Annotated in this window: 217 protein-coding genes, 2 tRNA genes, 1 other RNA gene, 1 pseudogene, 1 riboswitch and 1 other annotated feature (2 of these 223 cut by a window edge); of the genes and pseudogenes, 87 read left to right on the forward strand and 134 right to left on the reverse strand. The window is 48.4% G+C overall.

Features of this window, described 5'->3' with window-relative positions; all coding sequences use genetic code 11:
- The 5 genes from CRN96_RS02895 to nth all read left to right on the forward strand — a co-directional run.
- Nucleotides 1-1709, forward strand: partial view of a helicase C-terminal domain-containing protein gene (locus CRN96_RS02895; protein WP_097038968.1) — the 3' portion only. 808 nt of this gene lie to the left of the window's left edge; the window shows 1709 of its 2517 coding nt (coding positions 809-2517); its start codon lies off the left edge, out of view; the stop codon is at nt 1707-1709.
- 43 nt (nt 1710-1752) lie between these two features.
- Entirely contained in the window at nt 1753-2940 is a 1188-nt protein-coding gene (locus CRN96_RS02900) for a pyridoxal phosphate-dependent aminotransferase (RefSeq protein WP_097038970.1), read from the forward strand.
- A 2-nt stretch (nt 2941-2942) separates the two neighbouring features.
- Entirely contained in the window at nt 2943-4232 is a 1290-nt protein-coding gene (asnS, locus tag CRN96_RS02905; protein ID WP_097038972.1) for an asparagine--tRNA ligase, read from the forward strand.
- Between the two features lie 77 nt (nt 4233-4309).
- Nucleotides 4310-4927, forward strand: a complete 618-nt coding sequence (locus CRN96_RS02910) for a DnaD domain-containing protein (protein ID WP_097038974.1) — start codon at nt 4310-4312, stop codon at nt 4925-4927.
- Nucleotides 4920-5600, forward strand: a complete 681-nt coding sequence (gene nth / locus CRN96_RS02915; RefSeq protein ID WP_097038976.1) for an endonuclease III — start codon at nt 4920-4922, stop codon at nt 5598-5600. The genes CRN96_RS02910 and nth overlap by 8 nt, the downstream gene beginning before the upstream one ends.
- A gap of 46 nt (nt 5601-5646) precedes the next feature.
- Here nth and CRN96_RS02920 read toward each other — a convergent pair whose 3' ends face one another.
- Entirely contained in the window at nt 5647-8181 is a 2535-nt protein-coding gene (locus CRN96_RS02920) for a transglycosylase domain-containing protein (protein WP_097038978.1), read from the reverse strand.
- The gene (gene recU, locus CRN96_RS02925; RefSeq protein WP_097038980.1) at nt 8181-8789 is read right to left on the reverse strand and encodes a Holliday junction resolvase RecU; all 609 of its coding nucleotides are present in this window, start codon (nt 8787-8789) and stop codon (nt 8181-8183) included. Before recU ends, CRN96_RS02920 begins: the two co-directional genes overlap by 1 nt.
- Before the next feature lie 92 nt (nt 8790-8881).
- Between recU and CRN96_RS02930 the strand changes: the two genes are divergently transcribed.
- From CRN96_RS02930 to CRN96_RS03090, 34 genes are all read left to right on the forward strand, one after another.
- The gene (locus CRN96_RS02930) at nt 8882-9208 is read left to right on the forward strand and encodes a DUF1798 family protein (protein WP_245844523.1); all 327 of its coding nucleotides are present in this window, start codon (nt 8882-8884) and stop codon (nt 9206-9208) included.
- Complete coding sequence (locus CRN96_RS02935; RefSeq protein ID WP_097038982.1) at nt 9205-9747, forward strand: SLOG family protein; 543 nt, start codon at nt 9205-9207, stop codon at nt 9745-9747. Before CRN96_RS02930 ends, CRN96_RS02935 begins: the two co-directional genes overlap by 4 nt.
- 11 nt (nt 9748-9758) lie before the next feature.
- Nucleotides 9759-10085, forward strand: coding sequence for a cell division regulator GpsB (gpsB, locus tag CRN96_RS02940; protein WP_097038985.1), 327 nt, complete (start codon nt 9759-9761; stop codon nt 10083-10085).
- Nucleotides 10086-10096: 11 nt separating this feature from the next.
- Nucleotides 10097-10485, forward strand: an RNA gene (gene rnpB, locus CRN96_RS02945) — RNase P RNA component class B.
- A gap of 99 nt (nt 10486-10584) precedes the next feature.
- On the forward strand, nt 10585-11706 hold the full coding sequence (locus CRN96_RS02950; protein WP_097038987.1) for a THUMP domain-containing class I SAM-dependent RNA methyltransferase: 1122 nt from the start codon (nt 10585-10587) through the stop codon (nt 11704-11706).
- Nucleotides 11707-15081 carry a dynamin family protein gene (locus CRN96_RS02955; protein ID WP_097038990.1) on the forward strand — a complete coding sequence of 1125 codons (3375 nt, stop codon included), beginning with the start codon at nt 11707-11709 and terminating at the stop codon, nt 15079-15081.
- Nucleotides 15082-15909 (forward strand): sulfurtransferase, encoded by an 828-nt coding sequence (locus CRN96_RS02960; protein ID WP_097038992.1) that lies wholly within the window; start codon nt 15082-15084, stop codon nt 15907-15909.
- Nucleotides 15910-15921: 12 nt separating this feature from the next.
- The gene (locus CRN96_RS02965; RefSeq protein ID WP_097038994.1) at nt 15922-16812 is read left to right on the forward strand and encodes a 5'-3' exonuclease; all 891 of its coding nucleotides are present in this window, start codon (nt 15922-15924) and stop codon (nt 16810-16812) included.
- A 9-nt stretch (nt 16813-16821) separates the two neighbouring features.
- Complete coding sequence (locus CRN96_RS02970) at nt 16822-17217, forward strand: ribonuclease HI family protein (RefSeq protein ID WP_097038996.1); 396 nt, start codon at nt 16822-16824, stop codon at nt 17215-17217.
- A gap of 60 nt (nt 17218-17277) precedes the next feature.
- Nucleotides 17278-17451: a zinc-finger domain-containing protein gene (locus tag CRN96_RS02975; RefSeq protein ID WP_097038998.1), complete on the forward strand. Its 174-nt coding sequence runs from the start codon at nt 17278-17280 to the stop codon at nt 17449-17451.
- An 11-nt stretch (nt 17452-17462) separates the two neighbouring features.
- A complete protein-coding gene (locus tag CRN96_RS13360; protein WP_245844524.1) occupies nt 17463-17750 on the forward strand; it encodes a NifU N-terminal domain-containing protein in 288 nt (95 codons plus the stop codon).
- A 17-nt stretch (nt 17751-17767) separates the two neighbouring features.
- Nucleotides 17768-18574, forward strand: a complete 807-nt coding sequence (locus tag CRN96_RS02980; RefSeq protein ID WP_245844525.1) for a virulence factor — start codon at nt 17768-17770, stop codon at nt 18572-18574.
- Between the two features lies 1 nt (nt 18575).
- The gene (locus CRN96_RS02985) at nt 18576-19013 is read left to right on the forward strand and encodes a BrxA/BrxB family bacilliredoxin (RefSeq protein ID WP_097039000.1); all 438 of its coding nucleotides are present in this window, start codon (nt 18576-18578) and stop codon (nt 19011-19013) included.
- A 186-nt stretch (nt 19014-19199) separates the two neighbouring features.
- Entirely contained in the window at nt 19200-20153 is a 954-nt protein-coding gene (locus tag CRN96_RS02990) for a thymidylate synthase (protein WP_097039002.1), read from the forward strand.
- Nucleotides 20154-20164: 11 nt separating this feature from the next.
- Entirely contained in the window at nt 20165-20644 is a 480-nt protein-coding gene (locus CRN96_RS02995) for a dihydrofolate reductase (RefSeq protein ID WP_097039004.1), read from the forward strand.
- 11 nt (nt 20645-20655) lie between these two features.
- On the forward strand, nt 20656-21204 hold the full coding sequence (locus CRN96_RS03000) for a DUF2140 family protein (protein WP_097039005.1): 549 nt from the start codon (nt 20656-20658) through the stop codon (nt 21202-21204).
- Between the two features lie 17 nt (nt 21205-21221).
- Nucleotides 21222-21743, forward strand: coding sequence for a peptide-methionine (S)-S-oxide reductase MsrA (msrA, locus tag CRN96_RS03005; RefSeq protein ID WP_097039008.1), 522 nt, complete (start codon nt 21222-21224; stop codon nt 21741-21743).
- Complete coding sequence (msrB, locus tag CRN96_RS03010; protein WP_097039010.1) at nt 21743-22171, forward strand: peptide-methionine (R)-S-oxide reductase MsrB; 429 nt, start codon at nt 21743-21745, stop codon at nt 22169-22171. The genes msrA and msrB overlap by 1 nt, the downstream gene beginning before the upstream one ends.
- A 14-nt stretch (nt 22172-22185) precedes the next feature.
- The gene (locus CRN96_RS03015; protein WP_097039012.1) at nt 22186-22689 is read left to right on the forward strand and encodes a PTS sugar transporter subunit IIA; all 504 of its coding nucleotides are present in this window, start codon (nt 22186-22188) and stop codon (nt 22687-22689) included.
- Nucleotides 22689-22910 carry a YozE family protein gene (locus CRN96_RS03020; RefSeq protein WP_097039014.1) on the forward strand — a complete coding sequence of 74 codons (222 nt, stop codon included), beginning with the start codon at nt 22689-22691 and terminating at the stop codon, nt 22908-22910. The genes CRN96_RS03015 and CRN96_RS03020 overlap by 1 nt, the downstream gene beginning before the upstream one ends.
- Before the next feature lie 18 nt (nt 22911-22928).
- A complete protein-coding gene (gene deoD / locus CRN96_RS03025; RefSeq protein WP_097039016.1) occupies nt 22929-23642 on the forward strand; it encodes a purine-nucleoside phosphorylase in 714 nt (237 codons plus the stop codon).
- Nucleotides 23643-23766: 124 nt separating this feature from the next.
- On the forward strand, nt 23767-25332 hold the full coding sequence (locus tag CRN96_RS03030; protein WP_097039018.1) for a S41 family peptidase: 1566 nt from the start codon (nt 23767-23769) through the stop codon (nt 25330-25332).
- Nucleotides 25333-25426: 94 nt separating this feature from the next.
- Nucleotides 25427-26509: an undecaprenyldiphospho-muramoylpentapeptide beta-N-acetylglucosaminyltransferase gene (locus CRN96_RS03035; protein ID WP_097039020.1), complete on the forward strand. Its 1083-nt coding sequence runs from the start codon at nt 25427-25429 to the stop codon at nt 26507-26509.
- Complete coding sequence (locus CRN96_RS03040) at nt 26506-27129, forward strand: phosphatase PAP2 family protein (RefSeq protein ID WP_097039022.1); 624 nt, start codon at nt 26506-26508, stop codon at nt 27127-27129. The genes CRN96_RS03035 and CRN96_RS03040 overlap by 4 nt, the downstream gene beginning before the upstream one ends.
- A gap of 101 nt (nt 27130-27230) precedes the next feature.
- A complete protein-coding gene (locus CRN96_RS03045) occupies nt 27231-27851 on the forward strand; it encodes a GNAT family N-acetyltransferase (protein ID WP_097039023.1) in 621 nt (206 codons plus the stop codon).
- A 75-nt stretch (nt 27852-27926) separates the two neighbouring features.
- A complete protein-coding gene (locus CRN96_RS03050; protein ID WP_097039025.1) occupies nt 27927-28601 on the forward strand; it encodes a response regulator transcription factor in 675 nt (224 codons plus the stop codon).
- On the forward strand, nt 28598-29968 hold the full coding sequence (locus CRN96_RS03055) for a HAMP domain-containing sensor histidine kinase (RefSeq protein WP_097039027.1): 1371 nt from the start codon (nt 28598-28600) through the stop codon (nt 29966-29968). Before CRN96_RS03050 ends, CRN96_RS03055 begins: the two co-directional genes overlap by 4 nt.
- A gap of 92 nt (nt 29969-30060) precedes the next feature.
- Nucleotides 30061-32847 (forward strand): 2-oxoglutarate dehydrogenase E1 component, encoded by a 2787-nt coding sequence (locus CRN96_RS03060; protein WP_097039029.1) that lies wholly within the window; start codon nt 30061-30063, stop codon nt 32845-32847.
- Nucleotides 32847-34154 carry a 2-oxoglutarate dehydrogenase complex dihydrolipoyllysine-residue succinyltransferase gene (gene odhB, locus CRN96_RS03065; protein WP_097039031.1) on the forward strand — a complete coding sequence of 436 codons (1308 nt, stop codon included), beginning with the start codon at nt 32847-32849 and terminating at the stop codon, nt 34152-34154. Before CRN96_RS03060 ends, odhB begins: the two co-directional genes overlap by 1 nt.
- An 88-nt stretch (nt 34155-34242) precedes the next feature.
- Nucleotides 34243-34449, forward strand: coding sequence for a DUF6501 family protein (locus CRN96_RS03070; protein WP_097039034.1), 207 nt, complete (start codon nt 34243-34245; stop codon nt 34447-34449).
- A 1-nt stretch (nt 34450) separates the two neighbouring features.
- Nucleotides 34451-35242, forward strand: coding sequence for an ATP-binding protein (locus CRN96_RS03075; protein ID WP_097039036.1), 792 nt, complete (start codon nt 34451-34453; stop codon nt 35240-35242).
- A gap of 10 nt (nt 35243-35252) precedes the next feature.
- A complete protein-coding gene (locus CRN96_RS03080) occupies nt 35253-37004 on the forward strand; it encodes a vWA domain-containing protein (protein ID WP_097039038.1) in 1752 nt (583 codons plus the stop codon).
- Between the two features lie 124 nt (nt 37005-37128).
- On the forward strand, nt 37129-38442 hold the full coding sequence (brnQ, locus tag CRN96_RS03085) for a branched-chain amino acid transport system II carrier protein (RefSeq protein WP_097039683.1): 1314 nt from the start codon (nt 37129-37131) through the stop codon (nt 38440-38442).
- Nucleotides 38443-38609: 167 nt separating this feature from the next.
- Nucleotides 38610-39509 carry an AEC family transporter gene (locus CRN96_RS03090; RefSeq protein ID WP_143544285.1) on the forward strand — a complete coding sequence of 300 codons (900 nt, stop codon included), beginning with the start codon at nt 38610-38612 and terminating at the stop codon, nt 39507-39509.
- A 48-nt stretch (nt 39510-39557) separates the two neighbouring features.
- Here CRN96_RS03090 and CRN96_RS03095 read toward each other — a convergent pair whose 3' ends face one another.
- From CRN96_RS03095 to CRN96_RS03105, 3 genes are read right to left on the reverse strand one after another with little or no spacing between them, the layout of a single operon-like run.
- Nucleotides 39558-40751: a toxic anion resistance protein gene (locus CRN96_RS03095; RefSeq protein ID WP_097039041.1), complete on the reverse strand. Its 1194-nt coding sequence runs from the start codon at nt 40749-40751 to the stop codon at nt 39558-39560.
- Entirely contained in the window at nt 40735-41493 is a 759-nt protein-coding gene (locus CRN96_RS03100; RefSeq protein WP_097039043.1) for a 5-bromo-4-chloroindolyl phosphate hydrolysis family protein, read from the reverse strand. The genes CRN96_RS03095 and CRN96_RS03100 overlap by 17 nt, the downstream gene beginning before the upstream one ends.
- Nucleotides 41494-41512: 19 nt before the next feature.
- Entirely contained in the window at nt 41513-41782 is a 270-nt protein-coding gene (locus CRN96_RS03105; protein WP_097039045.1) for an acylphosphatase, read from the reverse strand.
- Between the two features lie 106 nt (nt 41783-41888).
- Between CRN96_RS03105 and CRN96_RS03110 the strand changes: the two genes are divergently transcribed.
- Together CRN96_RS03110 and cspA are read left to right on the forward strand one after the other, a co-directional pair.
- Nucleotides 41889-42200, forward strand: a complete 312-nt coding sequence (locus CRN96_RS03110) for a DUF1033 family protein (RefSeq protein WP_097039047.1) — start codon at nt 41889-41891, stop codon at nt 42198-42200.
- A gap of 150 nt (nt 42201-42350) precedes the next feature.
- The gene (gene cspA, locus CRN96_RS03115; protein ID WP_017548994.1) at nt 42351-42551 is read left to right on the forward strand and encodes a cold shock protein CspA; all 201 of its coding nucleotides are present in this window, start codon (nt 42351-42353) and stop codon (nt 42549-42551) included.
- Nucleotides 42552-42686: 135 nt separating this feature from the next.
- Here the strand turns inward: cspA and lysA are convergent, their stop codons facing one another.
- The 8 genes from lysA to CRN96_RS03155 form a co-directional block, all read right to left on the reverse strand.
- Entirely contained in the window at nt 42687-43964 is a 1278-nt protein-coding gene (gene lysA / locus CRN96_RS03120) for a diaminopimelate decarboxylase (protein WP_097039049.1), read from the reverse strand.
- The gene (locus CRN96_RS03125) at nt 43954-45027 is read right to left on the reverse strand and encodes an alanine racemase (protein ID WP_097039051.1); all 1074 of its coding nucleotides are present in this window, start codon (nt 45025-45027) and stop codon (nt 43954-43956) included. The genes lysA and CRN96_RS03125 overlap by 11 nt, the downstream gene beginning before the upstream one ends.
- A 10-nt stretch (nt 45028-45037) precedes the next feature.
- Nucleotides 45038-46180, reverse strand: a complete 1143-nt coding sequence (locus tag CRN96_RS03130) for a M20 metallopeptidase family protein (RefSeq protein WP_097039053.1) — start codon at nt 46178-46180, stop codon at nt 45038-45040.
- The gene (dapD, locus tag CRN96_RS03135; RefSeq protein ID WP_097039055.1) at nt 46173-46889 is read right to left on the reverse strand and encodes a 2,3,4,5-tetrahydropyridine-2,6-dicarboxylate N-acetyltransferase; all 717 of its coding nucleotides are present in this window, start codon (nt 46887-46889) and stop codon (nt 46173-46175) included. The genes CRN96_RS03130 and dapD overlap by 8 nt, the downstream gene beginning before the upstream one ends.
- Before the next feature lie 3 nt (nt 46890-46892).
- Nucleotides 46893-47618 (reverse strand): 4-hydroxy-tetrahydrodipicolinate reductase, encoded by a 726-nt coding sequence (dapB, locus tag CRN96_RS03140; RefSeq protein ID WP_097039058.1) that lies wholly within the window; start codon nt 47616-47618, stop codon nt 46893-46895.
- Nucleotides 47615-48505, reverse strand: coding sequence for a 4-hydroxy-tetrahydrodipicolinate synthase (gene dapA / locus CRN96_RS03145; protein WP_097039060.1), 891 nt, complete (start codon nt 48503-48505; stop codon nt 47615-47617). The genes dapB and dapA overlap by 4 nt, the downstream gene beginning before the upstream one ends.
- 18 nt (nt 48506-48523) lie before the next feature.
- Nucleotides 48524-49504, reverse strand: coding sequence for an aspartate-semialdehyde dehydrogenase (locus tag CRN96_RS03150; protein ID WP_097039062.1), 981 nt, complete (start codon nt 49502-49504; stop codon nt 48524-48526).
- A 92-nt stretch (nt 49505-49596) separates the two neighbouring features.
- Nucleotides 49597-49777, reverse strand: a riboswitch (Lysine riboswitch).
- Between the two features lie 47 nt (nt 49778-49824).
- A complete protein-coding gene (locus CRN96_RS03155; RefSeq protein WP_097039064.1) occupies nt 49825-51429 on the reverse strand; it encodes an ABC-F family ATP-binding cassette domain-containing protein in 1605 nt (534 codons plus the stop codon).
- An 82-nt stretch (nt 51430-51511) separates the two neighbouring features.
- Here CRN96_RS03155 and CRN96_RS03160 point away from each other — a divergent pair, with 82 nt between their 5' ends.
- The gene (locus CRN96_RS03160; RefSeq protein WP_179647080.1) at nt 51512-52237 is read left to right on the forward strand and encodes an NAD-dependent protein deacylase; all 726 of its coding nucleotides are present in this window, start codon (nt 51512-51514) and stop codon (nt 52235-52237) included.
- Nucleotides 52238-52260: 23 nt separating this feature from the next.
- The gene (locus CRN96_RS03165) at nt 52261-53124 is read left to right on the forward strand and encodes a CvfB family protein (protein WP_097039067.1); all 864 of its coding nucleotides are present in this window, start codon (nt 52261-52263) and stop codon (nt 53122-53124) included.
- Between the two features lie 103 nt (nt 53125-53227).
- On the opposite strand, the gene CRN96_RS03170 is transcribed toward CRN96_RS03165, so the two are convergent.
- Nucleotides 53228-54691: an MDR family MFS transporter gene (locus CRN96_RS03170; protein ID WP_097039069.1), complete on the reverse strand. Its 1464-nt coding sequence runs from the start codon at nt 54689-54691 to the stop codon at nt 53228-53230.
- A 136-nt stretch (nt 54692-54827) separates the two neighbouring features.
- Nucleotides 54828-56633 (reverse strand): oligoendopeptidase F, encoded by a 1806-nt coding sequence (gene pepF, locus CRN96_RS03175; RefSeq protein WP_097039071.1) that lies wholly within the window; start codon nt 56631-56633, stop codon nt 54828-54830.
- A gap of 217 nt (nt 56634-56850) precedes the next feature.
- Between pepF and CRN96_RS03180 the strand changes: the two genes are divergently transcribed.
- From CRN96_RS03180 to CRN96_RS03190, 3 genes are all read left to right on the forward strand, one after another.
- Nucleotides 56851-57075 (forward strand): hypothetical protein, encoded by a 225-nt coding sequence (locus tag CRN96_RS03180; RefSeq protein ID WP_143544274.1) that lies wholly within the window; start codon nt 56851-56853, stop codon nt 57073-57075.
- A gap of 153 nt (nt 57076-57228) precedes the next feature.
- A complete protein-coding gene (locus CRN96_RS03185) occupies nt 57229-57423 on the forward strand; it encodes a stress-induced protein, KGG, repeat-containing protein (protein ID WP_097039075.1) in 195 nt (64 codons plus the stop codon).
- A gap of 178 nt (nt 57424-57601) precedes the next feature.
- Nucleotides 57602-58633 carry a threonine aldolase family protein gene (locus CRN96_RS03190; protein WP_097039077.1) on the forward strand — a complete coding sequence of 344 codons (1032 nt, stop codon included), beginning with the start codon at nt 57602-57604 and terminating at the stop codon, nt 58631-58633.
- 91 nt (nt 58634-58724) lie between these two features.
- Here CRN96_RS03190 and CRN96_RS03195 read toward each other — a convergent pair whose 3' ends face one another.
- Nucleotides 58725-60101 carry a sodium:solute symporter family protein gene (locus tag CRN96_RS03195; RefSeq protein ID WP_179647081.1) on the reverse strand — a complete coding sequence of 459 codons (1377 nt, stop codon included), beginning with the start codon at nt 60099-60101 and terminating at the stop codon, nt 58725-58727.
- A 240-nt stretch (nt 60102-60341) separates the two neighbouring features.
- Between CRN96_RS03195 and CRN96_RS03200 the strand changes: the two genes are divergently transcribed.
- Nucleotides 60342-60740, forward strand: coding sequence for a cytidine deaminase family protein (locus CRN96_RS03200; RefSeq protein WP_097039081.1), 399 nt, complete (start codon nt 60342-60344; stop codon nt 60738-60740).
- A 41-nt stretch (nt 60741-60781) separates the two neighbouring features.
- Here CRN96_RS03200 and CRN96_RS03205 read toward each other — a convergent pair.
- Nucleotides 60782-60853: transfer RNA gene (locus tag CRN96_RS03205), tRNA-Val, on the reverse strand.
- Between the two features lie 570 nt (nt 60854-61423).
- Between CRN96_RS03205 and CRN96_RS03210 the strand changes: the two genes are divergently transcribed.
- The gene (locus tag CRN96_RS03210) at nt 61424-61615 is read left to right on the forward strand and encodes a hypothetical protein (RefSeq protein ID WP_097039083.1); all 192 of its coding nucleotides are present in this window, start codon (nt 61424-61426) and stop codon (nt 61613-61615) included.
- A gap of 330 nt (nt 61616-61945) precedes the next feature.
- Here CRN96_RS03210 and CRN96_RS03215 read toward each other — a convergent pair whose 3' ends face one another.
- The 3 genes from CRN96_RS03215 to CRN96_RS03225 are packed head-to-tail and all read right to left on the reverse strand — an operon-like array spanning nt 61946 to nt 65750.
- Nucleotides 61946-63190 carry a peptidoglycan bridge formation glycyltransferase FemA/FemB family protein gene (locus tag CRN96_RS03215; protein WP_097039085.1) on the reverse strand — a complete coding sequence of 415 codons (1245 nt, stop codon included), beginning with the start codon at nt 63188-63190 and terminating at the stop codon, nt 61946-61948.
- A gap of 21 nt (nt 63191-63211) precedes the next feature.
- Complete coding sequence (locus tag CRN96_RS03220) at nt 63212-64483, reverse strand: aminoacyltransferase (protein WP_097039686.1); 1272 nt, start codon at nt 64481-64483, stop codon at nt 63212-63214.
- Nucleotides 64484-64490: 7 nt separating this feature from the next.
- Nucleotides 64491-65750, reverse strand: a complete 1260-nt coding sequence (locus tag CRN96_RS03225) for an aminoacyltransferase (protein WP_097039087.1) — start codon at nt 65748-65750, stop codon at nt 64491-64493.
- A gap of 138 nt (nt 65751-65888) precedes the next feature.
- On the opposite strand from CRN96_RS03225, the gene CRN96_RS03230 reads away from it, so the two are divergent.
- Together CRN96_RS03230 and CRN96_RS03235 are read left to right on the forward strand one after the other, a co-directional pair.
- A complete protein-coding gene (locus tag CRN96_RS03230) occupies nt 65889-66551 on the forward strand; it encodes a helix-turn-helix transcriptional regulator (RefSeq protein WP_097039089.1) in 663 nt (220 codons plus the stop codon).
- A 110-nt stretch (nt 66552-66661) separates the two neighbouring features.
- Nucleotides 66662-66898: a hypothetical protein gene (locus CRN96_RS03235; RefSeq protein ID WP_245844526.1), complete on the forward strand. Its 237-nt coding sequence runs from the start codon at nt 66662-66664 to the stop codon at nt 66896-66898.
- Nucleotides 66899-66981: 83 nt separating this feature from the next.
- Here CRN96_RS03235 and CRN96_RS03240 read toward each other — a convergent pair whose 3' ends face one another.
- Entirely contained in the window at nt 66982-68244 is a 1263-nt protein-coding gene (locus CRN96_RS03240) for a Y-family DNA polymerase (RefSeq protein WP_097039093.1), read from the reverse strand.
- A gap of 97 nt (nt 68245-68341) precedes the next feature.
- Nucleotides 68342-69367 (reverse strand): LCP family protein, encoded by a 1026-nt coding sequence (locus tag CRN96_RS03245; protein ID WP_097039095.1) that lies wholly within the window; start codon nt 69365-69367, stop codon nt 68342-68344.
- A gap of 145 nt (nt 69368-69512) precedes the next feature.
- Here CRN96_RS03245 and CRN96_RS03250 point away from each other — a divergent pair, with 145 nt between their 5' ends.
- Nucleotides 69513-70475: a DUF1002 domain-containing protein gene (locus CRN96_RS03250; protein WP_179647082.1), complete on the forward strand. Its 963-nt coding sequence runs from the start codon at nt 69513-69515 to the stop codon at nt 70473-70475.
- A 74-nt stretch (nt 70476-70549) separates the two neighbouring features.
- Here CRN96_RS03250 and CRN96_RS03255 read toward each other — a convergent pair whose 3' ends face one another.
- The 3 genes from CRN96_RS03255 to parE all read right to left on the reverse strand — a co-directional run bounded on the left by CRN96_RS03255 (nt 70550) and on the right by parE (nt 76459).
- Nucleotides 70550-72004 carry an alanine/glycine:cation symporter family protein gene (locus tag CRN96_RS03255; protein ID WP_097039099.1) on the reverse strand — a complete coding sequence of 485 codons (1455 nt, stop codon included), beginning with the start codon at nt 72002-72004 and terminating at the stop codon, nt 70550-70552.
- Nucleotides 72005-72066: 62 nt separating this feature from the next.
- Nucleotides 72067-74481 carry a DNA topoisomerase IV subunit A gene (gene parC, locus CRN96_RS03260; protein WP_097039101.1) on the reverse strand — a complete coding sequence of 805 codons (2415 nt, stop codon included), beginning with the start codon at nt 74479-74481 and terminating at the stop codon, nt 72067-72069.
- Nucleotides 74474-76459 (reverse strand): DNA topoisomerase IV subunit B, encoded by a 1986-nt coding sequence (parE, locus tag CRN96_RS03265; RefSeq protein ID WP_097039103.1) that lies wholly within the window; start codon nt 76457-76459, stop codon nt 74474-74476. The genes parC and parE overlap by 8 nt, the downstream gene beginning before the upstream one ends.
- Nucleotides 76460-76661: 202 nt before the next feature.
- On the opposite strand from parE, the gene plsY reads away from it, so the two are divergent.
- On the forward strand, nt 76662-77246 hold the full coding sequence (gene plsY, locus CRN96_RS03270) for a glycerol-3-phosphate 1-O-acyltransferase PlsY (RefSeq protein ID WP_097039105.1): 585 nt from the start codon (nt 76662-76664) through the stop codon (nt 77244-77246).
- Between the two features lie 72 nt (nt 77247-77318).
- Here plsY and acnA read toward each other — a convergent pair whose 3' ends face one another.
- The gene (acnA, locus tag CRN96_RS03275; protein ID WP_097039107.1) at nt 77319-80024 is read right to left on the reverse strand and encodes an aconitate hydratase AcnA; all 2706 of its coding nucleotides are present in this window, start codon (nt 80022-80024) and stop codon (nt 77319-77321) included.
- Nucleotides 80025-80281: 257 nt separating this feature from the next.
- Between acnA and mscL the strand changes: the two genes are divergently transcribed.
- Nucleotides 80282-80653, forward strand: coding sequence for a large conductance mechanosensitive channel protein MscL (gene mscL, locus CRN96_RS03280; protein WP_097039109.1), 372 nt, complete (start codon nt 80282-80284; stop codon nt 80651-80653).
- Between the two features lie 33 nt (nt 80654-80686).
- Here mscL and CRN96_RS03285 read toward each other — a convergent pair whose 3' ends face one another.
- Nucleotides 80687-82099 (reverse strand): YfcC family protein, encoded by a 1413-nt coding sequence (locus tag CRN96_RS03285; protein ID WP_097039111.1) that lies wholly within the window; start codon nt 82097-82099, stop codon nt 80687-80689.
- A 157-nt stretch (nt 82100-82256) separates the two neighbouring features.
- Between CRN96_RS03285 and CRN96_RS03290 the strand changes: the two genes are divergently transcribed.
- The gene (locus tag CRN96_RS03290; RefSeq protein ID WP_097039112.1) at nt 82257-83627 is read left to right on the forward strand and encodes a YfcC family protein; all 1371 of its coding nucleotides are present in this window, start codon (nt 82257-82259) and stop codon (nt 83625-83627) included.
- A gap of 67 nt (nt 83628-83694) precedes the next feature.
- On the opposite strand, the gene CRN96_RS03295 is transcribed toward CRN96_RS03290, so the two are convergent.
- From CRN96_RS03295 to CRN96_RS03365, 15 genes are all read right to left on the reverse strand, one after another.
- Nucleotides 83695-84969 (reverse strand): bifunctional folylpolyglutamate synthase/dihydrofolate synthase, encoded by a 1275-nt coding sequence (locus CRN96_RS03295; protein ID WP_097039114.1) that lies wholly within the window; start codon nt 84967-84969, stop codon nt 83695-83697.
- 16 nt (nt 84970-84985) lie between these two features.
- Nucleotides 84986-87607, reverse strand: a complete 2622-nt coding sequence (locus CRN96_RS03300) for a valine--tRNA ligase (RefSeq protein ID WP_097039116.1) — start codon at nt 87605-87607, stop codon at nt 84986-84988.
- 41 nt (nt 87608-87648) lie between these two features.
- Nucleotides 87649-87855: a binding site (T-box leader), on the reverse strand.
- Between the two features lie 36 nt (nt 87856-87891).
- The gene (locus CRN96_RS03305) at nt 87892-88959 is read right to left on the reverse strand and encodes an AbrB family transcriptional regulator (protein WP_097039118.1); all 1068 of its coding nucleotides are present in this window, start codon (nt 88957-88959) and stop codon (nt 87892-87894) included.
- 79 nt (nt 88960-89038) lie between these two features.
- On the reverse strand, nt 89039-89632 hold the full coding sequence (locus CRN96_RS03310) for a c-type cytochrome (RefSeq protein WP_097039119.1): 594 nt from the start codon (nt 89630-89632) through the stop codon (nt 89039-89041).
- 73 nt (nt 89633-89705) lie between these two features.
- Nucleotides 89706-90995 carry a glutamate-1-semialdehyde 2,1-aminomutase gene (gene hemL / locus CRN96_RS03315; protein ID WP_179647104.1) on the reverse strand — a complete coding sequence of 430 codons (1290 nt, stop codon included), beginning with the start codon at nt 90993-90995 and terminating at the stop codon, nt 89706-89708.
- Nucleotides 90995-91975, reverse strand: coding sequence for a porphobilinogen synthase (gene hemB / locus CRN96_RS03320; protein ID WP_097039123.1), 981 nt, complete (start codon nt 91973-91975; stop codon nt 90995-90997). Before hemB ends, hemL begins: the two co-directional genes overlap by 1 nt.
- 2 nt (nt 91976-91977) lie before the next feature.
- Nucleotides 91978-92682 (reverse strand): uroporphyrinogen-III synthase, encoded by a 705-nt coding sequence (locus CRN96_RS03325; RefSeq protein WP_179647083.1) that lies wholly within the window; start codon nt 92680-92682, stop codon nt 91978-91980.
- The gene (gene hemC, locus CRN96_RS03330) at nt 92669-93592 is read right to left on the reverse strand and encodes a hydroxymethylbilane synthase (RefSeq protein ID WP_097039126.1); all 924 of its coding nucleotides are present in this window, start codon (nt 93590-93592) and stop codon (nt 92669-92671) included. The genes CRN96_RS03325 and hemC overlap by 14 nt, the downstream gene beginning before the upstream one ends.
- Nucleotides 93593-93607: 15 nt before the next feature.
- A complete protein-coding gene (ccsA, locus tag CRN96_RS03335; RefSeq protein WP_245844527.1) occupies nt 93608-94282 on the reverse strand; it encodes a cytochrome c biogenesis protein CcsA in 675 nt (224 codons plus the stop codon).
- A 164-nt stretch (nt 94283-94446) separates the two neighbouring features.
- A complete protein-coding gene (hemA, locus tag CRN96_RS03340; RefSeq protein ID WP_097039130.1) occupies nt 94447-95793 on the reverse strand; it encodes a glutamyl-tRNA reductase in 1347 nt (448 codons plus the stop codon).
- Nucleotides 95794-95910: 117 nt separating this feature from the next.
- Nucleotides 95911-96498, reverse strand: coding sequence for a ribosome biogenesis GTP-binding protein YihA/YsxC (gene yihA, locus CRN96_RS03345; RefSeq protein ID WP_097039132.1), 588 nt, complete (start codon nt 96496-96498; stop codon nt 95911-95913).
- A 57-nt stretch (nt 96499-96555) separates the two neighbouring features.
- Nucleotides 96556-97815 (reverse strand): ATP-dependent Clp protease ATP-binding subunit ClpX, encoded by a 1260-nt coding sequence (gene clpX, locus CRN96_RS03350; protein ID WP_097039134.1) that lies wholly within the window; start codon nt 97813-97815, stop codon nt 96556-96558.
- Nucleotides 97816-97947: 132 nt separating this feature from the next.
- On the reverse strand, nt 97948-99294 hold the full coding sequence (gene tig / locus CRN96_RS03355) for a trigger factor (RefSeq protein ID WP_097039136.1): 1347 nt from the start codon (nt 99292-99294) through the stop codon (nt 97948-97950).
- A gap of 85 nt (nt 99295-99379) precedes the next feature.
- Nucleotides 99380-100345 (reverse strand): hypothetical protein, encoded by a 966-nt coding sequence (locus CRN96_RS03360; protein ID WP_097039138.1) that lies wholly within the window; start codon nt 100343-100345, stop codon nt 99380-99382.
- Nucleotides 100335-100955: an NUDIX domain-containing protein gene (locus tag CRN96_RS03365; RefSeq protein WP_097039140.1), complete on the reverse strand. Its 621-nt coding sequence runs from the start codon at nt 100953-100955 to the stop codon at nt 100335-100337. The genes CRN96_RS03360 and CRN96_RS03365 overlap by 11 nt, the downstream gene beginning before the upstream one ends.
- Nucleotides 100956-101152: 197 nt before the next feature.
- Between CRN96_RS03365 and CRN96_RS03370 the strand changes: the two genes are divergently transcribed.
- Nucleotides 101153-101226 (forward strand) — tRNA-Arg (locus CRN96_RS03370).
- Between the two features lie 138 nt (nt 101227-101364).
- Complete coding sequence (locus CRN96_RS03375) at nt 101365-101598, forward strand: hypothetical protein (RefSeq protein ID WP_097039141.1); 234 nt, start codon at nt 101365-101367, stop codon at nt 101596-101598.
- 116 nt (nt 101599-101714) lie between these two features.
- Here CRN96_RS03375 and CRN96_RS03380 read toward each other — a convergent pair whose 3' ends face one another.
- From CRN96_RS03380 to CRN96_RS03395, 4 genes are all read right to left on the reverse strand, one after another.
- Nucleotides 101715-101903, reverse strand: coding sequence for a hypothetical protein (locus tag CRN96_RS03380; protein ID WP_097039143.1), 189 nt, complete (start codon nt 101901-101903; stop codon nt 101715-101717).
- A gap of 250 nt (nt 101904-102153) precedes the next feature.
- Nucleotides 102154-102351 carry a CsbD family protein gene (locus CRN96_RS03385; protein WP_097039145.1) on the reverse strand — a complete coding sequence of 66 codons (198 nt, stop codon included), beginning with the start codon at nt 102349-102351 and terminating at the stop codon, nt 102154-102156.
- A gap of 60 nt (nt 102352-102411) precedes the next feature.
- Nucleotides 102412-102954, reverse strand: coding sequence for a GNAT family N-acetyltransferase (locus CRN96_RS03390; protein WP_097039147.1), 543 nt, complete (start codon nt 102952-102954; stop codon nt 102412-102414).
- A 16-nt stretch (nt 102955-102970) separates the two neighbouring features.
- The gene (locus tag CRN96_RS03395; RefSeq protein ID WP_245844528.1) at nt 102971-103345 is read right to left on the reverse strand and encodes a thiol-disulfide oxidoreductase DCC family protein; all 375 of its coding nucleotides are present in this window, start codon (nt 103343-103345) and stop codon (nt 102971-102973) included.
- Nucleotides 103346-103368: 23 nt separating this feature from the next.
- Here CRN96_RS03395 and CRN96_RS03400 point away from each other — a divergent pair, with 23 nt between their 5' ends.
- Nucleotides 103369-103602, forward strand: a complete 234-nt coding sequence (locus CRN96_RS03400; RefSeq protein ID WP_097039149.1) for a hypothetical protein — start codon at nt 103369-103371, stop codon at nt 103600-103602.
- 42 nt (nt 103603-103644) lie between these two features.
- Here CRN96_RS03400 and CRN96_RS03405 read toward each other — a convergent pair whose 3' ends face one another.
- From CRN96_RS03405 to zapA, 13 genes are all read right to left on the reverse strand, one after another.
- On the reverse strand, nt 103645-104133 hold the full coding sequence (locus CRN96_RS03405; protein ID WP_097039151.1) for a YfcE family phosphodiesterase: 489 nt from the start codon (nt 104131-104133) through the stop codon (nt 103645-103647).
- A 12-nt stretch (nt 104134-104145) separates the two neighbouring features.
- Nucleotides 104146-104742 (reverse strand): XTP/dITP diphosphatase, encoded by a 597-nt coding sequence (locus CRN96_RS03410; protein WP_097039153.1) that lies wholly within the window; start codon nt 104740-104742, stop codon nt 104146-104148.
- Between the two features lie 2 nt (nt 104743-104744).
- On the reverse strand, nt 104745-105548 hold the full coding sequence (racE, locus tag CRN96_RS03415; protein ID WP_097039155.1) for a glutamate racemase: 804 nt from the start codon (nt 105546-105548) through the stop codon (nt 104745-104747).
- Complete coding sequence (locus CRN96_RS03420) at nt 105541-105984, reverse strand: MarR family winged helix-turn-helix transcriptional regulator (protein ID WP_097039157.1); 444 nt, start codon at nt 105982-105984, stop codon at nt 105541-105543. Before CRN96_RS03420 ends, racE begins: the two co-directional genes overlap by 8 nt.
- 91 nt (nt 105985-106075) lie before the next feature.
- Nucleotides 106076-106843, reverse strand: coding sequence for a succinate dehydrogenase iron-sulfur subunit (gene sdhB, locus CRN96_RS03425; RefSeq protein ID WP_097039159.1), 768 nt, complete (start codon nt 106841-106843; stop codon nt 106076-106078).
- Complete coding sequence (sdhA, locus tag CRN96_RS03430; protein ID WP_097039162.1) at nt 106843-108612, reverse strand: succinate dehydrogenase flavoprotein subunit; 1770 nt, start codon at nt 108610-108612, stop codon at nt 106843-106845. The genes sdhB and sdhA overlap by 1 nt, the downstream gene beginning before the upstream one ends.
- Nucleotides 108613-108629: 17 nt before the next feature.
- The gene (locus CRN96_RS03435; protein WP_097039164.1) at nt 108630-109241 is read right to left on the reverse strand and encodes a succinate dehydrogenase cytochrome b558 subunit; all 612 of its coding nucleotides are present in this window, start codon (nt 109239-109241) and stop codon (nt 108630-108632) included.
- A 136-nt stretch (nt 109242-109377) separates the two neighbouring features.
- Nucleotides 109378-111144: an excinuclease ABC subunit UvrC gene (uvrC, locus tag CRN96_RS03440; protein WP_179647084.1), complete on the reverse strand. Its 1767-nt coding sequence runs from the start codon at nt 111142-111144 to the stop codon at nt 109378-109380.
- 60 nt (nt 111145-111204) lie between these two features.
- Nucleotides 111205-111519 carry a thioredoxin gene (gene trxA, locus CRN96_RS03445; RefSeq protein ID WP_097039168.1) on the reverse strand — a complete coding sequence of 105 codons (315 nt, stop codon included), beginning with the start codon at nt 111517-111519 and terminating at the stop codon, nt 111205-111207.
- 181 nt (nt 111520-111700) lie between these two features.
- Nucleotides 111701-114031 (reverse strand): endonuclease MutS2, encoded by a 2331-nt coding sequence (locus CRN96_RS03450; protein WP_097039170.1) that lies wholly within the window; start codon nt 114029-114031, stop codon nt 111701-111703.
- Nucleotides 114032-114041: 10 nt separating this feature from the next.
- Nucleotides 114042-115736 carry a DNA polymerase/3'-5' exonuclease PolX gene (polX, locus tag CRN96_RS03455; protein WP_097039173.1) on the reverse strand — a complete coding sequence of 565 codons (1695 nt, stop codon included), beginning with the start codon at nt 115734-115736 and terminating at the stop codon, nt 114042-114044.
- A gap of 28 nt (nt 115737-115764) precedes the next feature.
- Nucleotides 115765-116298: a CvpA family protein gene (locus CRN96_RS03460; RefSeq protein ID WP_097039175.1), complete on the reverse strand. Its 534-nt coding sequence runs from the start codon at nt 116296-116298 to the stop codon at nt 115765-115767.
- Entirely contained in the window at nt 116295-116570 is a 276-nt protein-coding gene (gene zapA, locus CRN96_RS03465; protein WP_097039178.1) for a cell division protein ZapA, read from the reverse strand. The genes CRN96_RS03460 and zapA overlap by 4 nt, the downstream gene beginning before the upstream one ends.
- Nucleotides 116571-116689: 119 nt before the next feature.
- On the opposite strand from zapA, the gene rnhC reads away from it, so the two are divergent.
- Nucleotides 116690-117361, forward strand: coding sequence for a ribonuclease HIII (gene rnhC / locus CRN96_RS03470; RefSeq protein ID WP_097039180.1), 672 nt, complete (start codon nt 116690-116692; stop codon nt 117359-117361).
- A 229-nt stretch (nt 117362-117590) separates the two neighbouring features.
- Here rnhC and pheT read toward each other — a convergent pair whose 3' ends face one another.
- From pheT to CRN96_RS03500, 6 genes and pseudogenes are all read right to left on the reverse strand, one after another.
- Nucleotides 117591-119993 carry a phenylalanine--tRNA ligase subunit beta gene (gene pheT / locus CRN96_RS03475; protein ID WP_097039182.1) on the reverse strand — a complete coding sequence of 801 codons (2403 nt, stop codon included), beginning with the start codon at nt 119991-119993 and terminating at the stop codon, nt 117591-117593.
- A pseudogene (pheS, locus tag CRN96_RS03480) lies at nt 119980-120984 on the reverse strand (phenylalanine--tRNA ligase subunit alpha); the annotation flags it as partial. The gene pheT and the pseudogene pheS, both read right to left, overlap by 14 nt.
- Nucleotides 120985-121359: 375 nt before the next feature.
- Nucleotides 121360-121605 carry a hypothetical protein gene (locus CRN96_RS03485; protein ID WP_097039186.1) on the reverse strand — a complete coding sequence of 82 codons (246 nt, stop codon included), beginning with the start codon at nt 121603-121605 and terminating at the stop codon, nt 121360-121362.
- 38 nt (nt 121606-121643) lie between these two features.
- Nucleotides 121644-121877 carry a hypothetical protein gene (locus CRN96_RS03490; RefSeq protein ID WP_179647085.1) on the reverse strand — a complete coding sequence of 78 codons (234 nt, stop codon included), beginning with the start codon at nt 121875-121877 and terminating at the stop codon, nt 121644-121646.
- A gap of 133 nt (nt 121878-122010) precedes the next feature.
- Nucleotides 122011-122754, reverse strand: a complete 744-nt coding sequence (locus CRN96_RS03495) for a TrmH family RNA methyltransferase (RefSeq protein ID WP_245844530.1) — start codon at nt 122752-122754, stop codon at nt 122011-122013.
- On the reverse strand, nt 122748-123818 hold the full coding sequence (locus CRN96_RS03500; protein WP_097039189.1) for a M42 family metallopeptidase: 1071 nt from the start codon (nt 123816-123818) through the stop codon (nt 122748-122750). Before CRN96_RS03500 ends, CRN96_RS03495 begins: the two co-directional genes overlap by 7 nt.
- Before the next feature lie 148 nt (nt 123819-123966).
- Between CRN96_RS03500 and CRN96_RS03505 the strand changes: the two genes are divergently transcribed.
- The 4 genes from CRN96_RS03505 to CRN96_RS03520 all read left to right on the forward strand — a co-directional run bounded on the left by CRN96_RS03505 (nt 123967) and on the right by CRN96_RS03520 (nt 128085).
- Complete coding sequence (locus tag CRN96_RS03505) at nt 123967-125034, forward strand: NAD(P)H-dependent flavin oxidoreductase (RefSeq protein WP_097039191.1); 1068 nt, start codon at nt 123967-123969, stop codon at nt 125032-125034.
- A 295-nt stretch (nt 125035-125329) separates the two neighbouring features.
- On the forward strand, nt 125330-126166 hold the full coding sequence (locus CRN96_RS03510) for a hypothetical protein (protein WP_097039193.1): 837 nt from the start codon (nt 125330-125332) through the stop codon (nt 126164-126166).
- 35 nt (nt 126167-126201) lie between these two features.
- Complete coding sequence (locus CRN96_RS03515; protein WP_097039195.1) at nt 126202-127029, forward strand: SDR family NAD(P)-dependent oxidoreductase; 828 nt, start codon at nt 126202-126204, stop codon at nt 127027-127029.
- A gap of 162 nt (nt 127030-127191) precedes the next feature.
- The gene (locus tag CRN96_RS03520; RefSeq protein WP_097039197.1) at nt 127192-128085 is read left to right on the forward strand and encodes an RluA family pseudouridine synthase; all 894 of its coding nucleotides are present in this window, start codon (nt 127192-127194) and stop codon (nt 128083-128085) included.
- Between the two features lie 2 nt (nt 128086-128087).
- Here CRN96_RS03520 and CRN96_RS03525 read toward each other — a convergent pair whose 3' ends face one another.
- Genes CRN96_RS03525 through CRN96_RS03535 form a run of 3 tightly spaced genes read right to left on the reverse strand, consistent with a single transcriptional unit; the run spans nt 128088 to nt 130083 of the window.
- On the reverse strand, nt 128088-128948 hold the full coding sequence (locus tag CRN96_RS03525; RefSeq protein ID WP_097039199.1) for a fructosamine kinase family protein: 861 nt from the start codon (nt 128946-128948) through the stop codon (nt 128088-128090).
- A 45-nt stretch (nt 128949-128993) separates the two neighbouring features.
- On the reverse strand, nt 128994-129464 hold the full coding sequence (locus CRN96_RS03530; protein ID WP_097039691.1) for a thioesterase family protein: 471 nt from the start codon (nt 129462-129464) through the stop codon (nt 128994-128996).
- 58 nt (nt 129465-129522) lie between these two features.
- Nucleotides 129523-130083 (reverse strand): TetR/AcrR family transcriptional regulator C-terminal domain-containing protein, encoded by a 561-nt coding sequence (locus tag CRN96_RS03535; protein ID WP_179647086.1) that lies wholly within the window; start codon nt 130081-130083, stop codon nt 129523-129525.
- 249 nt (nt 130084-130332) lie between these two features.
- Between CRN96_RS03535 and CRN96_RS03540 the strand changes: the two genes are divergently transcribed.
- Nucleotides 130333-130569: a C4-dicarboxylate ABC transporter gene (locus CRN96_RS03540; protein WP_097039203.1), complete on the forward strand. Its 237-nt coding sequence runs from the start codon at nt 130333-130335 to the stop codon at nt 130567-130569.
- A gap of 131 nt (nt 130570-130700) precedes the next feature.
- Here the strand turns inward: CRN96_RS03540 and CRN96_RS03545 are convergent, their stop codons facing one another.
- A complete protein-coding gene (locus tag CRN96_RS03545) occupies nt 130701-130901 on the reverse strand; it encodes a hypothetical protein (RefSeq protein WP_097039205.1) in 201 nt (66 codons plus the stop codon).
- 374 nt (nt 130902-131275) lie between these two features.
- Here CRN96_RS03545 and CRN96_RS03555 point away from each other — a divergent pair, with 374 nt between their 5' ends.
- Nucleotides 131276-131494 carry a hypothetical protein gene (locus tag CRN96_RS03555; protein WP_097039208.1) on the forward strand — a complete coding sequence of 73 codons (219 nt, stop codon included), beginning with the start codon at nt 131276-131278 and terminating at the stop codon, nt 131492-131494.
- A gap of 508 nt (nt 131495-132002) precedes the next feature.
- Complete coding sequence (locus CRN96_RS03565) at nt 132003-132974, forward strand: sensor domain-containing diguanylate cyclase (RefSeq protein ID WP_097039212.1); 972 nt, start codon at nt 132003-132005, stop codon at nt 132972-132974.
- A gap of 25 nt (nt 132975-132999) precedes the next feature.
- On the opposite strand, the gene CRN96_RS03570 is transcribed toward CRN96_RS03565, so the two are convergent.
- The gene (locus CRN96_RS03570; protein ID WP_097039214.1) at nt 133000-133197 is read right to left on the reverse strand and encodes a hypothetical protein; all 198 of its coding nucleotides are present in this window, start codon (nt 133195-133197) and stop codon (nt 133000-133002) included.
- A 197-nt stretch (nt 133198-133394) separates the two neighbouring features.
- Between CRN96_RS03570 and CRN96_RS03575 the strand changes: the two genes are divergently transcribed.
- Nucleotides 133395-133817, forward strand: coding sequence for a universal stress protein (locus tag CRN96_RS03575; protein ID WP_097039216.1), 423 nt, complete (start codon nt 133395-133397; stop codon nt 133815-133817).
- Between the two features lie 61 nt (nt 133818-133878).
- Here CRN96_RS03575 and CRN96_RS03580 read toward each other — a convergent pair whose 3' ends face one another.
- The 3 genes from CRN96_RS03580 to CRN96_RS03590 form a co-directional block, all read right to left on the reverse strand.
- Entirely contained in the window at nt 133879-135519 is a 1641-nt protein-coding gene (locus CRN96_RS03580; protein ID WP_097039218.1) for an alpha-keto acid decarboxylase family protein, read from the reverse strand.
- 72 nt (nt 135520-135591) lie between these two features.
- Nucleotides 135592-136635 (reverse strand): C45 family autoproteolytic acyltransferase/hydrolase, encoded by a 1044-nt coding sequence (locus tag CRN96_RS03585; RefSeq protein WP_097039693.1) that lies wholly within the window; start codon nt 136633-136635, stop codon nt 135592-135594.
- A gap of 136 nt (nt 136636-136771) precedes the next feature.
- The gene (locus CRN96_RS03590) at nt 136772-138331 is read right to left on the reverse strand and encodes a flotillin family protein (protein ID WP_097039221.1); all 1560 of its coding nucleotides are present in this window, start codon (nt 138329-138331) and stop codon (nt 136772-136774) included.
- A 390-nt stretch (nt 138332-138721) separates the two neighbouring features.
- Between CRN96_RS03590 and CRN96_RS03595 the strand changes: the two genes are divergently transcribed.
- Nucleotides 138722-140011, forward strand: a complete 1290-nt coding sequence (locus tag CRN96_RS03595) for a glycosyltransferase family 2 protein (protein WP_097039223.1) — start codon at nt 138722-138724, stop codon at nt 140009-140011.
- A 135-nt stretch (nt 140012-140146) separates the two neighbouring features.
- Entirely contained in the window at nt 140147-140662 is a 516-nt protein-coding gene (locus CRN96_RS13485; RefSeq protein WP_097039225.1) for a DUF378 domain-containing protein, read from the forward strand.
- Between the two features lie 122 nt (nt 140663-140784).
- Here CRN96_RS13485 and CRN96_RS03605 read toward each other — a convergent pair whose 3' ends face one another.
- Entirely contained in the window at nt 140785-141969 is a 1185-nt protein-coding gene (locus CRN96_RS03605; protein ID WP_097039227.1) for an NAD(P)/FAD-dependent oxidoreductase, read from the reverse strand.
- A gap of 106 nt (nt 141970-142075) precedes the next feature.
- Nucleotides 142076-142954 (reverse strand): DMT family transporter, encoded by an 879-nt coding sequence (locus tag CRN96_RS03610; RefSeq protein WP_097039229.1) that lies wholly within the window; start codon nt 142952-142954, stop codon nt 142076-142078.
- A gap of 214 nt (nt 142955-143168) precedes the next feature.
- On the opposite strand from CRN96_RS03610, the gene CRN96_RS03615 reads away from it, so the two are divergent.
- The 4 genes from CRN96_RS03615 to CRN96_RS13215 all read left to right on the forward strand — a co-directional run bounded on the left by CRN96_RS03615 (nt 143169) and on the right by CRN96_RS13215 (nt 146769).
- The gene (locus CRN96_RS03615; protein WP_097039231.1) at nt 143169-143492 is read left to right on the forward strand and encodes a four-helix bundle copper-binding protein; all 324 of its coding nucleotides are present in this window, start codon (nt 143169-143171) and stop codon (nt 143490-143492) included.
- 82 nt (nt 143493-143574) lie between these two features.
- Nucleotides 143575-144582, forward strand: a complete 1008-nt coding sequence (locus CRN96_RS03620) for an NADP-dependent oxidoreductase (protein WP_097039233.1) — start codon at nt 143575-143577, stop codon at nt 144580-144582.
- A gap of 361 nt (nt 144583-144943) precedes the next feature.
- The gene (locus tag CRN96_RS03625) at nt 144944-145255 is read left to right on the forward strand and encodes a hypothetical protein (RefSeq protein WP_143544276.1); all 312 of its coding nucleotides are present in this window, start codon (nt 144944-144946) and stop codon (nt 145253-145255) included.
- A 1352-nt stretch (nt 145256-146607) separates the two neighbouring features.
- Nucleotides 146608-146769 carry a hypothetical protein gene (locus tag CRN96_RS13215; RefSeq protein WP_179647087.1) on the forward strand — a complete coding sequence of 54 codons (162 nt, stop codon included), beginning with the start codon at nt 146608-146610 and terminating at the stop codon, nt 146767-146769.
- Nucleotides 146770-147141: 372 nt separating this feature from the next.
- Here the strand turns inward: CRN96_RS13215 and CRN96_RS03630 are convergent, their stop codons facing one another.
- From CRN96_RS03630 to CRN96_RS03770, 29 genes are all read right to left on the reverse strand, one after another.
- Nucleotides 147142-148017, reverse strand: a complete 876-nt coding sequence (locus CRN96_RS03630; RefSeq protein ID WP_097039237.1) for an ABC transporter ATP-binding protein — start codon at nt 148015-148017, stop codon at nt 147142-147144.
- Nucleotides 148018-150426, reverse strand: a complete 2409-nt coding sequence (locus CRN96_RS03635) for a hypothetical protein (protein ID WP_143544277.1) — start codon at nt 150424-150426, stop codon at nt 148018-148020.
- Between the two features lie 1062 nt (nt 150427-151488).
- Complete coding sequence (locus CRN96_RS03640; RefSeq protein ID WP_097039242.1) at nt 151489-153159, reverse strand: glutathione ABC transporter substrate-binding protein; 1671 nt, start codon at nt 153157-153159, stop codon at nt 151489-151491.
- A 128-nt stretch (nt 153160-153287) separates the two neighbouring features.
- Nucleotides 153288-154751: a polysaccharide deacetylase family protein gene (locus CRN96_RS03645; RefSeq protein ID WP_097039243.1), complete on the reverse strand. Its 1464-nt coding sequence runs from the start codon at nt 154749-154751 to the stop codon at nt 153288-153290.
- Nucleotides 154752-155125: 374 nt separating this feature from the next.
- On the reverse strand, nt 155126-156469 hold the full coding sequence (locus tag CRN96_RS03650; RefSeq protein ID WP_097039245.1) for an MFS transporter: 1344 nt from the start codon (nt 156467-156469) through the stop codon (nt 155126-155128).
- A gap of 35 nt (nt 156470-156504) precedes the next feature.
- A complete protein-coding gene (locus tag CRN96_RS03655; RefSeq protein WP_097039247.1) occupies nt 156505-157608 on the reverse strand; it encodes a 5-methyltetrahydropteroyltriglutamate--homocysteine S-methyltransferase in 1104 nt (367 codons plus the stop codon).
- A 505-nt stretch (nt 157609-158113) separates the two neighbouring features.
- On the reverse strand, nt 158114-158473 hold the full coding sequence (gene rplT, locus CRN96_RS03660; RefSeq protein WP_097039250.1) for a 50S ribosomal protein L20: 360 nt from the start codon (nt 158471-158473) through the stop codon (nt 158114-158116).
- 26 nt (nt 158474-158499) lie between these two features.
- Nucleotides 158500-158700 (reverse strand): 50S ribosomal protein L35, encoded by a 201-nt coding sequence (gene rpmI / locus CRN96_RS03665; RefSeq protein WP_097039252.1) that lies wholly within the window; start codon nt 158698-158700, stop codon nt 158500-158502.
- Between the two features lie 24 nt (nt 158701-158724).
- Complete coding sequence (gene infC / locus CRN96_RS03670; protein ID WP_097039695.1) at nt 158725-159255, reverse strand: translation initiation factor IF-3; 531 nt, start codon at nt 159253-159255, stop codon at nt 158725-158727.
- A gap of 208 nt (nt 159256-159463) precedes the next feature.
- Nucleotides 159464-161407 (reverse strand): threonine--tRNA ligase, encoded by a 1944-nt coding sequence (gene thrS / locus CRN96_RS03675; protein WP_097039254.1) that lies wholly within the window; start codon nt 161405-161407, stop codon nt 159464-159466.
- 302 nt (nt 161408-161709) lie between these two features.
- On the reverse strand, nt 161710-162636 hold the full coding sequence (dnaI, locus tag CRN96_RS03680; RefSeq protein WP_097039256.1) for a primosomal protein DnaI: 927 nt from the start codon (nt 162634-162636) through the stop codon (nt 161710-161712).
- Between the two features lie 4 nt (nt 162637-162640).
- On the reverse strand, nt 162641-163984 hold the full coding sequence (locus tag CRN96_RS03685; protein ID WP_097039258.1) for a replication initiation and membrane attachment family protein: 1344 nt from the start codon (nt 163982-163984) through the stop codon (nt 162641-162643).
- Entirely contained in the window at nt 163971-164444 is a 474-nt protein-coding gene (gene nrdR / locus CRN96_RS03690) for a transcriptional regulator NrdR (protein WP_097039260.1), read from the reverse strand. Before nrdR ends, CRN96_RS03685 begins: the two co-directional genes overlap by 14 nt.
- 112 nt (nt 164445-164556) lie before the next feature.
- Nucleotides 164557-165564 (reverse strand): glyceraldehyde-3-phosphate dehydrogenase, encoded by a 1008-nt coding sequence (locus tag CRN96_RS03695; protein WP_097039262.1) that lies wholly within the window; start codon nt 165562-165564, stop codon nt 164557-164559.
- Between the two features lie 70 nt (nt 165565-165634).
- Nucleotides 165635-166234 carry a dephospho-CoA kinase gene (gene coaE / locus CRN96_RS03700; protein ID WP_097039265.1) on the reverse strand — a complete coding sequence of 200 codons (600 nt, stop codon included), beginning with the start codon at nt 166232-166234 and terminating at the stop codon, nt 165635-165637.
- A gap of 21 nt (nt 166235-166255) precedes the next feature.
- Nucleotides 166256-167119: an Fpg/Nei family DNA glycosylase gene (locus CRN96_RS03705; protein WP_097039267.1), complete on the reverse strand. Its 864-nt coding sequence runs from the start codon at nt 167117-167119 to the stop codon at nt 166256-166258.
- Between the two features lie 8 nt (nt 167120-167127).
- Complete coding sequence (gene polA / locus CRN96_RS03710) at nt 167128-169728, reverse strand: DNA polymerase I (protein ID WP_097039269.1); 2601 nt, start codon at nt 169726-169728, stop codon at nt 167128-167130.
- A gap of 106 nt (nt 169729-169834) precedes the next feature.
- Entirely contained in the window at nt 169835-171400 is a 1566-nt protein-coding gene (locus tag CRN96_RS03715; protein WP_097039271.1) for an AbgT family transporter, read from the reverse strand.
- A 163-nt stretch (nt 171401-171563) separates the two neighbouring features.
- Nucleotides 171564-172835, reverse strand: coding sequence for an NADP-dependent isocitrate dehydrogenase (gene icd / locus CRN96_RS03720; RefSeq protein WP_179647105.1), 1272 nt, complete (start codon nt 172833-172835; stop codon nt 171564-171566).
- Nucleotides 172836-172869: 34 nt separating this feature from the next.
- Nucleotides 172870-173985: a citrate synthase gene (locus CRN96_RS03725; RefSeq protein WP_097039275.1), complete on the reverse strand. Its 1116-nt coding sequence runs from the start codon at nt 173983-173985 to the stop codon at nt 172870-172872.
- A gap of 255 nt (nt 173986-174240) precedes the next feature.
- The gene (locus tag CRN96_RS03730; RefSeq protein WP_097039277.1) at nt 174241-175017 is read right to left on the reverse strand and encodes a hypothetical protein; all 777 of its coding nucleotides are present in this window, start codon (nt 175015-175017) and stop codon (nt 174241-174243) included.
- Between the two features lie 109 nt (nt 175018-175126).
- Complete coding sequence (pyk, locus tag CRN96_RS03735) at nt 175127-176887, reverse strand: pyruvate kinase (RefSeq protein ID WP_097039279.1); 1761 nt, start codon at nt 176885-176887, stop codon at nt 175127-175129.
- 12 nt (nt 176888-176899) lie between these two features.
- A complete protein-coding gene (gene pfkA, locus CRN96_RS03740; protein ID WP_097039281.1) occupies nt 176900-177859 on the reverse strand; it encodes a 6-phosphofructokinase in 960 nt (319 codons plus the stop codon).
- Nucleotides 177860-177969: 110 nt separating this feature from the next.
- A complete protein-coding gene (locus CRN96_RS13435; RefSeq protein WP_097039283.1) occupies nt 177970-178923 on the reverse strand; it encodes an acetyl-CoA carboxylase carboxyltransferase subunit alpha in 954 nt (317 codons plus the stop codon).
- A complete protein-coding gene (gene accD, locus CRN96_RS13440) occupies nt 178923-179777 on the reverse strand; it encodes an acetyl-CoA carboxylase, carboxyltransferase subunit beta (protein ID WP_097039285.1) in 855 nt (284 codons plus the stop codon). The genes CRN96_RS13435 and accD overlap by 1 nt, the downstream gene beginning before the upstream one ends.
- A 27-nt stretch (nt 179778-179804) precedes the next feature.
- Entirely contained in the window at nt 179805-180218 is a 414-nt protein-coding gene (locus tag CRN96_RS03755; protein ID WP_097039287.1) for a FadR/GntR family transcriptional regulator, read from the reverse strand.
- 3 nt (nt 180219-180221) lie between these two features.
- Nucleotides 180222-181451, reverse strand: coding sequence for an NADP-dependent malic enzyme (gene ystJ, locus CRN96_RS03760; protein WP_097039289.1), 1230 nt, complete (start codon nt 181449-181451; stop codon nt 180222-180224).
- Nucleotides 181452-181522: 71 nt separating this feature from the next.
- Entirely contained in the window at nt 181523-184663 is a 3141-nt protein-coding gene (locus CRN96_RS03765; RefSeq protein ID WP_097039291.1) for a DNA polymerase III subunit alpha, read from the reverse strand.
- A 15-nt stretch (nt 184664-184678) separates the two neighbouring features.
- A complete protein-coding gene (locus CRN96_RS03770; RefSeq protein ID WP_097039697.1) occupies nt 184679-185587 on the reverse strand; it encodes a DHH family phosphoesterase in 909 nt (302 codons plus the stop codon).
- 141 nt (nt 185588-185728) lie between these two features.
- Here CRN96_RS03770 and CRN96_RS03775 point away from each other — a divergent pair, with 141 nt between their 5' ends.
- Complete coding sequence (locus CRN96_RS03775; protein ID WP_097039293.1) at nt 185729-186085, forward strand: YtpI family protein; 357 nt, start codon at nt 185729-185731, stop codon at nt 186083-186085.
- Between the two features lie 395 nt (nt 186086-186480).
- Here the strand turns inward: CRN96_RS03775 and CRN96_RS03780 are convergent, their stop codons facing one another.
- The 4 genes from CRN96_RS03780 to cysK form a co-directional block, all read right to left on the reverse strand.
- A complete protein-coding gene (locus CRN96_RS03780) occupies nt 186481-187746 on the reverse strand; it encodes a DRTGG domain-containing protein (RefSeq protein WP_097039295.1) in 1266 nt (421 codons plus the stop codon).
- Between the two features lie 82 nt (nt 187747-187828).
- Complete coding sequence (locus CRN96_RS03785) at nt 187829-188512, reverse strand: metal-dependent hydrolase (protein ID WP_097039297.1); 684 nt, start codon at nt 188510-188512, stop codon at nt 187829-187831.
- Nucleotides 188513-188568: 56 nt separating this feature from the next.
- On the reverse strand, nt 188569-189081 hold the full coding sequence (locus CRN96_RS03790) for a GNAT family N-acetyltransferase (protein WP_245844531.1): 513 nt from the start codon (nt 189079-189081) through the stop codon (nt 188569-188571).
- A gap of 216 nt (nt 189082-189297) precedes the next feature.
- Complete coding sequence (gene cysK / locus CRN96_RS03795; RefSeq protein WP_097039299.1) at nt 189298-190215, reverse strand: cysteine synthase A; 918 nt, start codon at nt 190213-190215, stop codon at nt 189298-189300.
- Between the two features lie 125 nt (nt 190216-190340).
- On the opposite strand from cysK, the gene CRN96_RS03800 reads away from it, so the two are divergent.
- On the forward strand, nt 190341-190919 hold the full coding sequence (locus tag CRN96_RS03800) for a hypothetical protein (protein ID WP_097039301.1): 579 nt from the start codon (nt 190341-190343) through the stop codon (nt 190917-190919).
- A 36-nt stretch (nt 190920-190955) separates the two neighbouring features.
- Here the strand turns inward: CRN96_RS03800 and ald are convergent, their stop codons facing one another.
- Entirely contained in the window at nt 190956-192068 is a 1113-nt protein-coding gene (gene ald, locus CRN96_RS03805) for an alanine dehydrogenase (protein WP_097039303.1), read from the reverse strand.
- A 159-nt stretch (nt 192069-192227) separates the two neighbouring features.
- Here ald and CRN96_RS03810 point away from each other — a divergent pair, with 159 nt between their 5' ends.
- Nucleotides 192228-192749: a universal stress protein gene (locus tag CRN96_RS03810; protein ID WP_097039304.1), complete on the forward strand. Its 522-nt coding sequence runs from the start codon at nt 192228-192230 to the stop codon at nt 192747-192749.
- Between the two features lie 51 nt (nt 192750-192800).
- Here the strand turns inward: CRN96_RS03810 and CRN96_RS03815 are convergent, their stop codons facing one another.
- From CRN96_RS03815 to sppA, 6 genes are all read right to left on the reverse strand, one after another.
- A complete protein-coding gene (locus CRN96_RS03815) occupies nt 192801-193256 on the reverse strand; it encodes a hypothetical protein (RefSeq protein ID WP_097039306.1) in 456 nt (151 codons plus the stop codon).
- A 135-nt stretch (nt 193257-193391) separates the two neighbouring features.
- Entirely contained in the window at nt 193392-194582 is a 1191-nt protein-coding gene (locus CRN96_RS03820; RefSeq protein ID WP_097039308.1) for an acetate kinase, read from the reverse strand.
- Between the two features lie 8 nt (nt 194583-194590).
- Nucleotides 194591-195505, reverse strand: a complete 915-nt coding sequence (locus tag CRN96_RS03825) for a class I SAM-dependent methyltransferase (RefSeq protein ID WP_097039310.1) — start codon at nt 195503-195505, stop codon at nt 194591-194593.
- Between the two features lie 70 nt (nt 195506-195575).
- Nucleotides 195576-196073, reverse strand: coding sequence for a thiol peroxidase (tpx, locus tag CRN96_RS03830; RefSeq protein WP_097039312.1), 498 nt, complete (start codon nt 196071-196073; stop codon nt 195576-195578).
- Complete coding sequence (locus CRN96_RS03835) at nt 196054-196641, reverse strand: RDD family protein (protein ID WP_097039314.1); 588 nt, start codon at nt 196639-196641, stop codon at nt 196054-196056. The genes tpx and CRN96_RS03835 overlap by 20 nt, the downstream gene beginning before the upstream one ends.
- Nucleotides 196642-196652: 11 nt before the next feature.
- Nucleotides 196653-197657, reverse strand: coding sequence for a signal peptide peptidase SppA (gene sppA, locus CRN96_RS03840; protein ID WP_097039316.1), 1005 nt, complete (start codon nt 197655-197657; stop codon nt 196653-196655).
- An 87-nt stretch (nt 197658-197744) separates the two neighbouring features.
- Here sppA and CRN96_RS03845 point away from each other — a divergent pair, with 87 nt between their 5' ends.
- Entirely contained in the window at nt 197745-198545 is an 801-nt protein-coding gene (locus CRN96_RS03845; protein WP_097039318.1) for an NAD kinase, read from the forward strand.
- An 18-nt stretch (nt 198546-198563) separates the two neighbouring features.
- Here the strand turns inward: CRN96_RS03845 and thiI are convergent, their stop codons facing one another.
- From thiI to CRN96_RS03860, 3 genes are all read right to left on the reverse strand, one after another.
- Nucleotides 198564-199763: a tRNA uracil 4-sulfurtransferase ThiI gene (gene thiI, locus CRN96_RS03850; RefSeq protein ID WP_097039320.1), complete on the reverse strand. Its 1200-nt coding sequence runs from the start codon at nt 199761-199763 to the stop codon at nt 198564-198566.
- On the reverse strand, nt 199760-200887 hold the full coding sequence (locus tag CRN96_RS03855) for a cysteine desulfurase family protein (protein WP_097039322.1): 1128 nt from the start codon (nt 200885-200887) through the stop codon (nt 199760-199762). The genes thiI and CRN96_RS03855 overlap by 4 nt, the downstream gene beginning before the upstream one ends.
- A 71-nt stretch (nt 200888-200958) precedes the next feature.
- The gene (locus CRN96_RS03860) at nt 200959-202653 is read right to left on the reverse strand and encodes a septation ring formation regulator EzrA (RefSeq protein ID WP_097039324.1); all 1695 of its coding nucleotides are present in this window, start codon (nt 202651-202653) and stop codon (nt 200959-200961) included.
- A gap of 123 nt (nt 202654-202776) precedes the next feature.
- Here CRN96_RS03860 and CRN96_RS03865 point away from each other — a divergent pair, with 123 nt between their 5' ends.
- The 3 genes from CRN96_RS03865 to CRN96_RS03875 all read left to right on the forward strand — a co-directional run bounded on the left by CRN96_RS03865 (nt 202777) and on the right by CRN96_RS03875 (nt 204599).
- Nucleotides 202777-203229 carry a GAF domain-containing protein gene (locus CRN96_RS03865; RefSeq protein WP_097039700.1) on the forward strand — a complete coding sequence of 151 codons (453 nt, stop codon included), beginning with the start codon at nt 202777-202779 and terminating at the stop codon, nt 203227-203229.
- 222 nt (nt 203230-203451) lie between these two features.
- On the forward strand, nt 203452-204054 hold the full coding sequence (rpsD, locus tag CRN96_RS03870) for a 30S ribosomal protein S4 (protein ID WP_097039326.1): 603 nt from the start codon (nt 203452-203454) through the stop codon (nt 204052-204054).
- A gap of 176 nt (nt 204055-204230) precedes the next feature.
- Nucleotides 204231-204599 (forward strand): c-type cytochrome, encoded by a 369-nt coding sequence (locus CRN96_RS03875; protein WP_245844532.1) that lies wholly within the window; start codon nt 204231-204233, stop codon nt 204597-204599.
- Nucleotides 204600-204631: 32 nt separating this feature from the next.
- On the opposite strand, the gene CRN96_RS03880 is transcribed toward CRN96_RS03875, so the two are convergent.
- From CRN96_RS03880 to CRN96_RS03900, 4 genes are all read right to left on the reverse strand, one after another.
- Complete coding sequence (locus CRN96_RS03880; protein ID WP_097039331.1) at nt 204632-204814, reverse strand: hypothetical protein; 183 nt, start codon at nt 204812-204814, stop codon at nt 204632-204634.
- Between the two features lie 68 nt (nt 204815-204882).
- Nucleotides 204883-206058, reverse strand: a complete 1176-nt coding sequence (locus CRN96_RS03885; RefSeq protein WP_097039333.1) for a M20 metallopeptidase family protein — start codon at nt 206056-206058, stop codon at nt 204883-204885.
- Nucleotides 206059-206077: 19 nt separating this feature from the next.
- A complete protein-coding gene (locus CRN96_RS03890; protein WP_245844533.1) occupies nt 206078-206671 on the reverse strand; it encodes a GNAT family N-acetyltransferase in 594 nt (197 codons plus the stop codon).
- A 394-nt stretch (nt 206672-207065) separates the two neighbouring features.
- A complete protein-coding gene (locus tag CRN96_RS03900; RefSeq protein WP_097039338.1) occupies nt 207066-207974 on the reverse strand; it encodes an alpha/beta hydrolase in 909 nt (302 codons plus the stop codon).
- 94 nt (nt 207975-208068) lie between these two features.
- Here CRN96_RS03900 and CRN96_RS03905 point away from each other — a divergent pair, with 94 nt between their 5' ends.
- The gene (locus CRN96_RS03905; protein ID WP_097039340.1) at nt 208069-208632 is read left to right on the forward strand and encodes a histidine phosphatase family protein; all 564 of its coding nucleotides are present in this window, start codon (nt 208069-208071) and stop codon (nt 208630-208632) included.
- Between the two features lie 65 nt (nt 208633-208697).
- Here the strand turns inward: CRN96_RS03905 and CRN96_RS03910 are convergent, their stop codons facing one another.
- From CRN96_RS03910 to CRN96_RS03920, 3 genes are all read right to left on the reverse strand, one after another.
- Nucleotides 208698-209885 carry a DUF418 domain-containing protein gene (locus CRN96_RS03910; protein ID WP_245844534.1) on the reverse strand — a complete coding sequence of 396 codons (1188 nt, stop codon included), beginning with the start codon at nt 209883-209885 and terminating at the stop codon, nt 208698-208700.
- Nucleotides 209886-209977: 92 nt separating this feature from the next.
- Nucleotides 209978-210247 (reverse strand): hypothetical protein, encoded by a 270-nt coding sequence (locus tag CRN96_RS03915; protein ID WP_097039342.1) that lies wholly within the window; start codon nt 210245-210247, stop codon nt 209978-209980.
- Between the two features lie 34 nt (nt 210248-210281).
- A complete protein-coding gene (locus CRN96_RS03920; protein ID WP_097039344.1) occupies nt 210282-211427 on the reverse strand; it encodes an MFS transporter in 1146 nt (381 codons plus the stop codon).
- A 125-nt stretch (nt 211428-211552) separates the two neighbouring features.
- Here CRN96_RS03920 and CRN96_RS03925 point away from each other — a divergent pair, with 125 nt between their 5' ends.
- Nucleotides 211553-212044: a hypothetical protein gene (locus tag CRN96_RS03925; RefSeq protein WP_143544278.1), complete on the forward strand. Its 492-nt coding sequence runs from the start codon at nt 211553-211555 to the stop codon at nt 212042-212044.
- Between the two features lie 21 nt (nt 212045-212065).
- Here CRN96_RS03925 and CRN96_RS03930 read toward each other — a convergent pair whose 3' ends face one another.
- Nucleotides 212066-213016 (reverse strand): dipeptidase, encoded by a 951-nt coding sequence (locus tag CRN96_RS03930; protein ID WP_097039347.1) that lies wholly within the window; start codon nt 213014-213016, stop codon nt 212066-212068.
- Between the two features lie 204 nt (nt 213017-213220).
- Between CRN96_RS03930 and CRN96_RS03935 the strand changes: the two genes are divergently transcribed.
- Together CRN96_RS03935 and CRN96_RS03940 are read left to right on the forward strand one after the other, a co-directional pair.
- Nucleotides 213221-214552, forward strand: coding sequence for a YjiH family protein (locus CRN96_RS03935; RefSeq protein ID WP_097039349.1), 1332 nt, complete (start codon nt 213221-213223; stop codon nt 214550-214552).
- A gap of 123 nt (nt 214553-214675) precedes the next feature.
- Entirely contained in the window at nt 214676-216166 is a 1491-nt protein-coding gene (locus CRN96_RS03940; RefSeq protein ID WP_097039352.1) for an SLC13 family permease, read from the forward strand.
- Nucleotides 216167-216268: 102 nt separating this feature from the next.
- Here CRN96_RS03940 and tyrS read toward each other — a convergent pair whose 3' ends face one another.
- On the reverse strand, nt 216269-217531 hold the full coding sequence (gene tyrS, locus CRN96_RS03945; RefSeq protein ID WP_143544279.1) for a tyrosine--tRNA ligase: 1263 nt from the start codon (nt 217529-217531) through the stop codon (nt 216269-216271).
- Between the two features lie 387 nt (nt 217532-217918).
- Here tyrS and CRN96_RS03950 point away from each other — a divergent pair, with 387 nt between their 5' ends.
- A complete protein-coding gene (locus CRN96_RS03950; protein WP_097039354.1) occupies nt 217919-220438 on the forward strand; it encodes a transglycosylase domain-containing protein in 2520 nt (839 codons plus the stop codon).
- Nucleotides 220439-220498: 60 nt separating this feature from the next.
- Here CRN96_RS03950 and CRN96_RS03955 read toward each other — a convergent pair whose 3' ends face one another.
- Nucleotides 220499-222166 (reverse strand): formate--tetrahydrofolate ligase, encoded by a 1668-nt coding sequence (locus tag CRN96_RS03955; RefSeq protein ID WP_097039355.1) that lies wholly within the window; start codon nt 222164-222166, stop codon nt 220499-220501.
- Nucleotides 222167-222364: 198 nt separating this feature from the next.
- Nucleotides 222365-224077, reverse strand: a complete 1713-nt coding sequence (gene acsA / locus CRN96_RS03960; RefSeq protein WP_097039357.1) for an acetate--CoA ligase — start codon at nt 224075-224077, stop codon at nt 222365-222367.
- A gap of 101 nt (nt 224078-224178) precedes the next feature.
- On the opposite strand from acsA, the gene CRN96_RS03965 reads away from it, so the two are divergent.
- From CRN96_RS03965 to CRN96_RS03975, 3 genes are read left to right on the forward strand one after another with little or no spacing between them, the layout of a single operon-like run.
- On the forward strand, nt 224179-224811 hold the full coding sequence (locus tag CRN96_RS03965) for a GNAT family N-acetyltransferase (RefSeq protein ID WP_097039359.1): 633 nt from the start codon (nt 224179-224181) through the stop codon (nt 224809-224811).
- A 20-nt stretch (nt 224812-224831) separates the two neighbouring features.
- The gene (locus CRN96_RS03970) at nt 224832-225476 is read left to right on the forward strand and encodes a CBS and ACT domain-containing protein (protein WP_097039361.1); all 645 of its coding nucleotides are present in this window, start codon (nt 224832-224834) and stop codon (nt 225474-225476) included.
- Nucleotides 225473-226621, forward strand: coding sequence for an acetoin utilization protein AcuC (locus CRN96_RS03975; RefSeq protein WP_097039362.1), 1149 nt, complete (start codon nt 225473-225475; stop codon nt 226619-226621). The genes CRN96_RS03970 and CRN96_RS03975 overlap by 4 nt, the downstream gene beginning before the upstream one ends.
- Before the next feature lie 48 nt (nt 226622-226669).
- Here the strand turns inward: CRN96_RS03975 and ccpA are convergent, their stop codons facing one another.
- The 5 genes from ccpA to CRN96_RS04000 form a co-directional block, all read right to left on the reverse strand.
- Complete coding sequence (ccpA, locus tag CRN96_RS03980; RefSeq protein ID WP_097039364.1) at nt 226670-227665, reverse strand: catabolite control protein A; 996 nt, start codon at nt 227663-227665, stop codon at nt 226670-226672.
- Between the two features lie 153 nt (nt 227666-227818).
- Entirely contained in the window at nt 227819-228301 is a 483-nt protein-coding gene (locus tag CRN96_RS03985) for a YtxH domain-containing protein (RefSeq protein WP_097039366.1), read from the reverse strand.
- Between the two features lie 40 nt (nt 228302-228341).
- A complete protein-coding gene (locus CRN96_RS03990; protein WP_097039368.1) occupies nt 228342-228863 on the reverse strand; it encodes a DUF948 domain-containing protein in 522 nt (173 codons plus the stop codon).
- A gap of 89 nt (nt 228864-228952) precedes the next feature.
- Nucleotides 228953-230251, reverse strand: coding sequence for a UDP-N-acetylmuramate--L-alanine ligase (gene murC / locus CRN96_RS03995; RefSeq protein ID WP_097039370.1), 1299 nt, complete (start codon nt 230249-230251; stop codon nt 228953-228955).
- Between the two features lie 25 nt (nt 230252-230276).
- Nucleotides 230277-230686, reverse strand: partial view of a DNA translocase FtsK gene (locus CRN96_RS04000; protein WP_097039372.1) — the 3' portion only. Its footprint extends 1288 nt past the window's final position; the window shows 410 of its 1698 coding nt (coding positions 1289-1698); the start codon falls outside the window, past its right edge — the gene reads right to left on this strand; its stop codon occupies nt 230277-230279.

Here is a 230686-nt window from a genome sequence, read left to right on the forward strand (position 1 = left end):
TTGCGATCGAGGCATATACCGGGATAGGGAAGACCGGCGCCCTGCTGATTGCGGCCGTGAGTTTTCATTCCATGTATCAGGATCAGGTCCTCGTTTCCACTTCAAGGAAAATCCTGCAGAATCAGATGGTCAACATCGAACTCGAAAAGCTGACCCGGGCACTTGATTTGAATTTGGAGTTCATCAATCTGAAGGGGCGGGAAAACTATCTTGATCTGAACGCGGTGAGTGCGCTTCTTGAGACGGAGGACAATAATCCTGAAATCGTCCTACTCAAGATGAGGATACTGACCTGGCTGCTTGAAACCGTGACGGGTGATCTGTCGGAGATAGGGCTCAGGGGCCCTGAGCAGGCCTATTACAAAACGATGCTCATCCAGACCGGGAAGAACGACAGCCATTATTACTTCGACCTGGCGCTCAAAAAGGCATCGCGCGCCCCGATCGTGTTCACAAACCATTATTTCATACAGGACTGCCTGGAGCACCTGGACGGTGTTAAGCATATCATCGTGGATGAGGCACACCAGCTGAAAAATGCACTCGACCAGCGGACTGAGACGGAATATGCATATCATGATATGAAATTTTTCGTCGGTCAGGTCGGCACGCCGAGGCAGAACCGTCTGCTCAGTTCATATATTGAAAACAATGACTTCAGGCAGGCCTACCTGCTTGAGGAGCTGATGGAGAAGCTCAATGAGCATGTCGACATGCTCTTCAATGCCATCCAGGCGGGCAACCTGGAAAGTGCCGGCAGCATCATCCGGCGCGCCCTGGAATTCTGTTCGATATTCCTGGGTACTATACGGGGGACGAATCAGTACCAGGCGCTTTACAATCATATGCATTACTTTTCGATGAGCCTGACAGAGCTTTCCAATGCAATTGAAAACGGCAATTACACCATACAGCATGACAGGAACATCCAAAGGCTGAAATTCATCGTCACAAAGCCGCCCTTTTCACTGCTCGGGGAGGCGCACGGTACAGAGTCCCTGATCATGATGTCCGGAACCCTTGAGGTCAAGGGGACCTTCGACCATCTGAAGGATTTGTTCAACGGGGAGGAATATGATACGGCCATCATCAGCAATGCGTCTTTATTCAGCAACACGAAGCTTTTCATACCTGATGACATACCCGATTACGACCACAACGATGATGAGTATGTGTATGCGCTCCTCGATTATATCGCGATGTATTTGAGCGAGACCGAAGGGAAGCTGCTCGTCATATTCTCGAGCTATGAACTGCTGCACAAAGTATATGAGATGACGAAGGAAATAGATATGTTCAATGATTTCATCGTCCTCAGGCAAAACCGCTCCGGCTCCCCGGATAAATTGCTGATGCAGTACAACCAGCTTGATAAGGCGCTGCTGCTTGCGACCTCCAGCTTCAGCGAAGGGATCAATATAGAGGGTACGGATGATAAATGCATCATGATCTCAAAACTGCCTTTCCCGGTGCCGAAGGGTAATGACTTCAAATCATTCTATACGGACGACCTCCCCCGGGCGGTGTTCCAGTTCAGGCAGCTGGCGGGGCGGGTCAAAAGGAATGAAAATGATAAGGGGCTTGTGCTGCTGCTTGATAAGAGAATCATGTATAAGCCTTACAGAAACGCATTTTTGAAATATTTCCCCGAAGAAAATATCATCAACGGCCCGAGGAAGGCTTTTAAACACTACCTGAGTGATTTATAATTGGTATGATCTAATATAATATGTTTTTAAAAGGAGCAGAACTATGGAACTATCCCAGCGTGTTCAAAATTTAACACCAAGCCAGACTCTGGCCATCACTGCCAAGGCGGCTGAACTGAAATCCCAGGGTGTCGACATCATCGGACTCGGTGCAGGCGAACCCGACTTCAACACACCTGATGAGATCATTGAAAAGTCTTTCGAGGCCGTGAAGAACGGTGCGACGAAATATACACCCGCAGCCGGCATACCGGAACTGAAATCAGCCATTTCGGATAAGATGATGAGAGATCATCAGCTTGAGTATGAACCGTCCGAAATATTCGTCGCATCTGGTGCAAAGCATGTATTGTATAACGTCTTCCAGGCACTGGTCGATGAAGGAGACGAAGTCATCATCCCGTCACCGTACTGGGTGAGTTACACCGAACAGGTGAAACTTGCAGAAGGCACGCCGGTGCTCGTCCATACAGACGAGTCCACTTCTTTTAAATTGACACCCGAACTTCTGAAAGAAAACATCACCGAAAACACTAAAATACTGATGCTGAATTCACCGAACAACCCGACGGGGATGGTCTATTCAAAAGAGGAGCTTGAAGCACTCGCCGAGGTCGTCGTAGAAAATGACCTCATCGTCGTGGCGGATGAAATCTATGAAGTGCTCGTCTATGATGTCGGCCATCATTCGATCGCCTCGGTGAGCGAGGAGATGAAAGCCCGCACCGTGGTCATCAACGGCGTCAGCAAGTCCCACGCCATGACCGGCTGGAGGATCGGCTATGCATGCGGCGACAAAGCGCTGATCAAGGGCCTGACGGGCCTTGCGAGCCAGTCGACATCCAACCCGGCCTCGCCGTCACAATGGGCTGCAGTCGCCGCCTATGAGATGGATGAAGGATTCCTCAAGGAATTCAACCAGACGTTCCGGGAGCGCAGGGACCATGCCCATGCACTGCTTGAGGAAATACCGCACACGACCTGCATCAAACCCGAAGGTGCCTTCTACCTGTTCCCGAACTTCAGGGAATGCACCGACAAGATGGGATACGCGACTGTCGATGATTTCGTCAAGGATCTGCTGGAGAAGGCGCATGTCGCCGTCGTCCCGGGATCTGCTTTCGGACTTGATGATAATATCCGCATCAGCTATTCGACAAGCAGGGAAGCGATGACGGAGGCCATGGAACGCATTAAAAACTTTGTTACTGAAAGATTAGAAGGAGTTTAAGAATGAAGATCACGATAAAAGAATCACCGAAGTATGAAGGACAGGAAGTCACTATAGGATGCTGGCTGCTGCAGAAACGGGGCAGCGGAAAGCTGCAGTTCCTGCAGCTCCGGGACGGCTCGGGCTTTATGCAGGGCGTCGTCGTCAAGGTGAATGATGAAGCATTGTTCGAAACCGCCAAGGGCCTGAACCAGGAGACGTCGATGTACGTCACCGGAACAATCAAAAAGGACGAACGCTCATCTTTCGGCTATGAGATGGAAGTTTCCAAAATAGACATCATTCATGAGTCTGAAGGGTATCCGATCACGCCGAAGGAGCACGGGCCGGAATTCCTGCTCGATCACCGCCATCTGTGGCTGCGCTCAAGAAAACAGCATGCCGTCATGAACATCAGGAACCAGATCATCAAGAGCACGCATGACTTTTTCTTCGACAACGGCTTCAAGAAGATCGACTCGCCGATTTTGACGAACAGTGCCCCGGAAGGGACGACTGAACTGTTCCATACGAAATACTTCGATGAGGATGCTTTCCTCTCCCAAAGCGGGCAGCTGTATGCCGAGGCTGCAGCGATGGCGCACGGTAAAGTATTCACGATGGGGCCGACGTTCAGGGCGGAAAAGTCCAAAACCCGCCGTCATCTGATCGAGTTCTGGATGATCGAACCGGAAATGGCCTTCTACGAGCACGATGACAGCCTGGAAGTCCAGGAACAGTATGTGGAGTATGTCGTTCAGAATGTGCTGGAGCACTGCAGGCTCGACCTCGAAGCCCTCGGAAGGGAGACTTCCGTGCTTGAGCAGATCAAAGCGCCTTTCCCGCGCATCACCTACACAGATGCCGTCGAACTGCTGCATGAAAAAGGTTACGATGACATCGAGTGGGGTGACGACTTCGGCGCCCCGCATGAGACGGAAATCGCCAAACATTATGATAAGCCCGTCTTCATCGTCAATTATCCAAAAGAAATCAAATCATTCTATATGGAAGAGAATCCTGACGATCCAAGGACGGTGCTGTGTGCAGATCTGATTGCACCTGAAGGATACGGTGAAATCATCGGCGGCAGTGAGAGGATCCACGATTATGAGACATTGAAGCAGCGCATCGTCGATTCCGGCCTCGATGTGGGTGCATATGAATGGTACCTCGACCTCAGAAAATACGGCAGCGTGCCGCACTCGGGCTTCGGCCTCGGACTGGAGCGGACGGTCGCATGGCTGTCAGGCGTCCAGCACGTGAGGGAGACATCACCGTTCCCGAGACTTTTGAACCGCCTGTACCCATAATTTAAAATGTCAGTCTGACAGCAGTGTGTTGCAATCCAATTGTGCACACTGCTGTTTATTGGAAGGAAGGTAGTACAGTGTTGGAGAAATATATACGCAACATCACTTTCCCGGTCAATAAAATCCTCTTTGACCATTACAGTGAGCTCGGCCTTGATGAAAGTGAAGTGATCATACTGATAAAACTGATGGAGCACCATTCAGATTCAAGGCCGCTGCCCGACATCACACAGCTCACCGAAGGGACGACACTGTCCGGCAGGGCCATCAACATGATCATGGAGCAGTTGATCGGCAAATCATTCATCGAAATTTCCCATGATACCGCTGAACGCGGCAAGGCAGAAATCCTGAGCGTGGAACCGGCATACCGGAAGCTTGCCGAATTCATATCTTCGGACAAAAAGGGCGTGAAAGATGAACACCAGATACAGGAGCTGTTCTCCTTCGTCGAAAACCTGTACGGCAGGGCGCTCTCACCGAGTGAATTTGAACGGATGAACAGCTGGCTTGCGGATTCCGGCTATTCTGTGGATATGATCAAGGAATCCGTGAACCTCGCCTATAAAAATCAAATCACATCCCTGCAGTATGTGGAACGCATATTGAACAACCTGAACCGCACACCGCTCGAGCCGCAAAGGGAGCGGCCGCCGGTCAGGGACTGGCTGAAAGGAGAAGATCTGGATGATTAGTGGTAAAAAGACCGTTGAAATGCTGGACGTGATCGACGGGATGTTCCCGGACGCGGAGGCGGAACTCGTCTACAGCAACAACTTTGAGCTGACGATTGCGGTGCTGTTGTCTGCACAGGCAACCGACAACCACGTTAACAAAGTCACAAAAGAACTGTTTAAAAAATATAAGACCCCTGAAGATTATGTGGCCGTCCCCCTTGAAGAGCTGCAAAATGATATACGGACGATCGGGCTGTTCAGGAACAAGGCAAAAAATATCCAAAAACTCTGTCAGGACTTGATAGACAAGTTCGACGGCATCGTTCCCGGTAATTATAATGATCTCGTCAGCCTTGCAGGCGTGGGGCGGAAGACGGCGAACGTGGTGCTGTCTGTTGCATTCGATGTGCCCCGCATCGCGGTCGACACGCATGTCGAGCGGGTGAGCAAACGGCTCGGCATCGCGAGGTACAAGGATAATGTGACGCAGGTCGAGGAAACGCTGATGAAGAAGATCCCCGAACACAGGTGGAGCAAGGCGCACCATCAGCTGATATTCTTCGGCAGGTACCACTGCACTGCAAGGAGTCCGAAATGCGGCACGTGCCCGCTTCTCGATGATTGCAGGGAAGGGCAGAAGCGCATGAAGCGGAAGCTGAAAACGGAAGCTGCTGAAAAAATTGAAGAATGATATGAAAAAAGACAGGACCGCTTGTGCGGATCCTGTCCTTTTTTGTTTAAGCAGCATCATCATCTGCATCTTCTGCCGGTTCACTCTCCGGAGCTTCATCCGTCGAGTCATCGCCGCTCTCTTCAGGCGGGGACTCGTCGGGCACGGTTTCTGCCTCTTCATTGGTGTTCTCTTCCTGTTCCGTGCCGACATTTCCTGGCCCGTCGTCAACAGATTCCTGCTCAACCGGATCCTCATTCACTTCTTCACCGGTTGAAGGCTCCCCGGTGACCGGAGTCTCCTCGATTTCCTCATCCTCCTGGCTGTCATTTTGACCGGATGATTCCTCGTCATCACCGTTGCTTTCCTCATCACCGCCGTTACCCCAGCTCCAGTTCCAGGAGTTGTTGCTGCCATTGTCATCATCACCGTTGTCTCCATTGCCTCCATCACTGCCTCCATCACTGCCGCCGCTGCCTGTGCCGCCTGATGAACCGGATTCTTCATACTCTGCGAAGTCCTCACTGCCCTGGACGGCAAGCTCACCGTTGTTCATCCGGATGACGCTGTCAGGCTGTTCAAAATCCTGGCCGTTGTAAGTGCTGATGCTCTGCATGATATCCCTGAAGAACCACTGTGGGGTGATGTGCTCATCGGTGCCGACGAACGAAGTTTCACCGCCTTCTTCCGTTGCAGTGAACCCGGTCCAGACGCTCATCGTATATTCAGGTGTGTAGCCGACGATCCAGGCATCTTTTGCTGCATTGTCCGGGAGGTCCTGCTCTTCCCTGAGCTCCCTTGAATAGGAGGTGGTGCCCGTCTTCGCAGCGATGTTCAAGCCGTCCATGTATATATAGTCGGCACTGCCGTACGGTTCAAACGTATCTTTCAGTATGTCCGTCAGCATATAGGCCGTATAGTCTTCCATCACCTGTTCCGACTCATGTTCGAATTCGACGGTGTCGCCGTTGTTTGTTACGACATGCCTCACTGCATGGGCTGAATTATATTCACCATTGTTGCCGAGGGCCGAATAGGCTTCCGCCATCTGCAGCGGGGTGAATGCGGAATCCCTGCCGCCGAGCACATCATTGAATGACACTTCATAATCGCCTTCACCGATTGCCGTGTAATCGAAGCCGACCTCTTCTGCAAATTCACGCGGCGCATCTCCGCCCGCTTCATCCTTTACGATTTCGTAGGCTTTGACCGCCGGTATGTTGTAGCTGCGGCTGAGTGCCTCCCGTATCGTCACCTGGCCATGGTCCTGCATATCATAGTTGTAGATGCTGATGTGATCGATGCCTTCCGGGGAATACTCGTACTCATCTTCAACCGTCTGATCCGTCCGCCATTCCAGTTCTTCGATCGCCGGGCCGTATGAGAGGAACGGTTTCATCGTCGAACCGACGTTCCTCGGCACAAGCGCCTGGTTGTGGTCCACGACTTCCTGATAATCGCGTCCGCCCGAAATCGCTATGAGTTCGCCGCTCTGTGTATCCAGAATCGTCGATGCGATGTCGAAATCATCACTCTGGAATTTCGGGTTATAGTAATAGTCCCTGTTATCCGTCAAATTCTGCAGATTCCTCTGGATGCCTGCATCCATGTTCGTATAAATCTCTATGCCGCTCGCCATCAATTCACTGATGTCCACATTCCTGAAACTGTCATGTGCTGAGATTTCATTTTTGATGAAATTGATGTAGGAGGCGAACTCCGGGTTTTCAGGTTCAGTGGACGCCCGGTCTTCATCGCTCCTCTCCACAAGACCCGCGTAGAGGTCATGATTCTGCGCCTCTTCGTATTCCTCCGATGAAATGCGCTCATGCTCATGCATCAGCCTGAGGACGATCTGTGCACGGTCGACGCCGCGGTTGTCCTCGACATACAGGTTGTACCTGTTCGGCAGCTGGGGCAGGCCGGCAAGGTAGGCCGCTTCCGCAAGATTGAGGTCATCGAGCTCCTTGTCGAAATAATACTGGCTTGCCGTCCTGATGCCGTATATGCCGTCGGAGTAATAAATCTTATTCAAATACATCTCGAGGATCTCATCCTTCGAGTACTCCTGTTCCAGCCTGTAGGCGAGGTAGGCCTCCTGGGCCTTCCTCTCGATCGATTTATCGTCGGTCAGGAAGGTACGCTTGACCACCTGTTGAGTGATCGTACTCGCACCTTCACTTCCAAATCCGTCGAATATGTTGCTCAGGACAGCTGAACCGAGCCTCCAGAAGTCGATGGCGCCGTGCTCGTAGAAGCGGTTGTCCTCAACGGCAAGGACGGCATCCACCACGTGGTCCGGCACATCCTCGATATCCACCGATTCACGCCTCTGTCCCTGATACACCGTAGTCACGAGTTCATCGTTACGGTCATAAATCTGGGCAGGCACGGGGTCGCGCAATTTCTCTTCGCTGAATGCCGGCGCCTGAGAGACATAATAGGCAAACAGCATAGAGCCCAGCACGAGGAAGATCAGACCGATGAGGACGGTGAGTATGAGGACGCGTTTGACGATCGATTTCCTGCTCAATTTCTGGTTCTGTCCCCGTTTCCTCTTGCTGTTCTTCGTACCTGCACTTCTTTTATAGTTATCTTTCATTAAAATTCTCCATTCCGAAAATAAATTTCATCCACCGCACTCAAATAATCGATGCGGGGATTCAGGCCTTCTTTGAGCTGATGGCTGTCAGCCATGATATCCGTCCGTGAGACGGATTTCTTTTCATCGCTCAAAAACCGCTCCCAGTGCACCATGAATTTCTCAATCGGCATCAGATAAGTTTCTTCAAGGGTTGAAAAGCGTATGATCAGGAAGACGATGCCGCCGTGATCATGGCACTGCTTCATATGTTCCACCTGGTGTGCGTGTATATTGATCAAAGGAAAGCGTGTCTTGTTTTTGGTCTCCTTCGCTTCGAAATCAATGTACCTGCCTTTGTAGACGCCGTTGTAGTCGCTTGTGGAAGGCGTCTTGAAATAGGCTTCATCAATCTTCGCACGGTTCCTTGAAGGGTAATCCACATTGACGATCTGAACCGGCGTCGGCTTCTTATGAATGACTGCACGTGAAATGCTCAAATAGTAACTGTTCGTCACATCGAGATCCTTCTCCAGGGTCATGCCGCGCTGACCATACTTCACTTTTTTGCCGGTTGCCTTACGGGTGTTCCGATATTGTCTCGGCTTGACGCCTTTGGGATATTTCATGTACATCGCCTTTCATTATAATATATGTCATAATATTATACATTAATTAGCATACGGGAAACCAATCAATTATTATAAGGAGTGTGACATTTTTGTCAAGAAATCATAACAATGCCCCGTATTTTCATCTGATGGATGAGATATACGGCCGTTACCAGAAAGCTGTATCCGGATATGAATTCGACTTCAAGACCGAGGTCGAGCCGTTTTTGGATGAGAACAAGGCACTCGCCATGCAGATACTGGAATTCGACACGGATGCAAGGTTTCATTACAGCACGCGTGAAAAAATGTCCGCAGAGCTGATGGAGCTGCTCATGGCGTGCCATTCGCCGAAGTTCAGGGAGCGGCATTTCTACGAGAAATATAAATTCATCAATATGTGGCTCAAGCATGCCGAGAAAGAGGGATTGATGTGAGAATCCTCATCGGCGGCTACCGGCCGTATGAAATCGGCATCTTCAAATCCGATCAGCAGGAAGTGACGGTGCTGAAGGCCTTCATCAGAAACAAGCTGCTCGAATATATCGACGAGGGGGCGGAATGGTTCATCATCCAGGGCTACACCGGGATTGAATTGTATGCAGCGGAAGAAATCATCAGGCTCAAAGAGGCGCACTACGACATCAGGCTCGGCGTGCTCATGCCTTTCCACCAGTTTGACGACCGCTACAATGAGATGGATCAGGCCCTGCTGCAGAAAGTGCTTGCAGAGTGCGACTTTAAAGATTATATTTATAAACAGCCCTACTCAAACCCCGGCATGTTCAAACATATCAACCGCTTCCTCATCTCCAACACCGACGGGGCACTGATCTTCTTCGACGAGGAGGCGGATGCGAAAGTGCGCTTCCTTTATAACGCAATACTTGAATTCTCCGGGGAAAATCCGTATAATATTGAAAGAATACAATTTGATGAGATTAACAGCTTTATCGATTCCGGGTTTGATAATTAAGAGGTGAGGCAATGAGTGAGACAACTTTGAAATTGTCCGCAAAAGACATATTTGAAAAAGAATTTGAAAAGTCCATCAGAGGTTTCAAACCGATCGAAGTGGACAGCTTCCTGGATGATGTCATCAGTGATTATCAAAAGATGGCGGATATGAACAATAATCTGAAGCGGCTGGAAGAAGAAAATGCCCGCTTGAAGAAAGAAGTAGAGGATTTAAGGATAAGACTGGCAACCAATTCCCGGTCACAGGATAACCAGAGTCAAAATCATCAGATCGATATTTTAAAAAGGTTGTCCAACCTGGAAAAGAAAGTATTCGGCCAGTCGAAAGTGAATTAATCGAAATACGGTATGTCGGATAATCGCTATGCCTGAAAAAAGGTATAGAGGAAAGTCCATGCTCACACGCACCTGAGACGGGCGTAGTGTTCGTGCCTGACGAAACAATAAGTCAGGGCAGTTCGTGAATAACGGCTGACGGCTGTGAAATAACCTAAGTGCATATAAGGTTAGATTAGCTGTAAAAGTGCCACAGAGACGAGCTTACCATGAAAGTGGTAAGGTGGAACGCGGTAAACCCCTCGAGTGAGCAATCCAAACAAGGTAGGAGCACTCCCTGACGGAAATTCAACCGGACGGGAGATATTACAAATGTAATATAGACAGATGATTATCACCAATGTGCGAGTGTGACTAGTACACGTCTGAAGCACAGCGGTACAGAACATGGCTTACAGACATACCGGACTAGAAACAAGCTCTCCATTTTGATGGAGAGCTTTTATTTTATATAATCAAATTGACAGAAATATATCATGAGTCATGCGGAGGACAAATTATGAATTTTAAAATGCTAGCCAACACACCGATGGGCCTTGAAAGGGTCGTCGCGGATGAAATCGGATCACTGGGTTATGAAACCACGCTTGAGAACGGCCGGGTCTACTTCGAAGGGGACGAGACGGCGATCGTCAGATCGAACCTGATGCTCCGGACGGCGGACCGGATACGGATCATCATCGGGGATTTCAATGTGACGACGTTCGATGACCTGTTTGAAAAGACGAAGGCGCTGCCGTGGTCCGACATACTCGGCCCGGATGCGGAATTCCCGGTGACGGGACGCTCCCATAAATCCACATTGTACAGCGTGCCGGATGTCCAGAGGATCGTAAAAAAGGCGGTCGTCGAACATCTTAAGAGTGCCTTCAGCCTGGACGGTAAGCTGAGCGAGACGGGTGCGCGCTATAAGATCGATGTCAACATACTGAAGGACCGTGCAGTGCTGACCATCGACACGAGCGGGGACGCACTGCATAAGAGAGGCTACAGGCGCGAACAGGGGGAGGCACCGATCAAAGAGACGCTTGCTGCGAGCATGCTGAAACTTGCCAATTATGACGGGACGAAGCCGCTGTATGACCCGTTTGCCGGTTCCGGCACCATTGCGATTGAAGCGGCACTGATGGCGCTGAACATCGCACCGGGCGCAAACCGCACCTTCGACAGCGAACGGTGGGACATCATCCCGGAAGAACTGTGGGAGGAGGTGCGGATGAAGCTCGAAGATGAGGCACTGTACGACAGGGAAGTCGTGATACACGCCTCCGACATCGATCCGCATATGATAGAAGTCGCAAAGACGAACATACTGGAAATCGGCCTGCAGGATAATATAGACCTCGCCATAATGGATGTCCATGATCTCACAATCGGCCATGACAACGTCCAGCTCGTCACCAACCCGCCGTACGGGGAGCGCATCGGGGAGGCGAAGGAAGTCGAGGAGATGTACCGCACAGTCGGCAGGCTGATGGCCCGGAACCCGGACTTGAGCGTGTATCTGATGACTTCAAACAAGGAGTTTGAGCATATCGTCGGCAAAAAGGCGACGAAGCGCAGGAAACTGTTCAACGGCTACATCGAAACGACTTTTTACCAGTACTGGGGGAAACGGTAAGTGAGTGAAGACTTCAAGACATTGGATGTATTGTACAAACTCAAAAAAGAAATACTCAAATCGGACAATGAGAACCTCGTCTCGCAGATCGACCATGCGATTTCAAAGACTTATAAGGATCAGCTCGTCTTCTCATTCATCGGCCACTACTCGGCCGGCAAATCCTCGCTGATCAACCACCTGCTTGAAACGGAGATACTGCCGTCCTCGCCGGTCCCGACGACAAGCAACACCGTCGCCGTCCAGATCGGGGACGGGGAGGAGATCAGGGCATTCCTGAACCAGTATCAGTATGTACCGGTCGAAGACTATGCGGGCCTGCGTGAGCTGAACACACGCGACATCGACATCAGTGCAATCAATATCGATGTGGCGCATGAAGACTTCAAAAAGAATACGGTGCTCCAGGATACGCCCGGTGTGGATTCGAATACGGACAGCCACCGGGAGTCGACGAACCGGTTCCTCCTGAACAGCGACCATATATTCTTCACTGTGGAGTACAACCATGTGGAGAGCGAACACAACATGTCGCTCCTGAAGGAATTGTCCATGATGAACATCCCGCTGACACTCATCATCAATCAGGTGGATAAACATGATGATGCGGAAATATCCATGGAGACATTCCTCTCCAGGATAAAGAACACTTTAAAAGACTGGAACATCACACCCGATGACATTTTCACGACCAGTATATATCCATGCGAACATAATGAGGTGGATAAGCTGAAAGCATTCATCCACAGCCGGGAAGCGGACAGGACACAGGTGCTGGATGCATACTTTGAACGGATCACCGGAACGATAGAAAATGAGCAGCTCGAGTATCTCGGCGCAGCACTCGATGCGCTGAAAGCCCACGGGGAAGATGTCGATATTGAAGACGTGGAAGCGGTGAAGTCGCATATCCGGTTTTTAAACGGTGAGGTCGAGAAGGCGAAGGTGGAGGCCCTCCACAGTGATGATGAAACACTGAACAGCCACGTCAAGGAAGCGGTCAGGAAGATCGTCAGGGACAGTTATATATTCCCGCACGAGGTCAAGGAGGCGATCACACATTACTTGAACATCCTTGCCGGGGAAGTGAAGGTGCCGGGACTGTTCGGCAAAAAGAAAAAAGAGGAAGCGATGATCCGGGAAGCGGTGGATGATATCCGGGAAAAATTTGATGCCGTCTTCAAGACCGAAGTGAATGCACCCGTCGACAGCTTCTTCTCGGGACTCGGCCTGACAGGTGAGCCTTTCAGGTACAGCTTCAAAGAGGGGCTCCTCATCAAAGAGGAGATCAGCCACCTGAATAACCAGTTCATCCTGAATTACATGGATAAATTGAAAGCCTCGATCGTCAATGATGTAAGCGCAGAAGCGCAGAGCCATATGCCAAACCTCGAAAAATCCGGCACCGGCTCCGCCCGGGAGGAAGAAGCACTTAAAGATGCCCTCGGGAGATTCGAGGAGATACTTAGGCTCCTCAGCCTGATCGATTCCATCGAAACGAAAAGCTACCGCCATTTCTTCATACACCTGGATGATGAAATCGAAAAATTGAACCTGACAGAGGCAGTGGAACTTGAAGGCGGAAGCATCAGTGCACCTGAAGCAGCCGGGGACGCGGGACGGTACAAATTCAAAGGGGCAGACGATGAGGACCTGGGGTTTTATCATAAGCTTGCGGCACTGATTGAAGGCAATGAACGATACAGTGATTTCCACGCCACCATCAAAGATAAGCTTGCCCGCATAGAGGAAGGGAAAGCCAACATCAGTGTATTCGGGGGATTCAGTGCCGGTAAGACGACTTTCATCAACGCCCTGATGAACGAGGCGCACCTTGCGATGAGCCCGAACCCGACCACGGCGACGATCACAGAAATCAATGACGCACCTTCCAGTGCCATCACTTATAAAAACAAGTCAGAGCTGACGGACACTCTGGGCATGCTGTCGAATCTCCATCATGATAATGTCGAAGACTATTTCAAATGGATAAAGAAAGAGCGCAGCAATGTCCCGGAAACTTATAAACCGTTCCTTGACGGCATATTGAACAAATACGGGGAATATAAAGCGGATCTCGGTACGACGAAGGACATCGGCACCGATGCACTGATCAGCAGGGTGAGTTCAGACGAGGATGCGACCTTCATCCATAAGGCATATGTCTCACTGGAAAATGACATCACTGAAAAATACACCCTCGTCGATTCACCTGGCATCAATTCGATCAACCAGAGGCATACGAAGGAGACGAGGAACATCATCTCAGGCAGTGATCTGATCATTTATGTCTCGTATTACAACCATGTCTTCTCAAGAAGCGATGAAACGTTTTTAAAATATATCCAGTCGATCAAGGGTGAGGATTTCCCGATCATCTTCATAATCAATGCCGTGGACCTCATGAAGAATGAAGCGGATAAGGAGAAGGTCATCGATTACATGTCGGACTCGCTGATTTCCCTCGGCATCACGAATATGATCTTCCCGGTCTCAAGCAAACAGGCACTGCAGTCCCATGATGAAGATTTCGAAGAGGCGAAGAAGAATATATTCGACATCACGGACCAGCTCTCCATGTCGGTGCAGGTACAGTCCTTGAGGGAAGCCGGACGCCAGCTCGCTTCGAACATCAACAGCAATATACGCCAGTACGAGAATGCGGATCTTGAGCGGACGAGGATTGAATCCGCAAGAGGGGCGCTCCTCCGGGACCTCGCGGACTTCAGCGCATTCCGCCTGGAAAGCCCTCTGCACCAGGAAATCGGTGTGCTCCTCGCATTCATCAGCAGACGGTTCGAGCTGCAGCTTTATGATCATCTGAAAGGCATGATCACGGTATCTGATGCACAGGACAAACGGTTCCTCGTGAAAAAGGAATCGCTGATCAAAAGCAATATCGAACAGTTCCTGACCATTGAAGTCAGTACAGTATTCAACGCCGTCTACCGGCAGGCTGAAGCGGAAATGCTGCAGGACATCACCCAGTTCAATGAAAGGCTGTCGGATGCCAGCATCAGCCGGACATTCGCATTCAACAGTCCGGCGGAAGATGAGCCTGCAATCAGTATAACGACTTCCGGATTCAGCGAATATTCCAGATTGCTGCATCAATCGAGGAATGATCATAAGGCCTTCAGGGACACGCTTCTGGAATTCGCAAAAGATATCAGTGCCCGTCTCGACATCGACCGTCTGGAAGAACAGATGAAGCGGCTTGTGAACGATTACTTGACGCTCCTACAGGATGATATCACCGCCCAGAAGCCCGAAATAGAAAGTGCCCTCGAAACACCGCCTGAAGTCATTGAAGAGAGTGACTATGAAGCAGATAAGATGCTGCTCGAATCATTAAGCAGATTAAAGGATGATTAGATGACTATAATGAATCTTGAAACCATTGGACAACTGAACAGGCAGGAAACCATCCTCCTGGACTGCCGCAATATCATGGATCAGTTTGATGAATCGGAAAGACTTGTTCAAAGGGATGCGGTGGCACACGCCGTCCACATCCCCCAGATGCCGTATATGTTCAAGTTCGACGGCATCAATGAAGGCCGGCACCCGATCCCTGAGATGAGTGTGGTGGATGCACTGTATGACACACTCACCGAAGGCGGCCGGTATGATGTTTTATTGTTTGCAGATGAAAACAGCTTCTTCCATACCCGCCTGTATTACTTATTTTTACTCTATGGTCATAAAGCCTATTTATACAATGATGACCTGGCTGCGCTTAAAGGCATGGCTGAGGAATTCAGGGAGGTCGATGTCGAGCTTCCGATCCAGTTCGAATCGACGGAGTCTTCATTCAAAGAAGACATCTACCGGTCGATGGAAGAGGTAGAGGAGCGCCTGGATGAGAATGTCCTTCTTGTTGACGTCAGAAGTGAGGAGAGGTATCTCGGCATATCTGAACCGGTGGATTACAAAAAAGGACACATTCCGGGTGCGGTCAACATACCGAACGGGAAGATCCATGCAGATGGTGTCATCGACTTCGGGGCACTTGATGATGTCATGGAAAAGATCAGGGCGTATGAAGAAGTCATCGTCTACTGCGGGTCCGGCATGAGTGCGACGCCGATGTTCACACTGCTCCATCACAAAGGCATCAATGTGAAATTATATGCCGGAAGCTTTTCGGAATGGATCACGGATGATTCCAACATGATAGAAACCGCACCAAATACACTTTAAGGACTTGGTTAAATGATTGAGAAAACACTAACGACTGATAAAACACTTGTGATAGATGGAATGGCCCTCTTGTTCCGCCATTTCTATGCCACCAGTTTCCGCAACCAGTTCATGCATAATGACAGGGACATCCCGACCAACGGCATCCAGGGCATGATCAGGCATACGTTCAAACTCATCGAGCTGACGCGCCCTGAAAATCTTGTCGTGACATGGGATATGGGTAAGGAGACGATCCGCAATGAATGGTTCGCGGAGTATAAGGCGAACCGGGAGGCGCCGCCTGAAGAAATGATCCCCCAGTTCGACTACGTGAAGGAAGTCATCCATGACATGGGTATATATCAGCTTGGCATCCATGGGTATGAAGCGGACGACATCATCGGCACACTGGCAGCGAATTATGATGACCTCCTCATCGTCAGCGGGGACCGGGACCTTCTCCAGCTGCTCGGCGGCAGCAATGAAATATGGCTGACAAAAAAGGGCTTCTCGGAATATAATCATTATACGGAGTCCGTCTTCAAGGAAGAGTATGCCATCACACCCGCACAGTTCATCGATGTGAAAGCTTTGATGGGGGACCCGGGCGATGGATATTTCGGGGTGAAGGGCATCGGTGAAAAGACCGCCCTGAAACTCATCTGTGAATATGGCAGCATTGACAATATGATCCAAAACATCGATGCGCTGAGCAAGGGTATACGGACCAAGGTCCTGAATGACATGTCCTCACTCCAGATGTCATACAGACTTGCCAAAATCATTACGGACGTCGAATTCTCACATGAGGAATATTTGAATCACCGCAGGCTTATACTGGATAAGGAGAAGATTGAAGACACCCTCATCCGGCACGACCTCAGCATCACCCGCAGGTACCTGCAGACACTGAATATATAGGAGGGCGTCATGGCACAGATATACATTGATGCGGCAGCCCGGCAGAATCCGGTGCACGCTGCCGGTGCCGCCGTCATAAAAGATGAAAACGGCAGGCTTGAGTTCACTTTCGACCTCGGGGCGATGGATAACCATGAAGCGGAATGGGCGACACTGGACCATGCGCTGGATAAGGCGGTTGAGCACGGCATCAGATCTGCCATCATCCATACTGATTCCAAAATCATCGCAGACAGCTTCGACAAACAGTTCGTGAAAAACAAAAAATATCAGATACACTACAATAATATCCAATCGAAACTTGGAAACTTTGATTTGTTTTTGGTCAGCCACACCCCGAGGGGGAGGAACAAATCAGCCGACCACCTGGCCAAAGAAGCGCTTTATAAGTATACGAAGGGATGATGAAAGTCATTCCTTTTTTTATACCGGCGTTTTCTGTATAATTGATTAAGGAGGTTGAACATGAAAGAGAAAACCTTATTTAAAATCAACCAACTTGAAGAAAAATACTGCCATGGCTGCCTGCTCAAAAAGCTGAACAGGAAACAGGGCACCCGGGCGAGTGCACATAAATTCTGCATTACGGAATGCTCGGTGGGACTCAAGATCCGCAGCCATGGAAATCAACTACAATAGGAGGATTATCAATGGAAATCGTAAGAATCGAACCGACACCAAGTCCTAATACAATGAAAATCACTGTGAGTGAGGAAAAAGGGGATATGAAATCAGCAACATACAGAAAAGTTTCTGATGAGAATCCTGAATTCATCAATAAAGTGCTTGAACTTGAAGATGTGACAAGCGTATTTCATGCAATGGATTTCATCTCGGTGGATAAATCACCGAAATCAGACTGGGAAACCCTCATCCCGAAGATAGAAAACACATTCAATTCCGGCAGTGACGATTCGGAAGTAAAAAAAAACCAGTAAATAATACCTACGGTGAAGTGAATGTCCAGGTCCTGACTTTCAAAGGCATTCCTTACCAGATCAAGCTGAATGACGGGGAAGAGCACCGGCGCCAGCTGGATGACAGATTCGTCAATGCAGTCGCCGAAGCAACACTGCCTGAAGATAACATCATCATGGGACGCAAATGGGAACAGAGCTCGACGCGTTACGGCACCCCCGAAGAAGTGTTCACGGAAGTGACCGAGGAGATCAACGCCTTATACGATGATGAAACTCTGAAGGAGATGGTCGCTGAAGCGAGGCAGAAGCAGCCGCCGAAACCGAAGGAATACCGTAAGGTGAGTGTCGGGGAATTCAAGGCGGCCGCCGACTGGAAAGAGCGCCTGAACCTCCTCGATCATATGGAGAATCCGGGCAAGGATGACTATGAAGTGCTCTCCCTCGCACTGCAGGATGAAAAGATGCAGGTGCGCAGGACCGCCGTCTATCTGCTTGCCATGATCGAAGACAGGGAGACGCTTCAGTATTTGAACATCGGGCTCCAGGATAAGGCCGTGCCGGTCAGAAGGACCGCCGGGGACGGATACAGTGATCTCGGCTTCAAGGAAGGGCTCCGGGACATGTATCCCCTGCTGGATGACAGAAGCCCGATCGTGCGCTGGCGTGCTGCGATGTTCATCTATGAAGTCGGTGATGAAGAGAGCCTGCCTCACCTGTATGAATATAAGGAAGACCAGCAATATGACGTCAGGCTTCAAAAGGAAATGGCGATCGCCCGTATAGAGAAAGGCGAAGCGGCAATGGGCAGTGTATGGAAACAGATTCAGGAAAGGGAGCGATGATTTGAACCCGTACGAAGAGTATATGAAAGAAGTCGCAAAACCGATGCGCGAAGAGTTGACGAACCGTGAGTTCAAAGATTTGACGACGCCGGACAGTGTGGATGAATTCATGAATTCACTGGATGAGGATGAAACTGCATTTGTGGTGATCAACAGCGTCTGCGGCTGTGCGGCCGGCCTTGCACGTCCGGCGGCAGTGACGGTCGCAGAGCAGAATCCGAAGAAACCGACGCACAAAGCGACGGTGTTTGCAGGTCAGGACCGTGAAGCGACGGCAAGGCTCAGGGAGTTTATCGGCGAACCGCCTTCAAGTCCTTCATACGCACTTTTCAAAGGCCGTGAGCTCGTGCATTTCATGCCGCGCGAACATATAGAAGGCCGTGACATCAACGACCTGATGATGGATATAAAAGAATCATTCGATGAGAATATTTCATAAAAAAACCAGGAATGCACATTCCTGGTTATCATTTAATCTATTCTGTTATGCACAGTGATGTAAACCATGCTGCCATCAGAACGAGGCCGATTGAAAAGATGAGTTCCATAATCAACACTCCAAATAATCATTTTATTATTATAATCAATTATATAGAAGTCCTTTGAAAAAGAAAAGAGGGGTAGTATGAATAATTTTGATAATGTCTATCATGACCTGCTCGGACGCATCAGATCGGAAGGCACTTTCAAGGATGACCGGACCGGTACAGGAACGTATTCAGTGTTCGGCCATCAAATGCGGTTCGATTTATCTGAAGGATTCCCTTTGCTCACTACGAAGAAGGTTTTGTTCAAAATGATTGCAACCGAGTTGATCTGGTTCATACGCGGCGATACGAACATCAGGTTCCTGCTTGAATACGACAATAATATATGGAACGAATGGGCGTTCAAAAAATGGGTTGAATCAGAGGAGTATGACGGACCGGACATGACCGATTTCGGCCGCCGTGCACTTAAGGATGAAGAATTCAACACCATTTATAAGGATGAAATGAAAAAATTCAAGGACCGGATCCTCACCGACGATGATTTCAGCCGCAAGTACGGTGATCTCGGGAATGTATACGGGAAACAGTGGCGGGATTGGATCGGTCCGGACGGCGAGTCCATCGACCAGCTGAAAAATGTAATTGAGGCAATCAAGACGAACCCCGACTCAAGACGCCATATCGTCACAGCATGGAACCCGGCGGAGATCGATACGATGGCTCTGCCGCCGTGCCACTCCTTCTTCCAGTTTTATGTCAAGGATGGCAGGCTCAGCCTGCAGCTCTATCAGAGGAGTGCTGATGTGTTCCTCGGCGTACCTTTCAATATTGCGAGTTATTCGCTGCTCCTTTTGATGGTGGCAAAAGAATGCAACCTTGAAGCCGGTGACTTCGTTCATACGATGGGGGATGCCCATATATATGCAAATCACCTCGAAGCAGTTGATAAACAGCTCGCAAGGGACAGCTTTGCGCCCCCATCCTTGAAGATCAACAGTGATGCATCAATTTTTGAGATTGATTATGAAGATTTCGAAGTGGTGGGCTACGAGTCTCATCCTTATATCAAAGCACCGATTGCAGTATAGACAGGAGGAACATTATGGTATCTTTAATTGTGGCACATGCCAATCAGAATGTGATCGGGTTCAAGGGCGATATGCCATGGAACCTTCCCGCTGATTTGAAGAGATTGAAAAACCTGACGGAAGGCAATACGATCGTGATGGGCAGGAATACGCTCGATACATTGGGGAAACCTCTGCCAAACCGCAGGAACGTCGTTTTGACACGCAACGAAGAGTTTGTCACCGAAGGTGTGGAAGTGATCCATGACATCGAAGAGATTAAAGACCTTGAAGACAAAGTTTTCATCTTTGGCGGCGCGGCCGTATATGAGCAGACGATGCACATGGTCGATGAAATGTATATTACAAGGATCCATGAAACTTTTGCCGGTGACACGTTCTTCCCCGACTATGATATATCGGAATGGGAAATCGTTGATATCGCACCGGGCGTAGTGGATGAAAAGAACAAATATGCACATGAATTCCTGCATCTCAGAAGAAACCTCTGAAGGACGCTGCCATGAATATCTGGAAATGGTTATTCATAGGGCTGCTTGTCATCAATGCAGCAGTACTGGCAGGCCTTTTCATATTCCTTTCAGGCGACTACGGGGAATTGGATCCAGTTGATGCGCCGGATGGTGACCAGGCTGAGCATGTGATCACCCTTGAAAACCATACCGTTGAATTTCTTTTGAATTCATTCCTGCAGGATGGTGCAGATGATATCGCCGTCACCATAGATGAGGAAAATATACAACTGATGGCGGAGAACGAGTATTTAAACATGAACTTTGATACAATATTCAACCTGGAGCCGTATATCGCCGAGACGGAACTGATTTTTGAAATCAGCAATATTTCAATCGGGCGGCTGCCATTATCCGAGGATATGGCATATACATTGATCAGGACCGGGGCGGACCTTCCCGAAGGTATGGCGTTCAGCACAGAATCCAGGGCTCTGGTGATAGATAAAGCTCTTTTTGATGAGTTTACAGACTTGTCTGTCGATGTCGAAGAGATTGATTATCAAAACAATGCATGGTATTTTTCTTTTGAAGACTAACTTATGAGGTGAGAATTTTGGCAAAAGCGACATTAGGCGGCGGCTGTTTCTGGTGTCTGGTTAAACCATTCGACCAGTGGGACGGCGTCAACAGCGTCATTTCCGGGTATTCCAACGGAGAAGTGGAAAATCCGACTTACGCACAGGTAAGCACCGGTACAACCGGTCATATTGAGACCGTCCAGATTGATTACGATGAAGATGTGATTTCCTACGAAGAGATTCTGCAGATTTTCTTCAAGACTTTCGACCCGACAGATGTAGAAGGCCAGTTCGGTGACAGGGGCAGCCAGTATATGCCTGCGGTACTGTACCACGATGAAGCACAGAAAGAGACTGCCGAAAGAGTGATAAAAGAGCTTGATGACAGCAATGTTTTCGACAAACCGATCAACACACCGGTACTGCCTTTCAAAAGCTTCTACGAGGCAGAAGAGGAACACCAGGATTTCTATAAGAAGAACAAGGGACACTATAATGCATATTATAAAGGTTCCGGACGTAAATCATTTTTAGAAAATCATTGGAGTGAATCATAATGAGCGTTAAAAAAAATATTGAAGACCTGACCCGTACAGAGTATAAAGTGATGAAGGAGCAGGGCACTGAAACGCCTTTCCAGAACGAATACTGGGATAATTTTGAAGAAGGCATCTATGTCGACAAACTCAGCGGCAAGCCTCTTTTCACATCAAAGGACAAGTTCCATTCATCCTGCGGCTGGCCGAGTTTCGCAAAAGGCATCTCGGAAGATATTTCCGAGCACTTCGACGATTCTTTCGGCATGAGGCGCACCGAAGTCCGCAGCGAGGCATCAGACAGTCATCTGGGGCACGTATTCGAAGACGGACCTGAAGAACTCGGGGGACTGCGCTACTGCATCAATTCAGCAGCCGTGATTTTTATTCCGAAGAGTGAGCTCAAAGAAAAAGGGTATGAGGAATACGTAGACTACTTTAATGACTAATGGGAGTTGGTTCAATGTTTAAGAATCTATTTCGGAAGAAAGAAGAACCTGCCGACAAACTGCTCGAGATAAAAAGTCCGATGAATGGCAGATATGTCAAAATCGAAGATATTCCCGACCCTGTTTTTTCAGAAAAGATGATGGGGGAAGGATTCGGCATAGAACCGTCAGACGGTGAAGTCGTCTCACCCATCGACGGGGAAATCATGCAGGTCTTTCCCACCAATCATGCTGTCGGCATCAAAGCTGCGAACGGCATAGAACTACTGATCCACATTGGCCTTGAAACCGTCGCCATGGACGGCAGGGGCTTCACAGGACATGTCAGTGAAGGCGATAACGTGAGGGCCGGTGACAGGCTGGTAAGCTTCGATATGGACCTTGTGACCAAAGAAGCAGACAGCACGATTTCACCTGTCATCATCACCAACAGCGATGCCCTTCAGTCGTTTGATGTCCTCGAGACAGGTGAAGTGGCCGGCGGACAGACCGTCGTCGCCTCCGCGGAGATCAGCTGATGAAAGATTATTCCTATTACCAGTATATGAAGACACGGACGGACGAGCAGTCCGAAGCAGGAACGCTCAGTGACTTCATAAAGAACGACTCCATGTTCCCAAAACAGGAAACCGATTACCAGAAAATCAGTGAGTATCTGGAAAGAAACCCTTATCCGGATATCACCCTCACCACGTTTGATGAAACTTACCGGGATTATCAAGACTGGCTAAACCACTAAGAAAAAGGAGTTCCAATAATGAGTATTCATATCAACGCACAAAAAGGCGATATCGCCGATACAATCCTTTTACCTGGGGATCCCCTCAGAGCGAAGTACATCGCTGAAAACTTTTTAGAAGATGTAACCTGCTTCAATGAAGTCCGTAACATGCTGGGCTTCACCGGGACTTATAAAGGAAAACGCATTTCCGTGATGGGCACGGGCATGGGTGTACCTTCCATTTCAATTTATGTCCATGAACTGATGGAAGAATACGGCGTCAAAAACCTGATCCGTGTCGGTACATGCGGTGCGATCCAAAAAGATGTGAAAGTGCGTGATGTCATCATCGCCCAGAGTGCATCCACGGATTCCTTCCAGAACAGGAAGCTGTTCGGCAATTTTGAATATGCGCCGACGTCGGATTTCGAACTGCTTCTCTCAAGCTATAATGAAGCGAAGAAAAAAAACCTCGAAGTCAAAGTGGGGAATGTATTTACGGCTGATTCCTTCTATGATGAAAAAGGTGATGTTGAAATGATGGCGAAGTACGGCATACTGGCGCTGGAAATGGAATCAGCGGCATTATTCACCATCAGTAAAAAATTCGATGCACGTGCACTGGCCATACTGACGGTATCCGATCATGTACTGACGGGCGAAGCGACATCCAGTGAAGAGCGTCAGACGACTTTCAACGAGATGATTGAAGTCGCACTTGATGCAGCTCTGCCGTTCGCCGGTGAATAATATTCGACAACTTTAAGATCTGCAGCAGAACAGTGGGGGTGCCCCACTGTTCTTTTTCTTTAATTATTGGTAAGTTACTGATAGAATATAAATATTATGCCAATAGGAATAAGGTGTGGGTAATTTGAATGAAAACCATGATCCAAAAGAAACGAATTTCAAATCGAAAAAAATAAGCATCAACCCTTTCTGGTTGATCATCACCATACTGGCTGCAGTGATATTATCAAGTGTGATCACAGCACTCAGCCTGGAGGCCGGAACTGAAAAGGCGGTCAATGTAGGTACGGATACAAGAAGCGAATTTTCAAAGCTGTACAGCGTGTATGACACCATTTCCACCGACTTTTATGATGAGGTCGACAATGAAGAACTGATTGAATCCGCGATTGACGGTATGGTGCAGGGGCTGGATGATCCATACAGTGAATACATGAACATGGAGGCAACAGATGCCTTCCAGGAGACGGTCACCGGGGATTTTGAAGGCATCGGTGCAGAGGTCATCCAGGAAGGCAACCGCATCATCATCACATCACCGATGAGAGGCTCACCGGCGGAAGCCGCTGGCATTGAACCCGGCGATCAGATCATAGCCGTGGACGGGGAAAGCCTGGAAGGGATGAACACGACCGAAGCAGTCCAGCTCATACGCGGCGAGAAGGGGACGGATGTCGTCCTCACGATTGTGCGCGGGGAAAGCGAGCCGATGGACATCACCGTCACGCGGGACACCATCCATATCGACAGCGTGACATATGAAGAATTCGACGGTGTCGGACATATCAGCATCAACAGGTTCCAGCAGGGTACGACGGAAGAATTCGAGGAGAGCATCAATCAGGCTGCCGAGGATGGAATCGAAGACATCATCGTGGATTTCCGCTACAACCCGGGCGGACTGCTTTCCGAAGCAGTGACGCTGATCAACCAGTTCATTCCGGAGGATGAAATCGCACTGCTTCTGGAAGACAGTGACGGACAACAGATGCCGCTGATGACGGAAGGCCCCCACAACGAAAATACGGAAGATATGAATCTCCACATCCTCATCAATGAGGGGTCTGCAAGTGCATCTGAAGTATTCGCCGGTGCACTGGATGATCATTTCGAAGATGTCATCATTGCCGGTACACAGTCGTTCGGTAAAGGTGTCGTGCAGCAGACGCAGGAATTCAGTGATGATTCCATGCTCAAATACACCAATACGAAATGGCTGACACCTGAAGGCCGTTGGATCCATAACGAAGGCATCACACCTGAGCTGGAACTCGTGAACCCTGATTACTACAGGGTGGAGATATTGAATGAAGATGATGTCTACACCGAAGACCAAGAGAGCGAAACAGTCATTTCCATAAAAGTCGCCCTTGAAACTTTGGGTTATGAAGCCGGGACGATCAATGAAGTTTTCGATGAAACCCTGACTTCAGCAGTCGAGAGCTTCCAGGAGGATAATGACCTTGAAGCCGATGGCAACGTTACAGGTGAAACATCCCGGCTGCTCATGTCGGAACTGAGGAATTACATCAATGAAAATGACGCTCAGCTCGAGTATCTCATCAGCTATATCACCGGAGAACATGGTGCCGGGGAAATTGAAGAAATTGCAGAAGATAATGCGCGTCATATCGAGATCCCCACTTTGGAAGAACTGCAGGAAGACGCATCAGAAAATTCAACTGAATGATAAACCCAGGTCGCACAAAATTTTGTGCGACTTTTATTGTCTCAAATCTTCAAATGGTTTAAAGTTATAGCATAAACATATTACGGAGGTTGCCATGAAATCTTCACGACGCAAAGCAATATTAACCGGAGGCGGGACTGTCGGCCATGTCATGCTGAATAAACTGCTGATACCGGAGTTCATCAACCGGGATGTAGAGCCGGTGTACGTAGGTTCAAAAGATGGCATCGAAAAGGAAATGATCAGCCCGACATCCATCAAATACCATTCAATCTCCAGCGGAAAATTAAGGCGGTATATATCTCTTGAAAACCTGAAGGATATCTTCAAAGTGACGAAAGGCATCCTCGATGCAAGAAGAGTATTGAAAAAAGAGAAGCCGGAATTTGTATTTTCAAAAGGCGGCTTTGTCAGCGTGCCGGTGGTGCTCGCAGCCAAATCATTGAATATTCCGGTCTATATCCATGAGTCCGACCTGACACCGGGTCTTGCGAATAAAATCTCGACAAAGTTTGCGACGAAATGTTTCGTGACTTTCGAGAAGACGATGGATTACCTGCCGGCGGACAAGACCGAACTCCTCGGCCCGGTGATCAGGGAGGAGCTCTCGGGAGGAGACCGGGCTGCCGGTTTTTCCATCACCGGGTTCACAGCTGATAAGCCGGTCCTTTTATTCATGGGCGGTTCCCTCGGAGCAAGGTCCATCAATCAATTCATCCGGGAGAATATAGAAGACCTCACGGAACATCATCAGATCATCCATTTATGCGGAAAAGGCAACGCCGATGAAAATCTGAACGGACATGAAAACTATATCCAGTTCGAATTCGCCGGAGAAGAGCTTGCACACCTGATGGAAATCGCGGATATAGTGATCGGCCGCAGCGGTTCCAACGCCATCTATGAGCTGCTCCTCAATCATAAGCCGATGATCCTGGTTCCCCTGCCGCTCAGCCAGTCGAGGGGGGACCAGATTGAAAATGCCGAATATTTCTCTCATCAGGGGTATGCCGAGGTGATCCCAGAAGAAGATTTGACGCTTCATAATTTCCAGGAGAAAATGGAGATGATCAACAGGAACCGTGATGAAATCATCAGGAAAATGAAGGAGTATGATGGAGGATTCAAGCCGGCGATGCTGGTTGAAATGCTGCTGGATGAGGAGGAAGTGGAGTGAGCCGAGTAAAGAAATTATCCTTGTTTTTAGTTTTCACATTGATATTCGGCGTCATCGCCGTATTCCATGAATCGAGGGCCGGGCAGTGGATCGACCGGGAAGTGTATGAGTTCATCTATGCTTCGGAAAGTTTCATCACCACCGCCCTGATGCTTGGATTCACCCAGATCGGTGAAGTGATTTCCATGATCATCCTGTCTCTGATCATGATTGCCATACTGATGCTCTATAAATTGAAGATCCATACACTTTTCCTTGTCATCTCCATGCTTACAAGCAGCATCATGATTCCTGTGATGAAGAATGCTTTCGACAGGGAGAGACCGTCACTGCTCCGCCTGATCGACATTTCAGGCTTCAGTTTTCCAAGCGGCCATGCTACGGGCTCCTCGATATTTTTCGGGTCGCTGATGGCGATCATTCAAAAGACTTCGTTGAACAATAAAGGCGTACTGTATGCGTTGTGTGGATTCTTCATATTGATGATCTCCTCATCGCGGGTGTACCTCGGTGTGCATTATCCGACGGATGTGATTGCAGGCATCACAATCGGCACTGCAGTCGTCATGGGCACAAGCTATCTGCTCCATAACAAGTTCAAAAGAAGCAGTTATATATAAAAAATATTAAATGGCAATGCATAAAAAATTTGCATTGCCATTTTTGATTGCCGCAATTATAATTAATCTGCACAATATAAAGACAAGGCGGGTGACCCCGAATGGCTGTAAATTTATATGAATCCATCACACTCGAAAATGAGAGGATCAAGCTCATTCCACTGCAGTTAAGCCATGCAGATGAACTGCAGGCGATCAACCATGAAAACATCTGGTCATATATGCTGTTCCAGGCGACCACCCTTCCATTAATGAATGAATGGATCCAAAGTGCCATCGAACTGAGGAACCAGTTGAAAAGTATACCGTTTGCGGTGATATTGAAGACCACCGGCGAAGTCGTCGGCAGTACAAGGATTCAGCATATCGATTACGAGAGGCAGAGCTGTGAGATCGGCGCCACATGGTTCGGCACGAAAGCTCAAAGGTCTTTTGTAAATTCAGACAGCAAGTACCTGCTGCTGGAGTTCTGTTTTGAAACACTGAATATGATGCGCGTCCAGGTCCGGGTGGATGAGAGGAACGAACGCAGCGCCAAAGCAGTCGAACGCCTCGGCTTCACGAAGGAAGGCGTGCTCAGAAAAGAAAGGGCACTGCATGGTGTTCCGAGAAACCTCATCATCTTCTCGATCATTGATGATGAATGGCCTGAAGTGAAGAAGAATTTATTGATTAAGCAGAAAAGTTATATGATGGATACACCTGAAATATCAGCAAGCTGACACATAATTCACATTATGTGTTTTTTTGTTTTCATATATATGATAATGGTATGATGAATTAAAGGATGTGATTACATGAAGCATGTGCTCGTCATAGAAGATGAATTGAATCTGGCACGTTTCATAGAACTGGAATTGAAACATGAAGGTTATGCCGTGACACTCAGTGCAGACGGTGAGGACGGCCTCGATAAGGCATTGAACCAGGATTTCGACTGCATCCTCCTCGATCTTATGCTGCCTGCGCTCAACGGCCTCGAAGTGTGCAGAAGAATACGAAAATCGAAAAACACCCCGATCATCATGATCACCGCCAAAGGGGAGACGTACGACAAGGTCGTCGGCCTGGATTACGGTGCCGATGATTACATAGTGAAGCCTTTCGAAATAGAAGAGCTGCTCGCACGGATCAGGGTGATGCTGAGAAGGGGGGATGCATCTGAAAATCACAGCAAAATCCTTTCCCTCCACGGCATTTCCATAGATATCTCCGCCTACAGGGTGACGATCGATGATATGGAACTGGAACTCACAAAAACGGAATATGAGCTTTTATATCTGCTGTGCAAAAATGCAGGGATCGTCTTAAGGCGGGAGCAGATACTTGAGCATGTGTGGGGTTATGACAGTGAGGTGGAGACGAATGTCGTCGATGTGTACATAAGGTACCTGCGGAACAAGCTCAAACCTTTCAATAAACATAAGATCATCGAGACCGTACGGGGAGTGGGGTATGTGGTGAGATCATGAACAGGAACTCATTGAAATACAAATGGCTGAGGCTGTCGACGCTGATCATCTCCTTCACTTACCTGATCTTCAGTACGCTGCTGATATATTTCACCAGCCTGTACCTGCGGGATCTTGAAGAAAGGGCGCTTGACCGGAGCATGGATGAACTGCAGCATATATATGAATCCCAGCCGATCAATACGATCTCAAGGAATGACATCCTCACCAGCCTTTATGATGAACAGACGATGATCCTCTACACCCGCAGCGGGAATATCGTCAGCACCGAACCCACCAATGATCTTACCGATCTGCCGGTCGACTTCATTCCGGTGGGGGATGATGTCATCACATCCCTTGAAACCGAGGACGGCAACTATCTGGTCGGCCGTTCAAACATTGATTCGATGTACTGGAACGGCTACCTGACCGTCATCCATCCGCTTGACAATTATTACCTGATCATTCGTACGATGGTCATGATCGCTTTATTGATCGGATTCCTGTCGATATTATTCACATCGATCGTCAGCTATTTCTTCTCGACCCAGATGGTCAAGCCGATCAGGAGCATTGCCAATCAGCTTAAAAGGATAGAAGGGGAGGGTGTATCGGAACGGTTGTCTTTGAAGACCGATACTGAGGAGACGGACTATATGGTGACTTCATTCAACAACATGATGGATTCACTGGAGGAGTCATTCAACCAGCAGAAGCAGTTCGTCGAGGATGCATCCCATGAACTGAGGACACCGCTCCAGATCATCCAGGGGCATCTGAAGCTGATCAACCGCTGGGGGAAGGATGACCCTAAAGTCTTAAATGAATCCCTGCAGATCTCGATTGATGAGCTGCACCGCATCAACAAGCTCGTGGAGGAGCTGCTGCTTTTGACGAAGAACAACCCGAGGCAGCTTGAGGAGATTGAATCGATCAACATCGTCGATGAAATCAATTCGCGCGTCAGCAGCATGAAAAAAATCCATCCGGATTACCACTTTGCCGTTGAACATACGCATGATGATATACGCTTCCAGATCAACAACCATCACTTTGAGCAGCTTTTATTGATATTCCTTGATAATGCTGTTAAATATGATACAGAGCATAAATATATCATCACAAGTACGGAGAAGCACGATGACCATTTTGACATCATGATCAAAGATCACGGCATAGGCATTCCTGAAGAGGATCTTGAAAATGTTTTCAACAGATTTTACAGGGTGGACAAATCAAGGAGCAGACAACAGGGTGGCAATGGGCTCGGATTATCCATCGCAAAAAAACTGATTGAAAATTATGATGGCCAGGTTTGGTTCGAAAGCGAGGAAGGTAATTTTACAAAAGTTATTATCAGATTCCCGCTGAATAAGGACAAATGATAAATTAAGCGTCTTTAAAATACTAATGTATAGTGCTAAAATGGTAAATGTATAATAATTAAAACACATAATACTAAAGAGGTGCTGCAAAGATGGAAGGGAAAGCCTATGAAGAGGCGCCACTCAGATTCGGAACGAATTTAGGTTTGCTTCTTGACATTCACGATTCTTATTTGGAAAATCCGGACAGTGTCAGCGAAGAAATGCGTACACTGTTCGAAAGTCTCGGCACATCACAGGATGGCGGCCTGGACGACAATGCGAAGCAGAATGTTAAGGGGATGCTTCGCCTGCTTGATGAAATCAGATTATTCGGACACTTGAAAGCGGATATCTATCCTGTTTACAAGCCTGATATAAAGAATGCACCCGCTCTTGATTTCAAATCGCACGGTATTTCTGAAGAACTTTTGAAGGATGTACCTGCATCACTCGTGAGCCCGCACCTTGGTTCACTCTATGAGAATGCAAATGAGGCATTCAATCATCTGTATGAGGTCTATACAGGCCCGATTGCCTATGAGTTCATGCACATCAATGATTCGAAAGAAAGGACCTGGTTGAAAAAGACGATTGAGAACCAGGATGAAGTCAATTTAACTTCCGAAGAGAAAATCGAACTTTTTAAACTGCTGTCCAAAGTCGAAGGTTTTGAAAAATATCTGCACAAAAATTTTGTTGGTGCAAAAAGGTTCTCTATCGAAGGTCTGGATACTTTAGTGCCGATGTTCGATCATCTTCTCGCACTTATGGCCGAGAAAGAGATTCCAAATCTTCAGATCGGCATGGCTCACAGAGGCCGACTGAACGTTTTGACGCATGTCCTTCAAAAGCCATATGAAATGATGCTCAGCGAATTCATGCATACAGACCCGATGAAGTTCCTGCCTGAAGATGATTCACTGACGCTCACTTCGGGTTGGGCAGGGGATGTCAAATATCACCTCGGCGGTTCCAAGACGAGGACGGATAAAGGCATAGAGCAGCAGATCACTTTGGCAAACAACCCGAGCCACCTCGAAGTCGTCAGTCCTGTAATCCAGGGTAAGACGAGGGCTGAACAGGAAAGTACGGACCGGAATGGATTTCCTGAACTGGACTTCAACCGTTCACTTGCCGTCATGGTCCACGGCGATGCCGCTTTCGCAGCGCAGGGTGTCGTTTTCGAAACTCTGAACCTTGGGAATCTCGACGGATACAGAACAGGCGGTTCAATACACATCATCGCGAATAACCGTATCGGCTTCACCACCGAAGAGTTCGACGCCCGCTCGACGGATCACGCATCTGCAGCGGCACTGAGTTTTGACCTGCCGGTCTTCCATGTCAATGCGGATAAACCTGAGCATGTGATGAGAGCGATGGAACTTGCTTTCAGATACCGTCAGGAGTTCAACAAGGATGCCGTCATAAACTTAATCGGTTACCGCCGTTTCGGACATAATGAAATGGATGAACCGAGTACGACGAATCCAATGCTGTACCGGGAAGTCAAAGCACATGATACGATAGAACATATTTACGGCAACCAGCTCATTGAAGAAAAGATCATTTCCAAAGAGGAAAAAGAGGATATCATCGACAACGCCTTCAAAAGAATGCGTGAAGCACACGATAAGATAGATAAAAATGATACCGTTATCAAATCCTCAATCGCAGTGCCTGAAACAATTCAGGAAGGGCTTTCAAATGATGAAGAGCCGGAGATCACCCGTGAAAGGCTTGAAGAAATCAATGATGCCCTGTTCGGTTATCCCGAAGACTTCACGGTATTCAAGAAGCTGAGGCAGGTGCTTGACCGCCGCAAGCTGCCTTTCGAAGACGATTCGGCCCTGGTCGACTGGGCGCATGCTGAAGCGCTGGCATTTGCAACGATCACTCAGGATGGCACTCCAATCAGATTGACCGGCCAGGATTCCCAGAGGGGGACGTTTGCCCACAGGCACGCGGTGCTCCATGACTCCGAGACCGGTGAGGAATTCATTCCGCTGCACCATGTCCCTGATGCCAAAGCCACGTTCGACATCCATAACTCACCTTTGTCCGAAGCAGCAGTCGTCGGCTTCGACTATGGATACAACGTGGAGAACAAGGAAGCCATGGTCATATGGGAAGCCCAATACGGTGACTTTGCCAACATGGCGCAGGTTTACTTTGATAACTTCATGTCATCCGGAAATGAGAAATGGGGAGAGACGAGCGGATTCACTCTGTTCCTGCCTCACGGACAGGAAGGGCAGGGCCCTGAGCACTCGAGTGCAAGGCTTGAGAGATTCCTTCATTTGTGTGCAAACTACAATATGACCGTCGCCAATCTTACGAGCACCGCAAACTATTTCTACCTGTTAAGAAGACAGGCGAAATATTTGAATACGGAAAAGATGCGTCCGCTTGTCATCATGACACCGAAAAGTCTGCTCAGAAACCAAATGGTCAGCGATCCTCTGGATGCCTTTATCGGCAATCATTTCAGGGAGATCATCGTTGAAGAACATGATAAGTCCAAGGTCAAGAAGGTCGTCCTGGCACATGGCAAGATGGCAGTTGATCTGCTGGCGCATCACAGGGACAATCCATCCGATGAAGTGGTGATCGTAAGGATCGAACAGCTCTACCCTTTCCCGGATGAAGATATCAAAGCTCTGCTCGAGAGCATTGAAAATCTCGATGAAGTCCGTTTCGTCCAGGAAGAACCGAAGAACATGGGTGCATACAGCTCCGTTTTACCGAAGATACTCGACATTTTACCGGAGAACGTCAAGCGCTCCTATGTCGGCCGTCCGGTATCATCTTCACCAGCTGAAGGGGACGCTGAAACTTACAAGAGGATTCAACAAAATATTATAGAAAATGCAATGAAAGTGCAGGAGGATGAATAATGGCAGAAGTTAAAATTCCAGAACTGGCTGAATCGATTACGGAAGGGACGATTGCGTCCTGGTTAAAAGGTGTGGGTGACTCCGTAGAAAAAGGAGAAAACATACTTGAGCTTGAAACAGACAAAGTCAACGTCGAAGTGATCAGTGAAGAATCCGGTGTGATTACAGAGCTGAAAGCAGAAGAAGGAGACACTGTTGAAGTAGGGCAGGTCGTCGCTGTCGTAGATGAAAGCGGCGAAGGTTCATCACCAGAAGGCAAGGAAGAAGAAGGAAAGGAATCTTCAGCATCCAAGGATGAAGAAAAAGACTCGGCTTCAAAAGAGGAATCCAAGGATGAAGAAACTTCCAAAGAAGACTCTAAAGATGAAAGTGAAGATGAAAGCAAAGACGAAGGTACCGACCGCATCGTCGCGTCGCCTGCTGCAAGGAAACTGGCACGTGAGAAAGGCCTCTCACTTAAGGAAATCAATGCAGGAGATCCAAGAGGCCATGTCCGTTCCCAGGATGTCGAGAATCACGAAGCTTCCAAAAAGAATCAGGAAGCAGAAAGCAAAAAATCTGAAAGCAAGCCTGAGAAGCAGCAGTCCAATGCACAGCCTGAAAAGCCTGTCATCAGGGAGAAGATGTCAAGACGCCGTCAGACAATTGCCAAGCGTCTGCACGAAGTGAAGCAGAATACTGCAATGCTGACGACTTTCAACGAAGTGGACATGACGAATGTCATGGAACTCAGAAAGCGGAAAAAGGAAGCATTCCAGGAGAAGCATGACGGCACAAGACTCGGATTCATGTCATTCTTCACTAAAGCTTCAGTGGCTGCTCTGAGACAGTTCCCTGCGGTGAATGCTGAAATCGACGGCGATGAAATGATCTATAAACAGTTCTACGATATCGGTGTTGCTGTTTCCACTGAGGAAGGGCTCGTAGTACCGGTTGTCAGAGACTGCGACCGTAAAACTTTTGCTGAAATAGAAGCAGATATTGCAAGTCTCGCAACGAAGGCTATCGAGAAAAAATTATCACTGGATGAGATGACCGGCGGATCATTTACGATCACAAACGGCGGTGTCTTCGGTTCACTGTTATCAACACCGATCATGAATGGCACACAAGCCGGCATCCTCGGTATGCACACCATCCAGAAACGTCCTGTGGCAATGCCGGATGGATCTGTTGAAGTGCGTCCGATGATGTACATCGCGCTGAGCTACGACCACAGAGTGATCGACGGCAAAGATTCAGTGAATTTCCTCAAGACCATCAAAGAATTGATTGAAAATCCTGAAGATCTTTTGCTCGAAGGTTAAAATTCATAAAAACAAGATACTATTTTCAGTATCTTGTTTTTATTATGTTAAAATATAGAGACTTTAATAAAGGAATGGAGAATGAATGATGTTACATGAGACATGGCAGGATAATGATTTGAGGAAAGTGAAGGTCAGACATACGGATGCCGAGAAATATAAAGTCAATGATATGCTTACTGAAGGCAAAACTTATACCGTGGTCAATGAAACCGAAGAGTATATATTCGTAAAAGATAATTCAGGCAAAGTCGGCGGTTACTATAAGACCTACTTCGAAGATGCGGATGAGTGAAATGGCCGGTTTTAAATTCAGGCATGAAGATGAGGCGATTCATCATGATTCATTCAACATCTTGAAACTGGGTAAGAACCTGCTTTTAAAAGGGCCGACCGGGGCGGGGAAAACCCGCCTTGCTGATGACCTCGCCGCCGAATTCGGTCGCGAGATGGTGAGCATCAACTGCTCTGTCGACATCGATATGGAGTCCCTGCTCGGTTTCAAGACGATTGAGTATGAAGAAGGGCAGCAGGAAATCATCTTTGTCGACGGACCGGTTATCAGGGCAATGAAAAATGGTCATATACTCTATATCGATGAAATCAACATGGCCAAGCCGGAAGTGCTGCCGATACTCAACGCCGCCCTTGATTACCGCAGGACTTTGATGAACCCGTTGACCGGGGAGGAAATCACCGCTGATGAAGATTTCATCGTCATTGCAGCGATAAACATCGGTTACGCCGGCACCATGCCGATGAATGAAGCGCTGCTCAACCGTTTCAATGTCGTGGAAATCGACTATGTGTCCGATGATGCACTTCTGGAGATTTTAGAAAATCAAAGTCTTCAGGATAATCCTGACGTTTTAAGGAAACTGACTGATTTTCATAAAGATCTCGTGACGATGACCAGACAGGGCCAGATATCAAAGGAGTCATCCAGTGTGAGGAGTTTGCTGGACCTTTCAGATTTAAGCACCCTGATTCCTCCGGATAGAGCCCTGCAGCGGACGGTCACCGACAAATTGGACAATGACCAGGAGAAAACGGCGATATACAATGCTTTTAAATTACATTTTGAGTAGTGATTAAAATATGACGTATTCTTTTATCAAATTCAATGATGAACTGGTCGATTCCAGAAATATGATGGAGCTGACCGATCTCGCACGCCTTCTTTTCAGGAACCGGGAGCTGACCGTCAATGTCCAGAAATATTCCTACTTCAATCCGTATAAAAATGTTTTGAATTTCAGTATGTTCTGGAAGCACAGGAATGATATCAATGAACTTGACGGCTTCAAACATGATATCTATACACATTACAACGCAGAGGAAACTCTGGATTATACCAGGTACACTGAAATGATGGATCGGGACGGGTACCTGAGGCAGATATTTTTATCGATCGAATACTTCAGGTTGCGGAAAAATGCAGTGAAGGAAAGGCCGGTCATCAAAAAGCTTTTAGAGGAAGGGGACGGGATTTTAAGACAGCATTATTCCAGGCAGACGGAAAATGCGGCTGATGATTTCCTGCGCCGTATGAACTTGAAGATCCTGCAGTACGAGGATGTCTTTGAATATGAGGGCATCCCTTTTGACATGGAGTCGGACTCCACTGAAGAAAGCATAATCAAAGCGGAAACATTCTTCGATGAAGTGGCCAAAATACCGGGTTTCGACACTTCCGGTTTCATTCCAATACATGATATTTCCTTCAGCGACCTCGATGCCTTCATTAAAAGCAATGACTTCAGAAAAGATCCCGAGGCACTGCCTTCGGAAGATGATGAGGTTGATGAGGATGAGAAAAGTACGGTCGATACAAAGACGAGCGGGGCGGCGAAGGATGCCAGTGTTCTCGGCGAGGTCCAGGAGGCAGCCAATGCCCGGAGGTCCAAAAGCAGGAAGGTGAACATGTATGACGATGATGTAGATGACTACAATGAAGGTTTCGGAAGCAACCGCGGAGAGAACACCTTCAGGGATAAAGCATCGACAAACCGCCATGCCATACTGGAGAGAACCAGCCCCAAGGTCAATCTGAATGACTATCAAAAGTACAGGGAACTTTACAATCAATACAGAAGTGTGAGCAGACAGGCGGTGGGCGACCTGCAACAGCTTTTGAATCATAAGCAAAATGAAATCCGGATGAACCAGTCGAGCGGAAAATTGATGAAAAACCCGACGATGCCCATTGTCGAAGGGAGTCATAAGCTGTTCGTCAAGGAGCGTTCGGAGTCGAGGGAAATTGATGCCGTCTTCACTTTAATCATCGACCGGTCCTTTTCAATGGAACCCCATCTCGAAAATGCGATTGCGGGTGTCATCGTCTTCAATAACATTTTAAAGTCACTGAATATAAAGCACAGGATCATATCCCATCACGAAGACACTTTCGAGGTCGGTCCGGAAAGCTTTCCAAACAAGGTATACGAACATATGGATTTTGATAAGTCCAATTATTATTATCCCGTCTCCATACTGGATATTGAAGCATCCGGTGACAACAGGGACGGTTTCATATTGAAGCATGAAATTTCCTTATTGAAGTCACGAAGTGAAAATGACCGTTTCATCATCATGTTCTCCGACGGACTGCCAAGCGCAGAAGATTATAACCAGAGTGGCATTGTAGACACGCATGAGGCGGTCAATATCGCAAAAAGGGAGAATATCCATATCATCAATGTCTTCATCAGTGAAGAAAGTGATGAACAGACCATTGAATCCATCAGGAACATATATGGTAACAACACCATCCTGGTCGCGCATGCCCATGAAATGGCACATGCAGTCGCCAATACGCTTAAAAAGATATTATTGTCACTTATAAACTAATTTACATCAATTGAAATATAGTCTGAAATCTGAAAGTTTAAAATCTTATGGACTTTATTGATTGAATGAGATAGAATAGTTCTATAATTTCAGATTATACGGGGGCTCACACATGGATACAAAAATGAGTACGAAAAACGTTTTTATAGTAGGTTTCATGTTATTTGCAATGTTCTTTGGTGCAGGTAACTTAATATTCCCACCCGGCCTTGGCTTTGTAAGCGGGGATTTTTTCTGGCTTGCAATATTGGGCTTCGTCATCACAGGCGTCGGGCTGCCATTGCTCGGTGTCATCGTGGGATCGATCTCTAAAGAAGGTTATAAAGAATCACTGAAAGCGATTCATCCGGCTTTTGCCATCGGGCTGCTCGTGGTCATTTACTTGACGATCGGGCCATTCTTCGCCATACCGAGGACTGCAACGACGGCATATGAAATGAGCGTGATTCCTTTCCTGGATTCGCCGAGCGGGATTTCACTCCTGATATTTTCCCTGCTGTTCTTCATAGTCGTGTTTGCACTGAGCTGGAATCCCGGTTCCATTGCGGACAGCATTGGTAAAATACTTACACCATTACTGCTGATCTCAATTGCACTGCTGGTGATTACAGCGATTACAATGTACATAACCAACCCTGTCAATCCTGCCGGGGAAGGGTTCAATACCGAAGCACCATTCTCAGCAGGCTTTACAGAAGGGTACCTGACGATGGATGCAATCGCCGCAATCGCTTTCTCCGTCATCGTCCTGAATGCAATACGCGCCACCGGCGTCAAAAGCAGGAAAGCTCTGTTGTTCGGCACGATCAAGTCAGCTTCATTGGCAGCATTGCTGCTCGGTCTTGTGTACGTTTCCCTGGGCTGGCTCGGCAACAGGGTCGACCTTTCAGGTACAGCACCCGATGAACAAAACCTTGGAACCTTCCTACTGACATATATATCAGCCGATGCATATGGCGGTTTCGGAGCGATTTTACTGGGTCTTATCGTATTGCTCGCATGTATCACTACGGGTGCCGGACTGATTGTAGCCGTTAGTGAATATTTCAACAGCATAGTCTCTAAAGTGCCTTACAGAGTTTTTGTAGTCCTTTTCACATTAATTTCATTCGGACTGGCAAACCAGGGGCTCGATCAGGTTATAACGACAAGTGTACCTGTATTGTCCATCATTTATCCGATTGCCATGACATCCGTGTTATTACTGATCACCAGTTATTTTGTACCGACACCGCGCCTTGCGCTTCAGATACCGGTTGTGTTGGTCATCATAACCAGCATACTGGCGGTGGTCCACAGAAATGGCTGGGCTGAAATGTCATTTCTTGAAGCGCTGCCGCTGTTCAATGCATCGTTCGAATGGATTCCTCTTGTGATCATCGGTTATATCATTGGGTATTTGATCGGCATGAAGAAACCAAGAGTGAAGTATACTTGATGAAAATATTTAAAGCGACGCACAATGTGCGCCGCTTTTTTATTGCCTGTTATAAGTTTTTCATATCATCATAACACTATTACTTATGATTTATCCATGTTATAATAAGATTATCTTATGATATAGAAAAGAGATGATTCGGGTTGAATTATATCATTCCCGTCTTCATGGACGTCATCGTCCCTATTTTAATACTTCTTGGGATTGGTCTTCTGCTTCAAAGGAAATTCCAGTTCAGGCTGAGACCGATCGCCAATCTCGTAACATATTGCTTCATGCCCGCTGCAGTCTTCATCAACATCTATCATGCAGAAATCAATTTCTCTTTAGTTGTGCAGCTCTTCCTTTATTTATCACTGTTCATCAGTATACTGATCATATTGAGCAATATATTGAGCCGTCTGTTGAACCTGGAAAACGGGGAAGCGACCGCCCTTAAAAACAGCATCTCCCTGATGAACTCCGGAAACTACGGACTGCCGGTCAGCCAGCTGGTTTTCAGTTCGAACCCGCTCGGCGTTTCGGTGCAGATCATCGTACTTGTGGTCCAGAACCTCCTCACATTCACTTACGGGCTGTATAATTTGATTTCCGCTTCAAAGTCGATCATCGAGCTGCTGCGTGATCTGCTCAAACTGCCGATCATACATGCACTCGCAATTGCGATTTTGTTTAAGATATTCGATGCACCGATACCAACTTTCCTGCTCGTACCGATTGAACAGCTCGCAGGCGGATTCGCCGCCCTTGCTCTGATCCTGCTCGGTGCACAGCTTGAAAGCATAAAAATCCGCACATTCCATAAAGTCATCCCCTGGAGCCTATTTGGACGTCTGGTCGTCGGACCTGTCGTAGCGCTGATTTTAATATTCACGATCGGTCTGGAAGGCGTCATCGCGCAATCACTGTTCATCGCCAGTGCTTTCCCAACATCGAGGAATACAGCGACCCTTGCACTTGAGTACGATGTCGAACCGGAACTTCATGCCCAGATCGTCCTGTACAGCACATTGCTGAGCAGCATCACGGTGACGTTCGTCATTTTCCTTTCAATGCAGCTGTTCTAAGACAATAAAAAACGGTGCGCCCGATTAGTGGGGTGCACCGTTTTTTGGTTAGTACCTATGTTCTTCCTTCAGCTGCAGCAATCTCTTCTTCAGATCCTCTTCCATTTGAACGAGTTCCGTTTCCGCTTCTTTACGTTTCTGCGAACCCTCTGCCTGGATCTGGAGTGTCTCTTCGATGGTGGTGACAAGGTTCTCCTGGGTCACTTTCAAGGTCTCTATATCCACGATGCCCCGCTCATTTTCACGCGCTGTACGCAGTGAATTCTGCTTCAGCATCTCGGAGTTTTTAGTCAGCAGATCATTGGTGGTGTTGGTCACTGCCTGCTGTGCTTTCGATGCAGACTCCTGGCGGAGCAGGGTGAGTGCGATCGCCATCTGGTTTTTCCATAAAGGAATGCTTGTCAGTATGGAGCTCTGGATCTTTTCGGCGAGTGTCTGGTTGATGTTTTGTATCATCCTGATCTGAGGTGCCGACTGGAGGGTGATCTGTCTGGAAAGTTTCAAGTCATGGACCCTTTTTTCAAGACGGTTCAAATACTGCATCATATCATTGACGTCCTGGACATCCATCTGATTTCCGGATTCATCCGCCTTGGTCCTCAATGCAGGCAGCACTTCCGTTTCTATTTCTTCCTTCTTAAGCTCAGCCGCTGCGATATAGATGTTTATCGCGTCGAAATAATCTTTGTTCTGATCATATAAGTTATCAAGCAGGTGTACATCCTTGATCAGGACTTCTTTAGCGTGTTCCAGCTGTATGCTGATGCGGTCGACCTGCGAAGCGACGCTCTGATGCTTCGAAATCAGTTCGTTGACTGATTTTTTCATTCTGCCGAACAGACGGCTGACTATATTCTTTTTATCATTCGTCAGCTCATCAGGATCGATTTCCTTCAGCTTCTTCATAAGGTTCTCAAGTGTATCGCCGATGGGCCCGACATCTTTCGACTGGACTTCATTCAACATCTGATGGGAGAACTTGGACAACGCCTGCTGGGCGTTGGAACCATAGGTGATCAGTGCGTCATTGTCGAGAGGCTCGATCTTTGATTTTATGTCTTTGATGCGCTTCATATCTTCTTCGCTGAACTGTTCTTTGAAAGTCGTCAATACACTGCTTTCCCTCTCCCCGTCGGTTTCCGCCTTTTCCGGCTGCAGGGCAGGGTAGTCTGAAGTCGACGCCGTGCTGAACGGATCACTCAGAAGCTGATCCTTCAAATCATTATCATTTTTCTGATTCATCATTGTCACTCCTAAACACTTTTACTTTTTCCCGTTCCTGTTTGGGGATGCTGACCTTTTCCCGTTCCTGGTCCGGGATATTCACTTTTTGTTCATCCATTTTGTTCTCGAGCTGCATTTTTCTGCCGGAACGTTTCCTGTTCAAGCTGATGATATCCTTTTCGACTTCCAGTGACTGGTAAGCCGGCCGGTTCATATGTGAGAGATTGGACTGCAGCGTCCGCTTCAGCTCAAGCATGGACAATCTCGTCTCATGCAGCTTGATTTTTTCCTCCTTGGATTTCCCGGGCATCCTGTATAAGAACAAATACTGTTCGATGGTGTTCACCGCCGAGTCCAGATTGGAATGGAAAAATTGCTGTACATTGTAAAATACCTTTGGATTATCTTCGACGGTGGTGACGATGGATTTGACTATCCGGTTGATATCGAAGATGAGCTTGGCATCTTTCAATGTACGTATATTGTAGTAGCTCTGCCTGAGACGGTTCATCTTTTCCTTTGCTTCTTTCAGTTGGGACTGTATATACTTATACTCACTTTTAGTCAGACCGTACTCCTTCAGCTGCCTGTTGAAACTGACAGACTGGGTGGGGAGGTAGGCTGCAAAAAATCCACCTGCACCGACCAGCATGTCAAAGAACAGGTGAAAATCCAGAGCAAGCATTGATGTCAGGCCGGTCACGATTGAAGCCGGTATGGCGACTAAAGTTGCAGTCCAACGTGAAATGTTGAATTTCATATGTTAACACCTGCAATCATCATAAAGTTTTGAAGTCAGTGTATTTCTCTTCCGGTTCTACAGAATCCACTGTATACTCATCTATACGGGATGCAGGCGCGGGACCGTTGATCACCTCATCGGTGAACCGTTCAAGAGAGGACACTTCTCCCTGGGCGAACACTTCGACATCCGCCGTCAAATTTTTGGCATATCCCTTTATCCCGTATTGATCGGCAATGGTTTTGGTGTGATATCTGAATCCCACACCCTGTACTCTTCCACTTAAAGTAATCAATCTAGCTTCCATGTTCCCACCTCTTATTAACAATTATAAAAGTTTCTGCTTGATATTGCTAATTATTCGCGTATATAATATGACTATTATCTCAATGACCCGGTTAGGAGTTTTAAAAATGTATCAAGTGGCCGTTTTAAAAGCTGATTATGAAGGTTGGTGGCTATTTGAAGGATGGCAGGAGGATCTGATCGACATCAGGGATTTCGATTCCGAAGATGCCATGATCCGGTATTACAGACAGCTCGTGCAAGAAATGACCGCGGAATTTCATTCCTGTCAGAAAGGCAAGTATGGCCTCTGCGCTTTTTTCAATGCATGTGAACTGGAATACTGTGAAGAGTGTGAAGAGGATCTGCAGATTTACTATACTCCGCTTTGCCTTAAAGACAGAGAATTCCTGGAAGTCCGGACAAATATGAATATTTAATGAATTTGTGTTTGCAAAAGTGTACTATCTTTAGTATACTTTACATATCAATAAGCAATAGAAACATGTTTGAGAAAGACTAGATTTTCTATTTTTTCAGGACTATGATTTTATTTGCTATTGTAATATAGTCTTTTGGAGGAACAATCAATGAAACAAGGTACAGTAAAATGGTTCAATGCAGAAAAAGGTTTTGGCTTTATCGAGATTGAAGGAGAAAACGACGTATTCGTTCACTTCTCAGCAATCAATCAAGAAGGCTACAAGTCTCTTGAAGAAGGTCAATCAGTAGAATTCGAAGTAGTTGAAGGCGACCGCGGCCCACAAGCTGCAAACGTTGTTAAACTATAATTAAAAAATTAGTCAACGATTGTCATAAATTGCCAATTGAACTCCGTCACTGATCGTGGCGGAGTTATTTATTGGAATAAAACCCCCGTTCATCTGCTCTTTGAGCCGATGAACGGGGGTTTCTATATTTCATCTTCAATCTTCCATAAGCACATCATTCTGTATGAGCTGATCGAGCGTCTGTCTTTTGATGACTTCCCTGACACCGTCGGATGTGATGAATACTACGGCAGGCTTCAGCATCTGATTATAGTTTGAAGCCATCGAATAATGATATGCACCTGTGGTTTTGACAGCCACAAGATCACCACGCCTGATATTCGCCGGCAGGGGTTTATTTTTGCCTATGATGTCACCGGACTCGCAGAGTTTGCCGACGACATTGACAGGAGTGCTATCCGCACCGTCAGGACGCTGCGTGACGGGTATGATATCATATTCGGCCCCATAGAGCGGGGTGCGTATATGGTCGCTCATGCCGCCGTTTACGGAGACGTAGCGGCTGACGCCCGGTATATCCTTCACCGTGCCGACTTCATATACCGTGATCGCCGCTTCAGCTGTTATCGAGCGGCCGGGTTCGATGATGACATGCGGTATGCTGAAGCCGTATTGTGATGTCATTTCTTTCAGCCGGGTGAAGATTTCATCGAAGCCTTCTTCCACAGGGAACCTGATGTCTTCATCCGTATAGCGCACACCGAAGCCGCCGCCCATATTGAGGATTTCAATCTCTATCTCATGGTCATTCAGCCAGTCGTATACGGCCGTCAGTGCATTGACGAACGGGGCCGGATCGGACAGCTGCGAACCGAGATGGTAATGGATACCTTTGAAATCGAGGTTTTCCGCCTTTTCAATCTCCTTCACAGCCTTCAGCGCCGTGCCGTCTGCAATGGACAGGCCGAATTTACTGTCGGTCTGTCCCGTCGATATGAACTCATGAGTATCCACATCGACACCCGGATTAACCCTGAGCAGGACATTCACAGGTGAATCTGCGATTTCATCCAGGAGGGTGATCTCGTCGAGTGAATCAATGATGAATAAAGTGACCCCCTGGGCGAGGGCGAATTCGAGCTCTTCAGGTGTTTTATTATTACCGTGGAACTTGATCCTGGACGGATCGATGCCTCCCCTGATGGCAGTATACAATTCCCCTGAGGAGACCACATCGATTTCCATATCCTCCTCTTTCAGCAGCTGTATCATCTGAAGGGAGGTGAAGGCCTTCGAAGCATAGGAGACCGAGTAATGCTCCACATGTGATGAAAGGACCGTGTGGTACCTTCTCATCATCCCCCTCATATGGGCTTCATCATAGATGATGAGTGGTGTACCGAAACGTTCGGCAATACTAGTGACATCCTGGCCGCCAAACTGCAGTTTATCATTATGGTATTCAAGACTCATTTGTGATCTCCTTCGTTAAAGTATTATAGTTCAAGGTTGCGAGCTGTTCCGAATTTGCACCGACACCTTTGAATGTATATTCGTCCAGGCGCATTTCAGGGTGGTAAATATATACTCTGTCGCCGGTTGCAACTGCCTCATCCACCTCGACGAGCATATGGCTCATCATCAGACTGACGATGGGGTAGCGCCGCCCGTTGATCAGGCAGTCGTATTCCGCCCGTTTCCTGAGCACACCGTCGCCGTACCCGATGTCGACGATCGCAACTTTGGTCCTGCGTCCTGCGACAAAAGACCCGCCGTAGCCCATTGGCATATTCTCGTCCATATCCCTGATCTGTACCACCGAGGAATAAAGTTCAAAAGGCTGGACGAACATCTCATCATTCAAACCGGAGTAGGGCTTGGAGCCGTATAAGCCGATTCCGAGCCTTGTATGCGTATGTCCCGGCAGCAAGCCGTCACGGACGAAGCTTGCGGTATTCTGGGAATGTATATATTCCGGAGTGATGTCGAGCCTGTCAAATTCCGCCAGGAACCCGAGCCAGCTTTTCCGTTCTATTTCATAATTGCCGTCGAATTCATCCGCATAGCCGAAATGGCACCATAACCCCTCGAGGCAGAAACGTTCTGATTCATCCATTTGGGCCTGATGATGCAGCACCTGTTCAACTTCCCCGAAATTGTCAAAACCCGACCGGTTGAACAGGCCGGCGTATTCGATATGGATGCTGATGCCGGCAAGTTCCTCCCGGTACTTTTCATAATATGCAAGTGAGGGGAGGGTGATGCTCAGATCGAGCCTTCTCACACTGTCGAATTCAGTGGTGGGATTGAGTAAAAACACCATCGAATCATCAGTCATTTTCCTGATCGCTTCCGCCTCTTTCAGGGATGTTGTCGCAAAAGCGCTGATGCCTGCTTCCAGGAACGCTTCCACCACAAGCTTGAGGCCGAAGTTGTAGGCATTGTTCTTAACGACAGCAATGGTCGGGATGCCATCCCGGACCCGGACTGCCTGTGAAACCAGTTGTTTTCTGTCTATAGTCAGTATTCCACTCATATCTTTAACCTCAAAACTTGTAGTTCTTCAATATATTTTCATAGTAATCCGCCACACGGAGAAGCACTGCTTCATCAAAGTTGAACGTCGGGGTATGGAGGCTGCTCGTAAACCCTTTTTCTTCGTTTCCGGCACCGATGAAGACGAAGTACGCAGGTGCGACTTCACTGTAGAAGCTGAAATCCTCACCAAAGAGATAAGGTTTCTCCTTGATCACGGCCTCGAAACCGGAGGCTTCCAGGCTCTGATGGACAAGGGGTCTCAATACAGAGTCATTTTTGACAGGCGGATACCCTTCATTGTATGTCACCTCGACTTTACAGCCATAAAGGTTTTCGACACCTGCCCTGATTTTTTCCATCCGGCTTTTGATCAACGCAAGATCATTTTCTTCGTAGGTCCGGATCGTCCCTTCGAGATAACCGTTTGACGGCACTGTATTAATCGCTTCCCCCGCATTCATCTGCCCAAGATGGATGATATTCCGGTTCAGGCCGTCGAGATGGAACTGCTGTATCTGCGATATTTCGCGGGTGGTGAACATCAGCGCTTCTATTGCCGATTTACCGTTGTGCTTACTGGCAACATGGGCGGATTCACCTTTAATGTAAAAACGGTACTCCGTGGCACTTGCCGTCATTTCATGGTCCCTGAACAGGGCGAGACCAGTCTCTTCGTCAGGCATCATATGTATGCCGAATATGGCATCAATCTCATTCCTGGCGGGCCAGCTGTCGATCAGCTGCTTTGCGCCGGCCATCGTCTCTTCACTCGGCTGGAAAATGAAATAACAGTTGTGGGGGAGCTTGCCTTCATCATATAAAGACTTGCACCGCCTCACAAACAGGAGCAGGGCGGCTGTATGGCCATCGTGCCCGCATGCATGCATCACACCGTCATTTCTGCTTCTGTAGGGGACATCGTTCTCTTCATGTATCGGCAAAGCATCAATATCTGCACGGAACCCAAGCGTGATGTCACTTTCACCTTTTAAATACGCAACCACCCCGGTAGGGAGTGGTTGCGTATAGGTGACACCCAGAGATTCAAGAACCTCTATTATATAAGATGTTGTTTCGAACTCATTCATGCTGAGTTCCGGATTTTCATGCAGATGTCTGCGATGTCCGGTTACAAAATCAAGTTCAGTCATTGAGCTTCCTTAGTGCTGAAACGATCTCTTTTTTGGAATCGGAAACTTCGCTTGCCTGTTTGATGACTTTGGCCGGCGTACCTGCGACAACCGCACCTTCAGGCACATCTTCCGTCACGATTGCGCCTGCTGCAACAATCGCGCCTTTACCTACACGGACACCTTCTAGTATCACTGCATTCGCACCGATCAGCACATCATCTTCAATGACGACCGGTGATGCGCTTGGCGGCTCGATGACGCCTGCGAGCACTGCACCTGCACCGACGTGGACATTTTTACCTGTCGTTGCACGTCCGCCGAGTGAAGCGTTCATATCGACCATCGTACCTTCACCGACGATTGCGCCGATGTTGATCGTTGCACCCATCATGATCACTGCACCATCTTCAATGACGGCATGTTCACGGATGAAGGCACCCGGTTCGATTCGTGCTTTTGTATTTGTAAGATCTTTTAATGGAATAGCCGAATTTCTGCGATCCTGCTCAATTTCAATCTCCGTAAAAATATCTTCATTCTGCTGATGGAATTCCTTGAATTCCTCATAATCGGCAAATATCGTCTTTGAGCTCTTGCAGCCAAAAACTTTGAAGCTTTCAGGGAATGTGACATCCCCGAAATTGCCGTTCGCGTATACTTTTACAGGTGTTTCCTTCCTCGCATCCGAGATGTACTGAATGATTTCCTCTGCTGTAAACTTTTCCATTAATTATTCTCCTTTGAACAAATTATTATAATCATAAAAGCCGTCGGCCTTGTGCTGAAGCACCTCTGCTGCCTTGATCGCACCGTTTGCGAAAATCTCCTTCGACTGGGCACGGTGCCTGATTTCTATCACTTCATCCAGGCCGGCAAACAGGGCGGTGTGGTCACCGACGATGGTGCCGCCCCTGATGGCGGAAACGCCGATTTCTTTGGCGTCCCTCTTCTGGTAGACATCTGAACGGTCATACACTGCATGACTGTCGCTGCGGTGTTCAAGCGCCGTATCCAAAAGCTTCACCAGGGTGCCGCTCGGGGCATCGACTTTTTTATTATGATGCGCTTCGATCAATTCCAAATCGAAATCTTCCAGCTGTGCCAGTGCACTGGCCAGAAGATTATTAAGCACATGTACACCATAACTCATATTCGCACTAAAAAAAACCGGTGCGCTCGCACTTCTTGTCTTTAATGTCTCGACGATTGTATCTTTTTCACCTGTCGTTGCAACGACCAGGGGCGTTTTGAAATCTTCCCCGATGAGAGGGAGGAGGAGTTCGGGATTTGAAAAGTCGATTGCGACATCCGCCTCCGCTTCATCGATGGATTCAAATGCGGGATAATCTGAGTTGTTGTTACGGGCAATCACACCGGCAATTTCATGACCTGCTTCGAGCAGCAGGCGTTCGGTGATCTGGTTCATTGCGCCGTAGCCGATGAGTAATACCTTCATACTTTTGAACCCTCTTTGAATGCTTCATAAGCTTTCACTATTTCTGCGCGCATTTCTTCCTCCGCCGGAAGCAATGGCAGCCTCAGCTCATAGTTGCCGAATCCGAGTTCGCTTGTCAACGCTTTGATTGGAATCGGGTTTACATCAACCTGTACGGCTTCAATCAAAGGCATAAGGCCCGTGAAAGTGTGTTTAGCGTTATAATCGCCCTCCGTCAGCCTGCTGTAGATGCTCTGCAGCTCACCCGGGATGACGTTGCCGACCACACTGATCAGCCCTTTGCCGCCAAGCTGGATGAAGTCTGCAAAATTGTCGTCATTGCCGCTATACAGTACGAACTCCTCCTGATCGATCATGTTCATCAGTTTGATCGTATAGTTCAAGTCGCCGACTGCATCTTTCAAAGCGACGATATTGGAATGTCTGCTCAGCTCGACCACGGTTTCCGGTTCGATCGTCATGCCCGTGCGTCCCGGTACATTGTAAAGGATGACCGGAATGTCGATTGCATCCGCAATTGCGGTAAAGTGGGCGATGAGTCCTTTCTGGTTCGCCTTGTTGTAATAAGGTGTGATGAGCATCACACCATCGGCACCGGCTTCTTCGGCATATCTGGAAAGCTCGATGGAGCTCATCGTGGAATTGGTGCCTGTGCCTGCGATGACCGGTACTCGGCCGGCAACGGTATCAATGCCCACTTTGATCAGCGTTTCGATCTCCTCAGCTGAAAGCGTCGGGGATTCCCCGGTGGTGCCGTTTACGATCAATGCCTGCGCATCATTTTCTATGAGGTATTCTATATGTCTTCTGAATGCGTCGTAATCCACTTCGTTATCATTGAACGGGGTCGTCATTGCAACGCCGATACCTTCAAAAATTGGATTCATATATAACACTCCTATTAATTATTTATCATCCATGATTGATTTAAGGATCTGAACCGTATTCTGTGCGGCACCCTTCAGCAGGTTGTCGCCGACACACCATACATGGAATGTATTCGGAAGAGTAGGGTCCCTGCGGATTCTGCCGACGAAGATCTCAGGACGGTCTGCAGCATCAAGCGGTGTCGGATATTCGTTTTCGGAAGGGTTGTCCATCAGTACGATATGCGGATGGTCTTCAAATGACTGCTTCACTTCTTCGACGCTCGCTTCCCGTCCAAGCGTGACGTTCATCTGGACTGCATGGCTGCTGATGATCGGGACCCGGACACATGTCGCAGTGACTTCAATCGAATCATCCTCAAGGATTTTCTTGGTCTCATCGATCATCTTCTTCTCTTCTTTTGTGTAACCATCATCTAAAAAGTCATCTATATGCGGCAGGACGTTATTATGGATCGGACGCGGGTAAGTGGTCGGTTCAGCACCTTTGGCACCTTCTTCAAGGTCCCGTATGCCGCCTTCACCCGATCCGGAAACGCTCTGGTAAGTCGCATAGTGCACGCGTTCCACACCGAATTTTTTCTGCAGCGGCTGCAATGCCACAACCGACTGGATGGTGGAGCAGTTGGGGTTGGCGATGATGTTCCGCTTGAACTTCGGTTTATTGATTTCCGGAACGATCAGGTCGATATCTTCCTTCATTCTCCAGAAACTCGAGTTGTCGATGACGATTGCACCGCTTTCTTCGAACAGGGGTGCAAATTTCTCACTCGTTGAACCGCCGGCACTCATGACGACATAGTCATACTTTTCCTTTGCCGCTTCTTCGGTCAGTTCCCGGATCGTATAAGTTTCACCGCCGACCTCGATTTCTTTGCCTGCAGAACGTTTGGAGGCAAATAAAACCAGTTCATCATATTTAATTTCATAACGCTCCAGCATTTCTATCAATTTACTGCCTACAACACCGGTAGCTCCAACAACTGCAACACTTACCATCAAAATTCCTCCTAATATAGTATTAAAGAACGAGATCATCCAAGATAATAAAAAAACAAGCCCGGTGTGCCGGACTTGTTTAAAGTGTTATATACAAGTGATGCACTCCATTATCTTTAAAATAATGACAAGCCAGTAGCTCTTAACCTTCTGGCCCAACAGTCCATTCCCCGAAGAACGGACCATTTCGGCATCTTACCCTTTCACTTATATGATTCACGGGAATCAACTGACTAATAAGTTACTGATGATGGATGCGCCTCATCTCGCTATTTAATTATTAAATGTCATTATACATGTTGATTGTGATAAAGTAAACCTTAAACTTTCAAAACGCCTTTATCCTTCAAATACTCCTCGTAGGTCGATTCTTTGACGATTGCACCTTCAGGCTTGATCTCAAGCACTTTATTGGCGATCGTATTGATGAATTCGAAGTCATGGGAGGTGAAGATGATTGAACCTTTGAACTTCTTCAGCCCTTCGTTCACGGACGTGATGCTCTCCAAGTCAAGGTGGTTCGTCGGCTCATCCAGTAAAATGACGTTCGCTTTCGACAGCATCATCTTGCTCAACATCGCACGCATCTTTTCTCCACCGGACAGGACGCTTGCCTTTTTCTTCGCTTCTTCACCGCTGAACAGCATCCTGCCGAGGAATCCGCGGATGAACGTTTCCGTCTGCTCATCTTCCGGTGCATACTGGCGCAGCCATTCAACGAGGCTCGTATTGACACCTTCAAAGTATTCAGAGTTGTCTTTTGGCATGTAACTCTGCGAGGTCGTCACACCCCATCTGACTTCACCTTCGTCGGGCTCGACTTCTCCTGCAAGGATGCGGAGCAGGGTGGTGCGGGCGATTTCCGTATGGCCGATCAGTATGACTTTATCATACGGATCCAGCGTGAAGCTCACGTTATCAAGCACTTTTTCCCCGCCGATGGAATGCGTCAGGCCGCTCACATACAACAGCTCATTGCCGATTTCCCGTTCCGGTGTGAAATTGACGAACGGATATTTTCTTGAAGAAGGCTTTATATCCTCAAGCTCGATTTTTTCAAGCGTCTTCTTACGGCTTGTCGCCTGTTTGGACTTGGATGCGTTTGCGCTGAAACGTGCGACGAAATCCTGGAGCTCCTTAATCTTCTCTTCTTTTTTCTTATTCTGGTCCTGTGCCATCTGCAGTGCAAGCTGGCTTGACTGGTACCAGAAATCGTAGTTTCCTACATACAGTTCAATCTTTCCAAAATCGAGGTCCGCAATATGTGTACATACATTATTCAGAAAGTGACGGTCGTGGGAAACGACGATTACCGTGTTTTCGAAATTGATCAGGAAGTCTTCGAGCCATTGTATCGCTTCGATATCCAGGCCGTTCGTCGGCTCATCGAGCAGCAGTACATCAGGGGTGCCGAACAGGCTTTGTGCAAGCAGCACTTTCACCTTCTGATTGTTCTCAAGCTCGGACATCTTCTTATCCACAAGTGAAGCATCTATACCCAGGCCGTGGAGCAGGCTCTCTGCATCACTTTCCGCAGTCCATCCGCCCATTTCGCCGAATTCGCCTTCAAGCTCGGCGGCGCGGATCCCGTCTTCATCGGAAAAGTCCGGCTTCATATAGATTTCATCTTTTTCCTTCATTATGCTGTACAGCTGCTCATGTCCCATCAGGACGACATCGATGACCTTCTCGTCTTCATAACCGAAATGATCCTGTTTGAGTATGGCAAGGCGTTCATCTTTACCCATAGACACATGGCCGCTCTGAGCATCCATCTCCCCGGACAGGATCTTAAGAAACGTCGATTTTCCTGCACCATTCGCCCCGATCAGACCATAACAGTTCCCCGGTGTGAATTTGATATTCACATCTTCAAAAAGCTTACGGTCACCAAAACGTAAACTTACGTCACTTACTTGTAACATACACATTCTCCTTAAATATATTCCTTAAGCGATAATACCACAAATATGGTACCATTGAAATAACTTAGTAAGAGGAGAAAAGATGATGAAACAGGAATATCAGCAACTGGCCGATATCATTGAAAAATCTGATAATATCGTTTTTTTCACGGGTGCGGGGGTTTCTGTAGCGAGCGGCATCCCGGACTTCAGAAGCATGGGCGGTCTGTTCGATGAAATTTCAAAAGAAGGCCGCTCTCCGGAATATCTTCTCAGCATCAACCATCTGGAGGATGACCCGGACAGCTTCATCCGTTTCTATAAGAAGCGCCTGCTGCTTGCCGATAAATCCCCTAATGCCGTGCATGAATTCATAGCGGACCTTGAAGCCCGCGGCAGATCGGAGGGGGTCATCACCCAGAACATCGACGGCCTGCATGAGGATGCCGGCAGCACAAAAGTGGACGCGCTGCACGGCTCACTGAACCGGTTTTACTGCATGGAATGCAGGGAAGCATATCATAAGACGGAAATCATAGAACAGGATATTTCATACTGCCGATGCGGCGGGGTGGTGCGGCCGGACATCGTATTGTACGGTGAGGTATTGGATGAATTGACGGTGATGAGTGCAATGGCTAAACTGCAGAAGGCGGATACGCTGATCGTCCTCGGGACATCGCTCGTGGTCAATCCGGCAGCTTACCTGACCACTTATTTCAGAGGTGATGACTTCGTGATCATCAATAAAGACAGCACGCCATTCGATGATGAAGCGACACTCGTGATCAATGACGACATGACGGAAGTAATAAACGCAATCAGATGACTTGAATTATAGGGGACAGAGCTATGGAAAACATATCAGGAACAGTACAATTTTTAGAAGTGATCAAAAAAGAAGGTTCGACATATCATTTAGTATATGAAAAAAATACCTTCATCCGGATGAACGCCTCGGCGACGGAGCAGGAATTCGGCATCGGTGACGAAATCAGTGCGTTCATCTATCCGAACAGGAGTGGCGAACTCTTCGCCGTTCCGATGGTACCTGACGTCGCAGTCGGGAAATTCGGTTTTGCTGAAGTGACGGAAGTGAACAGGGACGGGGCATACATCAACATCGGCTCTCCGAGGGACATCCTCATCCCGTGGGTGGACCTGCCAAAGGTGAAGGAAGTATGGCCGAAACCCGGCGATAAGGTCTACACACAGCTGCGGGCGGAATCCGACAACCAGCTGTACGGCAAACTGGTTTCAGAAGAGGAAATGGCAGAACGGTTCACCCCGGTGGCACAAGATGGTTTTGAAGCCATCAAGAACAAATGGTTCGAAGCAAGGCCTTACAGGCTTTTGAGGATCGGAACATTTCTTCTGACGGATGAAGGGCATAAAGTTTTCGTCCATGAATCCGAAAGGGAAAAAGAACCGAGGCTCGGTGAGCTTGTGAAGTTCAGGGCAATCGGCATCAATGAAAAAGGTGAGATCAACGGTTCATTCTTACAGCAGGCGTATAAGAGGATGGACGATGACGCTGAAAAAATCCTCGATTACATCACCAAAAACGACGGCATGATGCCTATGTCCGACAAATCGGATCCCGAAGACATCAAAGAGGCATTCAACATGTCGAAGGGCGCATTCAAGCGTGCACTCGGCCGCCTGATGAAGGCTGGCCGCGTGGAGCAGAAAGACGGCGGCACTTATTTGAAGTGAGGCCGGATATAGATTCTATAAGCTGAATGAATGAAATAAAATCCCGTGCATCTGACTCCGGTGGAGAAGATGCACGGGATTTTTATTTATTTCTTAAATGATTTTATTCCAATCCGCTTCCATGCAGCCTACGGATGATTTCTTTTTCCTCTTTCGGCCTCTTCATGAACAGTGCCAGTATAAAGGCGGTCAACGCAAGCAGTGTACTGCCCATGAACGCCCATTCAAAACCGACGACCTGGGCCATATCTACTGCCACCGATTCGGATATGGAGCTGTCGGGGGTGAAACTGCCAGACCCCATGGCAACAAGTGTGATCAGTATTGCCGTCCCGATGGCTGCAGAAATCTGCTGGAGGGTATTCGTCATCGCGGAAGCGTGGGAATACCATTTCGGCGGCAGCTGATTGAGTGCGGACGTCACCACAGGCATCAGGGCCATGGATAAGCCGAACATGCGGACCGCATAAATGACAGTCAAATAAGTGAATGTCGTCTCCAGGGACAGGTTGGTGAACATGAATGTCGTCACCGTCACGATGCCGAGTCCTGTAAGGGCCAGATATTTGGCACCATAACGGTCATACAGCCGTCCTGTCACAGGGGACATGAGGCCGATGACGATTGCTCCCGGCAGGAGCATCATGCCCGATTCAAGTGGTGAAAAGTCCAGCACATTCTGCATGAACAGCGGCAGCAGCGTCTCCGCCCCGATGAGCGATACCATCACCGTCATGGAAATCAGGATGGCAAGCGTGAATATTTTAAATTTGAACACCCTGAACTCAAGCATCGGTGTTTTCAAAACAAGCTGTCTCCACACGAACATGCCGATGATGAGTACGCCGAGGAGGAGGGTGGTGATGACCACCGGGCTTGTCCATCCCTGGTTGGAAGCGATGCTGAAACCGTATAGGAATGAACCGAACCCTGTCGAGGACAGGATGATCGAGAGGATGTCTATCTTCGGTTTCCTGAGATCTGTCACGTTGCGGAGGAACAGATGGGCAACCACCATCGTGACACCGACGATCGGAAGTACAGTGACGAACAATGACCGCCATGAAAAGAACTCCAGCAGCACGCCTGAAAGTGTCGGGCCGATCGCCGGACCGAAAGCGATCACTATACCGATCAGGCCCATGGCGGTGCCGCGTTTATGTACCGGGATGATCGCAAGCAGCACAGTCATCAGTAAAGGCAGCATGATGCCGGAACCGGAGGCCTGAACGATCCGTGCAAACAGGAGCACCGGATAAATCTGGGCCGTGACAGCGATTGCCGTCCCAAGTCCGAAAAGGCCGATTGCTGTGAGGAACAGCCCCCGGGTGGAAAAACGGTCGATCAGGAATGCCGATATGGGGATCATGATGCCGTTCGTCATCAGGAATGCAGTTGTCATCCACTGGACTTCAGCCTGGGTGATGTTGAAAGCCGCCTGTATGGAAGGGAGGGCCGTGGCAAGTAAAGTTTCATTTATGATGCCCATGAATGCACCCGTCAGCAGGGCTGCAATCATCAGTGCCTTATCTTTTTTGGGTAAGTCCCATGAATTCTCATTATTCATATTTTTTTCTCCTTTTGTTGTAAAGCCTGTGAAGCACAAGAAGGAGCATACCACAGAAAAAATATTTAAAGCAATCAATTGAACCGTATAATTTTAAATACAAAAAATGCATGGCGGGTGCCATGCATTTCATCTGTTATCCTTCTATTTCCTCAGTCAGCTTCTCAAGCTCATCCACCAGCTCACCAATATAGGCGATTGTGTCCTTCAGCGGCTGATCGGTCGTCACATCGATGCCGGCCATCTGCGCGAGTTCAACAGGCGGTTTCTTTCCGCCCGTTTTCAGCACCTTCAGCCAGTCGTCCACGGCCGGCTGACCTTCATTTAATACACGTTTGCCCATTTGTGTCGCAATAGTAAGGCCGGCGGAGTAGGTGTATGGGTACAGTCCCATATAATAGTGGGGCTGCCTCATCCATGTCAGTTCCGCATTCTCCGAGATGACGACATCATCTCCCCAGAATTCCTCGATGACCTGGCGCTTCAATGCATTCAGGTCGGCTGCACTGATGCTTTCATGGTTGTCGACCTTTTTATAGACTTCACGCTGGTAAGCCGCTTCCAGCAGATGGGTGACGAAGTTATGGTAGTAAGTCCTGGAAATGATCGAACTGATGACCCAGCGCTTGAATTTCGGGTCATCCGAATTTTCAAGCAGGTGGTTTGCCATCAGCATTTCATTCATCGTGCTCGGTGCTTCAATGAAGTACATGCTGCTTCTCGCGTCGAATACATTCTGCTCACGGTTGGCATTGTAGAAATGTCCCGCATGACCCAGCTCATGGGCCAGTACGAAAACTTCCGTCATCAGCGACGTCCATGAAATCAGGATGAAGGGATGATAGCCGTAAGGGCTTGAGCAGAAGGCACCGGTCGATTTCCCTTTATTCTTGACGAAGTCGATCCATCTCTCATCATATGCGCGGTTCAGCATCTCCGTGTAATCATCACCCATTATGCTGAGGGCATCCAGTATATACTTGCGTGAATCTTCGACGCTGATTTCGGGTTCGCTTGCCGGATCCAATGAAATCTTCAAATCCTCGTAGCGCATTTCATCCAGACCGTTCACCTTCTGCAGAAGTTTCGCATATTTCCGCATATGGGGCGCAAGATCCTTCATGATCAGGTCGATCTGGCGGTGATAGAGCTCACTGTCCACTTCCTGGGTGTGGAGGAGATAATCGATCACCGAATCGAAGCCCCTCAGATCGGCGGTCGTTTTTTCCTGCTTCAGATGTATTTCATAAGTGCCGGCAGTGGTGTGCTCGTATTCTTTAAGTTTCGAATAGAACTTCTTATAGGCGTTGCGGCGCACTTCAGGATCCTCATGGCTTTCAAGCTCCCCTTCATAGGCGAGGTATGACAGCGGGATTTCCTCACCGTTCGCTTCGAATGTACCGAAGTCGATGTCCAGGAGCTTCGTTTTCTGATATAAGCTGTAAGGGCCGTTGAACACATTCGAGTAGGCTGCAAGTGCCTTTTCGACTTCCGCATCCAGCTGGTAAGGCTTATCCCGCAGCAATGTGTCTATGAAGCCCTCGAATTCGGTATTTTGTGCCTTGACCGATTCCAGGAAGGACTCATCCTGTGCGAGCAGTTCACTTTTCAGAAAGCTCGTCGCCGTGCTGAATCTGGCTGAAGCATTGTTGACTTTGCCGTTCAATTTCTGCGCCCCGGCATCCCCCTGATCGGAAGACATCCGGAGGCCTGCATATGTACCGATCGGCACAAGCCTTTCCACAAGCTGCCTGTAGTCGTCGATGGCGCTGACCGCTGTATCCACATCACCGAGGCGGCCTTCATACTTTTCGACGAAACCGGATATTTCCCCATTGATATGCTCTATGGCGTCTTCACAGGCTGCATCCGACTCGAACAGGGGAGTCAGGTCCCATGTATAATTCTGGTCCACTTCATGTCTTTGCTTTAATTCTCCCATTGAAATCCACTCCTTTTATAATTTCGGAAACCGAAGTATAAAGCCATTATACATGAATATTCTGATAAAACACACAAATTTAAATAAATTGTTTCAGCCATTTGATTAAGGATATATAAACAGTAAATGAGGTGATGATATGATTGAAAATGTCTGGTTTTATGTGTTGAGTATTCTTATAATCATTATTTTATCGTTTTTAGTCCCGTTAATAAGAATGAAGCTATGGTGGCTCATCCCGCTTGCGACATTGGTCGTGATGACTCTTACAGGATTCATCCTCCCGAACTTTTATAACGAGCTGAGCTGGCAGCCGCAGGTCGGCTATGCCGTGTTTCTCACGGTGATGTCAATCGTCGTGACGATTTTGACTTTCATGCTTGTCCGGAAACGGCGGGCCGAGAAGGAAAAAAATGAATATGGAACAGCGGAAAATGAATGAAACCAGGACAAACAGCAGCTGAAGGAAAAAGAAGTTACTTTTTGCACTTCTAAGTTTAGAAGTGATCGAAAGTGGTAACAAGTGTTATGGACAAAGACATAAGCCTTTATGTTTTGTCTACATTAATAAAATTTTTTAAGGAGGATTTTACTAATGGCAGAACAAGACAAGATGTCACGCGAAGAAGCAGGACAAAAAGGTGGAAACAAAACGGCAAGAGAGCACGGCAAGGAGCACTTCGAGGATATCGGTGAAAAAGGCGGAAACAAGACTTCCCGCGAACACGGCAAGGAATTCTATGAAGATATCGGCGAAAAAGGCGGCAATGCTTCAAACAACAATAACTAAAACAGCTGATTGAATATACTGCAAAGAAATAAGTATTGGAAACCCGGTCATTAAATGGCCGGGTTTTTTCATTGGGATTCCACCATGGTATTTTTCACTTCAATCTTATCCCGGAAAAGGAGTACAATATGGATGAATACAGCTGCAGGCAGCAATTTGAATGAGGAAGGGGATACGAATGATCAGATTCGATAATGATTATACTGAAGGCGCACACCCAAAGGTCCTTCAGCGCCTTATGGAAACGAACGAAGAACAGCTGCCGGGATATGGCAAGGATCACCATACTGCAAGTGCAAAAGCTCTTATACGCAGTCTCTGCGGTGAGGATGTGGATGTCCATTTCGTCATGGGCGGCACACAGGCAAATCTCACCATCATTTCTTCAATACTGCGGCCGCACCAGGGCGTCATCGCACCGGATACCGGACATATCGCTGCCGATGAAACTGGAGCGATCGAGGCGACAGGCCATAAAGTGCTGGAAATCAAGGCGGTGGACGGCAAGATCGATGCCGGGCAGATTTCCAGATATGTGGAGGATCATTGGAACAGCATTGAGCGCGAGCATAAGCCCCAGCCGAAACTGGTCTATATATCACAGCCGACGGAGTCGGGGACGCTGTACTCAAGGGAGGAATTTGAGGCGATCAGACACGTATGTGATGAGAAGGGGCTTTATTTGATGGTGGATGGGGCAAGGCTTGCATATGCCCTCGCGTCAGGGGACAGCGACCTCACCCTGGCTGACTATGCGGATATGTGCGATGTCTTCTACATCGGCGGCACCAAGGCCGGCATCCTGTTCGGGGAAGCCATCGTCATTTCCCATGAAAACATCAAGGAAGATTTCCGGTACATCATCAAGCAGAAGGGCGGAATGCTTGCGAAGGGGCGGCTGCTCGGCATCCAGTTCGAAGTGTTGTTCGAAGATGATTTATATATGGAGATTGCGGGACATGCGGTGAAGATGGCCCGGATCCTGAACGATGCTTTCACGGGCAGCGGGATAGAAATGCATTTTCCATCCCCGACGAATCAGATATTCCCTGTACTGACGACCGGACAGATAGAAAAACTCAGCAAAAAATATGCATTCCATGTATGGGAGGATATCGATGAGACGAGAAAGGCGGTCCGCTTCTGCACGAGCTGGTCGACCAGACTGGAAGATGTCGAAGCTTTGATCGAGGATATCAATAATCTGTAGAAGGAAGCCGTATCGAATATCCGTTATCAATAAAATGAGAGGCCGCCCGTATGGCAGCCTCTCATTTTAAATATCCATATACCTTAAAACCTTACTTATTGAACACTTTCAGCTGTTCTTCATCCGGCTTTTTGGTGAACATGCTGACACCGAAAACCACGATGAGCGAGACGACGATGGCCGGAATCATTGAAGGCAGGCCGAACGGCTCCTGCAGCAGATACCATATCAGGGCTGTACCGCCGCCTGCAATGACACCCGACGTGCCTGCGGCTGCAGTCGCGCCTTTCCAAAGATAACCTGCATAGAGCGGCACGAGCAGGCTTGCACTGTACATCGTGTAGGCAAAGACGATCGCAGTGACGATATCCGGCATGACGACGGCGAGTATGAACGCGAGGATTGAAAAAGTGATGACCGAAAGCTGTCCGACACGCATCAACTCAACATTGCCCACATCACGCTTCACCAGCTGCTGGTAAAAGTCCCTCGTCAGGTTCACACTTGAACTGAGCAGGATGGAGTTCGTGGATGTGACGATCGCAGCCATCACGACCGCAAGCAGAAGGCCGCCGACGAACGGTGTCATCAGATTAGTGACCACCACCGCAAAAACATCCGCTTCCGGGACATCCGGCCCGAGGATCGCCTGGCCGCTGTAACCGAGCAGCGCAACAAGTCCGTACCCGATCAATGCAGTGGGTATGAGCCACATCAACCCGCGCTTGGCCACTTTGGAGTTCTTCGCTGAAAACACCCTTGTGAATATCATGGACTGTGATACGGCGGTGGTACCGAACGAGGCGATCGCAAGACCCAGTGCCCCGAGGTAAGTGACCTCTGTGAACGGTGTGAAATAATTTTCCGGCAGGGCGGAGAATACCGCACCCGGGCCGTCACCGATATTGAACACCACGATGACACCGAACAATAGACCTCCAAAAATCAGAATCGCCTGGATGGCATCGGTGATGGCCACACCCTTCATCCCCCCGAACAGGGAAATCAGTGTGAAGGAGACGATGCTGATGATCATCGCAGGCATCCGGTCAAGGTCCGTAAATGTGACCAGTATCCCGGTCAGGGCGAGTATCTGTACAGTCACTATCGCAACATCCCCGATAATGATCATGACGGCACTCACATATCTCGTGCTGTTGTTGTATCTGAGCGCAAGCATATCAGGCACGGTGAACTGTTCCAGGTTGCGGAAGCGTTCGGCAAGCAGGAAAGTTGCTGCGACAATGCCGAGAATCGCCCCGAGCCCGCTGAACCACCAGTCGAACCCCATCGTATAGAAGCTCCCTGTCCAGCCGACGACGGTCGCACCGCCGATGTAGGTCGCGAACAATGTACCCAGCAGCACCGGCGTATTCAGGCCTCTTCCTGCCAAGGCAAAGTCCTCGATGTTTTTCGTGTGCTTCGCAAAATATACCCCGATTCCCACTACAATGATTAAGTAAACCAAAACCAATATGGTATACATATGAATGCTTCTCCCCCTTACATTGTTTTTTGAATATAAGTATGATCACAATAATCTTACTATCAATAGTAGGAATATTCAAAATAAATCAAAGTCAAAGAAGGAAATTTAATTCATGATTGAAGCACCATAGTTCATTTAATAAGCCTTTTAAGAGTATAATTGAAAGTAAGAGGGGATTATGGAAAAGTACTGAAACACCGTTGGAAAGGAACTGAAGCTATGTCATTCGAAGAACTTTATACACGGGCAAATGGAATCAGGAATCGCCGTGAACTTACAGATTATGCGAAAGCCGGCAGCGTCGGCGCAGCGCTCCTCGCAGAAAACGGGGAAGTCTACACCGGCGTATCCATCGCCACCGACTGCGGGATGGGTTTTTGTGCGGAACACGCCGCTGCCGCTGCGATGATTGCAGATGGGGAAAACAGGATCTTAAAGATGGTGGCAGTGGGGAAGAACGCTGCTGTTTTACCGCCATGCGGGCGCTGCCGCGAGTTTGTCAGCCAGATTCACCTCGGGAACATGGATGCTGAAGTGATGGTGGGGAGGGACAGGATCCTTACAATCGGGGATCTGCTCCCATATGACTGGAAGCTCGTTGAATCCGATACAATATAAAAAAAGTGCCGGGGAATTTCTTCCCCGGCACTTTCATATGATGACTCCGAGTGGTTTCGAACCACCGACCTCTTGCATGTCAAGCAAGCGCTCTCCCGCTGAGCTACGGAGTCATAATTTTTAACGTCTGGTTAATAATATATACTGAATAAGAAAATATGTCAAACCGATATGGCAGGGGAAATAAAGATAAAAGTATAATTTTACTTCAATAGGGTGAAGTGACAAAAATTAAGATGCCGGCCCGGTGAATAGGCCGTCTTGCAACACTTATCGATCTATAAGAGGGTGACGCGTCACCCTCTCCGGCATGACTATAAGAGGGCGGGTTGATACAGCCATCCTTTTCAATGATCAAATGGAGAAGTATGTTACGGCAGAGGTTCTGCCGTGTTGAAAGACGCAGGAGGGATATCCACAGCCGGGGGCGCCCGCGGCTGCAGGGTGAAAATTCATGAAGGAGGCAGCATCTGGCAGGCTGGATGACCAGCCTGAAAATCAAGATCTCCAAAATGTATAATAATGGACAAAGACCGCATGCAAGGGCATACCGTCTCCCGGGTTTTCCCGATAATATATAACTTCCTATAATATATGTTATGTAAACTTTAGGGTATATTTCGAAAGGGCGGTTATTTTATGGTATTATAACCGTATTAATCTGATATTTGGAGCGATTATTTGTGGGCTTGATCCTTTTAGTTTTTATTATTGCCGTCTCGGCGTTCGTCATCTTTCAAAATGCCAAGGAAGCTGAATCGGATTCCGACAATCCGAAAGAAAAATATAAATTGAGCAAACGTTTCATGATTACAGTCATCGGTTCATTTGTATTCTTACTTATAGTATTTGTTGTCGCGTTCATTTACCTTTAATTCCTTAGTTTCATCCATTACTATATTATTCCTATGAAATCATCCTTCTGTAAACTGTACTTCGGCTGGTTTATTGATGTGGAATGCTTTTTCGGCTGTATTCCTTACATTAACCGGATATCCAACCCGGCTGCCATGTCCGATACAGTTTATATCGTTAAGGGTGATTTTTTTGATCCATTATTTCATGATCCGCTTATTTTGTATCAATCGGACATAAGTTTTCTTCTTTAAAACCCCTGCTATTTTCCGCTTAAAATTATCAGAATATTCAGTTAAATTAACAATGCATAAAGGGCGGAATTACACTTATTCCCGCCCTATCGTTCATTAAATTTTTTTGAGTTTGCGTGCGATGTTGAAAATCAATTTGTTGAATACTTTATCAAATGTTCCCGGCAATTCTTCAATCTCGATATTATAGCCTTTCTTGAACCGGTAGACGCCGTAGTCCTTGGCATCTTCCGTGAAGTCCCCGGTCAGGCCGAAGAAGTTGAACCGTTTCAGGCCGAGTTCTTTTGCTTTCTTGATCATTTCCCATGTTGCATAGTTTGTGCCTTTGAAGAATGAAAGTTCAGGATAGCTGCCGCTGAACAAATAGACCATTTCATGGTTGTTGTAATAATACATCGCTGCGGACAGCTCCAGGTCCGTGCCGAATTCCGCTTTGTAGCCTTCGACTTTTTCGATTCTCGAGTACTTGCTGTCGAGCTGCTGTTCAATCTGTTCGAGCTTCTTTTTCTGCCCCTTCGTCGCCCTGCCCTGTTTTTCCTTCTCGAGTATATCTTCTTTCTCCTTAAGCAGCACGTCGCGTTCATCTGCCAACTGATCGAGGTATTCATCGACATTGACGTATGTCATGACAAGGAACATCTTATCCTTCAACGTCTTCATGAGGTTTTTGATCTTTTGGGACGGGACCGGGTCAAAGCCGATCCTTTCCTCAGTCTCTTTATAGATCTCTATGAAGGCATCATACTCGTCCTCATCCAGATACCTCAGCCTGACCGGCATGATCTCCGCCTGTTTGGTGTTGTATCTGGTGGTCGAATCCATATTCTTCATCAGTTCTTTTTCACTCGGTGTGATGTCCAGTATACCCTGGTATCTCAGCAGTTCTTCAGTGACCAGCTGTTTTGTGAACCCGTGATGGTTGTATCCGAGATTTTCATAAATTTTTATGATATCCGGATTGTTCTTTTCATCCTCTATTTTCTTGCCGTCCTTGTCATGCATCTGATAAATATGGTATGGGGAGTGGATCAGCTGAAGCGCACCTTTTTTCTGTACATATTCATCGATTTCATGGAGGAAGAACTCAAGACGCTCATTATTGAAATCTTTGATCAAGGGTCCCGTATGGGAAGTGAAGAGCCGGTACTTCTTCAGGACGGATGTCGCGCTGAGCATCGAGACCCCGATCAGTACCTCATCTTCATACAGACCGAGGAGGTGCGTCTCATACATGCCGGATATATAGTCATAGTAGAGGTCATCATGCAGATAGTGCATATAACTGTCATATCCGCTGATGAACTGCTTGAAAGTTTGTTCGTTTATAGTCGCTGTATGCATTCAGTTTCAGCCTTTCTGTAATTACTTTGAAATGATCTGGCCCAGTTTCGCTTTCACTTTATAAACGTTGTAAGGCAGCGGTTTGATGACTTTCACGAAGTCTCCGACAAGCTCTTCTATCTCGGCATTGAATCCGCGTTTGAACCTGTAGACGCCGTAATCTTCGCCCTCTTCGCTGAAGTCCCCGCTGACGCCATAGAAATTATAGCGGTCGATGCCGTTGTCGATGCAGTATTTCATCATTTCAAGGTGCATCATATAAGGGCCGACGAACTGCGGATATTTGCTTGTGCTGGCACCGGAGTTGTAGACCAGTTCATACGGCGTCTCGAAGTAGATGCCTGCAGCAAGGTCCAGGGTGTTGCCTTCGACCTTCTGGATTTCACGCGCCTCTTCCAGGTCCTCTTCGATCTTGCTGATCTGCTTTTCCATTTCCCTGATCTTGTTGATCGTCTTATCATTCTTATTCTCTTTGGCATTCTGCTGATCATGGCGCTTCTTAAGATCGGCGTGCTCCTTAGACAGGTTTTCAATATACTCATCAAGCTCGATATACGCGAGCGGGATCAGCAGCTTGTCCTTGTAAGTCATCTTGAAGTGCGTGAAATATTTGAGCGGGTCGGGATGGGTGAAGAAACCCTGCCTTTCCGAAGTCGCAAGATACAGCTTCATGAACTTATCCAGTTCATCCACTTCGAGGAACCTCACTTTCACGCCGTATTTCTGCGCTTTTTTAATGTTCCTCTTCCGCTGTGAATCGAATGTCTTCACGAGTGCATTCACATCGTCATATCCGCCCACATCGAGCACGCTCATCCAGCGCGCCTGCGATGTCTTTGAATAACCCCGGGTGAACCCCTGATGCACATAGCCTTCCTCTTCAAGGATTTTGATCAGTTCGTCCTGGGCCGGGTAATCCGTCTTCTCATTGACGTCCTTATCATACTTCTTGTAGATCCAGTTCGGATCGACTTTCACGTATGAACAGTTGTTGTTCTTGAGGTACCGGGTCAGCTCCTGGAAATAAAACCGCACCAGGTCATGGTTGTGGTAGTCCAGCACCGGGCCCCGGTTGGAGTAATAGAAGTATTGTCCGAGCCCCGTTGATTTCAAAGTGAACAGGCAGGCTGCGATGACTTCACCGGCATCGTCCTTGACGCCGAGCAGCCTGACGGACTGGCCGTCTTCCAGCTCGCGGTTGTCCTTGTTCTCGATCATTTGAAAAAAGGCGGATTCCTCCCCTTTTTCAATATAAGTCTGATATTCCGAGTCAGTTAATTCTGTAAAGATCATCTTCATCCTACCTTCCCAATTTTTGACGCACTTTATTTAATGACTGGTATAGCAAATACGCCGGACGGTTGATCGGCTGTATGAAATCACCGATATATTCATTCACTTTCGCATTGAAGCCTTTCTTGAACTGGATGACACCGTAATCTTCCGCCTCTGGTGTAAAATCACCACTGATACCGTAGAAGTTGTACAGGTCTATATCATTTTCAAGCGCGTAGTTGATCATCTTCCACTGGATGAGGTAACTTCCGGCAAAATGTCTGAAGTCGTTGTCGCTGCCGCCTGCAAGATATACGACTTCATGCGGTGTCACGAAATAATATGCACTTGCCACAGGCAGCTCCCTGCCGTACTTTTTGAGCAGTTCCTGCCCTTCTTCAAGCTTATCCTCGATGTTCGACAGCTGCTCGCTCAAATTCACGATCTTCTTTTTCTGTTTTTCATTGGAAGGGTCCTTTTCGACCGCATTTTCCGCCTTCTCGATATTCTTCTCAAGCTTATCGATGTCCTTCTGCGTCGTTTCGTTATAGCTTTCAAGATCGACATAGACAAGCGGGATCATCACTTTATCCTTGAAGTACTTTTTGCGGCTGATGTAGTAGGCATCGTCCCGATCGACAAATTCCTTCTTCTCGGAAGTGTCTTTCATGAATTTACGGAAGACATCGATATTGTCGAGATCGAGGAACTTGATGCCGAGGCCGTGCTTTTCCGCCTTTTTGATATTCCTCTTCCTCAGGCTGTCCATATCATCCAGCACGTCTTCCGCCGTCTTGCCGGAGAGGTCCAGCACCGAATGCCACCGGATCTGGATGACGGGGTCGAAACCCGTTGAAAATCCTTCATGTTCAAAGCCGTGTGCTTTGAAATAATCGAAAATATACCGGTTGCCCATATCTTTGATGATTTCACCGTCATGATTACGTTCATTGATGACCTCATAGGGATCCACCCTCAGATGCAATACTTTTTTGGATTTCAAAAACTGCTTCAGGCCGGAAAAGAAGGTGTCGAACACTTCCTTGTCACTGTAATCCATGACCGGCCCACGGTTTGTATAAGCGTATTTCATCACTTTCATCACGGGTGTCAGTGTGATCAAACAAGCCGCACGGACTGCGTCTTCATGTTTGACGCCGACCAGGTACGTCTCCGTCCCGCCTTCTTTTTTCAGCCGGTAATTTTCCTCCGTCTGGGTGAAATGACTGAAATTATGATATGTGAAGTGATTGAATTCTTCAATCGTCAATTCTGTAAATTCCATTTTGGCACTCCTGTTATTTATATTCTTTATGAATTCGTTCATTAAAACGAATTTCAAAATATTCGCCTGTTCAAACGAACTTCTGTATAATAAACTCACCATATATATTATATCATTAAATACCGGGAGGGTTTATCAATGATATCATTACTGATCATGGATGTATCTGGCAGTACACGCGCCACAAAGGAACTCCCAAAAGAAATCAAATGGCTCGAACATGAAATTTCCTGTTGGCTGGATGGTGAAGAGAAATCCTATGTAAATTATCGTATGGGAGATGAATTATTCGTCCTGTCTTCCAAGCCCCATTTTACCCTTTTTATTGCTTTTTATGCAAAATTATTATGGTGGGAAACTGAATTTCCATTGAAGTGCAGTTTTCATACTGTGGACATCCAATATCCTGACGTGGACCCGGAAGAATGGACGGATGCATCAGTCAAAGACGTGAGAAATTCACTCGATGCCATCAAGAACTCTTCAATACAGGATTTCGCCGGCGTAGGTATGCCGGAAGCAGCCAATGTTGCGTTGATGTACGCCACAGATATCCTGAATAATCTTACAAAGCTGCAGCGTGAAGTTCTATTGCTTAAAATGACCGGTATCACCCAAAAGGAAATAGCAGAAATCTTAAACAAAAGCCATTCTACAATATCCGCGCATTTCCGGAAATCCAGGGGCGCCCAGCTTGAAGTGATCTTGAATTTCCTGGAATCCCATTACAAAGATGAAACAGACATTACGGAACTTAAGAAAAAAGTGGTCGAATCCATCAGAAAATCAGGTGAAGGATAATGTGGATCATTATATCATCTCTTGTCTTTTATATGCTGAGTGGGCCGCTGATCAAACTGTTTCTGGAATTTTTAACCAATGAAAAAAACCAGGGCACTGATTATGTCGGAATGACCATAGGTTATTGCGAACGGCTGATCATCATCATTTTTGTCGTCCTGGACCAATTTACAGCACTGGGTCTGATTATTGCAGCCAAATCCATATTGCGCTTCTCCGGTGATCAATCCAATCGGAAAGTCCGGAAGGAAAGCGAGTATGTCCTCGTCGGAACAATGGTTTCGCTCATACTCGGCATCGCGAACGGATTGATGCTTCTATGGGGGTTCAACGCAATCAGGGGGTAAGATTAAAAATCCACCCCCTCTCTCCATAATTCGATTAAAATCATGCAATGCGGGGGCACAAACCGATTTCGAGACAAGTGCCCCTACCTTTTATGCCCCGCGATCAGACCCTCCCTGAGCTTCAGCGTGGAGGCATCCGTCCGGCTGAGGGCGCGCATGACGGCGAGCTGCCCATATTTCACTTTCAATTCATCCACCGTCTTCATCAGTGCTTCTTCTTTCAGCACTTTTTCCATGTCCTCGAACAGGGAGACCTGCTTTGCGCTGTCCGGTATGAAATTTGTGAGCGAGACGCTGATCGTCCGGTACAAAGCGTAAGGATCTGCAATCTGCTTCAGATGCCCCCAGGTGACCTTCATCATGTCACTTTCATTGTTCGTCCCCTCTTTGACCGTATACTGTTTGCGGAATACCCTGCCGTCTTTTGTGCCGACTGAAAACTGCACCGTCCTGGCGAGCCGGTGTGCGAGGCGCAGACGGTGCGCCACTTCATCGAACTGTTCGAATAAAACCACATAGATCTCTTCGAATCTGTAATCCCTCATGAGGATCTGGCTCTTTGCGATGGAGGGCGAATGGATCGTGTGCTTCTCCCGTATCACACTGAAATCTATACCGTTCGCATGGAGATGCCAGTCGACGCCGATGATTCCGAAGTCACGCCTCAAATGGGCCGGGTTATAATGTGCAAGGTCCCCGACGCTGAAGATCCCGCGCTCATTGAGCTTCACTTCACTCCGACGGTTGATTCCCCAGAAGGCCTTAAGCGGTGTAATCGGCCATAGCTTCTCCGGCACATCATGATACCTCCATTCGGCGATGCCATCGTCTGTCCTTTTCGCTTCGATATCCAGTGCCAGTTTACTGAGCAGCAGGTTTTCCCCGACGCCGATGGCACTGTCTATTTTCGTTGCTTCATGGATTTCCCTCCGGACCCTTTTAGCCACATCATACGGCGTTTCCCCGAACAGATGGTAGCTTTCCGTGACGTCCATGAAGAACTCATCGATGGAGTATTGATGGAAATCCTCCGGCGCGGTGTACTGCAGTGCAATTTCGGTTATTTTCGACGAATAATCAAGATAGGTCTTCATTGACGGATTGATGATGTAGATGTCGCTCCTGGCCGGGATTTCAAATAGCCTGGAACCTGTCTTGATGCCGAGCTTCTTAAGTTCCGGTGTCGCAGCGAGCACCACCGACCCGATGCTTTTCGTATCGCCGACCACGGCAAGCTTTGTGGTCTTTGGATCCAGCCCCTTCAAAATGCATGAAACACTTGCAAAAAAACTCTTCAAATCGACGCACAGAATATGACGGTGCGGACAGATATAATAATCATACATACCATCACCCCTTATATACGAACGTGTGTTCGTATATAATATAGCATGCTTCCTCTGTACGGTCATTAAAAAAAGACGTCAAAAGACGCCTTTTAAATCATTCATGTGAAATTTCATCATTTTCTTCCAGATTTTCTTCAGGTGCATGCGCTTCAGGTTCATCCAATTCATCATTCAAAAATTGGTGCAGCACTTCGCGGTTCTGTTCGAAATTTAGATCAATGACATTACCTGCATGGTACGTATCCATGAACTGGTATGACCCGTCCACAGGGAGGGTCAGTGAATCGATATCTTTATCCCCCCGGACCAGGAACGAAGCCGCCATGCGGTAGAGTTCGGCATTGCCCATGCTCGTGTTCACATAACCCATGCCCGTGCCCATGGCATGCGGCAGATTGAAGATTCCGCGGGCGGTCAACACCTCATCTTTTACAGCCGATATGACCTGCTGCTGGCGTCTGACACGCCCGAAATCACCTTCGGCATCCTGACGGAAGCGTGCATATTCAAGCAGATCCTCACCGTTCAGCTTCTGTTCTCCTGCAAACAGCTCGGTCGTGATTTTCTCCGACATGTCTTTTTCGACATCGATGGTGATGCCCTCCTCATTGATCGCATCTACCACCGATTCAAATGCCTGATAGTCCACCACGATGTAGTCCTCGACCTGCACCCCGAAGTTTTCCGCTATCGTCTGCCTCAACAGTTCGACACCGCCTAAAGAAAAGACCGAGTTGATCTTGTAGTTCTGATAACCCGGTATGTCCACGTAGACGTCACGCATTATCGATACAAGCTTCAGGTCCTTCTGCATATAATCATACTGGCCGAGCATCACGACATCCGTCCGTGTGGCACCGTCCTCCTCACGGTCGGCACCGAGCAGCAGGAACAGTTTTCTGCCGTCATTGTTGTCCACGCTGTTGAAAACCATATCTTCATGCTCCACACCGTCCTCTTTTGCGGTATTCAGACCCGACTGGTAGGAAGCAAATATATATATTACCGCACCGATCAGTAAGATCAGGAGGATGAGCGGTATGTATGCCCTCTTCTTCAATTTAAGTTTTTTGCGTGTTCCGGTATCATTCCTGTTCACGCGTTTATATTCATTATCCATATTCAAGCTCCTCAAAATTCTCTAACAGATATTCTACTCTTAAAAGAGAGATTAATAAAGCAAATATACAGCGCATGTTTAAAATTGTCTTACAGACACTGATATAGTAATATGAATGAAAATCATAAGAAAAGAGGATCACACTATGTATAAAAAGTTCACACTGCTCGCTGTTGCGGTGTTATTCATATCCCTTCTGCCCGCCACTTTGAAGGCGGCCTCGGAATGGGAAAATGCCGTGACCATCTACGGTGCAGCCCTGGAGAATGATGATGGTTTGAGGGAGGATACCAGCGGCCTGCTGGGCACAGAAGACGGTGATGAGACTGGATATGTGTACTCGGAAGACCTCCAGAATTACCTGGACGTCTACTATGATGACAGTGTGCTGAAATCGAGCATCCGCATCATCCAGAGGGACCCGGGCCACGGCCTCAATATCACACTCAATGAGGAGATGGGTGAAATCACCCAGATCACGGAAGAGACATATCAGAACGCACTGATCACTTCAGGCGTCACCGATGCCGATGTCACCATCGCCGCAGCAGAAGACGTGACGGGCGAAAGTGCTTTGTCGGGCATCTACAAGGCATATGAAGTACAAGGTGAGGAAATTCCGGAGGAACGCACCCGGAATGCACAGGAAGAGCTTGAAGCCATTACGGACATCGCAGAAGAAAACAGCGGTGTCGAAGGGTTTTCACAAGTCCAGCTCAACAAGATGATCACTGAGATCAAGATTGAGATCGTCAATAACTACGGCGGTGATGTGACAGAAGAGGACGTCAGGGGCATCGTGGATGAAAAGATGCAGGAAAACGGCCTTGACGGCATCCTATCCCAGGAGCAGATCGACCGCATCGTCGGCATCCTGCTGGATATCCGCGACTCCGGCATATTTTCCGGTGAAGAAGCGGAGAGGCTGATGGAGTCTTCAAGAGATCTGGTCGACCAGATCACTTCGAGCGATGCATTCGGTGAAGCCCGCGACAGAGCCGAGGAGATTGGACAGGAGATACAGGAATCCGGTGCATGGGAATCCTTCGTCGACGCCCTCCGAAACTTCTTCAGCCGTGTCGCCGACTTTTTAAGAAGCCTGTTTTAACTGAAAATGACCGCATACATGTGTATGCGGTCATTTTTTATCGGTTTCTGTTGCAGCAACCAATCGTTTTCATATTAAACATCCCTGTCCCTTTTATCATAACGGTCGCTGTCCCATTCCCCTATTCCATTTTTGTCGATATCGACATTATCGATGTAGAATACGGGCTGCCTGCCGGCCTTCAGCTGATCGGCATAATCTTTGGATACTTTAAAGACAGTCCCGCTCAGGCCGATGATCGCAACAATGTTCGTCACGGCCATCAGCGCCATGAATACATCCGCAGTATTCCATGCGAGGGTGATGTCCATGACTGCACCAATATAGACCATGCCGATGACGAGAATCTTGAATACGAACAGCACCACCGGATGCTCTTTGATGAAATTAAGGTTGCTCTGACCATAGAAATAATTACCCAGAATTGAACTGTAGGCGAAGAGCAGTATGACGATTGCTATGAAGATTGCACCGAAATCCCCCATCTGTGCAGACATTGCTGCCTGGGTGACTTCGATGCCCTGGGTCGCATCTTCCCCGAAGCTCAAATCGGAATACATCAGGATGATCACGGCAGTGGCCGTACATACAATCATCGTGTCGAAGTAGACACCAAATGACTGAATCAATCCCTGTTTGACAGGATGGCTCACTGCAGCCGATGCGGCCGCGTTCGGCACGGAGCCCATGCCGGCCTCATTCGAGAACAGCCCCCTCTGGAAACCGTTCAGTATCGCGGCACCGACCGCCCCTGCAAATGCCTCCTGCAGGCCGAATGCACTTGCAAAGATCTGTCCGATCATCGGCAGTATCATGTCGTAATTGATGATCAGCAGCACGAACACGACCGCAAGATAGATCGCCGCCATGATCGGCACTATGTAGCCGGTGACATTCGCAATCCTCTTCGCCCCGCCGAATATGACGATGGCCGTGAATACGGCGAGGATGATGCCGATGATGCTGCGGTCGATGCCGAAGGCGCCGTTATATGCAGCAGCAATCGTATTCGCCTGCAGGCCGTTGAATGCAAATCCGAAAGTGACGGTGATCAAAATAGCGAAGAACACGGCAAGCCATTTTTGATTCAGCCCTTTTTCCATGTAGTATGCCGGGCCGCCGCGGAAACCGCCTTCCTTATCTTTCACTTTGTACAACTGACCGAGCGTCGATTCGAAAAATGCAGTGCCTGCACCGATGAATGCAATGACCCACATCCAGAAGACTGCCCCGGGGCCGCCCAGCACGATGGCCGTGGCCACACCCGCCACATTCCCTGTACCGACGCGCGAAGCGGCGCTGATGGTGAATGCCTTGAAAGCAGAAATGCCCTTCGTACCGTCAGGCAGTGTTTCCGGCTTGTCCCGCAGGACGATGAACATCTGCTTAAACCATCTGAGCTGGACAAATCGGGAAGATAAAGAAAAATAAAGACCCGCGACAATCAGTATCCCGATGAGGAAGTCCCCCCATAACAGCTCATTCATCACCCCGATGATGTTTTCAAACATGCTTGTAAAATCTTCCATTGAAAAAGCCCCCTTCATGTTAAAATATTATAACACCGGGGGCTGAAATTAGAACCATTTTTTTATTCACTTATAACATCAAAATGTACATCGGTGACCTCGCCGAATGCATCCTCATCGACCACGAATGAGCCATTCACATATTTTCCGGTCACGCGGATGCTCTTGCCTCTGACTGTCGAGCGGTCCGACTCCGACATGATCACTGCGTTGATATCGTCGGCGAACAGCACCGCACCCACCAGCCTGTGGGGCTTCGATTTGATTTCCTTTAAAAGCATCGTGCCGACCTGGGCGCGTGCCCCTGCATCGAATATGGAGAGGTCCGTGCGTTTGACCGCACCTCTGTTCGATACGGTCAGTAAATACTTCTCATTACTAATGAGGCCGGCGAAGATGATTTCATCATCAGGTTTGACGTTCATCGCCCTGACGCCCTGGGTCCTGAGTCCGCTCGGATTAACGGAGTCCACCGGGTATTTCAGCGTCAGCCCTTTTGCGGTGACGAACAGCATGTCCTCCGTACCGGTCTCTGAAATCTCCAGGGAAACGACTTCGTCACCCGCCTTCAGATTCATATAGGCGAGCGGCCTTTTGATCCGCACCGCCTCGAATAAAGACAGCTCACTGCGCTTGATCTGCCCGCCCCTGGTCGTCGAAACGACGGTGACAGGTGCCTTGAAGTCATCGATGGCCGTGGCGAAAATCGGCATCTCCTCGGAATCGATGTTGAATCTGCTGGACAGATGGACGCCATGATCCTTCCACCGTATTTCGGGTATTTCATGGACCGGTATGATCAGGTAATTCCCGAGGTTGGTGAAGACGAGCATCTGCTGGAGCGTATGGGATTCGGTTGTGAAAATGAGGAAGTCATCCTCCTTCATGCCGATTTCTTCCAGTGCACTTGCATTATAGCTCCTCGGGCTCGTGCGCTTGACATAGCCGTCTTTTGTGAGCGACAGGACGGTCTCTTCCTGCGGGATGAGCACATGCTTATCAAGCTCTATATTCTCGATCTCATCTTCAACAACCGTCAGCCGGTCGGATTTGTACTTCTTCTTTGTATCACGGAGTTCTTTTTTGATGACACCGAGCAGTTTTTTATCATCGGCAAGGATTTCATTCAGCTGGTTGATCGTATAATCCAGTTCGCTGTGCTCGGTTTCGAGCTCGACGATATCCGTGTTGGTCAGGCGGTACAGCTGGAGCATGACGATGGCTTCCGCCTGTGCATCGGTGAAGTGGTATGCCTCCATCAGGTTTTCTTTTGCGTTCTTCTTGTTTTTCGACTCCCTGATGACACGTATCACATCGTCAAGTATAGATAATGCCTTCATCAGGCCCTCGATGATGTGCATGCGCTTCTGGGCACGGTCAAGATCGAATTCCGAACGTTTGTACACCACTTCTTTCTGGTGTGCGATATAGCTGTCCAGGATTTCCTTCAGGCCCAGCAGCTTCGGTGCCCGCTCGCTGATCGCGACCATATTGAAGTTATAGGTCACCTGCAGTTCCGTCCGTTTATAGAGGTAGTTGATGATGCCTTCCACATTGGCATCCTTCCGTAGTTCCACCGCAATTCTGAGACCCTGCCTGTCGGTTTCGTCCCGGACTTCTAGGATGCCGTCGACCTTTCTTTCTGCACGGATCTCATCGATTTTTTTGACGAGGTTCGCCTTGTTGACTTCATACGGCAGCTCAGTGATCGCGATCAGCTTCCTGCCGCCGCGCAGATCCTCGGTTTCGACTTTGGACCGCACCACAATCCTGCCTTTCCCGGTCTCGTAGGCTTTCTTCAGTTCATCTTTACCCTGGATGATGCCGCCGGTAGGAAAATCCGGACCCTTGACGATTTCAAGCAGTTCATCGATCCCGACAGTGGGCTTATCGATCACTTTCAGTGTCGCATCGATGACCTCACTTAAGTTATGCGGCGGTATATCCGTCGCATAACCTGCGGAAATCCCGGTCGAGCCATTCACCAGGATATTCGGGAACCTTGCCGGCAAGACGGTCGGCTCGACATCCGTATCATCAAAGTTGTTCATGAATGTGACGGTGTTCTTGTTGATGTCCCTGAGCATCTCGTTTGAAAGTTCCGCAAGCTTCGCCTCGGTGTAACGCATTGCGGCCGGCGGATCGCCGTCCACACTGCCTTTGTTGCCGTGGATCATGATCAGCTCTTCCCTCATCTTCCATTCCTGGCCCATGCGCACCATTGCATCGTATATGCTGGACTCCCCGTGGGGGTGGTAGTTACCGATCACGTTACCGACTGCCTTTGCACTTTTACGGTAATTTTTATCGAATGTATTTCCTTCCCGGAACATTGCGTAAAGTATGCGCCTCTGCACCGGCTTCAATCCGTCTCTTACGTCAGGTATGGCACGGTCCTGGATGACATACTTGCTGTAGCGGCCGAAGCGGTCGCCGAGTACGTCTTCAAGTTTCAAGTTTTGAATCTTCTCAGCCATTACCTTCACCTTCCTCATTCATATGGTCGATCTCATCATTTTCTAAAATGGAATTCTGTTCCTCGAGCGTGAAGCTCACATTGGATTCGATCCATTTCCGTCTGAGTTCAACGTTATCACCCATCAGGGTGGTCACGCGTTTCAGTGACAGCGCCTCATCATCGATCGAGACCTGCACCAGTGTCCGCGTCTCCGGATTCATCGTCGTTTCCCAGAGCTGCTCTGCCATCATTTCACCGAGACCCTTGTATCTCTGGAGTTCGATGTTGGCACCCATTTCTTCCTGCGCCGCCGCCAGTTCCTCCTCGGTCCAAACATACTTGATGATATCCTTTTTCTTCGATTTCTTCTTCAACTGGAATAAAGGCGGCAATGCGATATAAATCTTTCCGGCTTCAAAGAGCGGGCGCATATAATTGAAGAAGAACGTGAGCAGCAGCACCTGGATATGCGCACCGTCGGTGTCCGCATCGGTCATGATGATCACTTTATCGTAGTTGGCATCTTCCACCTTGAACTCCGTACCGACGCCCGCGCCGATCGTATGGATGATCGTATTGATCTCCTCGTTTTTGAAGATGTCTTCAAACTTGGCCTTCTCGGTATTGATCACTTTGCCCCGCAGCGGCAGTATGGCCTGGAATTTCCGGTCCCTGCCCTGCTTGGCGGAGCCGCCGGCCGAATCCCCCTCGACGAGGAACAGCTCATTCTTCTTAGCGTTTTTGCTCTGGGCCGGCGTCAGTTTACCGGATAATAAGGTGTCCCTTCTCTTGTTCTTCTTGCCGCTGCGGGCTTCCTCCCGCGCCTTCCTCGCAGCTTCCCGGACATTCCTCGCTTTTATGGCCTTTTTCACGAGCTGGCTGCTGAGTGCACCGTTTTCTTCCAGATAGAACGGCAGTTTCTCCACGAGCAGGGATTCGACTGCAGCACGGGCTTCATTGGTGCCGAGCTTGCTCTTCGTCTGCCCTTCGAACTGAAGCTGTTCTTCCGGTATTTTAATGGAGACCACCGCGGTCAGACCTTCGCGTATATCATTGCCTTCAAGGTTTTTATCCTTATCCTTCAATTCCTTGATCTTCCGGGCATATTCATTGAAGGCTTTTGTAAAACCGGTTTTGAAGCCGATCTCATGGGTCCCTCCGTCTTTTGTACGGACGTTGTTGACAAAGGAAAGTATCGTCTCGGTATACTGGTCGTTGTACTGGAAGCTGACCTCCGCCTCGATGCCCTGGTATTCACCTTTGAACTGGACGATGTTTCCGATCGAATCTTTACCTTCATTGAGGAAGTCGATGAATGATTTCAGGCCGTCCTCGTACTGGAACTCTTCGACTTTCTCCTCTTCGCCCCGGGTATCCGTGATCCTCACTTTCAGGCCGCTCAGGAGAAATGCGGATTCCCTCATCCTTTCAACAATCATTTCATAATTGAATGAAGTGCCGAGCTTGAATACATCCGGATCCGGCTTGAAAGTCACCGTTGTTCCCGTCTTTTTCGTCTTGCCGGTCACCGTCAGTTTCTGGTCGACGGTACCTCCGTCCTTAAAGGACATCGTATGCACTTTTCCATCCCTGAATATTTCAAGTTTCATCCATTCACTCAGCGCATTCACGACGGAAGCGCCGACACCGTGCAGGCCGCCTGAAGTTTTGTAGCCGCCGCCACCGAACTTGCCGCCCGCGTGAAGCACCGTGAAGATGACTTCCGGTGTGGGCTTTTTGGATGAATGCATACCTGTCGGCATCCCGCGGCCATTGTCGGTGACCGTGATGCTTGAGTCTTTATTCAGCGTGATGGTGATTTCATCACCGTGACCATTCAATATCTCATCAACCGCATTATCTGCAATTTCATAAACCAGATGATGCAGCCCTTTGACATCAGTCGAGCCTATATACATCCCCGGACGCTTGCGTACCGCATCCAGCCCTTCCAATATCTGAATCGAGTCATCACTGTATGTGTTCGTTTTAGACAAAGAGTCAACCTCCTACAAACATATGTTCGAATTTTTTATCTACCTTACTATTTTTATATAAAATCCTCATCTTTGCAAGTAAATTCTTTTTGTACTCATTAGTTTACATAACAATATTATAGTAAACTAATATTATTATCAATTTATAAATGGTAATTTGTATGGTAAACTATTAGTACCTGATAATAAAGGGGGCCGTAAAATGACGGATATAATAATTTTGCTCATCATCAGTTATCTGATCGGAGCCATTCCATTCAGCCTTCTGATAGGTAAGATTTTTTATAAAGTGGATATAAGGGAGCATGGGAGCGGAAATATCGGCACGACCAACACTTTCAGGATATTGGGAAAGAAAGCGGGCATCATGGTGCTCGTACTGGATATTTTGAAAGGCGCGATACCGGTCTACATCGCGATGTTGATGGCTGTGGATATGCACATCTTCATCCCGGGCCTCGTCAGTGCCATCGGTCATGTCTACCCGGTCTTTTTAAAGTTCAGGGGTGGAAAAGCTGTAGCGACGGGCGCAGGCGCAGTACTTGCCTACAATCCGATTGTCTTCATAATTTTATTATCTGCATTTTTAATCACTTTAAAATTGAGCAAGTATGTTTCCTTGTCGAGTATCGTTGCAGCACTGTTATTCATTGGACTTTCATTGATGCTTCAGGACCCTCTCGTTATCGCTTTTGCGGTGATACTGGGGCTTGTGATCATTATCAGGCATATATCCAACATCAAAAGAATACTCAATGGAACTGAATCCAAAATCACTTTCATGTAATCCGTTTTAAAAAAGTGAACCCGGTGAAATCATATGATTTCACCGGGTTTTTTAAATGGCTTGAATGCTCATTTACTCTTTTAATTTCTTCCTCAATACGAGTGGAAGTATGCCGCCATGGCGGTAGTAGTCGACTTCCACTTCCGAATCGAAGCGGGCTTTGACTTTGAACTCCTTCACTTCACCGTCGGTGCTGGTGGCAGTCACATCAAGGACATCGCCTGGCTTCACTTCCTCGCCGACTTTAATGTCGAATGTTTCACTGCCGTCAAGGCCGTGGTCTTCAGCATTCTGTCCTTCCACGAACTGCAGCGGCAGCACACCCATCATCACGAGGTTCGAACGGTGGATCCTTTCATAGCTTGCTGCGATGACCGCTTTGACACCTAAAAGGTTGGTGCCTTTCGCAGCCCAGTCACGGCTCGATCCCATGCCGTAGTCGTCGCCTGCGATGACTACAAGGCCCGTGTCATCTTCCTGATATTTCATGGCTGCATCGTAGATGCTCATCACATCGCCTGTCGGCCAGTAGGTTGTATAACCGCCTTCTGTGCCCGGTGCAATTTTATTGCGGATACGGATATTTGCGAATGTACCTCTCACCATCACTTCATGGTTACCGCGGCGGGAGCCGTATGAGTTGAAGTCACGCGGCGATACGCCCTGCTCGATCAGCCATTTGCCTGCCGGCGTATCTTTACCGATGGCGCCTGCCGGGGAAATGTGGTCGGTCGTGACACTGTCACCGAATTTTCCGAGGACCCTGAGGCCGCTCAAGTCGTTGATTGAACCCGGCTCGGTTGAGAGATCTTCGAAGAAGGTCGGGTTCTGGATGTAAGTGGACTCCGGATTGAAGTCGTACATCGGTGCATCCGTCGTTTCGATATTGTTCCAGATTTCATTGGAATCGAATACGTTCTCATATTCTTTTCTGAACAGTTCCGGTGTGACGTTGCTCATCACCGCGTCCCTGACTTCCTGGATGGACGGCCAGATGTCCTTCATGAATACATCATTGCCCTCTTTATCCTGTCCAAGCGGCTCTTTGTTAAGATCAATATCCACGGTGCCTGCCAGTGCATATGCCACGACAAGCGTCGGGGAGGCAAGGTAGTTCGCCTTCACAAGCGGGTGGATACGCCCTTCAAAGTTACGGTTTCCGGAGAGGACTGAGGAAACGAGCATATCATTATCGACAATCGTCTCGGATATTTCAGGAAGCAAAGGTCCTGAGTTTCCGATACATGTTGTACAGCCGTATCCGACCAGGTTGAAGCCCAGTTCATCAAGGTATGGCTGAAGACCTGCATCTTCAAGGTAGCCTGTGACCACTTTGGACCCCGGTGCCAGTGAAGTTTTGACATAAGGCGGTACTGTCAGCCCTTTTTCTACAGCCTTCTTCGCGATGAGTCCTGCACCGAGCATCACATATGGGTTGGAAGTGTTTGTACACGATGTGATTGCCGCGATGACAAGATCTCCGGTCTTGAGCTCTGCAGTGGAACCGTTATTGAAATTGATCGGTGCTTTCTTATCGACTTCACTTTCGTCCATTCCATGACCGTGGTTGCCGCTCTCAGCCGTTATCGATTTCTGATACTCCTCTTTCATTTTTGAAAGCGGAATCAGATCCTGAGGACGTTTCGGCCCTGCAAGTGAAGGTTCGACTGTGGAAAGGTCCAGATCCACGATGTCAGTATATGTCGGTTCAACATCCGGGTTGAAGAACATGTCGTTCTCTTTCAGGTATGTTTCGACGACGGAGATATGTTCCTCGCTGCGTCCTGTCAGTTTCAGGTAATCCAGCGTTTCCTGATCGACAGGGAAGAATGCATTCGTCGCGCCGTATTCAGGCGACATGTTCGCAATCGTCGCACGGTCGGCGAGCGGCAGTTCAGTCACACCGCGGCCGAAGAATTCGACGAACTTCCCTACTACGCCGTGTTTACGGAGTAATTCGGTCACTCTGAGCGCAAGGTCGGTCGCCGTCGCACCTTCAGGCAGGGAGTTTTTCATGCGTACGCCGATGACTTCAGGCACCGGGAAATAGGACGGCTGCCCGAGCATGCCTGCTTCCGCCTCGATACCGCCGACACCCCAGCCTAAGACACCGAGACCGTTGATCATGGTCGTATGTGAGTCGGTTCCGACAAGTGTATCCGGATAAGTGACAAGTTCTTCATTTTCTTCCCTTACATGGACCACATTCGCAAGGTACTCCAGGTTCACCTGGTGGACGATGCCTGTAGCAGGCGGTACTGCACGATAGTTGTCGAATGCCTTCGTCGCCCAGTTCAGGAACTCATAGCGCTCTTCGTTCCTTTCGAACTCGAGCTCCATGTTCTTCTGCAGTGCCTGGTGTGTGCCGTATTCATCAACCTGCACCGAGTGGTCGATGACCAGGTCCACAGGTACTTCCGGGTTGATTTTCTGGACATCCCCGCCAACGTCATCCATCGCTTTCCTGAGAGAAGCAAGGTCTACGACTGCTGGTACGCCGGTGAAGTCCTGAAGTATGACACGTGATGGTTTGAATGGCACTTCTGCGTTGCCGAAGTCACCTTCATCCCATTTTGCCAATGCTTCAATATGTTCATCTTTGATCACTCTGCCGTCATGCTGCCTTAAAACCGATTCAAGCAATACACGAATTGAATACGGCAGTTTCTCTGGATTTGAAAAACCTTTTTCTGCCAATGTCTGAAGACTGTAGTAGTTATATGTCTTATCATTTAAACTAAAAGTCTTTTTGGCATCAGCTTTATAATTTTGCCCCATGTTGATGTTGCCCCCTAAAATTAGTCTTATATACAGTATACCGGATAATAAAACCTTGTAAACGGTTGCCATTCCAAATGATGATACAAAAAAACAACGGATGATGATAAGTAAAACTTATGTTAATAATTCTATAGCATAAAGATTTATTATGTGAAAATGCCTTATATTCTTGATGATATCACTCCCCATCCATCAAATAATGATATATTTATAAGAGAGTTTCATGTGAGTCAGATTATGTGGAGGTAAGGTTGATGCTGCAGGAATTCAAGGAATTCATATTACGTGGGAACGTGCTCGACCTTGCAGTGGCAGTGGTCATCGGGGCGGCTTTCGGAAGGATCGTCGATTCATTGGTGGAAAACATCATCATGCCATCCATCGCATTGCTCTTCGGGGATACGGATTTCGCTTCGGACTGGTCATACATGGGCATCACTTACGGTGTCTTCATCCAGGCTGTCATCGATTTTCTGATCATTGCAGCTGCAATCTTCGTGTTCATCAAAGTGGTCAACAAGCTGACGAGGGAGCGCTTCGTCGCTGAAGAGGAAGAAGACGAGCAGCTGGTGCTCCTCCGGGAGATCAGGGATGCACTGGTCGGGGAAAATGAAAAGAAAGTATAAAGAAAAAACCGGCGGCTGCCGGTTTTTTCAGTCTTACTGAAGATTTATCAGCGTCGCCACAACAAGTGCGACACCGGCGACCAAAAGCCACAGGAGGGTGATCTTCCAGACGAACTGGACCCATTTCAAGTATGGTATGCCTGCTACAGCAAGCACCCCCATCAGTGAGGCGGACGTCGGTATGATCGTATTCGTGATCGCATCACCATATTGGAAGGCGAGCACCGCAATCTGCCTCGGTATCTCCTGGAGATCTGCAATCGGCACCATGATAGGCATGGTCGTCACCGCCTGGCCCGAGCCCGACGGGATGAAGAAGTTGATGATGACCTGGATCACCAGCATGCCTATGGCCGTCAATGCATTGGGGATATGATCCAGCACACTGCTCATCGAATGGATGATCGTATCGATGATCACCCCTGACTCAAGGACCACAAGGATGGCACGGGCGAAACCGACGATGATCGCACCGTATACGACGAGCTTCATGCCGTCAATGAACGCATCGAAGATGGCGTTGACTTTCATTCCGCCGATGAGGCCGGCCACAAGACCGATCAAAAAGAAGTTGGCGGACAGTTCAGTCAGGAACCATCCATGTTGGAAGATGCCGTAAATATTGACGATGATACCGATAAGGAATACGACCAAAATGAAAATATGCCTTTTCTTAAGCTGTTCGAATTCGAAGACATCTTCGGTGAAGTTGATCTGCCCGGCTTTGTTCTCCGTATATATCAGACTTTTTTCGGGGTTGTTCTTCACTTTTTTTGCATAGTTCATGACATATAAAATCGCCAGTCCGAGAACGAATGCGTAAATGACCGTCCTGAATCCCCAGCCCGAGAAAATCGGAAGCTCCGCAATGCCGTGGGCGATACCAACGGTGAAGGGGTTGAACATCCCTCCAATGAAACCCGAGGCCGCCCCAAGTGTGACCATCGCCGTCCCCACCATCGCATCATATCCGAGTGCCACTGCAAGCACGATGCCGATCGGCACGAAGATGATGGCCTCCTCCGCCATGCCCGTCGTGAATCCGAGTATGGAGAAAACAAGCATGATCACCGGTATCATGAGCTTTTCATTCCCTTTGACGACATCCATCACTTTTTGTATCGCCGCCTCGATTGCCCCTGTCGCACGGATGATGCCGAAGGCCCCGCCGATCAGAAAGATGTAGAATATTATACTGGAAGCTTCAATCAGACCGTTCGGTATCGACATGAACAGCTCGAAGATTCCGACCGGGCTCTGTTCGACTCCCGAGTAGCTGCCGCTCACGACCATCGTCTGGCCGTCGACCTCCGTGCGTTCGTACTCCCCTGCAGGAATGATGTAACTGAGGGCCGCCCCGATGATGACGACGGCCAAAAGTATTGCATAAGTATGCGGAAACTTCTGACTGATATCTTTAGGACTTTCTGTGCCTTGTGATGACATTTTGCTCTCCCCTTTTTTATTTTTATAGTATCAGTATAACTCATAAAATGACAGAATTATTACATAATTACAAAATGTCCTGTAAATTGCCAAATCATTGAGCTATAATTGAATCACATGTATAAGGGGGTTGATCACCATATTAAAAGATATTAAAATGCCTCATGCTTTTGTCCTGATTTATTCCATTGTGATTCTGGCTGTCCTGGCAAGTTACATCATCCCTGCAGGACAGTATGACCGGTTTGAGGACTCGGAAGGCAGGGAAATCGTCGATCAGGCGAGTTTTACATATGTTGAGCAGGATCCGGTCGCCCTGACTCAAATATTCACCGTCGTGCCTGAGGGCATGGTGGATGCTGCAGGCATCATCTTCCTGATCTTCATCATTGGCGGTGCCTTCGGCATGATCAACGGTACGGGAGCGATCGAAGCGGGGATCAATAGGATGGTATCTTTACTGAAGGATAAGGAAATCGTACTGATCCCGCTCACGATGCTGATCTTCTCATTCGGGGGCGCGACATTCGGCATGGCCGAATCGACCCTGATCTTCATCCCGATGGGCGTCATACTCGCACGCTCACTCGGGATGGATGCAATGACGGGGATGTCCATGGTGGCACTCGGGGCGGCGGCAGGCTTTGCCGGCGGTTTCATGAACATATTCACCGTCGGGGTTGCACAGGAAATCGCAGAACTGCCCCTGTTCTCAGGCATGGGCTTCCGCATCATGATCCAACTTGTCTTTGTGGCGATCGCTTCGTTCTTCGTCTACAGATACGGCAAGCGGGTGCAGAGGGATAAAAAGAACAGTTATGTATATGACCTTGAAATGAAAGCCGAATCGGAATCAGGCGGCTATAAGTTCAAGGATTTGACCGGCAGGCACATTGCAGTGCTCTTCATCGTATTTGCAGGACTTGCCCTGATCATTTACGGGGTTGTCCAGGGCTGGTCCACAGGTACGGAACTCGCAGCAATATTCCTCGCCATGGGGATATTCTCAGGCCTCGTCGGAGGCAATACACCAAACGGCATTGCAGATGATTTCATCAAGGGAGCGAAAGATGTCACTTTCGGTGCATTGATCGTCGGGCTCGCACGATGTATCCTTCTCGTCCTGGAGGACGGGACGATCATCGATACCGTCATCTTTGCAGTGAGTTCGGTGCTTGAAGGTCTGCCGTCCACTATTGCAGCGATCGGCATGTTCCTGACACAGTTCATCATCAACTTCTTCATCCCGTCAGGTTCGGGTCAGGCTGCAACGACAATTCCGCTGATGGCACCGATCGGTGATATCGTCGGCATCCCGAGGCAGTCGGTCGTCCTCGCATTCCAGATGGGTGACGGTCTGTCCAACTACCTCTTCCCGACCTCCGCCGTCCTGATGGCCGGCTTGTCGATTGCGAACATACCATATGAAAAGTGGTTGAGGTTTGTATGGCCGCTCATGCTGGTGTGGATCATCGCAAGCGGGTTTTTCATGGCCTTGAGCATCATGATCGGCTACGGCCCTTTTTAAAGGCACGGTTCAAATATTTACATCATAAAAAAGACTCAGGATCTCTCGATCCTGAGTCTTTTTTATGTTATGACCCGGCCGGGTCTTTGAAGAATTGTTTTATATCACTGATGAAATACAGGCTGCCGGTGATCAAAAGCATCTCCCCGTCGAATTCCTTTATGAATGTCCTGTAGTCGGAGATCTTCTCTTTTTTCGGGTGGCTCACTGCCTCGTAAATCTCTTCAACCGGCCGGGATTTGAAGAATTCGAATTCAGTCACCTTGAATTCGTCTGCAATTTCAGCCAGTTTATCGACCATCGGACCGATCGGCTTGCCCTTCACCGCAGAGAACAGCACAGTGATCTTTTTATCGCTGTAATATTCCTTCATCGCGGAGACGAGTGCATCGACAGCTTCATTGTTATGCGCACCGTCAGCGATGATGAGCGGCGATTCCTGCAGTACTTCGATGCGTCCGCCCCATGAAGTTTCTTCAATCGCATCGACCATCTTGTTCAAGTCCAATGTGAGCCGTCCGCTTTCTTTAAGTTCGAGCAGGGCGGCCATGGCAAGCGATGCATTTTCATGCTGATGGGCACCGATCATCTTCAGCTGGATATTTTCAAAGTCGTAGACGCCGTATTTGAAGTCGAACTCATCAGAGCGGTGAAAAATGATGATATCCCGGTGCATTTCGACACCTTTGGCATTCTTTTCTTCTAAAACACCGCGTACATATTCCCTCGAATGGTCATCGGCGATATTGTAGACGAGCGGAATACCTTCCTTGATCACGCCGGATTTGTCCCTGGTGATGTCGATCAGTGTGTCGCCGAGTATTTCCGTATGGTCCAGTCCGATGCTTGTAAGCAGCGTCATGGCAGGACTGAAGACATTCGTCGAGTCGTACGTGGCACCAAGGCCCGCCTCCACGATCACAAAATCCACAGGATTCATCTTCCCGAAATAGACGAACATCATCACCGTGATGATTTCAAATTCCGTAGCCTTGCCGAAAGGCGTCTCCTCTTCCATCAATTCACTGACCGGGCGCACCATCGTCGCAAGCTCGGCTATCGCTTCGTCAGGTATGGGGTCACCGTTCACGGCAATTCGTTCATTGAACACCTCGATGTAAGGAGATGTGAAGGTCCCCACTGTATAGTTGTTTGCATTCAATGCACTTCTCATATAATTCAGTGTGGAGCCTTTGCCGTTCGTCCCTACTACATGGATGCCGTTGATCTTTTCCTGAGGGGCGCCGAGACGCTCAAGCATCCACTTCATCCTCTCAAGTCCGGGCTTGATGCCGAACTTCAATTGATCATGTATCCAGTTCAAACTTTCCTCATAGTTCATTAACTAAAGACCCCTTTTAAGACAAGCTTTCCAGACGCGCTGCCACTTCATCATACTGCGCCTGATACTTGGTTTCTTTTTCTCTTTCCTCCTGCACCACATTTTCCGGTGCATTCGCAACGAATTTTTCGTTGTTCAATTTGCCGTGTACGCGCTTAAGCTCACCCTGAAGGCGCTCTTTTTCCCTGCTCAGGCGTTCGATTTCCTGTGCTTTGTCTATCAGGCCGGAGAGCGGCAGGACCACTGTGGCACCGGTGATGACACTCGTCTTATCATCGTCGTTCTTTTCAATTGCAGAGGCGATTTCCAGCGATTCCGGATTACAGAAGCGGTCGATGTAATGCTTGTTCGCTTCCACTGCTGCACGCCTTGCATCATCCTTCACCTCTATCTTGATATCGATCGGTTTGGACAACGGCGTGTTCACTTCGCTTCTTGTCTGGCGTACGGACTTGATGATTTCAACAAGCAGTGCCATCTCTTTTTCCGCCGACTCATCGATATGGCTGTCGTCAGCTTCCGGCCAGTCACTTGTGACGATTGTCCGGCCGCCTTCGATTGTCTGATAGATTTCCTCTGTGACGAACGGCATGAACGGGTGCAGCATCTTCAGTATTTTATCCAATGTGTACAGGAGGACGGAGCGTGTCATGTGCTTCTCTTCATCCGTGCCTTCCGCCATCGGTACTTTGGCCATTTCAATGTACCAGTCGCAGAAATCGTCCCATATGAAGTTATACAGCAGGCGCCCGACTTCACCGAATTCATATTTCTCGGAGAGCCGTGTCACTTCCCTGATCGTATTGTTCAGGTTCGTCAGTATCCACTTGTCTGCAAGTGACTTCCTGCCTTCCAGATTGATGTCGGACATCTTGAAGTCCGGACCGATGTTCATGAGTGCGAACCTGGATGCGTTCCATATCTTATTGATGAAGTTCCAGACGGATTCCACTTTTTCATCACTGTAGCGCAGATCCTGCCCCGGTGTCGTGCCTGTGGAGAGGAAGTATCTCAGTGCATCGGCACCGTATTTCTCGATGACATCCATCGGGTCGACACCGTTGCCGAGGGATTTCGACATCTTGCGGTTCTGCTCGTCCCGGACGAGGCCGTGGAGCAGCACGTCGGAGAATGGCTTCTGCCCTGTATGTTCAAGGGAGGAGAAAATCATCCTCGCCACCCAGAAGAAGATGATGTCATAACCTGTGACCAGGACATTCGTCGGGAAGAATTTCTTCAGATCATCCGTCTCTTCAGGCCAGCCCATCGTCGAAAACGGCCATAACGCACTCGAGAACCATGTATCCAGTACATCCTCATCCTGGGTCCAGTTTTCAGCATCCAGAGGCGCCTCCATGCCGACATATATCTCACCTGTTTCATTGTGGTACCATGCCGGTATCCTGTGACCCCACCACAGCTGTCTCGAGATCACCCAGTCGCGGATATTCCCCATCCAAGTGTTGAATGTCTGCTCGAACCTCAGCGGTACGAAATCGATGCGGTTATCGGTCTTCTGATTGTCCAGCGTGTCTTTGGCAAGGGAATCCATGCTGACGAACCACTGTGTGGACAAGTACGGCTCCACGACTGCATTACTCCGTTCCGAATGACCGACGGAGTGTACATGCGATTCGATCTTGATCATCAGATCCTGTGCCTTCAGATCTTCCACCAGCTGCCTGCGGCAGTCGAAGCGGTCAAGACCTGCATATGGTCCGCCGAGGTCGTTGATGGATCCGTCTGTATTCATCACGTTGATGCGCTCGAGATTGTGCCTGTTGCCGATTTCAAAGTCGTTCGGGTCGTGCGCAGGTGTGACCTTCATGACACCGGTACCGAAATCCTTATCGACATATTCATCTGCGATGATCGGCAGTTCCCGTTCCATGATCGGAAGGATCGCCGTCTTGCCGATGAGGTCCTTGTAGCGCTCATCATCCGGATGCACGACGATTGCCGTGTCTCCGAGCATCGTCTCCGGACGCGTCGTTGCGATTTCAAGGTGGCCCGAACCGTCACTCAGCGGATATTTTACATGATAGAACTTACCTTCGACCTCTTTATGGATCACTTCAATATCCGACAGTGCGGTCTCCGTTTTCGGATCCCAGTTGATGATGTATTCGCCCCGGTATATCAGGCCTTTATTGTACATGTCGACGAACACTTTCCTGACTGCCTCGGACAAGCCGGCATCAAGCGTGAACCGCTCTTTATCGTAATCCAGGCCGAGGCCGAGTTTCGCCCACTGGTCACGGATGAAGTCAGCATACTCTTCCTTCCAGTTCCATGCGTGCTCCAAAAACTTCTCACGGCCGATTTCATGAGCCTTGATGCCTTCCTCGCGCAGACGTGCATCAACTTTCGCCTGTGTGGCGATGCCCGCATGGTCCATTCCCGGCAGATAAAGCACTTCATAACCCTGCATGCGCTTCATGCGTGTGATGATATCCTGCAGCGTCGTGTCCCATGCATGCCCGAGATGCAGCCTGCCGGTCACGTTCGGTGGCGGGATGACGATGGAATACGGTTCCTTTTCAGATTTTGCATCTGATTTGAAATACCCCTCTTCCACCCACTTCTTATATTTACCTTCCTCAACACTCGCTGGATGATACTTCTTCGGCATTTCCATAAATGATTTCTCCTTCCATAATAAAAACTCCACGTCCTGTAAAATAGGACGGGAGTTCCGCGGTACCACCTAAATTCAGCAATCATTTGCTGCACTTAAAGTTATTTAACGCATAATTACGTCTAACCCTACTGTCAATTTCAGATTAGATTGATTTCAGACTACTTTCACCCTGAACATCGATGTGTTCCCACCAGCCACACATTCTCTAAAAACCCGTCCAGGCCTACTCTTCTGACCTCGTTATTTGATTAAATATATCTTATACAAATCTGCATATGCTGTCAAGTCCGGTCCTGCCTGCGTCTTCTGTACCTCAAGTACCAGCTGACGAGCGGGGTCACGATCAGGATGATGAAGAATATGCGGAAAATATGATAGCTCGAAATCATTGCGATATCCGCACCCATCTCCACAGCCACGATGATCAGCTGGCCGATGCCCCCGGGCGCTGCGCTCAGGAACAGATTATTGAAGGAATGCACGGTGAACATTTGATAAATGCCCGTGATCACCAGTGTGCCGCCGATCAGCAATATATTTTGAATCAGCATGGAGACGATCATCCGGCTGTTCAGCTGATACAAAAGCGACGTGATCTGCCTGCCGATCCGGATGCCGAACAATATCTGAGCCACGTTCATGAATTCAATGTTCAATGAAAAATGGTGGCCCGTCATGATATTCCAAATCAATACGGAGATGATCGGACCGAGCAGAAACGGGACCGGAAACCTGACCAGTTTGAATATGTACATCAGTATGAAGGCTCCTGCCACAATCAGGAGCATCGAAGGTTCCAAAACCTCGGACAGAAGCGGTGCTGGTTCATCTGCTTCCGATGACACAGCCTGATCCGATGCGAATAAGCTCGCTATGAAAGGGACCAGTATGACGACAAGGATGATCCTCGACATCTGTGTAATCGTCACAAGCATCAGATCCGCCTTTTTATCCTCTTCAGCAAGGATCAGCATCTGGCTCAAGGCTCCCGGGACCGATGAAAGTAATGCGGTCTCGGGCGTGCAGCCCGTCAGCTTCATGAATATTCTTGACAGGCCGAGGCTCAAGGAAATGATCAGCAGGCTGATGAAGAAGATGTTCCATATATCCCCGATCATTTCCTGCATTGCATCCATCGTGAATGTCGAGCCGATTTCGAAACCGATGACAAAGACGCCCAGGTTGCCCATCCATTTCGGAAAATAAAAATCATCCGTCACAAAGCGGATGAACAGGAATGTCGCGGCCATGGATCCGAAAAGCCACGGGAGCACCATGCCTGCAGCGTTCAAAATCGAAGAGATGCCAAGTGCTGACAGCAGAAGAATGATTAACCGGATTATTTTCATAATGAAAAACCTTTCCTTGAGTTGGGGGAGCATTGAAAAACATAAAGACTCCCTGGATCAGGGAGTCTTTAGTCATAAATTATTCAGACCACATGTCATACATTGCAGTCAGTTCTTCATCACTGACCTGATCTTCATCAAACGCAGGCATTGACCCCTGGCCATTCCTTACGATATCGGTGAATTCCTCTTCACTCAGATCTGTGCCCGCAAGTGCCGGCCCCATTCCTCCTGAAAAGTCCTCGCCATGACATGAAGCACATGAATTCTGGGCAACGCCTTCAGCATCCACGTCACCTGAGGAAGCACCATTTCCTTCTGCAGCGCCATCCTCTTCGGCAGCCTGTTCTTCGGCACCTTCTTCACCTTCGACAGGTTCTTCCGTTTCAGCTGAATCATCGCTTGATTCCTCAGTGCCGGCACCTGTGTCGGCAGTTTCTTCACTGCCTTCACCGTCACCGCCAATATGGAAAATCATTAATGGAATAATTAAAACGATCACCATGATTGGAATCACCCATACCAATGGGTTGCGGATATCTTCTTTCTTATTTTCCTTAGAATGAATAATCATTTCACGGCCCTGGCCATCGATGTAGGTCTTACCTTCATCTCTGACACCCTCCATGTTGACTTCCTTATCTGTAAGGTTTTGATCTTTTTTATCACTCATTCACTGTGACCCCCCAAATATTATTCATACCTATTATACACTTAATTGCTTAACTATGAAGCATAATTTTTGGTTACTTTTTACTTAAGCGGTCCAGAGCATTGTCGAATGCTGTGATTGTCGCGTTGATATCATCTTTGGTATGTTTCGTCGACAGGAACATTCCTTCGAATTGAGACGGCGGGAGGTAAATGCCTTCTTTCAGAAGTTCCTGGAAGAGCGCCTTGAACAGGTCCAGATCACTCTCATTTGCGCTGTTGAAGTCCGTCACCGGTCCTTCAGTGAGGAAGAAGCCGATCATTGAACCTGCACGGTTGACCGTGATCGGTTTCTCATGTCTCCCGAACACTTCCTTCAAGCCGTTTTCAAGCAGGTCCGCAAGGTCATTGAAGTATTCATAACTCTCCTCCGACAGCTGGCTCAAAGTGTGGTAACCGCCTGCCATGGCCAGCGGGTTCCCTGAAAGCGTCCCCGCCTGGTAGATATCACCGACAGGTGCCACATGTTCCATGATTTCCCTCTTGCCGCCGTATGCGCCGACCGGCATGCCGCCGCCGATCACTTTGCCGAGGCATGTAATGTCCGGCATGACATCATAATGGCCCTGGGCACAGTTGAAGCCGACCCTGAAACCGGTCATGACCTCATCGAATATCAGCACGGTGCCATTCTTTTCAGTGATTTCACGGACATACTTAAGGAAGCCTTCAACCGGAGGCACAACACCCATGTTGCCGGCAACGGGCTCGATGATGACGCCTGCGATATCTTCCCCGTACTTGTCGAAAGCTTGTTTAAGGCTCTCCGGATCATTATACGGCACAGTGATCGTATTGAGGGCCGTCCCTTCAGGGACGCCCGGGGAGTCCGGAAGTCCGAGTGTCGCGACACCCGATCCTGCTTTGATGAGCAGTGAATCGCTGTGGCCGTGGTAGCAGCCTTCGAATTTAAGTATTTTATTGCGGCCTGTATAACCCCTTGCCAGCCTGAGTGCGGAAAGTGTCGCTTCCGTACCGGAAGAAACCATCCGGACCATCTCGATGGAAGGCACCCTTTCTATGACAAGTTCGGCCATCTTGTTTTCAAGCTCCGTCGGTGCACCGAAACTCGTACCTTTTTTGGCGGTTTCCGCGACTTCGGAGACGACTTTGTCATCGCTGTGGCCGAGTATCAGCGGGCCGAAGCTCAGACAGTAATCGATGAATTCATTGCCGTCCACATCATAGAGGCGTGCATCTTTTGCACGTTCGATGAACAATGGATGATCCCCCACGGACTTGAACGCCCGTGCAGGCGAGTTCACGCCGCCCGGCATCAGTTCGACTGCTTCTTCATATAGTGCTTTGGATTTTTCAAACATGATTATACCTCTCCTCGATCAATTTTCTTACAAATATCTTTTGCAAAATAAGTGATGATCAGATCCGCACCGGCACGTTTCATGGAGATCATCTGTTCAATGATGACCTCTTCATCGACGAGCCCCATATCGATGGCGGTCTTCGTCATCGCGTACTCCCCGCTGACATTATATGCAACGACCGGAAGGTCCGAGCTGTTCCTCACATCGCGGATGATGTCCAGGTAGGACAGCGCAGGTTTCACAATCATCATATCCGCACCCTCGATTTCATCACTTTCGAGTTCACGCAGTGCCTCCAGCCTGTTTGCAGGGTCCATCTGATATGTCCTGCGGTCGCCGAATGACGGCGTCGATTCGGCCGCATCACGGAACGGGCCGTAAAATTTGGAGGCATACTTGATGCCGTAGCTCATGATCGGTATATGGCTGAAGCCGTTCTCGTCAAGGCCTTTCCTGATCTCAGTGACGAAGCCGTCCATCATATTGCTCGGAGCGATGATGTCAGCGCCGGCACGTGCCTGTGACACGGCGGTCCTGACAAGCAGAGGTAGGGTTGAATCATTGTCCACATCCTCCGTTTCCGGATCGATCAGGCCGCAGTGGCCATGATCCGTGTATTCACACAGACAAGTATCCAGGATGACGAGCAGCTCCGGATGATGCTTTTTGGACAGACGGCACGCTTCCTGCACAATGCCGTGATCGTGATAAGCACCGCTGCCGACTTCATCTTTTTCATTCGGTATGCCGAAGAAGATGACGGATTTGATGCCAAGATCCACGACTTCATCCAGCTCTTCTTTCAATAAATTCAATGAAATCTGATAAACCCCCTTCATCGAAGGGACTTCTTTCTTAACATCATCTTTCTCCACTACGAATATCGGATAGATGAGGTCCTCCTTATGGAGATGGGTCTCCCTCACGATATCCCTCATATTCGCTGTTCGCCTCAGTCTTCTGTGACGGTCAAAATTCATTTTTACACCTCAAATTTTTCATTGATTAATTCATACATGCTCTCAAGCGTCGCCTTTTCCGGGGAGACGGACGGTACACCGTACTGATCCAGCTTTTCCTTCGTGACCGCCCCGATTGAGATGACGGTCTTGTCCTTCAGCAATTCCGGTTCAATGTACTTCATGAACACTTTCACACCCGATGGGCTTGAAAAAGTCAGGATATCGATGTCATCCATCTCTTCACGGATTTTTTCCATGGATCCGACATTATCGACGGGTTCATATATGGAAAGCTTATCCACAGTCACGCCGTGGGATTCCAAGTAGTCTTTCAGATGGGGCCGCGCGGCCCTGCTTGTAGGGTACAGTACCCGTTCGATCCTTTCATCATGCAGCGGGAAGTCTTCTATGAAGCCTTCCTGTGTGTAGACCGAAGGTTCAAAGTCCACGGTATAGCCGTTATTGATGAGGACTTCCGTCGTCTTCTCGCCGATGCTCCCTATTTTGGAGAATTTAAGGTCTTTCATATACGGCAAAAAGAGCTTGACTGCATTTTTGCTCGTCAATATCAGCCAGTCATATTCATGCCTTAAAAATGATTCTTCAACATCAAGCGGCTGGATTGAAATCAAAGGGGCATGCATGACATTGAAACGGTCACTGGCCACATTCAGTTTAGTCTGTGTGACCAGCACCGTCTTCTTCATTGCCTTATTTTTCTTCATTGATTTTATCAATGATTTCCTTGGCACCGATTTTTTCCATTTCATCAGCCACAAGGTTGCCGAGCGCTTCCGGGTCCGTACCGGACTTTTTGACGAGATATTTCTCATTGCCATCCTCCGACATGATCAGCCCTGTCAAATAAAGTTCGCCGTCTTCAAGTGTCGCATAACCGCCGATCGGCACCTGACAGCTGCCGTCCATGCGGCGCAGGAACGTCCTTTCCGCCGACGTGCAGATGGCATCCTCCTTCGAGTGGACCGCCTCAAGCATTTCGGCGAGCTCATGGTCGTCTTTCCTGATTTCAATGCCGAGTGCACCCTGTGCGATTGCCGGTATGAATTCTTCAGCATCAAAGTACTCGGTCACACGGCTGTCGCCCCAGCCCATCCGTTTAAGGCCTGCTGCTGCAAGGATGATCGCATCATATTCACCGGATTCCATCTTCTTGATGCGGGTGTCGATATTGCCCCTCACCCAGTTGACGGTGATGTCATCACGCATCGATTTCAGTTGGGCGGCACGTCTCAGGCTGCTTGTACCGACGATGCTTCCGGAAGGGAGGTCTTTGAACAGCACCTTATTGTTGGAGAGGAAAGCATCCCGCATATCTTCCCTTTCAGGGATGCAGCCGATTTTGAACTGCTCGGGCAGCTGGCTCGGCACATCCTTCAGGCTGTGGATCGCCATATCGATCTCTTTATTCTCGAGCGCAAGCTCGATCTCCTTGACGAAGAGGCCTTTGCCGCCAACTTTTGACAGCTGTACATCCACAATGCGGTCACCTTTCGTTACGATTTCCTTGATTTCAAATTCTGCTTCCGGAAATTTCTCTTCAAGCGCTGCGATGAACTGTTTTGACTGGGTCATGGCAAGTCCCGAGCGCCTGGATCCAACGATAAACTTTCTCATTAAAATGCTCCTTTTTTAAGTCCAAATATGGAAATTGGAAAATTGTGATACAAACAGATAATTGATCATGCAAAATATGAACAATCCAATGTTCAACATAGCAAATATATAAGTATTGCGCACTTTTTTCAAATGAATGAAGAGTGCGGCATATAAAAGCACTACAAATGAAGTCCCCATCACCTTGATATCCCATATGATGTCCACCCCGATGATCTGGATGCCCCAGTGCAGTCCGAGCAGGATGCTGACCGTCATCGTCAAAAGCCCGATCACAAGACTCCTGATCATGACCTTCTTTGCGGTCTCTATACTGAACAGTGAAAAGAATGTGCGGTTGAAGCGCTTTTTCTTCAAATTGTCGTACTGTATCAAGTAGATCAGCGAATGCAGCGCCGACATGAAGAACAATACATAGGCAAGCAGTGCGAGCCCGACATGTATGACCAGAAGTTCGTTCATCAGCACCGACACTTCAACTTCCCTTGAAAGCGGCTCAGGCTGGAATGTGAATATCGAAAAGAACAGGAAACTGAAGAATATGAATCCAAAAAGCACCTGTTCGCTTTCATTCCTGTAATAGTAAGTGATGCCGGTGATCGATAACACAAGGGATAAAGTGAACATGCCCTCGTAAGTCGTGAATACCGGTATCCTCCCAAGGCTTATGATGATGTTGATGTAGGTCAAGAGATGCAGTGCCGTGGCTCCGGCGATTATATAAAAGGAAACCTTTCTGGCTTGGCGATTTCTTAAAGCTAAATCGTACGCCAGCACAGAAAGGCCCATAAAGTATAAAAGCATTATAAATTCATTGATGCGGAAGACAATATCCATATTGGTCCCCACCCATACTATTCGAATGCGAGTTCTGTATTATTTTTTTGAGTCTCCTGTTGGTATTTCTTCATTTCTCTTTCTTTCACTTCGCTGACTTCATCTTCGATGCCGAACAGTGTTTCAATCTCCTGGAGTTTCTTCACTGCCTGCTTGTCATTTGCGATTTCCTTCGTGTAGATGATCGGATCTTTCAGCATCTGATTGATGATGCTCTTCATATGCTTGCTGATGACCGTGCGTTCACGGTCGGTCATATCAGGCATTTTACGCTCCACGCTCTTGAAGGTCTCTTCATGTATGTTGAGGGCCTTCGTCCTGAGCGCCTGGATCACCGGTGTCACACCGAGCATATTGACCCAGCTTTCGAAGTCATCCTGTGCTTTTCTGATCATCGCTTCCACTTTCTTCGCTTCCTGCTGACGGGTTTCCAGGTTTGAATCGATCAGACCCTGCAAATCGTCCACATTGTACATGTAGACATTTTCATACTGATGGGTCGCAGGTTCGATGTCCCTAGGCATCGCAATGTCGATCAGTATCAGAGGGCGGTTCGCCCTTTTCTTCTGGATATTATGGATGAGGTCTTCAGTGATGACGTAATTTCTTGAGGAAGTGCTTGAAAGAACGATATCCGTATCCATTAAATAACCTTCAAGATGCTCGATCGTATCGTATGCACAGTCATATTTATCGGCAAGTTTCCTCGCATTATCAGCCGAGCGGTTAATGATCGTGATGTCTTTGATGCCGTTCGAAGCCAGGTTGATGATCGACTGTTCGGACATTTCACCTGCACCGATGACGAGGGATTTCGTATCCCTTTTCTGATCGATGATCTTGTTGATCAACTGTACTGCAGCATAGGATGTTGAAATTGCATTTTTCGATATATCCGTATCATTATGCCCTTTTTTAGCCACAGTTATCGCCTCTTTGAATAACTTGTTGAATATCGTCCCGGTCGTCTTTTCATCCTGCGCCTTGATGAATGCATCGCGTATCTGACCAAGTATCTGGGTCTCCCCGAGAACCATCGAATCGAGCCCGGCCGTCACATAGAACAGATGCTCGACCGCCTCTTCCCCGACTTTCACATCGATGATCTTCTTGATCGTCTCAAGATCCACCTCGAACCATTCAGCCAGGAAGTTCTGGGCATAGTACTTACCGGTATGAACCTGGTCACTCACAATGTAGACTTCGGTCCTGTTGCATGTGGACAGCAGCACCGTTTCCAAAATACTTTTTTCCGACCGCAGTTTGTGCAGCGCGTCTGTCAGCTCCACTTCATTGAACTGGACTTTTTCACGTTCTTCGACTGTCGCTTTTCTATAATTTAAACTCAGCGATATTACGTGCATCAAATTTCCTCCTACCACCATTATACGTAAGCAATAATAATACTAATTGTAACAAAAAAACCATGTCATTTCTATATAACATGGCTGAAATCCTACATTATTTAAAATTGTTCTAATCTAGACATAATTGCCCAATGCTTCATATACTTTCGGCAGGTTCTTTTTGTCGACGGCGGAGAAATCGATGACGATATCTTCCGGCTCGACTTCAAGCGTTTCCCTGACGACCTTCAAATGCTTCTGCACTTTGCTTTTCCCGATCTTATCGGATTTGGTGCAGATGAGGATGACCGGGATTTCCAGATGTTTCAGGAAATCATACATCAATATGTCATCCTGCGTCGGTTTATGCCGCAGATCGACCAGCTGGACGACCGCCTGGAGTTCTTCCCTCTCAGCGAGGTAGGATTCAATAAGCTGCCCCCATTTTTCGCGGCTCGTCTTGGACTGCCTTGCATAACCGTAGCCCGGGACATCGACGAAGATGAACTGTGAGTCCACATCATAGAAATTCAGCGTCGCCGTCTTCCCCGGCTTCGAAGAAGTCCTCGCTATATTTTTACGTCCGCAGACTGCATTGATGAAAGATGATTTACCAACATTCGAACGGCCGCTCAGGGCGATTTCCTTCATCTTACCGTCCGGGTACTGGGAAGGGTCCATCGCCGAATACATGAATTCGATATTGTTCGGGTTTATTTTCATAATCTGTACTCCTCATGAAAAAAGCTGTCTGGGCTTCAGACAGCTTTTTTATTTCTATTATGCACTTTTACGATCGATGTAAACTTCTTTACCTTCTGCATCGTAAAGCAGCGGATCGCTTTCATCCATGATTGTATCTCTCGTGATTTTGACCGTTTTGATTTCTTCATTGGAAGGTACGCTGAACATGATGTCGACCATGCGCTCCTCTATGATGGAACGGAGGCCACGTGCACCTGTTTTACGTTCGATGGCAAGCTCGCTGATTGCATCGAGTGCATCATCATCGAATTCCAGATCCACTTCATCGATTGCCAGCATTTTCTTGTACTGCTTGACGAGTGCATTCTTCGGCTCTGTAAGGATGGATTTGAGTGCATCCACATCAAGCTCTTCAAGGTGGCTGATGATCGGCACACGTCCGATGAACTCCGGTATGAGACCGTAGCTTTGAAGGTCTTCCGGACGTACATTGGATAGTATCGCATCTTTATCATCGAGGGTCGCTGATGGTCCGCCGAAGCCGATCACTTTCTCACCGACTCTGCGCTTGATGATTTCATCCATGCCGTCGAAGGCACCGCCCAATATGAACAGGATGTTTTTCGTATCGATCTGGATCGATTCCTGGTTCGGATGCTTCCTGCCTCCCTGAGGCGGCACGCTTGCAGTCGTCCCTTCAAGTATCTTAAGGAGCGCCTGCTGTACACCTTCACCGGAAACGTCACGTGTAATCGAAGTATTCTCACTCTTGCGTGCGATTTTATCAATTTCATCGACATAGATGATGCCTTGTTCAGCACGTTCCACATCAAAGTCTGCAGCCTGGATCAGACGCAGCAGTATATTTTCCACGTCGTCACCGACATAACCTGCTTCAGTGAGGCTTGTCGCATCCGCAATCGCAAATGGGACATCCAAAGTGCGTGCGAGTGTCTGGGCGAGCAGTGTTTTACCGCTGCCGGTCGGGCCGATCAACGCGATATTACTCTTGGAGATTTCCACATCATCGTCACTGCTCTCCTGGTTGATACGTTTATAATGGTTATAAACTGCAACACTCAAAGCACGTTTCGCCTTATCTTGTCCGATGACATAGTCATTCAGAGCTTCGAGGATCTGCTGAGGTTTCGGCAGCTCCGTGAAAATCGCCTTATGCTCGGTCTTCAACTCTTCTTCTATGATTTCGTAACATAATTCTATACATTCATTACAAATGTACACGCCGCTGCCTGCGATCAGTTTCTTTACCTGTTCCTGATCTTTACCACAGAACGAACATGTTAAATTTGTATCATCTTCATTAAATTTGATCATCTTAACACCTCTTTTATCATTGTCGTAAACTATACTAGAATTCAGGTTTGAAATCAAATGAATGAACTTGCAGGCAATGATGCCAATAGCTCTGCAACTATGCGTTGCAGAGCTATTCTCATTCAGGCGATTTTACTTTTCTTCTTCAGTTGATTCTTCAGTCTCTTCTGACTCACTTGCCTCATCTTCTGATGGTTCTACAAATTTGGCATTATCCACAAGTACATCGAGTGCCTTCTGGACTTTGATGTCCTGCTCAAGCATTGACAGGTCACCCAAAGTTGATTTGATGTCTTCAACTTTGATGCCGAACTGTTCGCTCATTTTCTCAAGTTCTTTATCAAGGTCTGTTTCCGCAACTTCGATGTTTTCATCAGCCGCAATCTGCTTCAACGTGAGGTTCGTTTTAACGCGGTTCTCCGCATCTTCTTTCATCGTCTCACGAAGTGCATTTTCATCCTGGCCGGACAGCTGCTGGTACATTTCAAGGTTGATGCCTTGCTGCGACAAGTTCTGTTCGAATTCCTGAAGCATTCTGTCAAGCTCAGTGTTGACCATTGCTTCCGGAACGTCAATTTCAGCATTGTCACTTGCTTTGAGGAGAAGTTCTTCCTTCATGGCGACATCTGCCTGGTTTTCTTTAGCTTCTTTAAGGTCTTTTTCAACTTTGGCTTTAAGCTCATCCACAGTTTCAACACCCTGGTCCAGCTCTTTTACGAGATCATCGTCAAGTTCAGGCGTTTCCTGCACTTTGATGGAGTTGATCTTGACTTTGAACGTCGCAGGCTTCCCTGCAAGTTCCTCCGCCTGGTAATCTTCAGGGAAAGTCACTTCAACGTCTTTCTCATCTCCGACTTTAAGTCCGACGAGCTGTTCTTCAAAGCCGCCGATGAATGAGCCGGAACCGACTTCAAGGTCGAAATCTTCAGCTTTTCCGCCGTCGAACTGTTCGCCGTCCATATAACCGTCGAAGTCCAGGTTCACTGTGTCGCCGTCTTCCACTTCGCCATCATCTTTGATGACCATTTCCGCCTGATGCTCGAGCATATGACCGATTTCATGGTCAATGTCCGCCTCAGTCACTTCCGTCGACAGTTTAGTTGCCTCAAGACCTTTGTACTCTCCGAGCTTGACTTCAGGCTCGACAGTCACTTTCGCCGTGAATACAAGATCTTTGCCTTTTTCCATTTCAACGATATCCACTTCAGGCTGATCAACAGGAGTAATACCTTCTTCATCAACAGCTTTAGCATAGTTTGGTGAAAGGACGATATCCAGTGCGTCCTGGTATAAGGATTCTACACCAAAACGACTTTCAAACATTTGACGCGGAACTTTCCCTTTTCTGAAACCTGGAAGTGAAACATCCTTGGAAACTTTCGCAAATGCTTCATCCAATGCCTGATTGAATTCCTCTGCAGGTACTGTGACCGTCAGAATTCCTTCATTACCTTCTTGCTTTTCCCATTTTTGAGACATAGTGTAATTCCTCCGTTAATACATTTTTTTCATAACCAGTTTAGTATAACACAATAGTTTTCCTTATCCAACAATTGACTTATTTTTATGTTTCACTTGTCGTGACAAGACGTTCCATCTCATCTATCCATTGATAGACGTCACTTCCTGCCGTGTACGGGTGGTCCATATTCAGCAAATCCAGTATATACTGAAGATAGCCTTCAACCAACTCTTCCGCCTTGAAATCCGGCTCTTTCGGATAACTGAATATTGCGTGGCTCGTCATCAGCAGCGCCGCCTCGCTGACGATCTGCGGCGCCCTTGATTCAAGCTCATCAATCACTTCCGGTTCCACATCCTTCATCAATGTGATCTCCTCAAGCGACGGCAGATCGGCAGGCACGACTTCCGCAGGTTCATCGAATTTATGGTGGCGCACCTTTTGGTTGTAGCCGATTTCCTTCAGATAAAGCAGCATGAAAGTGACGATATCCTTATCACTGATGTTTTCCAGATGCTCCAGGACGAAATCCTTATACCTGATATCTTTTTCATCAGCAAAAGTGCTGAACATACGGAGTATCTCCTGGTGCGACATCTCATCGAGATCGATGTCCTCCTCGCCGGACCGCTCTTCCTCATCTGAATCCCCGTTCCGCCTGTACTGGAGTTCATCGATTGCTTTTTTCGCCTGATGCCTGATGGCAGCAATCTCAATCCGGAAACCCTGGGGCAACTTCTCCTCCATCAGATGGTCTGAGAAGTTGATGACTTCATAGTACCTTTCCTGCCTGCTGAGCGCCTTCAGCAATTCGATCATATGAGTTTCATAGTCGCCCGACCCTTTATTCAGCTGCATCAGGGAATAGTCCACGACGTCATCATGCTCGCCGAGCGCATCCATGGCTTCGTAGAACATCTCTTCCAGGCTGGTTTCGGGCGAGGCCATTTTGATGAAATGGTGGTAGTTCTCGCGGAAAGACTCAAAATCGCCGTCTTTGAACATCCGGACCAGATCCTTCTCAGCCTTCTTCAGAAAACGATGGTGGGTCGTTATCTTATCTGCCATAAGCATCACGAATGATCAGTTCGCTCCACGACTCATAAGGCGACAGCTCCGGCAGATCATCATTGCTGATCCACTTCAGGGATAACGTGTCTGCCTCCATATTGGAAACACTCCCTTTATCCACCGAGACTTTCAGCACCAGCCCGATGTGCACCCTGCCGACCTCGTTATCGTCGTCGTTGATCAGACCCATGATTTCAATGTTCCTGATATCATCACCGGCAAGGCCCACTTCCTCTTCAAGCTCACGCCGGGCATTGATGGATAACTTCTCATCGATATCATCCGCATCCTCTATATCATTCATATGGCCGCCCACACCAATCGACAGAAGACCATGCAGCCGCTCTTCACCACCACCGCCGAGCCTTTCATAGACCAGCGTCTCTTTACCGCCTTCGGAAGATATGATCACATAGCTGATCAGCTGCTTGTAGGAAGGATCCTCTTCCATATCACCGCGGCGTTTCACTTCGAAATTATTAAAAGTGCCAACGATCGGCTGATAACGCCCGTCATTCTTACCGATGAAACCATTGAAGGCATTCTCCTCGGAGTCGAACAACTCCTCCCGCGGCACCACTAGAATCTGTTCATCAAATTTACTCATATACTTTCTCCTATTTTATATTTCACTCACAATCATTCTATTAAAGTCGCCATTACTTGTAAATCAAATAATGAGGATAATCGACTGGCGAGGTTTTGTAAAGTATAATGGGATGATGTAATAAAACACCTTAAAAATTAAAAATTGATTTGACTTATATAACCCACTTTGATTATAATAGAATTTGTCTTAATTAAGTCCTGGTAGCTCAGCAGGATAGAGCAATGGCCTTCTAAGCCATCGGTCGGGGGTTCGAATCCCTCCCAGGACGCTACTAATATATTGAATGAGATTAATCCCCGTCAAATTTTGGTTTGGCGGGGATTTTTGTCGTCAAATAAAAAATCTTACTGATTGATGTCATATCCTCTTTCTCTGTTATACTTCTTATAGAAAGGTGGTGTCAGCAATGCATTTGAAACAATATAGCAAATCCCAAATTTCGAAGGCCTCAGAAAAACTTGAAAGCGTCAATAAAACTCCATGCTGTGAAACTCCGGATAAAGAAATAATGCCGGAGATCACGCAGCTGATCGCAAAAACCGACCAATCACAGATCATCGGTATGGATATGATGACAATAAAATGTAATCACTGCGGTCTGGTTGAGCAGTATGATCCTGTGGTCCTTGGGGCCGAATAGTTGGATGATTAATAATAGAAGTTACATGTGTGACTTCTTCATTTATATTTGATTTTTCAAACCCTGATAGGTATCTACTCATCAGGGTTTTTCTTTATAGGATATAAAGCTTTTTATTATTCTATGATGGTGTGTTTAATGTTGTATTGCAGCAGCACATACGTCACTGCGCCTTCATCTGTACTGATATTCGTCTCTTCCACATGGACATCGTAGCCGCATTCAGAAATATTATACTCCCCTGCTTCAATTCTCCCGATTAATGATTTCAGTTCCTCGACTGCTTTCTTTTCCAATTCATCCATATAGCCACCCCTTAATTAATAGTGATTTAATTGACGGACGAGCATAACTATAGAAACTTCGTATATGCTCGGATTAATCCTATGAAAAACGAGTATAACGGCAATAAATCGAGATATGCTCGGATTTACAATAAGAAAAACGAGCATCTCCCCTCAAAACATGAATATACTCGTCCCCTGACTCACCGCAAGGCCGCATCCACAGAAAAAAGCCGCCGAAATTTTGCATTCCAGCGGCCTTCAATCATCTCTATCGCTTTTTATCGCCTTTACCGAATTTATCAATCGTGTCATTTGCCTTATTCTTGGCATTTTCCACGAATTCTTTGGCTTTACCGGTGTTTTTATCTTTCTTGCCTTCGGATTCCATATCCTTATCGCCTGTCGCGTTGCCGATCGTCTCTTTTATGTTGCCTTTTTGCTGATCAAATTTGCTTTCATCTGCCATAATATACACCCCTCTGTTTAAGTTAAGTATCAATACCACCAATCAGAGGGGTTGAAACATTCAATACGGCCATTCGCTCTTCAGCATGCGGTACAGGATGCAGTCATGATAGTGATCATACAGGAATTCATATTCCTTCATGGTGCCTTCCGGGGTGAAGCCGAGGGCTTCGGGCAGTTTCCGGCTCCTCAGGTTCTTCTCGCCGCAGACGATTTCAATCCGGTTCAGCCCCATTTCCTTGAAACCGTAGTCCGTGAGTCCTTTCACCGTCTTCAGCATCAGGCCCCTGCCTTCATATTCCTGTGTGAGCCAGTAGCCGATCTGTGCGCGCCTCGAGTTTGGTTCGATGGTTGTGAAGCCGCACATGCCGATGAACTCGTCATGATAGAACAGCCCGAGTTCCATCCCCGTCCCCATTTCAATGTTCTGCTGCCACGATTTGATCACAGACAGGTAACTGTGCGGTGATTTTGTATAGTCCAGCCAGGGCAGCCATCTCTTCAAGAACACTCTGTTTTCATCCACTACGTCGTATATCTTCTTGCGGTCCCTCTGATGGATTTCCCTCAGTTCGAGATCGTCATCTATTCTTATCCTTATCATAGCCTCACTTACTTTCTTATGATGAAATAATTCTTTTCCTCACCGTCGGATTGATTTCGCAGGAATCTCCCATGTTCACGCGGTATCTGTTCCGTGCGATGAAATCATACAGGCGGTTTCTGAAGCAGACCGGCACAGCTTTGAAGATGCTGAAGGCTTCCAAACCGACCGCATCGTTCATCACTTCGATGACCGCATCGCTCTTCATATATAAATCATCCGAATAATACACTACAGAATCGATTTCTTCTGGTAGAATATCATCAAGCTCTTTTATGGACGCAAAATAAATCCGCTCTTTTCTATCAAGCCTGACGATCGTTTTCGCAAACGTGTTGCACATTATGCAGTCGTCATCAAAATATAAGATATTGATAATAACACCCCTCAATCTCAAAGTTAGCAGGTGATCTCATGAACCAGTCGATCCGTATATTCCTGTCGACATATTTCATCTTCATTGCGCTGCTTTATCTCGCAATGCGCTACACCACATTCAGCATGAACCCGGTACTCTATACACTCATGGGCTCACTGCTCATCATTATAGTGATTATACTTTATGTGAAAGATCAAATCGAGCCTGACATCTTCACAGTGAGCATCGTCGTCCTGTCAGTATTGATGATGCTCAGTCTCGCCATATAATAAAAGAAGGAAAATAACATGATGTTATTTCCCCTCCCGGTTTCACAGTTCCAGAAGATTGACTTCTTCGAACTTCTCGTGTTCCCTGTTGTAGAATTCAACCCTGTCATCAGCAGTATCCAATACGCAGTAACTCGCTTCCCACTCGCCCTTTGGCTTTGATATGCTTCCGGGGTTGATGCAGTAGACGCCGTTGATGTTTTCGGCGAGGGCGATATGCGAATGGCCGTAAAGGGCATATTTCGCCTTGAATTCCAGCGCTCGCTCGCTCAGCACTTCCCTGTCCGGCTTGATGTTGTAGAGGTGGCCGTGGGTCAGGAAAAGATTCGTATCCTCATCATATGATTCAACGGGGAATCTGCTGTCGTTGTCCACATTGCCGCGCACTGTGTTGAAATCCTTCAATTCTTCATTTTCGTAAGTGAACTCGCTGTCACCCAGATGGATGTTCAAGTCGCCGCCATTATGGTCCAATGCACTTTGAACGATGCCTTCTTCTCCATGATTGTCACTGACGATTAAGACTCTCATTGACATTCTCCTTTAATATGAAGTTAATTTTTCAAAGACTTCCTCATCATTCATCAATTGCTTCAAAGCCTTGCTTCTATGACTGATTTCCCCTTTTTCCTCACTGTTAATCATTCCGAGGTGGACGCCCTCATCCGTCAGGAACAAAGGATCGTAACCGAAACCTTCCGTCCCGTGCGGTTCTTCGAGGATTTCCCCTTTCAATACACCCGTGTAAGTCCTTGTTTCCTCGCCGGGTATGCTGAGTGCTATGACACACGTGAAGTGTGCTTTCCTGTCTGCCTCACCGGCCATCTCTTTCAGCAGCTTTTCATTGTTTTCTGCATCCGTCGCATATTCACCTGCATACCTTGCCGAATAAATCCCCGGCGCCCCGTCGAGTGCATCGACCGACAGGCCTGAGTCGTCGCTGATCACGGGCAGGCCGAGCGCCTGTGACGCCGCCTCGGATTTCAGCACAGCATTGCCGCTGAACGTATCCGCCGTTTCATCCACTTCGAAATCCGGTATGAGTGTTTTTATTCCGACCACTTCATAACCTTTGAATACGGCCTTGAAGTCGTTGATTTTTCCTGCATTCCCTGTTGCGATCACAATTTTTCCTGTCATATCTACACCTTCAATTCTATTTCTTTCATGTCATACTTCAATTCCGGCAGCCAGTCCCTCAGGATGTATTTGAAACGGCTGCTGTCACCGTTGATTAATATCGTGTGCGTGACTTCACCCTCAGGCGCCCTGAGGATCCTCTGGTAGTTCAGCAACGAACTGACTTCACGGGCCGTTTCATAACCGGAATCTATCACCGCTTTCCTGCCGTCAAAGTATCTTCTGATGCTTTCCTTCAGCAGGGGATAATGCGTACAGCCCAATATCACAGTATCCGCATCACTGTGCATATGGGATTTCAGTGCCTGGTGGATGACGATGCCGGTGACGATATCATCCTTGTAGCGCAATTCCTCCACCAGGGGCACGAAGGCCGGGCATGCCTGGCTGGTCACTTCAAAATTGTGGTTCAGACTCCTGATGGCGTCCGGATATGCGTTGGATTTGACGGTGCCGGAAGTCGCAAGGACGAGCACTTTCCCATTGCGGCTGTGCTGGATGGCACTCCTTGCGCCGGGGCCGATCACACCGATGACCGGTATTTCCAGTCTTTCCCTCAATATCTCCAGGGCCGCTGCCGTTGCCGTATTACAGGCGATGACAAGCATTTTAATGTCCTTTGCCACCAGATATTCCGCCACCTGGATGGTATAGGCCCTCACCGTCTCCAGATCCTTTTCGCCATAAGGACATCTTGAGATGTCCCCGAAGTACAAAATCCGTTCGTTCGGCAGCTGCCGCGTGATCTCCCTTACGACGGTCATCCCCCCGACCCCTGAATCCATCACTCCGATCGGCCTATCCATGCGTCCTCTTTTCACTTTCCCGCAGGATGGACTCGAGCAATTCCGGAAGCAGCTCCATCTCTTCCTTATCCAGATGTGCCGTGATATCACGTATATAGGAAATCCGCTTATCAATCACTTTACGTATGACCTCTTTGCCTTTCGACTCCATTTTGACAAGCACAAGACGCTTGTCTTTCTCGGATTTATAGCGTTTGACGAGATTCTGGTTTTCGAGTTTGTCCACGATATCGGTGGTTGTGGAATGGGCCAGATACATCCTGCTGGACAGTTCCCCGATCGTAATGCCTTCCTTATCCCCGACCCACTGCAACGCGACAAACTGCGGCGGGGATATTTCGTATTCATTCAATATTTCACGGCCATGAGCTCTCACGTGCACTGAAATATACCTGATAGATTTTTCTATGGAAATGATCAAATCTTTATCTGCCATTCATTCCAGTCCTCACTCTGATTTTCTTTTAATTATATCTTAAATGGGCACAAAAAAATAGGAAGAGCTGTACGCTCTTCCTAAAATATGATCAATCCACCTGGTGGTCACTTCCGAAGAATGATTTGAATGCATGGAAAGTTGTTTCTCTCTGCATTGCTGCAATTGAAGTGGTCAAAGGAATGCCCTGCGGACAAGCTTTAACACAGTTTTGCGCCATGCCGCACTCGGATACCCCGCCGACACCCATCAGGGCATCGAGACGTTCGTTTTTATTCATGCTGCCTGTCGGATGCAAGTTGAACAACCTGACTTGGGAAACTGCTGCCGCACCCATGAATTTCGAATTGTCGTTGACGTTCGGGCAGACTTCAAGGCAGACGCCGCATGTCATACATTTTGACAGTTCATAAGCCGTCTGACGCTTTTTCTCAGGCATTCTCGGACCTGGTCCAAGGTCATGAGTACCGTCGATCGGAACCCAGGCCTGAACGCGTTTCAGGCTGTCGAACATGAATGAACGGTCGATCTGCAAATCTTTTACGATCGGGAATGTGGACATCGGTTCAAGCTTGATCGGCTGTTCGTACTGGTCGATCAGTGCAGTACAGGACTGCCTCGCCGTACCGTTGATCACCATTGAACACGCACCGCACACCTCTTCGAGGCAGCTCATGTCCCATGTCACCGGTGTCGTTTTATCGCCTTTGGCATTGACAGGGTTTCTCTGAATTTCCATCAAAGCGCTGATCACGTTCATATTTTCGCGGTAAGGCACTTCGAAATCTTCCCAATACGGGCTCGATTCAGGATTCTCCTGTCTTTTTACGGACAGTTTTATAGTTTTATTTTCAGCCATTATTTTTTGGCACCTCCAGAGGATTTTGAAGTATAGTCACGTTTACGAGGCGGGATCAGGCTGACGTCAACATCTTCATATTCAAATCTCGGTGCTTCGAAATCCCCCTCGAAGTAGGCTTTTGTCGTCTTCAGCCATTCTTCGTCATTACGTTCAGGGAAATCCGGTTTGAAGTGCGCACCGCGTGACTCGTTACGGTTGAGTGCACCGATCGTGATCACACGCGCGAGAACGAGCATGTTCCAGAGCTGTCTTGTAAAGAATGCTGCCTGGTTGCTCCACTTCCTTGTATCATTGATGCTGATGTTTTTATAACGATCCATCAACTCGACGATCTTTTTATCCGTCTCTTCGAGTTTGTCGTTATAACGTACAACAGTGACGTTGTCGGTCATGAGTTCACCCAGTTCCTTGTGGATGACGTAGGCGTTCTCTTCACCGTCCATGTTCAGGATGTTTTCGAATCTTTCCACTTCAGCCTGTTTCGCTTTCTCGTAAATCGATTCGTCAAGATCTTCGTATGATGTCTCGAGACCTTTGACATAGTCGATTGCTTTTGGACCTGCAACCATGCCGCCGTAGATGGCGGACAACAGTGAGTTGGCACCGAGGCGGTTGCCGCCGTGCTGTGAGTAATCACATTCACCTGCTGCAAACAGACCCGGGATATTGGTCATCTGGTCGTAATCCACGTACAGTCCGCCCATTGAATAATGCACGGCCGGGAAAATCTTCATAGGAACTTTACGCGGATCGTCTCCGGTGAACTTCTCGTAAATTTCGATGATGCCGCCGAGCTTGATGTCAAGCTCTTTTGGATCTTTATGTGACAGGTCGAGGTAGACCATGTTTTCGCCGTTGATGCCGAGTTTCTGGTTGACACAGACGTCGAAGATTTCCCTTGTCGCGATATCGCGGGGTACAAGGTTACCGTAGTCCGGATATTTCTCTTCGAGGAAATACCAGGGCTTGCCGTCTTTGTACGTCCAGATCCTTCCGCCTTCACCACGCGCAGATTCACTCATCAGGCGCAGTTTATCGTCACCCGGGATCGCCGTCGGGTGGATTTGGATGAATTCACCGTTCGCATAGATTGCACCCTGCTGATAAACGATGGAAGCCGCCGAACCTGTATTGATCATGGAGTTCGTCGATTTACCGAAAATGATTCCCGGTCCGCCTGTCGCCATGATGACAGCATCCGACTTGAACGTTTCGATTTCGCCGCTGTCGATCTTCTGGGCGGAAACCCCGCGTGATTTGCCTTCATCATCAAGGACGATGCCGAGGAATTCCCAGCCTTCATATTTCGTGACCAGGCCGTCCACTTCGTACCTCCGCACCTGCTCATCCAGTGCGTAAAGCAGCTGCTGGCCGGTCGTGGCGCCGGCAAATGCCGTCCTGTGATAAAGTGTTCCGCCGAAACGTCTGAAGTCCAGCAGGCCTTCAGGTGTCCTGTTGAATGTAACACCCATCCGGTCAAGCAGGTGGATGATTTCCGGCGCAGCGTCTGTCATTGCCTGTACAGGCGGCTGGTTTGCCAGGAAGTCTCCGCCGTATACCGTGTCGTCAAAATGTATGGCAGTCGAATCGCCCTCACCTTTTGTGTTCACTGCGCCGTTTATACCGCCCTGGGCACATACAGAGTGAGATCGTTTCACAGGTACGATTGAAAACAAATCAACTTCAGCACCTGTTTCTGCCGCTTTAATCGTCGCCATAAGGCCGGCGAGACCGCCGCCAACGACGATGATTTTATTGTTCGCCATGTTTTACACTCCTCTAATTAAATAAACGCTAATATTGCCTGGATGCCGATGACGCTCACTATCACGAATACAATCAGTGATATATAACCCATGATCCTCTGGGATTTGTCGGATTGCGTGATGCCCCATGTGATCATGAAGGTCCATAAACCGTTTGCAAAATGGTATACGGTCGCAAGGATTCCCACGATATAGAACACGAGCCACCATGGATTCTCAACGATATCCGCCACCAGGTCAAAGTCCAGATCCACACCCATGAACACCTGCACCCTCGTCTGATACACGTGGATTGCTATGAATATGAAGGATAAAACCCCCGTCACCCTTTGCAGCAGGAAGTTGATGTTACGGTAAGTGTTCGGATAACCGTATCTGTACTGGGCTGTAAAAGCTATGTAAATACCATAAATCCCATGGAATAATATCGGGATGTAAATCACAAAGACCTCCAGGAATATGACAAATGGTAAGTTGCCCATGAAACCGGCCGCTTGGTTGAATGCTTCCTCACCCCTTGTTGCAAAGTGGTTAACCACCAGGTGCTGTACTAAGAACACACCCAGAGGAATAACACCAAGCAACGAGTGGATCCGGCGTATTAAAAAACTTGAATCTTGTTTCGACACTTGAATTCCCCCCTAACTCTACTATCATTACATTTTCACAATCTCTATTTTACGCTTATGGATAGTAGAAATCAAGGCACTTTGAGGGGATATCATCAATGTTATTAAAAGATTGTGAAAATTTAATCGTGGTTGGTCACTTAATACTCTCTATAATGTGCTCCGCCACTTTTTTGGGGATGCCGATTTCAGTGAAGTCATTGACTTCTTTTTCCTTCATCCGCTTGATCGAGCCGAAATGCTTCAACAGTTTCTGCTTCCTTTTCGGGCCGACACCTTCTATACCATCGAGGACCGACATGGACTGTGATTTGCTGCGCAGATTCCTGTGGAAACTGATCGCAAACCGGTGCACTTCATCCTGTATGCGCTGCAGAAGGTAAAAGCTCTGTGAATTTTTCTTGAGCGGCACGATTTCGGCATTCTCCCCGAACAGCAGCTCAGCCGTCTGGTGCTTGTCGTTTTTGGCTAGGCCGGCAACCGGGATGTCGAGCGACATCTCATCAAGCAGCACCGACTTCACCGTATTCATGTGGCCGATACCGCCATCCACGATGATGAGGTTCGGCAGCGGGAGCCCCTCTTTCAGCACCCGCGTATATCTTCTCCTGACCGCCTCTGCCATGGATGCATAATCATCGATGTTGTCGACGGTCCTGATTTTGAACTTCCTGTAGTCCTTCTTGCTCGGTTTGCCGTCGACGAAAGAGACCATGACGCTGACGGGGTCGACGCCCTGGATGTTGGAGTTGTCGAATGCCTCTATGCGTATCGGCGTCTCGATATCCAGCGCTTCGCCGAGTGCTTCGATCGCTTTGACCGTCCTTCTCTCATCGCGTTCGATGATGTCGAATTTATTTTCGACGGCAATACGTGCATTTTTATTGGCAAGGTCCACCATCTCTTTTTTGGCGCCGCGCACCGGCTGCAGGACTTTTGTTTCTATGATTTCCGAAATGATGTCTTTGTCGAACTCTTTCGGCATATGGACTTCCTTCGGCAGGAGATTCGATTTCAGGTCGTAGAACTGGACGATGAAACGGTAGAACTCTTCCTCAACATCATCATTGATCGGAAACAGTTCCGCCTTCTTCTCTATCAGATTGCCGTTCCTGATGAGGAGGACGGAGACCGACATCCAGCCCTTCGATACACTGTAACCGAACACATCGCGCGCCGTCATGTCCGCTGTCATCATCTTCTGCTTCATCATCGTATTTTCTATATGCCCCATCAGATCACGGTATTCCTTCGCTTTCTCGAACTCGAGCGCTTCGGCTGCTGTTTCCATCTTGGACTTCAAATCGTCCATGATTTCATCGGTTTCGCCGTTCAAAAAGCGCGTGATCCCTCTTTTCATCTCTTCATACTGCTCCTGTTCCACATTGAAGACACACGGGCCGAGGCACTGGCCGATATGATAATACAGGCACAGTTTGTCCGGCATCGTGTTGCATTTCCTGAGAGGATATATGCGGTCGAGCAGCTTCTTCGTCTCATAGGCACTGTAGGCGTTCGGATACGGGCCGAAATAAGTGCCGGTGGACGGCTTGACCGTCCTCGTCACTAAGAGGCGCGGGTGCTTTTCCTTCGTGATCTTTATGAACGGGTAGCTCTTATCATCTTTCAACAGAATGTTGTATCTCGGATAGTGCTTCTTGATGAGGTTCAGCTCAAGGAGCAGGGACTCCACTTCCGTCGATGTCACGATGAAGTCGAAGTCCGTGATCTCCCGTACGAGGCGCATCGTTTTTTCATCGTGCGCACCTGTGAAGTAGGATCTTACACGGTTCCGCAGATTTTTCGATTTGCCGACGTAGAGGATTTCCCCGTACTTGTCCTTCATCAGATAGCACCCCGGTTCAGCCGGCAGCACCGAGAGTTTCAATTTTAATTCTGACATACTCATCCCTCTTTAAACTTATCTGTACAAAAAAACCGCCAATATTGGCGGTTCAGATTATTAAGCGTGTTTTTCAATCAATGCAACTAACTGTTCTTTCGGCTGGAAACCGACGACTTTATCCACAGGTTCGCCATCTTTGAAAAGAATCAGAGTTGGAATACTCATAACTTCATATTCACTTGCAGTGGCACCGTTGGCATCCACATCGAGTTTAGCGATGTCTGCTTTGCCTTCAACCTCAACTGCAACTTCTTCAAGTACTGGAGCAATCATTTTACATGGTCCACACCAAGTTGCCCAGAAGTCCACTAATGTTACACCGTTAGCAACTTCGTCTTTAAAATTCTGATCGTTCACATCATATAATGCCATGTTAATATACCTCCATTAATTCCAATTTATAAATTGATTATAACGTATTGTCCTTCACTCCACAATTGAATTGCTTATGCAAAAAACAATAAATAGATTATTCCCGCAATAAACATCACTATGCCCACTGCGATCAGCACCTTTGCCAATTTCAGCATATCAAAGTTATCCAAGCCGTCACCTACTTCATTTCAACTATCGTCACACCGAAACCGCCCTCATTCGGGTGCCCCATTCTGTAGGACTTCACTTTCGGATGCTGTTTCAAGTGCTGCTGCACACCTTTCTGGAGAGCTCCCGTGCCCTTGCCGTGGATGATCTCGACCTGGCTGTAGCTGCTGAGGAGCACCTGGTCCAGATACCGGTCGAGCTCCATCATCGCTTCTTCATAACGCTTGCCCCTGAGGTCGAGGCTGCTTTTCACGATTGACTTGCCGGTCCTTCTCGCAACCGGGCGGGTGATCTTCTCTTTTTTCCGTTTCTTCAGTTCCTTGAGCGGGATGTTCATCTTCAGGATGCCCATCTGGACGATCGCTTCATCTTTTTCGATTGAAAGTATTTCACCTTTCTGACCGTATGACAGGACGTCGACACTGTCTCCCCGTTCGAAACTCTCGGTCTTCTCATTCTCGACCTGCTGCTTCAGCGATTCCTGATGATAGCTGTCCCGCAGACCTTTCCGCTTTTCGATGATTTCATGCTCTTCTAAGTTTCTTGCACCGTCTGCCTTCATCTTATTGAGCTCATCGATGATTTCTTCTGCCTTCATCTCACTCTGCCTGATGAGCCTGTTCGCTTCATGGCGGGCTTCCTTGAAGAGTTTCTCCTTGTGCTCCTGATACTGCTCGTGCTGCACCTTCAGTTCATTCTGCAGTTTCTTAGCATCCTCAAGCAGCTTTTCCGTCTCCTCTTCATGCTCACGTGCACTCGTCGTATGGTTTTCAAGTGCAGTGATCATATCATTGACATCTTTTGAATCCGATTTGACGAGCTCTTTCGCCCTTTCTATGATGGACGGGGAAAGGCCGAGCTTATTGGAGATCTCAAATGCGTTGGAACGCCCCGGGATCCCCATCAGAAGCCGGTATGTCGGGGAGAGTGTACTGACATCGAACTCCACACTCGCATTGACGACATCTTCCCGGGTGTAGCTGAATGATTTGATCTGCGGATAATGTGTGGTCGCTATCAGCGTCGAACGTTTTGCGAGCAGGTCTTCGATGATCCCGATCGCAAGCGCCGCACCCTCTTCCGGGTCCGTTCCGGCCCCGACCTCATCCAGCAGTACGAGCGTCTCATCGTCTGCATTGTCGATGATCACCTTCGTATTCGTCAGATGGCTGGAGAATGTGGAAAGCGACTGTTCGATTGACTGTTCATCCCCGATATCACTGTAGATCTTTTTGAACACTGGCACTATGCTGCCGTCCCTTGCCGGGACCGGAATGCCGGACTGGGCCATCAGCTGGGTCAGCCCGATCGTCTTCAGGGTGACCGTCTTACCGCCCGTATTCGGTCCGGTGATGATGACGGCCTGCGTCTCCTCATCCACGATGATGTCGTTTTTGACGACCTCTTCGCTGTCGATCAGCGGATGGAAAGATGCCGGCAGGTAAATTCTCCGCGCATCGCTGATTTCAGGTTTCGTCGCACCGATGCTCATGCCGTATTTGGCTTTCGCAAAGACCATATCCAGATGATGCAGGCTGTCGTCCGTCATCGTCAGTTCGTCTGCAACTTCTGCGGTCCTTGCACTCAAATCGTACAGTATCCTTTCGATTTCAAGTGCTTCCTCGTCCCTCAGGCTCTGGATGCGGTTCGTCATCTGCACCACTGCCATCGGTTCCATATATACCGTCTGTCCGCTCTGGGACATGTCATGGACGATTCCGTTGAATTCGGACCGGTGCTCCACTTTGACCGGAACGACATAGCGGTTGTTCCTCATCGTGATGATGCCGTCGCTGAGCTTCCGCTGCTGACTGCCCCGGATCAAATCGTTCAGCTTCTCCCGTATCTTCCCTTCTTCAGAATTGATCCTTCTGCGTATCCTGAGCAGGTTATCCGAGGCATGATCCAGTACATCGGCCTCATCCACAGTGCCTGCAATCTTCTTATATAAGTGGTGTATGTCCGGCAGGCCCAAAATATAGTGGGAAATCCGGCCGACTTCCACTTCATCGCTTTCGAACTCTTCGAATAATTTATTCAGACTCTGCTTTCTGAAAAGCATGCCTTTTATTGCGTTGAAGTCACTGATCGATAACATGCTGCCGATGACCGCCCTGTTGACATGCCCTTTGATGTCCGTGACACCGGCCATTTCAACGTTGCGGTAACGGAGGATGGTGGATGCATCATCCACTTCGGCGATCATGGTGCGCACGGCGTTTATATCATTGGAGACCAGGCTGTGGTTGATCGCCTGTTTCGTCTTTTCACTCACGGCATGATTCTGCATCTGTGAGAGTATCTTATCGAACTCGAGTGTCCTGAATGTTCTTTCGTTCATATTAAAACCTCTATTTTTGCTTATTTATAAATTCCCGGAAATCCTCCCGTGTCATCGTGTTGATCACCTGATCCTTACGGATGAGCCCTTTTTGGAGTGTGGCCACGCCATACTTCATGAAATCCAGATGATCGGTATGGTGGGCATCCGTATTGACCGACAGCATGACATCCTTATGGCGGATCGCTTCCGCGCTGAGGTCGAGCCTCATCGGGTTCGCATTGACTTCAAGCGCCGTGCCGGTCTCGGCGGCAAGGCTGATGAGCCTGTCCATATCGATGGGATAGCCTTCACGCCTGCCGATCAGTCTGCCTGTCGGATGCGCAATATGGCGCACATACGGATTGCGGCAGGCGGATTCAAGCCTGTGCATGATTTCTTCCTCGGTCTGCTGGAAGCTTGAATGGATCGCGGCAATGACATAGTCCAACTCTTTCAGGATGTCATCCGAATAATCCAGTGTGCCGTCCTTCAGTATATCCATCTCTGTGCCCGAATACACATCGATCTCATCGTACTCCTCATTGATCGCCCTGATTTCCTCAAGCTGCGCTATCAGGCGCTTCTCATCCAGTCCGTTGGCGACCCTGAGGCTTTTGGAGTGGTCGGTGATGACGATGTAGCCATAACCTTTTTCGATGCAGGCCTCGACCATCTCGCGTATGGAGAATGCACCGTCGCTGTACACGGTGTGCATATGGATATCGCCTTTGATGTCTTCAAGTGTCACGATATCACCGACATCAAGTTCGGTCTCTTCACCCGTTTCGCGCATTGCGGGCGGGATGTACTCCAGCCCGAAGTGGTTGTAGAAGTCTGCCTCGGAATCGAAAGTGACCGTCTCGCCGTCCTTTTCGACCCCGTACTCACTGATTTTCTCATCACGCTTTTTTGCGATTTGACGCATCTTGACGTTATGCTCCTTGGAGCCGGTGAAATGGTGCAGTGTGGAGTAATATTCTGCTTCAGTGACGAAACGGAAATCGACGTTGATCTCCTGAAGGTCGTCCTCGATGATGATCGAAAGTTTTTTATCACCAGAGACGACGGTTTCCTTGACGAAATCCGCCTCAGTGATCTCCTCGGTGAATGCCTGCGGATCTTTGGATATCACGATGTAGTCGATGTCCCGGCTTGTCTCCTTCATGCGGCGTGCACTTCCTGCCACATCGAACCTTTCGACATGTTCGCTTTCAGATAGATGACTTTCTATGATCTCCCTGAATTTGAGTATCTGGTTGATGGCGTACCTTTCTGGCCGGATCAATATGTCGTCGATCGCCTTGCTGATGTTCTCCTCCGTCTTCTTGCCGAATCCGGAAAGCGCGCTGATCTCTTCATTCTCACAGGCATTCTTCAGCCCTTCCAATGTATCGATGCCGAGCTCTTTGTAGATTTTAGCGATCTTCTTCGGGCCGAGCGTCGGGATCTTTGTCATCTGTACGAGACCTGCCGGCACACTTTCCTGAAGCTCCTTGAAAACCGTCGATTCGCCCTTCTCCACATACTCGACGATGACCTCATTGACGCCTTTGCCGATGCCTTTAATATCTATGAATTTATCGATTTCCGAAAGGGACCTCGGGTCGGTCTCCAGTGACTGTGCTGCTTTCCTGTATGCCGACACCTTGAACGGGTTCTCAAGCGAGAGTTCCATATATGTTGCGATGTTCTCAAGTAATCTGATGATATCTTTTTTTGTCATAATTTCCTCCAAAAAAAGAGCCATATCCCTATGACTCGATTTGTAACCACTCCATGAATCTTTCGGAGAGGATGAATGTATGTTCCAGTATGAAATTGGCCAATCCCGAATCTTCAATAGGCGTTTGGATAAATTCTAAAGGGATCATTGCCAGCATGAATAATATCACGGCCAAAATATAAACCGTCTCGATCAGTCCGAGGACAGCGCCGACCACTTCCCCGACAATATTGAATACAGGAATCTGCTGAAAATAATCGAATGCGCTGATGACCAGCTGGATCAGTATTTTGGCGACTATGAATATCATGAAGAATGCCGACATGTCATAGTATGCATATTCTGCATTGGCAATGGATGGAAATATCGGATTCGACAGCGTCTCCGTCGTCGATGGATACGGCAGTATCAAATCCAGCCGGGCAGCGAGGGTTCCGTAGTTCAGTGCGGCGATGATGATCGCGGCAAGCGTCCCCATGAGATGGAAGAACTGCAGAATGAAACCTCTGCGGTACCCGACAATCATTCCGATTATAAGTAAAATTAAAAGAATTAAAGTCATACGTCTCTTCCTTGATCAGATTGATGTTCAGACTGCTCTTTCAAGAGCGCCTCATACTTATGCTGCAGCTTCACATAGTCGTCCATTACATTCACTGCCGTTAAAACTGCTTTCCTCGTCGTGTCCAGGCCCGCACTCTTTGAGCCGATTTCACGCATTTTCTGGTCGACGAGATGTGCGACATGCCGGATATGTTCAGGTTCGTCCCTGCCGATGATCGTATACTGCTGATCATAGATGTCGACATATATACGGTTCCTGTATTCAGTCATGGCGTCTCCGCCTCCTTTATCCAAACTGTTTACAATTATGTTATCATTAATTTATTATACTTATCGGGAATGGATTTCACAAGTAAAGTAATTAGAAAAGGATAAAGGGAATTTGATATATGAATTATGATGATTATAACACCATAGGCAGTGATGAAGCGGGCGTCGGCGATTATTTCGGACCGATGACCGTGTGTGCTGCATACGTGCCAAAAGACAAGATTGCCCTTCTGAAGGAACTCGGCGTGAAAGACTCGAAGAACCTCTCGAACAATACGGTGATTAAAATCGCCGGCGACCTCATCCATACGGTCACCTATTCACTTGTCGTTCTTGACAATCCCTCATACAACAAAAAGATAGATGAGGGATGGAACATCGTGAAGCTGAAGGCGGTGCTCCATGACCACTGCATCAGGAATGTCCATGACAAGCTTGCAGAAGATGAACGCGGCAACATCGAGAAGATCGTCATCGACCAGTTCACCACACTGAATGCCTACAACAAATATGTGCCGGATCCATTCATGATCGAAAAGATCCACCAGGAGACGAAGGCCGAGAGCAAATCCCTCGCCGTCGCCGCCGCAAGCATCATTGCACGGGCAAAGTATCTGGAGCAGATGGCGAACCTCGATCAGACACTGAAAGATAAGGTGCCGCGGGGTGCAAGCAAGCAGGTCGATGCCTTTGCTGCACGGCTTGCCAAAAAGCACGGGATGGATTATGTCGACAATCTCACGAAGAAGCACTTCAAGACACGCGAGAAGGTGCAGGCGTTGTTGAGGTAGCCGGCGGACCCTGCGGAGGGGAGCGATATTCGATTAAGTCCTGAATATCTCAAGAGATAATCGAAATTGAGAGGCATATTCGATTAAGTGCACTGAAAACCAGTAAGATAATCGAAAACAGCCCGTAAAATCGATTAAATCTGTAAAAATCAAAAAGATAATCGAGACCATCAGAAAACCCCAAATAAAAAGCTGCAGGAGACATTCAAATCTCCCGCAGCTTTCTTTATTATCCTCTTAATGCAAATCCTTCATCTTTCAGCGCCTCGAGCACCGGCTGATGGATTTCTTCAACCGCTTCATCGGTCAGCGTCTCTTCCTTGTTCAGGTAAGTGAGGCGGATCGCGACGGATTTCTTATCCGCTTCAATGTTCTCGCCTTCATAGACGTCGAACACATACACATCGATCAGATGTTTCTTGGCCGCATTCTCGATGATATCGACGAGTGTGCCTGCAGTGACGTTTCTGTCTGCGACAAGCGCAATGTCCCTTATGACCGACGGGTACTTCGGCAGCACTTCGTATTCAATGGTGCCGGATTTCACGGCAAGCAGCGCGTCGAGATCCACTTCGAACACGATCGTCTGATCCAGATCATGGTCTCTTTCGTATTTCGGATGCAGCTCGCCGACGAACCCGATATATTCCCCTCCGAGTGTGATATCCGCCGTACGTCCCGGATGCATCTCCGGATACCCTTCCGATGGCACATAATGGATATCGTCAGTCAGCCCGAGTTTTTCAAACACACTGTCGAGTATGCCTTTTGCCGCATAGAAATCGGCGGGCACATGGCTGCCAAGCCAGTCCGTGTTGTTCATCCTGCCTGTCAGGATACCGGCAAGCTTCTCGACTTCCTCAGGCTGTACATCCTGCCCTTTTGAAATAAAGATCCTGCCCGTTTCGAACAGCTGGACGTCTTTTTGCTGGCGGCTTGTGTTGTAGACCACGTTGTCCACAAGATGGGGCACCAGGCTGTTCCTGAGCACCGCACGATCCTCGCTCATCGGCATCATCAGACGCAAGGCTTCCTTGCGTTCCGTGAACTGGGTCGCCTTCTCCTTGCTCGTCAGGGCATAGTTGATGGACTGCGACAGACCGAGCGACTCCAGCTGATGGCGGATGATGCGGTGTTTCTCCTGTTCGTCGGTCAGCCTGCCCGGTGTGATCGTCTCAAATTTCGGGAGTGAGGACGGCAGTGCATCATAGCCATATATCCTTGCCACTTCCTCTGTGATGTCTTCCGGAATCTGGAGGTCGTCCCGGCGTGACGGCACATGAATTTCAAGATCGTCACCGCTCACCACGGTCTCAAGGCCGAGTTTTGAGAGTGTCTCTTCAATTTCGGACGTTTCAAGGTGCATGCCGAGCCTGTTGTTGATGAAGTCCCTTGACGTTTTGATGATCGAATCACTGGTGTCGAGTGCACCATCGGAATTGTAACCGAGCTGCACTTTGCCCCCTGCATATGTTTCAAGCAGATATGCCGCCCGCTCCAGTGCCGGGAGGACGAATTCGTGGGAAACACCCTTTTCAAAACGGCTGCTCGCTTCACTCCGCAGATCCAGCCTGCCACTCGTCTTCCGGATGGACACCGGATTAAATACTGCAGATTCGATGATGACGTTCGTCGTCTCCTCCGTCACTTCGGAGAAGTCGCCGCCCATGACACCTGCAAGCGCGACCGGCTCTTTGCCGTTGGTGATGACGATGTCGCTGCCCTTGAGCGTGCGTTCCTTACCATCGAGCGTCGTCATCTTCTCGCCCTCTTCAGCGAACCGCGTCACAATCTCCTTCGAACCGAGCTGGTCATAGTCGAACATATGGAGCGGCTGGCCGTATTCCAGCATGACATAGTTCGAGATATCGACGACGTTGTTGATCGGACGGATGCCCGCTTTGATCAGGCGGATCTGCATCCATGTCGGCGCAGGTTTTATTTCCACGTCCTTGACGACCCTGAGCGCATAGTAAGGGACCGCTTCACTGTCCTCATTGCGTACAGAGACGTCCACTTGATCCCCCGTCTCGGTGAGGTCCGTTGAAGGATGCACCACATCTCCGCCGTACAGCGCCTTCGTCTCGTAGGCCGCCCCGATGATGGACAGTGCGTCTTTCCTATTCGGGGTGAGGTCGAACTCCATCACCGCATCATCAAGGTAGACTGCAGGCAGTGCCGGTGCACCCGCTTCCTGGTCCTCACTGAAGATGAAGATGCCGTCCTGGTATTCCTTCGGCACGTAATCGGTTGGTATGCCAATCTCATCGAGTGAGCAGATCATCCCTTCCGAGACTTCGCCCCGCAGCTTCGCCTTCTTGATCTTGATGCCGCCCGGCAGCCTTCCGCCGACCTGGCAGACGATGACGTACGTATCGGCTGCAACGTTATCTGCACCGCAGACGATCTGCTTCACTTCGTCCCCGGTATTCACCCGGCACAGGTTCAGCTTATCCGCATCCGGATGCTGCCTCACCTCTTCGACATGCCCGATGACGAGGTTTTTGATGTCCGACGTATAATCGATGATGTCATCCACCTCGATGCCGCCACGCGTGATGCGCTCCGATAATTCATATACGTCCGCTTCCACATCTATATATTCACTTAACCACTCTTTAGATACTTTCAACGTTTTCACCTCCGTCTTCCGTCTGTTTGAACTGATTGATGAACCTTAAGTCATTCGTATACAGGTGGCGGATATCCTCGATGCCGTAGCGCAGCATCGCCACCCTGTCAGGACCCATGCCGAATGCAAAACCGCTGTACTCGTCCGGATCATAACCTGCCATCCTGAGCACATTCGGGTGAACCATGCCGGCACCGAGTATTTCTATCCAGCCGGACTGCTTGCATACGTTGCATCCCGCACCCTTGCATTTGAAGCAGGAGATGTCGACTTCCACACTCGGTTCAGTGAACGGGAAGAAGCTCGGGCGCAGGCGGATTTCACGCTCTGTGCCGAAAATCTCCTTGGCAAACAGCTCGAGCGTACCTTTCAGGTCGCTCATATGGATATTCTTATCGACGACCAGCCCTTCAATCTGTGTGAACTGGTGGCTGTGCGTCGCATCATCACTGTCACGGCGGTAGACCTTGCCCGGACAGATGATCTTCACCGCTTCTTTGCCTTTACGGTCTTCAAGCACACGTGCCTGCACCGGTGAGGTGTGCGTCCTCAGCAGGATCTCCTCCGATATGTAGAACGTATCCTGCATATCACGCGCCGGATGGGATTTCGGAAGATTGAGCGCCTCGAAGTTGTAGTAATCCGTCTCCACTTCATAGCCTTCCTGTATCTCATAGCCGAGGCCGATGAAGAAGTCCTCTATGTCCTCGATGATCCGTGAGATCGGATGCTGGGAGCCGATGTTGAACTTTCTGCCCGGCAGGGTCACGTCGATCGTTTCATTCTTCAATCTCTCTTCAAGTGCGGCCGCCTCGATTTCCGCACTCTTCTCCTCGATCGATGCCTCGATGTTACGGCGCAGTTCATTGACTTTCTGGCCGTAGGCCGGACGCTCCTCATTCGAAAGATTCTTCATCTCCTTCATCAGGCCCGTCACTCTGCCTTTTTTACCAAGATACCGGACTTTGAGGTCCTGGAGGCTTCTTGCATCTTCAACGGTCTCAAGCGACACGTCGAATTCATCCTGAATATGTGTCATTTGTGATGTATCCATTTTTCCACTCCTTTAAAATAAAAAAACCCGCCCTTGAAATATCAAGGACGGGATTCCGCGGTACCACCTATTTTTCTGCATGACTAAATACAGACACTTCAAAAGATAAGGGTTTTACCCGTCACTTCATCCGTCAGGTGAACCTGATCCCATTTACCGCACGGTCTTCCAGTCGTGTACCGTGCTCCCTGGTGGTAAATGCCGGGATCATTTATTCCTGTCTTCATGTGAAGCCTGCATTTTCATTTATAGAATCATTATAAGTCAAAAAATTAAAAAATCAAGCTTCCGCGAAATTTTAAAAGGCTGACGCTACTGGGCGTCTTCCGCTTCTTCCTCGGACTGGCCTTCACCAGTTTCGCCGCCGGTGGCCTCATCAATGTCCTGTGTTTCTTCGCCTGTTTCATTATCCGCTTCATCCTGGTCGCTTGTGCCATGATCGACATTTTCAGCATCCTCGCCGAGTTCCTCATCTTCCCCGATGTTCGGCTCATCCTCGCCGCATGCACCGAGCACTAATACAGAAGCCAGACCTCCGGCCAGTAAAAACTTCTTCATCATAATCCTCCTAAATGGTTGTTGTCATCATACAAATGCTATTCCGATTCTGCTTCATCCACATCCGACTCTTCGCCAAGGCTTTCCTGACGGTCGGAACTGTCATCTCCAGACTCTTCTTCACCGTTATCCGCATCGATCGCCGTGCCGTCCTGTTCCACTTCCTGATCCGTGTCCACGGCGTCATCGCTCATTTCGGGTTCTTCCTCCCCGCCGCATGCGCCAAGCACCAGGATCGATGCCAGTCCGCCGGCCAAAAGATACTTCTTCATAGTCACCCTCCTCAATGATCATAAATAACTGTTGTTAACATCTGTTTACCCCAACTGCAGGCATATTATTTATACAACCCGGTATTTATAAGAATGAAGACCCCATGACCGTGAAGCCATGACGTCTCCAGAATCATTTCAGCGCTTTGAAATGGTGCATGAAGATGCCGCCTGCGATCGCCACGTTCAGACTTTCCGAACGGCCGGGCATATGGATTTTCACCTTGCGGTCGACGAGATCCAGCACTTCCTCACTCACACCCCGGCCTTCATTGCCGAGTACGATGAGCAGCGGGTCCTGTTGCACAACATCGTCCAGGTAGTCCGCCTGTGCGAGGCTCGTACCGATGGAGAGTCCCTGGAAGCTCTCAATGACGGATTTGATATCAGCGACTTCGACGCTAACGTGGAATGTGCTGCCCTGGGCGCTGCGGAGCACTTTATCGCTGAAAGGATCCACCGTACCCGGGGACGCCACCACCCGGTCGAACCCGAAAGCATCCGCTGTGCGGATGAGGCTGCCGAAGTTGCCGGGGTCCTGCACATCATCCAGCACAAGGACCTTATTCCCCGCCGCTTCAGGCGCGGCATAAGAGACCGCCGCCATGATGCCCTGGGGCGTTTCGAGCTGGGATAACGTCTTCATCACCGGCAAGCTTACAAGGATCACTTCAAAGCGGGAGGCATCGAAAGTGAAGCTGTAATCCTCGAGCGCGATGATATGATGGATCACCTGATCGGATCCGACCGCCTCCTCCACCATATGTTCCCCGTCGATTAAAAACATGCCCGTCCTGCTGCGCGCTTTCTTCTTATGCAGCTTGCGCAGTTCCTTGATGCGCGGGTTGTCCTTTGAAGTGATGACCTCTCTTACCAAATGATGTTCTCCACCGCTTCGTCATCCAGCGACTTGACGATCGCCGTGATGAGTTTGACCGCATTGTTCACATCTTCCTTATGCAGGATGGAGACGTTGGAGTGCATGTACCTCAAAGGCACGCCGATGTTAACGGAAGGTACACCTTCATTTGCAACATGGAAGCCGCCTGAGTCCGTACCGCCGCCCGGCACCGCCTGGAACTGGAACGGGATGCCGTTCTCTTCTGCAACTTTCTGGATATGGCGGCGGAAGCCGACATGGCCGATATTGGATGCATCCATCAGGACGATCAGCGGGCCGTCACCGAGTTTACCCTGTCCGTTTTCCGGTTTCATTCCCGGTGTGTCCCACGCGATGCCGACGTCGACGGAGATCGCAAGGTCCGGCTTCACCGTATTCGCTGAAGTCTTCGCACCGCGCAGTCCCACTTCCTCCTGGACGGTCGCACCGCTTACGACGTCGATGCCGAGGTCTTCGCCTTCAAGGTTCTGGAGCACTTCAACGGCGACCACACAGCCCATGCGGTTATCCCATGCTTTTGCAAGAAGGTAGTTCTTGTTCGCCATCTCCGTGAATTCCATATGCGGTGTGATCTGGTCACCCGGCTTCACGCCTGCCTTCAGCGCCTCCTCTTTATCCGCAACACCGATATCGATGAACATGTTTTTGATTTCAACCGGCTTCTTGCGCTCTTCCGGTGAGAGTGCATGCGGCGGTTTTGAACCGATGACGCCTGTGAGGACCCCGTCGTCCGTGATGACGTTCATGCGCTGCGACAGCATGACCTGGTTCCACCAGCCGCCGATCGGAGTGAATTTGATGAAGCCGTTATCGTCGATCTCGGTCACCATGAAGCCGATCTCGTCCAGATGGCCGCCGATCAGGATCGTTTTATTGCCTGAGGACTTGCGTTTGCCGTAGATGCTGCCGAGGTTGTCTGTCACAATCTCATCACTCACCGGCTCGAGGTACTCTTTCATGAGCCTTTTTACATCATATTCAAATCCTGAGATGCCGTGAGCATCCGTCAAACTTTTCATCAATGTCAGTTGTTTATCCATTATGAGTCTCCTTTATCTTGTATTCCCCACCATTTTATCATAACCATTTCAATAGTCGAAATAATAATATCGCTTTCAAAACCCCGGCGACGTGGTAATATTGAAGTGCATTATTACATTCGCAACCCTAATGAAGAGGTGGTATATTATGTGGCATCAGACGGAAGTGACAAAGATCCTAAATATCCGGTATCCGATTATCCAGGCACCGATGGCCGGCTCGACCACGCCTGAACTCGTCGCGGCGGTCGCCAACCAGGGCGGGCTCGGCAGCATAGGCGCAGGGTACTACACCCCGGAAAAACTGCGCCGGGATATCGAAGATACGCAGGCGCTCACCGACAAACCGTTTGCGGTGAACCTTTTCGTCCCCGAATACAATGAAGTGACGATTACGCAGATTGAACATATGAAGGAAATACTCTCCCCCTACGATGAGGCGCTCGGCATCACCCCGGATGATCCGACCGTCTCAAGGGATGATACGTTCCTCCGCCTGATCGACATCATCATAGAATCCGGAGTGAAGATATGCAGCTTCACCTTCGGCATACCGGAAACGTTGGTGATAAAGAAACTGCAAGCAGCCGGCATGACACTCATCGGCTGTGCCACCACCGTGGAAGAAGCCGTGATCAATGCACAGGCCGGCATGGATATGGTCGTCGTCCAGGGCTTTGAAGCGGGCGGCCACAGGGGGTCCTTCCTGAAGAATGCGCTCGATTCCAATGTCGGGACGATGGCACTCGTGCCCCAGGCGGCGGATGCGGTGGATATACCGGTGATTGCCGCAGGAGGCATCATGGACGGCCGCGGCATCTATGCAAGCCTGATACTCGGTGCGGATGCCGCACAGCTCGGCACGGCATTCCTCACGACGGAGGAAAGTGCAGCCCCGGACATCCATAAGAATGTCATACTCGCCAGTGAAGAAGCGGACACCGTGCTGACGAATGTCTTCAGCGGTAAATATGCGAGGGGCCTGAGGAATGAATTCATAGAAGACATGGAAGTATATGAAGCGGACATACTGCCCTACCCGTTCCAAAACCAGGTTACGAAAAAGATGCGGGCAGAAGCGGCGAAATCCGGCAGAAGCGATTTGCTGCATCTCTGGAGCGGCCAGGGCGTGAGGCTCTCCCGTGACGGGGAGGCGGCGGAACTTTTCAGGGAGCTCGTTTCAGAAGTGGATGAAGTAATCGCAGGATCTAATTGAATGACACTGACACCACCCCCCGGCCTCCCAGGTCGGGGGGTGATTCTGTAACTAACGTTTTTTTATTAATCTTTTTTATAGTTTTCCTTCAAACTCACATGATATTCATCCCAAAACCTGTAAAATAAACAGCCCTCTTCCAAGATTTTAATATCTCAATCTTGATCAAAATGTCACAGTCTTGCAGAAAATCTCATAGATATTCAAAATTCATACAATTTATTGCTATAAAATTGGCCTGATATACTCTATAATTGAACCAATATTCCTTAAAAATAAAGACATGGAGGCCACCATGAAAATCATTCTTCATGAAAATATCTCTGCGTATCTGCAGAAAAAAAATATAATGCCGAATTACCTTTCATCCGGGCACGGTGTGACGTGTGAGGGGGAGGAGGGAATACTCGCCTACCTGTATTATTCCCTCAACCCTTACCACCCCTCTGCACCGTACCTGCGATTTGCAGTGCTGGATCAGAGTGTGGATGCGGAGACAATTGTGGAAATGTACGAAAAATTGAAGTCCACCCTGCCGCTGTCGGACATCATCCTGGAAATCCACCGGAACCATGACCTATACGAAAAGCTGATCACTACACATGATTTCGAAGAGTTCAGGAAGACTTACGAAGCTGAAGTGGAGATCAGTGAAATGGTCAGCCATTACACTGTCGATGAAACAAAATCATACGAGGGGGAGCAGTCATTTGAAATGACCGAAAGCCTGCTCGACCTCTCCAGGAAAGTGTATGAATCCGTCCATGACACCATCCCGCTGAGGGGGATGACACTTGCTGAATGGAAGGACCTCATCACCGACGACCTTGATCTTGAAAATTCCATCGTCATCCATGATGAGGATGAGGCAGTCACCGCCTATATGCTCATTTACGGAGATGAAGATAACTCCAGGGATGTCGGCTACATTTATTATTCAGATGCTGATGCAAAACAGCGCCTCACTTCAGCTTTCAGGCACACACTGGATAAGCTTCGGGAGGATGGCTATGAACATATCAACCTGGAGATCGATACGACCGACGAATATGCATACGGATTCTTCAATGAATTCGTGAATGATGAAGCACCAGTTTTGGTCAGCTATATCCGCCGGCAGAAAAAATCATAAAGACGATCATATATTATCTTCGAAAGGGGATGCTTATGAAACAATTATCGGAATGCACAGTTTTGATCACCGGCGCAACAGACGGACTCGGCAAAGCGGCAGCACGATGGTTTGCAGGGAAAGGTGCAGCAGTACGCCTGCACGGCAGGAACGAAGATAAAGGCAGACGTGTACTGGAAGAGATCGAAGACGCCACCGGCAATACGGACCTGAAATATTACAACGGGGACTTCTCCTCACTCGACTCCGTCTCACAGGTCTCAGAAGAGATACTCGACGGCGAAGACCATATCGACATACTGATCAACAATGCAGGCATCGGCGGCGGACCGAAGTCAGGCGGCAGGCGCGGCACGAGTCGGGACGGCTTTGAAGAGATCTGGGCGGTGAACTATCTCGCACAGGTGCTCTTCACGAGGAAGCTTCGGCCTTTATTGAAAAAGGGTTCAAGAATCGTCAATGTCGCATCCATCGGCCAGGCTGAAATCGATTTTGACGACCTCAACATCGAGCATCGATACGACGGGTTCCTCGCATATTCAAGGAGCAAGCTCGCCCTGATCATGTTCACTTTCGATCTGGCTGAAGAGTTGGACGGCGCCGGAATCACGGTCAATGCCATCCACCCCGCCACACTTATGGAGACGAATATGGTGAATGAGCATTTCGGACGTTCGCAGTCATCGGTGGAAGAAGGGCTCGATGCGCTCGTGTCCCTTGCGGCCTCTGAAGATACGGAAGGTGTCACGGGGGAATTCTATGACGGAAGACGCCGTTCAAAGGCTCTGGGACAGGCTTACGACCATGAAGCGAGACGAAAGCTGAAGGCTCAAACCGAGGAGATTTTAAGCGGATATATCTGATCCGGGTGAAAATCAACGGAAATGACAAAACATTAAGTGATGAATGATACATTGATGTAGTAGAATAGGAATTACAATATCATGACCGACTGTGGAAGTATTGAACACTTTCTCTTGTAATGGAAACCGGTATTTGAAGGAAAACGATATGGAGGAAGTATAATGAAAAAAAGAAATGTCATAAATAAACCCGAGGCGGAATGGATCGTCGAGGAACCCACAGAACTGCTGGAGTATTTGTTTGAAAAGATGCCCGCACGGAGCCGTAAAGCCGTAAAAGGCATCCTCGGCCGCGGCCAGGTGAGCGTGAACGGCCGGGCCACGACCCAGTTCAACGATATGCTGGAACCGGGTGACCGCGTGGAGATCGAAACGCGCACAGGGAAGCATGATGCAAAGATCAGGGGCTTGAAGATCCTGCATGAAGATCGGGACATCATCGTCATCGATAAAGAAGCGGGTCTTCTGTCCATCGCATCCGAAACGGAAAAGCAGATGACCGCATTCCGCCAGCTGTCCGATTATCTTCAGACGCTTCATCCGAAGAACCGCATTTTTATAGTGCACCGCCTGGACCGGGATACATCGGGTGTGATGATATTCGCAAAGAACAAACAGGTCCAGCAGAAGCTGCAGAATGATTGGGGCAGCATCGTTTCAGAACGTACGTACATCGCACTTGTCGAAGGGAAAGTCGAAAAAGGCGGCACCGTCACTTCATGGCTTTCGGAAAACAAGGCACTGATCATGCGCTCCAGCCAGAATCCCGAAAAAGGCAAAAAAGCGATCACACACTACAAAGTGCTGAAATCAAATAATAACTTCTCACTGCTCCAGGTGAACCTTGAGACCGGACGCAAGAACCAGGTCCGGGTGCATATGCAGGACATCGGCCATCCGATCGTCCGTGATAAGAAATACGGCGCACAGACGAATCCGATCAAAAGGATGGGACTGCATGCACAGGCGCTTGAATTCAAACATCCGGCGACGGACGAATATGTCCGGTTCGAATCCACGGCACCCGCTTCATTTTCACGCCTGTTCAAGAACTAGAGTCATCTCTCGTCCAGAATATCACCCATCTTCTCATTGACGCTTCCGGCATAAACAGAGCCGAACTTCACGAGATGCACCATCAGCAAATACAACTTATAAAACCTTATCCGCTCCCATGCCCCGCTGGTGAGCGGATATTTTTCGTCATAAGCGGCATAAAAATCTTCACTGAAGCCGCCGAACACCGTTGTTGCACCGAGGTCGAATTCACGGTCGCCGTACAATGGTGAGGGATCGAACAACGCCGGCCGCCCGTCTGAAAGAAACATATAATTCCCCGCCCACAGGTCGCCGTGCAGCAGCGACGGCGCGCTTTGATGGCTGATGAGTGTGTCCTCCATCACTTCATGGACTTCAGCGTACATCTGCAGGTCACTTTCATCCCATAATCCAAGTGCCGCCAGACGGTCACGGAGCGGCATCATCCTGTTTTCAAGGAACAACTGCTTCCAGGAAGTTGTCCAGCCGGCAGCAAAATGGATATCTCCGCCTTCATGCGGCAGATCGAAGCCGAACAGGCCATCCTTGTGATGGCTTTTATGCATTTTGGCAACCATATGTCCGAGATCCCGCTGGCTGCCCGTCCCCTCCTCCAGATATTCCAGCAGAAGATAGGCATCATCCCCCACCCGTCCGTCTGCGAGCACTCCAGGCACGGTGATCCCCGCTTCGACCATGAGTTTCAGGCCCCTGATTTCCGCTGCATAGAAATCAGGGCCGCGTCCGGGCTGTACAAGGAGGAAACAAGAATCTTCATCCGTATCGACACGGTAGGCATCATTGACATCCCCGCCCCTGACAGGCACGATTTTCTGAATGCCGGAAACAGGCAGTTCACTTTTCCAATTTTTAATATCCATATCCAATATCCCCTTTCAATAAAAAAAGACCGCCTCAGACGGCAGTCATTTCCTGATTCCGATCGTACGGCCGATTTCCTTCGGCTGATCCATTTCACCCTGGGCCTCATAATAATCTTTGACAGCCTTATCAAGTGATGCCGGAAACTCGCCCGGACGGCCCGTTTTGGTATCCATGCCCATGTACATCACTTCATAAGTGGCACACTGTGCATCCTGCTCATTATGCAGTGTCATGAAGACATGCAGACGCTTCGCATCAAAGTCATATATCCTGATTTTGATTGTAATCTCTTCACCGGCAAACACTTCGTTCTGGTACACGATATGGTTCTCCAGAGTGAAGATTGTGAAAGACAGCTCCTTCACTTTCTCCGCGCTGAGCCCGAGATGTGACATCCATTCGAGGCCGGCGTCACTGAATGCACGGCTGTACTGGCCGTCATTCATGTGTCCGTTGTAATCGAGCCATGATTCAGGCACCGTGGTGCGGTATTCATATAAACCCATAGTCATCTTCCTTTTCAAGTATTATATCCACTTTACCATCACTGCACGAAGATTTAAACGGCATTCACTCATCCGCCGTCAAATCCAATATCGAGTTGGATATCAGGTAGACATATGCTTCAAAAACTTCACCAGCTGGTGTCGCCGATTCTTCAGTGATCCATTTCTCCAAAATATATACAAGTCCCGAAGCATGGTACCTCTCGACCACCGTCTGTGTGAGCGCCGATAAATTCGCATCCAGGTTCAAGCCGTGCTTTTCATACACTTTACGGTAGAAAAGCTGCATCTTTTCCTCGAGGACTGCTTCAAAGGAGTTCTGTCCACGCACTTGGAACGCCTGCTTATAAAAATCCCGGTTCTTTTCAAAATAACTGAAGATCATCTTCAGCGCTTCCCTTTCCATATCCGCCTCCATCATCGTATGTATCGCCTGGAACAGCTCCTCCTCCAGAATCACCGAAAACAATTCATATTTGTCCAGAAAATGATTGTAGAATGTCGCCCGCTTCACGCCGGCATCTTCGGCAATCATCTGTACGGTGATTTTTTCAAATGGATACTGGGGAAGCAGCGCTTTAAAACTCTCGATCAACAGCGGTCGTACATTTTTCTGTTCTGCCATGCATTTCCCTCCCGGTATCGTCATCCAAACAATTGAATTCCTGTTTTTTATATGACAATTCATTCATTCTGTTCCCGAATCCCGACAAATCTAATCTGAATGTATGCAATTCAGCACACCTTCCCCCATACGTTTGTTAGGTATACGCCGGTAATGGTTAAATTATAAGTAGAAAGAAAAACAAAGGAAGACTGAAATCCCCTGAACGTCTTCCTTCTTAAATTCTAACAACGGAAAGGTGGTAATTTCATGAGTGAACATACTGAGAGACAAACAGAAAGCAGTCTGAACAATACGACAGGACTGTGGGTCGGATGGATTGGTCTCATCCTTGGAATCATCGGTTTCTTCTGGCAGCCAATCTTTCTTGGTATTGCAGCGATTATCCTTGGAATCATCGGTCTGTTCTCCCCACAGAAAGCACTTAACGGAATCGCGTTGGCAATAGGTGTCATCGTGCTGATATACGGCATAGCCATATTATAACCTGATATGGCAGGATGAGAATTTAAGATATGAATGACAACAGCCCGGCCTTTTGAAAGGCCCGGGCTGATTTTTTACATATAAAACTTCTGATGTTGATACGTGTATGAAACAATTCATACATCATCCCATCATTCATCAAATTTAACGTGCTCCTCTTCAGAACGGTCCCTTGCAATAATGAAACTGATGACAGTTTCAAGAATGATATAAAGCAAGGCGGCAGTGATGAACAATGTCCAGGACATGAGCGCAGGATTAACCAAGTAGATACCCACCAGAAAACCTAAAAACAACAAGGTGAACAAACTCCTGAATAACCTTAGTTTCATAACGATCCCCTTCACTATAAGTATTTAGAATAATCATATAATTTAATACAAAATATGTAAAGATATATATTATTTGTTTGAAGACCTCACTAAAAGTGTAAATGTACTGGAAAGAGGACTTTAATCTAAAAGGAAGGATATTCGTGAGACTGTTCGAAACAAATAAAACCACCATCATCGTCAGTCTTCTCTATGTGGCCATCTCTTATATCATATTAAGGTATTTGTTGCCGCCAGGTATGCCTTTGACAATATACACGATCATCCCACTTGGCGTGGTCCTCATCAAGATTCTTTTTACTCATATATTAAAATATGATTACTTCAACAAGAAAGAAGAGAATCAATAAATGCATGTCTTGAGGAGGGTTAGTATGTCCAACACAAAAATTCTCATTATAACGATACTCGGTGTTCTTGCAGGTTTTCTGTTATTCGGGGTGGCGCGTTATTTTGGTCTGCCGACTTTTGAAACCTTTTTAACTGCAGCATTCGGAGAAAATAATATCTGGGCCGTCATCTTTTCGTTGGCGTTGATTCTTTTGATAGTGTTTATGATATTCAGAAGTAGAGATAAAGCAGAAGAGAATTGAAACTAAATCAGAATAAATAAATTTATGCCCCAGATTGTATCTGATTCACTTTTCTATAGTAAGTGAATATACTATGAACTCCGATGTGTTAAAAGGAGGACTCAGTATTAACTTTAAAGAACTGATTTATCTAATGATTATTTGTATTGTCATGCATATTATTCTAGTTTCAGTTTTTTCATTAACCGAAAATGAACTTATACTTTGGAATCAATATTTTATAGGTCATTATATGGGTATCTTATTTGCGCTGGCAGTTTATTTATTTACTAAAAGTAATAAGAAAGGTCCCCACCGCAGTCGATAATATGTCCATATTTCCCTAGTTGTCAAATTTAGCAATCAAAATCTTCATTCTGCGTAGACTCGGTCTACGCTTTTCTATTTAATCACTATCTATCTGGCAGGTATATATCGGATATTTGAGTTCCATTACAGTATGTTGCAATTGAATGTATTTTACTGGTAGATTAGACTGTTAATATAAAGACTTCACAGGAGGCACATGATGCAAAGCGACGTAGAGTACTCAAAAGAAGAACTGATCAAGGAAATCGATTCACTGAAACGTCTGAACAAGCAGCTGCTGGAGACCTTCCACGAAACCGAGAAGCTGGAGTTCGGCTGGACGGGCAATCTCGGGCAGTGGTTCTGGGATTTCACGATCAATGAAGTTACATACAACCCGATGAAGGCAACAGCGCTCGGCTACACTGAGGAGGAGCTGCCGGAAAAGGTGCCGTACGAGTTTTTCACCGAAAAACTGCATCCGGATGATTATGAACATGTCATGCAGATGATGCGTGATCATTTGGAGGGAAAGATCCCTGTATGGGAAGTGAAATACCGCATCCAGGCAAAGGACGGCTCATGGAAAGTCTACCAGGACCGCGGGAAAGTCACGGAACGGACAGAAGACGGTGCACCTCTCTTCTTAAAAGGCATCGTGTTCGATGTGACGGATGAAGAAGAGGAAAAAGAACAGCTGAAGGTGAAGAACAACAAACTGAGAAGCCAGATGAGGATTGATGCACTGACTTCCCTATATGCAAGGCAGGGTGTGCTCCTGGAACTGTCCTATTTGAAGGAAAGGGAGGATCCGCAGTCCATCATCGTGCTGCGCGTTGACGATTATGCAAAATACGAAGAGGAACTCGGCATCTTTATGAGTGAAAACATCTTGAAGACGGCGGGGAAGATCATTAAAGATGCGGCCGGTGAGGATCATTTCGCGGGGCGCTACCGGGAGACGGTATTTATGATCCTGCTTGATGATGCCCGTGAAGAGGAAGCCTATGCAGTGGCTGAAAAAGTGAGGAAGACTGTCATGAGCACCGTATTCGAAGTGCCCCGCGACATCACCATCAGCGGCGGTGTTGCTGAGTATATGCCGGGTGAGACGGTCAGTGAACTGATCCACACGGTCACGGAAAAGCTCGTCGCAGCCCAGCGTCAGGGCGGCAACCGGATCATCGGCTGAGCGTAAGGAGGCAAAAAGATACCTGTCATCTTTCATCGTCGGACCGCCTGCTGCGGACGATGAGCGAGCTGATTATGAAATCAAGCACCACATAAATGATCACTGCGGTGATGAAGAAACCCATCGACATCAACTCCGGATTCAGGAAATAGATCAGCCCTAAAGCTCCCAAAAATAAAAAGACGGCCAGTATCCTGAAATACCTCAATTTCAAGCTGAACAATCTTACACCCCCTATGGATTTAGACTCATTAGAGGCTTACCCGTCCGCACGGGGCTTAAACGCCACCGAAATTGTGAGGATTAGGTTTTACAACTAATTTAAATGGTAATCTAATATATATAAAGGATGGCATAGAAACGTAAAAACTGATATTTTTAATTTAGGCAATACTTTAAGAATTAAAAGGATGTGTGGATATGTATAAAAAGATTTTACTGCCTTTCGATTTCGGCAACACTTTCTACAATGTTCCAGAACAGCTGGCTAAACTGACGAACGGAGATCCGGAAGCCGTGGTCACGATATTCCATATCATGTCGGAAAATGAAATGGCGGATAACGTGAAATATCACGGCAAGCATTTTGACGACATCACGAAAGATAAAGTGGAAGATTTGAAGCCGTTCACGGACGAACTTGATAAGCTCGATGTAAATTACAATATACTGATCAAATCAGGGCGTGTCATCACTGAACTGCTACGTGAAATCAATGAAAATGATTATGAGATCGTCGTCATGAGCAACCAGCGGGCAAGAAGGGAACTGAAGCACGTGCTCGGACACGTCACCCATAAGGTGGCAAAGCGGGTCAATAAACCTGTCCTGATTGTAAAATAATATGACATTACTTAAAAAAACACCCTTTTTATAGGGTGTTTTTCTCATTTATTAAATTCTTTTAATCATCTTTTGCGTGTTCCCTTAAATTATGCAGGTACAGCGGTGCATCCATGGGATCGGTGACGACAAGCTCTATGAAGGCTGTGCCGTTGAAGCTTTGGGCCTTTTCAATCGCTTCATCCAGCTCCCTGTTCGTCCGTACACTGGCTTTGAACACTTCTCCGGCAGCGGAGAAACCGTCGATCAAAGTCATATAATCCCACTTTGGCACATCATTATAGTCGGCATAAGGGCGTTCCGTATTCAAATAGCGTTCAATCGTATAGCCCTGGTTGTTCAGTAAAAATATGATTGGCTGATACCCTTTATCGATGATGGTGCTCAATTCCTGGGCCGTAAATTGGAAAGCACCTTCGCCGATGAACAGCAGCACGCGGCGTTCCTCTGCAGCTGCTGAGACGCCGAGTGCGGCTGGTGTGCCATAGCCGATGCTCTGCCATGCGCCGTGGGAGACGAATGTTGCGCCTTCGGGCAGCTTCACCTGGCTCATGCCGTAGGAAAGCGTGCCGGTGTCGACGACGAGTATATCATCCTTTTCAAGCATCCTCTGGAAGCGCGGGTAATAGGACTCCGCCGCAATTTCCTCTTCCGGTCCGCCGGCTATATCATCATAGATGGAAGGCAGCGCCTCCACTTCCCCTTCCCTTCGGTATCCGGATTCTTGGAGTGCTTCCAGTGCATCTTTTGCATGGATGCCGTCATACTTCTCACCCGCGACCTCGACTGAATGCGGATGGATGATGATCATCTTTCCTGTGTCAAGGTCTGCAGTGTATTTTGCGAGGTTGAAGTCGGACCAGAGCATACCGGCCGCGATGATGCAGTCGGCTTCCTCGACGATTTTCTGGACTTCCGGGTCGCCGAAGGCACCGCCGTACATGCCGATGTACTGGGGATGCTGTTCATTGAAGCCGCCCTTCCCCTGCATCATCTGTGCCACCGGCACATTGAGCGCCTCGGCGAGCGACTGCACTTCCGGCTCAAGGCCGTAACGCAGCGTATTGAAGTCGACGAGCATCACCGTGTCGCCCGTCATACGCTCCTTCGCATGCGCGAGGGCAGATTCAAGATTTTTATCATCGGTCTTTTCTTCAGATACTGAAGTCTCGATCTCCCCGACCGGTTCCGTCACCTGGTCGATCGGAATATCGATATAGACAGGTTTCTTCTTTTCTTTTGCGATGCGTACCGCTTTCGGGATCTCGATTCCTGCATTATCCTTCGTCACTTTGACGGCGTAGGCGGTGATGTGTTCATACATGTGCCTGAACACTTCAAAATTGCCGTCCATCAATGTATGGTGGACATTCTCGCCAGCCTCTTGAGTCTCGAGGTCCGGGGATCCGGCAATGTGTATCACCGGTATATTCTCACTGTATGCACCGGCGACCGCATTGGAGGCGCTCAGTTCACCGACACCGAATGTCGTGATCATTGCAGCGATTCCCTTCACCTGTGCGTAACCGTCCGCAGCATAACCTGCATTCAGTTCATTCCGGTTATCAATCAGGTCGATGCCTTCATAATCCTCCAGTGTATCGAGGAGGGAAAAATTGAAATCCCCGGGCACGCCGAAAATCTCAGTGATGCCCTCCTCCTTCAAAGTGTCGAATAAAAATTCCCCGACTGTTTTAGTCATTGATCAACCACTCCTATCGTAAGATGCGTTAATTAAGTCTTCCCTGTAAGGGAGTGTGTTAATCAATTGTGGTCATCCCATATTGACGAATGGCCGGTCGAACTCCAGCATACCTTTGATCTGTTTCACATACACATCTTCCCCGTCGAGCCACCTGGCGAAATCGAATATGACCGGCTCACGGTCCGGCCCCATCGCAAACCACGCCTTCAATTCCCTCGGGAAATAGACTGAAGTATGGATCGTTCCGGCAGAGGCATCGTATTTATTCGAAAAGACACCATGTGCAGGGTCGTTCATGATTTTATACGACTCATATGCATTGCCTGCATCCTGCTGCCGGGTCATAATCCTCTCCTCACGCCCCCGTGTCTCCTCCTGGCGGTACCGGTTCTCCTCATTCAATATATGGAAATGGTTCGTGCATACATTCGCTTCCCTTATGACGACCCTCCGGGGAGAGGCTTCGACGACATATGAAATGCCGCTCGGGTCCAGTATCGGATAGCTGAATGAATGCCTGTGCGGGATTTCCTTCAGCAGTTCGGCCGCTTCATGGACATCGGCGCAGTTTTCAAGGATCAGCCGTCCAATCATGTTGCAGATGAAGCCGTCGCCGGATTTCTTGCTGTGGGTGAAGTTGTAACCCATGGCAAGCCCTTTTTCGTTCATGCCGTCAATCCGGCCTGTAATCTGCATCGACGGGCCGATCACCGCATAGCCCCCGTCGGTCGGCTGGTAGAATGTATACCGGCCTTCATAACCTTTCGGGTGGCTGTCGTAATTGCGGACCATGAAGTCGCTTCCTGTGAAGATCGAACAGCCGCTTGTGACATATTCCATATAAAATCCCCCGAACTGGCGGATCGCTTCTTCCGCCTCCATGCCGAGAGCGTCGGCGAGGCCTTCGATCTCCTCTAAAATCAACGGGGAAAGATCAGTCATTATATTGATGAATCTATTCTCATCCACTATGAAATGGCGGTGTTGCCTGGGCTTCCACTGACGTTCGCGGTTCGGCAGTATGGATGAATCCCTGAGCATCAGTCCCTGATGATAACCAAAATCGTAATGTGTGCCCCTGAATTGGATGACATCGCTGTAGTACTGTTTCATCATATATTCGTTCACTCCTGCTTTTTTCTTTATACAAGTGTACGTGATTCGATCTTCAAGGGGAAATTAACAGCCTGAAAGCCCGCAGCACCTTGCCTCTAAACCAATAAAAAAATGACTCCGAAGAGTCATTTTTTTAATAATCCTTATAGTAATCATCTGCCGGATCGCTCTCCGGAGGGTCTTCAGCCGGCGGCTCCAGGCCGTCTTCCACGTCTGCAGCATGAACCTCTCCGGTGTCTTCAGATGTGGATTCCTGACTGTCCGCATCGTCATCTTCCACTTCCTTGTACTCTGCTTCATCCTGTCCGGTTGAAGCTGATAAATTGTTCAGGAAGCCTTCGAGGTCGAAGCCTGTCATCTGCCCCATGCTTTCCTGGAGTTTTGCCATCGTGCCGGTGACGGTGTTCGGCAGTGAGTTCATCTGCTCGCCCTTTCCGCTGTCCAGGATGCGGATGGATTCCACATTACTCAGAGATTCGCTTACGGCCCTTGCGAATTCAGGCATGATTGCAATCAGCTGCTCAAGGATGATGACATCCTTATGCTCGGCCATCGCCTTCGCACGGCGCTCGATCGCTTCTGCTTCGGCGAGGCTCTTCTCCCTGATGACTTCCGCTTCAGCCTTACCTTCGGCCATGCGGGCCTCCGCCCTTGCCTCAGCTTCTTTCGTCTGTGCATAGTAGTCCGCCTCGGCCTGCTGCCTTCTGATGGCGACCTGCTGGCGTTCAAGCTCGACGTCGTTTTCACGTTCCATCTGACGGAGCTTCAGTTCATTCTGCTTCTCCTGTTCGCGGATTTCGAGGCGCTGCCTTTCGACTTCCAGGCGGCGCTCTTCTTCTTCAAGCATACCCGCGGCCCTTGCGGCCGCATTTTCCTTCTCTGTTTCAGCAAGGATCCTTGCATCTTTCAGATCCTTCTCCTTACGGCTCTCTGCGATGTTCATCTCCCGCTTATACTGTTCATTGGAGATGTCCTCATTGTCCTTCGCCTGCTGGATTTCCGTTTCACGCCTGTTTTCGGACTCCGCGATCTCCGCTTTTTTCTTGACCCGTGCAATCTGCGGACGACCCAGGTTTTCAAGGTAATTCTCATCATCCCTGAGGTCGGATAAGCCGAGTGATGTGATTTTGAAACCCATCCTGTTCAGCTGGTCCTGTGCGATTTCACGCACCTGTTCGTTGAAGCTCTCCCGGTCTTTATTGATCTGTTCGACCGTCATCTTGGATAATATCGCACGGAGGTTCGAGTTCAGTACTTCGGAAATCTCATGCTCGATATCCTCCTGCTCTTTGCCGAGGAACTGCTCGGCATATTTGACGATGCCGTCCAGGTCATCGGCCACTTTGACAGTCGCCACCGCCTGGCCGTAGATGCCGACGCCTTCCAATGTGTACACTTTCGGCGTCGAGATCTGCAGCTGGAATGATTTGAGCGAAACCCTCGTCCCTGTCTGGAACAGTTTCAATCTGTGCCCGCCGCCGCGGATGACTTTCATATAACGCCCCTGATCGTCTTTATATATATTGGTCTCCTTCGTCTCATCCCCGAGATTCGGACCCGTGACGATCAGCGCTTCGTTGGAAGGCACCGTACGGTATCTCGCCTTCATGAAAAGATACCAGCCGACAGCTGCGATCAGCAGCAAAGCAACGACAACGATGATCGTGAGTAATGTACCCGTCACTTCAAACATATGTAAACCCCTTTCCCTGTATGGTTATTCTGCTTTAAGGTTTCCACAATTCACTCCCCGAGTCAATGAATATCACGGATTCCAAGGGAATCCATCACCTTAAATGGAATGTTATTTCATTTAATTTTATTAAAATTAATATGCATAATGTATATTTAACTTGCTATTCAGGAAAATCCGATTATAATTAAATAATAATTGGAAGCGTCTCAAAGCTGTTATATATTGAAATACATCTTTATTAGAATAAAAAACCATCCAATGATTTATATTGTTTTCGAAATAAAATATCATAAATTTTTAATCACGTCCATTCAATGGTATGCCCTGCCAAAAATCTTACATACCTGTACATTTCACAATCAGTTCTTCAATAATGGAGGTCATACAATGGACAATGCAGTCACTTTCATCACTTATTTGAATACATTCATGCTCATCTTCTTCACCGCGCTGTACAGTTATAAAATCATCTATATACTTGTTGCGATCTGGACGAAAAGGCGGCACCGGCCTGAAGCCGGTTCCATCCCCCCTTTCAATAAATATGCCGTGATCATCGCCGCAAGGAATGAAGCCCTCGTCATCGGGCAGCTCATCAAAAGCATCAAAAATCAAAAGTACCCCGCCGGAAACATCGACATTTTCGTCGTCGCGGACAACTGCACCGACAATACGGCAGAGGTGGCAGAAAAGGCGGGCGCGATCGTCAGGGAACGTTTCAATGATAAGAAGGTCGGCAAGGGGTATGCGCTCGACCATATGCTCGGAATCATCGAAGACGAATACTCCGACAGGCAGTACGACGGCTTCTTCATCTTTGATGCCGACAACCTCCTCGAGGAAAACTATGTGGCGAAGATGAACGACACCTTCAACCGGGGCTACAGGATCGTCACGAGCTACAGGAACTCCAAAAACTTTGACAGGAATTGGATTTCCTCCGGCTATTCCATCTGGTTCCTGCACGAGGCGGAATACGTCAACCGGCCGAGGATGCTGCTGAATAACAGCGGTGCAATCTCCGGCACCGGCTTCCTCGTCGGTGCGGATGTGTTCCGGGAGAACGGCGGCTGGGTGCACCATCTGCTGACGGAGGATATTGAATTCACGGTCTCCCAGGTGATCAGGGGCGAGAAGATCGGCTACAGTGATGCCATGTTCTACGATGAACAGCCCGTCACCTTCAATCAGTCATGGAAACAGAGGATGCGCTGGGCTAAAGGATTTTACCAGGTCTTCGGCGCATACGGGGGGAAACTCGCCAAAGGCATCTTCAGCGGCAGAGGCAACAGCTTTTCATGCTTTGATATGGCGATGACCATCATGCCCGCCCTGCTGCTCACTTTTTTCAGCGTCACCATCAACGGCTTCTTCTTCCTTGCCGGTCTGCTGATCTGGGATCTGGATGGCAATAAGGCAATCATAATGGCGACATCCGCTGCATTCCTCGGCACCATCTCGTGGATCTACCTCATGCTCTTCATCATAGGCGCCGTCACAATGATGAGTGAGAGGGATAAAGTCCATTGTGCCGGGTGGAAAAAAGTGGCTTACACTTTCACTTTCCCGCTTTTCATGCTCACTTATATACCGATTGCCATCACCGCACTTTTCAAAGATGTGGAATGGCAGCCGATAGCCCATACCGAAGCAAAATCAATCGAGGAAATGCAATGAAGATACGACCGTCCGGAGTGGACGGTTTTTTTTCTTTTGGCGCCTTGATTTATAAGCTAAATGAATATATTAGCGTTTAGCGCCTTATTATGAGGGAATACTTTCAGTAACATGAAATAATAAGGAGGAGAATTTATGAAAGCATTGGACATGGCTGCTTTGGCACTTGTGATCATAGGCGGCTTGAACTGGCTTCTGGTGGGATTGTTTGAATTCGACCTGGTGGCATCCATCTTTGGAAGTCAGGAGAACATCGGTGCCAAAATAGTCTACATCCTGGTCGGTCTCGCAGCTCTGTACTCCTTAAAGTTCTTTGGTCATATCAACGATCATCATGAACGCGCTGAGGACACCAACAGAGTGACGGGGACAGGTACGACGCGCACAGACGCTGACAGAACAACCGGGACGACAGGTGCTGATGCCAGGACTGCCGGTATATCCAACGAATCCAAGGAAGTCGGCCCTACAGCGGGTTCCACTAAAAACAAGCCTATGGATGCCGACACACGCACAGGCACTGATACAAGGACCACTGGTATGTCCGAGGAAGTCGACCCTACAACAGGCTCCACAAAAAACAAACCTGTAGATGTTGATACGCGCACAGGCGCTGATACAAGGGATCTTGATGATACGGATAGAAGATAAGAGTGAAATGTATTCCTGATATTTGATACTTTTTAAGCCCTGCCCGGGAATCGACCGGACAGGGCTTTTTAATTCAGGTTTTAAATGATTCGAGTCACTTTCTTGGATGAAATGCTATCTTTTTATGATTTTCCGTTCAGCATGCCGTACCAGTACATATATGGCAGCATGTTTTTCTTGAACTGATAGAAGAGCTTCTTATCATCCGACTGATCCAGGAACGTCGTCTCTTTTGGAATCTTATCATAGCCGAACTCAGCCAGGATCAGTTCACCGTATTCCGTCGCGACCGGACAGGCGGTCTTGCCGTCATACATATGGGTCGGATCTTCATCATTCATGCGCTCAATCAGATTGTCCACGAGTATCGGCAGCTGCTGCCTCACGGCACCGCCCATCTTCACCGTCGGCAGATTGGAAGCATCCCCTAAAGAGAAGACCGTCGTATAAGTCTTGTGCATCATCGTATGGGGATCGACGTCCACCCACCCTTCCGCGTCCAGCAGGCCGGAGCCCTTCAAAGCGTCCGGGCCGTGCATCGGCGGTGTGATGACGAGCATTTCAAAAGGCACGACATGCGTCTCGCCGGTCTGATGATTTTGGAAGACCGCTTCTTTTTCCCCGCCCCTTACCTCGATCAGCTCTTCATTCAGCTTATAATCTATATTCTTCTTTTCAAGCTGTTCGACCAGGCTGTCGCTGTATTTCTTCACTTCGAATATTTCCGGGCGCCCGCTCCTGAAGACGACATTGACATCTCGTTCGTGCTTTTTGACGAAGTCATCCATCGTGAATATGGAATTTTCCGCCGAGACCCCGCCTTTGATCTGGGACAGCGGTTTCGTCACAACTATATTCCCTGTCCTTACACTTTTCAGGGATCCATAAGTGTAGTCCACTAAATTATAGACATAATTCGTACACACCCGGTTTTTGCCGAGTGACTCCCTCGCACCCTTGATGGCGCCAAAATCAAGCTCAAGACCCATCGCGACGATCAGGAAATCGTAGCTCACGGTCTTACCGCCTGCAGTCACTTCACGCTTCACCGGATCCACACTGTCAACAAAGGCCTTCATCCACCTGGCACCTTTCGGGATGACCTTCGCCATCGGTTTCTTCGTCGCCTCACTCTTCACTTCCCCGCTGCCGACGAGCGGCCAGCCCGGCTGGAAGAAGTGGTAATCACCCGGCTCTATGATGAGTACTTCATTTTTCAAATCTTTCTTCTTGCTCAATATGCGGCTTGCGGTCGATATGCCCCCGGCACCCCCGCCGAGGACGATCAGACGAAAATGACTCTTCATAGTGCACCTCCATTAAGATAGAAAATCCTTATCTTAACTTTCATACCCGTATATTGATGAAATCATTCGTGATCCGAGGGCACTGCACAATAAATTACTCCATTGCTTAAGTTTTTGCATATTCCTCCCGCCGTTCACTCCAAAGGAAGATGTAGACGCCGATAAGCACGATCATTCCACCCGTTAGCTGAAGGGGCCCCAGTGTTTCCGACAATATGAAGAAGGCGAGTATGGATGCGCCCACAGGTTCAAGCAGCATGGCCATGGACACGGTGGTCGGGCTCACATCATACAGCAGGTAGTTGAATATGACGTGTGCAATGGTGGGGAATATCGCAAGCAGTATGAATAACAGCCACTCCACCGGCGGGTATGCCGTCAGGGCGGTCCCGGTGATGATGTTGTAGATCAATAAAAATACACCGGCAATGGCGAATACGATGAAACTGTAGACCCAGTGTTTAAGATTGCGCACCGCATTCTGTCCGATCATGAAGTAGCATACGACGGCCACCGCGCCGAGGAATGAAAGGAAGTTGCCGGTGATGGCGCTCAAGTCCGTAAAACTGAAATCCCCCCAGCTGATGAGGACGACCCCGAGGAATGAGATGAACACCGAAACCGCCGCCCTGAGGCTCACTTTCTCTTTATAGACCAGGTACGCCCCCACCATCGCAATGATCGGCTGCAGTGCAAGTATGACCGTCGAACTTGCCACAGACGTCAGATGCAGGGATTCGAACCAGAAGCCGAAATGCATGGCGAGGAACAACCCTGCAAAAATCAGCGCCCCCCACTCCCGCACCGTCAATTTCAGGAACTCTTGCCTGTATTTATAGACGACCGGCAGCAGCAGGAGGCTTGCGAAGAACATCCTGTACATGCTGATGATGCTTGCCGGTGCCCCTGAAAGCTTTACGAAAATTGCGGCAAACGCGATGCAGACGACGGAGATGCCGAGTAAGACGATCACGGATTTCTTCATTATGTATCTCATCCCCCTTCCGCATACTCTTTTTTAAGCGGACTTCAATCCCTTTAATGATATCAGACAATGATTGAATTTTGCGACAGTTTTGCCGCATGCAGCACCCACCCTGCCATCTTTAAGCTGCGGGGAGGTGTCGCCGGCTGTTTAATTTCTGCCATCAAAGGGAACATGGAATTTAAATCCATAAATATTTCAAGGAGGATTCGATATGGCTCAAGCAAATGAGAAGCTGCTGCAGGTGGTGCATGAATGCATGGAGGCATGCAACAACTGTTATGACGCATGCCTGAAGGAAGATGATGTGGGTATGATGGCCGAATGTATACGCATGGACAGGGAATGTGCGGATATATGCTCATATCTTGAACAGGCGATCACGAGGGATTCACCGTTCGTGACCGAACTCACGCAAGTTTGTGCGACCATCTGTGAAGCATGCGGCCAGGAATGCGAGAAGCATGATCATGACCACTGCCAGCGCTGTGCCGAAGCGTGCTTCAGATGCGCCGAAGCATGCAGGGCAGCAGCATAAACCGTACATTGTCAATCTGATTCACAGGCCACACAAGTGGCCTGTTTTTATGGAGTTATAATCATTTTTAGAGGGGGATATCATGAATAACGAACAAATTGTTTTGGCTAAGCGTCCGGACGGGGTACCCGGCGATGAGGTTTTCAGATATGAAGAAGTTGAGACGGTCCCGCCCGGTGATGGGGAACTGCTGATAGAGAGCGTCTATATATCAGTCGATCCATATATGCGTGGAAGGATGAACGATGCAAAGTCCTATGCGGAACCGTTCAGGATCGATGAACCGCTGGCCGGCCATGTTGTCGGCAAAGTCGCAGAATCCAATGCGGACGGTTTTGAAGACGGGGATGTCGTGACGGGTGCACTGCCATGGAAGAGATTCAATACCGTACCGTCCAGTACAGTCGATAAAGTGCCGTCGACGGAAGTGCCGCTGTACTTATACCTCAGCACGCTCGGCATGCCGGGGCATACTGCCTACGGTGGTTTATTGAATATAGGAAAGCCTCAGGAGGGCGAAACCGTCGTCGTCTCTGCAGCATCGGGTGCCGTCGGATCCGTCGTCGGACAGATCGCTAAAATCAAAGGTGCAAGGGTTGTCGGGATTGCAGGCGGTCCTGAAAAAGTGAAGCACCTCACCGACAATCTCGGATTCGATGAAGGTGTCGATTACAAGGCCGAAGATTATGCCGAAAGGCTTGCTGAAGCGGTGCCTGACGGGATCGATGTGTATTTTGAAAATGTCGGCGGCTCCGTGTCGGATGAGGTGTTCAACCATTTGAACCGTTTTGCCAGAATACCCGTATGCGGCGCCATTTCAGCCTACAACAGCAAAGAAGACAACGGCCCACGCGTACAGACCAAACTGATTAAATCACAGGCGCTGATGCAGGGATTCCTCGTCGGCCAATTCAAGGATGATGCTAAAGAGGCCAGCGAGCAGCTCGCGAAATGGATAGAAGAAGGGAAAATCAAATCCGAAGTGTCCATCGAAGAAGGCTTCGATAAGCTGCCGAAGGCATTCAGGAATCTTTTCACCGGGGACAATTTCGGTAAACAGATCGTCAAAGTGTCGGATGCTCTGGATTAAAAATACATGGAAATCAGATTAACCTGCTAAAGAAATCATGAGTGCTATAAATAAGTTTACTATTTTTCCCGGACGAAAAAATAATTCTTGTCCGTGTTACACTTCCCTTTGAAAATTTTCATTTTGAAAACCTATGAAATTGTTAGATATTGCAGTACGATATGCCATATAGAAGTCATACCCAATATTCCACTCATTATCCTAAAGCTACAATCGAAAGTAATATAAGGGCGGTTTTTATATAAAAAAAAGTATTTGTAGTATATTCTTTGTAATAATTTTAGCAGGTTGTAACGCTGATGATGAACTATCTGGGAATGAATATATATTAATTCTTTCAGTCGATGCTTCTCCCCCAGAAATGTCATCGTTTGAAATGCGCTTTGAAAATGGAGAGATAGAGTTAATAAATTTTCCAGAGGACAGTGATGAGATAGAAGGACGGTATACTTTAGATGACCAAACACTTGAAATTGAGTTGGCAAGGGATAATGATGAGGGCCGTATTGTTCTTGAAGATTTAACACGTAATGAAGATGGCTACACAGGTAATTTAGGCGAAACTGATATAACAACTGAAACAGGAGACAACGAACTGGCAGCACGCTTATCAACTTTGGATAACATCGAAGAAGGTTCAGATATAAGGTTGTCCTATCTCCCGGACGAATAGATATACTTTAGTTCCTTTCTAAATAGGAAGATTTAGGGGGTAAGAAAGAAAGCAAACCAATCAAAACACATGAAAGTGTTATTGCTGATTTGCTTTCTTTTGGACAATTTATAAGAAATAGTTTAGTTACTATAGAGACGATGTGTAACCACAATCTTCAAGGAAAAGGAGTTTATTTTGATTTTAACTTAATGTCTCTGTCATTTGAATGCATGTTGAATCAATATTATTAGACTGTTTGCTCGTGGCTCTTTACAGTATAAACAGAAAACATTAACCAACTCAATTCATTGGAAAATTTTTTATAAACTCCATAAAACCAAAATAACCAAGTAAACCCAACCCAAGACCGACAACAATAACAACGATAATTAAGATATTATATTTAGTTTTTCTATCCATTAATACACCCCACTAGAGAGTTATTTTCCATTTATTTAAAATTCGCAAACCACCCAAAATACAGAAAATAATAACATTAAAATACCAATCAAAAGGAATAATGTGTTTACAAAAAGAGTAACTTTTCCCTAAGATACCTGTTTCTCTTTTAATACCTATCGGACTAAATATTGTACCCAGTATAGAGAATGTAAAGAAAAAAATTATTATAATGGTTCTGAACTACAGTAAGGAACTATCACTAATAAGGGACAGATAGCTGCCAAGTATTTAAACATCTTAATTCTTCTAATATTTGGCCGATACTTTTTCAATAAGAGTCGTATCTCTTATACCAAGTATGGACCAAGTGTGATTCAACCTTTTATTTACTTTTATTGTAACAAATTTCTCTAAACGATACTATTCACTGGGTCCAAGAAGAACAGTCAAAGCTTGGAAGGAGGGATTGTTTTTGATTTTAAAATGAGATAACAAACATCCAGACAGTCGATGAGATGGACGATCCCAATTACCAAAAGTGTCCCAGCAGCGATTATGGGTGCAACAATAAAAATCTACAGTTTTAATAAGTACGCCTCAACCTGTGGTTAAACCCTCACTACAATCTAGTCCACAATGGTTATACCAGCCATCTGAGGGACCAGTCATACATTCCACCTAGATTCCATTGAGACGCTACGATCTCTTCATTATTATCATAATTAAGATCATCCGGTAAGTTATCAAACATCAAGAATCTCTAGAACCTCTGGATGCCGTACTTTAGTTCGTTCAATCAAGTTCCCTACCATTCATAATTCAATTCTTACTTAATTTTGTAAAACATTTTAAAATATATAGAGGGCAAATTGAAGCTGAAAACAACCAGGAAAAAAAGTTAAATTTTCGAATTATATTATGTAGGTGGTAAAGTATAAGTAATATCTAAAGGGATAAGGGGGAAAAATATGAATATCATAGCAAACCGTGATGGGATTGGTGCATCTAAGTTTGAACTTTGGTTTTTTAAATCCTTACATTTATTAACGTTTAAAAAGTCTAAACATCTTAAAGATATAATACGGCGGATAGAAGCAGATATAGAAGCAATTAAAAATAAACAGGTTTAATAAAATGAACTTCAGGAGAGGTTATCTTTTAGATAACCTCTTTTTTGAAGAAATTTTATTTGATGAAGCTAATCCTAGTAATTCTTTCAACAAAACTCTTCTACTTATAAGTATCAAAAAAGAAAACCTACAATCTAAATTTATGGAAATATGATAAAAAAGCACTACAAAATGCGGAAGCCAGAAAAGAAAAGTTATATACGGATATTGTCATGAGTACTGAAATGATTATTATGTGCCTTTACCTTCTTTTAATCGTCTATAATAGACAAATCTTGTGTTACAACAGAACACTAATACCCGATTGAGGTCTTCAGTTTACATCCTTGTCGTCCTCGTGACGTCCTGTGCAATCATCAATTCCCTACAATATTAAGAGATTTCATATATCTCTTTATAGGTCTGTTCCAAAGAAGTTCTATTTTCGTTGACTGATTTTATATTAATATTCTTACGTATCAGCACTTGAAGATAATTATTCAATTGACTCTTATCTTTTATAATCAACGTATTTTTATCTTCATTAATATCAATATTACTCCCTGCTATTTCTGTTTTTACATATTCTACATCTGATTCATCAATTTCTATCAAATATACAAGACTTTCTTTTTGGTAGCTTTTGTTCAACGCGCCATCCTTAATAAACCAGATATCATTTGTCAAGTCTTGTAAAATATTAAGGTTGTGGGTGGAAATCATCAAAGTGATGCCCTCCTGATTCAACTCACGTACGAGTTGTTTCAATTCAATTACACTAGTTGGATCGAGTCCATTAAATGGTTCATCCATAAATATGAGCTTCGGCTCTGGCAGAATACTCAATGCAATCAACAAGCGTTGGCGCATTCCATATGAATATGATTTTACTGTTTGATCGACATAACCTCCAATTCCCACCTTATCAATTACTTTATTGATACAATTTCTATCCAAACTATGAACATTTGCAATAAAAGCCATATGATCTCTGCCTGTCAGATGATCGTATAGGTGATTTTCACTAGGTAAGAAAGTCAGATACTTAAAAAATTTTGTATCTTCTTTTTTGATTTCTCCTAATAAGCGAATTGTTCCTTCTTTAATCGGCTCCAGGTTGAGCACCGAACGCATTAGTGTTGATTTACCTGAACCATTAGGTCCCACCAAGCCAATTAAATCTCCGGGATGGATATCAAATGTAATTGACTTTAATACATGATTTTTACCATAAAATTTGTTTAATCCCTCTACTGTCAGTAATGCCATCTACATCGCCCGCTTTCTATTTGAAATCAACCCTATTATCAGTAACACCACGCTGAGTATAGTTAGAATGATTGCACCATTAGCAAAGTTTACTCTCGGATCATTGACGACAATTGATTGCCATCCATCAGCAACATCCCAGACATCAAAATATATAAATGGATTAAGCCACATCCAACTTGCTTCTGTATAGAACAATGTTGAAGCGTACCCTATTGCTATTACTGCTAATGTGACTAAAGATGTAACATAATGATGTTTTGAAAACCTCCCGATGACTGCATGCAGAGAAGCAGTGAAGAAAACCACTAAAAATAAAATAACGGAGGCTTCCATCAGAACAGTACTGATGGTGTCCAGACGGTAAAATACTTCATCCAACGGTGCGTATGTGCTGTATTCAGTCGATGTTGCGTATAATGATTCATGTTCATAAATGACTATCGGGTAATTTAGGCTTCCAATCCCTCCAAGAGCCGCACTAATAGCAATCAAAATAATTGCGCCGATTAATAACAGTATATAAGTGGATAAAAGGTTAAAGCACCACTTGCTGAATAGCACCATACGCTCTGTAAATGGTTTCGTGAATATGAAATCATAAACACCGTTCGGTTTATATACATCGGAAAATGAAGACCAGATTATTAATACAAATAAAATAGTTAGTAATAATGGTATATGATGTTGAAAGAATTTCTGAACAGTAAACATGGTATCATTACTGATATCTCTATTATTTTCATAGAAAGCTATATGCAAATCCGAATCTGCTGATGCAAAAAATTCCGTATTTTTGTTTGGATTGCCGAAATTTGAAATTTGAGTATCTCCGATTGGCCGGGGCTCGATCTGATTTTCTTCAAAATACTCGTTCATTTCATCTGTTGAAAGATCGCTGACACTCGGGCCAGTTTCATCTGCTATTTCATATCCTCCATAATCTTCTCTTATCGTTTCGAATAGAGCTCGATATTCTTCATTAAAATCAGCAGAGCCAATATTTTCTAACAACGCATTGATTTCATCAATATAGTATGCTGTATCATCCACCATTTGAGAATATAAATTAGTGGCGTCTTCTATTTCTTCAATTGTACTATCCTCGGCTCCAGAATTCTTTGCATTCTCGAGTGATAATTCAGATTCAAGTAGTAATGTTTCCTGGGCTGCACCATTACGAATCAGCTCATCCCTATAATCTGTTAACGCTTCGTGATAGATTTCAGGTATTTCATGGTATTCCTGGTCAATATTAAAATAGTAAGCAAGAGCAAGAATAGATACAATCGCAACACTCAACGATAAGGTGTGGTTTCTCTTTTTTCTTAAAGCTTCAAATGATAATAACTTGAAATGTCTGCTTGGTTTGTACAAAGACTGACGAAAATTATTATTGTATTTAATCTGAAATGAAAAATTCAATTTTAATAGGAAAAAGCCAAGTATTTGAATGATTGCTGTTAAAATTAATATAATGATTAGAAAATCCACAAAAGCATATTGAACAAACAAATCTATCTCATAATTTATGAGGAGATGTATCGGGTTCCAAATTTGAAGACCAAAATTATAGTTCACAATATAAAGGCTGCCCATAATGAGAACAGACAAAATGAAAGCGAATGATGCAGACTGAGTGATTTTTATAAAAATAACGTTGATATAAAGTATCATTATAGCAAATACCATCCAGCCTATTGGAATATACAAAAGTAATTTCCAAGCTGCAATGAATGACGTACCATCATTTGTAAATAATTCCACCGGGTAATGAATGGTTTGAAAATTTCCGGTTATGATCATAGGCAATAATGATACAACCATTATTATAAGCGCATACATAATAGTTGTTAGGACGAACGCTCCTAAGAACGAAAAGCTGATATTTTTCTTTGACACCGAATTGAGTTGCATCCATTCAAAAATTTTATTTCTTTGGTCTGAGGTAAATTTGAAGTTGACAATCAGTAATAGAAATAACAATGTAATCGGATTCAAAAAAAGATTCATGATTTGTAAAGCAAATAAACTGCTGTTGTAAGGCATTTCTTCTTCAATATACTCAATTCCATGAGCATTTATTATTTCGGCCTTCTCTTTTTGAACTGCCAATTGATCCATTGATTCGATTTGTATATATCCCTCATACCGGTCATATGTTTCGTATTCATTCACATAACGGATTATCTCACTAGAAATGTCCATATTATTTTCTTCCAGCTTTCTATACATTGAACTGACAAGATCGAATTGCGTTTCCAAATTGGTCCGCACCTCTTCATCCATTTCAGTCAATCCCACATCTGATTCTTTTGCATAAAATTGGCTGATGACAAAATCCAAAGGCACCATTCTTTCTTCTTGTTGAGCGAGTAACGCTTCCTTTGTTTGACCAGACTCAAACATATTTATGAATAATATAATCGTAGTAATGAGTATAAGGATTCCTGGTATAAGTAATGACATTTTAGATTTGAGAATACTTTTTAGGATAATTTTAAATGTATGCATAATAACCTCACAAAGAATAGAACCGTATAAAGTCCGTTTTCTATTTTAATTAATTATAGAATTGATCGATCAATTCATTTGATACATAAGGTGGGCCGAACGCTTTAAATGTAGTCCATTCTCGCTAACTGGTTCAAAAACACCAGTATGGTAGATGTGCCCTATATTCTAATTTAATAAAAACAGTTACAGTCCACACTGATCCGATTGAGTTAGACATTGATAACCATAAATTATAATTAATGGGACCACTACAAGCATCAACTTGTTCTTTGTAATTCATTTCTAATGGAGGAGTACTGTTCCCACTAATTTTACTTGCTCGTGTCTCTCTTCATTCACCACAATCCCTAAAGACAATACACTGAGCAAGGTAACAACAAATTTCTCAAGCACTTTCAATATAATACATTAATATATTCAAATTAACTTATAATTCCAATATATCATATAAATTACATTCAGCTTTCTGTTTTCATATATGAAAGTAGATATCAAACAGAAGCATTATCGCTTTTGTCGCCTGTTCCTAATGTTTTTGTTATATATATGCGTTGCTTCTTTTATCTTTTTTCCCACACACTGCGATATCCGACTAGTCCCAATGCATCAAGTATTTCGATAAGGGACATCCTGCTCCCATAATCGATATTACAATAGATGCTGCAGCACGAGCGTAAGATAACAGATGACAAAATGCCCCTGAATACTGTCTGGCTCATATATAAATCAGTCTTTCTCCTGGTACAATAAGTCCATTCAGTGAGCATGCTACCATGCACACCAAATCGTTCGGGCGTCCCCTGATGACCACCATGCTTCATCTAATATTCCACAATCTCCAGTTTCTCCTCAAACCTTCTGTGTCTGACCATCAAAAAACCTCCTAAGTCTACAGAATTTTTATTTCCTCTGTAAACCTGGGAGGCAACACCTCATTTCATTGGTGGTTTTGTTTTATTCGCTTAAAGTCACATTACGGAAATCCGGTTTATTATAATTGTTGATGTACAATCCTTCCACGTCACTGCGTTGGGCGTTCATGCTGAGCGCCTGCCTCATATAGACCATCGGTGCTTCGTCGACCAGGATTTCCTGCAGCTCATGGTAGATCTCCACGCGTTCTGCCTCATCAGTCGTCGTCCTTCCCGCTTCAAGCAGTTCGTCGACTCTTTCATCATCGGTGAAGGTGCGGTTCCCCTGGCTGCCTTCCATTGATGAATGGAACAGCGGCCATACGGACTGGTCCGGGTCCCCCGTCGGATTCGGCCAGCCGAGGATGAAGATATCATGATCTCCCGTGCCGGTCTCTTCAAGGTAGGCGCCCCATTCAAGCTGGTCGACGGTCGCATCCACATTGATCTCCTGCAGAGCTTCCTGCAGGTAGATCGCGACATCGACACGCTCCGGCGCATCATTGGTGATGATGCTGATCTCAAAGCCGTCTTCATATCCCGCTTCCGCCATCAATTCCTGCGCACGCTCCACATCGTGTTCAAGTCCCTCCAGGTCCTCGTCATGCCCGAGCAGTTCGGGCTGGATCGGCCCTGCAGGTATCCTGCCTGTGCCGCTGTATATGCCATCAATGATTTCTTCTTTATCCACGACATGCGAAATCGCCTGCCTCACCCTCTTGTCATCAAGGGGTTCTTTCTGCGTATTGAATCCGATGAATTCCGTAGCGATATTATAATGTGTATAAGGCTCGGTTTCCGCGTTGTCTTCAATGCGCTGAAGATGGTTCGGTTCGAATCCGCCGATCATATGGGAGTCTCCCGTTTCAAGCTCGGCGATCCTTGAACCGGTCTCAGAGACGACCCTGTAGGTCACCGTATCCAGATTCATCGGCCCGCCCCAGTAGTCGTCGAACCTCGATAATGTGGTGCTTTCACCGGGATTGCGTTCTTCGAATCGGGCATAGTTCGTGCCGACGGGCTGTTGTTCCACCACGCTCCCCACTTCACCGGAGATGTCGTCCACTACATCTTCATAATCATCGCCGCCAGATTCCCTCAATTCATAATAGTCTTCAGCAGTCATATCCAGACCTGCTGAATCAAGGGCCGACTGGTAGTCTTCATCGATGACCTCCCTGCTGATCATGCTCGCACCATCGCTTGTCAGATGGTTGAGGAGCGGTGCAAACGGATACTCAGTGGTGATTTCGACCGTATACTCATCAACGACCGCGACCTCCTCTATCATTTCAAACAAGTTCATCCTCGCTGATGCGGTCGCAGGATCCAGCAGACGGTCGAAATTCGTCTTGACCACTTCTGCATTGAATCCACTCCCGTCATGGAACGTCACATCTTCACGCAGGTTGAAGACCCATGTGTTGTCATCCGTCTGATCCCAGTCCTCGGCAAGGAGCGGCTCGATCTCCATCTCCTCATCCTGTGTCAGCAGCGTCTCATAAATGTTCGTGTTGACCTGGTCGGATGGCAGGTCACTTGTCGCGTGCGGATCAAGGGATGTCAGATCACTGCCGTAGGAGACGACGAAATCTCCGCCTGTTGCTTCACCCTCCGTCCCCTCTTCTGCTTCCGGATCCACATCCCCGTCATCCGTGCAGGCTGCAAGCAGCAGAAGCACCGGCAGCAATAATAATGATAGCTTTTTATTCATTCATAGTCACCCTTCCATAATTGATGGCATATTTCATACTCACAAAGTATGGTATAAAAGAAAGGTGCCGAATGCAAGACCTTGATCCGGGCAAAATAAAGAGGCCGGAATAATCCAGCCTCCTGATTTTATTCATCCAGCCAATCGGAAGTCAGCACAAATTCATATCCGTCCGCCTGTAATGCCTCGATGACATCATCCAACACCGCAGGGGTATGGATGTCATCCAGAATATGCATGACGATCACGCTGCCGGGCTGGACGTTCGTCATCACACGGTTGACGACGTCCGCTTCAGTATACTCCTCATTCCAATCATAGGACGAGAGATCATACATACCGATCGCTTCATACCCCATCGCCGCGATCGCATGGGCATTCTGCTCATCAATCCTGCCGAACGGCGGCCTGAAATAAAGTGCCGGCGGCTCCTGGATGGCTTCGGTGATGATACGGTGTGCCTCGTACACGTCTTCCTGCAGCGCTTCCGGGGTGATGGTCGTCGCATCCGGATGGGAATGGGTATGGTTCGCCACTTCATGTCCGCGCTCGACCAGGACCCTCGCAAGATTCGGGTTCTTCTCTATCTCAAGCGTCTTCAAGTAGAAGGTCGATTTGATGTCATATGCATCGAGGATATCTAGTACTTCAAGCACGGTCGCTTCACTCGCCCAATCGTCGAAAGTGAGCGCCACTTCCCTCTCTTCAGTCGGCTGACTGTGATGGAGCACCGGAGGTACACTCCAGATGTCGGAGTTGACCTGGATCGCATCCGCACCTTCAATATCTTCGAAATCTTTCCGTCCTTCATCCATTTCCAGCAGTTCATCCAATGACACAAATTCAAAATCGACCGCTTCGGCTGCTTCAGTGAGATAAGGAATCAGCTCTTCATCCTCCGGATCCATGGACAGCACACCGCCGCGCGCAATCGCTTTTCCTGCATCCCTGGCCATTTTCGCTTCATCCTCCGAAGATGAAAGTGTCCTCACCGGACTGATGACACTGCGCATATCCAGCTGTGCAGCAATTTTTTTGACGCGTTCATCTTCATCATTTGGAGCATGAATGAATTCCGGAGACTCGCCGGTGAACGCTTCAATGGCCTCATTCGTCCATTTTATCCTATGGTGGATTTCCCCGTAGTTCAGTACATCAAGCGCTATGCCGTATAATCCGTTATTCCCGATTTCATGGCCGCGGTCGATCGTTTCCGCAACCCCTTCAGGATACATCTCGAGCTGTTCAACAGACGCAAAGAATGTGGCGGTGAGCTGATGCTCGTCGAGGGCATCCAACACCCGGGTCATCTCCTCTTTTGACTGTATGCCGTCAAAAGTGAGTGCCAGAACTTCATCCAAAGTGTAGACGACGTCATATGTATCCGCGGGCGCCCCGTCATATTCCTCCACAACAACATCCGCCGCCGCCTCGAGATCCTCTTCGTCATATTCCTCGATGTCCGTCTCCGCTGTTGTATCTTCATGACGGGTATTATGTATATCTTCCGAAGGTTCGGCTGAATCATCAGCACAGGCAGACAACACAAATAAAATGATGCCCATTAAAACAACGTTTAAAGATTTTCTCATGCAATAGCTCCCAATATAATATTTATAATGTATTATATCAGAGCATTATTAAAATACGCTGAATTTTATGGACTTTCTGTTCCATTTGATTGTACAGCCATGAAGAATAAAAAAAGAGCAGCCTTCAGGCTGCTCCGGAAAATCATGCGAATGGGTTACCGAACAGGTATATCAGAATGACAGCGACAATAATACCTAAAATAAATATAATTAGATAGTTTGAACTTTTCATAACGACTCCCCTTTATATCAATTATAGGACTATTACCTTTTTTTTACATTTTAAACATTTGTTATAGTAAGCAGGTAATATACAACGTTAGATTGAGTTCAAAATATTCCAAGTTTATTTATATTTGATGATTGTCTTTATTTTATGTCTCGCCTGCAACAGGGGCTGCAGTCTGCACCGTCTTACCGCTTCTTTCACGGACGAACAATAATGCAGTGCCGCCGAGAAGGCTTGGTATGGCGAATGCCATGAATGCGGTCTGCGGCTCCAGGTTCGTCATCAGCACCAGACCGATCAACACCGGTGCGGTGATGGAGCCGAGTCTGCCGATGCCGACGGCCATGCTGAGGCCGGTCCCCCTGATATCCGACGGGTAGAACGCACTGATATACGGGTTCACCAGATTTTGAGTACCGCCCGTACATGCTCCGCCGATTGCGATCAGCACATAGATGAGCAGGGGCTGCTGCGTGATGCTCAAGGCGACGAAGCACACCGCGCCGAGCAGGTACATCGTGAGGAGCACATTCTTATGGCCGATCCGGTCGACCATATAGCCGCCGGTGAGGGACCCGATGATCTGCCCGACCGCAAGTATCATGATGAACGACATGCTGGAGGCGACATTGAAGCCGGATTCCTGCATCATCGTCGGCAGCCATGTGTTCAGGCCGTAGATCATCATCAGACAGCTGAATACCATCACCCAGAATGCGATGGTCGTGATTGCACGGTTGCCCGTGAACAACTGCCCGATCGGCAGTCCCTTCGCATCTTTTTTGGCAGCTGTATACACGAACTCATCCGTCGGGTTGTAGTTGCCTCCAGGGTTCGCCCTGTTCAGGATCTCGGCGACCTTTTCCTTATGCCCTCTCGGCAGGTGGTAGGAAATCGATTCCGGGAATTGCTTGATCAGGAACGGCAATGCGAGCAGCGGCAGTGCACTCAATAAATACATGAACCGCCAGCCCAGACTTTCAATGAAGTAGATTGCAGTGACCGAGGCGATGATCGCGCCGATCGAGTAGCCGGTGTACATCATTGCCACAGTCAGTGCCCTGTTCTTCTTCGGTGAGTATTCACTCATGAATGAGATCACCACCGGCATGAGGCCGCCCATCCCGATGGAACCGATGAAACGGAATGTAAGGAACATCGCTGCACTTGTCGCAAGACCTGCGAGTGCATTGAATACACTAATGAGTACAAGGCAGATGATCAGTATGCGTTTCCTGCCGATGACATCAGAGAAGGAACCGAGCACGAAAGTGCCGAGCATCATGCCGATCAGAGCATAGCTCCCGATGGCGCCGCCTTCGGCAGCGGATAAACCGAAGTCCTCCATCATGTGCGGCAGCCCTATTCCATATAATGCGATATCGAATCCGTCAAAAGCGATGGCAAAGAAACACCATAGAAAAACGAGCAGATGAAACTTATTGAAGCGGCTTTTATCGATCGCCTCTTCCACTTGCACTTTCCGCACACTAACCCCTCCTGATATAAAAATTCATCGGCTGTTTAAGACCATACTTCCTCTGCAATCTGGACAACATGTCTGATTTTTTCCCATTGTTCGTCCTCCGTCAGCAGGTTGCCTTCCTCTGTCGAGGCGAAGCCGCACTGCGGACTGAGCGCCAGCTGATCGAGCGGTACATATTTAGACGCCTCTTCGATGCGCTTCTTCACTTCTTCCTTGTCTTCCAGTTCACCGTGCTTGGAAGTGACGAGCCCGAGGACGATCGTCAGGTCATCCCGGTTGACGTGGCGCAGCGGTTCAAATCCGCCGGCACGCTCCGTATCATACTCGAGGAAGAAACCGTCGATATTGAGCTTCCCAAAAATTTCTGCAGCCACCGGTTCATAGCCGCCTGATGAAATCCATGTGGAACGGAAGTTTCCGCGGCATATGTGCATAGTGATCGTCATGTCATCCGGACGGTCCGCTACTGCATTGTTGATCGTCTCGAGATATTTTTCGACGAGGTATTCCGGGTCGAGGCCTTTTTCCCTCAGTTTTTCTTTCTGCTCATCGGAACAGAGGTAGGCCCAGGCCGTATCATCCAGCTGCAGGTATCTGCAGCCTGCCTCATAAAATTTTTCGATTGCCGTCTTATATGCTGAAGCAAGGTCTTCGAAGAATACTGCCTCATCCGGGTAGGCCGTCGGGTCCACTTCACCTCGGAAATGCAGCATGCTGGGGCTCGGTATCGTCACTTTTGCCGTGTGCTCCCCTGCCTGCTCGTTCAGGAATTTGAAGTCCTCCAGGAATGGATGATCATCAAATCCGAGTTTACCGGTGACTTTGATGGCACGCGACTTCGTCTGCTTTCCCTGGAACTGGATGCCGTCGCCGCTCCAGTAACCTTCAACACCCGTCAAATTTTCAAGGAAATCGAAGTGCCACCATGCACGGCGGAATTCACCGTCAGTGACGGCACCGAGTCCCGCTTCCTTCTGCTTCTCGACGACTCTCTTTATTTCTTCGTTTTCAATCTGTCTGAGCGTATCTGTCGTGATTTCCCCCGCTTCAAGTTTGCGTCTTGCATTCTTGATCCTTTCAGGCCTGAGGAGGCTCCCCACCTGATCGGCACGATATATGTTTTTAGTATTCACCTTTGTCATGACCACCACTCCAATTTATGTATTGGATAAATATTATCATGTATATGAGATATAGAATAACAGTATTTATTCATAGCCTGATATAGCTTTTGGCTATACCATAGTGGGAGGTGGGATGAATTAAGGGTGGCTGCGGTTTCGATTTGGGCCGGTGAAAATTGGCTTTCAAATCGGATTCAGATTAAAAATCCGAGCTCACTCCCTAAATCAAGCCGCTCAAATCGGATAAGCTCTCCCAATCCGATCTGCATAGGACAAAATTAAGGATGAAATCGGATATAGTCATGAATACCGATTTCCCGATACAAATAAACACCTTCAAATCGGATTCAGACTGGAAATCCGATCTCGCCCTCCAAATCGGGACACGCAAATCGGCTAAACCCGCCCGGTCCGATTTGCACGGCTAAAAAACAGAGTCCAAATCGGCCACCCCCAAAAAATCCATAAGAAAAACCCCGCTGCATCTGTTCAGCGGGGTTCCAATACCTATATATTATATTAATTATTTAGCAAGAGCGTCTTTTGCTTTGTTTGCAAGTTCAGCAAATGCCGCTTCGTCAGAAATCGCGATTTCTGAAAGCATTTTTCTGTTCACATCGATGCCTGCAACTTTCAATCCGTTCATCAGACGGCTGTAGCTGATGTCGTTTTGACGTGCTGCTGCATTGATACGTGTGATCCAGAGCTTCCTGAATTCACGCTTTTTATTTTTACGGTCACGGTATGCGTACTGACCTGATTTGATTACCTGTTGTTTTGCTGTTCTGAAGAGAGTACTCTTGGAACCGACGTACCCTTTAGCCTGTTTTAATACTTTTTTACGTCTCTTACGTGACGTCAATCCGTTCTTTACACGTGTCATCGCTTATTCCTCCTTGAAAATGTGTATTATTTGGCGCGTGCCAGCAGGTGTTTCAGTCTTTTAGAATCTGATTTGGCAACAAGTGTCGCCTTTCTTAAATGACGCTTCTGTTTTGTCGTCTTGTTTGCGAATAAGTGGCTTGTGAATGCTCTGCCACGTTTGAATTTACCTGTACCGGTTTTCTTAACGCGCTTTGCGTAACCTCTGTGTGTTTTCATTTTTGGCATTTTTCTGACCTCCGAATTTAATGGTTATTTAGTTTCTGTGATGGGTGCAACAACCAGGAACATGGAACGGCCTTCCATCTTAGGTCTCTGCTCGACTGTCGCAACATCTTTGAGTTCCTCAGCAAAACGTTCCAATACTTTCCGACCGATATCTTTGTGGGTGATTGCACGGCCACGGAAACGTATGGAAACTTTCACTTTATCTTCTTTGGCAATAAACTTCTTCGCATTTTTCAATTTCGTATTGAAATCATGCTCCTCGATTGTCGGGGACAGCCTGATTTCCTTTACGTTGATTGTCTTCTGCTTCTTGCGTGCTTCTTTGTCTTTTTTCTGCTGCTCGTACTTGTACTTGCCGTAATCCATGATACGGGCGACAGGCGGCTTGGCTTTTGGTGCAACCAAGACTAAATCCAATTCCACACGTTCTGCCATTTCCATAGCTTCTTTAGTCGGTTTGACACCGAGCTGTTCACCGTCTTGTGCAATTAATCGAACCTCTTTGGCGCGAATACGATCATTAATTATTGTCTGGTCTTTTGCTATCTTTGACACCTCCAAAATATTTAAGACGAACAAAAAACGGCGGGTGCATATACATGCGCCCGCCGATCACCATCAATACATTCTCCCACATACTTCTTATCACATATGTGTGTTGTATTTTTGAAACCCGGTCACTGCCATCAAGCGTTTGCGGGTGAGAAGCGGGTGCTTCTTCTTGTCCGTTCTTATCAACTCTTACTACTATACAGGTTGTATCTTATTTTGTCAAACTTTTTTTGAGCCTGATTTCATCTACAACGTGCCAGATGAATTCTTCCTTCTCGAAAGTGTTCTGCTTCTCTTCGCCGTATTTACGGACGTTCACTTCCTGCTCCGCAATTTCCCTATCACCGATGACGACCTGATAAGGGACTTTGCGCATCTGCGCATCCCGGATCTTGTAGCCGAGCTTTTCATTGCGGTCATCGATATGGACGCGGATGCCGTGTGATTTCATCTCGTCATGGATGGCTCTTGCGTAGTCATAGTGAAGGTCGAGGTTGACCGGAATGATCTCCACCTGCTGCGGTGCAAGCCATAATGGGAAAGCACCCTTATATTCTTCAGTCAGGAATGCAACGAAGCGTTCCATCGTGGAGACGACGCCGCGGTGGATGACGACCGGGCGGTGCGCTTCCCCGTCACTGCCGGTGTACGTCAAGTCGAATTTCTCAGGCAGCAGGAAGTCGAGCTGCACGGTCGACAGTGTCTCTTCCTTGCCGAGTGCCGTCTGCACCTGCACATCGAGCTTCGGACCGTAGAATGCCGCTTCACCTTCCGCCTCGACGTACTCAAGCTCCATCTCATCGACGGCTTCCTTCAGCATCGCTTCCGCCTTCTGCCACATTTCATCATCATCGAAATATTTCTCGGTGTCTTCCGGGTCGCGGTAGCTCAGACGGAAGGAATAGTCTTCGATGCCGAAATCCTTGTACACTTCGATGATCAGCTGGACGACGCGGATGAACTCCTCCTTGATCTGGTCGGGTCTCACGAACACGTGGGCATCGTTCAGCACCATGCCGCGCACACGCTGCAGGCCGCTGACCGCCCCGCTTGCTTCATAGCGGTGCATCATGCCGAGTTCCGCGATACGGATCGGCAGCTCCCTGTAGGAATGCTTCTCATTCTTGTAGATCATCATATGATGCGGGCAGTTCATTGGGCGGAGCACGAGTTCTTCGCCGTCCATATCCATCGGCGGGAACATGTCTTCATGGTAGTGGTCCCAGTGGCCGCTCGTCTTGTACAGGTCGACATTCGCCATGATTGGAGTGTACACATGATCGTAGCCGAGCGCAATCTCCTTATCGACGATGTACCTTTCGATCTCGCGGCGGATCGTCGCACCGTTCGGCAGCCAAAGCGGCAGTCCCGCCCCCACTTCCTGGCTGTTCTGGAACAGTTTCATCTCGCGGCCGATCTTGCGGTGGTCCCGCTCTTTCCGCTCTTCGAGCAGTTGGAGGTGCGCATTCAAATCCTTCTTATTGAAGAATGCAGTGCCGTAGATCCTCTGGAGCATCTTGTTGTCCGAATCGCCGCGCCAGTATGCACCTGCAGTGGACAGCAGCTTGAAGGACTTGATCTTCGATGTCGTCGGGACATGCACCCCGCGGCATAAATCGGTGAACTCACCCTGTGAGTAGACAGAGACGTTTTCATCTTCAGGGATCGCCTCGATCAGTTCCTGCTTGTAAGGATCGTCTTTGAAGAGTTCCTTCGCTTCATCACGCGAGAGTATACGTCGCTCGATCTCGACATTTTCATCCACGATGCGCTGCATCTCTTTTTCGATCTTCGGGAAATCCTCTGTGGATATGCTCTCCTCCATATCGAAGTCGTAGTAGAACCCTTCCTCGATGACCGGGCCGACCCCGAACTTCACATCACCGTAGAGCCGCTTCAATGCCTGGGCCATCAGGTGGGCCGTCGAGTGCCTCAGCACTTCAAGGCCTTCTTCATTCTTATTCGTGAACAACTCGATATCACTGCTCGCTTCGATCGGCCGGCGGAGGTCGTACATTTCCCCGTCCACTTTAGCGGCAACCGCCGCTTTCTTCAGCCCGGGGCTGATCGATGCCGCCACCTCTTCCGGCGTCACGCCGAAGTCGTATTCCTTTACATTGCCGTCAGGAAATTTGATTTTAATCGCTTCTGTCATCCTACTCATCCTCCCATAATATAAAAAAACGCCCCTCTAATAAATTAGAGGGACGGAATAACCGTGGTACCACCCTGATTCATGACAGGCGCATGCCCATCATCTCAAGCCGGGATATAACGGTCCGTACCGGCCGGGTATTAACCGGCAAATCAAAAGGTAGTAACAACAGTCGGTTTAATGCACATCTTTCAGCAGATGAAGTGCTCTCTTTGAAAAAACGCGAAAGTGTCTTGTCCTTGGAATTTAATTAATGAAATTTACAGATTAATTATACTTTAAAGCTGTGATGAATGCAATACTCACCTTGTCCTGTAATTGTCGCCCGTCAGCTGGACCTCTTCGCACAGTGCGCGGATCCGCTCCGTCATCCGGCGCGCCTTCGTCTCCTCTATGCCGTTCTCCTTCGTCCGTGCATAACGGTACTCGAGATCATTGATCGAGAAGTTGGAGCTTATGAACGTCGGGAGTTTTTCCACCATGCGGGAATGCAGTATACCGGTGATCACTTCGTCACGCGCCCACGGGGTCACATCTTCCGCCCCGAGGTCGTCCAGTATGAGCACATGCGCACTTTTGATGGCCCTGTACTTCTCATCCGTCGTACCGTCCCGGAAGCCGGATTTCAGATCACGGATGATTTCAGGCACATAGACGATCAGGGATGAGACGGCCTTCTCCTTCAGCTCATTCGCAATGCACCCGAGTATATAGGACTTGCCGATGCCGAATTCCCCGTGGATGTAGAGCCCCCGGTAATTTTCGCCGGAAGCGACCGCTTCCGTCACCTGGATCGCCTTTCTCAGCACGTCACCCCGGTTGGAATTTTCATCAAGGTAGATCGTATCGAACGTTGCGTTTTTGATGTCTTCAGGTACGTGATACGACTGGATCAGGCTTTCACGCTTCTTGAATTCGTCATTTCTCACTTTGATCGGGCACGGGGTGTAGTACATGTTCGCCCGTCCGTTGCGGATATCGATGTTGATGATGTATCCGTCGGGATGGTTGTCGCATCCGCCCGCACTGTTTTCACTGCATTCGACCGGCTGATCCGCATAGTGCTTCAAAGTGATCAGATCATTTTTGATCATCGAAGCGGTCAGCGGATTTTCTGCGTCTTCGATCAGCTTCGTGATCTTCGGGTTGCGGATGAGTTCCTGATAAATCCGCTCGTTATTCTCTTCTATTTTCCTGTTATTTTTAATGAATTGATTGATCGGCTCCATGATATCACCTGTTTTTTCTGAATTCCTCTATCATTTTCTGCAGTTCCGGGTCGTCTTTTGCGGTCTTCTTCACATCGCCGGACTGTTTCACTTCTTTTTCCGGCTGCTTCTGCTCCAGCGGTGCATCTTTCTTCTTCGTCATCCATTTCGGGGCCTTTTCACCCTGGCGTTCGGAAGGCACATAACGCCGCTTCCGCTTCTCCTGCTGCGCCTTCCGTTCCTTGATGGAGGCGATCGCTTCACCCGGCGTCTGGTACCCTTTCTCCACCCAGTCCTTTGCAATCGTCATCGTGTAATTATACGGCAGTTCGCCATCCAGTTTCAAATAAACATATTCGAGAAGTATGTTGATCACACCGTGGCTGAGCGTCGTATTGACAATGATGTCGGTGACGAGCTTCAACTCGATATCCGTCGGCATGCCCTGCCGGAGGTCCCGCAGCCGGTCGATCGGATTCGTCTCGTTCAGCATACGGATGTATTCATCCTCCTCGGTCTTCTCCGGTTCGGTGCTTTTGCCTGCCGGTGCCTCAAGCACGGGGCTGACTTTTTTAGACTCCATCTGGAAGTACTTCCTCGCTTCATATTTGAGCTTCGCCGCATCGATGCCGTGGTAGTTCGAAGTCGATTTGAGCAGTATGTTCTTCATATCATATGCATTCAGGCCGAACAGCACACTGAGCTTCACAATCAGCATCCGGATGTCTTTCGTGAAGTATTTGCGGTCTATGATGGTGCCCTTCAGATGGGTGAATAAAACATCGAAGTCAAAATCATCGAGGTCTACATTGATGCCTGCCGAGACGGTCTCTTTTTTGAAGTTCTCCTTCGGCAGCGTGAAGGCGGGATCATTATTCGGGTTGAACACTTCGGTGAACTTCGAAGTCACTTCAGTGATGTTTTCCGGGAGCTTCGGATAGATGAGCCGTTCCTTTTTGATCTTATACTGTGCACTGCCCACTTTTCCATAAAGGTACATGCTGAGCATCGGATCATTGAAGAATGCAGCAGGGCTCACCGGGAGCAGCAGTTCGTAGACGAACAGGTCCTCATGGGCATTATTCGATACATAGCTCTTCAGCAGACCGATGCCTTCGAGTCTGCGGATGACCGTCATCAGGTCGGATAACGGCACAGACAGCGCGTCCATGAATTCCTTATGGAAGCGGATTGCGAGCGGTGAGTGATGTTCCGTCGATTCGAACATATAGATATAGACCATCGCAGCATCCGGTCCGATCAGAGGCATATAGAGCTCATTGAGGCTGGCCATGTGATCGGCACCGAGGCGCATCGGGCGGTAGATGATGAACTCGGTGTTCGGTTTCAGCCGGTCATTGATGTTCATCGTTATTACTGCCTTTTGTCAGCTGGTTCAAAGCTTCCATCAGCTGATCTATATCCTTGAACTCCTTGTAGACGGAGGCGAAACGCACATAAGCCACCTGGTCGAGCGTCATGAGCTCCTGCATGACGAACTCCCCGATATCATTTGATGAAATCTCCGCTTTGTTCAGGTTCCGGAGGCTTGCCTCGACCTGATCCGTGCGCTTTTCAAGCTCCTTGTACGGTATCGGCCGCTTTTCACACGCACGGAGCAGCCCTGCGAGCACTTTATCCCTGTTGAAAACTTCCCTTGTACCGTCTTTTTTCACGACGACCAGAGGCGTGACTTCTATCCGTTCGAATGTGGTGAAGCGGAATCCACAACTTTCACATTCACGCCGGCGCCGTATGGCAGCCATTTCATCGGTATGGCGTGAATCGACCACTTTTGAGCTGCTGTGCCGGCATTGTGGACATTTCATAAATGATCACCCCTTCTATCGGTTTTTATTCCTTTATATTATATCAAATTTTATATATTCTCTATAGCGATTGAAATAAAAAAGCCCGGAATATATCCGGGCTGTGTACAATCTATAGTTTTTCAGCGATTTTTTCAGCAAGTTCAACGGTGCGCTTCGAGTACGCCCATTCGTTGTCGTACCATGCGAGCACTTTGACTTTATTGTCATCCATGACCATGGTGAGGCTTGCGTCGACGATCGAGCTTCTCGGGTCCGTATTGAAGTCCCTTGAAACAAGCGGCTCGTGTGTCACGCCGAGAACGCCTTTCATATCACCTTCAGCATACTTTTTAAAAGTTTCGTTCACTTCTTCCACCGTTACATCCTTCTCGAGGTCCACCACGAGGTCGACGAGGGAGACGTTCGGTGTCGGCACACGCAGGGCCATGCCGTCAAGTTTGCCTTTCAGCTGGGGCAGCACTTCGCCGAGCGCTTTTGCGGCACCCGTGGAAGTTGGTATGATGTTCTCTGCAGCAGAGCGTGCACGGCGCAGGTCCTTGTGCGGGTTGTCGATGCTCTTCTGGTCATTGGTGTAGGCATGGACCGTAGTCATAAGGCCGCTGACGATGCCGAATTCGTCATCAAGTATTTTTGCGACGGGCGCAAGACAGTTTGTTGTACATGAAGCATTTGAAAATACTGTATAGTCGTCCACACTTAAATTCTCATCGTTCACTCCGACGACGACCGTCTGGACGTTGCCGCCCTTCGTCGGACCGGTGAGGACCACTTTTTTGGCTCCTGCTTTGATATGGCCGGAGGCTTTTTCTTCATCATTGAATTTACCGGTCGCCTCGAAGACGATATCCACGCCGAGGTCGGCCCATGGTAAATTCTCAGGATTGCGGTCACTTGTGATCTTCACTTCATGACCGTCAACGAGCAGTGCACCCTCTTTGGGTTCCACTTGTTTCTGCCACTTCCCGTGGGTTGAATCGTAATTAATCAAATGGGCAAGCGTTTCAGCCGGATAGCTTGCATTCACCGCAACTACCTCCAGGTGATCAGATTCCGATGCAATCCTGAAAACCATTCTGCCGATCCTGCCCAACCCGTTAATCGCAACTTTTTTCATGATAAATCTCCTTCAAGTTATACTTTTTCATAAATAGTATAACACATTTAAATTCTTAAAAAAGTGTTATTTATTACATTTCATCATTTTGCAATTCTTTCAGGAATTCATCAATCTGCCTGAACAGATCCGCTTTATCGCCGTTGTTGTCGAATACCCGGTCGCTCCGGCTTTTCTTCTCCGAAAGGGGCATCTGGCTGCCGATCCTCGCTGCAGCATCCTCTTTTGTGAGTCCGTTCCTTTCGATCAGCCTTTCCATTTGATTTTCCTCCGTCACATAGACGGTGACGGTCGCATCACATTGTTTATCCAGGCCGTTTTCAAACAGCAGCGGTATATCCAGGAATACATGGTTTTCTTTCACGTATTCATCCCGGTCCGCATTCATCATCCGCCTGATTTCAGGATGGGATATATCATTGAGTTTCTGCCGTTCGTCCGGATCGTTGAAGATGATCCGTCCGAGTGCGGGCCGGTCGATGTTCCCGTCGTCATCGAGTATGCCGTTGCCGAACGCTTCGATGATCTTGTGGTAACCGGGGCTCCCCTTTTCGGTCACCTTACGTGCATATACATCCGCATCCAGCACTTTGAAACCCTGTTCTTCTATGTAAGCGGATGCTGTGGACTTGCCACTCGCAATGCCGCCTGTCAAACCGATCACTTTATACATTTGCAATCCTCTCCTGAAAGCCTACCGCTGGCACTTCGTACAATAGAACGTATTGCGCCCGGCAATGACTTTGGTTGTTATGTCGTGCCCATTTGGGCATATCTTCCTCTGATAAACTTTGAAACGGTTCTGCATCTCCCCGCTTCCGCCGGTGGAGCTCCGGTAATCAGATATAGTCGAGCCGCCCTGGGATAACGACAGCTCGAAAACATCCACGATTGCCCGGAACAGGTCACGAAGCCTTTTGACCGACACGTTCCCGGCCTTCCTCGTCGGCAGTACCCCGGCATCATACAGACTTTCACAGGCGTATATGTTGCCGGCGCCGGTCACGACGGTGCTGTCCATGATGACGGCTTTGATCGCCTTCCCGGCATTCGCCGGATGCCTCACCGCACTGATGAAATGATCCGGTGCTGTTTCATCGTCATACTCCGGCGCCATCCGGACGACCGGCAGGAAATCGGACAGCCTGTCGATCGTCCGGAGCTCGCCGAACCGGCGGATATCCGCATAGACGAGCATCGAGTCGTCAGACAAGCGGAATATGACCTGCCAGTGTTTCCTGAAATTATATTCGACGATATCATCCAGGCTGTCGAGATGGAAGAACGCCCCGCTCATCCCAAGGTGCCCGATCAGATATTTCACCCGGGCGCCGTTTTGAAGGATGAAGTATAAATACTTCCCGCGGCGTCCGAGAGAAACGATTTTCATATTTTCCGTATTGTTCATGAATATATCGACCGGTTCCTTGATGACCGTCAGCTTCCCGGAGTTATGGCCCAGGGTGACCTTCTCCGATACTTCGACGCTCTCTATCGTCAGACCCTGCACCGTCGACAGTTCTCTTTTGACTAATTCAACTTCCGGTAATTCCGGCACATCCTCACCTACTTCACCTGATACCAGTCGCTGCCGTAGCCGTAATCGACTTTCAGCGGCACACCGATATCAAGCGCATTTTCCATAATATCCCTGATCACCGGGATGAAATCTTCCACTTCATCTTTCGGTACATCAAAGATCAGCTCATCGTGGATCTGCAGCAGAAGCTCTGCATTGAAGCTCTGTGCTTTTTCATCTTTGGCATAATTCACCATCGCGAGCTTGATGATGTCTGCAGCACTGCCCTGTATCGGCGAGTTCATCGCCGTCCGCTCGGCCACACTCCGTGCATTGAAGTTTTTATTGTGGACGTCCGGGATGTAACGGCGCCTGTTCAACAGCGTCTTCACATAGCCGTCCCGCTTTGCATCCTGGATGATCGAGCTCATGAATGCCTTCACATCAGGGAAGGAGGCAAGGTAATTGTCGATGTACGTCTTCGCCTCCTTACGTGTGATGCCGAGGTTCTGGCTGAGCCCGTAATCGCTGATACCGTAGACGATGCCGAAGTTCACCGCTTTGGCATTCCGCCTCATCGTCGGCGTGACATCTTCACGTGCCACGTTGAACACTTCCATCGCCGTCTTTGTATGGATGTCGAGGCCGCCCGAAAATGCCTCCTGCATCGTCTCATCACCTGTGATTGCAGCAAGGACACGCAGTTCAATCTGTGAATAGTCCAGGGCGAGCAGTACATGGTTTTCATCTTTGGGTACGAATGCCCGTCTGATCAGCCGTCCCTCGTCCAGGCGGATTGGTATGTTCTGCAGGTTCGGCTCAACTGATGAGAGCCGTCCGGTCTGCGCAAGCGTCTGGTTGAAGCGCGTATGGATCCTCGAATCCTCCCGCACTTCCTTCTGCAGGCCGATGACATAAGTCGACTGGAGCTTCGATATTGTGCGGTAATCGAGCAGATGCTGGATGATTTCATGTTTATCCTGCAGGGCCTCGAGCACATCAACGGCCGTCGAGTAACCGGTCTTCGTCTTTTTGATCACAGGCAGGCCGAGCCTTTCAAACAGCACCACGCCGAGCTGTTTCGGCGAGTTGATGTTGAACTCCTCCCCGGCCAGTTCATAGATCCGCGACTTCATTTCCTCGAGCCGCCCTTCGATCTCCTCTTCCATTTCAACAAGGCGCTCAGGCAGGACGCGTATCCCCCTCAGCTCCATCTCTGCGAGCACTTTGGAAAGCGGCACTTCAAGGTCATGGTACAGGTCCGCCATTTCATCCTCGGCAAGTTTTGCCACCATGTCATCTTTTGCGTTATGGACCGCCATCACCTTATCCGTGAGAAATTCGGTCATTTCTTCTTCGGTCGGTGTTTTTTTATTGCGTCCCTTACCGTAATGGAAATCGTCGCTGTTGATGTTGATGCCATACGGGCTGACCGTTTCGGCCACATCGACGATCTTCTTGGATGGGTCGAGAAGGAAGCTTGCCATCATGATGTCATGCGTGAAACCGGTGAAGCCGATGCCGAGCTGGCGCAGCAGCGCGATCTGCCTCTTGATGTCATAGGCATTCACTTCGTTGCGCCTGCCCAGGAACTCCTCCAGGACGGCGGCATCGACATCGTCGATTTTTTTGATCCAGGCCTTTTCGCCATCCGTCGCGGCGGCGTATTCAGGCCTGTTGTATAAATAATTGTCCGCACGGACTTCCAGGTGGATCGAGACTTTTTCACCGAGTGCATCAAGGTCATCCGTCAATGTGACATCGAAGTCGCTGATATCCTCTGTTTCCTGTGCATCCATGTTCTGCAGCAGGGAATTGAACTCATACTCTTTGAAGAGTTCGTATTTCTGTTCTTCGGAGTCATTCCTGAATTCAAGATCGGAAATCTCAAAATCCATGGGCACTTCCCTGTGGATCGTGGCAAGGCTCTTGCTCATAAGCGCCTCTTCGCTGAACTCCTTCAGCTTCTCCTGGAGTTTTTTGCCGCCTGCTGACTCGGCATTTTCAAGCACATTTTCGACCGTGCCGAACTGATGGAGCAATTTCAGTGCCGTCTTCTCGCCGACGCCCGGGATGCCCGGTATATTGTCGGACTTGTCCCCCATCAGGCCTTTCAGGTCGATGATCTGCTCAGGCTTTAGGTCATAGACTTCCCGTATATGTTCAGGGGTGTATTCCTCGATGTCGCTGATGCCTTTTTTGGTGAAGTATATGGCGGTATGGTCGCTTGCAAGCTGGGTCAGGTCTTTATCCCCCGTGATGATGATCGTCTTCATCTTCTCATCGTCGGCCATCCTGGAGAGCGTCCCGATGATATCATCCGCTTCGTATTCATCCAGTTCGAAACGTTTGATGCCGTAGGCGTCGATCAGCCGTCTGATCGGGGCGAACTGTTCCCCGAGTTCCGGCGGCGTCGACTGCCGGCCGCCTTTATAGTCCTTGTATTCCTTGTGCCTGAAAGTGGACTTCCCTGCATCAAAAGCGACGAGGAAATGAGTCGGTTCCTCCTCTTTTATGATCCGCTCCAGGAGCCTTGCATAACCGAAGACCGCATTCGTATGCAGACCGCTCTGGTTGGATAATAAAGGCAGTCCGTAAAAGGCCCTGAAGGCCACACTGTTGCCATCAATCAAAATTAATTTTTTCATGAAATAGTCTCCTCAGAATGTATTATCCTCAACTGAATTATACATGTCTTAAATTGATAATGAAAAGAAAAAAGACACAGTTCACACTGTGTCTTTGAAAAACCATCTAACCCGGATAATGAATCGGTGCATTCGGACCGAGCGGCAGGCCTGTGAGCATCCAGACGATCAGCATCAGGCTCCATACGACCAGGAAGAAGATTGAATACGGCAGCATGACCGAAATCAATGTACCGATGCCGATGTTCCTGTCATATTTCTGCGCAAATGCAATGATGATCGCAAAGTATGTCATGAGCGGCGTGATGATGTTCGTCGATGAGTCCGCGACACGGTATGCCATCGTCGTCAGTTCCGGTGAATAACCGAGCTGCATCATGATCGGGATGAATATCGGCGCCATCATGGCCCATTTGGCGCTGGCACTTCCGACGAACAGGTTGATGAACGCCGTGACCAGGACGAACCCGACAATCAGCGGGATGCCCGTCAGATTCATGTTCTCAAGCAGATCCGCACCGTAGACGCCGATGACCAGACCGAGGTTGGATTCGTTGAAATAGGCGACGAACTGGCCGGCTGTGAAAGCGAGCACTATGAACATGCCCATGCCTGCCATCGTCTTCGTCATCTGGTTTGCGACATCTTTATCGTTTTTGATGGAGCGTGTCACGATGCCGTAGACGAGTCCCGGTATGAAGAAAAGGATCGCTATGATCGGCACAAGTGCATTCATGAACGGCGACTGGATGATCGTGTCGAGGTATGAACCTTCGTCCCCGCGCATCGGTGAAGCCGGGAAGGCGACGAGTGAAGCTGCAAGTATCAGCCCGATGATGACCGAGATGAACGCCAGCAGCAGTCCTCTTTTTTCAAGCTTCGTAAGCGGCGCCATATAGTCCTCTTCCTCTTCGTCCGTATCGACGCCTGCGCCGAGGGTGAATTTCCCGAGGCGCGGTTCGACGATCTTATCCGAGACGAACCAGCCGACGAGCGTCAGTACAAAGACACTCACTGCGATGAAGTACCAGTTCATCGCGACGTTCATCGTTTCGGCATATGCAGGATCGATCGTTGCGGCTGCTGCGGTGCTGAGTTCTGCGAGCATCGCATCGGTCCCGCTCAGGAACAGGTTCGCAGAGAACCCTGCTGATACACCGGCGAATGCTGCGGCAAGCCCTGCAAGCGGATGCCTGCCGAGCGCAAGGTAAATGACCGCACCCAGCGGCGGCAGCACGACATAACCGGCATCGGATGCAAGTGAAGACATGATGCCTGCAAAGACGAGACCGCCTGTGATCAGGCTTTTCGGTATGGATAAAACGAATCCGCGGAGTGCTGCACTGATGAGGCCCGAGTGTTCCGCCACACCGATTCCGAGCATGGTCACAAGGACGACGCCGAGCGGTGCGAAGTTGATGAAATTATCAGTCATGTTGAGGAATATGTAGTTGATCCCTTCCGCACTCAGCAGGTTCGTGACTGCAACTGTACCTTCCTCACCCGGATGCTCCACCGACACTTCGAGTGCCGAGAAAATCCAGGAGCCGATCAGTGTGAGGCCTGCCAGTATCGCAAACAATGTAACGGGATGCGGCAGTTTATTGCCCAGCCACTCTACAAAGTCGAGAAATTTTTGGAAGAAACCATTTTTTCTTTTACCATTTTCCATTCTTTCCTATCCTCCCAAAATATAAAAGTGGTCTTAATAAAAAGACAACGCGTTAAAGTATATATGTTTGCGGCACTGTTTTCAAATAATTTTCACGATTATCTCCGGTAAACGAATAAAAGGCACGGCTCAATTTGAGCCGTGCCTTCATATGATATTTGGATTATCCCATATTTTTAACGAGTTCTTCACCGAATTCAGAACACTTGACTTCCTCTGCACCGTCCATCAGGCGGGCAAAGTCGTAAGTGACGACTTTGGAAGCGATTGTTTTCTCCATGGATTTCGTGATCAGTTCAGCTGCTTCGGTCCAGCCGATGTGCTCGAGCATCAATACTCCTGAAAGGATGACGGATGAAGGGTTCACTTTATCCTGTCCTGCGTATTTCGGCGCCGTACCGTGCGTCGCCTCGAAGATCGCATGTCCTGTTTCATAGTTGATGTTCGCACCAGGCGCGATGCCGATGCCGCCGACCTGTGCTGCAAGCGCATCGGAGATGTAGTCGCCGTTCAGGTTCATCGTCGCTACGACACCGAACTCTTTCGGACGCAGCAGAATCTGCTGTAAGAAGATGTCCGCAATGGAATCCTTGATGATGATCTTGCCTGCATCTTCAGCTTCGCCCTGGGCTTTATCAGCTGCTTCACGGCCGTCTTTTTCAACGATTTCATCGTATTCTTTCCATGTGAACACTTTGTCGCCGAATTCCCTTTCGGCAAGGTCGTAACCCCATGCCTTGAACGCGCCTTCTGTGAATTTCATGATGTTGCCTTTGTGGACGAGCGTCACAGACGGACGATTGTTGTCGATCGCATAGTTGATTGCAGCACGCACCAGGCGCTCGGTGCCTTCTTTTGAAACAGGCTTGATGCCGATGCCTGAAGTTTCAGGGAAGCGGATGTTCTCAGAACCCATTTCGTTCTGGATGAAATCGATGACCTTCTTGACTTCGTCCGTACCTTCCTGGAACTCGATGCCCGCATAGATGTCTTCAGTGTTTTCCCTGAAGATCACCATGTCCGTCTCTTCCGGACGCTTCACCGGTGAAGGTACGCCGTCGAAGTATCTCACCGGGCGCAGGCATGTGAACAGGTCCAGCTTCTGGCGCAGCGCAACGTTCAATGAACGTATGCCGCCGCCGATCGGTGTCGTCAGAGGTCCTTTGATCGCGATGAGGTATTCATTGATCGCATCCAGTGTATCCTGCGGCAGCCACTCGCCTGTTTTGTCATATGCCTTCTGACCTGCAAGCACTTCTTTCCATTCGATTTTCTTTTCGCCGTTATATGCTTTTTCAACAGCACCGTCGAGTACCTTCTGTGCTGCATTCCATATATCCGGCCCCGTGCCGTCACCTTCGATGAAAGGGATGATCGGGTTGTTTGGTACAGTCAAGTTTCCATTGTTTGTTGCGATTTTTTCGCCAGCCATTATTTATTCCTCCAGATTATATTGTAAGTTTTTGATGTTATCTATTTTCAATCGGTTCGTATTTTCTGTCTGTTGCACCGACATATTCAGCCCTCGGTCTGATCAGCCTGTTGTCGGCATACTGTTCCAGTATGTGGGCCGTCCAACCTGAAGCACGGCTCATTGCGAATATTGGTGTGAAAAGGTCGGATTCAATGCCCAGTGAATGATAGACCGTCGCACTGTAGAAGTCCACGTTCGGCAGCAGGCCTTTTTCCTCTTTGACGATATCTGCGATTTTGGTGGAGATATCGAACAGCTCACTGTAGCCACTTTCGTCTGTGAGTTTCTTCGACATCTCTTTCAGATATTTCGCCCTTGGATCCCCGTCTTTATACACTCTGTGGCCGATTCCCATGATTTTTTCCTTGTTATCAAACTTTTTCTGTAAGTAACTTTCTACATTTTCGATGGAACCGATCTCTTTCAGCATCTCCATGACTTGTTCGTTCGCACCGCCGTGCAGCGGCCCCTTGAGTGCGCCGATCGCAGCAGTCACACCGGAGTACACATCCGATTCCGTCCCCACGCAGACGCGTGCAGTGAAGGTGGAAGCGTTCAATTCATGATCCGCCTGCAGCACGAGCACTTTATTCATCGCCTCTTCCTCGACATCCGTCGGCGCCTCGCCGTTCAGCATGTAAAGGAAGTTCGCAGCATAGCTCAGGTCCTTTTTAGGCTTGATGGCTTCCTTGCCGTCCCTGATGCGTGCAAATGCAGCAACCAGTGCAGGCATCTGCGCCAGGATGCGGACCGCTTTGTTCTTTGATGCCTCCATCGAGCTGTCCTCGGCATTTTCATCAAAGTGTGCCGAAAGTGACACTCCAGTCCTTAAGGCTGACATGGGATGTACTTTATCAACCGGGTATAATTCAAAATGCTTATGGATGTTGTCATCCAAAGTCATCAAATTGAACAATTCATCAGTGAATGAATTCAATTCCTGCTGATTCGGCAGCTTATCATTCCACAGCAGATAAACCACCTCTTCAAACAGTGCATTTTCAGCAAGATCGTCAATTTCATATCCACCGTACGTCAATTGTGACCCGATGATGGAACTGATCTTGGAATCAGCAACAACTACCCCTTCTAAACCTTTGTTTTCAGGCATTTTAAATCCTCCTCTAAATTACTATTACTAATATTCATAGTTTCATTCATTATATCAAATTATAAAGTATTGTGAATGAATGATTATAAGGTACAACCTTGTGAAAGCATTTACAAAAACGCTTCCAAACGTTGCGGTCAAAGCTTTTATGCATTCTTTATGCATTACAAAGCTGTATGATAAGAAACGTTTAATTATCTTATGATAAATGATAAGTTTTCATTATAAAAGACCAATCATTGAATGATTGGTCTTTTACATGCCGTTCGGCTTTTCTATGACAGGTATATTATTGACATCTTCAATCGTCATGCTTGAAGACAAGTCGATCTCTTCGCCCCCGCTCACCAGCACGGCCGTCATTTCGCCGCCAGTGTAGCGGTATTCTTCGTCGAAAGTCAGATTGATCTCACCGGAGATGTCCTCAGCCGCCTGCAACAGTCCGCTCATCTCATCGGTCAGAAGATTTTCAGCATCCTCCATGTCTTCAATCTGCACGGTCAGTGTGTAGCCTTCATCCGTACCCGCCGCTTCACCGGAACGGTAAGGATCCAGCTGGCTGATCAGGTCGCCGTACGTGGTGCCCCCTATATCGGGCGCTTCTGGCTGCTGTTCCATTTCATGCCCGCTGTATATATGGTAGCTGTCATCCACGATGTAATGGGTCACCGTCGCATCATCACGGTTGATCTCCACCTTCAGTTCATTCTGATCACTGTGGGTCGTGATCGTCCGGATGGATTCGGACATTTCATCACCTTCAATCATATAAACCTGGTTAAGTTCATAGCTGTCAGTCTCCCCCCATTCCTCCTGGGCGGAATCGATCAATTCATCTGCTGAAATTGCAGGTTCTTCATCGGCATCGGGGCTTTCTTCAGATTCATCGGATGTTTCTTCGGCTGTACCGTCTGTACCGTCCGCCTCATCCGTCTCTTCACCGGAATCCGCAGGCGCCTCTTCATCCCCGTTGCAGGCCGATAGTATCAGTAAAAAAGCAAATATGATCATCAATAAAAAACGCATCTTCATATGAACACCTCAGAATCATTATACCAGTGTAATTTTAAGAGGGAAACAATAACTTCATCAAAAAAATGCCCGCCGGCTTGAATGAAGCCGGCGGGTGCATCTTAACATCTTAAAGCACGTTCGCATGTCCGCTGTAGATGGAATGCTGTTCTGCATCTATCGTCACCAGCTTGCCATCCTCCAGGACATCGAATGCTTTCGCAGCACCGACAATCGTCGGAAGGCTGAGGTTCAGCCCGATGATCGCCCCGTGTGAAGTCAGTCCGCCCTCCACCGTGACAAGACCTGCCGCTTCTTCGAGGAGCGTCGTCATCTCCGGCTCCACAGACTGGAGCACGACGATTTTATCCTTCAGCTCTTTTGTTTTCAGTTCCTCAAGATCACGCGCCGTGACGACTTCCCCCACGGCACTCCTTCTGCCGATACCCTGTGCCTTCAGTATCACATCGCCCACGACATGCAGCTTCATCAGATTGGTCGTCCCTGCATGCCCGGTCGGTACACCGGCGGTGATGATCAGAAGGTCCCCATTGTTCGCATAGCCTTTTTCAAGGGTGACGGCAACAGAGGTGTTGAGCAGTGTATCCGTATCCTTCGTCGCATCCTCCACAATCGGATGGACACCCCAGACGAGCTCAAGCTGCCTTGCGACATATCCGTAAGGGGTGACGGCGATGATATCTGCGTGCGGGCGGTATTTGGAAATCATCCGTGCCGTATGGCCGGATTCCGTCGCAGCGACGATCGCCTTGGAGTTCAGATTCAGTGCCGTATGGGCGACGGAAACGCCGATCGCCGTGACAAGGTTCGTCTGCTGCACTTTCGTCCGCTCCGACAGCAGCTTTTTATAATCCTGTGCCTCTTCGGCCGAAACCGCGATTGAGGCCATCGTCCGCACCGCTTCCACAGGGTAGTCGCCCGCCGCCGTCTCACCGCTCAGCATCACGGCATCCGTGCCGTCGTAGATTGCGTTCGCCACATCACTGGCCTCGGCACGGGTGCAGCGCGGATTCACCTGCATTGAATCGAGCATCTGTGTGGCGGTGATGACCGGCTTGCCGATGATGTTGCATTTTTTGATCAGGTCTTTCTGGACCATCGGCACTGTCTCCGGCGGGATTTCCACACCAAGATCTCCGCGCGCCACCATCAGGCCATCCGATATTTCAAGGATGGAATCGATGTTATCGATCCCCTCCTGGTTTTCAATTTTAGGAATGATGTTGATATGTGTCGCATCATGCTTTTCAAGGAGCTCGCGTATTTCAAGCACATCTTTGTTCCTTCTTATGAAGCTTGCCGCGATGAAATCCACTTCCTGTCCGATGCCGAAAATGATGTCGCCTTCATCCTTTTCCGTGATGCCCGGCAGATTGACCGATACGCCGGGGACGTTTACGCCCTTTTTATTTTTAAGGATACCGCCGTTCAGTACCTCGCACAGTATTTCATTGGATGATTTATCGATGTTCTTTATCTTCAGTTCGATCAGCCCGTCATCCAGCAGGATCCTGCTGTCGGAATCGACATCATCGATCAGTCCGGCATAAGAAATCGAGAATTTCTCGGAAGTCCCGATGACTTCCTCCATGCTGACGATGATGTCCTGACCCCTCTTCAGCTCGATCGCACCATTTTCCATCGAATGAGTCCTCATTTCCGGCCCTTTCGTATCCAGCAGTATGCCGATCGTCTTATCCAGTTTTTCTGCGACTTCACGGATGTTTTTGATGCGTGCTGCATGTTCCTCGTGGTCGCCGTGTGAAAAGTTCAGCCTGGCGACATTCATCCCCTCATTCATCAATTTCTCGAGCATTTCCGGTGATTCTGAAGCTGGTCCGATGGTACAGACAATCTTAGTGTTCCTCATTGAATGATCCTCCTAAATTGATAACTCTTGTGATAACTTGTATAACGCCCTGTCGATCTGATGTTCCTCTTCAAATATCTTATCAAATTTCGTCTCGATCAGCCTGTTGTTCTCTATGCCCACCGCGCAGCCGGAAACACCATCCTTCAAAAGATCCACCGCGAATGCACCGAGCCTGGATGCGAGCACCCGGTCGTTGCCGGTCGGCTTGCCCCCGCGCTGCATATGGCCGAGCACACTCTCCCTCGTATCGACATTGATGTACTTCCTGAGTTCTTTGCCGCAATCCTGTGCAGACATCACGCCTTCCGCAACGATGATGATCGAGTGTTTCTTGCCCCGGTTCATCCCGGCCTCGATACGTTCCGCCACCGCCTTGATGTCGGATGCATCTTCAGGGATGAGGATCGTCTCGGCACCGCCTGCTACACCCGCCCAGAGGGCAAGATCCCCGGCATCCCGGCCCATCACCTCGATGATGAACGTGCGCTCATGACTGGTCGCGGTGTCCCGTATCCTGTCCACCGCATCCACGATCGTATTCAATGCCGTATCGAAGCCGATCGTGAAATCCGTGCCGTTGATATCATTATCTATCGTCCCCGGGACGCCGATTGTCCGGATGCCTTCACCGTTCAGCCTCTCGGCCCCTCTGTAGCTGCCGTCGCCGCCGATGACGACAAGGGCGTCGATCCCATGTTTCTTCAGGTTTTCGACCCCTTTCTTCCTGACGCCCGCATCGATGAACTCCGGACATCTCGCAGAGAAAAGCTTCGTCCCTCCCCTTTGGATGATGTCGCCGACATCCCCGAGTTCAAGCTTCTCTATATTATCCGTGATCAGACCCTGAAAACCCTGGTAGACACCATAAACTTCATAGCCTTCAAAAATGCTTTTTCTTACAACCGCACGGATCGCCGCGTTCATGCCGGGCGAATCCCCGCCGCTTGTCAAAACTGCAAGTTTCTTCATAATTAGTCCCCCATCTGGTACTTACTTTAAAAATATCACATACCCTTTATTCTAGCCATTATTTATCATTACAAAACTTGGCGCACAAAAAAAGCAGCCCTGTGGGCTGCTTAAGTCTGTTCCTCATATTCACCGATTGCCATGTACTTTTGGAACCTGTCCTCGACCAGGGCATCACCCGGCAATTTCCTGAGTTCCTCAAGATAATCGGCCAATGTTTCATCAAGGCTCCTGAATACATATTCCTTATCGTTATGCGCGCCGCCGTCCGGCTCCTTGATGACCGCATCGGCGATGCCGAGCGCCTTCAGGTCGTCCGCAGTGATCTTCAAGGATTCCGCTGCGATCTCTTTCAGGGAGGCGTCCTTGAAAAGTATGCTCGCGGCACCTTCCGGTGAAATGACCGAGTAAGTCGCGTTTTCAAGCATCAGAAGACGGTTGCAGACGCCGAGCGCGAGTGCGCCGCCCGAGCCGCCCTCACCGATCACGATGCTGATCACAGGCACTTTAAGGCCTGCCATTTCGACCAGGTTGCGCGCAATGGACTCGCTCTGCCCGCGTTCTTCCGCGGCTTTCCCCGGGTATGCACCTTTCGTGTCGATGAAGCATATGACCGGCCGGTTGAACTTGTCCGCCTGCTTCATCAGCCTGAGTGCCTTCCTGTAGCCGTCGGGATGGGCCATGCCGAAATTGCGCCTGATGTTCCCTTTCGTATCCCGGCCCCTCTGATGGCCGATGACCGTGACGGGAGTGCCTTTATACATTGCAATCCCGCCGACGATTGCTGCATCGTCGCTGTATACCCGATCGCCGTAAAACTCGATGAAGTCATCGAACAGTGTCTCGATATACTCGAGGGTCGTCGGTCTGTGGACATACCTTGCGATCTCAACCCTCTGCCACGGCGTCAAATTCTCATAAATCTCTTTTTTCTTCTCTTCCACCTTGTCCTCAAGGAAACTGATCTCCTTGGAGAGGTCCAGCTTATTCTTCGCCGCATACTTCTCCAGTTCCTTGATCTTGTCCTGAAGTTCCTCCAGTGGTTTCTCAAAATCGAAAGCCATTATTCCACCTCGCTGTGCATGGATAAAATCCGACTTAAATAGTCGCGCATGCTGCGTCTGTCCACAACATCGTCGAGCTGCCCGTGCTTCAGTAAAAATTCGGCAGTCTGGAAATCATCCGGCAATTTTTCTTTGATTGTTTCCTCGATGACCCTGCGGCCGGCAAAGCCGATTAGGGCGCCGCTTTCGGCTAGGTTGATGTCACCGACCGAAGCAAAGCTCGCCGACACACCGCCGGTCGTCGGATTGGTCATGTAGGCGATATAAAGCAGCCCTGCACTGCTGTGCCGCTCCACTGCAACGCTCACTTTCGCCATCTGCATCAGGGAGATGATGCCTTCCTGCATTCTGGCACCGCCGCTTGCCGTGAAGACGATGACGGGCAGGCGCTCCTCTGTTGCATGATTGAACGCACGCGCGAGCTTCTCACCGACTGCCGAGCCCATGCTGCCCATGCGGAACCGCGCATCCATGATGGCGATCACCACAGGGGAGCCGTCCAGGGTGCCTTCACTCACAATCACAGCTTCATTCAGCCCTGTTTTTTCCTTGTCGCTCTCAAGCTTCGATTCGTAGTTCGGAAAATCCAGAGGGTTCACCGAAGTGACGCCTTCGAACAGTCTTGTTTCCGAACCTTCATCAAGGAGGGCCTCCATCCTGTCCGTACTCGAGATCATCAGGTGATGATCACAGTTCGAACAGACATTCAGCCTTTTATACAGCTCTTTTGAATATAGTATCTTTTTGCAGTTTGGACACTTCGTGATGATCGATTCATTATTTTGGAACACGCCGGGTTCCTCTTTAGTGTCGTTCACTTTTTTATTCAACTTGAAAAATAAATCCCTTAGCATATTTGAATTCCCCATTTATAACACAGCTTACCGTCCTGTATATTTTTTTAAGATGACATAGATCTTTCTCATGATCTTGTTGTCGTATGTGAGGACAGTGTCTTCACTGCCAGTTTTCCTGTCCACGTATTCTTCCATCATGTGCTGGACTTCACCGAGTTCATGCCGCTGCTTATCCGTACGGATCAGATATTTGGCGATCAGTTCGAACAGCTGATGGCTGTCGATGTCTGCAAGGTAGGTGCCTTCGCCTCTCCTGACATAGATGATGCCGAGGAATTCCAGGGCCCTCAATGCTTCGCGGACACTCTGCCTGCTGACATTCAGATTTTCACTTAAATATCGTTCACTTGGAATCTTTTGTCCGACCTGGATGTCTTTAGAGTCTATGATTGCATATATTTCCTCTATAACAGCTTCAAGTCCTTTTTTCTCACTCATATTTTACTCCGATTCTGTTAATTCGAGCGTTCTGTCATAAACGTACTGAGGATCCACCTTGATCCTGCTCACTCCCGAATGCATCGCCGCTTCAGCGACCGCTTTTGCGACCGACGGCGCGACAAGGGGGTTGAACGGATCGGGGATGACATATTCGCTGCTCAGTTCATCTTCCGGAATCAGGTCCGCGATTGCACGCACCGCCGCCTTTTTCATTTCCTCATTGATATGGGTCGCACGCACATCGAGCGCCCCCCTGAAGATGCCCGGGAACGCAAGCACATTGTTGATCTGGTTCGGGAAATCACTGCGCCCCGTACCGATCACGCCGGCACCTGCAGCCAATGCCTTATCCGGCATGATTTCAGGGTTCGGGTTCGCCATGGCGAAGATGATCGCTTCATCCGCCATCGATTTCACCATTTCCTCCGACAATGCATCGGCCACAGAGACACCGATGAATACATCCGCACCTGCAATCACTTCTTCAAGCCGGCCTTCAAGATTGTCCATGTTCGTGTACCGGCTGATTTCTTCCTTGATGGGGTTCATCCCGTTCGGGCGCCCTTCGTAGATCGCGCCTTTCGAATCGCACATGATCATATCCTTGACGCCGAAGCTGTGGAGAAGTTTGACGATGGCCACACCCGCGGCACCTGCACCATTCAGGACCACTTTAATGTCCTTGAATGAACGGTCCGTCAATTTCATTGCATTCAGCAGGCCGCTCAAAGTGACGATCGCCGTCCCATGCTGATCATCATGGAAGACGGGGATGTCCGTCTCCTTTTTCAGGCGCTCTTCGATTTCAAAACAGCGCGGGGCGGAGATGTCTTCGAGGTTGATACCGCCGAAGACCGGGGTCATGAGTTTCACCGTATTGACGATTTCATCGACATCATTCGTCTTCAAAGCGATCGGAAAAGAATCGACACCTGCAAATGACTTGAGCAGCACGCTTTTGCCTTCCATCACCGGAAGGCTCGCCTCTGCGCCGATGTTGCCGAGGCCGAGTACCGCAGAACCGTCCGTCACCACCCCGACGGTGTTCCCCTTGATCGTATAATCGAACAAAGTCCTCGGGTCTTCATATATCTCCTTGCATGGCTCAGCCACCCCGGGTGAATAGGCCAGACTCAAATCTTCTTTCGTTTTCAGTTCGACTTTCGAAGTTAAGCTGAGTTTTCCCTGGTTGATCTTGTGCATGTGCAGTGCGTCATCTCTTAAAGACATTCGATCATCTCTCCTCACGTGGTGGTCATACCACTGTATATTATCAAATTATATTACTTTACACAACAAACTTACGACATAAATCTTAAATCCGACGGTGCGATGATATTCTGGAGGTTTACGAGGCTCGCCCCGGCCACCCTGCCCAGTATGCGGTTTTCTTCAAATGAAAATACCGTTATGCCGGACTCCCCCAGAAGGTGGTCGAAATCGTATTTATCTTGATTCCTTACATAAATCTTCTTGACCCGCTTCAAATAATCTTCTTTGAAGCTCTCCAGTTCCTCCACTTTTTCCACGATCATCTGCGGCTGCCCTTTCCTTTCATCGAGCTTCCCCCTGATGACAAGCGCTTTTTCGGCGAGCTTCTGATGTTCCGTGAAATAGACGCTCGGAAAAATCACCGCGTCCATATCGCTGATGCCGTCCGTGATTTTGGCAAATGCCATGTTCTGGCCCTTTTTCGTCTTGATGACCTTCAGCTCTTCGAAAAATACGAGATATGTGCCGTATAATTTCTGCTGGCTGAAAAGGTTGAACGGGATCGACTGGTTCTCGCGCTGGAGCAGGTTGATCGGATGGCTGGATAAGTAGAAGCCGAGTGATGCCTTCTCCCCTTCGATCTTCTCCATCTGGGACATCTCTTCCACATATTCATATTCCTTTTTGACATTGAAGCCGAGTGCGCTCAGGAAGGATTCATTTGAAAACTCCTCTGCGTTGATATCCTTCAGGTGGGCCATCGACTGGAGCATGGTTTTGCGGTTTTCCTCAAAACCGTCCAGCGCCCCCGACAGGATCAGGTTCCTAAGCACCTTCTCGGACAGGTTCGCCTCCACCCGGGTCTTCAGGTCGTATATATCCTTAAACGCCCCGTCCTCCCTCGCCTTCAGTATGGACTCCGCGGTTTTATAAGTGACGCCCTCTATCATGCCGAGCCCGAGCCGGACGCCCTTCTCCGCCGTGTTGGCGTATCTTGAGCGGTTGATGTCCGGCGGATGCATGCGCACCTTCAAAAGTTTCATCTCTTCAATCAGTTCATTGATCTTTCCATGGTTGCCGATGTTCTGCATCAATATGACCGAATAAAAGATATCCGGATACCGCGCTTTGATGTAGGCCATGATGTAGGAGACTTTGGAATACGCGACGGCATGGCTTTTCGGGAAGCCGTAATCGGCAAACTTCAATATCAGTTCAAAGATATGTTCTGCGAGCGACGCCTCATAACCTTTATCTTTTGCGCCGTTTATGAAGTTCTCCTTTTCCCGAAGGAGTGTCGGCCGGTCCTTTTTACTCATCGCCCGCCTCAGTATATCCGCCTGTGCGTAGGTATAGCCGGCGATCCGGCTTGCGATCTGCATGATCTGCTCCTGGTAGACGATGACACCGTTCGTCTCCCGCAGTATGTCCTCCAGATCTTCGTGTGGATACGTGACGGTTTCCGGACGGTGCTTGCCGCGCACGAAGTTCGGAATCTCCCGCATCGGGCCCGGCCTGTACAGGGCGAGCACCGCGGCAAGATCCATGAAGGCGGTCGGCCGCACTTCCCTCAGCACATTGCGGATGCCGGCGGATTCGAGCTGGAAGACGCCGAGGCCGAGACCGTGGCCGAGCATCTTATAGACCCTCGGATCCTCCTCGAGGTTGTGGATGTCGATCTCGCCGCCCCTGTACCTGACCATATTCACCATCCTTCTGATCAGGGAGAGGTTCCTGAGGCCAAGCACATCGATTTTGAGAAGCCCGGCCCCTTCCACTTCGTTCATCGGCCACTGGCTGATCGTATGCCCTTCGGTGAACATGATCGGGATATTCTCCGTGAGCTTCGCCTCACTGACGAGCACGCCTGCTGCATGTGTGGATGCATGCCTCGGCAGCCCTTCGACGGAAAGGCAGATGTCCCGATAGAGCTTATACTTGTCATCCCCCGCCATCAGCCTTTTGAAGGCGTCACTGCTGAATGCCTTATCAAGCGTGACATTCAGCTCCGGACCGATGATGTTTGCGATATATTTCAGTTCCTCGTCACTGAATTTCAGGACCCTGCCGACGTCCCTTGCCGCCATCTTTGCACTGAGTGTGCCGTATGTGATGATGTTCGACACATTCATCTGCCCGTATTTTTCTATGAGATAGCTTACGACCTTGTCCCTGTTCGTATCTTCGAAGTCGATATCGATATCCGGCATCGTCACACGTTCAGGGTTTAAAAAACGTTCGAACAGCAGGTTGTATTTGAGCGGATCGACTTCGGTGATGTTCAACAGGAACGAAACAAGGCTCGCACTCGATGACCCACGGCCCGGACCGACGTAAATGTCATTGTTCTTCGCATAGTTGACGGCATCACTGACGATGAGGAAGTAATCGGAATATCCCATGCTTTTGATGACGTCGAACTCATACTCGAGCCTCTCGGTGTATGCTGCACTGCCGTCCGTCTTCTCCTCGAGCTGCCTGTTGAGCCGGCGTCGGAGGAATGCATCAGAATCATCATTTTCGGGATGCGGGAAATGCGGCAGCGTCGTGCGCACTTTCGGCACGGACACATTACATTTTGCGGCGATCTCTTCATTCACCTGGAGGAACGGCTGCACATCCTCCCCGATATCCTCTTTTTTCAATATGTATTCTTCCCCGGAGATTTCAGTCAGCTCATGGAGCTCCAGCCGGTCATTGTCCCGGATGGCATTCAGCACCTTCAATGCTTTTCTGTCCTCTTTTTGCATATAACGTGAAGTATGGATGAAGGCACGTTTATACTCAGTGTCCTGGATGGTATGGGCTGCATACCTGTCATCCCGGTCCGTCGGAAGCACATCCAGTAAAGCCGTGCCTGCACCGGATTTGGCGATGCAGACACAGCCCTGGACATTTTTGAGGAAGAAGTCTCTCGGGGTTTTTGTGATGCTTTTATAGGAAAGCATCGCAGAGATCCTGATGAGGGAGCGGTAGCCCTCCTCATTTTTTGCAAGCAGGATGAAGGGGATGCCGCCGAGGCCGTCGTCGACGAGGATCTCCATCCCCGCAAGCGGCTTGATGCCGTAAGCGGGTGCTTTGGCCAGCAGTTGGTAGATGCCGTGCATATGATTGAGGTCCGTCACGGCGACGGCCGTCTGGCCATCTTCTTTCAGAAGATTTAAAAGAGGATCAATTTTGATGTTGCTGTTCAAAAATTCGTAACTTGAATGGACGTTAAAATTGATCATTTCATCCCCTCCTGATCATTTCTTTTTCATTTTTTCTTCAAGTGCCTGGATGAGTGTGTCGATCTCATCCTTATGGTCCAGTTTGACGCCCGAGGCGAGCGGGTGGCCGCCGCCGCCGAAATCACGTGCCACATCATCGATCACCGTCGATTTCGAACGCAGTCTGATCCTGATTTCATCCTCTTCCTCGATCGCCATGAACCAGACGTCGACTTCATCGAGGTCCCTGTAAAGGTTGACGCTGAGGCTCGCTTCATTGCTGCTCACCCCGAATGCCTCCAGATCCTCCCTGCTGACGAAAGTGTAAAGCAGCCCGCTTGGGCGCAGGGTGAAGTTGCTGATCAAATGTCCCTTGAACCTGAAGGATTCAATCGATGTCTTCTGCATCTCCTGAATCAGCCCGGTCGCATCGAACTCATACTTCTTCAGCTCCGAGACGACGAAATGCGTCCGGCTTGTCGTATTGTTGAACAGAAAACGCCCGGTGTCCCCGACGATGCCCATATACAACAGCTTCGCCGATTCATCATTGATATAATCGTTCTCAAAGCCCCACATATTCGCAATCAGATAAAGCAGTTCAGAAGTCGAGGAAACTCCCGTCTCCACGAGGTTGATATCCCCGAATGGATCGAAATCGGGATGGTGATCGATCTTTATCACTTTGGCGCCTTCCGGGAGCTGACCGTCGATGCGATCTTTATTCGCGGTATCCACCACGATGCAGAGCGCATCCTCACGCGCTTCCGCTTCATCCATCTGTCCGAGGAATGAAAGGCTCGGTTCATCCGTCCCGAGTGCACTGACGTTCTTGTTCGGGAAGAGTTTCCTGATGATCTCCTTTAAGCCGAGCTGGGCACCGTAGGCATCGGGATCCGGCCTGATGTGCCTGTATATGAAGATGTCTTCATGCTGATTGATCATGTTCAGGATTTCCTTATAATTCTCTTTCAAAGATGTTAATTCATTTATATAATTTGTGTGCAAAATATGATCTCCCCTTAAAAAGATTTGACGCAGGTAATTACCAAATATTATACTACATGAGGAATGGAGTTGTAACTGATGGAGCTAATGTATCAAATCATCGTCTCATTACTTGTCACAATACTGCTCGTCTCCTTTTTCATGTTCCTGGTTTATAAAATCAGGCAGATCAGGACCAACCGTGAAGTGCGGACCGTTTACTACAACAGCATTTCCAGGATCTGGCTCGGCATCCTCATGGTCTCTTTCGGATTGAATTCAATCGTCCAGTTCGGCACGGCCGTCTCCTACATAGTCGGCCTCCTATTCATAGCCGTCGGCGCCTACAACATCTGGTATTTCAATAAAGCCCGACGGAAATTCAAGGCCAACCTCCCGATCGAGGAAAAAGCATGGGAAGAATTTGAAAAGAAGAAGAAGACAAGTACCAAATGAACCGGCAGGGATGCCGGTTTTTTATTTGCTTGAATTGCCGTCTGCCATTTCCGATCTGGACTGCTGTTCAGCGGTCCTGTGATCGGATTTGATCTGATTTTCCGATTTGCAGGCCGTTTTTCAGGTACTCTGATCGAATTCCTTTGACATTTCCGATTTGCGGGCAACTTTCCAGTCCGTCTAATCGGATTCTTAAGCCATTTCCGATCTGCAGACTATTTTCCAGACGCTCTGATCGGTTTCCTCTGACATTTCCGATTTGCGGGCAACTTTCCAGTCCGTCTAATCGGATTCCTCTGCCATTTCCGATTTGCAGACTATTTTCCAGACGCTCTGATCGGATTCCCCAACTAATTCCGATCTCATCCATGATTTTCCGAGGCCCTGATCGCTTTTTATTTGAAATACTGCACCATGAGACCGACTTTGCTGTAGAGCACACCGTCGCTCATCGTCTTCACTTCCATCTTGATATACTGATCGCCGATGTCCAGGATTTCACCATTGAGCTGGATCGCCTGATTGATCTGGACGAGCTTCAGATTCGTCATTGCCAGCGAGTCGATGTGATAATTCTTGATATCGCGTTCTTTGGCCACCATCATGACCATCCTTTCGACGAGGCGCATGAAACCGGCCTGTGTCAGCGTGCCGAATTCATCGGTCATGAAAGGCATCACCTTGATATGCAGTTCATTTTCCCTGACGGTGATCTCACGGTCGATAATCTCCTCGGTCGACATGCCCGTCTGCAGCGTATGGGGTGCCACATCCTTGAAGACTTCCCGCCGGTGGACGACGCCGAGAAATTCGTGTGAATCGCCGACGACCGGGATGATGTTCAGCTGGTGCCATGTCATCATCTGCCTCATGCTCTGGATCGTCGTATGTGCCGGCACATGGATGTCCTGATACAGATATTTCTTATAATTGCTTTTATTGATATTGGGCAGATCCCGGGACTCTACGGTGCCGAGGAACCTGTCGCCGTCAAGCAGGAAAGTGACGGATTCGCCGGGGACGAAGCGGGAGCGGTCCGCCTTCATATCCATCGCATACCCTTCCTGCTTCAGCATCAGATCATTCGCCGTCGTCACTTCGTTGATCAGTGACAGGCTGTACAGCTCACGATGGATGAGCGAGGCGATCGAAAACGTATCATGCTCGGTTGAAATGACCGGGACTTTATGCGCTTCCGCCTTCTTCAGTATTTCCGGGCTGGCGCCGAAACCTCCGGTGATCAAAATTCCTGCACCGCTGTTGATCGCCCTGAGCTGTGCATCTTCCCTGTTTCCGACGATCAAAAACGCACCATCCTCCAAATATTTTCCGATTTCCTCAGTCCGCATCGCCCCGATGATGAAGCGGCTGATTTCACGGTCCAGATACTGGCGTCCCGTCAGCACCGCCCCCTGGATGACGCGGTTCACCTGGTCGAACGTCAGATCGCCGACGATATGATCTTCTTTCTTGATGACTCTGATCGTCCCGACGCGCTCGATGGTCTTGACGAGCCCCTCCTCTTCAGCCAGCTTGATGGCACGGTAACTTGTGCCTTCGGACACACCGAGGTGGCTTGAGACCTGGCGGACGGAAATCTTCGTCCCTTCCGGCAGCCCTTTTATGTATTCTATTATCTTCTCCGCTTTCGTCTTCGTCATAATATCACCCCGTTCCATTATACCGCTTTATCCGCAAAATAAAAAAAGACCTGCCGGAGCAGGTCACCTAAAATGATTTCATTTAAAAGTTGACGGAGTCGCCTGGTTTCAGCACCTGGCAGTCCGCATCCACCTTGTCCTTGAATTGTTCCGCATCCACTTCGATCGGCGGGAACGTATTGTAGTGTATCGGCACAACGGTCGCAGGCTTCACCAGCTCATTGACTGCATATGACGCATCATCAATTCCCATCGTGAAGTGGTCACCGATCGGCACGAACATCAAATCGATCGGACCATTGACATCGCTGATCAGTTTCATATCACCGAACAGGCCCGTATCCCCCGTATGGTACACCGTCTTGCCGCCGATGTTGAAGATCAGGCCCGTCGGCATGCCCGTATACTGGATGGTGCCGTCTTCCTGTGTAAAGCTCGATGAATGGAACGCGTGGACCATCTTCACGGTGCCGAATCCGAAATCATAGGTGCCGCCGATGTTCATACCCACTGCGTCCACACCCTGGGCGTCCAAAAAGTCTGCAAGCTCGACAGGTGCAACGACCGTCGCATCATTTTTCTTCGCAATCTCGACCGTATCCCCCACATGGTCATTATGCCCATGGGTCAGGATGATGTAATCCACTTCCACATTTTCGACTTCAAGATCCGTAAGTCCATTGCCGTTTATGAATGGATCGACGATTGCTTTCTTCCCGTCATTTTCGAACATTACTACAGAATGGCCATGAAAACTGATATTCATGAATTTTTCCCTCCAAGAGATTTGTTTATTTACCCTCTTCCCTTAACCACTTGCCGTTAATCATCATACACCGTATTGAAAATCCATTCTTTGAACAATAAAAACCGCTCTTCCGTTAAAATATCAGGAGCACTCATCAGCACAAGCGGCACGCCTTCATGACCGCCGTTGATCACCGGCTGGATGTAGCCGTATTCTGAAAGGTGATAACCGTTCCTTTCATAGAACGCTACCCGCCTTCTCTGCAACTCGTCTTCAGGCGGCTCCACTTCCAGAATGACGGGCTTATCGCTCAGGTCATGATAGGCACGGAGGAGTCTTGTCCCTGTACCGGCGCCCCTCGCATGCGCACTTACCGCGAAATGTTCGACGAAGCGGTGGGCCGGTGCGTCCCACTCCGCGATAAAGCCCTTGATCTCCCCGTCTTCCCTCAACCCGTACAGGCGGTAGGCCTCCACATCAAGCAGCTGCCTCTGCCCTTCCTTCGTCCGGATTTCACTTTCGGGAAAACTGCTCTCCATAATGGCATAGACCTCTTCAAAGTCCTCTTTCTTCAGTTCTTCAAGCATATATAAACTCTCCTTCAGACGGACTGCGTCCTCCTGTTGAATCTGTCCGGAAAATCAGACAAAATCCGGATACAGCCTCAAATACAGAGTGAGCCCTCCGGATTTTCGCCCTCTTTCCAGACGGCGCACCACAAATCAAGCCGCCCATCCGGATATAAAAGAATAATCCGGACGGATGCACTTTATTGCGCATTCCATCCGGATCGGCATCTGCCTTTATTCGATCAGTCCCATGCTCAAATATCTCTCACCGGAGTCCGGTGCGATGCAGAGCACCCGCTTGCCTTTCCCGAGTTTTTGGCCGACCAGAATTGCTGCATGCACTGCGGCAGCGGCGGAAGGGCCGACAAACAGGCCTTCTTCTTTTGCGAGACGCCTGAACATGTTCACGGCATCATCGTCATCGATCTGGATAATCTCATCATAAACATCTTCGTTCAGTATGACCGGTATGAATCCCGGGGAGGTCCCGACCAGTTTGTGCTTGCCGGGCTTGCCGCCGGATAATACCGGTGAGCCGCTCGGCTCCACCACTGCGACGTGGAGTCCCGGAAGTTTCTCCTTCAACGTTTCACCGGTGCCGGTGATGGTCCCGCCCGTCCCGGAAGTCGCAACGAATGCATCCAGGTCGCCTTCCATCTGCTCCATTATTTCAAGGGCGGTCGTCGTCCTGTGGATATCCGGGTTCGCATAGTTTTCAAACTGCTGCGGTATGAAGGCATTTGGAATTTCTTCTTTCAATTCCTCCGCTTTCCTAATCGCACCTGGCATCTTTTCCTCACTCGGCGTGAGCACCACTTTGGCGCCGTAAGCCTTCAGCAGATTGATGCGCTCTTCGGTCATATTGTCCGGCAGCACGAAAATCGCCTTGTAGCCTTTCGCGGCGGCATTCATCGCAAGACCGATGCCAGTGTTGCCGCTCGTCGGTTCGATCAATGTATCCCCCGGCTTGATCAGACCATCCTCTTCAGCCTGTTTGATCATGCTGAAAGCAGCACGGTCCTTCACACTGCGTGAAGGGTTGAACATCTCGAGTTTCACGAAGATGTCCGCACAGTCATCAGGCACGACTTTGTTCAGTCTTACGGCGGGCGTCCCGCCGATCAATTCCGTCATATCATTATATCTTGTCATGTTTATCACCTTTAAGTTAGAGTCATACAGAGTATATAGCAAAACATTTTGCATATCAAACAAGTAGGAATTACTCCTCCGAAAAACACTCTTCAATTATGTTAATATTATCTCGAGGTGAAAAAATGAAAACAATATTCCACAGTCATGATTTGAATACAGATCATCAGTCCGTCGTCATGTCCCAGCACAATCTCAATGCACCGAACCCTGTGCTTCCGGACATGCTGAAGGCTTTGAAACCTGATATGGAGATTTTTGCGAGCGTCAACCATCAGGAGGAAGATGATCCGTTCATGCATAAAAATATCGTCTTTGAAACAATCAAACATTTCACGTCGGCAGACGGGTACATTACAGATCAGGTGTTCACGGACCGGCACCACCATCTGGATTCCATGTTCGTGAGTGAGCTGTCGAAGCTGATCGGCGACAAACATTTCATCATCGGTCCGGATTTTGCGAAGATCCCCTACTTCAGGCAGAGCCACATACTCGATGAACTGATCGAATATGATGTATCGGGCGTGATGTACGACCTCCGCGGCACCGACTTCAAAAACTACAACGAGCTGCAGCCCCTGGCCAAACTGAAGATACACGCCAAAAAAAGAATCCAGATCATTCCGGTCGTCGAATCCCCGGAAAGGCAGGAGGAGCTTTTAAAAAGCATTCCATTTGAAATCGTCTATATACACGCATAATAAAATCGGGATGCCGTAAGCATCCCGATTTTTCATTTACAGCAGTTCATTTATATCTTTATATTCGAGGTTCTGCGCTTCTGCGACAGCCTTGTAAGTCACATGGCCGTCGAGCGTATTGAATCCGCCGAGCAGCATCGGATTGTCTTCGGCCGCCTTCTTATACCCCTTGCTTGCGATCTGGACACCGAGGTTCATAGTGGCGTTCGTAAGCGCGATCGTCGACGTGCGTGGCACAGCGCCCGGCATGTTTGCAACCGCGTAATGGACGATGTCATGTTTGACATAAGTCGGATCATCATGGGTCGTGACTTTGTCGGTCGTTTCAAAGATGCCGCCCTGGTCGATCGCGATATCGATGACCACCGATCCCGGACTCATTGATTTCACCATCTTCTCACTGACCAGCTTCGGTGCTTTTGCCCCCGGGATCAGTACCGCGCCGATGACCAGGTCACTTTCTTTGACGGCATTTGAGATGTTCATTGGGGAAGACATCATCGTCTGCACTCCGGAGCCGAACAAGTCATCCAGTTCCCTCAATCTCTGAGGATTCAAGTCGAGGACGTTCACCCTTGCACCAAGGCCGATCGCCATCTTGGCGGCATTCGTACCGGCCATGCCCCCGCCGATTATCGTCACCGTCGCACGCTCCACCCCCGGAACGCCTGCGAGCAGTATGCCTTTTCCGCCTTTGGTCTTCTGTAAGAATTCGCTTCCAATTTGTGTGGCCATGCGTCCGGCCACTTCACTCATGGGCGCAAGCAGCGGCAGTGAGCCGTTCGGTGCCTGAATGGTTTCATAAGCAATCGATACGACCTTTTTATCCAGCAGGGCTTTAGTCAGCTCGACTTCAGACGCCAGATGGAGGAATGTATATAAAATCATGCCTTCTTTGAAATAATCATATTCTTCCTTCAAAGGTTCCTTGACCTTGACGATCATCTCGGCATCCCAGGCCTCATCTGCAGAATCTGCAATTTCGGCGCCGGCATCTATGTAATCCTTATCTTCAAAATAAGAGGCAGATCCGGCACCGGTTTCAACCTTCACGGTATGGCCCGCATTGACGAATGCATGGACGCCCCCGGGTGTGAGTCCTACCCTGCTTTCATTATTTTTTATCTCTTTAGGTACCCCGATTATCAATCTAAAACATCTCCCTTCTGTATTGCATCAATTGTATCACGAGTTTTTAAATTCGTCATGATTAATACATATAGATTATTGTCAATTTTCTCAATTCTGGGTATAATATAAGTAAGGAAGACATTTTACATCATCGTTTGATGAAAGGGGTTACACAAAATGATAGAATACAAAAACTTTTTAATCGCCGTCGACGGGTCCAGGGAAGCAGAATGGGCATTCCATAAAGCACTCGGCGCAGCAAAACGTAACAACGCGAGACTGACTATCATTAATGTCATCGACACTCGTTCATTTGCATCTGTTGAAGCATACGACCGTTCCATCTCAGACCGTGCAAATGAATTTGCCAAAAAATTATTGGATGGATATGAATCACTGGCCCATGAACAGGGTATCAAAGATGTAGACAAGATTATCGACTATGGTTCCCCGAAAGCGATCATTCCTAAAAAAGCAGTTGAAAAAACAGGTGCGGACATCATCGTCTGCGGTTCCTCGGGTCTTAATGCGGTGGAAAGGTTCATCGTGGGCTCGGTTTCCGAAGCGATTGTCAGAAATGCACGGGTTGATGTTCTGGTCGTCAGGACTGAAAACATCCCGACAGACTTCGAAACGACCGTTGCGACGGAAGAGCTCGTTGCCGAAGGCCAGGAAATCGACGAAGAAACCAACCGTTAAAATTTCAAATGAAAAAAGCCCTGAAACTAAGGGCTTTTTTTAATTCCACTTCTATTCATCATGAACATACTTTTCGCCCAGCAGGTTCACCATCACCATGTCCGCAAATTCTGCATAGCCCATGCTGTTGATCTCCCACGTACCTTCAACCACATACACTTCATCATCTGTATATTTATCAAGTGGGAGGATGTACCTCTCATCCCGGACACTCACTTCCAATGCGTCCACCGAGCCTGTGTAGGAAATGACGATGTTTTCCCTGATCCCGGATATATTGATGGAAGTATCGAGCGCATCATCCCCGCCTGAATTGATATGCAAATCAATATCCTTTCCTTCAAAGCTCTTTTTATAGTCCTTAATTTCTTCAAGGATGCGGTCAAGCAGCTTTTGGCCTGCCTCATGGTTATTCTCAGTGCTTTCAACCTCCTCGGTAGTTTCAGCATCTTCATTCTCGTCTTTAAGCTTTTCATCGAACTTATTTATTATCTCTTCTCTGTTCAAAATGATTCCTCCTTAGAAAGTCATCTGTTTTGCTCTTATGTATATTTCCCCATTTGGGCCGGAACAAACCATTGTCATTGGAAATAAAAAATCACCCCAGCCGGTGACTGGAGTGATTTGAGATGGTGACACCTTCTACATCCCGGAGATGCGCATGACATCCCTTGCGATCATGAGTTCCTCGTTCGTCGGTATGATGAGGATCTTCACCGGGGAATAAGGATAGTTGATGAACTTTTCCTTGCCTCTCACATCATTTAAGGATTTATCGAAATAAACACCCATGAACTCGAGGCCTTTCAGCACTTTTTCGCGTATGATGTCGGAGTTCTCGCCGACGCCTGCCGTGAAGATGATCGCATCGAGGCCGCCCATTCTCGTTGCATAGGACCCCATGTATTTATGGATCCGTTCGCCGAAGACGTCCAGTGCGAGTTCAGCACGCTGATTGCCTTTCCTCGCCTCTTCTTCGATATCGCGGAGGTCGCTTGAAAATCCGCTGACTCCGAGGAGGCCGGATTCTTTATTCAGGACGTTCAGCACTTCCGTTGCGGTTTTGCCTGTCTTTTCCATGATGAACGGGATGAGTGCCGGGTCCAGGTTCCCGGAGCGGGTCCCCATCGTGACGCCGGCAAGCGGTGTGAAGCCCATGGACGTGTCGATCGACTCTCCGCCCTTCACCGCTGCGATGCTCGCGCCGTTGCCGAGGTGGCAGCTGATCAGCTTCAGTTCCTTCAGCGGCCTGCCGAGCATCTCACTTGCCCTCTGGGTCACATACTTATGGCTTGTACCGTGGAAGCCGTACTTCCTGATGCCGTATTCCTTGTAATAATCGTAAGGCAGACTGTATAGATATGAGCTTTCCGGCATCGTCTGATGGAAGGCGGTGTCGAATACAGCCACATGGGGGACATCCGGAAGATGCTCCATGAATGCCCTGATGCCCATCAGGTTGGCCGGATTATGGAGCGGTGCGAGTTCACTCAGGTTCTCGATCTTCTCCACCACTTCATCCGTGATCAATACGGAGTCATCAAAACTCTCCCCGCCATGGACCACCCTGTGGCCCGAGCCGACGATCTCATTGATGTCGGCGACCGCGCCATGTTCAACCAGCTCTTCCAGCATGAGGTCGACCGCTTCTTCATGCGTCTCAAAATTCTGGTTCCTGGAGATCCTCTCACTGCCGACCGTAATGGAAAACACGCCATCATCCATGCCGATCCGCTCGACCAGCCCTTTGGCGATCTCGGTCTCTCCGGGCATTTCAAAAAGCTGGAATTTGAATGAGGAGCTTCCTGCGTTGACCGCTATAATTTTAGCCACATTTTCACCTACTTTTTCTTAACAGCATATTTATCGTGCCATGCATCCGTCCTGTCGAGGAACAGTTTCATCTGTTCTGCATTTTTGAAATCAGGCACATCTCCGAGGAGCACTTCAATGTCCTCAATTGGTTTATATCCTTTTTTCAGGACAATAATCGATTTATGCATATTTTCCGTCTTGAACAAAGTATCCGGCAGGTTCAAAAACATCAGCAGCGTTGCTTCTGTCGATATATACTCTTTGATCGTCTCATTATTTTCTTCCAGGATATTCGAAGGTACGACGAAGATGCCGATGCCGTCCTCCTTCACGTAATTCATTGCCGCTTCAAGCATCAACAGGTGTGCAAAGCTCCTGCCTTCTTTGAAGGCTGTGGTAAACCCTTCGACATCGAGCGGATAATATCCGATCGGAAGGTCTCCGACAGCGATATCCATTTCACTCAGCATGGCAGGTTCGATGATGTTCTGAGGATAGATGTCCATCGGAACTTTGAGGAATTCGCATAATGCAACGTTGAAGCGGGCAAGCACCGGATCCACTTCCGCACCGTACAGGTTCACGTTTTCTGCATGTTCCCTGATCGTCATCGACAGATGGCCCGTGCCGCTGCCTGCATCGAGCACATTGATTCCATCCTCCTCTTTGAAGAGCTCGACAAGGTGTGCGATGAGGTAGCCGATCGAATCCGGCGTCAGCTGATGGTTCGGCTGCACGCTTTCTTTATTCAGCTGGTAAAGGTATGCAAACTGCACACCCTTCCTCATATCCGCATAGGCATACTTGCCTTCATCAATCTGGATCGACAGCAATGCTTCAGACATCGCTTCAATCCGCGACATGTCACTGTTTTCCTTTAAAACTGCTTCGGTCTGATCTACGATCAGCTGGTAAACTTTCTCCAAATCACTTTTCGCCATTATATCCCCACTTACATAAAAGATGGACTGTCCATTACCGGACAGTCCTTTTCAATCATTATATTACATTTTATAAAGATTTCAAAGCATCAACAGCTGTGTCATAGTCCGGCGCTTCCGTGCCTTCGGATACATATTCCGCATGGACGATCTTATCATTTTCATCGAGGACGAACACGCTGCGCGCCTGCAGCCTCAACTCGTCCATCACGGTGCCGTAATTTTCACCGAAGGAAAGATCCCTGTGGTCGCTTAAAGTGATGACATTATCAAGACCTTCCGCTGCACACCATCTCGACTGCGCAAAAGGCAGATCATTCGATATCGTCAGAATGACCGCATTATCGACTGATGACGCATCCTCGTTGAACTTCCTCGTCTGCTTTGAACACAGACCCGTATCGAGCGACGGCACCACGCTGATCAATTTCTTTTTACCCTGATAGTCGGAAAGTGTGACTTCCTCAAGACTGTTGTTCAAAACCGTGAAATCAGGTGCTGTGTCGCCGACTTTCACTTCTTTCCCGCCGAGTGTGACCGGATCGCCTTTAAACGTGACTTCTGCCATTGTACAAATCATCCTCCCGGTAATTATGTCGTTCCTCTTCGATTATACGCGCTTTGATCTCTTTTTTGTACAGATTGAAACTGTTCTTCACCACATAAGTATCCGCGAAATAGTCATGCAGGCCGATCCTGCGCTCGGTGAACAGTGCCACAAGGTACGGCAGGTACCACAATGTATTGTTGATGTATCTGCCGACGAGCTCACGGAATATCACCTGGGACAGTGAGAGTTTTTCCGAATCCCTGCCCACCACCGTGATGCCGGTGATCATTTTACCGAGCGTCGCCTGTGCAAAGTACGTCATGAGTATGAAGTACAAGTAATAAAGGAGCCCCGTCGCGATGTTTGCGACACTCAGCATCGGCGTCAGGAAATATGCATCCCCCACCCCCGCCAATTGGAGGACCGGATGGATGATGATCTGGCTGAGCCCCCAGATCGCGAGGCCGTCGATGATGAATGCCACGGCCCGGCTCAGAAAGGAGGCGGTCGACATGTAATCGAGCTTATCCGCCCATGTGTCGCGTTCAGGCTCATATCGGATTCTTTCAGTTTGTGCGTTTTCCATACTGTCCCTCCTTATCTATCATACAGGTACATCGGCTGAAGGCCCTGGCGGTTATTGATCAGGTTTTCCATGCGTGCAATGTCGTTGCGGCCGGTGAATTCGCCGATCAGGCTGCCCACGCCGTAATTCAGGTTGATGCCCGCGAAGTTGGTCGTGTAGCCGTATTCGATGATCTGAGGATTGCCGCCGATCTCTTCCTTCAATGCGGCCGTCGCATCTTCGATGTAGCCGATCTGATCGACAAGCCCGTTATCCAGTGCATCTTCACCGAGATAGATGCGGCCGTCTGCGATGTCCCTCACTTCGTCCTCACTCATGCCGCGGCCGTCTGCCACGACCTGGACGAAATCATCGAACATGCTGTCGACCATGCCCTGGACGTATTCCGTCTCTTCTTCGGTCGGTTCCCTGGTCGCACTCAGCATCTCCTTCATATCACCACTTGTATACGTGTTGAATTCGACACCCAGATCTTCGGCAAGCTGTTCAAAGTTCAACGACTGCATGATGACACCGATTGAACCGGTCATGGTTTCATCTGAAGCGAATATCTGGTCGGCCGGTGCAGACACATAATATCCTCCAGAGGCAGCCATGCCGCCCATTGAACTGTAGATGATCTTGCCGGCTTCTTTTGCTTCTGTAAGGTATTTATGTACTTCAGCTGATTCGTACACCCCGCCTCCGGGTGAATCCACATTCAAAAGGACAGCCTGGACGGTATCGTCTTCAATGACCTGCTTCAATGATTCAATCACAAGCTGATGGTTATACTGCTCCGCTGAGAACATGCCGGGTTCACTGCCCGTGTCGATGATGGTGCCTTCAATGTTGATCATGGCGATCTTACTGCCCGGATCCCCCTGTTCGACGATCTGCGCCGGTGGAAACTCCCCGCCCGCAAACTGATCGAAGGTTTCCTGGAAATCACTGGCCCATAAATTCGTGAAAATCGAAAAGAATATGCCGAAAACGAGCAGTGTTCCCGCAATGACTGCAGCTATTATACGTTTCATAATCTCACTCCCTATTATTTAATCCTATTCCCTTTTTATGATAACATATAGATGATCGATTCAAATAACATTTGAGGGGTGGCACATGTGGAGCAATTTAAGAATGTTTACTTCTTCGACCCTTTCGGTAAAGATACGGAAAGGATCAGGAAAGACCTGGTCGAAGTCTTCAAAAATCTAGGGATCAACACTGTCGATTCAAGTGTGGAAGCGGACCTGATCGCTTCGATTGGAGGGGACGGCACGTTCCTGCAGGCCGTAAGGAAGACCGGGTTCAGGAATGACTGTGTCTATATCGGCATCGCCATCGAAGAAGATGACTATATGTATGTGGATTTCAGCTATAAAGAGAGCCGCATGATCGAAGAGGCGCTGACTTCCGAAGAAACCCATGTGCGCAATTACCCGACCATCGAAGTGAAAATCAACGACAACCAGTCAAGCTACTGCCTGAATGAATTCACACTGAGATCAAGCATCGTGAAGACGATCATGATGGATGTCTACATCGATGACTTCCTATTCGAACAGTTCCACGGGGACGGCATACTCGTATGCACGCCGACCGGCTCGACCGGCTACAACAAATCTTTAGGCGGTGCCGTCGTCGACCCGTTGCTGAAAGCGATCCAGGTCACGGAACTTGCGAGCGTCAACAACAACAAGTACAGGACACTCGGCACGAGTTTCCTGCTCAATAAAGACCGTCCGCTCACGCTGATGATCGATAAAAAGCGGGATTACTACCCCATCATGTCACTCGACAATGAAGCGCTCAGCCTGCAGAACACCGAAGAGGTCCAGATACGCGTCTCGGACAGGGTCATCAAGACATTGAAGCTTCCGAACAACACTTTCTGGCACAAAACGCAAAGAAACTTCCTGTAAACCAGGAAGTTTCTTTTTTTATAACAATTCCCCGAATTCCGCAGCGGCTTCTTCACTGTTCGGGGTATATGTTTCTATGCCCGAGATCGCCTTCTCGATCAATGGTCCGAAATCCACTCTCTCTTCGAACTTCCTGACCTTCTCAAGCGACGGCTTCGTTTTCGGCGACTTCGGCTTGAAGATCGTACAGCAGTCCTCATAAGGGAGGATGGACGTTTCATAAGTCCCGAACTGCTTCGCCATATTGACGATGTCATTCTTCTCCAAAGTGAGCAGCGGGCGGAGCACCGGCATGTTCGTCACTTCATTGATTGCATGCATACTCGTCAGTGTCTGTGAGGCGACCTGCCCGAGGTTCTCCCCGTTGATCACCGCCTCCGCCCCTGTCGTCCCGGCGAGTTTTTCGGCGATCTTGAGCATGACGCGCCTTGTGGACGTCATTGACAGATTGTCCGGTATGCGGTCGTACAAAGTCGTCTGCAGCTCGGTGAACGGCACGATATGCAGCTTGATGTCATAACCCGTCCGTTCACTCATGATATCGACGAGCTTCTTCACTTTCTCAGTGGCCTCAGGGCTTGTATACGGCGGCGAATGGAAGTGCACCGCTTCGATTTCAACACCCTTTCTCATGACATCGAGTCCTGCGACCGGGGAATCTATCCCGCCGGAGAGCATCAAGAGCCCTTTGCCGCCGGTGCCGAGCGGCAGTCCGCCCAGACACTGTACAGTGTCGTGGTACATGTAAACTGCATCGTGACGCACTTCCGCCGTGATCGTATGGTCAGGTTTCCTGACGTTCACAGACAGGTGATCCGTATTTTTAAGCACATAGCCGCCGAGCATATCCTGTATATCGAACGTCACTAGGTGGAATGTCTTATCGGAACGCTTCGCTTCTATCTTGAAGGTGCGGCCCGCCCCGAAGTCCTTTGCAAACTGCAGGGCAGTCTCCTTCATCTCCTCTTCGGATTTTTCGATCTTCACCACCGGTGAGACGCTGAGTATCCCGCTGATGTGCTTCAATTTTTCAATGACCTGATAGGCGTCTGCTTCCAGCAGATCGATGTACCCCCGGTCCCGCGTCGTCTTTATATGGACATCCATACCGTCGAGTGCCCGGTTCATGCGCTTCCTCAGAGCACTGACGAACATCTTCCGATTTCTGCTCTTCAGCGTCATCTCACCGTAGCGGATTAATATATGATCGTATTTCATTTTAAAACATCTCCTATTTCTTCGTATACCTCTTTAAGCGACCGGATCAGCACTTCGATGTCCCGGCGCGTGGTGTTCCCCGACATTGAGATCCGTATGCTGCCGTCGATCACCTCTTTATCCACGCCCATGGCTGTGAGTGTCTCGTTGGACATGGCACGCTCTGAAGCGCAGGCACTTGTCGTCGATACCATGACATTTTTCCCTGACAGTGCATTGACCACCACTTCGCCTTTCGCCCCGTTGAATGCCATATTGATGATATGCGGGACACCCGAAGGCTGTATGGTGATCGACCCATGAGCTTCCATCTCTTCCCTGATCATGCGGTTGTACTCACTGATCCGTTCAATATCATCACCCATGTTTTCAACAGAGAGCCTCAAGGCTTTCGCCATCGCCGTGACCGACGGCAGGTTAACCGTCCCGCTCCGTATATCGAATTCATGGCCGCCGCCGTAATGGATCGGTTCTGCTGCCTTGATTTCCTTCAGCATCAGTGCACCTGCACCTTTGACACCGTGGAATTTATGGGCGGATATGCTCACCGAATCCACGCCTTCATAATTGAAGCGAGCCTTGCCCACCGCCTGGGTGGCATCCACATGGAAGTGAGCCTTTGGATAATCCGTGAGTGCTGATTTGATCTCTTCCACCGGCTGTACTGAACCGACGATATTATTGACTGCCATGACGGTGACGAGTATGACATCTTCATCGAGCAGTGACTTCAGATGATCGACATCCACCCGGCCAGCTTCAGTCGTACGGATGAACTTCACATTGAAGCCTTCTTTCTGTTGATGGTCGAGGATGTTGATCACGCTCGGATGCTCGAGCTCGCTGACGAGGATGGTGCGGCCGAACCTCTTCTTCCGCCTCAACGTGCCCTGCAGGGCGATATTATTGCTTTCCGTCGCACCGGAAGTGAATACACACTGGTAGTGCGGCAGCCCGAAAATCTCAAGGACCTGCTTCCTTGAAGCTTCCAGAAGCTTCGCACTGTCCCGCCCGGCTTTATGGATGCTTGCGGTGTTGAAATAATAATCTTCGTTCACTTTATTGAAAGTATGCAGCGCTTCTGCATATGGTTTTGTTGTGGCGGCATTATCAAAATAATGCATCCAATTCTCTCCTTCCATGGAAAATGACTTAGAATATTAATATTCTAAGTCATTTCGGCCAACTTATAAATTCACTTTTCATCATAATCATTTTCAATCTTCCGGGCGGCGCCGGGCTCCACTTTTTCAAGCGCGCCTTTGATGATTTCAAGGGCACGTTTGTATCTGCTCTCCTTGAACATCCGCTCGGATTCGCGTATCTGCGCATCGAATGCATGATCGTCCCTGCGGTATCTGTTACCGTATTGTATCATGATTTCGGTGAGTTCCGCATCTCTCAGCAGTTCATAGGCCTCCTGTTCGAACTCGTTCAAGTCCATCACCGTCTGATTCACTTTATCCTTGATGTACTGGACATTCAGCGGACGTTTGCTGAAGTAGTCTTCGATTTTGCGGAGATTGATATCCAGCTCATTTTTGATGATGATGAACCGTTCCGGGACTTCAGGCAGGTTTGAAGTCACAAGTTTGCGGTAAACCTTTTCTTTTTTGTCATGGATATAAATCGTATTCTCTTTTGCCTCTTCGGCATCGTCCCTTAAGCTGATGAGATGTTCCTGGATTTTCTCCTGCTCATCGTTGATCTGCAGAATCTGATCCTTGATATGGGAAATCCTGTTTTCAACTTCACTGAACCTTGCGTTCGTCTTCGCTGTCTCCGTCACAATCTCATCATACACATCCACAAGACTTTCAATCTCATGTTCGAATTTCTGAACTGAATGGATGTCTGCGTCGTTGATAAAAAACTGATCTTCCATATACTGCATCTCTGTTCTGAGCGTGTAATTCGAATTCCTTGCATGGAACAGCTCGTCGGTGATGAGCGGCTGATCCTGATCCACTTTGATCTTCGCTTTCACTTCAACTTCAATCAGCTCGAGTATATCGTCGACCTGAGTGTTGATGTCATCGAGTATTTTACGCGCTTCATCCAAATCCAGCCTTGAAATCAAAGGCTCGACAAGGTTCAGCTTGCCTTTCAGCGTGGATAATTTGCCTTCGACCTTGATGTGATCGAGGTCATACCCTTCCGCTTTCAGATCACGGCAGCCGAATCTGATTTCCTGAAATTGGGCAGGCAGATCTTTTTGGACTTCCCTGATCAAAACAGGGATATCATCCATGTTCTCCTTCAGCGTTCGGAGATCGCTGCGCACATCTTCAATATGACGTCCTGCACTGACGTAATTGCCGTCGTTGATCATGACATCATATTCCCTGATCTCGGGTTCGAAGCTGTCGATCAGCTCTTCAAGCGGCCCGCTGGCATCGCCGAACTGATATGCACTGGCCAGCACATCACGCTTTGCCTCCCTGTGGAGTTTCTCAGCTTCCGCCCTAGCAATCGCCGATTTTTCATTCATCTGGACCAGTTCATCGATTTCCGACGTCAACTGGTCATATTTGGACTCGACCCTGGCGATACTGGCTTCGCCCTGTTTCACTTTCTCATCACTCGCACTGAATTTGAATTTCTCAAGATCTTTCTTTGCTTCCGAAAGCCTGCCTTCAGAGGTATCAAGTGAATCTTTTAGTGAAGCCTGCCATTCTTTCTGCCAGCCGGTGTACAGCTTTTTAGCCTCACCATGAAGGTTCAAATCTTTAACTTTGAATAATTCATCCTGGAAAGGAAGAGCTTTGACATCTTCCAATTTATTGAACTTATTATTGATATCTTCCAGTTTAGTGTTTCTTATGTAAAAAACGACAGCAACTGAAATTGCTATTAATACAACGATCCCGATAAGTAGATAGACCCACATACGCTTACCTCCTACATATATTATCAATTATAGCCTAAAAGCTTGAAACAAAAAACATATAATAATATAATTTATAATTAATTTGATGAATGAAGGGTGATTGACATGGTTACGGAAACTAATATGACAGATTACAGAATGCTGAACAAGACTCTTGAGAGCCTGCTCGAAGATGAAACGAACAGGATCGCAAACCTCTCCAACGCTTCAAGCCTCCTCAACCAGACTTTGAAAGATATCAACTGGGCCGGTTTCTACCTTTATGACGAAGAATCCGACCAGCTTGTCCTCGGACCTTTCCAGGGGCTGCCTGCATGTGTCAGGATCGATAACGGAAAAGGCGTCTGCGGCACGGCATTCAGGGGCAATGATGTGTTCGTCGTCGACAACGTCCATGAATTCCCGGGGCACATCGCATGCGATGCAAACAGTAATTCGGAAATCGTCGTCCCGATCTATAAAGATGGTGAGCCCATCGGTGTGCTTGACATCGACTCCCCTGTCTTTGACCGCTTCAGTGAGGAAGACCGCCTCGGACTGATCGAGTTCGTCGAGGTATTGAAAAAATACATCTGACACCCTTGACATATACATAGATAATATGTAGAATATACTATTGTGTAAATGAACGGATTAAGTAGCTTACAATCATCATGTGTCCGTATGTGGTTCCCATCAGTTGGTGTGTTGTGTAACCAATGCTATGAGGCGAAGGCACTTAAAATCACATACCCATATGGGCGGTTGTTACCTTATGATGTTTATTGCATAAATAAAACACAATAAGGAGGAGTCAAAATGGCTCGTTTTACAGGTTCAATTTGGAAAAAGTCCCGTCGTTTGGGTATCTCCCTGACAGGCACAGGCAAAGAGTTGGAACGTCGTCCGTACGCACCAGGTGACCACGGTCCGACACAAAGGAAGAAAATTTCGGAATACGGTCTTCAGCTTCAGGAGAAGCAGAAGCTTCGTTATATGTATGGAATCAACGAACGTCAGTTCCGCACGATTTTCGAACGTGCAGGCAAACTGAGAGGTGTTCATGGTGAGAACTTCATGATCCTCCTCGCATCACGTCTTGATGCAGTCGTTTATCAGATGGGTCTTGCGCGTACACGCCGTCAGGCACGCCAGCTCGTCAACCACGGTCACGTCACTGTTGACGGCGGCCGCGTCGATATCCCTTCCTACCACCTGAAACCAGGTCAGACAATCGGACTTCGTGAGAAATCACGTAACCTCGACATCGTCAAGGAAGCAGTTGAAGTGAACAACTTCGTACCTGACTACCTGACTTTCGACGAGGAAAAAATGGAAGGTACATTCGTACGTTTCCCTGAGCGTTCTGAACTGCCTGCTGAGATCAACGAACAGCTTATCGTTGAGTACTATTCAAGATAATAGGTAAGTTTCTTTTAAAAGGCTTATGCCCATCGTTTTTTCGATGGTGCATAGGTCTTTTTTTGATGGACCGGTGCTGCTTCAGGCGTCCCTGCCATGATAAGCTTTCTTTTTAAATATATATGTTTGTGATATATTTAATCTGTATTAATATTTCAATTTTGAGGGGTGAAGTCATGGATTTTAAGAAGTATTTGATGGCGGGCGGCCTTTCGCTTGTACTCGTACTCGGCGCGTGCGGCGGCGGTGAAGAGGGTGCTGAGGAGTCCGAAGAACCTGCAACTGAAGAGGAAACGACTGAAGAAGACAGCGGCGCTTCAAGCGGGGATGTGGATGCAGAAGGCATTGCCCAGGCCACGTGTGCTTCATGCCACGGTGAAGACTTTTCAGGCGCTGTCGGTCCGGCCCTTGCAGGCACCGACCTCAGTGAAGAAGAGTTTACCGAGATTGTAAGGAACGGCGAGGGCTCCATGCCTGCTTACAGTGAAGACCACATCAATGATGAGGAACTTTCTGCACTATACACTTATTTCAGTGAATACTGATGAAAAAAACCGTCCTTTTGGACGGTTTTTTGTTATTTCACTTCACGCACTTCTTTTATCAGATTAGGGAAAATCGAAAAGCCGTCGACTTCCATATAAGACTTCTTATGGGCAGCCGCCACTTCAAGTTCCCGCTTCAAAGTTTCCGCCGTATGGCTTTCAGTTTCCAAAGTCTCTTTTTTCCCCGACTTATAAACGATTTCAATTTTAGACATGTTCTGACCTCTTATCTTTAAAATGTAATATCAATTTTACCACAAATATTACAGGACGGTGAGGATTATCACTGCCCGGCTTTCAGTTTACCGAGCGTATCGATCGCACCCTGGCTCATCGCTTCGATGCCGTACTTGAAGGCGTCCTCATTCAATCTGAAAGAAGGGTTGTGGAGCGGCTTCTGCCCTTCCCCGACTGATGTCCCGAGCCAGTAGTAGACCCCCGGATATTTCAGGAGGAACCTTCCGAAATCTTCACCGGCAAGGCTCGGCCTGACTTTTGGCAGAGCGGCTTCCCCGTATAATTTCGAAATGGTCTCATGCATCTGATCCGCCCACTCTTCTGAGTTGATGGTCGCAGGATAGCCGTCCAGATATTCGATATCGACGGATGCCCCCATCGCCTCGGTGACATTATTGACGATTTTGTGGAACCTTTCCTTCACCATCTCTTTAGTCTCATTGGACTGCGTCCGGATGGTGCCGACGATTTCCGCCGTCTCGGCGATGACATTATGCTGTGAACCGGCCTGGAATTTTCCGACGGTGACGACCGACGGTTCGAAAGGATCGGCATTGCGGCTCACGATCGTCTGCAGCGCATTGACGACCTGGGTGCCGACGATGATGGCATCCACCGTGTCATTCGGCATGGAAGCATGGCCCCCCGACCCTCTGATCACCAGTTTGAAACGGTCCGAATTCCCCATCACCGGCCCGGCCATCACACCGAACTGGCCGACCGGGAGGCCTGGCCAGACATGCTGTGCAATCAGCACATCCGGCTCCCGTCCGTCGAATATGCCCTCATCCATCATACGCTGGGAACCACCGGTCGGCGATTTCTCCTCGGCAGGCTGGAATATCAGAAGGACGGTGCCGTGGATCTCATCGCGCCTTTCCATCAGCACCTTGCCGACGGCCACAAGCATCGATGTATGGGCATCATGGCCGCACGCATGCATGACACCTTCGTTTTTTGAACTGAACGGCTCCCCTGAAATTTCATGGATGGGAAGCGCATCGATGTCCGCCCTGAGGCCCACCGTCTTCCCTTCATGTGCCCCTTCGATGATGCCGAGCACGCCTGTACCGGCAAAGCCGGTTTCAAAAGGGATGCCGAGCGCCGTCAGCTGCCTTTGGATCCTTTCGGAAGTCTCAAACTCCTCATCACTCAGTTCGGGAAATTGATGCAGTTCACGTCTGAATTCAATGGCTTCTTCTGTAATCTGATCGAAATTCATAATATCCTCCTTAAATTAATCACTCATCATGCTTCAAATAGTACTCAATGTCCGTACCGTTGAAATTCGTGCCGATGTGCCTGTGCCCGTTCTCAAGCATCCACCCCGTATCCCGGTAGTCGATTATTTCCGCCTCTCCCGAAACCTCGAGGGGTTCTTCCAAGTTCAGCTGCAGCACGTGCCTCAGCTTACCGCCGTACATATACTTCGTGTTGATGATTTTAAAGCCGAGCCGCAATTTATCTTTTAAACTCGGCAGATTCGTCGGCATCACTGTCGTGAAGATGTATTTGAAACGTCCATCGGCCCTGACCTTCTCAATCAGTTCCCGGCCGAGCTTCGTCTGGAAACCCTGGCCGCGCCACTCGGGGTGGATGAATGTGATTTCAGAGTAGATGACCTCGTTCCTGTTCTCCACCCTGCCGTCTTCGGCGAGATGCTCGGGATCATTGAGCGGCGGTATGTACATTGCACGGACAGCTTTGAGTTCTTCCCCTTCAAAGAGGCCGATGATGAAACCCTGTTCTATCATTTCTCTGAACTCACCGCGTCCGATGGTCTCGAGCACCTCCTTATCTTCCAGGTTTTCGTAAACGAAATCCTGTAACTCCATTACGTCCTCCAGTTCATCCGGAGTGATATGTCTATATTCCAACACTGCACCAGCTCTCTATTTAGAATTAAAATTTATTTTCGTTTATGAAACATTTTGTGCACATAATGTTTACTTCCTCCCTGCTTCGGTTATAGAATGTCGAGGGAGTTGGTGTATCATGACAATTTTAGTCAAGTATAGTGACACCAAGAATAACGAAACTAAGTATCACCTGGTGAACAATCCAAGTGAGACAGAGCATATAAAAAGACACTATATGAAAAAAGTCAGTCGCTGTGATGATCCGGCATATAATATGATAGAAATCATATATCCGTATCATACCGAAAGAGTTAAAATTTACGAATTGAATTACAGGAGACCTTCCTAGCGTCTCCTGTAATTTTTTTGTTTAAAGGTTGACTTTCAGCCATGTGAACATCAAGTCCAGCCAACGGCTCGCCCGCTCATCCACCCTGCCGGTCAGTTCCGTCGCAAGGCTGAGGCCGTGCTCGCCCTGCTGGAATGTATGCAGTTCCCACGGCACCTGGTGCTCATCGAGCGCTTTTGCGAAATCCAGTGAATTCTGGACGAACACAAGTTTATCCTCCATCGTATGCCAGATGAATGTCGGCGGTGTGTCGGACGACACATGATCCTTCAGCCGGCTCAGGTTCACCGTTTCTTCGTCGGGCACCGCACCGTAGACCATCCTTGAAGCGATTTCCATGAATTTAGGGTCGCCCATCCCCCGCTCCTCTGCAATTTCCTTATTGAGAAGATAGTCGAGTATCGGATAACTCAGGACCTGGAAGTTCGGCCTGAACCATCTGTTGTCGACACCCGCAGCCTCACTCAGCCAGTCACTCGACCAATGTACACCGAGGCTTGCTGCAAGGTGTCCGCCCGCCGAAAATCCCGCGACACCGATCCGGTCCGGATCGATATTGAATTCATGGCAGTTCTCACGTATGAAGGTCATCGTCATGGCAAGCTCCGTCAGGGGCGTCGGAAATTCCGATCCGAGCACTTTATCGTCTTCGACCATCGCCGCCAGCTGATAAAGCTCATCCCGTGTCGGCGTCCTGCCTTCCTTCTCGATGGCGCTGCCGATCGTTGAATAATTCAGTATGAAGACATGATACCCCTGTGCCAAGAACTGGTATGCGACAGGTTCGGCCTCCCTTTTGGAAACGTACATATAACTTCCACCGGGACAAATCACCACGGCCGGGTGCCCCTCCGCCGTCTTTTCCTGTGCACCGAGCATCATCGTCACTTCAGCATGGTGATCCCCGATATAGAAACTTTGCAAGTTCATGATTTAACCCCTCTCAATAATTTGAAACAAAGACGAATTACAGTCATATTAATGTTATCATATAATTTAATAATTTTATCCTGAGGTGTTATAAATGGCGAAGATTTTTTTAGTGAGACATGGACTGACGGAATACAACCAATCACTCCGGCTGCAGGGTTCGAGCGACATACCGCTGAATGAGGCGGGAATCAGACAGGCTGAAAAAGCACGGGAATTCTTCAAGGAGGAAAAAGTCGACGTCCTCTTATCCAGCCCGCTGTCGCGTGCCTATAAGACTGCAGAAATCATCAACGAGCATCATAACCTGGAGATCAAAGTGTTCGATGAACTGGAGGAGCAGTCCTTCGGCCCGCTGGAGGGTGAGCACATCGAGCATATCCGCCTGAAATATCCGCAGGGTGACCTGCCGGGTGTCGAATCCTTCGAATCCCTGGCAGTCCGTACTTCCAAAATGATGGACTACATCGAAGAAAATCATATGGGTAAGAATGTGATGATATCAGCACATTCACGGACGATCAAATCCTTCCTGTCACATTACACAGAAGAGATACACATGGTCCTCACCAAACTTCACAACTGTTCACTCAGCTTGATCGAGCATCGTGACGGCGGGTGGACCGTCACGGACTATAACATAGATACGCAGGCCTAGCCGAACAATATAAAAAAGCCGGATGGAAGTGGTTTTATACGCACTTCCATCCGGCATATTGCTGATCAACGCTTTATCGGGATGACTTTCAGGTACGTCACCGTCCGCCACAGCCATTCCAGCGGTCCGAATCGGAACACTTTCATCCACAAGTGGCTGTAGATCACCTGGATGGTGAACACGGCGAGCACAATCGGGAGGAACCAGACGGCATCCACACGGTTGAAGAGGTTGAAGCCGTAAAAGATCACCATCATGATCACCGTCTGCATGATATAGTTAGTAAGCGCCATCTGCCCGACCGGCTGAAGGATTTTGACGAGTACGGGCAGCCGGCGGACGATGATCAGGAACATTGCGATATAGCCGAGTGACATCAACGGTCCGCCGAGCGTATTTGCGATCAGCGACAGCATGTTCCATCCGCCGTCGAGCGTCTCGTAGGTCATTGCATAACCGGTGACGATCTTGACGGGCAGCCCGAATCCGATGCCGATCATTGCCGTCCTGTTGACGAGGCGCCTGTGCCCTTTCAGATCACTGAATATGCCTCTCTGTCCTGCATACAGTCCGAGCAGGAATACAGCAAGGACGACGGGCACAAGGAAAACGACATTCATCATGCTGAGTCCGAGGAATGCGGCATTGATGCCGAGCAGCCCCAGGTAGTCATTGTCGTGGATCGTCTCCGTCATATCGAACCACAACGGAAAAGCCCCCTCCACCGGGATGTTCACCACGAACATTGAGGCCGCCATCATGAGCAGGAAAACTGTGAAGACGGACAGGATGACGATGCTGATGACGAGGTTCACTTTGGGATGCAGCTTATAAAAGAACAAAAGGAGCACCCCGGTCACCGCATATGTCCATAAAATATCCCCGTACCACAGGAAGACGCCGTGCAGTATGCCAAATATGAGCAGCATCCCCATACGGCGCAGAAACAATACATTGACCGACTGCACCCTCTCCTGTGCCCTGGAGAGGAATATGTAGAACCCGAGTCCGAATAAGAATGAAAACATCGTATAGAAATTCGTGGTCACGAAAGTATTGATGAAGAAAATCGTCCATTCATTGTACTGGCCGGCAAACCGCTCTGTCTCCTTCATTTCCATGGCATCCTGCATCAATGGTGTCGCAAAGGACATGATGTTCATCATTAAGATGCCGAGTAAAGCAAAACCTCTGATGCCGTCGATCTCATGGATCCTTTCGGAAAAGACCGTCGGCTGATGACTGTTGTTCACATGCTCACCTCGAATTTTATTTTAACTGCCTCTCCATTATAAACTTTCCTTTAAAAATAAAAAACCGGACGGCTAATTTGCCGTCCGGCTTTCTACCATAATACAAGATCCACCGACTGTCCTGTAAAATATGAATACAAATAATACACGAACAGGCCGATCAGCGGCAGGAATACGAACGCGAATACGAACACCCTGAGCAGTCTCGTGAACAGCGAATATAAAATCCTGAGCAGTACGACCGCCCCTGTTGCAAGCGCGACGTTCACGAATGTGTATTCGATCGCCGCCACTTCAAAATAATTCAGCAGATATATGGATAACAACCCGACAGCTGCATATAATATAATTCTCATCACCATAAAAAATCCCTCACAATACGTTCCTCTGATTATATTAAGTATACAATCTTTTATCCTCTTTTACTAACAGAGCGAATATGATGCCAAGCAAAATGATGAAGAAACTGAGCCATGGTGCATAACTGATATCGAAACGGCTGATGAAGACCCCGCCGATGACGGCGCCGATGCCGATGCCGAGGTTCAGACCTGACATATTCCAGCTGAAGACATTCGCAGCGGAACCTTCCACCGAATCCACAAGGCCCGACTGGACCGCCGGACTTGTACTCCACTGGAAGAGGCTCCATATGAACAGGTTCATATAGAATAACACCGGAGTGCCGTAAAGCAGCGGCATGATCAGCATCGTGACTGCAAACAATGAAAGCATCACGAGGATGGTCCGCTTCGGTCCGAAGCGGTCGACCAGGTTCCCGCCGAGCATTGTACCGGCCATCCCGCCGGCACCTGCAATGAACAGGGCGGCGGAGACATTGGCAAGGGTATAACCGTTTGAAGTCATCAGCGGTGATATGTAGCCGAGGACGATATAGTTGCCGATCAGCACGGACATGGTCACGCCGATGTAAAAAATGACGTTCTTCATATTTTTAATGTATGTCTTCGAAGTGCTCTCCTTATCCGGTGCATCCTTATCCGGTGCCAGCAGGATCAGTGCGAGGCCGACGACCAGCGCGAGCACGATCACAAGAAGGAAGATGATCCTCCATCCGAACATCGTCCCGACGAGCGTGCCGAGCGGTATGCCGAACACATTGGCAGCGGAAAAGCCCATATATACAAGCGCAATCATCTTACCCCTCGTACTCGGTTCCGACAGCAGCACCGTCATATCCAGTATCTTGACTATGAAGACCGCAGCCGCCATCGCCGTGATCACCCGCCCCAGGGCAAGCATCAAAAATGTGCTGGAAAGGCCGAAGATGACATTTCCGATGATGAATACGACCAGGGACAGCAGGATGACCGGTTTCGGTTTATATTTCTCCGACATCTTCACCAGCACCGGGCCGAAAAATGCAAAACTCACTGCATACACCGTGATCAACTGCCCGGTCACGGCAACGCTCATCCCCAGGTCATCACTCATCAGCTCGATGATACCGGATATGATCAATTCCATCATACCCAGCAGGAACACGCCGACAGTAAATGTGACCAATAACTTTTTATTCATAATTTCACCCATCAATCCTAAAAATAATCAACTCGAGTATTATACAATACTACTGAAGGATTTGAAACTAATTGTTTTACACCGCCCTCTTGTGAAAGTAAAATAAAAAGAAAGCAGGTGACAAAGTGAAAAAAATAATTTTAATGATATCCGCAGTCAGTTTCATACTGATGGCGTGCAATGATGGTGAGACATCTGAAATGGAAGAAATGTACGAAGCTTTCAACAGGAACCATGAAGAATTGAGGAATGATGTGGAAAGGGAACTGGATGCCGTCAGGAATGCGGAGGACCGCGAAGAACAGCTCGACATCTACTATAACAACCTGATTCCGAAGTTCGATGACTTCAAGGCGGTCATCAACAATTTCGAGTTCGGCAGTACGGAAAACCTCGAATTGCAGGAGAGTATGCTGGACTATATCGACAGCCTGGAAGAACTCACGCGTATGTACGGTCAGTTCAACCTGAATTTTCATGTGGCCAATCCGATGGATGATGAGGACTTCTCCACGTCATTCGAGGAAGAACTTGATGCGATCAGGGCGCTTGAAGTTGAAACCGATGAGAAATATGAAGCGGTGGAGGCCCAGTACAATGCATTGGTGGAAGAGTAAAAGGCTGTTTCCAGCCTTTTATCACCCTCCGAATCTATCGATGAAATTCCTGTGCGTGATTTTCTCTGTGAACCCTTCTCCATACTCATCAACGAGTGCATCTACCAGATTCTTATATTCCCCCGAATGGCGCAGTCCTTCGACATATGTTGCGATGCCGTCGAAATCCGATCCGATGCCGATGTTATCCGCGCCGCCGAGGCTGATGATCCGGTCGATATGCGGGAACAGATCCTTGATGACGATATCCCCCTCCCCGATGAATGGCGGACAGAACACGATGTTGATCATCCCGTTCCCCGCAATGATCCGTTCGATCTGCTCATCCGTGAGATTCCGGGGATGATCGTGCACTTCCCTCACATTAGAATGGCTGGCAAACACCCGGTCGGCCATGCCGATGATGTCGTCAAAGCCGGGCACATTCAAATGGCTGACGTCGATGAGTATGCCATGTTCATTACATAACTCGATCACTTCCCGGCCGAAATTCGTGAGCCCGGCCCCCCTTTTCTCTCCGACGCCGTCCGCCACCAGGTTCGCATTGTTCCAGACGAGTCCGAGTGACAGGACACCGAGCCTGATCAAAGTGCGCAGCTTCATCAGGTCGTTTCCGAACGCATCAGAACCTTCCAGTGTCAGTACAGCCCCGATCTCATGTTCTCCCAGTTTGCTGATGTCTCTTAAATCTTTGATATGTACGACATTTTCGCAGGTCAGCACTTCATTGTAGAATACATCCGCCTGTTCGAGTGCATGCTGCCATTTTTCATTATCCGGGATTCTTGGAGAAATGAAGATCGCAAAAAATTGGACTTTGACACCGCCCTCTTTCAGCCGTTCATAATTTGTATCGATTTCATCCGCATCCAGGTACCGCATCGGTTTCTGCTCATCCATGAAGCCGAGCATATTCCTTCTATCCTTCTGCAGCTTCAACAGCGCGTCACAGTGTGTATCAATTATTTTCAACTTTTCCGCCTCCTTTTAATCCTCATTATACAGACTATTTGATCTGCTACAAAAGTTAAAAAGCTTTATACATCACTAAATAAGTATTGAATTAATATGAAGCAGCGTATAAACTTAAAGCGAGAAATGAAACCGCTTTCTTAAATATTTTCTATTTACTTTACAATTAAAAATTGTATAATCATATTGAAAGAAGGGATATTTATGAATAAAACTGCAACTTTATTAAAATTTCTGATACCTTCGCTGATTGGTGTCTTCATGTTCTTATTCCCGATGACGGATGCAGACGGTAATACTACAATACCGATTGCATATCTCGCAGGGCTTCTGCTCGATATAATCGGGCATGAAGCAGCTTTGATCATCATCATGGTCATAATCGTCCTGTCCGCACTGCTGACGGTCGTCTTCAGCTGGATCACCCGTCCGGAATCGAAAATGCTGGCAGACTTGTTTACAGTGACGCCGGTATGGGTCATCACCAGATTACTCGGTGCAATCTTCGTCCTGATGACATATTTCAGTCTCGGACCTGAAGTCATCACCTCGGAAGTCACAGGCGGCATGATCTTCAATGATCTGATGCCTACACTGCTCTCGGTGTTTTTATTTGCCGGCCTGCTGCTCCCGCTCCTTTTGAATTACGGGCTGCTGGAGTTCATAGGTGCTTTGTTCACCAAAATAATGCGTCCGCTGTTCACGCTGCCCGGCCGCTCAACCGTCGACAACCTCGCCTCATGGGTGGGTGACGGTACGATTGGTGTCCTGTTGAGCAGTAAGCAGTACGAAGACGGTTATTACACGAAAAGGGAGGCAACCGTCATTGCGACGACCTTCTCTGTCGTATCCATCACATTTACTGTGGTCATCCTTGACCTCATCGGCCTGATGAGTTACTTCGGGGCGTTCTACCTGACCATATTGATTGCAGGCCTTGCAGCGGCATTCATCATGCCGAGGATACCGCCCCTGTCCAGAATCGAAGATACATACTACCGTGAGGACAGGGATGTGAATGAAACCGTGCCTGAAGGCTACAACCCGGCAACATGGGGATATAAGCAGGCGATGGGACAGGCTGAAAGGGCAGCCGGTTTTGGAGAGTACATCAAGGATGCTTTGAAGACCGTCGGCGATATGTGGTTTGCGGTACTGCCGATCGTCATGGCCATCGGTACACTCGGTACGATCGTCGCTGAATATACACCGGTGTTCACATGGATCGGGGCACCTTTTGTACCCCTCCTTGAACTGATGGGTCTGGAAGAGGCACAGGCTGCATCCGAGACACTGTTCATCGGATTCACCGACATGTTCCTCCCTGCCATCCTCATTGAAAGTGTCGCATCGGATATGACACGTTTCGTCATCGGTGCATTGAGCATCACCCAGCTGATCTATCTATCTGAAGTCGGCGGTGTGATACTCGGTTCCAAAATACCGGTCGGCCTCGGGAAGCTCTTCATCATCTTCCTGCTGAGAACGGCCATCACCCTGCCTATCATCGTAGTGATGGCACATATCATCTTTTAATATTCCACAAAGAGCCGGATTAATATCCGGCTCTTTCTTTTGTTGGAAAAGTCTGATAACTTTAGTGTATATTAATCATTTGATTGATGAAATCTGACACAATTTCATATGAGGAGTGGTCAAATGGATTCCCAATCCGAGAAACAATATACTGTCCGGAACTGGATCGGCCTGATTCTCGGCCCCCTGCTGTTCGCCCTGACATTCTTTTTCATACCGCAGGATATTCTCGCCTACGAGCCGAGAATCGTGCTGGGTGTCACGCTGCTTGTTGCGACTTACTGGGTGACGGAACCGGTGCCTTTGCCGGTGACCTCCTTGATCCCCCTTGTCCTCATACCTGCTTTTTACGGTGTGGATATTGAAACGATTGCACCGGCATACACCAATCCGGTCATCTTCATGTACGGCGGCGGTTTCGTGATCGCACTCGCCATCGAGAAATGGGATCTGCACAGGAGGATCGCACTGAACATCATCAAAATGATCGGTTCTGAAAGCAACAGGATGATACTCGGCATTTTAATCGCAACCGCCGGGATTTCAATGTTCGTATCAAACGCTGCAACGGCATTGATGATGCTTCCGGTCGCGGTGGCGCTGATCAATGAAGTCCGTGATAAAAGTATCCTGGAAGGGGAAAATCTTAAGAAGTTCTCAAAAGGCATCCTTTTGACCGTCGCCTACTCCGCTACAATCGGCGGCCTGGCCACCCTCGTCGCTGCCGTTCCGAATGCGCTGCTCGCAGGCATCGCCAGTTCACAGCTCGACCGGGAAGTCACATTTGCCGAGTGGCTGTTCTTCGCCGGCCCCTTGGCTCTGGTCATGCTCATCATCCTGTATTTCTATTTGACGAAGGTGCAGTTCAAGGTCGACAAGTCCGATGAAAAGTCGGGGTCAATGGATTTCATTGAAGATGAATTGGAGGACCTGGGCAAGTTCAACTCTGATGAGATGAAAGTTGCCGCGGTCTTCCTCATTACAGTGAGCTTATGGATCCTTTCGCCGTTCATCATCAGCATACCGTTCATACCTGAACCGGTCGGCATATTCTTTGAGGGACTCCACGACGGCACCATCGCAATTTTCGGGGCGGTGATGCTCTTCTTCCTCCCGAGTTCAAAAAAAGGCGAACGCATACTTGCATGGAAGGATATGAAGGAACTGCCATGGGGCGTGCTGCTCCTGTTCGGCGGCGGCATGTCGCTCGCCGAAGCATTCGGCGCCTCGGGGCTGAACGAATCCATTGCAGATGTGCTCGGACTGCTTGAAGGCCTTGGATACATCTTCATCCTGCTGCTGCTTGTGGTTTTTGTGCTCAGCATTACAGAAATACTGTCCAATACGGCCGTATCCAACCTCGTGCTGCCGCTCACAGTCGGGCTCGGCATCGCAGTCGGCGTCGATCCTCTGCCGCTTATGGCCGCCGCAGCCCTCGCGGCGGGCTCATGTTACATGCTGCCGGTCGCCACTCCGCCGAACACCGCTGTGTTCAGTGCAGGTTATTTGACCGTCGGTGACATGGCAAAGGCCGGCGTATGGCTTAACATCATCTCCGTCATCGTCATCACCCTGGCGGTCTACTTCTGGATGCCTGTCATATTCGAATTTTGATTTTAAATGAAATGAAAAAAGACCCGGAATCGGTAGTTACCCCTGAAAGTTAGATTTTCAACTCTAACTTTTGGGGTCAGTACAAATCCCGGGTCTTTTATTTTACTTGCTGTAAGTCACCATATGGTATTTCTTTTTGCCGCGGCGGATGACAGTGAACTCGCCGTCAAGCTTATCTTCTTCCGTGATCACATGGCCGACGTCCTGCTGGCGTTCGCCGTTGAGGTAGATTGCACCATTCGTGATATCTTCCCTCGCCTGCCTGCGCGAAGGTGATATCTTCGTCTCCACAAGTACATTGACCAAGTTTTCATCATCACCGTCAAAGTTTGCCGTCGGAACGTCTTTGAATGCATTCTTCACTTCCGCTGAAGTGAGCGATTTGATGTCTCCGTGGAACAGGGCATCTGTAATCCTTTTCGCTTCCTCGAGCGCTTCTTCACCGTGGAGGAATCTTGTCGTCTCTTCGGCCAGCGTCTTCTGGGCTTTACGGAGATGCGGCTCTTCCTCAACCGACTTCTCAAGCGCTTCGATTTCTTCCCTTTCAAGGAATGTGAAAAGCTTTATGAATTTGATGACATCCGCATCGCTCTGGTTGAGCCAGAACTGGTAAAATTCATAAGGTGATGTCTTTTCGGGATCCAGCCAGATGTTTCCGGATTCCGTCTTGCCGAATTTCTTGCCATCCGCCTTCGTGATCAGCGGTATCGTCATGCCCTGTGCATCGTTCTCCCCGTACATCCTCCGCATCAGATCGAGGCCGCTTATGATGTTCCCCCACTGGTCGGATCCGCCGATCTGCATCTTCACATCATAATGCTTGTTCAAATGGCCGAAATCAATCGCCTGAAGTATCGTATAAGTGAATTCAGTATAGGAAATCCCGGTTTCAAGACGTGATTGGATCGCATCTTTTGCAAGCATATAGTTCAGGCCCACGTGCTTGCCGTAATCCCGCAGGAAACTGATCAGGGATATCTCTTTCAGCCAGTCTTTATTGTTCACAAGGACTGCGCTGTTTTCATCCTCGAAATTGAACACGCGCCCCATCTGTTCCTTGATGCCCTCAACGTTACGGTCGATCTGTTCCTCTGTCAGGAGCTGTCTTTCCTCCGCCTTGAAGGAAGGGTCCCCGATCATGCCCGTACCGCCGCCGATCAGCACCACCGGGCGATGTCCGTAGTCCTGAAATCTCCTCAAAGTGAGGAAAGGTACGAGATGGCCGATATGCAGGCTGTCCGCAGTCGGATCCGCCCCGCAGTATATCGAAACCTGCTCATTATCCAGCAGTTCTTTAATTTCTTCTTCATCAGTCATCTGATAAATGATTCCACGGTATTTCAAATCTTCAAGTAATTCACTCACAAGCAATTCCTCCTAAAATTTCAAATAAAAAACACCCTACTGTAAAAGTATGGGTGCAGAGCACGGTACCACCAAACGGTTTCGCTGAAGGACATACGTAGTCCGGACGTCCGGATGCTTCATTGGGTGTATTCATGATATATTCTTCACCGGTTTTCAGCAGCCACCGGCTCTCTGTATCAGAATGACATCACTACTTCTCCCAATTATCCAGATGATATTAGTTTAATGTTATAATAACACTTCCTTTAAAATTGTCAACTTTCGACAGCTTCCCATGAAAGAAAAAGGTTGTCCGGATTGTCGCTTTTTAAATCTTGAAACGGTTGATATCACTATCTATAATTATTTTATCTATGGTATAATGTCCGTTGATAGGAGGTACAAATGAAGAAGTATATCGATGATTTTACAAATAATATAAAGAAAATGTTCACAAAAAGTGAACCTGGCAATGAGAAAGATAAAGTGACCGGCAGCACCTTCAAAGAGAAATTTTCCAACATAGGTGCCAGGATGAAGAAAACCGGATCTCCGCTCAGGATGGGATTCTTTGCTACATATGAGACTGTCTGGAATGTCATCCTGTTTTTCATCCTGACCGTCTCTTTATTGGGACTGCTCGCCTTCAGCATCGGCCTCGGCTATTTTGCAGCCCTGGTGAATGATGAAGAAATCCAGTCCAATGAGGAACTTGAAGTTGCTCTGACAGAGATGACCGAGAGCACCACCGTTGCCTTCGGTTCCGGTGAATCCCTCGGTACACTCCGTGCAGACCTGATCAGGGAACGTGTGGATTCTGATGATATCAATCCCTATGTGAAGGATGCGGTCATTGCAACGGAGGATGAACATTTCTACGAGCACAACGGTGTCGTGCCGAAAGCATTCATGCGTGCGGCACTCCAAGTATTCGCCGGCGGTGACGACAGTACGGGCGGCAGTACGCTGACCCAGCAGCTTGTCAAGAACCAGCTCCTCACGAATGAGACCACATTCGACAGAAAGGCGATCGAACTGCTGCTTGCCTTCCGCGTCGAAAAACTTCTCGACAAAGATGAAATCCTGGAAGCCTACCTGAACGCCGTATCATTCGGGCGTAACTCCAACGGTCAGAACATCGCAGGCATCCAGGCCGCTGCGGAAGGTGTATTCGGCAAAGACGCTGCAGACCTGAATCTTGCAGAGAGCGCCTTCCTTGCAGGAATGCCCCAGAACCCTTATGCGTACACCCCGTTCATGCAGGGCGGCACGGTCAAGGATGAGGAATATCTGCAGCCGGGCAAAAACAGGCAGGAATTCGTGCTCGACCGTATGCTGCTCGAAGAAAAGATCACCGAGGAAGAGCATGCAGAAGCACTTGATTATGATATATATGCCAACCTGACCGACAGCGTCGTCGTCCCGAACCAGAACTATCCGTTCCTGACGGATGAAGTTGAACGGCGCGGCGTACAGATACTGAAATATGTACTGGCTGAAGAGGACGGATTAACCCGTGAGGAAGTCGATGCGACTCCGCTGATCAACCAGGACTATACGGAACAGGCCAATCAGGCACTGAGATATCAGGGATATCACATTACAACGACCATCGAAAAAGATATCTACGATCTCATGCAGGATGTCAAAGACAGCAACTTCTACTATTACGGCGACAGAAGTTCCGAAGATGCAATCGATGCGGATGACTCCGATGCAGAAGATGAAGTGATGCAGCATGAAATCGGGGCTGTATTGAAGGAAAACGACACAGGCAGGATTCTCGGATTCATCGGCGGACGTGACCATGATGAATCATCGATCAACCATGCCACCCAGACCTCCCGGAACGTCGGTTCGACGATGAAGCCGCTGATCACATTCGGTCCGGCCCTGGATAAAGGCATCGTCGCACCGGATACGGTCCTGCTGGATGAGAAATTCGAAATCCCTGAATTGAACTGGGCGCCGGCAAACTACGATTATGAAGAAGAGTTCGGCCTCATTTCAACCAAGCACGCACTGAGCAACTCATACAACTTGAGTACATTAAGACTGTGGGCGGACGTCAGGGAAGAAAATCCGCGTGAATACTTCGAACGTATGAACCTGCCATTGCAGGAAGACATGAACCCATCCCTGCCGCTCGGTCCGAATGACCTGAGCGTCGAGCAGAACGTCGATGCCTTCTCAAGCTTTGCACAGGATGGCACGATGACGGAGGGCTACATGATTGAAAGCATCACAAGTCCGGACGGTGAAGTGGTCTACGAACATGAACCGGTCGTGAATGAAGTGTGGAAAGATTCCACTGCATTCCTCATGTCGGATATGCTGACGGAGTCCTTCCAGACAGGTTCTGCATATCACATCAGTGACTTTTATGACAGCATCAGCAGTGATTATGATTTTGCAGCCAAAACCGGTACTTCGAACAGCTTCGTCGACTCATGGTTCATGGGTTACAACCCTGAAGTCACCCTTGGCCTTTGGATGGGCTATGATGCGAACATCCCTCAGGTTTCAGGTTATGAAGGTGAAGAGTATCTCCATATTTATAACTGGCGTAACCTGACCCAGGAACTTCTGGCACTCGTACCTGATCAGATGGGACGCGGTGCTTCATTCCAGCAGCCGGATTCGGTGAGGGAGATGGAATACTGCGCACTGACGATGGAAACTGAAAGTGACTGTGAGGAGAACCTGGATCAGCCGATCGAAGGTCTTGTGGCAGAAGATACACGATTGAACGATAAAAGCAGTCTGAATGATCCTGAAATCCAATCGAGGATGGGTGCAGCATTTGATTCCGGCCTGTCCAACTCGTCACTCAGAGGTGTCGTCACTAATACCTACGATGACCGTTACAGAGTCGGCGGCAGCTCTTCATCGAGCGATGATGACGATGACGACGATGATGATTAAAACCAATTGAACCAAAGCATAAAAAAATACCGGCCAATGGCCGGTATTTTTGTTTCTCTATTAGAATAAACCTCTTGAAGTACCGTCAGCGTCAACATCCATGTTAACAGCAGATGGTTTCTTCGGCAGGCCAGGCATAGTCATGATGTCACCAGTGAGGGCAACAACGAAACCAGCACCAGCTTTGACGTTGAGTTCTCTTACAGTTACAGTGAAGCCTTCAGGACGGCCGAGTTTAGACGGGTCGTCACTCAGTGAATACTGTGATTTAGCCATACAAACAGGCAGGTTTCCGAAGCCGTTCGCTTCGATTTCTGCAAGTTGCTTCTTAGCTTTGTCTGCAAGGATTACGCCGTCTCCGCCGTAAACTTCTTTGACGATCGTTTCGATCTTCTGATCGATTGGAAGGTCAAGCTCGTAAAGGTGTTTGAATTCCTGTGGCTCTTCAAGGACTTCAAGAACCTGGTTTGCAAGGTCTACGCCGCCTTCTCCGCCTTTTTCCCAAACCTGTGTAAGAGCAACGCGTACGCCTTGATCTTTACACCAGTCGAGGACGAAGTTTCTTTCTTCATCAGTGTCTGTAACGAAGTCGTTCAGAGCAACAACAGGCTCGACACCGAATTTACGGGCGTTCTCAATGTGTTTGCCTAAGTTAGCAATACCTTCTTTAAGAGCATCCACGTTCGCTTCACCAAGATCAGCTTTAGCAACGCCGCCGTTCATCTTGAGCGCACGGATCGTCGCAACAAGCACGATTGCATCCGGCTGGAAGCCGCCTTTACGTGATTTGATGTTCATGAACTTCTCTCCGCCGAGGTCGGAACCGAAACCACACTCTGTCACTACGATGTCAGCAAGTTTACGTGCTGTGTTTGTAGCAATCAGGGAGTTACATCCATGTGCAATGTTAGCAAATGGTCCACCGTGGATCAATGCAGGTGTACCTTCCATAGTCTGTACAAGGTTTGGTTTGATCGCTTCTTTGAGAAGCAGTGCAAGTGCACCTTCAACTTCAAGTTCTTTGGCAGTTACAGGTTTTCTATCATACGTGTAACCGATGACCATTTCACCGAGTTTCTCTTTCAGATCTATGATGTCTGTAGCCAGACAAAGTACAGCCATGATTTCACTTGCAACAGTGATATCGAAACCATCTTCACGCGGTACTCCGCGGCTTGGTCCGCCAAGACCTACAACTACTTGGCGCAGTGCACGGTCGTTCATGTCGAGGACTCTCTTCCATGAAACGCGGCGCGGGTCGATGTTCAGTTTGTTGCCGTGGTGAATGTGGTTGTCAATGAACGCGGACAGAGCGTTGTTCGCAGTAGTGATCGCATGCAGGTCACCGTTGAAATGAAGGTTGATTTCCTCCATCGGTAATACCTGTGCCTGACCGCCGCCGGTTGCTCCACCTTTAACACCCATAACAGGACCTAATGATGGCTCACGCAATGCTACCATTACGTTTTTCTCAAGTTTGTTGAAAGCATCTGATAAACCGACAGTTACAGTGGATTTACCTTCTCCGGCAGGAGTCGGGTTCATCGCGGAAACCAAAACAATCTTAGAATTGCTTTCGTCCCCTTCAAGCTCATGAATGTCCACTTTCGCTTTATGTTTACCATGAAGTTCCAAGGCCTCATTAGGAATGCCCGCTTTAGCTGCGATATCTTCTATCGGTTGGATATCCGCCTTGGCAGCAATTTCCTGATCTGTTAAATGTGCCATTATCTCATCTCCTAAATGAAAAATATTGAGTTATGCTGAGGCATAACACTTACAGCCCTTATTATGACATATTCAAGTGAATTATTCCACAAACAAGGAATTTAATAATAATTCTGATAATATAACGGCCTGAAGGGGTGTTTTCATGCGCCCTCCGCCCTTGAATCTGTAAATTTACCCCATCAGGGGAGGAAAGCTTTAATCATCATCCATGCTCGATAAGTCGCCCGCATCAATGTTCAGTTCCCATGCCTTAAGTACACGGCGCATGATCTTACCGCTTCTCGTCTTCGGCAGCTTGTCCTTAAATTCGATTTCCCTCGGCGCAGCATGTGCAGCGAGACCTTCTTTTACAAACTTCCTGATTTCTTCCTTCAATTCATCGGAAGCTTCATACTCTTTCTTCAAAGCGATGAAGGCTTTGACGATCTCACCTCTGACAGGATCCGGTTTGCCGATCACGCCCGCTTCCTGGACCGCCGGGTGCTCGACCAGCTTCGATTCGATCTCGAACGGTCCGACCCTTTCGCCTGCCGTCATGATGACGTCATCCACACGTCCCTGGAACCAGTAGTAGCCGTCTTCATCCTTGTATGCAGAGTCCCCCGACACATACCATTCCCCGATGAAGTATGAGTCGTATTTCGGTTTGTTCTTCCAGATCTCCCTCATCATCGCAGGCCATCCTGTTTTAAGTGCCAAGTTGCCCATCCGGTTCGGCGGCAGTTCGTTGCCCTCATCATCGATGATGGATGCCTCCACACCCGGTATCGGCTTGCCCATCGAGCCGCCCTTGATATCCATGGCAGGGAAATTGGTGATCATATGCGCACCGGTTTCAGTCATCCACCATGTGTCATGGATCCTCAGTTTAAAGACTTCCATGCCCCACTTCACCACTTCCGGATTCAGCGGTTCACCCACGGACAACAGATGGCGCAGCGAGCTCAAATCATAATCTTTGACGGTTTCATCACCTGCGCCCATCAGCATGCGGAACGCCGTTGGAGCACTGTACCAGACTGTGACCTTAAGGTCTTCGATCGCACCATACCATGATTCAGGGGAGAACCTCCCGCCGACGACGACATTCGTCACCCTGTTGAGCCATGGAGCGAAGATGCCGTAAGACGTCCCCGTCACCCAGCCCGGGTCTGCTGTACACCAGTAGACATCGTCCTCTTTCAAATCAAGTACATACTTGCCTGAAATGTACTGCTGGATCATTGCATAATGCACATGCAGCACACCTTTCGGCTGACCGGTGGAGCCGCTCGTATAATGCAGGATCATGCCGTCTTCCTTATCCAGCCATTCGATTTCGAATTCTTCTGAAGCGTTTTCAAAAGCGGCGTTGAAATCCACATGATTTTCATCTTCAACCTCTCCGACCACAATGACTTTCTCAAGGTTCGGCAGGTCTGCCTCCGGTATGCGGCCCACCAGTTCAGGTGTCGTAACGATCACTTTCGCATCACTGTTTTCAAGTCTGTCCTTGACCGCCTTCTCCATGAAAGCTTCGAATAACGGGCCGACGATCGCCCCGGCTTTCAGAGCACCGAGCAGTGTGAAATAAAGTTCAGGTGAACGTGACATGAAAATGAATACCCGGTCCCCCTTCTCCACACCGGCCTCATCTTTCAATATATTGGCTGCCTTGTTGGATGCATCCTGCATTTCTTTGAATGTGTAGGATGATTTTTCATCCCCATTTTTATAATACAGTGCATCCTTGTCTCCGTATCCTTCATCCACATGTTTATCGATGCACTCGTATGCCATGTTGAATTTATTGGTTTTTGACCAGGAAAAATTCTCTTTGATCTCATCCCAGTCAAAATTTTGATATACCTCATCATAATTTTTCATATTCGGATTTTGATCCGTGGCTTGATATAACTCTACTTTCATACTATATCCCCCTATAAGTTTTATGTTTTCTAATCATAGTATATAATAATGTTAACGTACTTTTCAAAATTTTTAAAACTAAAGTTCCGGGAGGTGTGAATGTGCAGCACCAAAAAACGTATCATCAGGAGAAAATGAGCATCAACGGCAGGGAAATCACCGTAGAGGGGCCTGCGTCCCACAAGATGCTCACCTCCTGTACATTTGATGAAGGCCTGGATGCTTTCAGGGTGCCGGAAGAGCAATATGAGGCGCTTCTTGAGATATCCGAACTGGAAGAAGGCCGGGTGATCATCGCCCGCGAAGGCACTCATATCGTCGGTTATGTCACTTACCATTACCCCGACCCGATGGAAAGATGGTCGGACGGCAACCTGCCCTACCTTCTCGAGCTCGGTGCGGTCGAAATAACACTCGCCCACCGCAGCGGCGGCATCGGGAAAAAGCTGATCCAGCTGTCCATGGAAGATTCCTTTGTTGAAAACTATATAATCATAACGACTGAATATTATTGGCATTGGGACTTGAAAAACACAGGTCTCGATGTTTATGAATATAAAGACATCATGATCAGACTGATGGCCAGTGCCGGCTTTGAAGTTTACCAGACGAACGATCCGGAAATTTCGGCACATCCGGCGAACACCCTCATGGCCCGCGTGGGAAAAAAAATCACGAGGGATCAGATGATGGAATTCGATAAGATCCGATTCAAAAACCGTTTCTTTTTTTAATGTCAAGGAGGATTCAAAATATGTTGGTAGAAAGAATTATGACATCTCCGGTACGGACCCTGTCACCCGGAGACACTATAGAAGATGCTTTGGATATGATGGCCCGGCATTCATTCAGGCATGTGCCGATCGTCAATGAGCAGGAAAAACTCGTTGGCATCGTATCCGACAGGGACATCAAGATGACCCTGCCCTCCGTGTTGTCTGATGATGAACCGGATATGAAGCTGAACCAGCCGTTGTCGAGGATCATGAGGACCAATGTGACATATTGTCATCCACTCGATTTCGTCGAGGAGATCGCCCTGGATTTCTATCATTTCTCAATCGGTGCAATCCCCGTCGTACGTGACGGCAGCATAGTGGGCATCGTCACCCAGAAGGATATGCTGAACACATTCCTCGAGCTGACCGGCATCAAGGAACCCGGCTCCATCATCGAGATTGATATCGAGGACAGGACCGGCGTCATCTATGACATCGGGAAGATTTTCAAGGATTTGAACATCAGGATCATCAGTGTGTCGGTCTACCGCAACAAAGAGACTAAAGGGAATAAAATCATCGTACTGCGCATCCGGGCCATGAACCCGAGGTTTGCCATACAGAAATTACAGGATGAAGGCTTCAATGTCCTGACGCCTGATAAGATGGGTACACGATGAGACCATTATACGTGTACGATAAATCGTTATTGAAATACCGGTTCAATGATCAACACCCCTTTAATCAAATGCGTGTGAAGATGACCACTGATTTACTGACGGATGCCGGTTTTTTAAAGGATGAGGACATCATCAAACCAAGACCGGCCACTGATGAAGAACTTCTGCTCGTGCACAAGCCGGATTATATCGAAGCCGTGAAACAGGCCGGTAATGGCGGACTCTCCGACTCCCAGCTTGAAAGCTACGGTCTGAACACCGACGATACCCCGACTTTCGACGATATGCATGAAAAGAGCAGTATGCTCGTCGGCGCCACCCTTGCTGCCGTCGATGAAGTTATGAAAGGCAATGCCAAAAAGGTGCTGAGCCTCGCCGGGGGCCTGCACCACGGTTTTACCGGCAGAGCCAGCGGATTCTGCATATACAATGATTCAGCCGTCGCAATAGAATATATGAGGAAACATTATGGCATGAAAGTCCTCTACATCGATACGGATGCCCATCACGGGGACGGCGTACAGTGGGCGTTCTATAATACGAATGAGGTGATGACCTATTCCATACATGAGACGGGAAGGTACCTCTTTCCAGGGACCGGTTCCACGACTGAGCGCGGTGACGATGACGGGTTCGGCTTCTCCATCAACCTGCCTGTCGATGCATTCACCGAAGACGATTCATTTTTAAGCATATTCGAGCAGAGTATAGAAAAAGCGATCATCCAGTTCAAACCGGACATCATCCTGAGCCAGAACGGGGTCGATGCGCATTACCGCGATCCGATGACCCACCTTTCACTGACCTCTAAATCATACGAAGAGATCCCCCGCATCGTGAACAGGCTGAGTGATAAGTACACGGAAGGCAGATGGATTGCCGTTGGCGGCGGCGGGTACAACATATGGCAGGTCGTGCCGCGAATGTGGGCGCAGATATGGCTCGCCATGCTCGGTGAACAGCCGCCTGCAGGGCGCCTCCCCGAGCCGTTCATAGACAAGTACCGCCCCAGATGCAAAGTCGAATTTCCGGTTGAATGGCAGGATGATTTAAGCGATTTTGAGGACATCCCCCGACGCAGCGACATCACCGAGAAGAATGATAATATGCTCCAGAGGATTTTGATGTATCTGGAGCAAATATAAAAAACCTCTGTCCGGAGCACCTTCACTCCGTTCAGAGGTTTCATTCATTTATTTTGTGGAAGCCCTGTACTCGATGGCATACGGCAGGATCACATTCGGTTCATCCACCGGCTCATCTTTCATGTACTTGGTCAAAAGCCTCATACCGACAGCACCGATATCATACAGTGGTATCGCTATGCTCGTCACAGGCGGCCGCATCATATGCACAAGCCGTGTGTTGCTGCAGCTGACCAGCTGCAGCCTGTTCGGGAAGCTGATGCCGCGGTCGAGCGCTCCGTGGAGCATGCCGACAGCCGCCTCATCGCTCATCGTGAGGAGGACATCCACGTTGTCATCCTCATCGATCAACCTGTCGAAGACTTCCCTGCCCGCATGGTAATGCGTCGCGACTTCACGGGTGTACTCTTCCTTGAAAGGCAGATCGTACTCTTTATAAGCTTCTTTCAAGCCGTCTTCGATATGGCGTTCAAGCTGCTCTGAATACAGTGCCTTGATGAAATAGATGTCTTTTGCACCTTTATCGAGCAGATGGGTCGCCACCTCTTTGATCGCCTTGAAATAATCAATGTTCACAGATGGCAGATTTGCATCTTTTTCACTGGTTCCGCAAATGACGACCGGCACATTCGAGTTCTTAATGTCTTCGATGGTTTCATCATTTATCGTACCTCCAAGGAAGACGATGCCGTCCACCTGTTTACTGACAAGGTTCAAAAACGAATCCCTTTCCTTTTCAGGATTGTTGTCCGTATTTGTGATGATGGTCTGATAATTGTACATTTCCGCGATATCATCAAGACCCCTGGCCAGTGAAGAATAATAGAGATTCGAGATATCCGGTATAATCACCCCTACAGTTGTCGTTTTCTTGCTTGCAAGTCCACGGGCAATTGCGTTGGGCCTGTAATTTAATCTTTTTATGACTTCCTTAACTTTTTTCCTGGTCTCTGGTTTGACGTTTGGATTGCCATTAAGTACTCGAGACACTGTGGCCATGGAAACTTTCGCTTCACGTGCCACATCATAGATAGTTACCGTCATATATATACACCCCCGAGTTAATAATGTAAGCGTTTGTTTTTAATAATACCATGAAAAGACCGAAGGTTACACCATATTTTGATTGTTTGTTCTAAAAATCACAAAAATGGCAAAAAAATAAACCACACGCATCAGCATGTGGTCGTCATGATACTATTTTTCTTCATCCGGCCGTTCTGCATACTTGGACATATCCACTCTGCGCGGATCCTCTGTCCCTTCGTCTGCAACGTCATCCTGGATGGCTCTTCTCTGTGCCTGGATTTCTTTTTCATCCAAATCTTTTATACGTTTCTTCTCTTCATTTTCACTTTTCTTAATGACCATATCATCTTTTTTATCTTCGAGCTTTGCACGCAGCTCTTCAGTTTTCTGTTCCGCTTTCACTTTCAATGAATCATCGCCGGAACTGTCATCCTGTTTGGAGTTGAATGTCTCGGAAAATTTATTGGTCGTGTCAGAAATATCATCCCGCAGTGCATCACCAGATTTCGGGGCCAGGAATAAGCCTCCCACTGTACCGACGATCAGACCGATCACCAGACCGATTGAGAAATCACGTCCGGTCGTGGTGTTGATCTGCTCTTCATATTCTTCCACACCGTGCAGGTGGCGATCTCTGTTATAAGTTTCCATAAACTTTGAAGACCTCCTTTTTTCGATTTTAAAACGAGTGTCATCTGTTTTGATTCTGGTTGTCGGTGCTCGGCGAGTTTACAGCGACCGGCAGATTTTCATCATCACCGGCAGGGCGTGTATTCGTATTGTAGGCCTTGTTCCTTCTCTGCCTCATCTGCCATTTGTCCGCAACTTCCATTGCGACGTTCGACCACTGGACAACCTGTGAGATTTTCTCTTCATTTTGTGAGATGTTGTGAGTGATGGAATTCGTCACCCTGTCTACTGAACTGTTCAGGTTGTTCACTGAATCGCCCATGCCCTGGACGGCTTCCACGACCGAGTTCAGTTTCTGCGATTTGCCTTGGATATCTTCAGTCAGACGGTTCGCTTTATGAAGTAAATCGGTGGATTCTCTTGTGATCCCCTGAATCTGACCTTCAACACCATCCAGTGTGTTTGCAATATGATCGAGATTCTTTTTAACAGGTATTAAAACATAAGCAATAGCAATTGCGACTACAAGTAGAGCGATTGCTGCTATGCCTGCGGCTATAGCCAGTATAAGCTGCCAATCCATAATTAAACGCCTCCATATTCTTCTGTCAATTTTTTATTCATTATTTAAAATAGCCTAAAACCTCATGCTGTAAACATTAATTTCAATAATTACGATAATAATTCAGTGAATCTCTTCTCATACTTTTGGATATCCCCGGCCCCCATGAAGATGATGACTGCTTCCGGATGATTATTCAACATACTGATGTCGTCATCATGCAAAACCGTGGCATCCGGGATGAGCTCCACCAGGTCGGCGCTCGACAGGTTGCCTGCAGCCTCCCTTGCAGAGCCGAATATATCCACGATATATGTCTTATCGGAGCCATTCAGCGCTTCTGCAAACTCATTCAGGAATTTCTCGGTTCTTGAAAAAGTGTGCGGCTGGAAGACCGAGACGATTTCCCGCTCCGGATATTTCTTCCGTGCGGTTTCGAGCGTCGCTCTGATCTCTTTAGGATGGTGGGCGTAGTCGTCGACGATGACCATCTCATTGATATATGTTTCACTGAAACGACGTTTCACGCCGCCGAAAGTCAGGAACGCAGCCTTGATGTTTTCCATGTTCAGCGACTCGAGATGGCATACTGCGATGACGGAGAGTGAATTCAGCACATGGTGATCCCCGAACATCGGTATTTTGAATGTATCCCGGTACTCATCGCCGATCGTCACATCAAACTGTGTGCCGCCTTCTGCAAATTTGATGTTGGAGGCAACGATGTCATAATCACCTTCTATGCCGTAAGTATATAGAGGCACATCGACATCGATCCTGCCGATATTGCCATCACCGCCGTAGGCGATGACCGCTTTCCCCGCCTGGGAAGCCATTTCGTCGAAGGCATCCACGACATCATCCAGATCCTTGAAATAATCCGGATGATCGAAATCGATGTTGGTGATGATTGCATAATCCGGATGGTAGCTGAGAAAATGCCTCTTATATTCGCATGATTCAAATGTGAAGTAGCTGCTTTCCTTAATGCCGAATCCTGTACCGTCACCAATCAGGAAGGTCGTTTCGACATCACCGTTCATGACGTGGCTGAGCAGACCCGTGGTCGATGTCTTGCCATGCGCTCCGGTGACGGCGATGGAAGTGAAGCCTTTCATGAAGTCAGCCAGATATTTATGATATCGCACGACTTTAAAGCCCTTGTCCATCGCTTTTTTTATTTCAACATGATCATCCTTGAAGGCATTGCCTGCAATATAAGTATACCCCTCAACAATATTGTCCGCATCGAAAGGAAGGATTTCAATCCCTTTATCCCTCAACTGAAATTCTGTAAATACTTCCTTATCGATATCGGAACCGCGGACCTCATGGCCCAGATCGTGGAGCACCTGTGCCAAAGCACTCATGCCTGCACCTTTAATACCAATAAAATGAAATTTTTCCACGGGGTCACCACACTTTCTCAATATATTAAGACTGCTGCTCACGAATGAACTTCAGAATCTCATCTTTGGTCTGCTGCTCGATTTCTCCCCTGTTCACTCTGAGAGGTTTGTTTGAAGTCGGAATCTGGACCAGCATATCGTTGCCGGTCATCAGATTTTCAGCCCCGCTGACCACCTGGTTCCTGTCATCTTTGTAGGAAATCCTCGTCTGCATCATCTGGAGCAGTTCATAACGGATTTTCGCCGACAGGCTGCCGTGGCGTATGACCAGATGGATGCCGAGCGGTTTACCCACTTTCAATATCTGGATGATGATGTTCATTGCCGCGGTATTGGTGCTTTGCACCAGATCGCTGAAATCATCGATCACCACCAGGATCACACTTTTTTTGTTGGCGTGGCTGACGCGCTGGTTGAAACTTGAAATATTGCGTA

The organism is Salinicoccus kekensis, from assembly GCF_900220995.1.
Classification (GTDB): Bacteria; Bacillota; Bacilli; order Staphylococcales; family Salinicoccaceae; genus Lacicoccus; species Lacicoccus kekensis.

Bases quoted from the DNA above. Each gene is read 5' to 3' on its own strand.
- CRN96_RS02900 (WP_097038970.1), top strand. From the start codon at position 1,753: ATGGAACTATCCCAGCGTGTTCAAAATTTAACACCAAGCCAGACTCTG.
- asnS (WP_097038972.1), top strand. From the start codon at position 2,943: ATGAAGATCACGATAAAAGAATCACCGAAGTATGAAGGACAGGAAGTC.
- nth (WP_097038976.1), top strand. From the start codon at position 4,920: ATGATTAGTGGTAAAAAGACCGTTGAAATGCTGGACGTGATCGACGGG.
- CRN96_RS02920 (WP_097038978.1), bottom strand. From the start codon at position 8,181: ATGAAAGATAACTATAAAAGAAGTGCAGGTACGAAGAACAGCAAGAGG.
- recU (WP_097038980.1), bottom strand. From the start codon at position 8,789: ATGAAATATCCCAAAGGCGTCAAGCCGAGACAATATCGGAACACCCGT.
- gpsB (WP_097038985.1), top strand. From the start codon at position 9,759: ATGAGTGAGACAACTTTGAAATTGTCCGCAAAAGACATATTTGAAAAA.
- CRN96_RS02950 (WP_097038987.1), top strand. From the start codon at position 10,585: ATGAATTTTAAAATGCTAGCCAACACACCGATGGGCCTTGAAAGGGTC.
- CRN96_RS02960 (WP_097038992.1), top strand. From the start codon at position 15,082: ATGACTATAATGAATCTTGAAACCATTGGACAACTGAACAGGCAGGAA.
- CRN96_RS02965 (WP_097038994.1), top strand. From the start codon at position 15,922: ATGATTGAGAAAACACTAACGACTGATAAAACACTTGTGATAGATGGA.
- CRN96_RS02970 (WP_097038996.1), top strand. From the start codon at position 16,822: ATGGCACAGATATACATTGATGCGGCAGCCCGGCAGAATCCGGTGCAC.
- CRN96_RS02975 (WP_097038998.1), top strand. From the start codon at position 17,278: ATGAAAGAGAAAACCTTATTTAAAATCAACCAACTTGAAGAAAAATAC.
- CRN96_RS13360 (WP_245844524.1), top strand. From the start codon at position 17,463: ATGGAAATCGTAAGAATCGAACCGACACCAAGTCCTAATACAATGAAA.
- CRN96_RS02990 (WP_097039002.1), top strand. From the start codon at position 19,200: ATGAATAATTTTGATAATGTCTATCATGACCTGCTCGGACGCATCAGA.
- CRN96_RS03000 (WP_097039005.1), top strand. From the start codon at position 20,656: ATGAATATCTGGAAATGGTTATTCATAGGGCTGCTTGTCATCAATGCA.
- msrB (WP_097039010.1), top strand. From the start codon at position 21,743: ATGAGCGTTAAAAAAAATATTGAAGACCTGACCCGTACAGAGTATAAA.
- CRN96_RS03015 (WP_097039012.1), top strand. From the start codon at position 22,186: ATGTTTAAGAATCTATTTCGGAAGAAAGAAGAACCTGCCGACAAACTG.
- CRN96_RS03020 (WP_097039014.1), top strand. From the start codon at position 22,689: ATGAAAGATTATTCCTATTACCAGTATATGAAGACACGGACGGACGAG.
- deoD (WP_097039016.1), top strand. From the start codon at position 22,929: ATGAGTATTCATATCAACGCACAAAAAGGCGATATCGCCGATACAATC.
- CRN96_RS03035 (WP_097039020.1), top strand. From the start codon at position 25,427: ATGAAATCTTCACGACGCAAAGCAATATTAACCGGAGGCGGGACTGTC.
- CRN96_RS03045 (WP_097039023.1), top strand. From the start codon at position 27,231: ATGGCTGTAAATTTATATGAATCCATCACACTCGAAAATGAGAGGATC.
- CRN96_RS03050 (WP_097039025.1), top strand. From the start codon at position 27,927: ATGAAGCATGTGCTCGTCATAGAAGATGAATTGAATCTGGCACGTTTC.
- CRN96_RS03055 (WP_097039027.1), top strand. From the start codon at position 28,598: ATGAACAGGAACTCATTGAAATACAAATGGCTGAGGCTGTCGACGCTG.
- CRN96_RS03060 (WP_097039029.1), top strand. From the start codon at position 30,061: ATGGAAGGGAAAGCCTATGAAGAGGCGCCACTCAGATTCGGAACGAAT.
- odhB (WP_097039031.1), top strand. From the start codon at position 32,847: ATGGCAGAAGTTAAAATTCCAGAACTGGCTGAATCGATTACGGAAGGG.
- CRN96_RS03070 (WP_097039034.1), top strand. From the start codon at position 34,243: ATGTTACATGAGACATGGCAGGATAATGATTTGAGGAAAGTGAAGGTC.
- CRN96_RS03075 (WP_097039036.1), top strand. From the start codon at position 34,451: ATGGCCGGTTTTAAATTCAGGCATGAAGATGAGGCGATTCATCATGAT.
- CRN96_RS03080 (WP_097039038.1), top strand. From the start codon at position 35,253: ATGACGTATTCTTTTATCAAATTCAATGATGAACTGGTCGATTCCAGA.
- brnQ (WP_097039683.1), top strand. From the start codon at position 37,129: ATGAGTACGAAAAACGTTTTTATAGTAGGTTTCATGTTATTTGCAATG.
- CRN96_RS03090 (WP_143544285.1), top strand. From the start codon at position 38,610: ATGGACGTCATCGTCCCTATTTTAATACTTCTTGGGATTGGTCTTCTG.
- CRN96_RS03095 (WP_097039041.1), bottom strand. From the start codon at position 40,751: ATGAATCAGAAAAATGATAATGATTTGAAGGATCAGCTTCTGAGTGAT.
- CRN96_RS03100 (WP_097039043.1), bottom strand. From the start codon at position 41,493: ATGAAATTCAACATTTCACGTTGGACTGCAACTTTAGTCGCCATACCG.
- CRN96_RS03105 (WP_097039045.1), bottom strand. From the start codon at position 41,782: ATGGAAGCTAGATTGATTACTTTAAGTGGAAGAGTACAGGGTGTGGGA.
- CRN96_RS03110 (WP_097039047.1), top strand. From the start codon at position 41,889: ATGTATCAAGTGGCCGTTTTAAAAGCTGATTATGAAGGTTGGTGGCTA.
- cspA (WP_017548994.1), top strand. From the start codon at position 42,351: ATGAAACAAGGTACAGTAAAATGGTTCAATGCAGAAAAAGGTTTTGGC.
- lysA (WP_097039049.1), bottom strand. From the start codon at position 43,964: ATGAGTCTTGAATACCATAATGATAAACTGCAGTTTGGCGGCCAGGAT.
- CRN96_RS03125 (WP_097039051.1), bottom strand. From the start codon at position 45,027: ATGAGTGGAATACTGACTATAGACAGAAAACAACTGGTTTCACAGGCA.
- CRN96_RS03130 (WP_097039053.1), bottom strand. From the start codon at position 46,180: ATGACTGAACTTGATTTTGTAACCGGACATCGCAGACATCTGCATGAA.
- dapD (WP_097039055.1), bottom strand. From the start codon at position 46,889: ATGGAAAAGTTTACAGCAGAGGAAATCATTCAGTACATCTCGGATGCG.
- dapB (WP_097039058.1), bottom strand. From the start codon at position 47,618: ATGAAGGTATTACTCATCGGCTACGGCGCAATGAACCAGATCACCGAA.
- dapA (WP_097039060.1), bottom strand. From the start codon at position 48,505: ATGAATCCAATTTTTGAAGGTATCGGCGTTGCAATGACGACCCCGTTC.
- CRN96_RS03150 (WP_097039062.1), bottom strand. From the start codon at position 49,504: ATGGTAAGTGTTGCAGTTGTTGGAGCTACCGGTGTTGTAGGCAGTAAA.
- CRN96_RS03155 (WP_097039064.1), bottom strand. From the start codon at position 51,429: ATGTTACAAGTAAGTGACGTAAGTTTACGTTTTGGTGACCGTAAGCTT.
- CRN96_RS03160 (WP_179647080.1), top strand. From the start codon at position 51,512: ATGATGAAACAGGAATATCAGCAACTGGCCGATATCATTGAAAAATCT.
- CRN96_RS03165 (WP_097039067.1), top strand. From the start codon at position 52,261: ATGGAAAACATATCAGGAACAGTACAATTTTTAGAAGTGATCAAAAAA.
- CRN96_RS03170 (WP_097039069.1), bottom strand. From the start codon at position 54,691: ATGAATAATGAGAATTCATGGGACTTACCCAAAAAAGATAAGGCACTG.
- pepF (WP_097039071.1), bottom strand. From the start codon at position 56,633: ATGGGAGAATTAAAGCAAAGACATGAAGTGGACCAGAATTATACATGG.
- CRN96_RS03180 (WP_143544274.1), top strand. From the start codon at position 56,851: ATGAAGCTATGGTGGCTCATCCCGCTTGCGACATTGGTCGTGATGACT.
- CRN96_RS03185 (WP_097039075.1), top strand. From the start codon at position 57,229: ATGGCAGAACAAGACAAGATGTCACGCGAAGAAGCAGGACAAAAAGGT.
- CRN96_RS03190 (WP_097039077.1), top strand. From the start codon at position 57,602: ATGATCAGATTCGATAATGATTATACTGAAGGCGCACACCCAAAGGTC.
- CRN96_RS03200 (WP_097039081.1), top strand. From the start codon at position 60,342: ATGTCATTCGAAGAACTTTATACACGGGCAAATGGAATCAGGAATCGC.
- CRN96_RS03215 (WP_097039085.1), bottom strand. From the start codon at position 63,190: ATGCATACAGCGACTATAAACGAACAAACTTTCAAGCAGTTCATCAGC.
- CRN96_RS03220 (WP_097039686.1), bottom strand. From the start codon at position 64,483: ATGATCTTTACAGAATTAACTGACTCGGAATATCAGACTTATATTGAA.
- CRN96_RS03225 (WP_097039087.1), bottom strand. From the start codon at position 65,750: ATGGAATTTACAGAATTGACGATTGAAGAATTCAATCACTTCACATAT.
- CRN96_RS03230 (WP_097039089.1), top strand. From the start codon at position 65,889: ATGATATCATTACTGATCATGGATGTATCTGGCAGTACACGCGCCACA.
- CRN96_RS03235 (WP_245844526.1), top strand. From the start codon at position 66,662: ATGACCATAGGTTATTGCGAACGGCTGATCATCATCATTTTTGTCGTC.
- CRN96_RS03240 (WP_097039093.1), bottom strand. From the start codon at position 68,244: ATGTATGATTATTATATCTGTCCGCACCGTCATATTCTGTGCGTCGAT.
- CRN96_RS03245 (WP_097039095.1), bottom strand. From the start codon at position 69,367: ATGGATAATGAATATAAACGCGTGAACAGGAATGATACCGGAACACGC.
- CRN96_RS03250 (WP_179647082.1), top strand. From the start codon at position 69,513: ATGTATAAAAAGTTCACACTGCTCGCTGTTGCGGTGTTATTCATATCC.
- CRN96_RS03255 (WP_097039099.1), bottom strand. From the start codon at position 72,004: ATGGAAGATTTTACAAGCATGTTTGAAAACATCATCGGGGTGATGAAT.
- parC (WP_097039101.1), bottom strand. From the start codon at position 74,481: ATGGCTGAGAAGATTCAAAACTTGAAACTTGAAGACGTACTCGGCGAC.
- plsY (WP_097039105.1), top strand. From the start codon at position 76,662: ATGACGGATATAATAATTTTGCTCATCATCAGTTATCTGATCGGAGCC.
- acnA (WP_097039107.1), bottom strand. From the start codon at position 80,024: ATGGGGCAAAATTATAAAGCTGATGCCAAAAAGACTTTTAGTTTAAAT.
- mscL (WP_097039109.1), top strand. From the start codon at position 80,282: ATGCTGCAGGAATTCAAGGAATTCATATTACGTGGGAACGTGCTCGAC.
- CRN96_RS03285 (WP_097039111.1), bottom strand. From the start codon at position 82,099: ATGTCATCACAAGGCACAGAAAGTCCTAAAGATATCAGTCAGAAGTTT.
- CRN96_RS03290 (WP_097039112.1), top strand. From the start codon at position 82,257: ATGCCTCATGCTTTTGTCCTGATTTATTCCATTGTGATTCTGGCTGTC.
- CRN96_RS03295 (WP_097039114.1), bottom strand. From the start codon at position 84,969: ATGAACTATGAGGAAAGTTTGAACTGGATACATGATCAATTGAAGTTC.
- CRN96_RS03300 (WP_097039116.1), bottom strand. From the start codon at position 87,607: ATGGAAATGCCGAAGAAGTATCATCCAGCGAGTGTTGAGGAAGGTAAA.
- CRN96_RS03305 (WP_097039118.1), bottom strand. From the start codon at position 88,959: ATGAAAATAATCCGGTTAATCATTCTTCTGCTGTCAGCACTTGGCATC.
- CRN96_RS03310 (WP_097039119.1), bottom strand. From the start codon at position 89,632: ATGAGTGATAAAAAAGATCAAAACCTTACAGATAAGGAAGTCAACATG.
- hemB (WP_097039123.1), bottom strand. From the start codon at position 91,975: ATGAATTTTGACCGTCACAGAAGACTGAGGCGAACAGCGAATATGAGG.
- CRN96_RS03325 (WP_179647083.1), bottom strand. From the start codon at position 92,682: ATGAAGAAAAATAAGGCAATGAAGAAGACGGTGCTGGTCACACAGACT.
- hemC (WP_097039126.1), bottom strand. From the start codon at position 93,592: ATGAGAAAGTTTATCGTTGGATCCAGGCGCTCGGGACTTGCCATGACC.
- hemA (WP_097039130.1), bottom strand. From the start codon at position 95,793: ATGCACGTAATATCGCTGAGTTTAAATTATAGAAAAGCGACAGTCGAA.
- yihA (WP_097039132.1), bottom strand. From the start codon at position 96,498: ATGAAAATAAACCCGAACAATATCGAATTCATGTATTCGGCGATGGAC.
- clpX (WP_097039134.1), bottom strand. From the start codon at position 97,815: ATGATCAAATTTAATGAAGATGATACAAATTTAACATGTTCGTTCTGT.
- tig (WP_097039136.1), bottom strand. From the start codon at position 99,294: ATGTCTCAAAAATGGGAAAAGCAAGAAGGTAATGAAGGAATTCTGACG.
- CRN96_RS03360 (WP_097039138.1), bottom strand. From the start codon at position 100,345: ATGGCAGATAAGATAACGACCCACCATCGTTTTCTGAAGAAGGCTGAG.
- CRN96_RS03365 (WP_097039140.1), bottom strand. From the start codon at position 100,955: ATGAGTAAATTTGATGAACAGATTCTAGTGGTGCCGCGGGAGGAGTTG.
- CRN96_RS03375 (WP_097039141.1), top strand. From the start codon at position 101,365: ATGCATTTGAAACAATATAGCAAATCCCAAATTTCGAAGGCCTCAGAA.
- CRN96_RS03380 (WP_097039143.1), bottom strand. From the start codon at position 101,903: ATGGATGAATTGGAAAAGAAAGCAGTCGAGGAACTGAAATCATTAATC.
- CRN96_RS03385 (WP_097039145.1), bottom strand. From the start codon at position 102,351: ATGGCAGATGAAAGCAAATTTGATCAGCAAAAAGGCAACATAAAAGAG.
- CRN96_RS03390 (WP_097039147.1), bottom strand. From the start codon at position 102,954: ATGATAAGGATAAGAATAGATGACGATCTCGAACTGAGGGAAATCCAT.
- CRN96_RS03400 (WP_097039149.1), top strand. From the start codon at position 103,369: ATGAACCAGTCGATCCGTATATTCCTGTCGACATATTTCATCTTCATT.
- CRN96_RS03405 (WP_097039151.1), bottom strand. From the start codon at position 104,133: ATGAGAGTCTTAATCGTCAGTGACAATCATGGAGAAGAAGGCATCGTT.
- CRN96_RS03410 (WP_097039153.1), bottom strand. From the start codon at position 104,742: ATGACAGGAAAAATTGTGATCGCAACAGGGAATGCAGGAAAAATCAAC.
- racE (WP_097039155.1), bottom strand. From the start codon at position 105,548: ATGGATAGGCCGATCGGAGTGATGGATTCAGGGGTCGGGGGGATGACC.
- CRN96_RS03420 (WP_097039157.1), bottom strand. From the start codon at position 105,984: ATGGCAGATAAAGATTTGATCATTTCCATAGAAAAATCTATCAGGTAT.
- sdhB (WP_097039159.1), bottom strand. From the start codon at position 106,843: ATGGCTGAAAATAAAACTATAAAACTGTCCGTAAAAAGACAGGAGAAT.
- sdhA (WP_097039162.1), bottom strand. From the start codon at position 108,612: ATGGCGAACAATAAAATCATCGTCGTTGGCGGCGGTCTCGCCGGCCTT.
- uvrC (WP_179647084.1), bottom strand. From the start codon at position 111,144: ATGTCAGAATTAAAATTGAAACTCTCGGTGCTGCCGGCTGAACCGGGG.
- trxA (WP_097039168.1), bottom strand. From the start codon at position 111,519: ATGGCATTATATGATGTGAACGATCAGAATTTTAAAGACGAAGTTGCT.
- CRN96_RS03450 (WP_097039170.1), bottom strand. From the start codon at position 114,031: ATGAACGAAAGAACATTCAGGACACTCGAGTTCGATAAGATACTCTCA.
- polX (WP_097039173.1), bottom strand. From the start codon at position 115,736: ATGACAAAAAAAGATATCATCAGATTACTTGAGAACATCGCAACATAT.
- CRN96_RS03460 (WP_097039175.1), bottom strand. From the start codon at position 116,298: ATGACTTTAATTCTTTTAATTTTACTTATAATCGGAATGATTGTCGGG.
- zapA (WP_097039178.1), bottom strand. From the start codon at position 116,570: ATGACTGAATACAGGAACCGTATATATGTCGACATCTATGATCAGCAG.
- rnhC (WP_097039180.1), top strand. From the start codon at position 116,690: ATGAATTATGATGATTATAACACCATAGGCAGTGATGAAGCGGGCGTC.
- CRN96_RS03485 (WP_097039186.1), bottom strand. From the start codon at position 121,605: ATGAAGAAGTTTTTACTGGCCGGAGGTCTGGCTTCTGTATTAGTGCTC.
- CRN96_RS03490 (WP_179647085.1), bottom strand. From the start codon at position 121,877: ATGAAGAAGTATCTTTTGGCCGGCGGACTGGCATCGATCCTGGTGCTT.
- CRN96_RS03500 (WP_097039189.1), bottom strand. From the start codon at position 123,818: ATGGATAAACAACTGACATTGATGAAAAGTTTGACGGATGCTCACGGC.
- CRN96_RS03505 (WP_097039191.1), top strand. From the start codon at position 123,967: ATGTGGCATCAGACGGAAGTGACAAAGATCCTAAATATCCGGTATCCG.
- CRN96_RS03510 (WP_097039193.1), top strand. From the start codon at position 125,330: ATGAAAATCATTCTTCATGAAAATATCTCTGCGTATCTGCAGAAAAAA.
- CRN96_RS03515 (WP_097039195.1), top strand. From the start codon at position 126,202: ATGAAACAATTATCGGAATGCACAGTTTTGATCACCGGCGCAACAGAC.
- CRN96_RS03520 (WP_097039197.1), top strand. From the start codon at position 127,192: ATGAAAAAAAGAAATGTCATAAATAAACCCGAGGCGGAATGGATCGTC.
- CRN96_RS03525 (WP_097039199.1), bottom strand. From the start codon at position 128,948: ATGGATATTAAAAATTGGAAAAGTGAACTGCCTGTTTCCGGCATTCAG.
- CRN96_RS03530 (WP_097039691.1), bottom strand. From the start codon at position 129,464: ATGACTATGGGTTTATATGAATACCGCACCACGGTGCCTGAATCATGG.
- CRN96_RS03535 (WP_179647086.1), bottom strand. From the start codon at position 130,083: ATGGCAGAACAGAAAAATGTACGACCGCTGTTGATCGAGAGTTTTAAA.
- CRN96_RS03540 (WP_097039203.1), top strand. From the start codon at position 130,333: ATGAGTGAACATACTGAGAGACAAACAGAAAGCAGTCTGAACAATACG.
- CRN96_RS03545 (WP_097039205.1), bottom strand. From the start codon at position 130,901: ATGAAACTAAGGTTATTCAGGAGTTTGTTCACCTTGTTGTTTTTAGGT.
- CRN96_RS03555 (WP_097039208.1), top strand. From the start codon at position 131,276: ATGTCCAACACAAAAATTCTCATTATAACGATACTCGGTGTTCTTGCA.
- CRN96_RS03565 (WP_097039212.1), top strand. From the start codon at position 132,003: ATGCAAAGCGACGTAGAGTACTCAAAAGAAGAACTGATCAAGGAAATC.
- CRN96_RS03575 (WP_097039216.1), top strand. From the start codon at position 133,395: ATGTATAAAAAGATTTTACTGCCTTTCGATTTCGGCAACACTTTCTAC.
- CRN96_RS03580 (WP_097039218.1), bottom strand. From the start codon at position 135,519: ATGACTAAAACAGTCGGGGAATTTTTATTCGACACTTTGAAGGAGGAG.
- CRN96_RS03585 (WP_097039693.1), bottom strand. From the start codon at position 136,635: ATGAAACAGTACTACAGCGATGTCATCCAATTCAGGGGCACACATTAC.
- CRN96_RS03590 (WP_097039221.1), bottom strand. From the start codon at position 138,331: ATGTTTGAAGTGACGGGTACATTACTCACGATCATCGTTGTCGTTGCT.
- CRN96_RS03595 (WP_097039223.1), top strand. From the start codon at position 138,722: ATGGACAATGCAGTCACTTTCATCACTTATTTGAATACATTCATGCTC.
- CRN96_RS13485 (WP_097039225.1), top strand. From the start codon at position 140,147: ATGAAAGCATTGGACATGGCTGCTTTGGCACTTGTGATCATAGGCGGC.
- CRN96_RS03605 (WP_097039227.1), bottom strand. From the start codon at position 141,969: ATGAAGAGTCATTTTCGTCTGATCGTCCTCGGCGGGGGTGCCGGGGGC.
- CRN96_RS03610 (WP_097039229.1), bottom strand. From the start codon at position 142,954: ATGAAGAAATCCGTGATCGTCTTACTCGGCATCTCCGTCGTCTGCATC.
- CRN96_RS03615 (WP_097039231.1), top strand. From the start codon at position 143,169: ATGGCTCAAGCAAATGAGAAGCTGCTGCAGGTGGTGCATGAATGCATG.
- CRN96_RS03620 (WP_097039233.1), top strand. From the start codon at position 143,575: ATGAATAACGAACAAATTGTTTTGGCTAAGCGTCCGGACGGGGTACCC.
- CRN96_RS03625 (WP_143544276.1), top strand. From the start codon at position 144,944: ATGTCATCGTTTGAAATGCGCTTTGAAAATGGAGAGATAGAGTTAATA.
- CRN96_RS13215 (WP_179647087.1), top strand. From the start codon at position 146,608: ATGAATATCATAGCAAACCGTGATGGGATTGGTGCATCTAAGTTTGAA.
- CRN96_RS03630 (WP_097039237.1), bottom strand. From the start codon at position 148,017: ATGGCATTACTGACAGTAGAGGGATTAAACAAATTTTATGGTAAAAAT.
- CRN96_RS03635 (WP_143544277.1), bottom strand. From the start codon at position 150,426: ATGTTTGAGTCTGGTCAAACAAAGGAAGCGTTACTCGCTCAACAAGAA.
- CRN96_RS03640 (WP_097039242.1), bottom strand. From the start codon at position 153,159: ATGAATAAAAAGCTATCATTATTATTGCTGCCGGTGCTTCTGCTGCTT.
- CRN96_RS03645 (WP_097039243.1), bottom strand. From the start codon at position 154,751: ATGAGAAAATCTTTAAACGTTGTTTTAATGGGCATCATTTTATTTGTG.
- CRN96_RS03655 (WP_097039247.1), bottom strand. From the start codon at position 157,608: ATGACAAAGGTGAATACTAAAAACATATATCGTGCCGATCAGGTGGGG.
- rplT (WP_097039250.1), bottom strand. From the start codon at position 158,473: ATGACACGTGTAAAGAACGGATTGACGTCACGTAAGAGACGTAAAAAA.
- rpmI (WP_097039252.1), bottom strand. From the start codon at position 158,700: ATGCCAAAAATGAAAACACACAGAGGTTACGCAAAGCGCGTTAAGAAA.
- thrS (WP_097039254.1), bottom strand. From the start codon at position 161,407: ATGACAGAAGCGATTAAAATCAAATTTCCTGACGGCAATGTAAAGGAA.
- dnaI (WP_097039256.1), bottom strand. From the start codon at position 162,636: ATGGAGCCGATCAATCAATTCATTAAAAATAACAGGAAAATAGAAGAG.
- CRN96_RS03685 (WP_097039258.1), bottom strand. From the start codon at position 163,984: ATGAACATCAATGACCGGCTGAAACCGAACACCGAGTTCATCATCTAC.
- nrdR (WP_097039260.1), bottom strand. From the start codon at position 164,444: ATGAAATGTCCACAATGCCGGCACAGCAGCTCAAAAGTGGTCGATTCA.
- coaE (WP_097039265.1), bottom strand. From the start codon at position 166,234: ATGTATAAAGTGATCGGTTTGACAGGCGGCATTGCGAGTGGCAAGTCC.
- polA (WP_097039269.1), bottom strand. From the start codon at position 169,728: ATGAAAAAATTAATTTTGATTGATGGCAACAGTGTGGCCTTCAGGGCC.
- CRN96_RS03715 (WP_097039271.1), bottom strand. From the start codon at position 171,400: ATGGAAAATGGTAAAAGAAAAAATGGTTTCTTCCAAAAATTTCTCGAC.
- CRN96_RS03725 (WP_097039275.1), bottom strand. From the start codon at position 173,985: ATGCCTGAAAACAAAGGTTTAGAAGGGGTAGTTGTTGCTGATTCCAAG.
- CRN96_RS03730 (WP_097039277.1), bottom strand. From the start codon at position 175,017: ATGAAGATGCGTTTTTTATTGATGATCATATTTGCTTTTTTACTGATA.
- pyk (WP_097039279.1), bottom strand. From the start codon at position 176,887: ATGAGGAACACTAAGATTGTCTGTACCATCGGACCAGCTTCAGAATCA.
- pfkA (WP_097039281.1), bottom strand. From the start codon at position 177,859: ATGAAGAAACTTGCAGTTTTGACAAGCGGCGGGGATTCGCCCGGCATG.
- CRN96_RS13435 (WP_097039283.1), bottom strand. From the start codon at position 178,923: ATGGCTTTCGATTTTGAGAAACCACTGGAGGAACTTCAGGACAAGATC.
- accD (WP_097039285.1), bottom strand. From the start codon at position 179,777: ATGCTAAGGGATTTATTTTTCAAGTTGAATAAAAAAGTGAACGACACT.
- CRN96_RS03755 (WP_097039287.1), bottom strand. From the start codon at position 180,218: ATGAGTGAGAAAAAAGGACTTGAAGCTGTTATAGAGGAAATATATGCA.
- ystJ (WP_097039289.1), bottom strand. From the start codon at position 181,451: ATGTCTTTAAGAGATGACGCACTGCACATGCACAAGATCAACCAGGGA.
- CRN96_RS03765 (WP_097039291.1), bottom strand. From the start codon at position 184,663: ATGATCAATTTTAACGTCCATTCAAGTTACGAATTTTTGAACAGCAAC.
- CRN96_RS03770 (WP_097039697.1), bottom strand. From the start codon at position 185,587: ATGATCAATCAGCATGAAGACATCTTCATATACAGGCACATCAGGCCG.
- CRN96_RS03775 (WP_097039293.1), top strand. From the start codon at position 185,729: ATGGAGCTAATGTATCAAATCATCGTCTCATTACTTGTCACAATACTG.
- CRN96_RS03780 (WP_097039295.1), bottom strand. From the start codon at position 187,746: ATGACGAAGACGAAAGCGGAGAAGATAATAGAATACATAAAAGGGCTG.
- CRN96_RS03785 (WP_097039297.1), bottom strand. From the start codon at position 188,512: ATGAATATCAGTTTTCATGGCCATTCTGTAGTAATGTTCGAAAATGAC.
- CRN96_RS03790 (WP_245844531.1), bottom strand. From the start codon at position 189,081: ATGCTTGAAGAACTGAAGAAAGAGGACTTTGAAGAGGTCTATGCCATT.
- cysK (WP_097039299.1), bottom strand. From the start codon at position 190,215: ATGACAAGATATAATGATATGACGGAATTGATCGGCGGGACGCCCGCC.
- CRN96_RS03800 (WP_097039301.1), top strand. From the start codon at position 190,341: ATGAAAACAATATTCCACAGTCATGATTTGAATACAGATCATCAGTCC.
- CRN96_RS03810 (WP_097039304.1), top strand. From the start codon at position 192,228: ATGATAGAATACAAAAACTTTTTAATCGCCGTCGACGGGTCCAGGGAA.
- CRN96_RS03825 (WP_097039310.1), bottom strand. From the start codon at position 195,505: ATGGCGAAAAGTGATTTGGAGAAAGTTTACCAGCTGATCGTAGATCAG.
- tpx (WP_097039312.1), bottom strand. From the start codon at position 196,073: ATGGCAGAAGTCACGTTTAAAGGCGATCCGGTCACACTCGGCGGGAAA.
- CRN96_RS03835 (WP_097039314.1), bottom strand. From the start codon at position 196,641: ATGGAAAACGCACAAACTGAAAGAATCCGATATGAGCCTGAACGCGAC.
- sppA (WP_097039316.1), bottom strand. From the start codon at position 197,657: ATGAAACGTATAATAGCTGCAGTCATTGCGGGAACACTGCTCGTTTTC.
- thiI (WP_097039320.1), bottom strand. From the start codon at position 199,763: ATGAAATACGATCATATATTAATCCGCTACGGTGAGATGACGCTGAAG.
- CRN96_RS03855 (WP_097039322.1), bottom strand. From the start codon at position 200,887: ATGCATTATTTTGATAATGCCGCCACAACAAAACCATATGCAGAAGCG.
- CRN96_RS03860 (WP_097039324.1), bottom strand. From the start codon at position 202,653: ATGTGGGTCTATCTACTTATCGGGATCGTTGTATTAATAGCAATTTCA.
- CRN96_RS03865 (WP_097039700.1), top strand. From the start codon at position 202,777: ATGACAGATTACAGAATGCTGAACAAGACTCTTGAGAGCCTGCTCGAA.
- rpsD (WP_097039326.1), top strand. From the start codon at position 203,452: ATGGCTCGTTTTACAGGTTCAATTTGGAAAAAGTCCCGTCGTTTGGGT.
- CRN96_RS03875 (WP_245844532.1), top strand. From the start codon at position 204,231: ATGGATTTTAAGAAGTATTTGATGGCGGGCGGCCTTTCGCTTGTACTC.
- CRN96_RS03880 (WP_097039331.1), bottom strand. From the start codon at position 204,814: ATGTCTAAAATTGAAATCGTTTATAAGTCGGGGAAAAAAGAGACTTTG.
- CRN96_RS03885 (WP_097039333.1), bottom strand. From the start codon at position 206,058: ATGAATTTCGATCAGATTACAGAAGAAGCCATTGAATTCAGACGTGAA.
- CRN96_RS03890 (WP_245844533.1), bottom strand. From the start codon at position 206,671: ATGGAGTTACAGGATTTCGTTTACGAAAACCTGGAAGATAAGGAGGTG.
- CRN96_RS03900 (WP_097039338.1), bottom strand. From the start codon at position 207,974: ATGAACTTGCAAAGTTTCTATATCGGGGATCACCATGCTGAAGTGACG.
- CRN96_RS03905 (WP_097039340.1), top strand. From the start codon at position 208,069: ATGGCGAAGATTTTTTTAGTGAGACATGGACTGACGGAATACAACCAA.
- CRN96_RS03915 (WP_097039342.1), bottom strand. From the start codon at position 210,247: ATGGTGATGAGAATTATATTATATGCAGCTGTCGGGTTGTTATCCATA.
- CRN96_RS03920 (WP_097039344.1), bottom strand. From the start codon at position 211,427: ATGAATAAAAAGTTATTGGTCACATTTACTGTCGGCGTGTTCCTGCTG.
- CRN96_RS03935 (WP_097039349.1), top strand. From the start codon at position 213,221: ATGAATAAAACTGCAACTTTATTAAAATTTCTGATACCTTCGCTGATT.
- CRN96_RS03940 (WP_097039352.1), top strand. From the start codon at position 214,676: ATGGATTCCCAATCCGAGAAACAATATACTGTCCGGAACTGGATCGGC.
- CRN96_RS03950 (WP_097039354.1), top strand. From the start codon at position 217,919: ATGAAGAAGTATATCGATGATTTTACAAATAATATAAAGAAAATGTTC.
- CRN96_RS03955 (WP_097039355.1), bottom strand. From the start codon at position 222,166: ATGGCACATTTAACAGATCAGGAAATTGCTGCCAAGGCGGATATCCAA.
- acsA (WP_097039357.1), bottom strand. From the start codon at position 224,077: ATGAAAGTAGAGTTATATCAAGCCACGGATCAAAATCCGAATATGAAA.
- CRN96_RS03970 (WP_097039361.1), top strand. From the start codon at position 224,832: ATGTTGGTAGAAAGAATTATGACATCTCCGGTACGGACCCTGTCACCC.
- CRN96_RS03975 (WP_097039362.1), top strand. From the start codon at position 225,473: ATGAGACCATTATACGTGTACGATAAATCGTTATTGAAATACCGGTTC.
- ccpA (WP_097039364.1), bottom strand. From the start codon at position 227,665: ATGACGGTAACTATCTATGATGTGGCACGTGAAGCGAAAGTTTCCATG.
- CRN96_RS03985 (WP_097039366.1), bottom strand. From the start codon at position 228,301: ATGGAAACTTATAACAGAGATCGCCACCTGCACGGTGTGGAAGAATAT.
- CRN96_RS03990 (WP_097039368.1), bottom strand. From the start codon at position 228,863: ATGGATTGGCAGCTTATACTGGCTATAGCCGCAGGCATAGCAGCAATC.